This is a genomic window from SAR86 cluster bacterium, assembly GCA_023703575.1.
Taxonomy (GTDB): Bacteria; Pseudomonadota; Gammaproteobacteria; order Magnimaribacterales; family Magnimaribacteraceae; genus Magnimaribacter.
Map to the genome: position 1 here is coordinate 1,095,755 of CP097969.1, position 230,686 is coordinate 1,326,440.

The window sequence follows — 230,686 nt, forward strand, 5'->3', positions numbered from 1 at the left end:
CATCCATATCGTTGTTTTATTGTTTCTGCTTGGGAAGGTGGTGTTCTTAAAGCTTGAGCTATATCATTTGTGACATGATCTCCAGCTATCGGTATAACATCGGTAAAGCAAATAGAGCCATCCACAAAAACTGCTATGTCAGTTGTTCCCCCACCAATATCAATAAGACAGACTCCCAAGTTCCTCTCGTCTTCTGTTAGAACCGAGTAACTTGAAGCCAATTGCTCTAAAACAAATGCTTCCACATCTAGGCCAGATGCGCTGATACATTTATGAATATTTTGTGAAGAATTCTCACTACATGTTACTAAATGAACTTTTGCCTCTAATCTAGAACCTGCCATCCCTAGAGGCTCTTTAATACCATCTTGTTTATCTATAATGTAATCTCTAGGAAGAACATGAAGTAATCTTTGATCTGCAGGGATTGCCATAGCTTGAGCAGTTTCAATAACTCTATCTACATCTGTGAACTTCACCTCTCCATCTCTAATTGGTACGACTCCCTCTGAATTAAGACCTCTTATGTGACTACCTGATATCCCTACGTAGCAAGAACCAATATGACACCCTGCCATATTTTCAGCTTCCTCTATAGATTTTTTTATAGCTATTGTTGTGGAATCTATATCTACGACAACTCCATTTTTTAATCCTTTCGAAGAATGTGTTCCTAGACCAATAATTTCTAGTTGACCTCCTCTTGCCTCGGCAACAATTGCAACCACTTTCGAAGTTCCAATATCTACACCAACCAGCATTTCATTCCTACTTACATTACTCATATTGATTTCTCCATATTCTTATTGCCTAAAGCAATAGCATTTTTATACCTCAAATCTATATATCTGATATCATCATTAATTCCTGAGTTCAGCTCGAACAGTATAAGTTCCTCGAGACGCTCGAGCTGAACCCGGAAATCCTCTTTGTTAAATCTGTACATCACACTTTCATTATCAATCGCCTCAATAAAACCTGACCCTCTATGCTCAATTCTAATGAGAGAATTTCCTTTGAGATTTAATATATTTTGAAGTAAAAAAATACTATCAAGGAGTGATAAATATTCATTATCACTTCCGATGATTGATACCAATTTAAGAGATTTATTTCCTCCGGCAGGAGAAATTATCTTTCCTTCTTGAGTTATAAACCTACCCCTATCCAGAAAAGCAATGGGTTGGTGTTCTTTTACTTCAATATGTAATTCTTCATCAAATGTTTTGGTGGCCTTTATCACTGAGACCCAAGAATTAGAGAAAATCTCACTTTTGTTATTTTTATTCTGTAAGTGACTTATAACCTGATGCTCAATCTGATCAAAATTTGAAATTATTTCTTTTGAGATTTTGATATTAATTGAATCAGTATTTGCTTCTTTTTGACCCGAGCAACTGGCAAGCAAAGCAAAAAATATGATTAACAGATATCTCATTTATCAGCACTCCTTGTCAGATAAACTCTATCTTTATCTTTAGGAATAACCATTCCTAGCTTTTCGGAAGCATATTTTCTTAAGGAAATGTGATTCTTATAGTACTTTACCTCTTCAATCAGGATATTTGATTGAAAAGATAACTCTTCTTTTTCCAGCCTTAGATTTTCCAATTCTGCAAATAAAGTTCTGTGCTCATATGTTTGCAGAATAAGCTTATAAGAACTTAAAAAAGAAATAGAGACTAATAAGGAAATAGAAAATAATTTAAGTTTAATATTCAACATAACTTTTCTGCGACTCTTAGGATTGCACTTCTACTTCTGGGATTGATAGTTATTTCTTTAGGGGTTGGTTTAAGAAATTTATCCTTTAAATATTGAAATTTCACATTTGATTCAATTCTATCTTTTCCTTGGAAGAATCTTTTAACAATTCTATCTTCCATGGAGTGAAAGCTTATGACTGCAAGTCTCCCTCCACAACATAAAACATGACTTGAAGCCTCTAGGACTTTCTGAAGTTCCTCTATCTCATTATTAATTAACATCCTTATCGCTCTAAAAGAATTTGTAGCTGGATGTTTTTTAGATCTCGTATAAACACAAGATCTTATTAGATCAGATAATTCTTTAGTTGATTCTATAGGCTTCTTTTCTCTTATTTCGCAAATCTTACTTGCAATCTTTCTAGAAGCTCTTTCCTGACCAAGGACCCATAGTACATCTTCAATTTCTTTTTTTGTGGCCGTATTTATCCACTCTGAAGCAGTTTGACCCTTAGTCGTATCTATTCTCATATCTAAAGGTCCATTTGATTGGAAACTAAAACCTCTTTTCGGATCATCCAATTGTATAGAAGAAATACCAAGATCTATCAATATCCCGTCAACTTCTTTATCTGCAAAAAGGCTTCTAAGATTAGAAAAAGAATCATTAACTAATCTGAACCTTTTGTCATGAGTAAAATCTTTAGATAAGTTAAATGTTGTTTTTTTATCTTTGTCGATCGAGGTTAAAGTGCCGGACTCATTAATTTTTTTTAAGATTTCCAAGGAGTGGCCACCTGCACCAAATGTGCAGTCGACATATTTTCCATTTTGTTCAAAGACAAGATTTTCTAGCACCTCATTCACCATCACAGCTTCATGACTAGCTTTGATCAAAATGGTATCTCCTCTAAAGTTGGTGGAAGATCATCAATTAAGTCTTCACCGGGAATCTGTAGACCAGATTGTTTTTTTTCCCAATTTTCTTGATTCCATAATTCAAACTTTGAACCCATTCCGATGAGGGCTACTTGTTGCTTAATTGCAAGATCAGCAAAATCTCTTAAAATCTGAGGTATAAGAATAGTCATTCTTTCAGCTGCTTCAAATTCTGTTACAGAAGCATTGCCTAAAACTTTCCATTGAATAGATCTTACTTTTTGATTTAAACCGCCAAGAAACTCAAATTTTTGTGAAATATCTTTCCAAATTTTTCCCGGATAAATTATTAGTGCAGGATATTGAGGATCTTTTGTGATAGCTATTTCACCTTCACAGCTCTTGCGCAGAAGCTCTCTATACCTTGCAGGTATCACAATCCTGCCTTTTGTATCAAGGGTCAGGGTGCTCGATCCATATATTCCTAAACTCATTTCTTTATAAGCAAGTATATGTAGATGTTACATTATCTTGCACTTTTACACACTTTTACACACTTTATAGTAAATTGCTAGCGAAAAATACAATAATTAGTACACTTTTTTTAGCAAATGAAATATCGCAAAAAGTACGGAGAGAAATTATTAGAAGTGATGGGCTGAGTCAGCCGGTAAGCCGGGTTCTGTCGAGGATAATCATTCATCTAGATTTTGTGTCACCACAAAATTCAAGCAACCTACCCTGGCCCTGTCAGGACTAACATTAGGGCCTCTATTTGGTCTTGCTCCAGACGGGGTTTGCCAAGCCATAATCAGTTGCCTGATATGCGGTGTGCTCTTACCACACCTTTTCACCCTTACCTTAAAAAGGCGGTATATTTTCTGCTGCACTTTCCGTAAACTTGCGTCTCCCAGGAATTACCTGGCGTCTTGTCCTATGGAGCCCGGACTTTCCTCTCAAAATATTGAGCGATTATCTAGCCGACTCCCAATAATTGTATCCATAAAAGTAACTGAAGAGAAGTTTAACTCTTCATTTTTATTTTATAAATTTCATTTCTCTTTTTTTTGAGTATTTCAGACGCAATTTGTAGAGCTAATTTTCTATCTAATTTTTCCATAAGAATTCCTAATATTCTTTTCTCTTCTTCAATTAAAATATCTCCAGACTCTTCCTCATACCCATCAATGATAATTACAAATTCTCCTTTCATTCCAAAATCAGAATCAAGAAGAATTTTCTTTATTTTATATAACTCTGATCTATAAAGAGTCTCATGTAATTTAGTTAGCTCCCTAGCAACAAAAATTCTACAGTCTGGTTTTAGTTCTTCAGATAAAGAATCAAATAATTCCTCTAAGCGCCTACCTGACTCAAATAAAACTGATGGGCCAGAAGACGTCGCTATTTTTTTTAAGAGGACCTTTCTTTCTTTTGATTTTCGTGGAAAAAATCCATAAAAAGTAAAACTTTCAAGCTTAAAACCTGAAACACTTAATGCAGTAATTACAGAAGTTGCCCCTGGTATTGGTATTATTTTTATATGATTTTGAATAGCCGCTTCTACTAAAAATTGACCTGGATCCGATATTAAAGGAGTTCCTGCATCACTTATAAGGGCAATATCTTTTCCTGACTTCAAAACATCTATAAATTTATTTATCTTACTTTTTTCCGAAAACTTGTGGTAAGAGGTAAGCTTAGTATTAATATTGTATTTATTAAAAAGCACACTAGATATTCTTGTATCTTCAGAAGCACAAATATGGACTTTATTAAGTACTTCTATCGCCCTGAATGTAATATCATTTAGATTTCCTATGGGTGTAGAAACTATATAAAGAGAACCTAAATTTTTAGTCATGAATTAAATGAAAAATATATACATAATTTTAATCATCCTTCTTGTGTCCGCATGCTCATCCATACCAAAAAATAATGAAAGCAAATCTTCAAATACTCTAATTCAAAAACCTGAATTTAACTACAAAATTAAATCTCTACCTCAGACAATAAATATATTTTACTTTCAGAAAGATAAGAATATTTTACTGCCGCAAGAGATTCAGGGGTTCATTGCAAATTCATTTTTTTATAATTCAAGAATTTCTTATATCCCAAAAATAGTTCTCTCACCCATCACATATACTCGATGCAAGATTGAAGAAAACAAAGCGAATCTCAATATAATTTTTCATGTTTCAAATCTGCCAATGGATAAATCTTATAAGGAATGTATTAAAAAACTTCCTAAAGCTAAAACCTTGTTTGTCTCAAATAACTTAGATGAAATTGGATTTGAGAATACTTTTATAGTCTCAAGAGAAGAAGAAAAAAATAAATTAATTCAAAATATTCCAGAAAGTTCCTCTAGGTTTGTTGTCATAGATAGTAAAAATAATATTGATAAAAATAGTATTATTAATTTGCTCAAAGATTACAAAAAAGAAATCGTGACTTATAAAACATATAATGATGAAACAGCTAGTCAAACTATGTTCTCTGAAATTCTATTGGTTGATAGGAGTAAGGAAAGGATTAGAAAATTGTCTAGAAGGCTGTCTGAGAAAGTTACGGCTATTTCAAGAAGCCGTGAGGATATTGATACCTTTTTCTTATCATTAAACTTAAAAGAAGCAAGGAATCTAAAGCCAGCGATAGACTATATATCTGAAAAGGATTTTGATATTTTCATACTTAATAGTTGGAATACAAATGAAAAGTATCAACCTCTTGAAAAAGATCTTATTGGGTCTATTCATTCAGATATGCCTATCATGATGCCCATTCTGATGCCTGAATATATAGCTGAAGTAAATAGAAACAGAGAGTTTGCTATTGGTTATGATGCTTTTGAAATTATTCTCTTGAGGTATGGTTCTATAAATTCAAAAAACTTTATCTACAAAGGTCTCACTGGAAAAATAAGTCTGGATCGAAAAAAGTATAAAAGATCACCTTATCTATTTGAGATAACTGATAAAGGAATTAAGGTATTATAAAAATACTAAGTAGACCTTATATCTCTCTCAAGCTCAGACAAACTATTGATAAAACAAGATTTTGTGAAAACTCTTTGCATATACTCATAAATAGATTTAGTTTTAGAATCTTTTTGAAGCTCTATACCAATTAATGGAAGTCTCCAAAGAATAGGAGCTATGCAACAATCAACAAGGCTGAATTCATCTGACATAAAATAAGGCTTTTCTTTGAGTATTTGAGACATTCCCAATATTTGAGATTTTAATTCGGTACGTAATTTCTTAGCTTTAGCCTCCGTTTGATTTCCTTGAATTAACTCGTCAAATATCTCACACCAATCTTTTTCTATTCTTTGGATGAATAATCGAATGTGTGCTCTTGAGACAGGATACACAGGCAGAAGTGGTGGATGAGGGAACCTTTCATCTAAGTATTCCATTAGGATCAAAGAGTCATATAAACAAACATCTCTATCAACCAGAACAGGTAATTCTGCATAAGGACTTACTTCTAGAATCTCATCACTTAAATCATTAGTATCAGAATCAATAATTTCGCTAGTAACGCCCTTTTCTTCCATAACTATCCTTACTCTGTGGCTATAATGATCCATTGGATCTGAGAAAAGTGCCATTGACGTTCTATTACTAAGTGAAACCATAAAAACTCCTATTTAGCGAAATTAGTGAAGATCTTTCTTGAATTCTCTATAGAGAAGATAGCTAAGCATTGTAAAAATAAAGAGATACAGTAAAACATAAGTTCCAATAGTCTCTCTTTCAACCTTCAGTGGATCAGTCATGTAAGCTAAGAAGTTAGTGAGATCTAGCATAGTCTTATCAAACTGCTCGGGACTCATTTCACCTGTGCCATTATCAACCTGGAGAAAACCACATTTTTCTTCTGTAAGCTGCAAACCAGTTAGGGGATCCTGCTTTATGCCGCCATTATCTGCAAGTGCAGGAATTTGTTTACATATTGATCTAGGAGTTCCTTGCATATCAATTAGAACATGAGGCATTCCAACATTTTCGTAAACCTTGTTATTCACACCCAAGGGTCTTGATTCATCAATATAGAAGCTTGTAAGGTAAGTATATATCCAGTCAGGTCCTCTTAAACCAGCTTCAAGGGTTAAATCCGGGGGTGCGTTTCCAAACCATTCTTTTGCTTCTTTGGGATCCATTCCTACTTGGATTAAATCTCCCATCTTCTGATCACCAAACATCAGATTTTCTTGGAACATGCTAAGTGGTATTTCCAAATCTTCAGACACCTTTTTGTATCTTGCGTATTTCAAAGAATGGCAGCCTAAACAGTAATTCATATAGACTTGTGCTCCTCTTTGAAGTGAAGCTTTATCCTTTGCATTGATATATGCCTCTTTGCATTCCCCCTTTGTGAGGCCATCCTCTGACAGAAAACTGCCACAAGCAGCTCCAGCTGCAGCATGAACTTTTAAAGAACCCAAACTAGCTGCAATTATTACAAAAATGGTGAGAATTAGAGTTTTTTTATTCATCCCAATTGCACCCTTTCAGGCACAGGTTTACATGTTTCGTATTTCGAATATATAGGCATTAATAGAAAGTAAGCAAAGTAACATACAGTGAATATTTGTGCAGCAATTGTTCTTGCAGGTGTAGATGGTACTGCACCGAGATAGCCTAGTACCAAGAAACTAACAACAAATAAAGCCAAGAAGAATTTGCTATAGATACCCTTATATTTAATTGATTTTACTGGGCTTCTATCTAACCATGGTAGAGCTACAAAAATTGCAATTCCTGCAGCCATTACAACAAATCCAAGGAATTTCGCGGTCAATCCAAATAAAGGAAAAGTAACTGCTCTCAACATTGCATAGTAAGGAGTATAGTACCAGGAAGGAACAATATGCTCAGGCGTCTTTAAGTTATCAGCTGCTTCATAGTTAACATATTCAATTACATACCCACCCCCATCTGGATAGAAGAACATAATTGCCACAAAAAAGATTAAAAATACACCAATTGCATATAAATCATGCATGACATCATAGGGAAAAAATGGTTTTGTATCTAAAGGAACACCATCAGCATCTTTGAATTTTTTGACATCCACTCCATCTGGATTGTTAGAACCAACTTCATGAAGCGCCAATATATGAACAAATACAACGGCTATCAATGCTAAAGGCAAGAGAACAACATGAAAAGCAAAAAGTCTATTTAGTGTTATACCTGAAATAAGATAGTCACCTCTTATCCACGTGAGTAAATCTTCTCCGATATAAGGAATCGATCCGAAAAGAGACATAATTACTTGAGCTGCCCAAAAAGACATTTGTCCCCAGGGAAGGACATATCCAGTAAATCCGAGTGCGCAGAGTAAGAAGTAGGTAATCCAACCCAAAACCCACAAAAGCTCTCTTGGTTTTTGATAAGAGCCATACATCATTCCACGGAACATATGCAAAAATATCAATGCAAAGAAAGCAGATGCTCCTGTTGTATGCATGTATCTTATTATGTAGCCGTATTTAACATCTCTCATGATGTATTGGATAGAGGCGAAAGCGCCTTCAGCTGTTGGTTCATAATTCATTAAGAGCCAGATACCAGATGCAAGTTGTATTACAAGCACTACAACAAGAAGTACTCCTGCTAGGTACCATATGTTCATATTTATTGGGGCAGGATATTTTGTTAGGTGTCTTTCTATAGTTGCGGTTAAAGGCAATCTATCATCGAACCAGTTCATTAATTTTGTGACCATTACGCTACATCTCCGTCTTCTCCAATGACTAAGATATCATCAGATTTAAAATAATGTGGGGGCACAGCTAAATTATCAGGGGCAGGAACTCCTGCGTAAACTCTTCCAGCCAAATCGAACTTTGAACCATGACAAGGACAAAAGAATCCTCCTTGCCAATCGGAATCAAAATCTACAACTCCTAGTTGAGGATAATATTTAGGAGCACAACCAAGGTGTGTGCAAACTGCTGATAAAACAGATATGCCGGGTTTTCTTGATCTATATTTATTTTTTGCGTAATCAGGTTGAACCTGGGTTTCGGAGTTTGGGTCTGCAAGTCTCTCTAAATTCTTATCGATTTCCTTTATCGACTCATCTGAATGCTTTACTACGTAGATTGGAGTTCCTCTCCATTCAACAATAATCATTTCTCCTGGAGCTAATTTTCCTATATCAGCGACAGCTGGAGCTCCAGCTGCTTCAGCTGCTGCGCTGGGGTTAAAAGCACTGATAAAAGGAACTACGGCACCAGCGACGCCCACTGCACCGACAGCAGATGTTGCGCTTATTAGAAATTTTCTTCTTCCTGGGTTAGGAGGAGATTTTGGCTGCATATTACCTTTTTGAGTATTGTGGTCTTTTTCTGGCTTTTCTTAGACCTACTTTTTTCCTTTCAACTTTTCTTGAATCTCTAGTTAAAAACCCTTCCTTTTTCAGGATGGGTTTCAATGTCTCATCATATTCCACAAGAGCTCGAGCAATTCCAAGTCTTATTGCTCCTGCTTGACCGAAGCTACCCCCACCTGAAACTGTAGCTTTAACATCAATACCTTCCGATAATTCCGTTGAAACCAAGGGTTGCTTAACAACCATTTGAGCAACTTCTCTTCCGAAATAAACTTCAAGTTTTTTCTTATTTACAGTTATTTCGCCTGAACCTTTCTGGAGAAACACCCTTGCCGTTGATCTTTTTCGTCTACCGACTGTAATAATTTGTTCCAATTTATTTTCCTATAATTCTATTCTGATTGGTTTTTGAGCTGAATGAGGGTGATTTTCATCACTATAAACCTTTAGTTTAGTAAGCATTTGTCTGCCAAGTTTACTTTTTGGTAACATCCCCTTGACGGCGCTTTTTATAGCTTCTGTTGGTGTTTCTTCGATTACTTTACGCAGAGGTTTAGATTTTATTCCTCCTGGGTAACCTGAATGCCTATAATATACTTTTTGATCTAATTTCTTACCGGTGACATTAATTTCGCCAGCATTAATAACAATTACATAGTCACCTAAATCAGCATTTGGGGTGAATTCAGGCTTGTTTTTACCTGACAGAATATCTGCGATCTTGCTAGCAAACCTACCAAGAGTTTTTCCTGTTGCATCTATTATGATCCAGGATTCTTCAATATCTGTTCTTTTATAACTCTCTGTTCTCATTAATTTGTTTTCTTGACTAAATGCGCAGGCGGGCGCATTTTAATGCTTACACCGGTCATATTCAACTAGAAGTTTATAAATTTACGATGTATTTTAAGCATTGTAAGGTTTGATAATGAGAATAATTATTTAAAAATTATATGAGTAAAGCTAAATCAATATTTAATTTTTCTATTTTTTCACTTATAGGTGCTTCAATAGGTTTCGTAATCACGGTTTTGTTTTTAAATGACGATAGTAAATCTATTAATGAGGAATTAAGTAATGCAGCTTTTTCCTACAACTATGCAGTAGAAAAAGCCTCGCCGGCTGTAGTAAACATCTATAGCGAGCAAATCATGGATAAACAATTAACCACTCAAAGGAGATTTAATTCTATATTCAATAATAAAGGACAACAGGTAAAAACAAGTCTAGGGTCAGGGGTTATTCTGAGTTCTGATGGTTATATTTTAACAAATCAACATGTGGTTGGAGATAACTCCCTTCGGGTGACAACAGAATTATACGATGGTCGTAAATTTATCGCTCAGTTGATTGGCATTGATAAAGGAACCGACCTGGCAGTTTTAAAAATTCAAGATGATAAAAATTTATTTCCCTCTATAGAAATTGAGGATTCAGATAAATTGAATATTGGTGATATCGTACTTGCTATAGGCAATCCTTATGGACTTGGCCAATCGGTAAGTATGGGAATTGTTAGCGCAACAGGTAGAGAGTTTGATAATCCTTATTCAAATTATATTCAAACTGATGCTTCGATAAATAGAGGGAACTCAGGAGGCGCATTAATAGATTCAAAAGGAAGGTTAATTGGTATTAATACACTTATGAGGTCGTCCAGTGGAGGCTCAGAAGGAATAGGCTTAGCTATACCTTCGACGATTGCCTTGGAAATCATTAGTGATTTAATTCAGTATGGTGAAGTGAGACGCGGTTGGTTAGGTTTTAGTATTGAGAGGCTAAATCTCTTAAGAAAAGGTCAACTAATGATTTCAGAAGTAGTAGAAAATGGCCCAGCTTACAGAAGCGGTCTTATGAAAGGTGATGTTATCAATTCAATAAATTCAGAAAGTCCTTCTTATGATAATTTATATAAAACATTTGCGAGGTCTAAACCAGGAGAGGAAATACTCCTTGAGGTAAAAAGAGGCTCGGATATCATAAATTTAGCCTTGATAACTGGACAGGCAGATTAATTTTTAAATCTTTTCTCTGCAGCTATAGCGTGTGCGGTTAATCCCTCGGCTTTTGCTATCTTTGAAGTATGGTCAATATATTCATTAAATTGTTTGATATTCTTTTCCCTGTCGAGGGAAACATAGCTATAACTAACTATGAAGTCTTCCACTGATAAAGGTGAGCTAAATCTAGAAGATGAATTAGTTGGAAGTATGTGACTAGGACCTAGAATATAATCAGAAAAGGAGTTGGCAGAATTCTCACCTTTAAGAATCAAGCCAGCTATTAATGAATTTTCATCTTGAAAATTAATGTGATCAAAAGCTATATGCAAATGTTCAGGCGCAATCTTGTTTACTAATTGTTTAGCTTCAGAAAAATTATCGATTTTAATTATCAGTCCATTTGAGCTGATTGATTCTTTAATAATTGTACATCTTTCAAGTGAATCTATTTCAGACGATATGATTTCTTTTACATTAGCTATTATGTCATCACTATCTGAAATCAAAACTCCAGATGCATCTGAATCATGTTCAGATTGAGCCATAAGATCCCAAGCTATTGTTTCTGGATTTGAAGAGCTATCTGCGAGGATAAGAATTTCGGAGGGACCGGCAATTGAATCAATACCAACTTCGCCAAAAAGTTGTTTTTTTGCCTCAGCTACAAATATATTTCCTGGTCCAATTATTTTATCCACCTTAGATATTTGATCTGTTCCGATAGCTAAAGCTGCAATTGCCTGAGCTCCACCAATCCTGTAAATTTTTTCTATGCCTGCAACTTTTGCTGCAGCTATTGTCAGTGAATTTAGTATTCCATTTTGTGCAGGAGAAGTTATTGAAATATCACTTACACCGCAGGCTATAGCCGGTGCAGCTCCCATTAATACAGTCGAAGGATAAGAGGCCTTACCTCCTGGTACATAAATACCTACAGATTCTATAACCCTAAACTTTCGGGTTATCTCATCATCTGTATTCTCCAGATTTAAAGAGGCAAAACATTGCGATTGATAATTAAGTATTTTTTCAAAAGAATACTCGAGAGACTTCAAAATATCTTTGTCACAACTTTTTAATATTTGATCAATTTCTTTTCTTGAAATTTTAAAAACATCAGAATCAAAGCCATCAAATTCTTTCGTTAAGTCTTTTAAGGCATTATCGCCTTTGCTTCTGATTTTTAGAATAATTTCTGAAACCAATTGAGAAACTTCTCCAGAAACCTTATTCCTTTCAGCCAAATAAGCATTAAAACTTTTTGAGAATGAACTTTCTTTTGTATCTAACTGATTAAAAATTAACATTATTTCAGTGCTTCCATAATCTCATTAATAATTGTAGCTTTTGTTTTAATTGAAGCTTTGTTGGCAATTAATCTAGTAGAAATATCTGCAATGATTTTAATTTCTTTAAGACCATTAGCAGTAAGAGTTTTGCCAGTATCCACTAAGTCAATAATTGCATCTGACAAACCAAGTACAGGAGCTATTTCTTGTGCGCCATTTAGATAAATTATTTCAGGTTGTATTCCAATAGAATTCATAAATTTCGTTGAGCTCTTTGGATATTTAGTAGCTATTTTTAATCTTGCAGAACCTGTGAGAACGTCTTCATAACCTGCCAAAGATAATCTGCACTTACCAAGACCAAGATCCGCCAATTCCACAAACTCCTCTTCTTCCTTTTCCATGAGGATATCTTTCCCAACAATGCCTATGTGGGCAGCGCCAGAAGTAATGTATGTGGGTACATCCCATCCTCTTATGATCAATACTTTTACACTAGGATGTTTCGTATCCAGCAACATCTTTCTTGATTTCTTTACATCATCCTTTATGGCGAACCGAGTTTTTTCTAGCAATGGTATGAAGTCTTCATACACTCTTCCCTTAGGCAAAGCTATTATCAATGAGTTAGATTTATTCACAGTTATCTTTAAGATATTCTTTCAATATCGGCTCCCAACATTTTCAGCTTTTCTTCTATTCTTTCATAACCTCTGTCAATATGATAAATCCTATCAATTGTAGTATCTCCCTCTGCTACAAGACCTGCTAAGACCAAACTAGCTGATGCTCTTAAGTCTGTTGCCATTACAGGAGCTCCTTTTAATTTATTTATTCCTCCAATTACTGCCGTATTGCCTTTAAGGGTTATATTGCCACCCATTCTTGCTATTTCTTGAACATGCATAAATCTATTCTCAAAAACAGTTTCAGTAACTGTCGAATTTCCTTTGGCAATAGAATTTAGAGACACAAATTGAGCCTGCATGTCTGTTGGAAAAGAAGGATAAGGTCCTGTAGTTAAACTTGTTGCCTGTGGTCTGGAGGCATCCATTTTAATTTCAACCCAATCTTCACCTTGACTAATAATGGCGCCGCAACTTTCCAGTTTCAATATAACCGATGAAAGAAATTGAGGTTTAGCAGATTTTATTTTTACTGAACCACCAGTCATAGCAACTGCGGTGAGATAAGTCCCTACTTCAACTCTATCAGGCATAACACTAAATGTTGCACCTTCTAGTTTATCAACTCCTTCTACCGTAATAACGTCAGTTCCTGCACCCTTAATATTTGCACCCATTTGTATAAGACAATTTGCTAAATCCATTACTTCAGGCTCTCTAGCAGCATTTTCGATAGTTGTGACACCTTCAGCCAAACTCGCTGCCATAATCACATTTTCTGTTCCTGTGACGCTTACTGGTTCAAATATTATTCTTGCACCTTTCAAACGCCCATCAACTTTTGCCTTGATATTTCCATCTACAATACTCACTTCTGCACCCATTGCCTGCATAGCCTCTATATGAAGATTTACAGGACGACTTCCTATTGCACAACCTCCAGGAAGAGCAACTGAAGCTTGCTGAAACCTTGCCAATAGAGGTCCCAGAACAAGAATTGATGCTCTCATTGTTTTGACTAGTTCATAACGTGCATTGAGATTTTTAATATTAGAGGTATCAACTTGAACTTCCATTTCATCACTTAACATTACATCAACACCCATAGAGCCCAACAATTCGAGCATTGTAGTTACATCATTTAAATGAGGAAGGTTTCCTACCTTGAGAGGAGAATCTGCCAATAAAGAGGCAGCCAAGATTGGTAATGCGGAATTTTTTGCACCTGAAGCATAGATCTCTCCATTTAAAGGCGAACCTCCTCTTATCAATAATTTATCCATCTAAACTGAGGTAACCCATTTTTCTATCACTAAGTTTATATCTTCCTTATTTTTTTCCATTAGAGAGTAGAATTGATTTCTGAAGATCTTTCCAAGATTCATACCATTAATTTCAATATTTATTATTTTCCAATTATTATCTTTATCTAGATACATACTATACCTCCCAGGGTAAGTACTTGATGAGGTAACTATTTCAATATTTACTCTAGCCTTTGTCTTTGAATTTGTGGGACCGGTTGGAGGTAATACATTAATTTTTTCATCCTTAAATTCTACGAGAGTGCTGGCATAAGTATCTAGCAAACTACTTTCAAATACTTTCGAAAAGTCTTCTAATTGTTTAGGAGTGGCATTTCCGGCATATTTTCCCATTACGTTTCTCGATATTCTTTTAAAATCTACTATAGGTCCAAACGCATCACTTATTTCTTTTGTAAAGAGATCAGGATTATCAAGAAAGAGTTGATTCTTTGTCCTAATGATCTCAATTATATTGCTGTGAGTTCTTTCAGCATACTCATAAGCAGAGACTACCTCTGAAAGGATTTGAAGGCTTGAGATAAATAAGTTAATTAATACAAAAATTTTAAATGGGGCAATTTTCATAACAGATAAATATGATTTGATTTGGTCAGTAACTATTATACCATCTGGTATAAGTCTTATTTAGGACTAAAGTATTTATTATGATCATTGCACTATTAGCAATATGTTCGGGCATTGCCCTTATATGGGTTAGTGCCGAAAAATTAGAAAAATATTCTGTTCATGCAGCAAGAGAATTTGGTTTCTCTCCTTTCTTTATTGGGTCTACAGTAATTGCCTTTGGAACATCTGCACCGGAGATGCTTACAACTTTCTTTGTCTCCCTCGAAAATAAGGGCTCTATGGTTATAGGTAATGTTATTGGATCAAATGTAGCTAATCTGTCACTTGTTTTTGGCTCTATGCTTCTAATTGTTTCTCTAAAAAAATTTAGGATTAAACAAGAAGTAGCAATTCAAAAAAACTTATTAATTTTATTGATTTCTAGTTTATTAATCTGGTTAATAATGGCTATCGATCCATTTAATATTTTATCCTCATTAATTCTTTTAACTTCACTGATCCTTGTCATTTCTTTCTGGTATAAAAATGGTGTTTCTGATGAAAATGAAAATGATATAAATTTACCTAAATATGTATCTTTGAAACTTACTCTATCTCTGGTCTTTCTTGTCTTTGCAGCATGGTTAATTACTTTTGGAGCTAATCAAATATTAGATGAATTTAGTTTAGGTGAGTTATTTATTGGGTATACAGTATTAGCAATAGGAACTAGTTTGCCGGAAATAGCTGCATCTGTTTCGTTAGCCTTAAAAGGGAGATATGAAACCGTTACTGGGACTTTAATAGGCTCAAATATTTTCAATGGATTATGCGTTTTAGCTATACCAGGTTTATTTATGAATCCAAAAATGTCATTAGGTTGGTCGTATTCTGAATGGTCACCCTTATTATTTATTCTCTTCATAATAACTTTTATATTTGCTTACTATATTTTTTCTGTTTCAAAAAAGCAGAGAAATGCGAGTTTCTTACTTAGCTTGTTATTTTTAAGCTCATACTTTGTTTCACTTTACTTCGCTTATTAGATAGATTTACATATATGAAAAAGATTGATCACCTAAAGTCAGCGAGAAAAACCATTAAAATCGAGTCTAAAGGACTTGAAAATCTGTCAGACACTTTATCTTCGGAATTCAATGATGTGTGTGATAAGTTACTCAAAACTAAGGGTAAAATAATAACTATAGGAATTGGAAAATCAGGACATATAGCAAGAAAAGTCTCTGCAACACTTTCTAGCACTGGGTCGCACTCTAGTTTTATAAATGCGGGTGAAGCGCTGCATGGCGATATAGGAGAAATAAATAAAAGTGATAAAGTAATAATTTTTTCTCATTCTGGTCAAAGCGAAGAAGTCATTAATTTAATTCCTTATCTCAAATCCGTAGGCTGTGATTTCTTCTCTATAACAGGCTCTAGAAGCTCTTTCATTGCTAAAAACTCAATGATTAACTTAGACACGGGTATATCTGAAGAAGCTTGTCCTTTGGATCTTGCACCCACTACAAGCACCACTGCGGCCTTAGCCTTAGGAGATGCTATTGCAGTAGCTCTTTTGGAAGCTAAGAAATTTGGAAGAGAGGATTTTGCAAAATCTCATCCTGGAGGCAAACTCGGAAAAAGATTAATTACTACTGTAGGAGATTTGATGGCTAAAGGCGATGAATTGCCACTGGTCTCAAAAGAGAATACTCTTTCGGAAACTTTAATTCAAATCAGTTCAAAAGGTTTAGGTGTAGCTCTAATAGTTGATAAAAAGAAGTTGATAGGTATTTTCACAGATGGTGATCTAAGAAGGACACTTAATAATGAAAAGAATCCATTGGAAAAAAAGATTTCGACTTTTATGACTTCTAAAACTAAAACAATTTTAGCTCATGATTTGGCCATTGATGCTTTGGCGATAATGCAAGCTAATAAGATCTATTCGCTAGCTGTTCTAGATAAAAAAGAAGCCCTGGTAGGAATCATTAGAATGCATGATCTTATTGAATCAGGTTTGATTTGATGTCCTGTATTACAAAACATTTTTTTATTATTTTAGTTTCCCTTTTCTGTAATTTTTGTTTTTGCATTGAACAAGAACATCAAAATTATATTTCTATTCTAGACAAACCATCTTTTTCTGTTGCTTCACCGGAAAGACAAATCACTATAACAGGTGCAAGATCTAGCCTTCATAAGAGTTCTGAATTTACTATTCAAATTCCAAATTTCAAGCTGAATTCAAATAAATTATCAGTAAATATCTATTCTAAAGAAGCAATTTACAATAAAGATATTGGATTTATAAAGTTTAAAGATTCTGCTGAGCTTGAGGCATTAAATAAAAAAGATAATTTGATTCTCTCTACTGAGGAAATAACCTTAAATCTTAATAATGATATATTTTCAAGTGTGCATGAGGTACTTACAAACTTTAACAACCTTGAGATTAAATCTTTGGGAGTAGAGATAACGCAAAAAGCTGGTAATTTGCGTGCAGAATTCAGTAAGGGTACTTTCCAAATTAAGGATATAGGGTCAATAAGCAAAGGATATGCAAAAAAGCTCTACATTATTTCTGAAGACAATAAAATTATCCTCGAAGAAGAAGCTTTCTTAGATCAAGATGGATTTATAATCAAATCTGATCTAATCCATTATGACTACAGTCTCAATAAAATCCTTAAATCTATAAATTCTAGTATTGAGAATAAGTCATGAATCTTGTCGTTGAAAATCTGAACAAAACTTATGATAAAAAAGCTATTGTTGATGGAATATCTTTCAAAATAACTAGCGGAGAGACTGTTGGAATTTTAGGACCAAACGGCGCAGGCAAAACCACTCTTTTTTATATGATCGCGGGTCTAGTAGCAATTGACTCGGGAAAAATTTATCTGTCGGGAAAAGAACTTAATCAAAAGTCTATTTCTGAAAGAACTTCACTTGGACTCACTTACCTCCCTCAGGAATCATCAATATTCAGAGGACTAACGGTTGAAGCCAATATTTTTTCAGCTTTAGAACAAAGAAAAGATTTAAATCATAAAGAAAGGCAAAGGGAACTTGATTCACTATTGGGAGATTTTGGTTTGGTTGAATTGTCAAACACACTCGGGATAAAGTTATCAGGTGGCGAAAGAAGAAGAACTGAAATAGCTAGATCAGTTGCTTCAAACCCTCAGTTTATTCTTCTGGATGAACCTTTTGCCGGCATAGATCCAATAGCTGTTTCAGATCTTAAAGAAACAATCCATAGTTTGAATAAAAAGGGAATTGGTGTCTTAATAAGTGACCATAATGTTCGGGATACCATGAATATATGTAAGCAGGTACTTATCGTTAATAAGGGTAAAATTATAGCGAATGGAGATCCTTCAGAAATAGCCAATGATAAACTGGTAAAAGAAGTTTATCTTGGTCAAGATTTTGATACTGAATTGTGAAACAAAGTTTAAGACAAAAACAAAAGCTTTCCGTAAAGATAACTGCCAGCCTTGGTAATCAAATTAAACTATTATCATTAAGTGGTTTTGAAATAAGTTCAAAATTAAATGATCTCATAGAAGACTATTTTGATGAGGATGATAAGAAAATTGCTCATTTCAAAGATGAATATCTTATAGATAGATACAAAAATGTACTATACCAGGGTAATGATTATCAAAATATCCTCTCAGGAGAACTAGACTCTGACATTAGACAGAAACTTTTACAGCAACTTGAGCTTACACCGTTTGATGAAGCTGAAAACCTTATCGGAGAATATCTAATAGACTCAGTGGAAAGTAATGGAAGATTAGATCCCGAAATAAATTATGAAGATATAAAAAGTATAGTTTTTGAAGACCTTCAAAAGAATATTTCCGATCAAGATATAGATAAGGTGCTTCAAATTATTCAAAATTTTGAACCGCCAGGCTGTGCTTTTAGAAATATTAATGAATCTTTATTCATACAAATAGAAAATTTAGAGCTTAGTAATGGAGAAAAGATAACCTTGAAAGAAACCCTTGAAAATTTGATAGATGGAAAAGTTGAAATCCATCAATTACCTCACAAGATAAAAAAGAATTTAGACAAATTATCATTAAATCCAACAGGTAGTTTTGGAAGTACTACACAAAATTATATAAGACCGGATCTAGTAGCTATAAAAGATAAAAACGAATGGCAAGTTTCTTTGAATGATGAATTTATGTCTAAAGAATTATTAGAGATAGTTAAGAGTAAAGTAAATTCTATAGAGAATGAGAAAACTATTTCTTCTAAGTCTTTTCTAAATGGTTTGGAAAGGCGACAACAAACACTTCTGGTAGTCTCAGAATTTATTGTCCAGGCTCAAAAGAATTTTCTAAATGGTAAAGCGGGAAAAAGAGCAATATCAAATAAAGAAATAGCAGATAAACTTGAATTAAGCACATCAACAGTGTCTAGGATTGTTAGAAATAAATATATTCAACTGCCAGATAAAGTAATTCCATTAATTGCATTGTTAGAGCGGAGAATAAATAAACACAAAGAAGGTAAAGATGTCACAGGAGAGGATCTGCAAATTTTGTTGGGGCAAATAATCCAAAATGAAGATAAATCTAACCCTCTTAGCGATGAAAATCTTAAATTTGCTCTTAAAGATAACTTCGGTGTAATTTTATCTAGAAGAACTATTGCAAAATACAGACTCGAACTTCAAATACCATCTTCAAGAGAAAGGTATTTTATATAAATTATTAATCAGATTCCTCGAACCAGCCATTAAAGTCTGTTTTTGGATCTTGTAATGTTCCAGTAATGGACCAAGATCCAGAACTTATTTGGTCCAAGTTTCTCTCAAATGCCTTACCAGCAATGTAAACTACGCCGGCAGTTATAGGGCCTCCTAATAAAAAAGCATATGCTGGAAGATACTCCCTAATAGGTAAAGTCATAGTAACCTCCAAGGCAAGACTATCTAGGTAACCTTTTTGGTCCCTTCCAATAACTCCTTTCCACTTAAACTCGCTAGATCCACTTTTAAATATCAAAGGCTTTTGCAATCTAATGGAGTCCTTAGTCAGCAACATGTCTCCTTTCACATTGTCGGCACTGAAACCCGATTTGTATAATTTTCTGAAATCTAAATTTGTTACCTTCTCAAAGGAATCAGTTACATTAAATATATTAACCAATCTAAGAATATTATTTTGAGCTTGGAGATCTTCTCTATTCTTAATTAACAATCCTTCAACTTCAATATACACGTCACCAAGTACTTCTGCATAATCAAATTCCCAAGGTAAAGATTGCCAAGACACATTTGTCTCTACAAAAATTGTATCCATTTCAAAGTTAGGCTCTATTCCTATTTGCTTAAAGGCCTTTTCTGGGGATCCAGAATAAATTTTAGATTCTAAATTAGTATTCCAGCCCAATTTATTTTTTGTAATATTTAATCTCGAAACATTATTCTTATTCTTTGTAAGACCCCATTTTCCATACGTTCCGTTAATTTCATCCAAGATAAAGGAAGAATTTGAATTAGATAATTCAAATGCCCAGTTTCCAAATTCAAAGGAATTGATTACTAAAGAATCTGTTTTAAACTTCAATGGCATTGATAAATTTTTGTACAAATCTAAGAAAGATGAACCTGATGTTGATTCAGAAAAATTCAAATTTATGTAATCAAGATCAATTATTGGAACTTGGTTAGTTTTCTTCGGAAGATAAAGGCTTCCAGACAAACTATCATTGGAAACTATCAACTCGAGGAACTGATTAGAATTTCTAGATTTGATTATTGTTTTTGGAAGATAAAAATTTGATAAAGATACCTCATTTATTTGAAGCTTTTTAATATCTATATCTGAAAATTTATTATCAACAGATTTTCCAAGAAGAGAAAAAATAGATAAATCAAGCTTATCAATATTCCCTATAAGAGAAATCTTTCCACTCTCAGTGCTGATCGATTGCTTTTCTTTTCCTGCGATAATAAATCCCTCTGCTGTACCGTTAAAGAGGTTTAATTTTCCTCTGATAATATCTCCAAGTTTAAATTGGAGCCTTGAGTATTCATTACTGTATGAGGGATAAAATAGTATGTTAAGGTCTGCTGAATCTTCTTTAGACTTGAAAAAAGGATCAGGAAAGTTCATCTCAGTTCCATTGAGGTTAGAGGAAAGCTCTAAGTATGATTTCTTTATATCCTGACCTCTAATCAAAGATGGAACAGCAACCTGAATTGCTGTTACTGAAGTGCCTGAGATTGAATCTCTTAAACTAATTGGAAATAAATTTTTGATTTGAAATGAATTCTTAGAAGAAAAAAAACTATACCCTCTGCCTGCATTCTCTGGATCTAAATCGAGAATAATAGGGATAGAATTAACTTTTAAAGAAACATAACCCTCTTTAAACCCTGTTTTATTATCATAATTTATTGTTGAAAATATATTAGTTAAGTTAAATCCAAAATTTGAGACATTTAATTTTCCTTTTTCTATCTTTGTAGTAACCTCCAACTGAGAGTTTTTATCTAGTAATGAAAATTCTTTTTTTAGTGGCGAACTAAAATAAAAGTTTGTTTCATGAAATCCTCCAGAATTTAGATCCCGGAAGTTATAGCCGGGAAGTTTAAGCAAGGTGGAAAAAGGTCCTTCAGAGGTTCCATTTACATCAAAATATAAACTCGAACCTAATTGAAAAGTTTTAAAATCTGCTTTAATTCCAGAGCCAAAGAAATTTCCATTAAAAATCTTACCATTTAAAATAAAGTTATCTATCGATAAGTCTGCATTTGCCCCCAAGATCTTATACCCATTAACATTCAGAGAAATATCTCGCCCTGAAGCTTGCATGGCGAAAGATGATGAATTGTTGGTATAAATACCGTCCACTGGACCTCTGTAAATTAAGTTCAAATCTTCAAATTGAGCACTATCGATTAGATAATCAATACCCTCTTTTGTTGAAGATAAATAGGCTGTATTAGGGAAAAATGATAAAACGGATTTATCACTCATCTTCTTGCTTCTTAATCTTAAATTAATATCTCCAAGACCCTTCGTAGGGATGTTCAAAAAAGATAACAGCCCTTCAATTTCCTCATCATCAAGGATCAAATTAAAGCTAGATGGATTTATCTCAAATTTCTTATTTGAAAAACTAAAATTTACTAAAGAATTGAAGTCATGAAATACTAAATCTTTGTCCAGAAAATCAGACGACGAAGCAAGAATAAAAGGAGAATTAAGAACCAAGTCACCTTTGCCTTTGTAAATAGATAATTTCCCAACCAAACCTGTTAAATCCATGGAATTATGGTTAATTTCTAAGTCCTGAATGTTGGCTGTTAAAATTTCTTTGCTTGTATCAAATTTAATTATCAGGTCTTGTAAAAGGCCACTTACAGTAAGTTCAATGCCAACTTTCTCTAAGATAGTTTCAGTCAACTTACTGTTGGAAAGATTTATTTGCGGAAAGATTACCTTAGGAGAGTTATCTGTAAAATTGATGAAATAATTAGGTACCGTTATTTGTGCATTATTATTCAAAACTGTACTGACTTGTATTAAGTTTTCATCTATATTTTTTAACTTAAAGCTTGAAGAGATAGAATTGAATCCAAATATATTCTCATTTGTTATTAAATTCATATTTCCTTGAAAATTTAAGACCTTCTGTTGGAAGAAAGTAAAGTTCACTTGAGTCTGTAACTCAGCATTAAAATTACAAATCTTGCAAATGAGACCAATAAGGGCATCATCCAATTTAAATTTATTTGAATGTATGTAACCCTTTACCAACTCTCCATTAGAATTTTCGCTTGAAAGTATTCCTACTTCTAAAATATTTTTTTGTCTATCCTTGAGATAAAGATTTAGTTTAGGTTCTCCTTTTCTAAGTGAAGAATCTAAGCTTAGATTGAGTAAATTAGTATCATCAGGAAGATTAATTTTGAGATTATTAATACTTAACTTCTCAATTGATCTTAAGGTCTTAACAAAAGAAAAAGAATCGCCTGATTCATTGGCATAGGCCCTATTCTGAATAATAATACTATCTATACTTAATCTTGAGATGAATTTACCCCACGAAATATTAAATAAAGAAAACTGAAGAAAAATTTTATCTGCAGAGATGAATTGATGGTCATTTTCTGATTTTAAATTGGTGATTAAGACTGAAGGCTTTATTGGGTGCCAATTTGATTCAGTAACAGTAAATGAAGGATCAATATCTAGAAGGGACTTGAATACAAAAGAGTAAAATGTTTTCTGCGTTGTAGCTAGTGAAAAAGAAAGCAAGATACTTGTATAAACAAAAATTATCCAAACAGTAATAGAAAATATCTTATTCACAGTATGTTCATATTTTTATTTTCTTTCTTCTAAATACTCGAAGAAGATTAAAAATAGGTACCCAAAAAATTGATGAGATTAATGAAAAGATAAGTGCATTTGTCAGATATAAACTGTCAGCTATATTTAAACCTTCACTTACATCGAGGAAATCGAAAGTAAATACCATCTTGAATATAAAGAAAAGGAAGAAGAGGATAACTGATTGCTGCCAAATAGGAGAAACTCTAAATTGATAAAAGAATCGCTGGCATATGTAAGTAATTAATACAAATAGTAATCCATGTAAACCTAAGATGGAACCGTTTAACAAATCCATAATTAAGCCAATGAACAATGCTTCAACAATCCCAACTTTATCCGGCAAAGCCATATTCCAATAGATCAACACTAGCAAAGTGAACAAAGGTTTCCACTGTAGGATTGATTCTGGAAAAACAAAATTATCCACAACCATAGCAAGAACAAGTGAGAGATAAATCCAAAGTTTATTTTTATTAGATTTATTCATTTTTATAAATCAGAAAATAGTCTTGATTAATAGGATCAGAATAAAAAAATACTTCAACTTCTAAGAATTCACTATCTACAGGATCAGTAACTGATACTACCTCACCTACTAATATACCATCTGGAAAAATCTCCCCAAGCCCAGAAGTATAGACTCTTTCTCCAGCTGAAAATTCCGATGTTTTATTTATAAATTTTAGTTTCCCATTCCTTCCTAGTCCCTTTCCCTCTAAGGTCGCATGCAATGAGGAGTCACTTGAAATTACCGGTACTGAAGATCTGATATCTTGAACTAATAAAACTTCTGTTGAAGAGAAACCAACACTACTTACTCTCCCAGCCAAGCCCTGTTCAGAAACTACTGCGCTATCCTTTTTAACAGCCTGTCGACTATTTATATCTAGAACTAGTAGAGGTTGATATTCATTAGAAGATAAAAAACTTTTTTTAGAAATTAGAAATCTCTCCTTAGCAATACTTAAAGAAGACCAAAGAGCATTAAGCTTGCTATTATCAATCGAAATTTTCTCCATGAATTGATTTGTTGCTTTAAGCTTAAGGTTTTCTTCTTGTAAAGACTGCACTTTTTTTTCTAGGTTGACCCTCGATGAAAAGAAAAGATTAAAATTCTCGTAGATCTGTAATGGAAATGTTGTTAAGAAAGACATTGGTTTTAGCATGTCATTACTAAATGATCTTATATATGTGCCAGATTCATACCTGATATCTGTAATCATAAGAAAAAGACAAAATATTGAAGCAAAAATAACTCTTGACGGTTTCATGGCAGGTATAGCGAATATGGCCTCACTGCTAATATTTGATACTTTATGTTCTCTTTTGAGCATAGATAAATAATACTCAGAGAGTATCAGTAAAAATATCTAAAATTATTATTCTGTAGATAGCAGATCAATATCGTACTTATCCATTATTTCTAATGCACTGCCACCGCCTTTGGCAACACAAGTTAATGGATCCTCAGCAACAATAACTGGTAAGCCTGTTTGGCTAGAAATTAAAACATCTAGATCTCTGAGCATAGCTCCCCCTCCAGTCAGTACAATACCTCGTTCACTAATGTCTGCGCTTAACTCAGGTGGCGATGCTTCTAGGGCCGTTCTAATGGCTTGTATGATTGATGAAAGAGGTTCTAACATAGCATCGTATGCTTGTTTACTATTCATAGTGAAGGTAATTGGTATTCCTTCTGCTAGGTTTCTACCTCTTACTTCCATTTCAATAACATCGGAATCAGGGGAAGCAGTTCCGATGATGTGCTTAACCTTCTCAGCAGTTGCATCTCCTAGTAAAACACCTTGATTCCTTCTAACATAAGAAATAATTGACTCGTCTAATTTATCCCCGCCTACCTTCAATGAATGAGCATAAACGACCCCGTTCAAAGCAAGAATGGCAACCTCAGTTGTTCCACCACCAATATCTACAACCATAGAGCCACTGGCTTCTTCAACAGGTAAGCCTGCACCTATCGCTGCTGCCATGGGCTCTTCTATCAAACGAACTTCTCTAGCTCCTGCTTTAAGAACTGACTCTCTTATAGCTCTTCTTTCAACTTGTGTAGATTCACAAGGCACGCATACTAGAATCCTTGGGCTAGGTCTTACAAAACTGTCTTCATGCACTCTTTGTACAAAGTGTTTAAGCATCTCCTCAGTAACCTGAAAGTCTGCAATGACTCCGTCTTTGAGTGGTCTGATAGCAGTTATATTTCCTGGCGTACGTCCTAACATCTTCTTAGCTTCTGCCCCAACAGCAACAACTGTTCTTTGACCTTGATTGTTTCTGATCGCCACTACTGATGGCTCATCTAAGATTATTCCTCTCTCTTTGACGTAAACAAGAGTATTGGCTGTACCTAAGTCAATGGACAGGTCATTTGAGAACAAACCTCTTAATCTTTTTAACATTTATTTCCCTTTGAAAAAATTCTAGCCTCTTATTATCGTACCTTAGCAACAGCAATGTTTTTGAGCAAGCTACAATATGCTACATTACGCATCTTTTTAATAGAATTAACTCTGTACATGGCATTAAGTGATCAAGAATTAAAAGAAATAGCGTACTTAGCACGAATAAGTGTTAAGGAAGAATCATTGCCTTCTCTTAAAAAGGAGTTGGAAGATATTTTAGGGCTATTCAAAGAATTAGATGAAGCTAATACTTCAGAAGTTAATGCTATGTCGCATCCATTAGATTTATCTCAACCTACGAGGAAAGATGAGGTAACTGAAGAAGATTTAAGAGATGAATTACTAAAAAATGCGCCATCAGTGAAATCAGGGCTATTTCTCGTCCCCAAAGTTATAGACGGAGAAGATTAAATGGATTTGCATAAACTTAGTCTTAGTAAGCAATTAGAGGGTTTAAAAAAAAGAGATTTCACTTCAACAGAGCTTACATCTCATTACTTAAATAGAATCTCAAAGCTTGATGGCCAATTAAATTCTTTTATTACAGTCACAGAAGATCAGGCACTTTCTCAAGCCAAGGCTGCAGATAATAGGTATAAGACAAATAATAATTTCCCTCTTGATGGGCTGCCGATTGCTCATAAAGATATATTTTGTACAAAAGGTGTACTCACAACTTGTGGCTCAAAAATGCTTTCAAATTTTGAAGCACCTTATTCTTCTACCGTTTATGACAAATTAGATAAAAAAGGTATGGTGATGTTAGGTAAAACTAATATGGATGAATTTGCAATGGGTTCATCTAATGAAACAAGTTATTTTGGTCCAGTAAAGAATCCATGGAATATTGAATATGTTCCAGGAGGCTCATCAGGAGGCTCTGCTTCATGTGTATCTGCTGAGCTAGCTCCAATAGCTACCGCAACCGATACTGGAGGTTCCATTAGACAACCTGCATCTTTATGCGGTTTAACAGGCATAAAACCAACTTATGGAAGAGTTTCAAGATATGGAATGATTGCCTTTGCTTCTAGCTTAGATCAGGGTGGTGTCATAGCAAAATCTGCAGAAGATGCCGCTTTAATTTTAGAGGCTATGTCTGGTCATGATCCTAAAGATTCTACAAGTCTTAAATTAGATCAACCCGATTTAACTGAAAATTTAAATAATCCTATAAAAGGTATGAAAATAGGACTTCCAAAAGAGTTTTTTGAAAAAGAAATGTCACCTTATGTAATGAAATCTATTGAAGAAGCGATAGAGGTATATAAAAGTTTAGGAGTTGAGATAGTTGAGATTTCACTTGGGAATATCAATCTTTCTCTTCCAATTTATTATATTATCGCTCCCGCAGAGTGCTCGGCAAATCTTTCTCGATACGACGGTGTGAGATATGGATATAGGTGTGAAAACCCTAAAGATATAGAAGATCTTTTTATGAGAACACGAGAGGAAGGGTTTGGGGCAGAAGTGAAAAGGAGAATACTGATTGGGACCTATGCACTGTCTGCTGGATACTATGATGCCTTCTATGTGAAAGCACAAAAATGTAGACAGTTAGTAGCTAACGATTTTAGCGAAGCTTTTAAAAGTGTAGATGTCATTTTATCTCCCACAACTCCCGGTACATCTTTTAAATCTGGAGAAAAAACGAATGATCCCGTTGAAATGTATTTACAGGATATCTTCACTATTCCTGCTAACTTGGCAGGCTTACCTGGATTATCGATTCCCTGTGGGGAATACAATGGACTGCCCCTAGGAATGCAATTAGTTGGTAACTCACTTGAGGAAAGTAAGCTACTTCAGTTTGCACACTCTTATCAATCGCATACGGACTGGCACAAGAAGATGCCAAATGTTTAAGATGAAGAATTACTCAGAGGATTGGGAAGCTGTAATTGGATTGGAAATTCATGTTCAACTTTCTACAAAATCTAAACTTTTTTCAGGCGCGAGTACAGACTTTGGGGCGCTTCCTAATACTCAAGCATGTAATATTGATTTAGCAATGCCCGGCGTGCTTCCTGTTCTAAATGAAGAAGTTCTCAGAATGGCAGTTAAACTTGGTAAAGCACTCAACGCTGAAATAAATAGTCCTACGAGCTTTGCTAGAAAGAATTACTTCTATCCAGATTCTCCTAAAGGATATCAGATCAGTCAAATGGATAAACCAATCGTAGAAAATGGCTTCCTAGATATTGAAACAAAGAATGGTACTAAAAGAATAGGTGTAACTAGAGCACATCTTGAAGAAGATGCAGGTAAGTCCCTGCATGATGATTTCGAGGGGCAATCTGGAATTGACTTAAATCGGGCTGGAACACCCCTATTGGAAATAGTATCAGAACCAGAGATAAATACTCCAGAAGAGGCAGTAGCATATCTTAAGTCAATACATTCGATTATTAGATACTTAGAAATATCTGATGGAAATATGGCCGAAGGTTCAATGAGATGTGATGCCAATGTTTCGGTTAGGAAAAAAGGTGACGAGAAACTCGGGATAAGAACCGAAACAAAAAATGTAAATTCATTTCGTTTTGTTGAAAAAGCAATTCAATATGAAATTGAAAGACAAATTCATGAAATAGAATCCGGTAAAAAAATTACTCAAGAAACTAGACTTTATGATTCTCAAGCAAATACAACTCGACCAATGCGATCTAAGGAGTTTGCAAATGATTATAGATATTTTCCTGAACCAGATTTATTACCAGTCAACTTAGAAAAGGAATTTATAGAAGAGGTCCTGGCAACTATGCCAGAAATGCCAATTGAAAAGAGAGAAAGGTTTGTTTCTGAATTTAGTCTCAGTCAATATGATGCAGATCTGTTAGCGGCCGATAAAGACATGGCTGAATTTTTTGAAGAAGTCACAAAAGTATCAAACTCACCAAAATTAAGTGCAAATTGGATTATGGGTGAACTATCTGCCGAATTAAACAATGAAAATTTAGGTATCAAAGAGTCTAAAGTTTCTTCAAGTAAACTTGGCCAACTCATCTGTAGAATAGAAGACGGAACAATCTCGGGTAAGATCGCGAAAGATATCTTCGAAAAAATATGGACTACCGGAAAAGAAGTAGACGATATTATCACGGAAGAAGGCCTAGAACAGGTAACTGATGATAAAGAGATAGAATCATTGATTGATGAGGTTATCGAAAATAATCCCCAGCAACTTGAACAGTATAGAGCCGGTAAAGATAGGCTATTTGGATTCTTTGTAGGTCAAGTGATGAAAGCTTCTCAGGGAAAAGCCAATCCTAAGCAAGTTAACGATATTCTTAAATCTAAATTAGAAAAATAATCTGTCTTGTAAATGCAGATTTATCATATTAGTGAAATCTTTATGTATAGCTTTTCGTTCTTTATCACTAACTTTAGCGCAGTATTCATAAAAACCGTAAACTGATAAAAGTACCAACTCTGTTTGTCTATCTAGGACTGAATCAATCTTTCCAGGCCAGCCTTTTTTAATTATCTTTCTAAAAGCCTGTTTATAATATTTTTTTGCTCGAGCTCTTTCTTCAATGCATTGAGGAAGGTAGAAAGAAGCCGAGAATACTAAATCACTATGGTCAGGTAAAAGATCAATTAATTTTAAAGTTGCTGTCTCAAGAAGATCCTTTGCTTGATTGGCTGTCTTTGCATTCTGAATTCCTTCATCAAGGAATTTTTCCATTTTCCTATTCACTCTTTTTTGTTCATTTAAAAATAAATCTTCAACATTCATAAAGAAGGCTGTCAATTCTTCTAATGGCATATTTAATTCTTGAGCCAATCTGGAAAAAGAAATCGTATGAAGTGTCCTATCTGACTTCCTAATAGTCTCCATAGACTTTTGAATTATTTTTACCTTCTTTTGAATATCAACTTTCATCTTAAAAAAACTTTCTATCTTGAAGATGCAAGTTAAGCATGTTTCTAAAATCTCTGAGAATTTTAGTTCGCTCAATTTTAGGTATATGAACTACATGATCAATAAAACCATAAAATAATACTGTTACAAGCTCTGTTTGCCTTTCCAATACTTTCTCGTCTTTTCCAGGCCAACCTCTCTTTATAAGTCTATGAAACTTTTGTTTAACTCTCTTCCTATTGCTCTCTCTGTATTTAACGCATTTTGGTAAATAACAAGAGAGTTCTAACCGTAAATCAGCATCCTTGCTTAGTGTTTCTACGAATCTTTCAAAAAATATTTCGAAAGCATTTTTGAAATCTCCGGGAGTCCTAGCTTTTTTTATACGTTTATCCCAATATCTATGCAGAGATTCCCAATCTTTCTTCTGAGCTTCAAGGAAGATATCTTCAGTAGTTGTATAGAAAGAGCTTATTTCGTCAATAGTCGTATCTAGCTCTTTAGCAATGGCCGCAAAGCTTATCTGTTCAATTCTTTTATTCCTCCTGAGAGAATTAACAGCTCTGTTTACTACCTTATCCTTAAGATTGCTAGCAGGTTTGGGCATATAGTTTTAAGTGACGAACATAGATAAAGTTTCTGCTATATAAGCAGGTTTTTCTACACCCTCAATCTCCATAGTGACTTCAGTCTTCATTAAATATCTACCATCACCCTTATCATCTACTGATACGCATTTACTATGAGTTCTTACTTTAGAACCTACATTTACAGGATTAATAAATCTGACTTTATCAAGTCCATAATTAAATACCATTTTTAAGTTTTCAGGCGCAAGCACTGCTTGCGAAGTTAAATGTGGTACCAATGATAGAGATAGGAATCCATGTGCTATCGTTGAGCCGAATAAAGGGGTCGCCTTCTCTGAGTCAATATGAATAAATTGATGGTCTAAAGTGGCATCAGCAAACATATCTATTCTATCTTGATCTACTTCAAACCAATCTGAGGAACCTATTTCTTGACCTACGTACTCTACTAATTTTTCTGCTGGTACTAATCCAATCATTGCTTTCTCCTATTTATTTATTAAATGATTTTTAAAATCTTCTCTCAAGCCAGTCTTCAAAAGCTTTCCAGTAGCTGTATGAGGCAATTCTTCTACAAAAACAATATCATCAGGCAGCCACCATTTAGCGACTTTATCTTCTAGATACGAATTTATATCTTCCTTAGTAGGATTCTGACCAGCTGCTTTGACTATCAGCAACAGTGGCCTCTCATCCCATTTGGCATGCAAAACCCCAATTACACAGGCTTCGGCTACTTCGGGGTGGCCTACTGCAGCATTTTCAAGATCTATCGAACTAATCCATTCACCACCTGATTTAATAACATCCTTACTTCTATCAACAATTTCCATATAACCCTCTGGATGTATCTTTGCAACGTCACCGGTATCAAACCAACCCTTGGCATCCAAAGCGCTCTCCTCTGCTTTGTAATAACGCTCAACAATGGTGGGTCCTTTTACCAATAATCTTCCAAAAGCTACACCATCATGAGGTAGTTCATTTCCATCATCATCAGCGATAGTCATATCAACCCCAAAAAAGGCTTTACCTTGTTTTTGTTGGAGGTCGTATCTTTTTTCAATGTCCATATCCTCCATATCTTTTGTCCTACTAGTTGCCGTCCCAAGAGGGCTCATTTCAGTCATGCCCCATCCATGCATTAAAAAGACATCATGTTTTTCTTCAAATTCTTGAATCATAGCTCTAGGAGCAGCTGAACCACCTACTAATGCTGTTTCAACGCAATCTAGAGTCTGATTGGTTTCATTTAGATGCTGTAAAAGACCTAACCAGACCGTCGGAACACCCATCAACAGATCTGGCTTTTCATTATCTATTAGTTCATAAACTGAGGCACCATCGAGTGCCGGTCCTGGAAAAACTAACTTCGCACCAAACATTGCTCCAGCATATGGAATACCCCATGCATTGACATGAAACATTGGAACCACAGGTAAAATGCATGTAGAACTAGACACTTTGGCGACATTACCTGAACTAACTATCCAAGCATGCAAGATTGTAGATCTATGAGAGTAAAGGACACCTTTTGGATTGCCAGTCGTCCCGGATGTATAACATAAGCTAGAAGCAGTATTTTCATCAAATTCTGGCCAACTAAATTCATCAGATTCTCCAGATATTAAATCTTCATAACAAATGGCATTATTTAATTTAGTTTCTGGCATGTTCTCTTTATCCGTCAGAATGACATAACCTTTAACATCCTTTAACTCAGATTCCAGAGACTCTACAAGCTCAACGAATGATAGATCTATGAATAGATATTGATTCTCAGCATGATTAATAATGTATATTAATTGTTCAGGAAAAAGTCTTGGGTTGACTGTATTAACAACACATCCTATACCAGATACACCAAAATATAATTCAAAATGCCTAAAAGTATTCCAAGCAAGTGTACCTACCGTATCTCCTTCTTTTAATCCAAGTTTTTCTAGAGCATTGGCCAACTGCCGTGATCTCTTAGCTGCATCTCCGTATGTATATCTATGAATTGGTCCTTCAACTGTCCTAGAAACTATCTCTGCATCATTGTGATACTTCTCAGCATGCTCAATAAGGCCAGATATCAACAGCTGACCACTCATCATATTTCCTAACATTTTCTCTCCTAGTTTCTTAGTATTGTTTTTTTTAGTGGATCAGAATATCTTCGCTTTACCCACTCTTCAAGATTAAATTTACTATCTCTCTTCTTTAATCTCTTTAATAACAGTAAATCAGAGTAGAATTGCCATAAAAAAGGTGCCCATTCGAGCTGCAAATCACTCTTCCATTCAATACAAAGTTTATATTGAGTTTTCAGGAGCTTTTCTATATCTCTAAGTTTTAACGAAGGAAAGTTTTTAAAAGGATCTGTGAAGTAAGGTAAAATTTTGATGAACTCAGAAGGTATATCGAAATTATCCAAAATCTGTTTGTCTGTTTCCTCTTTCATGAATCTTGAAAGGCATATCATATCTGTATATGGCATTCCAGTAGGGTTTATTCCAATAGCTTTTGTTAAGTTACCTAAAGATTTTCTTCCTTTATAAGGTCCTATATAAAATCTTGAGGGGCAGTAATCATTTGCATAAAAGTTATCCCAAATTATTATTGGGTTTGAAAATAGACTCTTTAATTCTTTGATTCCCTTTTGCGGAATAGACTGACTAACAACTTCATCTCCTGTCCATAATATCGATATCGAAGGGTCAATATCATCTGCAAAAGCCTTTAGATATTCATTTTTTTGTATATTTCCTTTGGCAAAACTTTTGCAGTAAACCGTTGGGCAAACCATTAAAGAATTTTTTTTAACAAAGTCGATTGAGGAAACTAATTTAATGATTGTCAGATGAAATTTGGCAAGTTCTTTATCTTTTTCATGTTCAATATCATCAAAAAATATTGCAAAGTCTTTGAAACCAAGCTTGTGAGCCTGTTTCAATTTAGAAGTAAGAGATTTTATGAAGTTTTCTGATAATTTATAAGATTGAAGACCTGGAGAAATAGCAAAGATAGGTTTAATTTTATTTTTCTTACATTGATCAACAAGATTTCTTAAGGTTTTTTGTTCTTCAGCAGGATATGTCCTTTCCCATTCTATTCTGTGGCACAAATCTTCCTTAGGTCCATATAAATAAAAATCCATTTTGAGTTTACCCATATGATTTATTACTCTGGCTCTTTCATCCTTAGAAAATAAGCGACCGTAATAACCTTCTATATAACCTTTTAACATCTTTTTAACATTCCTGAGCAAACTCTATCATCACCGTTTAAATCTTTATACGTTCTAATTTGAGAAAAACCGCACCTCTCAAATATTGAGACAACCAAGTCAGATTGATCATAGCCATGTTCAATGAATAAGTAGCCATTATTATTAAGGATTTCTGAAGTCTCTTTAACAATTCTCTCAATATCATATAATCCTTCTGCATCAGATATCAGTGCTTGTTTTGGCTCAAACTTTAACCCATCGGAATAAACTCTAGGGTCAGAAGGATTAATGTAGGGAGGATTGGAAACGACAACATCAAAATATTCATTCTTAAAAGCAGATGACCAGTTTGAATTGACTAGAGATACATCTAATGAATTCCTTATCATATTTTTCGATGTAACTTTCAGAGCTTCGTAACTTAAGTCTGAACACACAACTTCCCAATTTACTCTTTCCTTAGCTAAAGATAGTCCAATAGCACCTGAACCGGTTCCTAAATCCAAGACTCTAATTTTTTTCTTATCAAATATTTCTAAGACTTTTTGAACTAAGATTTCTGTTTCTGGTCTAGGAACTAAGACATTTTGATCGATGTAAAGGCTAAGATTCCAGAATTCGATATTATTTACTAGATAAGCTAGAGGCTCACCTTTTTCTCTTCGCTGAGTTAGTTTTTTAAGTTTATTTATAATTTCACCTGTTAATCGAGGGTTATCTCTATATAGAGTATTCCTATCAATTCCTAATAGATGTAATACCAATAACTCAATATCTAGTTGAGAACTTACAATGCTTGAATGCTTGAGGAGTTTTATCTGGTTTAAAGCAGAATAATTATCCATCAGCTTGAAGATTCAAGATTAGCAAGAGCTCTTGCTTGGTTCTCTTCGAGCAAAGCTGTAATCATAACCTCCATATCTCCATCTAAAAAACCTGGCAAATTATGAACAGAAAACTCAATACGATGATCAGTAATTCTATTTTGCGGGAAATTATAAGTTCTTATTTTTTCAGATCTATCTCCGGACCCTACCATGACTCTTCTATTTTCAGCTTGTTCGGATTCTGCTTTCTCTTTCTCTGCATTTTGTAATTTCGACTGAAGTAATGAAAGAGCTTTTTCTTTATTTTTATGTTGTGAGCGACCATCCTGGCACTCTACTACTATACCTGACGGTATGTGAGTCAATCTAACAGCTGAGTCTGTTTTATTAACATGCTGACCTCCAGCACCTGATGCTCGAAAGGTATCAACCCTCAAATCATTTTTATCTATATTTATTTCCGCTAAGTCATCTTGCTCTGCTAAAACAGCGACCGAACATGCTGATGTATGTACCCTTCCTTGAGACTCTGTAGAAGGAACTCTTTGTACTCTATGAACTCCAGCTTCAAACTTTAGTTGCTTGTAAACATCGGAACCTTCTATTCGTGTAACAAGTTCCTTGAATCCACCATGATCGCCCTCTCTCACGCTTACTATCTCCATCTTCCAATTATTTCTTTCAGATAATCGAGAATACATTCTATATAGATCACCAGAGAAAAGAGCAGCCTCATCGCCTCCTGTACCGGCTCTTATTTCAAGAAAAACATCTTTTGAATCATCAGGATCTTTGGGAAGTAGTAACCGTTTAAGTTCATTTTCAAGATCATCTATATTTTGCTTCAGTTCCTCGTATTCGATTTCTGCCAATTGTTTTATTTCAGGATCAGAATCCTTCATAAGTACTTTGGCTTCATTCATATCGCCTTCAGCTTTTTTGAATGCATTGAATGCATTCACAACAGGAGATAAATCTGCGTATTCTTTTGAAAGTTTTATAAACTCTTCCTGATTAGAGGTTATATCTGGTTTACTCAAAAGAGATTCTATTTCTTCATATCTAAAAGAAACATCACCTAATTTAGTTAAAATACTCTCTATCATTTATGTAAACCTTTGCTGATAATAGAATTTATGATCAATCTACGAAGATTATTTTCACAATATGTAATCGTTTTATCACTAATAATTATATCTCTTGGATGCACTTCAATCCCTATAGAACCTAAAAAATTTTCGAGTGAAATTAAAAATGTCCAAGAAAATTTCAAAATCGAAGGTAAGTTTAAGCTTTCGTATATGGATAGCAAGGAAACAGGTTATTTCGTTGCAAGCAAAGAAGGTAATACTGTTTTGTTGAATATTGGTAAAAACTATCTTCTTCCAGAGAAAGTTATCGTCCTCGATAGAAGAGAGACACTAAATATAAATGAATTTATTGAAAATAATATCTTGCCTTACGACTTACCTATTTTAAAAGTTGAGAGGTTTTTAAAATTATTATTAGGACTTGAATCCAAAGATCTACAAGATGAGGAAATAGGATTGGAAATAGAAACTAAAGGATCTGATGATTATCCTTCAGAAGTCACCCTGTTATATAAAGACTTAAATCTTCTTATGAAAGTTAAAAAAATATGGAAGAATTAAAATTAAGAGCACCCGCAAAACTTAACTTACATCTTGAGGTAGTAAAAAAAAGAAGTGATGGATTCCATGACTTATCCTCATTATTTACTCTAATTGATTTATTTGATGACATAACCCTTAAAAAGAATTCAAATTCAATTGAATTAATTGAATCCATTCCTATAAAACAAAATATTGTGTTAAAAGCGGCAAATCTCCTAAAGGATTTATTCTCTGTAAAGGAAGGCGTTAAAATTGAACTCGTAAAGTCTATTCCTGATCAAAAGGGTTTAGGGGGTGGTAGTTCCGATGCAGCTTCAACACTATTAGGCTTAAGAAAATTCTGGAATTTAGACATATCAGACCAAGATCTTGCAAAGATTGCTCTAAAGTTAGGTTCAGATGTTCCTTTCTTTCTATATGGTAAGACTGCCTGGGTAGAAGGAAGGGGTGAAATTCTGGCTGAATATCCATACAAAAAGAAATATTACTTATTATTCTTTCCTGCATTAAAGATAAATACTAAAAATGCTTTTGAACAAGCTAGTTTTGTATCTAGTTCTAAAATCAGTAAAAAGGACTTTACTAGTGACCAGTCATTTAATAGTTTTGAAGTATGGATAAGAGAGACTTATTCGGAAATGGATGAAGCTTTTAATAACCTTAAATTGATTGGAGAACCTAAACTATCTGGGACTGGCTCTACTATTTTTTTGGAGTTCGATAATAAATCTGCTGCTGAGTCAGCACAGAAACATTTTCCTGAGTTAGTTTTAGCAAAAAGTTTAGAACGTTCACCCTTAATGCAAATAATAGAATAAAATACGCGCAATATATGAATGGGGTGTGGCCAAGCGGTAAGGCAGCGGCTTTTGATGCCGCCATGCGCTGGTTCGAATCCAGCCACCCCAGCCATCTATAGGAGAGACAAATGGAGAAAAGACATCAAAAAATAGCTGTCTTTAGCGGAACAGCTAACCTTGAGCTTACTAAAAAAATTTGTAAAAAACTCGCTTTAAAGCAAGGAAAAGCAGATATCGGTCGTTTTAGTGATGGCGAAATCAGCGTGAAGATTAATGAAAATGTAAGAGGCAAAGACGTTTACATAATCCAGCCAACTTGTAGTCCTTCTCATGTGAATTTAATTGAATTAATACTAATGGTTGATGCTCTTAGGTGGTCTTCTGCAGGTAGAATAACAGCTGTTATTCCATACTATGGATATGCAAGGCAAGACAGACGGGTAAGGTCTCAAAGAGTACCAATCAGCGCTAAAGTTATTGCAGGTATCTTAGAAAGATCTGGAATTGATAGAGTTTTAACAGTAGAGCTGCATTCTGAACAGATTCAAGGATTTTTTGATATACCAGTAGATAATATATACGGGACAAAAGTTATCTATGAGGACATCAAAAAACAAAAATTCAAGGACATATTAGTTGTAAGTCCTGATGTCGGAGGAGTAGTTAGGTCAAGAGCTCTATCTAAGTTTTTAGATATTGGTGACTTGGCAATTATCGACAAAAGAAGAGATGAAGCGAACAAATCTGAGGTAATGAACGTGATAGGAGATGTATCAAAAAAAGATTGTTTGCTTTATGACGATATGGCAGATACATGTGGAACATTATGCAATGCAGCTGATGCATTAAAGGCCAAGGATGCTAGAAGTGTGAGTGCTTATATTACTCATCCCGTTTTATCAGGAGAGGCAATAGAAAAAATAAATCAATCTTCACTTGATCAATTAGTTGTAACAGATACTATACCGCTCTCGGAAGAAGCTAAATCCTGTAAAAAGATTAGATGCATCTCTTTGGCACCGACTTTAGCTGAGGCCATAAAAAGATTAAATAAAGAGGAATCAATAAGTGAAATGCTTATGTGATCAAGTGAATTATGAGTGAACAAGTCAATTTAAATGCAACCAATAGAGAAGTCGAAGGTAAATCTTCCAGTAGACAGTTGAGAAGAATGGGCTCAGTACCAGCCGTGATATATGGTGGAGACAAAGATCCTATAAGAATATCTATTTTAGAGAAGGATATTGCAAAAGCTTCTGAGATTCCTGGATTTGCAACTCAAATATTGAACATAAATATTTCAGGTGATGAGCAGAATGTTATTGTAAAAGAAATTCAAAGGCATCCGGCTACTCAAAGAGTTCTTCATGCTGACCTTCAAAGAGTTAATCCTGATACAAAAATTAGTATTTCAGTTCCTGTGAGGTTCTTAAATGAAGATAACTGCATGGGCGTAAAAATGCATGGTGGTGCAATTTCTCGTTTAATCAATGACATCGATATAAGTTGTCTTGCTTCTAACCTTCCAGAATATCTCGAAGTAGATGTTGCTGAACTAGATGTTGGGGACTCAATATTTTTGTCAGCTCTTAATCTACCTGAAGGAGTAGAAATTCCATCACTTGCACTTGGCGATGACAGAGATCAGGCTGTTGTTTCAGTGACGGAGGCAAAAGTGCTTGATGTTGAGCCTGAAATCATCGAAACGGAAGAAGACGGAGAATCTTCAGAAGACGAAGATGCTGCAGCATCTACCGATGGTCAAGAAGAGCCTGACGAATAATACTTCAATAAGATTTCATGGAACCGCTATTAATATTAGGGTTAGGCAATCCTGGTGAAGATTATGCTCTTACTCGACATAATGCTGGTGCTGATTACATCGATTTGCTTTGCAACAAATATTCGTTAACTCTAAAAAAAGAAAGACAAATCCATGGTAAATTTGCTGAATTTTTTAATGAAAACTATAAGTTAATCTTTGTAACGCCTTCCACCTTTATGAATGAAAGTGGTTTGTGCGTGTCAAAAACAAAAAAATTTTTTAATCTTAGAACTGAACAAATTTTAATCGCCCATGATGAACTGGATCTGCCTAATTCAGAAATTAAGCTAAAAGAGTCAGGCGGACATGGTGGCCATAATGGTCTTAGGAATATAATTGATCATTTACAAGGAGATAGTTCTTTTAAACGATTAAGAATTGGAATAGGCAGACCGGACAAAGATAAAGATATCATTTCATATGTCTTAAAAAAGGCTTCAGTTGAAGAAAGAGAAAAATTAATGGGTAATCTTATTAATTACCTAGATCTTGGAGAAAAAATAATACAAGATGGCTGGCAAAAGACTGTAATGAATTACCATACTTCTAAGGAAGAATATAATGAGTCTTAAGTGTGGGATAGTTGGACTTCCAAATGTCGGCAAATCAACATTATTTAATGCTTTAACAGCTGCAGGGATCGAGGCGCAAAATTTTCCTTTTTGTACTATTGAACCTAATAAAGGTGTCGTTCCTGTCCCAGATCCAAGACTTAATAAAGTCGCTGAGATAGTAAATCCTGAAAAAATAATTCCTACAACTACTGAATTCGTAGATATAGCAGGATTAGTGAAAGGTGCATCAGAAGGAGAAGGTTTAGGAAATAAATTTCTTTCTCATGTAAGAGAAACACAGGCAATTCTTCATGTTATTAGATGCTTCGAAAATCCTGACATTACTCATGTGCACGATGTAGTGAATCCTGTAGTAGATCTAGAAACAGTAGAAACTGAACTTCTTCTGGCTGATATTGAAACTTTATCAAATGCATTACTCAGGCTAGAAAAAGCTACAAGATCAGGTGACAAAGAGATAATGATACAAAGAGATAAATTCAAGAACCTATCTGCTGAGTTAAGTAGCGGAATTTTAGGCAGAAATACTGAGAGTTATAAAAATGACCAAAATGCCTTTAAAGAGTTGGGCTTGATAACCGTCAAACCCTGTTTATATGTAGGAAATGTTGAAGACTTAGATGCTGATAATATTTTGCTTGAAAAATTGATTCGCTACGCTGCAGAAAGAGACTCCACGGTTATTCCTATGTGCAATCAACTGGAAGCTGAAATTGCTGAACTTGATTTTGAAGAGGGAATGGAATTCTTAAAAGATATGGGACTAGAAGAGCCAGGTCTCAATAAACTTATAAGGGAAAGCTATAAGATGTTGTCTTTGATAACCTACTTTACTGCTGGGGAAAAAGAAGTCAGAGCATGGACAACAAAACAAGGTTCCACAGCTCCTGAAGCGGCTGGAGTTATTCATACTGATTTTCAAAAGGGATTTATTAGAGCTGAAACTATTGCTTATGATGATTATGTCGAATATTCAGGTGAATTAGGAGCTAAGGAAGCGGGAAAGCTTCGTTCTGAGGGTAATGAATACATCGTTAAAGATGGCGACATAATGCATTTTAGGTTTAATGTTTAATAGTTACTCGACTTTATCCTAACTGATCTCTAAAATTCGCAACACGGTTGTGTAGCTCAGCTGGTTAGAGCGCGGCATTCATAATGCCGAGGTCGGTGGTTCAAGCCCACCCACAACCACCACTAGTCTTAAAGATACTTCTTAAAGAATAAATTCTGTAGATCTGCAACAGATCTTCCATATCCCTTCTGAGAATCAAAGGCATGCTCTTCTTGCGAAAATATATGGAGTTCAGTTGGTATATTTAGATCAGTTAACTTTGTATATAAATCTGTTGAATCAGACAGTTTTACAACCGAATCACTCGAACCGTGAATCAGCATAGTAGGAGGAAAATTATTATTTATTTGTAAAATAGGGCTAGCCTTATCGAAGTCATCTTGTGAGGCATCATTGCCCATTAAAGCTTTGTAAGCATCAAATATGGTATCGGTATTCTCATATTTTCTTATTTGTGCTGGAGGATATATGGCGCATACAGCTTTTACTTCTGAAGTAACATGATTATTTCCGCCTTCACCTTCAAAACTTGGATCTATATCTGATAAAGCTGCCATTAAGGAAAGATGGCCACCTGCAGAATTTCCTGTAATACCAATTCTATTTGGATCAATTTTTAATTTATCTGAATTTGCCCTCATATAACGAATTGCACAATTCACATCTTGTATCTGTGCAGGCCAAATCTTTTCTTGTGATAATCTATAAGAAGCTGAGAGACAGGTAAAACCTTCTCTGGCAAGTAATATTCCATAACCACGTAATTGATTTTTGTCTCCTTCTCTCCAGCCTCCTCCATGGATAATTACTACGCCAGAACCATTAGCTTCATCTTCAGGCGGACAAAATAAATCGCCAGTGAGATCCCTCGAACCTGTTGAGCCAATTTTTATATTATCTTCTATGTTTACTAATTTTTGCATTGAAAAAAAGGCATCCTAGGATGCCTTTTTAAAAATCCTTTTTTAATTTGATCTAGAGTTCCAAATACTCAATATAATGATTATTGCGATTATGAGACCCAACCCTTCTGATCCGAGAGTTTCCATGATAATTCGAGTATTATCAAGTACTCCTCCAAAGAAAGGTATATTACTACCAAACAACATTGATACTAATATGGCTACTGCCACAATTAGGCCTAGAAATTTTGTTATGTCCCACAAAACTCTAGATATTCTATTTATTATGTCTGTCATTTTTAATCTGCTCCTTAGCTATAAAAAAGAAAGGGGCTCTCAGAACCCCCTTCTATTTTTAGCATATTAATAACTATCTAAGCAATTCCATAACAATTAACAGAACTATAATACCCACAAGACCTGAGTCTCCAAGCATTGCAACTGCTCCTAGAAGATTTTCAAGTACATTAGGTACGAAAGCTACATCAGTGCCAATAACAACTCCAAGCACAACACCAAGAGCAATCAAAGCTACACCTATGCCCGTTAAGTCGCTTACTATGCGTTTTGCATTTTCCATCATAATATCTCACCCATTTTTTGTTAAACAAAAGCCCAGATAATACTGGACCATCAAATTTAACAGGATGAAAAGTATTAAAACAATTGATGGGTTAGCATAGAATTTGAAAATTTACAAATTAATCGTCTAGCCCTTTCATAGTTAATCTTATTTTGCCTTGCTTATCTACTTCTAGAACTTTAACCTTCACTTCTTCACCTTCGACGAAATAATCTGAAACGTTCTCTACCCTTTCTTCTGAGATTTCTGACACATGAACTAATCCATCTCTTCCCGGCATGATTGTTACAAAAGCACCAAAATCTTTGATATTGGCTACAGTCCCTGTATAAATCTTATTTACTTCTGGTTCAGCAGTAATTTCCTCAATTCTTTTTTGAGCAGACTCTCTGGATTGAGGAGTATCTCCATAAATAGTTACTTTACCGTTGTCCTCTACCTCAATAATTGCACCAGTTTCTTCTGTAAGTCCTCTAATTGTTTCACCACCTTTACCTATAACGTCACGTATCTTTTTAGTATTGATCTGAATGACTACAGCTTGAGGGGCTTTTTCAGATAGCTGTTCCCTAGAAGAAGAAATTACTTCATTCATGCTTGACAGTATATGATTCCTCGCAGTGTGTGCTTTCTCTAAAGCAACTTCGAATATTTCTTCAGTAATTCCGTCTATTTTAATATCCATTTGAAGAGCGGTTATTCCTTCTGAAGTTCCTGCAACTTTAAAGTCCATATCACCAAGATGATCTTCATCGCCTAAGATATCAGTAATGACTGCGAATCCTTCTTCTTCTTTAACCAATCCCATAGCTATACCAGCCACTGCTGCTTTGAGAGGGATACCTGCATCCATAAGAGCAAGGCTTGAGCCACAAACACTCGCCATTGAGCTGGAGCCATTAGACTCTGTTATTTCAGATACTACTCTTATTGTGTAAGGAAAGTCATCAGGTGACGGTAAAACAGCCTCTAAAGCTCTCCTTGCAAGTTTGCCATGCCCTATCTCTCTTCTTTTTGGACCGGACATAAATCCTGCTTCTCCTACCGAATAAGGTGGAAAGTTGTAATGAAGCATAAATTGGTCTTTATACTCACCTTCTAAAGCATCTATTAGTTGAGCTTGTCTAGGAGAACCGAGAGTGGAGGTAACAATTGCTTGAGTTTCGCCTCGGGTAAATAATGCAGAACCATGAGTATTCTTTAAGACACCAGTTTCAATAAACAAAGGTCTAACAGTATCTAAATCTCTTCCATCAATCCTCGGGGCACCTTCGATGAGCCTCGTTCTGACAATGTTTTTGCCTACTTTCTTAAATGCATCAAGTAGATCATTTTGTGAAAATGACCCTTCATCTTCTGACACGTTCTCTTCAAGAATCTTTTCTCTTATTTCTGATAGAGCCTGGACCCTTTCTTGTTTGATTTGCAAAGCATAAGCAGCAGAAATTTGATCACTATAATTATTTTTCACTAACTCAACAACTTCTGGGCTTAAGACTTTTGGTTCATATTGAAATTCAGGTTTACCAATATCAGATACCATCTCTTTTATAGCTTCAATGGCTACTTGCATTTCTTGGTGAGCGAATAAAATCCCCCCCAACATTTGATCTTCTGAGAGTTCTTTGGCTTCTGATTCAACCATGATAACAGCTGCATCACTTCCAGCAATAACCATATCTAGATGAGATTCTTCTAATTCGCTCCTTGTTGGGTTGATGCAGTAGTTGCCATCAATAAACCCAACCCTTATGGCTCCAAGGGGGCCATTGAATGGCAGTCCCGAAATCGCCACAGCTGCGGAGGCAGCTAGAAAGGAAAGAATATCGGGATCGACATTTTTGTCGGAGGAGATAACTGTACAAATTACCTGAACTTCATAGAGGAAATCGTCATTGAATAAAGGCCTTAGAGGTCTATCAATTAATCTAGAAGTAAGTGTCTCCTTTTCAGTAGGCCTACCTTCTCTCTTGAAAAAACCTCCAGGTATTTTACCTGTTGCATAAGTCTTCTCTTGATAATTAACTGTCAGAGGAAAGAAGTCTTGATGTTCGCCTGGAGCTTTTCCTACGACAACTGTAGCTAAAACTTGCGTATCCTCACATGTAGCAATTACTGCTCCAGTAGCTTGCCTAGCAACTTTACCAGATTCTAGGATGATTTCTTTGTCACCCAATATGAAAGATTTTTTGTAACTTTCCATTTTATTTTCCAATTTTACAGAGCCCTATTGCCCAGTAATTATATGATTAATGATATTAAGAATTGATTATCTTCTTAAACCCAAATCCGAAATTAACTTTGTGTAAGTATCTGGTTTGGATATTTTTATGTAATCAAGTAGTTTTCTACGTTGATTCACCATTCTAATTAATCCTGTTCTGGAATGGTGGTCCTTAGCATTAGCTTTGAAATGAGTTTGAAGAGCATCAATATTTGCTGACAACAACGCTACTTGGACCTCAGGTGATCCTGTATCTTTATCTGTTCTTGCGAACTTAGTTACTATTTCTTTCTTTTCTGTATTACTTAGTGCCAATTTTTTTCCTCTAATTGAAATTAATTCGTAGATATAAGTCTTTTAGGTTGAAGTTTATTATCACTGACCTCCCCAATACCTAAGAAAATTTCTTTTTCAGTATATATTCTTACTAATCCTTTATTTTTTACGAGCGCATTATAGTCTATTGATAGGCCATTTCTAACTTTTTTTACATCTTCTTTTTTTATCTTTACTTTAACCAAATCACTCAACATGGCATCGCAAGGCAAAACTTTATCAATTAGTGATTGGTACGAATCTTCAAAACTACAAGATTTATGATTTAAATGCATTTTTCCAACTTCTAATCGTCTTAGAGATATTACCGTAGCGAAAGAGTTCAAATTCCTACCTAACTTTTCGATAAGGCTCCTTATATATGTACCTTTAGAGCAGGTTACTCTCAAAATTGCTGTATTAATAGATTTTTCAATCAATTCAATTTTTTGTATATCTACCCTTCTAGGAATTCTGTAGAGATAAACTCCCTTCCTTGCCCAATAATATAATGGATTGCCATTTATCTTTATTGCAGAGTACATAGGAGGTGTCTGATTTTGAATTCCTTCTAGGTCAGTTAAAAATTGAGAAAAGTCTTCTTTAAAACCTATAAAATTGCTTTTTGAAACAATATTTCCGGTAAAATCTCCTGTATCTGTTTCAATTCCAAACTTTATTCCTACTTCATAAACTTTATCCTGTTCTGAAGCAAAATTACTAAACTTAGTAGCTTCTCCAATACATATCGGAAGTAGGCCTGTTGCTAATGGATCAAGTGTTCCGCAATGTCCTATTCTCTTGATTCCTAGTTTTGAACGAAGTTTATAAACACATTGAGCAGAAGTTAAACCTTCAGGCTTATCTAAAATTAAAAATCCATTCATGAAGCTAAATAAACTCTTCGATCTTGAAGAAAATCTCGGGAATTCTTCTCAAGTTTAAATTTTGACTGAGCTTTTTTCTGATAAAACCTTTGGCTTTTTCCAGTCCTTTCTTTAATTCTTCTAGATCGATTTCATTAAAGCTATTAGTTTGCGAAATGAATATATCAGCTTTCTTCATATCAGGTGTTAACATGACATTCAATACGGTTATTCCTTGAACGCGGGGGTCTTTTACCTCTAAGGATAAAACTTGAGAAATTTCAACTTTTATTAGGTCAGCAATCCTGTCAGAACGCTTAAAGTCTTGTGAAGGCATTAATCAAGTGTTCTTTTTACTTCAATCCTATCAAAGACTTCTATCTTATCTCCAACTTTCACATCTCTGTAGTTAGCTACACCAATGCCACATTCAGTTCCCATAGGAACTTCATTTGCATCATCTTTAAACCTCTTTAAAGAATCTAGCTCCCCTTCAAATATAACTATATTATCTCGAAGTACTCTTATTGGTTTATTTCTTTTAATAGTACCTTCAATAACAATTGAACCAGCAATCAGTCCAAATTTAGGAGATTTAAAAATATCTTTTACTTCTGCTGTGCCAAGTATCTCTTCTTTTACTTCTGGTGCTAAATGGCCTTCAACAGAGGTTTTGATACCATCTATCAGATCATAAATGATGCTGTAATAAAGAATTTCGATCGATTCTTTTTCTGATAAAGATTTGGCAGCATTATCTGCTCTTACATTAAAGCCCATCACAAATGCTCCGGTGGTCATAGCTAGGTTAACGTCATTTGCATTGATGGACCCTACTGACTCATGAACAATATTTATTTTAACTTCTTCATTTTCAATATTCTTTATGGAACCTATGATTGCCTCTAAGGAACCATGAGTATCTGCTTTCAAAACAATATTCAAAATAGTGTGATTTCCTAACTCAGATTCAAAAAGCATCTCAAGATTTGAGATTTGGTTACGGGCTAATCTTTCTTCTCTGGCTTTTTCTGCTCTTTCATTAGAAATTTCTTTAGCCATTTTCTCACTCGAAACAACAACAAACTCCTCTCCTGCCTTAGGCGGTACATCAAGACCAGTTATCGAAGCAGGAACTGATGGTCCAGCCTCTTTTAAAGTTGAGCCATTTTCATCTACTAAGCTTCTAACTCTTTTCGTCTGTTCACCAACAAGAATCATATCTCCTTTTTTAAGGGTTCCCTTTTGCACAAGTATCGTTGCAACAGCTCCCTTACCAACTTCTGTAGTTGAGTCTAAAACCACACCAAATGCTGGGCCTTTATGATGTGCCTTTAGCTCCAATACTTCAGCTTCTAATGTGACTGCTTCAAGTAATTCTTTTATACCATCACCTTTGAGAGCCGAAATAGGTAAAAATTGAGTTTGACCTCCCCAATCCTCCGGAATGAGTTCTTTATTAGAAAGTTCTGTTTTTACTTTTTCAATGTCAGCTTCTTCTCTATCCATTTTATTTACCGCGACTACAATCGGTACGCCAGCAGCTTTAGCATGGCTAATTGCCTCTTCTGTTTGTGGCTGCAGTCCGTCATCTGCAGCAACGACTAAAATGACTATATCAGTAGAATTTGCTCCTCTTGCTCGCACTTCTGAAAATGCAGCATGACCAGGAGTATCGATAAATGCAATTGTTCCTTGATCTGTATTAGCTTGATAAGCTCCTATTTTTTGGGTTATGCCTCCATCCTCTCCAGCTGCAACATTAGCCTTTCTTATAAAATCTAATAAAGTCGTCTTTCCGTGATCAACATGGCCCAGAACAGATACTACTGGGTTTCTAGGTTCTTCTTCTCCATCATAGGTAACCAGTTCCATTAGCTGATCTTCAACTTCAACTTTTACAGCCGGCTCTCCCTTATGACCTAATTCTTCTGTAACTAATATCGCAGTGTCTTGATCTAAAGGTTGATTTAAAGTTGCCATAACCCCCATAGACATCAATTTTTTTACTACTTCAGCCCCTTTTACAGAAAGACTTTGAGCAAGTTCACTTACTGTAATTGTTTCGGGAATTTGAATATTTTTTGCAACTAATTCAGCAGGTTTTTCAAACTCTTGTTTTTCAACATTAGAGAGGAAATTTTCTCCTTCTAACTCTCTTTGCTCCTTTTTAGATAGTTCTGCTCTCGCAGGTTTGAGTGTTCTTTTTTCAATTTGAACAACTTTCTTAGGTCCAGATTTCGTTACAGGAGATTCACCGCTCTTAGCTTTTCGCCTGGTAACAAGAGTCTTTTGTTCAATTTCTTTCTTTCTTAACTCTTCTTCCGCCTTTTTATTAGCCTCTCCAGCTTGTCTCTTTTTCTCTATTTCATCGAAATTAATTGTTGAGGAAGTTCTTCTAGCTTCCGAAGTCTGTATTTCAGAACTCTCTCTTGTAATAGATTTTCTGGTAATTGAAACTGTTCCTGATGAGGCAGGTTCAGTCTTAGTTGCACTTTTATTCAGTGAAATAGTCTTAGAGGATTTATTTTGCTGTTCTTTTAGAAACTCTAATAATGTTTTTTTATCTTTATCTGTAACTTCATCTTTAACATCAGTATGAGAAAGACCAGCTTCTTTCATCTGAGACAGGAGAGTTTCCCCTTCGGAACCAATTATTTTTGCTAATTTTTCTACCGTTACTGCTGACATTTTTTTAATCCTCAAACCAATGGGCTCTTGCTCGCATAATTAAATCTCCAGCATCCTCTTCAGAGATATCTATTATGCTTGTAAGCTCTTCGATTGATTGCTCAGCAAGTTCCTCCCTGTCATTAATCCCTTTTTGAGTCAGTTCCAAAGCAAGTGTCATTTCCATCCCTTCAACTGACATAAGATCTCCCGACTCTCCATCATCTGTAGAAACTTCCATAGCCATTGTAATTAAGACTTCTTTTGCTCTATTTACTAAAAGACTACTAATATCATCATCAAAGCCATCAATTTTTGAAAGTTCCTCTATTTTTGAAGAAGAAATAGATTCTAAGGTGTTATATCCATTTGATATAAGCGTATTTGCTAAATCTTCATCTACATCTAATTTATCTATTAATATGTTTGAAATACTCTCAGATTTCTCCTGATTTTGTTGATCAGCTACTTCCTGATCAATAACATTTAATTTCCAACCAGTAATTTGACTGCTAAGACGAACATTTTGTCCACTTTTTCCTATGGCCTGAGCCAAGGTATCTTGAGTAACCGCAACATCCATAGAGCCTTTAGTTTCATCGAGAACTATAGAAGTTATTTCAACAGGACCCATTGAGTTAATAAGCAGTTGAGCTGGATCATCATCCCAAATTACAATATCAAGTCTTTCATTACCTAATTCATTTGATACAGCTTGGACTCTAGATCCTCTCATTCCTACACAAGCTCCAACAGGGTCAATTCTATTATCGTTAGTTTTAACTGCAATTTTGGTTCTTGAGCCGGGATCACGAGCTATGGCCTTGATCTCTATGACTTGTTCAGAAATTTCAGGAACCTCTAGCTTAAATAGTTCCCCAACCATTTCTGGACATTTTCTACTGAGAGCTAGTTGAGGTCCTCTATTTTCTCTTTCTTCCTCTTGAAGGACAGCCCTGAGTCTATCGCCAATCCTAAACACCTCTCCCGGTATTAACTCATTTCTAGACAAGATTGCTTCTGCTCCTTCACCTAAGTCTATAATCAAGAACTCTCTAGTCACTTTTTTTACAGTGCCATTAACCAATTCACCTAAGACATTACGATATTTTTCAACAACCTGTGCTCTTTCAGCTTCTCTAACTTTCTGAACTATTACTTGTTTAGCGGCCTGCGCAGCGATTCGACCAAATTCCACATTTTCTACCTTCTCTCTTATAAATGAACCTAGTTCGCTATTTTGATCATCATGAATAACCTGGATGCCTTGATCTTCAATATCTTCTTCGGAAACAACCTCCCATAAACGAAAAGTTTCATAGTCCCCAGTTTTTGGATCAATTATCACTTCTATATTTGAGTTTTCAGAGTACCTTTTTTTTGTAGCAGTTGCTAAAGCTTGCTCTATGGCCTCGAATATAGCATCTTGAGGTAGACCTTTTTCCCCTGAAACTGCTTCTGCTACTAATAAAATCTCTTTTTGCATAATATTGCCTCTTAGGTTATAAGATTTGCTTGAATAATAGAAGAAAAAGCAATTTGCAATGGGCCTTCTTTCATTTCAAGCTTTATACTTGTTTTGTCTACTTCCTCTAAACGTCCTTGAATTGTTTTTTTGTTTTGACTATCAAAAAAAGTGACCTTCAAAGGTTCATTTAGATAATCTTTGTATTGCTCGTTATAAAAAAACTTCCTATCCAATCCTGGAGAAGAAACTTCTAACATATAGTGCTTGGAAAAGTCATTCTCTGTATCAAGCACTTTACTTACATGCTTGCTAACCTTTTCACAATCTTCAACAGATATACCTCCGTTTTTATCTATATAAATTCTTAAAGTTTGATTGGATCTTCTTCCAAATAGCTCAAGACCCCAGACTTTACAGCCTAGTCTCTCGATATCCTCTTCCAACACTTTTTTTATATAATCTATGTCCATTTTTTACCTACAAAAAAAGCCCATAAAGGGCTTATTTGGTAGCGGGGGCAGGATTTGAACCTACGACCTTCGGGTTATGAGCCCGACGAGCTACCAGACTGCTCCACCCCGCAACAAAGGGATCGCAGTATAGTTAGATGCAGCGAAAGAATCAAGAAAGATATTGGTGCCGAAGAGAGGATTCGAACCTCCACGAGCAATGCTCACTACCCCCTCAAGGTAGCGTGTCTACCAGTTCCACCACTTCGGCAAGTTGCTTTAATTATCCTCTGGAAGTATTCCTGTTTCATCAATTTCTACTTCTATAATTGGTGATTCTTCAATCATAGAGCTCCGAGAGATGTAGGTAATAGATAAACTAAGAATTAGAAAAATCGCTGCAATTATAGCTGTTACTTTGGTAAGAGGATTTGACGAAGAGCTTGATCCAAACATAGTATTAGAGGAACCTGCTCCGAAAGCACTTCCAATATCAGATCCCTTACCTTGTTGTAAGAGTATTATTAATATAAGAGAGATAGAAATAAGTATGTAAAAGAATATAAGTAAATTTTCCATTAGCCTAGATTATATATTTTATAAAAAGTTTCTGGATTTAAGGAAGCTCCTCCAATCAAAAGACCATCAACACCATTTGAAGAAATTATTTCTTCACAATTATCCAAGTTTACACTACCGCCGTAAAGAACTGCAGGATAAATATCTAGATGACTCCACCCAAGTTCATCATTTATATATTTTTTTATAAATTGATGCGTTTCTTCAATATAGTCTTTCTCTGCATTAAGTCCTGATCCAATGGCCCATATCGGTTCATAAGCAACTGTAATGGACCTAAGTTTATCTTCATGGGAAGACTGTAGTTGGCCCAATACATCCAATTGCTCACTCAAAAATAAATGAGTTTCATTTTTATTTTTAGTATCAATATCTTCCCCAATGCAATAAATTACAGACAGCTCATCATCTAAAGCTTCTTCTATTTTCTTAGTTATCACATTTTTGCTTTCCTTTAAAAAATTTCTTTGTTCAGAGTGGCCAACAAGGACATATTTAATACCTAAATCTTTGAGCATTCTTGAACTTATTCCACCCGTTAAAGACTCATCCTCAAAGCTATGATTTACAATTTGTGATCCAATTTCTATGGAGGAGCCATTTTCATGAATTAATCTTCTTGCATATTCTAGATAGCAAGTTGGAGGGCAAAAAATACAAGGATTTATGTTTTTTATATTGACGTTATTAGAGACTGCCTCAATCCAAGTTGCCACCGATCGCCGCGTACCGTTCATTTTCCAATTTGCAATGATCATATTGTTTGAGCTAAATCTGCCAAAGCATTACAGAAATCGTGCGCTGCACCAGATTTATCAGACTCTACCATGATCCTTATCAATGGCTCTGTTCCAGAAGGTCTTATAAGCACTCTTCCATTCTGACCAAGTTGTCTTTCTATACGTGTAACTTCTGACCAAAATTTATCACTGACTATTATTTTATTAGGGTTATTTACCTTTAGATTAATTAGGGTTTGAGGAAACTTTTTAAATCCTTCCAAGGATTTTTTTACAGAAAAGTTATTATCTTTAATGGCATTTAATAGGTTCAATGCAGCAATAATGGCATCGCCAGTTGGAGCAGAATCTAAACAGATTATATGACCAGAAGGCTCTCCACCCAGAACCCAAGATTCCTCCAACAATCTCTGTAAAACGTATTTATCACCGACATCTGCACGTAAAAAAGGTATATCATTTTGATTAAAAAATATTTCCAAAGCCTTATTTGTCATCAAAGTGCCAACAACTCCAGAATCAGCTGGAAGGTTATTAGATAAAATATACAAAATATCATCTCCATCAAGAATATCTCCTTCAGAGTTGACTATTAAAATCCTATCTCCATCTCCATCAAAGGCAATTCCTAGATCATAAGTGCCCTTTATTATTTCTTCCTTTAAGAAATCAGGATTAGTAGAGCCGCAATTTTGATTGATATTAATTCCATCAGGAGATGAACCGATTGTTTCAACTTTTGCTCCTAGTTCTGAAAAAACTTTCGGCGCAACTGAATAAGTTGCTCCATTGGCACAATCTAAAAGAATTGATAATCCATTTAAATCTAAGTCAGTGAAGGATGATTTACAGAATTCTATATAACGCCCCTGTGCATCATTCATCCTAGTGGCTTTGCCAAGATTAATTGATTCGACTGCAACCATTTCTTGGGTAAGTTTAGTTTCAATCCTTTTTTCTAATTCGGCTGAAAATTTCTGACCATCTTTATTAAAAAACTTAATACCATTATCTTCAAAAAGATTATGTGAAGCACTAATAACTAAGCCTACTTGATTATTAGAGTTTGCTAAGTAAGAAACGCCTGGAGTAGGCAAAGGACCTAATAATGTCACATCCATTCCTGCAGAGATGAAACCTGCCTGTAAGGCTGATTCATACATATAGCCAGAGATTCTTGTATCTTTGCCTATAAGAACTTTGGACATACCCTCTTCTATAAGAATAGACCCTGCAGCCCATCCAAGTTTGGTAACAAATAGAGGGTTCATGGTGGAGGTTACCGGTCCACGAATGCCGTCAGTACCGAATTTTCTATCCTTACTTAAAGTAGAAAGGACTGACAATTCATTGTTTCTTATAGACGCTAATTTACCCATTGAGAGCAGATTTTAGTCTATAGATATTATTTCACCAAAATATTAATTTTGTTCGGCTGTATCACCTACGGTATTGCCATCTTCAGGATTAACTGGAGTGGAATCTTCATTTGATTTTGGTGCTCTAGGTTTTCCTCCCGCCATGATATCGTCAATCTGATTAACATCTAAAGTTTCATAATCCATTAATGCCTTGGACATGTTATGAAGAGCGTCGATATTCTCAGTGAGAATATCTTTTGCAATCTGGTAACACTCAGATAAGATTTCTTTAACCTCATTATCAATTTCATGAGCAGTGTCATCAGATATACCTTGTTTTGATGCGCCAGCAGACCTACCTAAAAAAGGCTCATCAGTTTCATCACCGTATTTTATAGGTCCAAGTTTTTCAGAAAGTCCCCACTTCGTAACCATGTTATGAGCCATTTCTGTTGCTCTTTCAATATCATTTGATGCCCCAGTAGTCACACCTTTTTTTCCATAAATTAGTTCTTCGGCTATTCTTCCACCATAAAGGCCACAGATTCTATCGAGAATACTTTGATGGCTATAGCTATACTTGTCTTCTTCGGGTAAAAACATGGTAACTCCTAAGGCCCTACCTCTTGGAATAATTGTTACTTTATATACTGGATCATGCTCTTCCAGTAATCTACCGACAATTGCGTGACCTGATTCATGATATGCAGTTTTGAGCTTTTCATCATCAGACATGACCATTGACCTTCTTTCACTTCCCATCATAACTTTATCTTTGGCAAATTCTAGCTGTTCCATGCCTACGAGCTTTTTAGCTGTTCTAGCGGCAACTAAAGCAGCTTCATTAACCAAGTTTGCTAGGTCAGCACCGGAGAATCCTGGAGTTCCTCTTGCTATCAGGGAAGCATCGACGTCCTTTGCTATGGGTACTTTTTTCATATGAACTTTTAAAATCTGTTCTCTACCTCTGATATCTGGAAGAGGAACTACAACTTGTCTATCGAATCTTCCTGGTCTCAGAAGTGCAGGATCGAGAACATCTGGTCTGTTAGTTGCAGCAATTATAATTATCGCTTGGTTATCTTCAAAGCCATCCATTTCTACTAAAAGTTGATTGAGTGTTTGCTCTCTTTCGTCGTGACCTCCACCCATTCCAGCCCCTCTATGTCTTCCTACAGCGTCTATTTCGTCAATAAAGACAATACAAGGAGCTTGTTTTTTGGCTTGATCAAACATATCTCTTACTCTTGACGCACCAACTCCCACAAACATTTCTACAAAGTCTGAACCAGATATACTAAAGAAGGGAACACCAGCTTCACCAGCAATCGCCTTAGCTAAGAGAGTTTTACCAGTTCCCGGTGAGCCAGTCATCAGAATTCCAGTTGGGATTTTTCCTCCTAATTTTTGAAATTTTGTCGGATCCTTCAGGAAGTCCACAACCTCTTGTACTTCTTCTTTAGCTTCTTCAACACCTGCTACGTCAGCGAAAGAAGTTTTAACTTTACCTCCTTCAAGCATTTTTGCTTTACTCTTGCCAAAGCTCATTGGACCAGACTTTCCACCTAAACCACCTTGCATCTGCCTCATGAAAAATATGAAGACGGCCAATATAATAAGAATCGGGAAACTAGCAATAAGCAGTTGTTTAAATATGGATTGCTCTTCTGGTCTTTCACCCGTCACAGCAACTCTATGATCGCTCAGTATTTCACTCAAATCATCTTGTAAGAAAGGCGGCCTGACTGTCTCGAAAGATTCACCATTTACAGTCTTGCCTTTGAGAGTGTAATTATCTGATGAAAACTCAACGCTCAGCACTTGATCACTTTCTACCTGTGATATGAATTCAGAATAAGATAATTCTTGATTAGATTGCTCTGTACTAAAATTGTTAAATACAGAAAAAACAGTGATGGCTATAAAAAGCCACATTAATAAATTTTTAAGAAGTTCGCTCATGATTTTTTTAATTCCTTTCCAATTATATAAATTTCCCTAGAGTTTGGTCTAGACGCTTTAGGTTTAGAAATTTTTACTTTATTGAATCTTTTTTTGAGGGCATCCCTAGTATAATCCAAACTTTCTCCTTGGAATACCTTTATTAATACTGAACCTTTAATTTTTAAAAAGTTATCAATTACTGATAGGGTGCTGTTTACTAAACCTACCATCAAAGCATTATCTCTTTCTCTAATACCACTTATATTGGGGGCCATGTCCGATAAAACAAGATCAAATGGAACAAATTCAGAAATTTCTTCAAAGTCACTTTCATGAATTTCTTCAATCGACTTGTGAATGAAGAAGCAGTTTTGTAATTTCATTTCTTGTATATCAATTGCCACTACTTTCCCTGTCGGACCCACAAACTCGTAAGCTACTTGCGACCAACTACCAGGGTATGAACCGAGATCAAAAACTGACTGGCCTTTTCTTATACTAAAATCAGTTGTAAGTATCTCTTTTAACTTGTAAGAGGCTCTTGATCTGTAGCCTTCTTTTTTAGATTTTTTTGAAAAAAAATCTCCATCTCGATAATTTGATTTAATTGACACCACTGAATCAAAGATATTCTACTTTCTCAATCTCATATTCAGTAAGTCCGCCTGGAGTTTCTAATTTGATTAGATCTCCTTCGAACTTTCCAATTAATTTTTTTGCCAAGGGTGAAGCAAACGAAATTTTACCGGCACTAGCATCTGCTTCGTCCTCTCCGACAATTTTATAAGTAAGTGATTTTTCTAAATTGGAGTTATAAACTTTTACTGTAGTTCCGAATATTACTTTATCCGAAGATTCGATGGTTGTGACATCAATTACTTGGGCACTGGAGAGTTTTGATTCAATATCGCGAATTCTGGCTTCAGCTAAACTCTGTTCTTCCTTTGCAGCATGATATTCTGCATTTTCTTTTAAATCGCCGAATTCTCTAGCCGAGGCTATAGCATCAATTATTCTAGGCCTATCTTCCGATTTAAGTTTTTTCAGCTCTTCTCGTAAAAGAACTTCTCCTTCTTTTGTAATTGGATTCATTATGAGATTTTATCATGAAGGTCTTGAAGTCTCTCAACCGACCATAGGTCTTTATTGCGTATTACTGAGCAAACTGCCCGTCCACCTTCTAATGTCGTGGTGCAATAAATCTTTTCTTCTAAGGCAGTTCTTCTGATTGAGGCGGAATCAAGAATAGATTGTTTCCCTTCTGTGGTATTGACGATAAGGTCAACTTGTCCATTTTTCATCGCATCTACAACATGAGGTCTTCCTTCGGCTACTTTTTTAATAATGTCAACCTGTATTCCTGCTTCATTTATGTGTTTTGCAGTACCTTTAGTAGCAATAATATTAAATCCTAAATCAAAAAACTCCTTTGCAAGTTCTGCAACGAAAGGTCTATCTGAATCCCTCACGCTTAAAAAAACAGATCCCTCTCTAGGAATGATCTCACCCGCACCTAACTGTGCCTTAGCATAGGCTTCAGAAAAACTAGAACCCACTCCCATTACTTCTCCGGTCGATTTCATTTCAGGTCCTAAAATTGGGTCAACGCCTAAAAACTTATTGAAAGGAAAAACTGCCTCTTTAACAGAAAAATATTCTGGAACTATTTCCGTATTAAAATTTTGATCCTTGAGGCTAATACCGGCCATGCATAATGCTCCGGCTTTGGCCAATGATCTTCCTATGCATTTCGAGACAAAGGGAATTGTTCTTGAAGCTCTGGGATTTACTTCAAGTAAATATAACTTTTCATTGTAGTAAGCTAGTTGAACGTTTATAAGTCCTATAGCTCCAATCTCAATGGCTATCTTTTTAACCATCTGAGTAATTTCATCGATTAACTCTTCAGATAGACTGTATGGAGGTAGAGAGCAGGCAGAATCACCAGAATGTATCCCTGCCTGTTCAATATGCTGGAGAATTCCCCCAATAATGACGGTTTCACCGTCACATACGGCTTCAATATCCATCTCTACAGCTTGATTGAGAAATCCATCTAGAAGTACAGGACTTTTTGCACTTGCCTGAACTGCTTCAACAAGATAATTTTCTAGATCTGTTTTTTTATAGACCACCTCCATAGCTCTTCCACCAAGAACATAAGAGGGTCTTACGACAAGTGGGAAACCAACTTGTTCAGAAACTTCCATCGCTTCCTCAACACTAGAAGCAATTCCATTTGGAGGTTGTTTCAAGTTATGTTTATTTACAAATTCTTGGAATCTCCCTCTATCTTCAGCCAGATCAATTGAATCAGGAGATGTACCCAAAATTGGAACACCGTTCTTTTCAAGCTCTTCCGCTATCTTCAAAGGCGTTTGTCCCCCATATTGAACAATAACACCCTGGGGTTTTTCGATATCCGTAATGGCAAGAACATCTTCGACTGTTATTGGCTCAAAATATAATCTATCTGATGTATCAAAATCAGTTGAAACTGTTTCAGGGTTACAATTGACCATTATTGTTTCGTATCCTTCTTCTCTCAAGCCAAGAGCAGCATGTACGCAACAGTAATCAAACTCTATACCTTGCCCTATCCTATTAGGACCTCCTCCCAAGACCATAATTTTTTTATTTTGAGTCACATTAGCTTCACATTCTTCCTCATATGTTGAGTACATATAGGCAGTTGAAGATTCAAACTCAGCAGCACATGTATCAACTCTTTTAAATACAGGATTTAGATTTAATGATTTTCTAAGTTGCCTAACTTGGTCTTCTGAACTTCCAATTAATTCACCGATTCTTGAATCAGAGAAACCTTTTCTCTTTAAACCGTATAATTGCTCATAGTCTAAATCTTTTAAGGAAACATTCTCAAGACTAACTTCTATATCTACGAGGTCTTTAATTTGAACCAAAAACCAGGGATCAATCTTAGAATATTCAAATACCTCGTCGGGTGTTAAACCATTCCTAAATCCATCTGCTACAAACCAAAGTCTATCGGGGCTAGGTATGCTTATTTTTTGCTTAAGAGTCTCAAATTCATCATCCTCATTAAAAATTGGATCAAGACCGCTGCGTCCGGTCTCTAGACCTCTGATAGCTTTTTGGAGCGACTCTTGAAATGTCCTACCAATAGCCATTACTTCTCCTACAGATTTCATTTGTGTTGATAAGACTGGATCTGTTTGGATAAACTTTTCAAAGTTAAATCTGGGAATCTTGGTCACAACATAGTCTATAGAAGGTTCAAAAGACGCCGGTATAACACCACCAGTAATATCATTACTCAATTCATCTAATGTATAGCCAACAGCTAGTTTTGCAGCAACCTTAGCTATCGGGAAGCCAGTTGCTTTTGAGGCTAAAGCTGAAGATCTGGAAACTCTTGGGTTCATCTCAATAATTAACATCTCACCATCTTCTGGATTGATGGTGAATTGGACATTTGAACCTCCAGTTTCGACTCCTATTTCCCTGAGAATATCAATGGAAGCATTTCTCATAATTTGATATTCCTTATCAGTAAGAGTTTGAGAGGGGGCGACGGTTATTGAGTCTCCTGTATGAACTCCCATAGGATCAAGATTTTCTATGCTACAAACGATTATGCAATTGTCATTCTTATCTCTGACAACTTCCATTTCATATTCTTTCCAACCACCAAGAAATTTATCAATAAATATTTCAGAAGTTGGGGAAAGTTCTAATCCTCGTTTACAAATTTCATCAAATTCTTCTATGTTGTAAGCAATTCCTCCACCAGAACCACCCATAGTGAAGTTTGGTCTTAATACACAAGGAAAACCAATTCTTTCCAAAAGAATGTGAGCCTCTTCATTATTATGTGCCAAACCAGATTCGGGAACTTTTAAGCCAATCTTTTCCATACACGCTGCAAATAATTCTCTATCCTCAGCCTTATCAATTGCTTCTTTAGTTGCTCCTATCATTTCAACACTATGTTTTTTTAATATACCCCTGCTATCTAGATCTAGAGCAGCATTTAACGCAGTTTGACCTCCCATAGTTGGTAATAATGCATCTGGTTTTTCTTTTTCAATTATTTTTTCAATAGTCTCCCAATGAATTGGTTCGATATATGTGGCATCTGACATGCTTGGATCTGTCATAATTGTTGCAGGATTTGAGTTGATTAAAATAACTCTATAACCATCTTCTTTTAATGCTTTGCAAGCTTGTGCTCCGGAATAATCAAATTCACATGCCTGGCCAATTACGATAGGACCGGCTCCTATAATTAAAATTGAGTTTATGTCCTTTCTTCTAGGCATTTATACTCATATTTTTATCAAATGTTGAGAATAGATAAGCCAAATCATGAGGTCCAGGGCTGGCTTCAGGATGCCCTTGAAAACTAAAAAAGGGTTTAGAAGAATGTTGAATTCCTTGAATAGTTCCATCAAATAAGGATTTATGAGTTATCTCAACATCTGCAGGTAAGGAATTTTCTTCGACTGTGAAGCCATGATTCTGAGAGCTTACTGAAACTTTTCTTGTTTTGAGGTCTTGGACAGGATGATTTGCTCCATGATGACCAAATTTCATTTTTGATGTCTTACCACCCAATGCTATTGCTAGTAATTGATGACCTAGACAAATACCAAATACTGGCATACTGATTTGTATTAATTCTTTAATTGTCTCGATGGCATAGATGCATGGTTCAGGATCGCCAGGTCCGTTGGACAAAAACACACCATTTGGTTTGAAATCTAAAATTTCTTGGTACGAAGTTTTTGCGGGGAAAATTTTTAATTCATACCCATGGTCAGCTAATATTCTTAATATATTTTTTTTAATTCCGAAATCTAAAACTGCAACTCTAAAATCAGATTCACCATGATTTCCTCTCCATGTTCCTTCTTTCCAATCATAACTAGATTCTGTTGTAACTTCTTTTGCGAGATCTAATCCAGCTAAACCTTCAAAATCTTTCGCAAAATCTATTGCGTTGTTTGAATCAACTGAGTTACCAGTAAATATTGATGCTGACTGAGCACCTTTTTCTCTTATTATTCTTGTCAATTTTCTTGTGTCTATATCTGATATTCCTTGAATATTATTTCTAATTAGATAATTTGATAATGTTTCAGCATTACGCCAACTACTTTCGGCCTGAGAAAGCGACCTTATAACTAATCCAGAACACCAAATTTTATCTGATTCAGTATCCTCACTATTTGTTCCTGTATTTCCAATATGTGGATAAGTTAAGGTTACTATTTGCTTGGCATATGAAGGGTCTGTAAGAATTTCTTGATAACCTGTCATTGAAGTGTTGAAAACAATTTCACCATTTACCCGTCCTGAAGCGCCAATACTTATGCCTTCGAAGATTGTTCCGTCTGCCAAAGCAAGTATTGCCTTTTCTTTACTCATGCAATTTTTAAATTGATTTCTTCTAAAGTGGCTCTGGGATTTTGGGAACCAGTAATGGGTCTTCCTATAACAAGAAAATCAGAACCATTTTTAACTGCTTCTTCGGGTGTTGATACTCTGCTTTGATCATCTAAATCAGATCGGAATGGTCTTATTCCAGGAGTTACTGTTAAAAAATCTTCACCGAATTCTTCTTTAATGTCTTTTGTATCTGAAGAGGCGCACACAACACCATCTAACTCACATTCTTTAGCTAATGTCGCTAATCTTAAAACTTGCTCTGAAACTCCCTTTAAGCCAACTTCTTTGAGAGCATCTTCAGATAGACTTGTTAAGACAGTAACACCGATTAAGAAGGGAGGTTGATCATAGCCTTCTAAGGCCCTTCTTGAGGCTTCCAGCATTTTAATGCCACCAGAAGCATGAACATTTACCATCCATACTCCAAGATCAGCAGCGGATCTTACTGCTTCGTAGACAGTATTTGGAATATCGTGAAACTTTAAGTCTAAAAATATTTCAAATCCCAGTCCTTTCAGATCAGTAATTACTTGAGGACCTGATGAAGTGAATAATTGGTTACCTACCTTTAACCTGCAGATTTTTGGATCAAGAGTTTTGGCAATATTTAAAGCATTAATATGATCAAGATCTAGAGGAATAATGATTCTATTTTTCATACTTTAATCAGGAGAACTGATAAAATTTGACAAAAAAAAACGAACCAGAAAGGTATCTGAAGTTCGCATTTTTTATTTTTAAGGCCTAATGGCATTAAAACCACACTATAATAAATGTATGTTTCCCTGTCTATCAAAACCTTAGAAAATTAAAGAAAAAGTGATTAATAATTTAGAAGAACTCAATGGAATGAGAAAGGCAGGCAGTCTTGCGGCTGAAGTATTGGAGATGATTGGAGAATTTATCAAACCAGGAATCTCAACTGGAGAATTGGATAAAATTTGTTACGACTATATTGTAGACGTTCAAAAGGCTATTCCTGCAAATATAGGATATAGGGGTTTTGAGAAAACATTATGTACGAGTATCAATCAAGTTATATGTCATGGCATACCAGATGATTCTCGAATTCTTAAAAGTGGAGACATTATGAATATTGATGTCACAGTGATCAAAGATGGATGGCATGGGGATACTTCAAAAATGTATCTTGTTGGAAAAGTCCAAGCTCACAACGAAAGACTTGTAAAAATTACACAAGAATGTCTCTATAAAGCTATAGAAGTTGTAAAACCCGGGGCAAGCCTAGGAGATATCGGTCATGCAATACAAACTCATGCGGAAAAAAATTACTACACTGTAGTTGAGGAATATTGTGGTCATGGAATTGGTAAAATCTATCATGACGAACCCCAGATACTTCATTATGGGGAAGCCAATACAGGACAAGAAATTATTGAGGGCATGTGTTTTACAATTGAACCTATGATCAATTTAGGCTCGAAACATACCAAACTATTAGAAGATGGATGGACAGTAGAAACTAAGGATGGCAAGAATTCAGCACAGTGGGAGCACACTATTTATGTAAATAAAGATGGCGCAGAAATTCTTACGCAAAGATCTGAAGAAAAATAAAACGCTTAGATGTTTGAGAATATAGTTGAGCAAAAGAATATTGATAACAAAGATTTATCAAAACAATTTGAAAAATGGCTTTTTGATGACCGAGGAAGACAGGTAAGAGGAATTAAATATTTTTTAAACAAAAGATCTGATAATACTGATGCTTTAATTCAATCTATAGCTAATCAAACTAAGCTTAACGAAATTAAAAACTTTGGTATCTTCTCTGTTGGTGGCTATGGGAGAGGAGAACTTCATCCCTACTCTGACATAGATTTGCTGCTTTTATCAAAAAATAATTTGTTGAAGTCTGACAAGAAAAAAATTGAAGAATTCATTAGCTCATTATGGGATTTAGGTTTAGAAATTGGACATAGCGTAAGGACTACAGATGAAGCAAGGAATCAAGCAAGAGAAGATCTCTTCACAATGACAAACATGCTCGAGTTTAGAAGACTAACTGGTGATGATCAATTACATAAAGAATATCTAAGAATAATAGACACTAAAAACTTGTGGAGAAATAAGCCTTTTATTCAAGCGAAACTTCAGGAACAAATAGAGCGTCATGAAAGTTTCAATAATACTTCTTATAATCTTGAACCAAATATTAAATCCTCGCCAGGGGGACTTAGGGATATTCATACAATTGATTGGTTAATAAAAAACAATCTCAGGAATACTTCTGATGAAGAAAAATTTATTGGTGTTCTGACTTTCGATGAAAGGCAAGAGCTTAATAAATCTAAGTATTGGCTTTGGTTAATCAGATATCTACTCCACATCGAAGCTGGCAGAGAGGAAGACAGGTTACTATTTGAGCATCAAATACCAATTGCAGAGAAATTATTCCCTACTATCAAGAGCCCAAATCAAGCAGCAGAGAAATTGATGCATAGATATTTTCGATCCTCATTAAATATTTCTGAAATTAACTCTACATTCATCAAGGGTTTAAAAGAAAATTATGGGTTAACTAGATATTCAAGAAAAAAGAAAATAGATAAAAATTTCTATGTTAAAGATAATCTTATTCATCTGTATGATCTAAATGGTTTTAAAAAGGATCCCAGTCTACTCTTAGATCTCTTTATCAAATTAAGTGAAAATACTTATATTGAAGATATTGGCTCTGAAACATTAAGAGCTCTCAAAAGAGACAGGAATCTGATTGATTCAAAATTTAGATCAAAAAAACAAAATATTAAACTTTTCTTAAAACTTCTTAAATCCAAAAGACTTTTAGTCACGCAGTTGGAAAATATGAAAAATTTAGGGATATTGGGAAGATACCTTCCAGAATTTGGAAGGATTACTGGACAGATGCAGTACGACTTATTTCATATATACACGGTAGATGCTCACACCCTGCAAGTACTGAGAAATATGCGTTGGATGTCACTTGGAAAATCTAAGGAAAAATTCCCTTTAGCATCTCAACTAATTGATAAGCTTCCTAAACTAGAAGTGCTTTACATATCTGGTTTATATCATGATATTGGTAAAGGAAGAGGTTCAGATCATTCAGAACTAGGAAAAACCATCGTGAGGAATTTCTGTAAAAAACATTTTTTTTCTGAAGAAGACACAAAAAAAATTGAATGGTTAGTCGAGAATCATCTATTAATGTCTGTTACTTCACAAAAAAAGGATCTTGCAGATAATGAGGTTATTAAGGATTTTGCGAAAAAGATCAAAGATCTAGATACTCTCAATTATATGTATTGCCTTACTGCAGCTGATATAAGTGCAACAAATCCCAGATTATGGAATTCTTGGAATGCCTCTCTTTTAAAACAACTTTATGACCGCACTAAACTTTATTTTGAAGACGAGATACTGCTTAATACATCCATAACAGAGGAAAAGGCTAAAGCTATGGAGCTTTTGGGAGATTTTAGGAAACAGGATGTAAAAAAACTGTGGAGTAATTTTTATGGAGATTACTTCGAAGCTTCAGATCATCAAGACCTTCAGATTCATGCTCAAAATATCCTCCTTTCTAAAGGAATGTCAAATATAAAACTTTTTCAAAAAGATGCTGATTCTTTGACTACGATTTTCATAAATACTCAAGATAGAGCTAACCTTTTTGCGACAATTATAGGAGTCCTTGATTCGGAAAATATTAATTTTGTTGATGCTAAACTCTTTGGCATGAAAAATGGATATTGTACTGATCTAATAACTATCAGTGATAACGGAAAAAGGGTCGAATTGGATTCTGAAAAAGCTAAAGTTTTAATAGATAAATTAGAAGAGGCAATAACTCCACGAATCCTGAAACCTAAAATTGTACAAAGAAGGCAGCCGAGAAATCTGAGGCATTTCAAAACTGATACTGAAATTAGTTTTAAGCATGATATGAAAAATAGATGGACAGATTTAGAAATCAGTACTTCGGACAGACCTGGTTTACTGGCATCAATATGCCAGGTCTTTTTAAAGCATGGAGCGTTGATTAAAAAAGCAAGAATAGCAACCTACGGTGAAAAAGCTGAAGACAGATTTAGCATAACTTCCAAGCAAGATACGCCTTTTGTAAAGAGAAATGACTTAAATAATCTTATAGAAGATATCAAGGTTGCATTAAATTGAAAAAGTAAATGAATAAACAATTAGATTTTTTAACGGAGTATCCATTCCAGTACCTCTCAGATTTGCTCAAAGACATAAAAAAAAATCCATCAGATGTCATAGGACTCCATATAGGGGAACCGAAAGAACGAGCGCCAATGCAAGCACTGGATATTATCAATGAAAACTCTTTATCCTATTCAAAGTATCCGACTTCTTCAGGTGAATTTAATTTGAGAGAAAGTTACTGCAATTACTTAAACGATAGATTTTCTAGAAGTAATATTAACCCAGATATTCATGTTTTACCTCTTTCAGGCAGTAGAGAAGGAATTTTTTCGTTCATTCAGTCGACAATAGATTCTACAAAAAAGAACCCAATAGTAATTTTGCCAAATCCGTTTTACAAAATTTATGAAGGTGCTGCGATTATGGCAGGTGCAGAACCCTACTACTTAAATTCCATCGAGTCTGAAAGATTTAAACCTGACCTTGAAAGTATACCCGAGGATGTCTGGAAAGATTGTCAACTTTTTATAATATGTTCTCCCTCAAACCCCACTGGATATTGTTTTGATAAGAAAGAATACGAGGAACTGCTTGAAAAAGCGGAAAAATATGATTTTCTCTTATGCTCTGATGAATGCTATATCGATATCTATGATAGTTCATCAAATGCTCCTTTGGGATTATTAGAATGTGATGATGTAACTATGACAAATTCAAAATCAGTCATATTTCACAGCCTCTCTAAAAGATCTAGTCTTGCGGGTCTACGATCAGGATTTATTTGTGCTTCAGAACCGATAATAAAGAAATTAAGTTTATATAGAACTTACCATGGTGTTACTCTTTCTTTGCCAACTCAATTAGCCAGTACCTGGGCTTGGAAAGATAGTAAGCATGTTGAATCTAACAGGGCTGAATATGATAAAAAGTATAAAGCTGCCATTTCTTGCTTAGATAGCTTTGATGATGTGAAGAGACCTGATGGAGGGTTTTATATTTGGTTAAAATTACCCTGTGATGATCAGACCTTCGCAAGATTGTTATATGAACAAGAGTCAGTGCTTAGTTTGCCTGGATCATACTTAGGTAAGAAGATTGATGGCATTAATCCTGGAGAAGGGTTTTTAAGATTAGCTGTAGTGCATGATGTTGATACAATAAATAAGGCCTTTACTGCAGTAAATAGAACCATGCAATCCTTAAATTAGATTTTTTAATCTACCTCTAAAGTTAACCAGAACTTATAATATATAAATGAATATTTTTCCGTTGGTTGCCGTTGGTGTTTCTACATTGAATTCAAGTGATGATTTGCTGGATGTTAGATATCACTTAATTTTAAATGAAGAGCAGGAACTGCTGAATACTATGAACATTGATAATCCAGGATTTGATAATCTTTATTCAATGGCAAGCGGAGATGAAAACAAAGAGTTTTTTGATAAGATCAGCAATTCATTATCTGTTACAAATAGACAGAAATTAATATTTCATAAAATCGATAAGGATGTACCTATCTCAAATATATGTGATGCTTATTTAAAGCTTTATCTTTTATCATTGAAAGTCTCAAAACCAAACAGTATTAACCTAGAAAATATATTCGGATCTTTAGCTAACGTTGCATGGACTAATCTTGGTCCTGTTGATGTGAAGGACTTGAATTTATTTAGATCTAAAAATAAAGAAGTCTTTGTTAGATCGGTAGATAAATTCCCTTCCCTCACCGATTATATAATTCCTGAAGGAGTAAGAATAGCTGATTGTTCTAGAGTGAGGTTAGGAGCCCATTTGTCTGAGGGAACAACAGTAATGCACGAAGGTTTCGTCAACTTTAATGCAGGAACACTGGGCTCAGCAATGATAGAAGGTAGAATATCAGCAGGTGTGGTTATAGGAAAAAACTCAGATTTGGGCGGAGGTTGTTCAACGATGGGTACTTTGTCGGGTGGGAATGAGGTAAAAATTTCTGTTGGCGAAGATTGTTTATTGGGCGCTAATTCTGGGTTAGGTATTCCTTTAGGAAACAGGTGCATATTAGAAGCGGGCTTGTACTTAACAGGAGGATCTAAAGTAGAAATTTTAAATTCAAACAATGAGTTGATAGAAACTGTAAAGGCATCCACCTTATCTGGCAAAGATGACCTATTATTCATAAGGAATTCCCTTACTGGTGCAATTCAATGTAAACCTAATGGAAAAAGTGTTGTTTTGAACCAAACACTGCATAAAAACGACTGAATCAAAGAAATGAGTAAAGTTTTAGAACTTACAAGAGAGCTAATATCAAAGAAATCTGTGACACCCGATGATGCTGGATGCCAAAGCATTATTTCTACAAGATTGGAAAAAATTGGTTTTTCAGTCGAGCACCTTAGGTATGGAGATGTAGACAACCTTTGGGCTACTTATGGAGATGCCGGCCCTATTTTTGCTTTTCTAGGTCATACTGATGTAGTTCCTACAGGTCCACTGGAAGATTGGGAGAGTGATCCTTTCGTAGCAACTGATAAAGACTCTTTACTAGTTGGAAGAGGAGCAGCAGATATGAAAGGAAGCGTTGCTGCTTTTGTCACTTCTATTGAAGAATTTTTAGCTGAAGAACCGATCTTATCAGGAAGAATTGCTATTCTATTGACCAGCGACGAAGAGGGTCCTGCTGTGGATGGAGTAACTAAAGTTGTTGATTATCTTGAAGAAAAGAACGAAAAAATTGAATGGTGTCTTGTTGGAGAGCCCACAGCTGATAATAATGTGGGAGACGTTATCAAAATAGGAAGAAGAGGTTCAGTTTCAGCGAAGGTTATAGTCAAAGGAACTCAGGGTCACGTGGCCTATCCAGAAAAAGCGAGTAACCCTATACATAATTTCTCCTCTCCTCTTGCTGAACTATCTAAGCTCAGCTGGGAAGATGAAACAGGTAAGTTTCAAGATAGTGTTTTACAAATATCTAATCTCAACTCTGGTACCGGAGCAACAAATGTTATACCAGGAAGCTTAGAATTAAGTTTAAATGTACGTCACTCACCCTCAACTTCTGTGCAGCAAATAAAAGATGATGTTGAGTCCATAATCAATAAGTACAATGTTGAATGTGAGATTTTTTGGGAAGTTGGAGGAAAGCCATTTCTTACTACTCAAGAAGAGCTTATCTCAGCAGTGAAAAGCTCAATAAAAGAAGTGACAGGGTCAGAACCCAAATGCACTACTGATGGAGGCACATCAGATGGTAGATTTATTGCACCTACCGGATCACAAGTTGTTGAGCTTGGGCCAGGTAATGCATCTATTCATAAAGTAAATGAAAGCGTAAAAAAAGAAGATCTCGAGGAATTGCATAAAATATACAAAACAATACTAAGCAAACTCCTCACTAATTTATAGAATTATCAATATTTCCCTAGTCCCCTTCCTTAGTCTCAGTTGCCTTTAAAAATCTATTTGATATTAGGAGTAAAATTCCTACTACGAAAAGCGCAATAATAATTTGCATAAAAAGATCCGGCATTGAAGCTATACCAGCCTCAAATGATTTGCTTGCAAGTAAGCCTGCAAGACCAGCCGCTAAAGAAGACGATAGAAACCAAATTCCCATCATTTGACCTCTGTATCTAATTGGAGAATATTTCGCAGTAGCAGAAAGGCCCACTGGGCTCAAACATAGCTCGCCTAGTGTGTGAAAAAGATATGTTATAAGAAGAAACTGAATACCAGCTTTTTCATTCTGCATAGCAGCCTCAACACCAAAAATAATTACTAAAAAACCAATAGCCATGAGGAAACATCCCAAAGCAAATTTTTGAGGTGTTTCAGGATCTAAGTTCTTTTTTCCAAGAGAGATCCAAAATGCTGCGAAAAAAGGAGCAAAAATTACTACCATCAAAGGATTTGCGACCTGAAGAAAGGTCGCTGGCATCTCCCACCCAAAGATAAATAGATCCGTGTAGTCTTTAGCAAAAAGATTTAAAGATGAGCCCCCTTGGTCAAATCCGGCCCAAAATAATACAGCTCCGAAAAATAATAATAATAACATTTTGATATTTTCAATTTCATCAGTGCCTAGTCCTGCAAAAAAGAATAAATATATGAAGTAAGAAATAGCCACAATTAATATCAAATAAACAGTAAGTTGGTTAAGTAGTTGTGGATCAACACTCCAAAGTCCAGCAAAGCCAGAAGTAACTACTAGGAAAATAGCTATTGAACTATATTTAAATATATTCATGTACTTTGATTCATCTTCAGTAGGAGCCAAATTAGTATTTTTTCCAGCTTCTCCTAATGAATTTCTAGTGAAAATATATTGTAAAACACCAAAGGTCATTCCTACACCAGCGGCTCCAAAACCCCAATGCCATCCCACCTTCTCTCCAAGATAGCCACAAACAAGGAATCCGAGCATACTTCCTATGTTGATAGACATATAGAAAATCGTGTAGCCAGAATCAATTCTTACATCTCCTGGTTTGTAAAGTTGCCCTACAATAGTTGAGATGTTCGGCTTTAAAAGACCTGTACCGATTGAAACAAGAACCAAACCAAGAAAAAAGGTTTTATCATAAGGAATTGCCAGCACATAGTGACCTAGAGTTATAATAACTGCACCGTAGAGAACTGTTCTCTGCGCTCCAAAAAGCTTATCTGCAATCCATCCGCCAGGAACGCATAGAAAATATACTGAAGCACCGTATATTCCGTAGATCGCCATAGCCTCAGGAGCATCAAGATTCATACCTCCTTCAGTTACCTCCCTTGTCATGAACAAAACAAGCAACCCTCTCATTCCGTAGAAGGACATTCTTTCCCACATTTCTGTTAAAAAAAGTGTTACTAGACCTTTGGGATGGCCTAAGAAAAAGGTATCACTAGATTTGGATATATCATGCATAATAAACTCACAATTTTATATAGAATAATAAAAAAAAATATCTTCTCCAAATTATTATGGAAAATTCAGGTTTTTTTAAGAGAATCTTTTCTCTTGTTTATGACAGTTTACTGATTTTAGGGATAATCTTTTCTTTAACTTTACTACTCGTATTTTTAAATGGCGGAGCGCCTGAAAATGGTGGATTTATTGATTTACTGCAGCTTTTCGTCACTATTTTCTCTGGACCAATCTTTTACTCTTATTTTTGGTTGGTCAATGATGGACAGACTGTAGGCATGCAGGCATGGAAAATAAAACTTATTTCTGAAGAGAAGTTAACAATAAGAATTTGTCTCTTACGTTGCGCTTTTTCTACCTTTTCTTTCTTGTTCTTTGGTCTTGGCTACTTATATATTTTTTTTAACGAAGATAAAAAGTCGCTGGCTGATATAGCAACAAAAACAAGGATCGCCAAGATTAATTAGATTTAAGTTTCCAGAATGAAGCTGTTAAAACAATAACTGCCGCTATAGGAAAAGTAACTGCATAGAAAGGGCTTAGTAGAGAGACAGCTGCCATGCTAGCAAAAAGATTTTGAAAAATATTCAAAGAAAATGCGAATAAGACTCCAAAAAGAATTCTTTTGCTAATAGAGTCATCTCTCACTCTCCCAAAAACGAAAGATGCAGCTAATAAAATTAATGATATTGTTGTGATGGGATGGAATATTTTCTTCCAATACTCCAGAGATAAGTTATTTCTTCTGTATTCAGATATGTTTAATTTTAGAGCTTCATTAAGCTCACCAATAGAAAGATACCTAGGAGATAGAATTCTTCTCATGTCACTATCTTTAGGACCTTCTTGCCATATTTTTTCTTCTTGAAGGCGAATAGAATTTTTTTGAAAGTCTGTTATTGTTAAATCAAATAGAGTCCAGATTCCATTTTGACGTTTAGCATATTTCGAATCTATTATTTGAGTAATATTTCCCTCTTCTCCAAATTGATAAGTCGTGACGTTATTAATAGAATCTTTACTTGGAGAAGTTTTAAAAAAATTAATTGAAGAATCAGAAGCAAACCAATAACCATCCTCTGTATTGATTCTGTCTTGCTTCAATAATCTATTTTCCTCATTGGCTTGTGACAATGAAGGAAGTAACGTTTCTTGAAATAAAAAGGCTATTGCTATTATTACTATCGCAGGCCTTAAAGATGCTATAGCCATCCTAAAATTCGATTTACCTAAAACTTTTGCACCTATAATCTCCCCCTGTGAGTTTAAACTTCCTAAACCGACGACCGCTCCAATAAGACAAATATATGATAAATATTCATAAATTGAACTTGGAATTGAGTAAAAACAATAAATTAGTGCATCAAACACAAAATAAGAATTTGATATATCAGAGATTTCAGAAATAAATTTAAATAAAAAGTCCAGCAAAGAGATTGCAACTGCGACAATACAAATACTATGAAATATTCTCTTGGAGATATTTCTTTCTATTATGTCTCCAAATATATGAATCATGATTTTGTCCTGAGCATATATAAATTCAAAAGAATAGAAAAAACCAAAAAAAGGAAATGAACCAAAAGAATTGAAATTAAATTAGAGGATTCTGAACCTTTAAATGTCAACAAAACCCCTAAGTATGCTGAAAATATTAATAAACCAGGAAGTATTTTAGAGTATCTGCCTTTACGCGGAGATCTTTCTGATAAAGGCACAGCGATGAAAATACTTAATAATGTCATAAAACTTATAGAGCTTGACCATAACAAAGGATTTACTGAATCTTTTAGCTCAAAATTAACTTCACCATAATTTTTCGACATGAAATCAGCTTTTAATTTGAGATTATCAAACTTGACTGAAAATATTTCATCAGGTTCTTCTTTCGAATATGAAAACCCTTTACCAAAATTCAGATCTCCATTTCCTGACCTATTTGGCCTCAATCCCTCAGCTACGATAGTCAAACTTGATTCCCTATTGGAATCCTTCACAAGGAGAAAAACATCCTTCAGTTCGTCATTTCGCTTTTCCTTAGCATAAATAAGATAAGAATCATTTAATTTGTGAAATTCACCCGGAAGTAAAGCATCGAAGGTTTCTTCTAGAGATTTAACTTCAAGTAAACTCTTTACCCGCAAATCTAATCCAGGACTAAGCACTAAAGAAAAGAAAAATATTAACAAAGCTATCAATACTGCAGGAATTGACAATAGTGAGTAGATTCTTGAGTTACTAAAGCCAATCTGTTCCATGATCGTAAGTTCATTTTCTGAGCTAAATTTTCCAATAGTCAAAACAACGGACATAAAAAAACTTAGAGGCAAGATTAATTCTAAAAATTCTGGAAGCCTATACAAGACAACATAAAAAACAACTTGAGGATTTATTTCACCTCTTGATGCTTGCTCTAAGTATTGTATTGACCTCGAAGATACGATTATAAGAATAAAAACTACGCTTATAGCCAGAGTATATGAGAAAATAGTCTTTAAAAAATAACGATTTAAAATCATAAACGAGTATTTGAAAATCTATATAGTCAATCCTACTCTTTATTAGAAGAATATTCTCTATTTGGAGATAACTTTTATTATTTATTGATAAAATATTATGACAACAATCTTTTTTAAAAGGAGACATAATGAAAAAAAGACTCACACTAAGCCTTAACCAAGAACTATCGAAAAATCTTTTAAAAACAAAAATCGATGTTTTAGTTGTCGGTGTATCCGAGGGAAGGACTTTAAATTCAATCGCAGAAAAAGTTGATAAAGCAACTCAAGGTAGTATTAAAAAGCTTATAAAAAGGGGTGAGTTTGAGTCAAAGGTGGGCCAGACAGCTTACATCGCAACTAATGATGGTACTTCTGCTGAAAGAATTTTCTTAATTGGTTGCGGTAAACCAACGAAAGGTCTTAGCAGTGAAGATCTGGATAAGATTGCAATGACTGTAACAACTTGTTTAACTTCAAAAAAATCTTCAACAGGTATTGTTTCATTACCTTCCATGAAACATGAATCTAAAGAAAATACCGATGAGACTTTGCTGCAGAAAATAGGTACTGCTGTTGAAAGCAAGGCTTATACCTACGACGCGAAACTTAATAAGAAAAATAAAAAAATTAATTATCTTAAAAAAGTCTCAATTGTTATTGATTCAAAGCAAAGTAGCGCTAAATTGCGCAAAGGGCTCAAAACTGGACAAGTCATAGGTCAAGGAATGAATGTAGCTAAAGATTTAGCAAATCTTCCTGGAAATGTGTGCACTCCATCCTATTTAGCAACAAGTTCTAGATCTGCAGCCAATAAATATCAAAAACTAAGTTGTAGAGTTTATGGTGAAAAGGAGATGAAAAAAATGGGTATGGATTGTTTGCTTTCAGTTGGAAACGGAAGTGCGCAAGAGTCAAAACTTATTTCAATGAATTATCAAGGCGGAAAAAAAGGCGATAAACCATATGCGATTGTTGGAAAAGGCATTACTTTTGATACGGGAGGAATAAGCCTCAAGCCTCCTCCGACCATGGATGAAATGAAATTTGATATGTGTGGTGCTGCGAGTGTTATAGCGACTATGCAAGTAGTTTCAGAACTTAAACTGCCGATCAATATTGTTGGTGTTGTGGCAAGTGCAGAAAATATGCCAGGTAGTAAAGCCACAAAGCCTGGTGATGTCGTACGCACAATGTCAGGTAAGACTGTTGAAATATTAAATACTGATGCTGAGGGACGATTGGTCCTAGCTGATGCTTTGACTTATGTTGAAAGATTTGAACCCCGATCAGTAGTAGACATCGCTACACTTACCGGAGCGGTGATAATGGCGTTAGGTTATTCCACATCTGGACTAATGTCTAATAACGACAAACTCGCAGAAGAATTATTAGAGGCTGGCCGTAAAGCTTCAGACAGAGCTTGGCAATTACCCTTATGGGATGTTTACCAAAAAGATTTGGATAGTAATTTTGCAGATATCGCAAATATAGGTGGTCGAGCTGGTACGATTACCGCTGCATGTTTTTTATCAAGATTTGCAGAGAAGTACCCTTGGGCACATCTCGATGTGGCCGGAACTGCTAGTTATAAAGGTGCTGCAAAAGGTGGTTCAGGTAGACCTGTACCTCTCCTGAGTCAATATCTCATAGATAAGTCTTAGTAATGGTAGAAGCTACTTTTATAGCTTCTGGCAAAAATATGGAAGAAGCTTTGAACTTCACTTGTTCTCTAATTAGTAAATTAATTATGGGCGGCATAGATCTAATTCATACTAGTAAAATAGATATTTTTTGTGATGATATAAATGATGCTAAATATTTAGATGAGAGGTTATGGAATGAGCCTAAATATGGACTAATTTCTCATAATCTTGTTACTAATAAAGCAGATGATCTGATAAATATTGGTTATCCTGGCACTAAGTTCGCTTTAGGTTCTGATTTGATTCTTAATCTATCTCCAGATATGCCGAAAAACTTAGATGGATATGAAAATTTTATACAGCTAGTAATTATGGATGGTGCCGATCTCAGAGAGAGAGCAGCGAGTACGTGGTCTAAATGTAAAGATCTAGGATTAAAAACAAAATTCGTAGAGTCAATATGAAGAAAAACTACGAGCCGAGTTCCACTGAAACGGAAATTTACGAGAATTGGGAAAAATCAGACTTCTTTAAAGCGCAACCTGACGAATCAAAAGAATCCTTTTGCATCATGATTCCTCCACCCAATGTTACTGGAACACTTCATATGGGTCATGGGTTTCAAAATACTCTAATGGATGCACTTATTCGCCATAAAAGAATGTCAGGATTCGATACACTCTGGCAAGTGGGCGTAGATCATGCCGGAATAGCAACTCAAATGGTTGTAGAAAGACAACTTGAAGCAGAAGGATTATCTAGAGAGGAGATCGGTAGAGATGAATTTGAAAAAAAAGTATGGCTTTGGAAAGAAAAATCAGGAAATAAGATAACACAACAACTGAGAAGACTAGGCGCTTCGGTTGACTGGTCAAGAGAAGCTTTCACCATGAGCGATGATTTAAGCACAGCAGTCAAGGAGGTTTTCATAGAACTTTATGACCAAGGATTGATTTATAAAGGAGAAAGATTGGTCAATTGGGATACAGTACTTGAGACTGCCTTGTCAGATCTTGAAGTTTCATCTGAAGAAGAAAATGGATCTCTTTGGTATATTGATTACTTTACTTCAGATAGTGAAAAATTAACTGTTGCAACAACTAGACCGGAAACATTGCTTGGAGATACAGCTCTTGCAGTAAATCCTGAAGATGAAAGGTATAAGGGACAGATAGGAAAAATGGCACTTTTGCCAATTGTGAATAGAGAAATACCTATCATTGCTGATAATTATGTTGAATCAGAATTTGGGACTGGTTGTGTGAAGATTACACCTGCACATGATTTCAATGATTTTGAGATGGGCAAAAGACATGGACTTGAAGTGATCAATATCTTAAATTTTGATGGCACTCTAAATGACAAAGTTCCAGATAAATATCAAAACTTAAATATTGAAGACGCAAGAAAACTTATCCTAGAAGACCTTAATACAATTGGTCAACTGAATAAAACTGAGTCTTATAAAGTCCAGATCCCAAGGAGTGAAAGAAGTAATTCTATCCTTCAACCTTTGTTGACTAATCAGTGGTTCGTTAATGTTGAAAAACTTTCCCAAGAAGCTATCAGAGTTGTTAAGGAAAATGAGACAGAGTTTATACCTAAGAATTGGGAAAATACCTATTTTGCTTGGATGAAAGATATACAGGATTGGTGTATCAGTAGGCAGTTGTGGTGGGGACATAGAATACCAGCCTGGTTTGATAAGGATGATAATTTGTATGTTGGGGAATCTGAGAAAGCCGTAAGAGAAAAATATAATCTCGATAATATAGAATTGAAACAAGACGAGGATGTTCTGGATACTTGGTTTTCTTCTGCTTTGTGGACGTTTTCAACTCTTGGATGGCCAAAAAAAGAGAACTTACTTTCAAGATATCATCCTACAAGTGTCTTAGTGACGGGGTTTGATATCATTTTCTTTTGGGTAGCAAGAATGATAATGATGACTACTCATTTCATCAATGAGGTACCCTTCAAGAAAATATTAATTCATGGTCTTATAAAAGATTCAGAAGGCCAAAAGATGTCTAAATCTAAGGGTAATACCTTGGATCCTTTGGATATCATAGATGGAATTAACCTAGATAACTTGATCAAGAAGAGAACTGAAGGGTTGATGCAACCAAAAATGAGAGATCGGATCATAAAACAAACCAAAAAAGAATTTCCCAACGGTATCGAAGCTTATGGAACTGACGCATTGAGACTAACTTTCTGCTCGCTAGCGACGGGTGGGAGGGATATCAATTTCGATGTTAAAAGAGTAGAAGGTTATAGAAACTTTTGTAACAAGCTTTGGAATGCGGCCAGATTTATAGATTTAAATATTGATAACTATGGTATTTCCACAAAGAGAAGTGAAAGTTCAATTGATTCCTGGATTGACTATAAATTCAATCAAACGGTAAAGAAAGTAGACCAGTCAATGAATGAATTTAGATTTGATTTGACCACTAAAGCAATCTATGAATTTATATGGTACGAATTTTGTGATTGGTTCATAGAGCTTCAGAAAATAAGTCTTAGAAAAAATGACATGAATAAAGCAGAGATTGTTAGGTCTTTGGTCGATATTCTTGAAAAAACTCTAAGACTTGCACATCCAATCATGCCTTTCATAACGGAAGAAATTTGGAAACAATTTAAGGTGCATCATAATTCAACTCATGAGAGCATAATGGTATCTGAATACCCGTTAGGTTCAGAAAATACTTCTGAACGAGACTACCAATCAGTAGAATGGCTTAAAGATATTGTATCTGGAATAAGAAATATACGTGGCGAGCTTCTTATCAAACCTTCAATTAAAATTTCTTCAATCTTTAAGGGAGGAGATCAATTAGATAAGGGAAACTTAAATGAAATTGGTAGTTATATAGAAAAGCTATGTGGTCTCAAAGAGATTATTTGGGCTGAAGAGAGTTCTCAAGACATTCCCTCATCAATATTTACTCGAGACAATCTAAAAGTAATGATACCCCTTGAAGGACTCATAGACGCAAAGGAAGAAATGCAAAGGCTCAATAAAAAAATATCTAAACTTATTCAAGAAAAGGAAATGTTAGGTAGTAAACTTTCTAATCAGAACTTTGTTGAAAATGCTCCAAAAGATTTAGTGGAGGCTCAAAAAGATAGATTTTCTCTTTTATCTAAAGAACTAGAAAATCTTGACTTGCAAATAAAAGAAATTAAAAAAATGATTTAGGGTTTATGAAATCATTTTGGTTATAATTTAGCATTATGTTTTTCAGAGCTCTAATAACAAGCTTTATTATATCGAGCCTATTCACTGGGCTAGTTTTCTCTATCGGGGATCTTGCTTTTGGGAGTAGTCTTATGTACCAAGCTCTTGTGACGTTCTGGAGCATTGGATTTCTTTCGATTATTGGTTTTATATATGGAAGAAAAATAAAGAGAAATTTTAGAGGAGAAACTGGAACCATAAAATGGTTTGACCCAAGTAAAGGATACGGGTTTTTAATTCGAGACAAAGGTGGGGATTTATTCGTTCATCTTAGGGCTGTTCAAAATCAAGACAGGAGAAAACTTAAAGAAAATACTAGGGTAAGATTTTCTGTTGAGGAAACAGAAAAAGGGCCTCAAGCTGAAAATATTAGAATAATCTAAAATAGTCTCTCTAAAAACCAATATGTTCCCAAGCAGGACAAAGCTGATGCAGCACAAACTCTTATTGTGTTTATACTCTCTCCGATGAACTTAGTTATCTGAGAAAGAATTAGATAAACAACTAAAACTATCAAAAGTTGTCCGAGCTCAACTCCAATATTAAATCCTGCGATTGCAGGTAAAAGCCTGCCCTCCATCAAACCGATAGTAGATAAATTTCCAGCAAACCCAAATCCATGTATTAAACCGAAAAAAGAAGTTACAAGTAAGGTTATTGAGGAGCCTGGATGCCTTCTTACAAGATTTAAGTAACAAAAAGAGAATATGCTTATACCTACCAAACCAATTATGAATTTTTGTAATCCAAAAAAAGCCAAAAAGATAACGAGAGATGAAGAAAAATAAATCAACAATCTTCCATATAGGCTGTGATTATGAGTAACTGAAGCAATACACTCTATAGCTATAATGACTATGGAATATCCAATTAAAGCTTCAACAAATTGCGAGGAAGGCGTGACTAAACCTAAAGCCCCTAACGCTAAAGTGATGCTATGGCCAATTGTAAAACCCGTAATTACTATGATTAAATTCTTTAAGGCAAAACCTAGAATTAATATTGCAAAAAGGAATGCTAAATGGTCATATCCAGACAATATATGATTGAATCCAAGTTCAAGATAATCTCTAAAAGAATCAAATCTTGATTCGCTTTTAGATTCATTATCAGTTTCTTTCCACTCCCTTCTAGAAGATGTGAAAACCTTTTCAGGACTAGCTACAGAATTAATGTAAAAAGTGGATACATGAGTATGAGTCGGATCTTCATCAAAAAAGAGCTCAAAATTTATTGTGGATTCTTCAAGTTCACACTCCATCGTCCAGAGCAAAGTTAAGTAACCAGTAGAAAAAGAATTTTTCAAAAAAGGTGTCTTGGAGATATTGCAATTTTTATTAAAATTAAAATTATCTATAACTTTATTTGTAAGTTCTTCCTCCCAGTTTTCAGTAAAATTTAAATTTAGCCTTTGTAATACTGATGTTTGAATACTAAATTCTACTTCAATAGATTTTGATTCAGCAGTAGAGTCTATATTGATCTTAGAATAAGACTCACTTCTTTGATGCGAGAATAATACTGTACTCAATAAACAAGATATTAAACCTATTGATAAAAGTTTCGACATTTATTCAGGTAAGTTCCTTGAAATATCGTACCAATTCTTGAGATTCTCTAAATATTCTCTCAAGGAATTATCATCTCTTCTTTTAGAATATTCCGCCATAACAACATCTCTAACTTGATCTAAGTTTGGCTGTCCTGCTAACTCTTTTTCCAATAAGAAAATGATCTTATAACCGCCAGGAACCTTGATTGGTTGACTAAATGTACCAGGTTGTAAATTCCTGGCTAAATTCATGAGGCTGGGCCCAATATACTCTCTTACTTTTGATAATGTCATTAAACTATTTGGAATTTTCAAGGCAGAGTCACTCCCTAAATTGGAAACCTCAACAAAGCTGCTACCAGAAATTAAAAGGTCATAAGCTCGAGTCGCATCTTCAAAGGATGAGTTTTCGGCCCCTTCATCAGAGAAATAAAGTTGTTGAATTCTCAACCTTGATGATTTAGTGAAAAACCCTATATTCTCTTCAAAAAATTCATTTAATTGTTTATCAGATACTTCGTATCTCATATTTTCTGCAATGATAGTCTTTATCATCTGCTGAACAATTGTTCCTCTTGCTATGGGATTATTTTCAAGCATTCCAAGGTCTAAAGCCCTTTTAATTAAAAGTTCCTCTTCGATCATTCGCTCAAGAACATATTCTTTATCTTTTTGCGTTATAGGTGATTTCTTGTCTTTTGCAAGACCTTCAAGTTGGACTAAATATTTCTCCATAGAAATTGAAGTGTCTTCGATTTTCGCAGCATATTTGAAATTTGTAATATTAGATTCTTGAATAATAGAAAGCCCTGCCAATAAAGCTCCAACAATTAAGCCTGCAGACAAAACTAAAGTGTAGAACTTTTCTTTATCCATTTCTTATCATTTGAATATGAGGAATTCCATCTTCGTCATACACTTCGCCATTTACTTTAAAGCCGTGTCGTTCATAAAATTTAATCAAATATTCTTGAGCAGAAATAGTTGATTTATCAGTCATATAATTTTCTGAACTTCTCTTTAGGCCTTCATCAACTAATCTTGATCCAATGCTAAGACCTCTCAGACTGTCAATTACTGCAATACGCCCTATAGACGGTGTTTTGTACTTAATTCCAGGAGGAGTTAACCTTAAGTAACCTACTAAATGTCCTTCCTTTTTCAAAAGAAGATGATCACTAATTTCGTCTAATCCATCCGCATCTTGATACCAAGATTTCTGCTCTACAACAAATATGGATTGTCGAAAACTAAGAACCTCATAAAGTTCTAACTTTGAAAGCTCATCAAAAGATTTCCAAAAACTCTGTAAATCTAAATTTTCAGAGTTCAAGGACATATATTAGGATTTTTTCTATGTATCAAAGAAATTTGTTCTAAGTCTTCATCAGATAATTTCACATCAATACTTCCAATGGCTAGCTTTAGCTGCTCCATAGTGGTTGCACCGATGATATTAGAAGTTACAAAATCTCTTGAATTCACAAAAGAATTAGCCATTACAGATGGATCCATATTTATGGAACGAGCATAATTGACATAGGATTTAACCGCCTCATTTGCGCCGGGAACCTCATAACGATCTCCTCTTTCAAATAAAGTTGTTCGGGCTCCTTCAGGTCTAGCACCATCGATATACTTTCCTGTCAAATAGCCTTGTGCTAAAGGGGAATAAGCTAGAAGACCTACTTGTGATCTATGATGAAATTCAGACATACCGATCTCGTAAGATCGGTTTAAAAAATTGTATGCATTCTGAACTGATACAACTCTTGGTAAATCATACATTTCTGAAAATTTGATAAATTCCGAGAGGCCCCATGGTGTCTCATTTGATAAGCCAATATATCTAATTTTTCCAGAATCTACTAATTCGGAGAGTACTTTCAATGTTTCAAGTATTGGAACTGTTTCAGCTTCATAATGCTTATAACCTAAACCATCAGCACCAAACATGCTCATTCTTCTGTCAGGCCAATGTAATTGATACAAATCAATATATTCAGTCTGTAGTCTTTTTAAGCTAGAATCTATAGCACTTTCGATATTCTCTCTATCCAAAAGAGTCCAGTCTCCTCTAAACCAATTCATAGGCGCCCTTCCAGCTACTTTAGAAGCAAGAATTATCTCTTCTCTCTTCCCGGTTCTCTTAAACCAATTTCCTATGCATTCCTCAGTCTTCCCTTGTGTATCAGGCTTCGGAGGTATTGGATAGAGTTCAGCTGTATCAAAGAAATTTACTCCTTGCTCAACGGCATAATCCATCTGCTCATATCCTTCCTCAAAAGTATTCTGTTCCCCCCAAGTCATAGTACCCAGACAGATAACGCTTACATTTAAATCAGTATTTCCTAATTTTCTATACTCCACCCTTCTCTCCTTACAAAGTTGTTATAATTAATATTATAAAAAATTAAATTCAAAAATGACTAAAAACATTTACCAATTCTCCTGTGAGGACTCATCTGGTCAAAACGTAGACTTAAGCGATTTCAAAGGAAAAACCTTACTGATAGTTAATACTGCCAGCCAGTGTGGCTTTACACCTCAATATAAAGGCCTAGAACAACTTCAAAATAAATTTTCGAATGAGGAATTTTCTGTTTTGGCCTTCCCTTGTAATCAATTTGGTGGTCAAGAGCCAGGGACTAATCAAGAAATTGTTGAATTTTGCAGCTTAAATTATGGAAGTACTTTTCCAATCTTTAGTAAAATTGACGTAAATGGAGACAATGCCCATCCTTTATATAAATTTTTAACTACTGAAAAGAAAGGTCTACTTGGAACGGAAAAAATTAAATGGAACTTCACCAAATTCCTTGTTAATAAAGATGGTGAACCTGTGAATCGATACGGATCTTCAACAACGCCAGAGCAGATAGAGTCTGATATTGAAAAGTTGATTAACTCTTAGAAAAAAATAAATTACTTACAAAACCCTTTTTGAGGGTCTTGGACATCACATAGGCATCTTCTCTCCCTTCAGGAAGTCTATAATATTTTTTCCTCGCACCAATCTGATGAAATCCTAGTTTCTCATAAAGCCTATAAGCTATTTTATTTGAGACCCTTACTTCAAGAATTATTTTCTTACTTCCCATGACTTCAGCAGCAATTATCATTTTTTTTAATATTCTCTCTCCGTTACCAGATCTTCTAAAATCTTTATTAACACCTATATTAAGAAGATGTGACTCTTCAGATGAAATAGCCATAATAGCGAATCCTATCAACCTTTCATTGTCCTCAAGGGCCAAAGAGTAATAACCTTTCTCTAGGCAGTCAGTGAAGTTTCTTTCTGTCCAAGGGAAAGGGTTAGATTCTCTCTCTATTTCGAGAACTGAATCTAAGTGACTAAGATCTAAATAAGAGTAGTCCATAAAATATCTTTATAAATTTAAAGCTTGTAACTTATTCAAAAATAGCTTTTTAGACTCTTTTGATGAACATATTTCTGCCATGGAATCATAAGATGATATTTTAGAATTTATATATAGCTCGAAATATCGTGGAAGATTTGTTCCTAAAACTAGGATATTGTCTATTAATTCTGGATTTTCTAGTTTATTTATTCTTAGGGGTTTATTTTTTCCAATAGACTTAGCAAGCGTCCTTAAAAAAAATATTTTATCCTCCTCTGAAACTTGCTCATCTTTTTTTCCGAGACATAGAATGCAATTTCTGTCGATTAAATAGACTTCGTCATGAAAAATAGTAGCTTCTTGCTCAGATCTTTTTTTCCATATATCTATACCCAGCTCTTGGAGTTTTTGATATTTTGACAAAACCATATTTTGTAATTTTACTATTTGGAAAAAAAGACTCAACTTGACCTTAAATGCTTGCAAATATAAGCTAGCGCCGATGATTTTAGTCGCTTTAAAAATTATTCAGCTACGACTGACTTTCCCGGTCTCTTTTTTAAAGAGTTAACCGGGCATTACTTCGTGCTTTAAGCACCAATCTCAATAATTAAAATATTCTGGAGATAAAAATGACTAAAATAATTAATGATTCAGCTTCTAAATATCGACCATTCAAGTCTATAGATATAGACAACAGAACTTGGCCTTCAAATACAATTACTCAATCACCTATATGGTGCAGTGTAGACTTAAGGGATGGTAATCAAGCTCTTATAGAGCCCATGGGTGAAGAAAGAAAGCTTAGGATGTTTAGCCTCCTAATTGAAATTGGTTTCAAAGAGATTGAAGTGGGTTTCCCCTCTGCGTCCCAAACAGACTTCGATTTTGTCAGAAAAATTATTACGGAAAATCTTATACCAAATGATGTAACTATCCAGGCTTTAACTCAAGCCAGGCCTGAGTTAATTAAAAAAACTTTTGAGGCACTAGAGGGAGCAAAAAAAGCTATTGTTCATGTCTACAATTCTACGTCCACTTTACAGCGTAAAGTTGTTTTTAAGAGTGATGAGGCAGGGATAAAGAAAATTGCAACTGATGGTGCTAAATGGGTAAAAGAAGAGTCAGAACTATATGATGAAACTGATTGGTCATTTGAATATAGTCCAGAGAGCTTTACTGGCACAGAACTCCCTTATGCGGTTGAGGTGTGTAATGCGGTCAATGAAATTTGGCAACCGAATGATCAAAAGAAGACAATCATGAATCTACCTGCCACAGTGGAGATGGCTTCTCCAAATACTTATGCAGATCAAATAGAATGGATGTGTAGAAATCTGCAGGATAGAGAAAATGTAATAGTTAGTCTTCATCCACATAATGATAGAGGAACTGCAGTGGCAGCTACTGAACTAGGAGTTATGGCTGGTGCAGATAGGATAGAAGGGACACTTTTTGGAAATGGAGAAAGAACTGGTAACGTTGATTTAGTTACCTTGGCTTTAAACATGCTTACACAAGGTGTTGATCCTCATCTAGATTTTTCTAATATAAATCCAATAATGAGAGAGGTAGAATATTGCAATCAATTACCAGTCCATCCAAGGCATCCATATGCAGGCGATCTTGTCTTTACAGCCTTTTCCGGTTCTCACCAAGACGCGATAAAGAAAGGTCTTGCTGAATTAAGAAATTCTAATCAAGAGCTTTGGGAAGTACCCTATCTTCCAATTGATCCAAGTGATGTAGGAAGATCTTATGAGGCGGTAATTAGAATAAATAGTCAATCTGGTAAAGGAGGTGTTGCTTATCTTCTTGAAAAAGATCATGGATTAAGTATGCCGAGGAGGTTGCAGATTGAATTTAGTCAGGTGATACAAAAAATAGCAGACGAATCTGGAAAGGAAATCTCTCCTTCAGACATTTGGGATAACTTCCAAGAAACTTATCTTAACAGCTCAGGAAACTACGAATTCATTGAGCATCATATAAATTCAAGTTCCAACAAAGAGGGCACACAATCTGATGAAATAACGATAGGACTAAAACATAACACAGATATAGTAAGTATAATTGGACGCGGAAATGGTCCAATAGATGCGATGATAGATGCCATCAAAAATAGCTTCAATCTTGAAATTAAGATATCTGATTATCATCAACATGCCATCAGTTCCGGCTCAGATGCTAAAGCAGTTGCATATTCTGAATTAGTGTTAGGAAACAAATCTGTATGGGGAGTTGGTATGCATCAAAATACTGTTATTGCTGGCTTACTCTCTGTAATCAGCGGCCTAAATAGATTGTCTTAGTAGCTCAAAACTATAATATGACTATAGAATTTATCATTTCTAGGGGAGTTAATGCGTACTGAGACAGTTCAGCGAAATACAATATTTGCTTATGGAGGACTTGCAACTCCTTTAGCAATGATTGGCTATCCAATAGCAATCTGGCTAATTCCCTTTTATTCTGAGGTTGTAGGCATCCCACTTTATATCATTGCCAATCTCCTTTTAATTGCAAGGTTCACAGATGTGATTACTGATCCAATTCTTGGGCAGTTAGGTGATTCTACTAGGACTTCAATTGGAAGAAGAAAGCCTTGGATTATATTAGGCGTACCTTTGATGATGTTGGCTATCTATAAGTTATTCATCCCTGGTTCAGAAGTCTCAATAGCCTACTTTGTGATTTGGATGATGCTTATGTATTTAGGTTCAACCATAATTAATATTCCTTATGGTGCATGGGGTGCTGAAATATCAACTGACTATCATCAAAGATCAAGAGTCGTCAGCGGTAGAGAGGGATGGACTTTAATTGGTTTGTTGATTTCTGCCCTTATACCTCTTGCTATTGAAGTCTCAGGACAGGGAATAGGATTCCTGGAATCAGTAAAGAGGATGCTTGCAGCAATTTTCATTTTTCAAGATTTTTCTACTTCGGGAAAAATGTCAGATATTTTGGCGAGCATGGGGATTGGTATTGTTATGTTGCTGCCCATCTTTGCAGCGTGGGCAATTTGGAAAGTGCCAGACCCAATGCCTAAGATTGAAAAAAAGATTCCTTTATTTGAAGGACTAAAATATGCTGCCGAAAATCCTTTACTAGTAAGAATTTTATTAATCATTTTCTTAGTGATTGCAGGAGAGTCATTTAGAAATACTTTATCTCTCTGGTTTGTAAGAGATGTGATTGGAATTGAGACTGTTGGTGCTTCTTATGCAAGGTACTTTATTGCGGGATTAATAGGAATTCCTTTCTGGCTTTGGCTTGGTAAAACTTTAGGTAAGCATAAGGCTTTTTGTATAACTCTTGTAGGCACCGGAACAGTAAGTTTCTTATGTTTTTTTCTTGAAAGAGGCGATTTCTCTCAGTTTCATATACTTTTTCTTCTCAAAGGATTCTGTTTTGGTGGCCTTCAATTCCTCCCCGCCTCTATGTTGGCAGATGTTGTTGACCTAGATTCTTTAAAAACTGGCGGGAGACGTGCTGGAACATTCTTTGCATTGAATGGAATGATAGCTAAAGTATCAGCAATGATAGCCGTTTGGGCTGCGGCTATATTAGTAGACTTCTCTGGATTTGTACCTGGAATAATAAATTCAGACGATGCGATGCTAGCTTTAAGAATTTATTATTGCCTGGGTTGTGCCGTATTTTTTCTGCCTGCTTTATTTCTCACTTGGTATTACCCTCTTACCAAACAGAAACACAAAGAGCTTAGAATGGAACTTGAAAGTCAGAACAAATAAATTTTATTTAAAGTTAGGTTGTCTCTTTTCCATGAAAGCTGTGACTCCCTCAATATTATCTTCTGAACCTGTAAGTGTATTTTGGGTTTTAGCCTCTAGATCATAAATATCGCTATAAGTACTATCTAAAGCCTTTCTCATTATCTGTTTTGTAAGTTTTAAAGATTGAGAAGACCGGAGACTCAATTTATCTGCCCATGACAGTGCCTCGTGTAGCAAAGCTTCACCAGGAACTACTTTATTTATTAACCCTAATTCTAAACATCTACTAGATTCTATTCTTTCTCCCTCTATTGCAATTTGATATGCAAGTTTATAACCAACTGTATTGGTTAAAAACCAATTCGCTCCCCCATCAGGAATTAGACCAATATTACTGAAAGCCTGAAGGATATATGCTTCTTCTGACATGATAGTTAAATCACAAGCCATTGCGTAAGCACTTCCTATGCCTGCTGCAGCACCGTTTACCGCAGATATGACAGGTTTAGGTAATGTCATTATTTCATGCAGACTTGGTAAGTACCCATCAACTAAAGCAGCTTCTGTATCTGACCACTTATTATCTCTTGCAGAAAGATCTGCACCCGCTGAAAAGCTTAGTCCTTCACCAGTCAAGACTATAACTCGGATCTCACTATCCAATTTAGCCTCTATCAATGCTTCAAGAATATCCTCGGTCATCTTAGCATTAAATGCATTCCTTACTTCAGGCCGATTAAACTTGATCAAAGCAACAGTTCCTCTTTTTTCATAAATTACTGTCTCTAAATTCATAATTACTCCCTATTTGTTTACACTATCATTCCACACTATAGAAATACCACTCTCATCTAAATTAGTATGAAATTCATCACAAACCCATAAATCTCCCACTGCAGCTATCTGACCGTTTATGTAGATTAGTGGGATAGAATTCCTTTTCCAATCTGGTATCTCAAATTCTTGAAATAGATTCTTTATTTTTTGACTCTTGTCTCTTCCAAAAGGCTTACATCTCTCTCCTCCAACTCTAGCCTTTATAATTACATCATCTTTGAGATATTTTTTATCCAATCCTTTTCCATAGGATTCTTGAGTTGAAAGTTCTCCAGAAGGAATTTTTATGGATTTTTTTAAATCCCAATTGACTCTTAAGTTTTCTGGTAAAGGTCTTACTGAACCTTGAACTAATATTCTTATCTCCTTTGAAGACACAATAATTCTTATTTCAGTGTTAAGTGAGTCTGAATGAATAATAAAACTGCTCGATTCTGGAGATGGCTCTGAGATAGATGATAAGATCTGAAAAATTAATTTTGAAGAAACATAAAAATCATTTTCGTTACTTAGCCAAAAAACTATTGCATTTTTCTGCCTCTCTTTAGATAAAGATTTTAATCTTTTCATATTTATCTTATCTTTACTTGCATCAATACTATCTAAATCCTCTCTAGCGACTTCTGTAAGTATCTTCTGATTCCATTTGGCCTCTGCTGAAAGCTTACCTATTGATTTACCGATAGAAGGCCATCGAGATATAATTTTTGGCATCAATTCATTTCTAATCATATTTCTAGAAAATTTAGATTCTCTGTTAGAGTCGTCTTCAACCCAGCTAAGATTATGTTCTTGGGCGTATTTGAGTATCTCCTTTTTTTTATTTTCCAAGAAGGGTCTATAGAAGTTCATCTCCCGGACTTTAGAAATTTCTTTAATTCCTTCTAGACCTTTAATGCCCGTTCCCCTAAAAAGTCTGAATAAAACTGTCTCAATATGATCATCTAAATGATGACCCGTAATAATTAAATCATTGTGATCTGCCCAGCTTTTAAATACTTCGTGACGTTTATTTCGTAAGATGTCTTCTGAGATTTTATCTAAATCTTTGAGTTTCCAGGATTTAAAATCAACACCCAATTCAGCAGCAATTTGAGCACAGAATTCTTCCCACTTATCTGAATCATTATTGATACCATGATTAACGTGAAGGGCTGTAATTCTGTCTTTTTGTATATCTTGTTCTGAAATAAGTTTAAGAAGGACAGACGAGTCAAGACCTCCTGAAAAAGCAATACCTAATTTATTGAAATCATTGAGAGTTTTATTATTTAAAGTTAAATTTGCCATTAAACATATCCATAGCTCATTAACCTTTTGTATCTCCTATCGAGAAGTGAATCGATAGACATGCTAGTTAAGTCATCTAAGTTTTTAATTAAAACCTTTGATAAATTTGATGATGCCTGGTCAAAACTTCTATGTGCACCACCCAAAGGTTCAGGAATAACTTCATCTATCAAACCCAAATCATAGACACTTTCCGCATTTAATTTCATAGCCTCTGCAGCGAGATCTGCTTTGGTGGAATCTCTCCATACAATGCTTGCGCAAGCTTCAGGCGATGCTACTGAATAGGTAGAATGCTCAAGCATAGAGATATGATCTCCTACACCTAAAGCAAGAGCTCCACCAGATCCACCCTCACCTACAACATTAACAATAATTGGAGTTTTTAGTGAAGACATAACCCTCAAGTTGTGAGCTATTGCCTCACTTTGACCTCTTTCTTCGCTATCAATGCCAGGATAGGCTCCAGGTGTATCGACAAGAGTAACTATTGGAAGCGAGAACCGCTCTGCTAACTCCATTAACCTACAAGCCTTTCGGTAACCTTCCGGTTGAGACATTCCAAAATTATGTAGAATCTTTTCTTCAGTTGACCTGCCCTTTTCATGCCCTATAAACATTACTTTATATTCACCTATAGACCCAATCCCACCTATGACTGCTCTGTCGTCTGAGAAATGCCTATCACCATGAAGTTCATCAAATTCATCAGAAATTCTTTCGATATAATCTAAGAAATGAGGCCTCTCGGGATGTCTAGCAACTTGAACATTTTGCCAAGGAGTTAAGTTAGAGTATATTTTTTCGGTAGTTTTCAAGATAGACTCATTGAGTCTTATAACTTCAGTCTTTATTGACTCATCATCTAAATCAGAATCTTTTAGATCTATAACTTGTTGTTCAAGATCAGCAATAGGTTGTTCAAAATCAAGATAACTTTTTAGCATTTAGGATTATTAATTTATGTGATATTGACTATGATAAACGAACTTAACATTTTCTGGTCCAAAACGTTTCCCCAAGGCCTTTATTGAAGAATCATCAAGTCTCACTGAGAAATCACTTGGCAGAACAATATCTGCTACTGCCGACTCTCCCTTGTAAGATATTAGAACTTGATTACCTTCTTTGCTATTTGCAATTAATTTTAAAGAATTAATCACCTCTTCTGAGCTAATATCGTTATTTTCAATATCGATTTTAATGTTCTTTACATACTCATGACGAGCTTGGTCAAAAGTTAAAATCTTATCAGCGATCATTTTGTGTTTTGCAAAGTTAGAATATTCATCCTTCTCGATCATGCCTTCAACAACTAAAACCTGTCCTTTTTTTAGCAAGCTCCTATATTTTTCAAACACATCTGCCCAGATCGAGACTTCTATTTTTGAGGAACCATCATCTAAAGTCGCGAAAGCAAATCTACCTCTTTTGCCCTGTCTCACATTAAACTGCATTAAACATCCTGCAATTCTTTGCGTGTGTTCTTCGGATTGAAGTTCAGAAATAAAAAAACCACACATATTCCTAACCTCTTTCTTTTTACTTTCTAAGGGGTGAGAATCTAAATAAAAACCTAAAGCACTCCATTCAGATGATACTTCATCAAACTCTATGTCATTGTTAACAACATCCTCTGCAGGAGAAATAATTTCTTCCCCAAAAAGATCTTTAATATTACTCTTATTCCTCTCAGAAGCCTGTTCTGCATTCTTAAGATAAGAATCAATTCTTCTGAAAAGATCTTCTCTTTTTCCGAAAGAGTCCATGGCACCTGACCCAATTAATGTAGTTAAAATTCTTCTATTAATTCTATTAGATCCAATTCTCATACAGAAGTCATGCATATCTTTGAATTGTTCAATATTGCGTTGAGAAATTATTTGTTCTACTAAAGATTCACCTATACCTTTGATTGCACCCAAACCATATAAGATTGTTCTTGAGTCTAAGTCTTCAAATCTATATGAACTTCTATTTATATCAGGTTTCTCAATTGATAATCCTATGTTTCTGCAATCATCTACAAATAATTGAATATTATCTGTATTTCCTAAATCACATGATAAGACTGAAGCCATAAATTCAGCAGGAAAATGAGTTTTCAGCCATGCAGTTTGATAGGCAATAAGTGCATAACCTACGGAATGAGATCTATTGAAACCGTATCCTGCAAATTGCTCTATTTGGTCAAACAAATTTGCAGCATATCTCTCGTTTACATCTTTCTTAACTGCTCCGTCTACAAATGTGGACCGTAGACTTTCCATTTCTTCTTTCTTCTTTTTCCCCATGGCCCTTCGCAAGATATCTGCTTGGCCAAGAGAGAAGCCTGAAAGTTCCTGAGCTATCTGCATTACCTGTTCTTGATAAACTATTACTCCATATGTAGTACTCAGTATTTTTTTTACTGATTCATGACCATAGGTAACTTCTTCCCTACCGTGCTTTCTATTTATATAAGAATCTACCATGTTCATGCCCAAGGCTCCTGGACGGTACAAAGCGTTCATGCTTACAATGTCTTCAAAATCATTAGGGACTAATTGTTTTAAGTAGTCCCTCATACCTCTTGATTCAAGTTGAAATATACCAGTTGTTTCCCCTCTTTGTAGTAGTTCGAAAGTTTCCGGATCTTTCAACGATAAATTATCAATATTTATGTGATCTCGCTCGCTTTTCGCCTTTGCATTAATTCGTCTTACAGATTGATCTATTATCGTGAGAGTTTTTAGACCAAGAAAATCAAATTTAACTAAGCCTGCAGACTCAACATCGCCCATATCAAATTGTGATGCAACTGTTCCTTTATCAGAATCTAAAAAAAGAGGTGTAAAATCTGTCAAAGCTGTTGGCGCTATAACTACTCCAGCTGCATGAGTTCCAACACTCCTTGATAAACCTTCCAACTTAAGTGCCATATCAAAAACTTCTTTTGATTCATCTGATTCATCGATAATCTCCTTGAATTGCTTATCCTTATATGCCTCTTCAAGACTTATTCCTAAAACATCTGGTATTGCTTTTGCAAGTCTATCGCCAAATCCGTAAGGCTTGCCCAATACTCGAACTACATCACGTAACACAGCCCTTGCTGCCATTGTTCCTCTAGTACTTATCTGTGCAACTGAATCTTTACCATATTTGTTTGTGACATATTCTAGAACTTTGTCTCTACCCTCAATGCAAAAATCTATATCGAAATCAGGATTACTAACTCGTTCTGGATTAAGAAATCTCTCAAATAAAAGATCATATTTGATAGGATCAATTGCAGTTATACCTAAGGCATAAGCGACTATAGATCCAGCTCCAGAACCTCTGCCAGGACCAACAGGAATATCATTCTTTTGAGCCCAATTCACAAAATCAGCTACAATTAAAAAATAACCTGCGAAATCTAGCTTACAGATCATGTCTAATTCGTATTCTAGTCTTTTTTTATAAGTATGCTCATCCAGTTCATAAGAATCGGCGGACCCTTTAAGGTCGTTTATTCTTTTGAGTAGACCATCATTTGAAATTTTTCTTAAGAATTCTTCTCTAGAATAGTTATTTGGAACTTCAAAATCAGGGAGATAAAATTTTCCTAACTCCAAGTCGATGTTACATTTTTCCGCGATCTTTACCGTATTAATAAGTGCTTCAGGTATATCAGAAAATAAGTCAAACATCTCCTCTTTACTTCTAAAGAATTGCTCTTCGGTATAATTTTTAGGTCTTCTTGGATCATCCAGAATATCCCCTCTTTGAATACAAACCCTCGCCTCATGAGCTTCAAAATCAGAAGGAGAAATATCAGGATCAACCGCTTCTAAAAACCTTACATTATTGGTTGCAACAACGGGAATCTCCATTTTTGAAGCAAACTGCAATACTGCTTCATTGTATTCCTTTTCGTTAGGCTTACCTGTTCTTTGAACTTCAATAAAAAAATTATCTTTATAAATCTTTTTAAAGAAGTCTATACGAGACTCCGACAATTGCTTATTTCCTGCCAAAATTGAATTCCCAATATGTCCCTCCATGCCTCCCGATAAAGCAATTATTCCTTCTGAAAATTCTTCAAGCCAATTAAAAAGAACAATAGGATCACCCTTTACTTGACCTTCCACATAAGCTTTAGAAACTAACTTTGTTAAATTTATATAGCCTTGTTTATTCATAGCTAAGAGCACAATAGGAGCTGAAATTGAGTCTTTATCTTTTGCTACATTTATCTCCGAACCCACAATAGGTTTAATGCCCCTACTTCTTGCAGATCTATAGAATTCAATTAATCCAAAGAGATTAGTTAAATCTGTTAAAGCAACAGAGTGATATCCAAGACCAATAGAACGATCTAGTAATTCATCAACTCTTATGATGCCATCCACTAAAGAGTATTCCGAATGGACATGAAGATGAACAAAATCTAAATTATCTAATTGACTCATTAATATTTCTAACGGGTTTAAAACTTAACCTATGTTCTAAAGTTATACCATGTGATTCTAATGCTTCTAGGTGCATCTTTGTAGGATAACCTTTGTGTTGTTTAAAGCCATATTCTGGAACGGACTTATCTAATTCTTTCATATAATTATCTCTATAAACCTTAGCAAGGATTGAAGCCGCCATAATATTCTCATTTGACTGGTCTCCTTTAATTATAGTCCTTACTTTCAGATCCGTTTCAGGTGAAAACTGACCATCTACAGATATAAGTTCGGGACTCACATCCAAACCATCTATGGCTCTCCTCATAGCTAACAAAGATGCTCTAAGAATATTAATATCATCGATCTCTTTGGCTGTACTCATTCCTATAGACCATGAAATAGCATTAACTTTTATATCTTCTGCTATCAGTTCCCTTCTTTTTTCAGAAATCTTTTTTGAGTCGTTTAGATTAGATATTGAATGTTTCTTGCCTAATATAACTGCTGCAGCAAAAACTGGACCTGCTATAGGACCCCTTCCTGCTTCATCAACTCCAGCTTCAATCAATTTAATAACTTTAAAACCTCAACAGACGCCTTATCTGCTCCCCCAGCCTTTAGCTTTTCTTTTATAAAATTAAACTCTTTTCTATAGAATTCAAAGCCTCTAGCCTCTAATAGATTTACTGAAGAGATTATCTTTTCTATAGTTGCTTCAGACTGCAATAGCTCAGGTAAAATTTTCTTACCTAAAATTAAATTTGGTAATGAAAAAGAGTCAATATGAAGTAATGGTTTAATTAATAAATAAGACAACCAATTAGTCTTATATACAGCTATACAAGGAGTGAATGATAAGGCAGCCTCCAAGGTTGCTGTTCCAGATGTAATAATTGCCATAGAAGCTTTCTTTAAAACATCTTGAGAATTCTCATATGAAATATGAATGAAATCTTCCGTATCTTCCTTAAAAAGGTCCAGATGAGATGAATCTGATAATGGCATAAAAAATTGGTAGTTTGGATTCATTAGCTTCAGTTTCTTTGCCGACTTAATCATCAAATCACCCATTAGTAATATCTCTGACTTCCTGCTTCCTGGTAATAACGCAATACTATTTTGAACTTTGGATTCTATTTCCATATTGTTAATATCAATTTTGTAAGACAAAGGGTGTCCTACATAACATGTCTTGATCTTCGAATTGGAATAAGCAGTCTCTTCAAAAGGAAAAAGGGTTAAAACAGAATCTATTGATCTCTCCATAGATTTTATGCGGCCTTTACGCCATGCCCAAACAGAAGGACTTACGTATTGTATTGTCTTGATTTGAAGATTCTTTTTCAAAAAATTTGCAATGGGAAGATTGAAGTCAGGTGAGTCAATTCCTATAAAAATATCGGGCTTATGATGGTGTAAATATTTTTTTAAACCCTTTCTAAGTTTTAATAATTTTCTTAAATTTAATAAAGGTTCAATAATACCCATTACTGATATCTCACTCATATCAAAGTAAGATTCAAGCCCCTCAGAAGTCATCTTCGAACCTCCGACACCTATAAACTCAATTGAAGGATTGATTGATTTCAAGGATTTCATCAAGGGTGCGCCTAATTCATCACCTGACCTTTCACCTGCCACTATTGCGATCTTTAAAGGATTATTTTCAAGGGTATTCCCTATCAACGAGATATACCTCTCTTAGAGCCTTCAATTGAACTTAAGAATATATCTACTTCAATAAAATCCTTTCTTAAAGAATCAAGATCCTTCATAGCCTCATCGACCGTAAGCTTCTTTCTATAAATTGATCTATAAGCAGCTCTTAATGCTTCTATAGTTTCCTTAGAATATCCGATTCTTTTTATGCCTGTTACGTTTACTCCAAAAGGTTTAGCCGGATTACCTCTGACTTTCACATATGCAGGTATATCTTTATTTACCGCGCTGCCCATTGCACAAAAACTGTAACTGCCAATAGAGCAAAATTGATGAACAATGGCATAACCTCCAAGTATTGCGCCATCTCCAACATGAACAGAACCAGCTAGTGCAGCCTGATTAGTTAAAACAATATCATTTCCTAATACACAATCATGCGCAATATGAGAATAAGCCATAATAAGATTTCCATCGCCGATAAGAGTTTCACCACGATCCTGAATAGTACCTCTGTGAATTGTTACACCCTCCCTTATGATATTGTCATCTCCAATAACTAGGGTAGTAGGCTCATTGTTATATTTCTTGTCCGGACTTCCATCACCTAAAGTAGAAAACTGGAATATGTGATTTCTTTTCCCTATCTTCGCAGGTCCTTTCAAAATAACATGAGACTCTATTTTTGTGCCTTCCTCTATTTCTACTTCCGGTCCGATAAGACAAAAAGGACCAATTTCTACTGAATCATCAATTTTGGCAGAATCGTCAACTATTGAAGAGGAGTGGATCATAATTATTTTGGCCTATCAGCGCAAAGTATCGTAGCCTTTGCTACAAGCTCACTGTCTACGGTTGCTGAACAGTCAAACTTCCAAATCCCTTTCTTATTGGTTATTACCTTTGAATTCAAAATGAGTTTATCGCCAGGAATTGCAGGTCTTTTAAATCTTAGATCATCAGCTCCTACAAAGTAGTATATTGACCCATCTTCAGGCCTTTTATCCATTGTTTTAAAACCTAGGATGCCCGAAGCTTGGGCCATGGCTTCAACAATCAAAACACCTGGCATGACCTGTTTTCCAGGAAAATGTCCCATAAAAAAAGGCTCATTAGTAGTAATATTTTTATAAGCTGTAACAGATTCACCTAGAACCATATCCGTAACTCTATCCACGAGAAGCATGGGATATCTGTGAGGCAAAAACTCTTGAATCTCTTCTATATTTATTTCTACTTCCATAATTTTACTTTTTGATTAATCCATGCAGTCTTTTAAAGGCAACTGCATTTTTTTTCCAGTCAGAGTTTTTCATAAATGGTGTGCCTGACGAATAATAACCGCTCTCTTTTATTGATTTTGTTATCAGTGACATTGCTGTAACGTGCACCTCATCTGAAATCTCGATGTTATCAACAATGGCAGAACACCCTGCAAGAGTACAATTCTTTCCAATTTTTGTGCTCCCTGCGATTGCACTATTACCTGCAATAGCAGTACCGGAACCAATCACTACATTATGTGCTACATGAACTTGATTATCTATTTTCACATTATCTCCAATCACAGTATTGCCGATTGATCCTCTGTCAATTGTACTGTTTGAACCAATTTCAACGTTAGCTCCAATTATTACTTCTCCTAAGTGTTCAATCTTTATCCACGAGCCGTTATCTTTGGCAAAGCCTAAACCATCTGAGCCAACTACTACTCCAGAATGTAGAATACATTCTTCGCCAATATTTACGGAATCATATATTGATACGTTTGCATATATAATTGAGCTCTTCCCAATTCTACTGCCTGCGCCAATGAAAACTCCAGGCATTAATACAACCTCGTCTTCTATCACAGCATTTTCTGATACTGTTACAAAATTTCCTATTGATGCAGTATCAGAAATTATTGCCGTATCTTCAATGGCTGCTAAGCTAGAAATTCCGGTTCTGATAGTAGGTTTTTTTTTGAAGAGTTCAGTACATCTAGCGTAAGTTAAATAAGGATTTTCACATATCAATTTGTTACCAGTAAATAATTCCGAGTAATCTGTATTGCAAATAACTGCACCAGCCTTAGTAGTAGATAATTTTGTTAAATATGACTCTCTAGCAATAAAGGAAACTTCTTGGTCTGAAGAATTTTCAAGAGTATTTATTCCAATTATTTCTTTAGAGGCATCACCTTCGAGTTCTGCTCCAAGGATTTCAGCAAGTTGAGATAACTTAAAGCTTTTTAGGGAAGACACGAAAAATTAATCTTCTTTTTCATTCATAGCATCGATTACTTCTTGAGTAATATCGTAGCTTTGATCTGCGTGAAGAAGTATTTGCTGTTGTGCTCCACTATTTATTAAGAGTGTTATTCCTTTTGCTCTAATTAATTCAGTGACGATGACTTGAAATTTCTCTGCCTGTTCTTGCGAAAGCAATTGAAGAGTTTGATTCCTGAATTGATTAGTTTTTTCTCTTAAAAAATTAATATCCTGCTGGAGAGACTGAAATTTCTGTGCTGCTTCTTGTTTTTCTTCATCAGACATTGTTGGACCATCTTTTTGAGTTCTTTCTTGTATCTCTCTAGCCTCAGTTGCTTTCGCTTGAAGTTCTTCAACAACTTCTTTCCATTCGTCTGAATTTTCTAATTCTTCAAGCTCTTTTTTTGCAACATTAGTGCTAAATAAAGCTGCTTGAGGATCCAGAGTGGCTATATTTAAATCTGCCGACTGAAGAGTAAAAGTAAAAAAGGATGCCGTAAGCACGGCAAATAAAGTTTTAAAAAATTTCATAGTTTTTCCCATTAAGTAACCTGTCGTCGAATTCTACAGTTTTGTAAGCTAATTTAGTAGCATTAAGAGAATTTAAAATTGTGTCCCTATTTCAAATTGAAAATTTTCTGTTTCATCTAAAGGGCCTTCATTAGAAGGAGCTGCAATAGCAAGAGACATTGGGCCCAACTGAGTTATCCAAGTCACTCCAACTCCATAAGAATACCTCAACTCCCCTAAGTCGAGTTCGCTGCAATTTACGTTTGATTGATCGAATCCACAGTCCTTAGAAAATACATTTCCGACATCCACAAAGAAAGAGCTACGCATTGATCTTTGGTCCTCAATGAAAGGTAGCTTAAATATAAAATCGAAGCCACCTTCTACTAAGTAAGCTCCTCCTATTGACCTATCATCTCTGTAATATGAATAAGGATTTGCAACCGGATTACCATCTTGGCCAATTATAGGATTACCTTCATTATCTAAATAAAACTGTGAGGGTATAGCTCTTGGACCAAGAGTATTTTGCTTAAAGCCCCTTACCGAACTAATCCCACCAGAATAATAATGCTCAAAGAAAGGAGCTACTTCTGTATCTCCATAAGCCTCTAGTACTCCAAGCTCACCTCTAAATCCTAGTACGAATCTTCCATCAAAAATTGGTCGGAAATATTTATGTCTATAGGTGAGTTTAGAGTATGTCAAAGAACTACCTGGAACAGCAACTTGGAGGGCGAAAGATTGTGATTGGCCTGCAGTAGGGAATAGCCCCCTATTCAAGGTAACTCTTGACCAGATGAATTGGGTCTTAAATACTTCAAATTTAGTACCTTCAGATTGGGTGAAAGCTAGAATCTGCGATGCAGGAGTAGAACCAGTATCAATACTTGTATTATCGTAATTTAAGTTGAGTCCTATTCTCTCAATATCGCTTATTGGCAGACCAAACTGTATGCCTGCTCCAAAAGAATCAGACGTATAACTTGCAATATTAAATTGACCATAGTCAGACTCTCTAAAATAAGCACTATAACCTCTGCTCACTCCATCTATATTAAAATATGGCTCTCCATAGCTAAAAGAGTAGCTGCGTTGCCAGGTGCTATCATTAATACCTATGCCAACTGCTCGCCCTGTTCCAAAAGCATTATTTTCATTGTAATTGAGACCTAGAACTAAGCCATAGGCTCCATATCCTAAACTGCCTCCAATTGATCCTGAAAACTCTTCTTCAACTGTAAACTCAACATCGATCTGATCGTTAACTCCAGGAACAGGTATAGTCTCTGATTCAACCTCTTTGAAGAATCCTAATCTCTCGAGTCTTAACTTCGAATTTTCTATGAGATTATTGGATGCCCAGGCGCCTTCCATTTGCCTCATTTCTCTTCTAAGCACTACGTCATGTGTCCTCTTATTTCCTTTAAAAATAATGCGTCTAACGTATGTTCTTTGTTGAGAATCTACATAGAATGTTAGGTCTACATTTCCTGAATCTTCGTTTACATCAGGGACACCTCGTACTTCAGCGAAACTATACCCTTCATTACCTAGTATATTTTTAAAAATCTCTTCTGTTTCTGTAACTAAAAACTGATTAAAACGCTCTCCTTTTCTAATCAATATTAGCGATTTAAGAACTTCTTCTTCAATAGGTAGGTCTCCAACTATCTTGATTTCATTAACATCATAAGTTGTTCCTTCGGAAATATTGAGTGTAATAAAAACGCCAGATTTATCGGGCGAAACGCTCACTTGAGAACTTTCTAAACGAAATTCAACATAGCCTCTATTTTTGTAAAATGACTCTAGAGATTCGATGTCACCCTTTAATTTCTCTCTTGAATATCTATTATCATTTGTAAAAAAAGAGAACCATCCACCTGTGGTTAGCTCAAAATCTTGTAAAATCTCTTCATCAGAGAATGATAGATTACCTATTACATTTATAGTTTTTATCTCAGCTACCTCTCCCTCATCTATTTCAATATTCAAAGATACCCTATTTCTAGGCTCATCCTCACTTGTAACTTCAACCTTCGCACCGTAACGACCTTGAGAAACATATTGCCTTTGAATTTCTAATGCCAAACTATTCACAATCGACCGTTTAAAAACTTGGCCTTCTGAAAGTCCTGCGTCATCTAATCCTTTCAGCAGGTCTTCAGTTTTCAAAGCCTTGTTTCCATCAAGATCTATAGATGCTATTGAAGGTCTTTCTACTAAACTTATTATTAAAGTATTCGCTTCTCGGCCGAGTTGGATATCATCAAATTGACCTGTCTTAAATATCGTCTTTGCAGTAGTTTGGAGGTCATATACATTGACGGTATCACCAACAGCAATTGGCATAACATTAAATACACTTCCTGCTGAAACTCTCTGCAAACCGCTGATTCTAATATCACTAACAACCCACTCTTCTTCGGAACTGATATTTTGGGCTTGAAAAAGACCTGCTAAAAGTAGGATAAAAAATACTTTAATTTGCATCTTCATTACTAGATCAACCTTGCAATATCATTTGCAAAGGCAAATATCATTAAACTTACAACGAGAACTAATCCAATTCGCATGGAATATTCAATTGCAATTTCAGAAACGGGAGACCCTTTAACTTTTTCTATAGCAATCATTAGCAATTGACCGCCATCTAGTATAGGTATTGGAAGAAGATTCAATAGTCCCAGATTGATACTCAATAATGCCACCATTGATAAAAAAGTAACATATCCTGCTTTGGCAGCAGATCCTGCAAGCACTGAAATCTGTATTGGACCTCCAAGGTTATCAGCTGATATTGATCCGCTTAACATCTTACCTATTGAAGTAATAATCAAAATTGTATATCTGTAGGTGTCCTCAATGCCAACTAATAAGGCTGGAAAGAAGTTCTCTTTTTTTTCAACCACAAAATCTGCAGGCCAATTATTAATATTATTAGAAGCAAGTATACCTATCCTGCCCTTTTGAACTCCTGTCTCATCGATAAAACTTGAACTCTCAAGCATCAGTATTTTCGATTCCTGGCCTCTCAGTACTTTAATCTCAATAAGCTGATTAGGCAAAAGACTGAGAATTCTCGATAATTCTTGCCAAGTAGAAACATCTTTACCATTAATGGCTTGTATCAAGTCTCCTTCTTTTATACCGTACTTAAGTGCAGGTCCGTCCTCTTGGAGTTCACCAACTATCGGAGGAAGAAATGGCTGAAGTCCTAAGGCTTGACTTGGAGCAATTTGATCATTATCGGATAACCAATTGTCTATTGGTAACAAAGCTGTTCTCTCCTGACCTTCTCTAATATATTTAATATTGACAACTCCAGTATCTCCAATCCTCTTCGAAAGAATGAGGTTTATATCATTAAATACCGTGACCGTTTCATTATCTATTTGTACTATCTTGTCATTAACTGAAATACCGTATTCTTTAGAAAGACTCTCAGGAATAACCTCACCAATTAAAGACGAAAGTTGGGTCGTACCAACTAGTGCTAAATAAAAATAGACAAAGGCAGCAAGGAAAAAATTAGCAATTGGACCTGCTACTGTTACTGCAGCTCTCTCTCCTAGAGAAGCCTGTAGATAAGATTTTTTATTTTCAAAAGATCCTTCAGATCCCTCTTGAACAGGATTATTCTCACCCAACATTTGTACATAGCCACCTAACGGTAGTACCCCGAATGAATATGTACAATCTTTCTTATCCTTATAAGAAAATAGTTCTTTACCGAAACCTATCTTAAACTTCAGAACATGAATTTTACAATATCTTGCTGTTAAGAAATGGCCAAGCTCATGAATGCCCACAATGATGCTTATAAGAAAAATAAAAGAAAATATGGTGAATAATAGGTCCATTAATTTAGGTTTATAAGTTCTTTAGTCATCTCTCTAGATTGCACATCAGCTTCGAAAATATCTTCTATTTCTTCGACCATCTTTATATCTGATTTATCCAAGACTTCTGAAATAATTTTATGTATATCCAAGTAGCCTATTCTACCTTCTAAAAAGGAAGCTACACACACTTCATTTGCAGCATTTAAAGTAGAAAAGCTTGTTCCACCAGAATTAATACAATCCTTTGCAAGAACTAATGAAGGAAATTTTTTTAAATCTGGCTTTACAAAAGAAAGATTGCTGATCTTTTCAAAATCAAGTGAATCACAACTAGAGTTGATTCTTTCAGGGAAACCCAAACCATACGCTATTGGAATTTTCATATCTGGAATAGAGAGTTGGGCTATCAGAGATTTATCTTTAAACTCAACCAAGGAATGAATAATACCTTCTGGATGGATCAGCACATCTATGTCGTCAAATCCAAATAACCATTTAGCTTCTATTATTTCTAAGCATTTATTCATCATGGTTGATGAATCAACCGAGATCTTATCCCCCATATTCCAAATAGGATGTGCGGTTGCCTCTTTAGGAGTTATATTCTTAAAGTCGTTAATATCTCTATTGAGAAAAGGACCACCCGATCCTGTTAATATTATCCGTGATATTGATTCTTCATTTTTAACTCCCATTAAACACTGATGAATTGCACTATGCTCGCTATCTATTGGAAAAATTGTAGCGTCGGTTTTTTTAGATAAATTATTTAAAATTTCTCCTGCTACAACATAAGACTCCTTGTTTGCTAATAAAATATGCTTTCCATGCTTTATTGCTTGGAATACAGGCTTTAATCCCGCTATTCCAACCATAGCAGCAACAACAATTTCTAAATCTTGTGAAGCAATAATTTGGTTTAATTCCTTCTCATTTGATAGGAAAGTCACTTGAGGATTATTTGTTCCCAGTTCGTCCAAAAATGACTTTTGGGCTTCTTTATTTTCTAGATAGACGAATTTTGGAGTAAATTCATTACACTGTTCTGCCATTAAACGGAAATTGGTTCTAGCTGCGAGTAATTCAATTTTAAATTCGTCTTTATTTTCTCTTATGACATCTAAAGTTGATTTTCCGACAGAACCCGTAGAACCTAAAATAGCTAAACTTTTCATTTTTAAACTATATTCAATAAAAAAACAAAACAAGGAAAAGCTGCAACATGGCTGTCTAAGCGATCGAAAAGACCGCCATGTCCAGGAATCAAATTTGAATAATCCTTCACTTCTACAACACGCTTCATCATGCTAGCAAAAGCATCTCCTAAAACAGAATATAAAGAAACTACTAACAATATACTTAAAACTAAAAAGAACGGTAAATTGAGAATATTGAAAGCTGTGGTCGATAAAAGAAGAGGTGTAACGACAATTGCAGCCATAAAACCCTCAAGTGTCTTATTTGGGCTAACATTTGTTATAAAAGGTCTTTTACCAAGACTTTTTCCTGCAAAAAAAGCAATAGAGTCCATGAGAATGGCAATTAAAACAATATAAAATATTAAAAATTTTCCACTCTCTATTTCAGGAAATATAAATTGAAAATTATTGTTAGAAATAATCTGAATTAAGGATGCAAAGAATCCAAGGTGGATAATAAATCCAAATAAACTCCAAATCATAGATCTTTTTAGGAAATTCTTATTCAAAGGAAAACTTAAGATAAGAATTGAGGACAAAAAGTAAGTGATTACACTCAGTGTGATAAATAAATAACTAAAGAAAGGTGAAAAAGAAACAAACATCAAAATTAGGAAAAGGAATACTCCTAAGATAGAAACAGCATTTGTAAACCTAACCTTCAAAAATTCCCAAAGAGAGATGGATGAGATTAAAGCAACAAGATATGTTAAGTATTGGTTATTTAATAATAGTATAAGAAGGCTGATTCCAAGTATTATTATAAAAGCACTTAGTAACCTTTGATTTAGCATCTTTACAACTGAAAATTAGATTTATCTCCGAAACGCCTAGATCTTTTTGAATATTCTTTGAGTGCGTTATCGAAGTGTTGATCATCAAAGTCTGGCCAAAGCACTTCAGAGAAATATAATTCTGAGTATGCTAATTGCCATAACAAAAAATTGCTTATTCTAAGTTCATTGCCAGTTCTAATGCATAAATCAGGATCTGTAAATTTTGATGTCGATAGAAATTTATCAAAACCCTCCTCGGTTAGTTCTCCATTTGATCCTGAATCTAGATGTTTATTTATTGCATTGACAATATCCCATCTTCCGCCGTAACTTGCAGCAACAACTAAATCCAATTTTTTTCTTTTGGTATCGCAATGAGTTAGTTTTTCTGATTCTTTCATTTGCTCTATAAGTTTCTGATCAAATTGAGACAAATCACCTATAAAGCTTAGCTGGACTGAATTTTTAATGAGATTAGGCACCTCTTCTTGAAGAGCACTATTTAATAGTTGCATCAGAAGGTTAACTTCTTCTGATGATCTGCCCCAGTTCTCGCTGCTAAACGCAAATAAAGTGAGAGTAGATAAACCCCTTTGGACAGCATATTCAACAGACTCTCTTGCCCTTTCAACGCCTTTTTTGTGTCCTGCAACCCCGGGAAGATTTTTCTCTGATGCCCATCGGTTATTGCCATCCATTATTATGGCAACATGTTTAGGTAAGGTTTCAGTTTGATTACCTTCCATTTTTAAAAATTAGAAATCTAAAAGATCCTTTTCTTTAGAGTTCAGTGCTAAATCTACTTTTTCAACGAAAGTATCGGTTAATTTTTGGATTAATTCTTCTCCCTGTCGTTCTTCATCTTGAGATATCTCCTTCTCTTTTAGAAATTCTTTTAATTGAGAGTTACCCTCTCGTCTAACATTTCTTATAGATACTTTTGCATTCTCTGCCTCAGCCTTGGCTTTTTTTATGAAATCCCTTCTGGTTTCTTCTGTAAGATCGGGCAAAATTACCCTAATTGTGTCTCCTGATGTGGCAGGATTTAATCCAAGATCAGATTCAGAGATTGCTTTTTCTATCTGTTGCACGACACCCTTCTCCCATGGAACAATAGCTAAAGTTTTTGCGTCTTCTATGCTTATACTTGCTACTTGCGCCAGAGGAGTAAGCTTATCGTAATAATCTACCTTAATACTATCGAGTAAGGATGGTGTTGCTCTTCCAGTTCGGATCTTTTTGAATGCTACGTCTAAAGCATTCAAACTCTTTTCCATGCCTGACTCGGCATCTTCAACAATCTCGTTTAACATTTATCCTTCGATCTGAGACATTACTTCACTAGCAAAATCTACTTTTTCCACCTCAATGCCCTCTCCGACTTCATATCTTGTAAAGCTTGAAATACTAGCATTATTATCAGCTAACAGTTTACTTATTTTGACATTTGGGTCTTTGACAAAGTCTTGCTCAGTTAAACTAACTTCAGCTAAGAATTTTGATATTTTACCTTCAATCATTTTTTCAATAATTTCTGGAGGTTTACCAGACTCTTCTGATTGAGCTTTGAATATTTCTCTTTCTTTGTCTACTGTTTCTTTCGGTATATCCGAAGGAGAAACTGCCATAGGATCAGTTGCAGCAGCATGCATAGCAATATCATTTGCAAGAGCTTCGTCTCCACCCTCTAAAGAAACAATACATCCAATTTTATTATTACTATGTAAATAAGAACCGCTAATAGAAGAATCATCGCTTTTAGCCAGTCTTCTAACAACGATATTCTCACCTAATTTCTGAACTAATTTTTCTCTATTATCTTCTACACCACTTTCTAAAAGTTGCTTTAATGAGTACGACGGATTGTTGGAATATATATCAAGAGTCTCTTTCGTGAAATTTATATATGATTCATCTCTTGCAACAAAATCAGTTTCGCAATTAACTTCGATCATAAAAAAATCTTTATCTCTATTGGTGATACCAATCAAACCGTCAGCGGCTGACCTGCCTGACTTTTTACTTGCTTTTATACCGCTAGTTTTTCTTAACTCTTCTATTGCTAAATCTATATCTCCATTTGCTTCTTCCAAAGCTTTTTTACAATCCATTAAACCTAAACCCGTTTTTTCTCTTAATTCTTTAACTTGTGAAGCTGAAATAGCACTCATAATTATTCCTCGTCCTTTACTTCTTTATTATCTTCTTCAATAGCGTCTAGCTTTGATGCTTTATCATCTGAGAGTTCTTGTATTTCTTGTGATTCATCAGCAGCTTCTTCATTTGATATTGAATCAGACACTTCAACATCTTTCTTTGAAGATTCTTCTGTAGTTTCATTAGTATCAACCTTACGAACAATTGCGGGTCCCGATTGAGGTTCATCCTGTTTAAGTCCAGTCGCTGCTTCAGAACCTTTCAAACAAGCATCTGCAACTGCCTCAGTAAAAAGGGCAATTGACCTAATAGAATCATCATTGCCTGGTACAACATAATCAATGCCTTCAGGATTACTATTTGAGTCGACGATGCCCACAATGGGGATACCCATTTTACTTGCCTCAGACACTGCAATAGACTCTCTTTTAACATCTATTATGAATAAGGCATCCGGTAAGCCGCCCATTTCAGTCACTCCACCAATAGACTTTTCAAGTCTATCGATGTCGCGTTGTATCTTTAAACCTTCTTTTTTAGTGAGCTTATTGAATGTTCCATCTTCCTTTTGTCTCAAAAGATTTTCTAGCCTAGTGATAGATGATCTTATAGTTTTATAGTTAGTAAGCATTCCCCCTAACCATCTTTCATTTACATATGGCATAGAGCATCTAATTGCTTCGTTTTTGATGATATCTGTTGCTGTTCTTTTAGTTCCAACAAAAAGAATTTTGTTATTTTTTGCAGCGACTCCCTCAATAAACTTTAGGGCCGGTTTAATCATTTCTACCGTATGCTCTAGGTTTATGATGTGAATCTTATTTCTGACACCAAAAATATATTGATCCATTTTTGGATTCCAGTATTTGGTCTGATGTCCGAAGTGGACACCTGCTTGTAGCATTTGTTCTAGCGATATTTCAGCCATTAGCTCTCCTCAATTTATGAAGAACATTACATTCCTCGGGTTATACTTCCATGAACTTACAGAACTTACTAAAGATGAGCAATCCTTAGCACCTTAGATCTGAAACAGTTTCATGTGTTTCGTTATCGGCACTTGCCTTAAAAAAGGCTTTATATCATATTTATACTAAATCAAGAAGAATAAATATCACTCATAGAATACAAGCCGGCAGACCTTTTGACTAACCATGCCGCTCCTTTTAGAGCTCCCAAAGCAAATATTGATCTGTCTTCTGCCCTATGAGTAAATTCTATTTTCTCATTATCTAGAGAAATACTGACTGTATGTTCTCCTGAATTATTACCTTCCCTATAGCTTTTTATCGCCACTTTAGCTTCTGGATAAATAGATCTAATTGCTTTTTGTAAATCTAATGCTGTTCCTGAAGGTGAGTCTTTTTTCTCGACATGATGGGTTTCCCGTATAGAGAATTCATGATCTTCAGAAAATAGATTTTTCGATATGTTAAGAATATTCTTTAATATTGCTATACCTGAGCTTGTATTAGGAGCAAATAATACAGGGATTTGAGTGCTAGCGATTTCTATTTCTTTGAAATCATCCTCACTAAAGCCAGTTGTTCCTATAAGAATTGGAATTTTCTTTCTCATGGCAAGCTGCAAAATTTTCATTGAACTTTTTGGAGAAGAAAAATCGATGATGATATCTACACCAAGATCTTCAGACATTTTTTCTGATATTTGAATCCCTGTTTCGTCTATTTCAAGCAATGTTCCGACATCTTTTTTAAAAAAGTTATTTTCAGGTGAGCAACTCCCGCCAACTAACTTGAAATGGTTACTTTCTAAAGCATAAGAAGATAAAAGCTTGCCAACTTTACCTGTTATTCCTGAAATGAATAGATTCTTCAAAATTCTTAATTGCTAGTATCAAAGAATGATTTTACCTTAGAAAACCATTCATCTCTTAATGGATTCTGCCGAGAATCATCAGAGATTGAAGTTTGAAATTCTTTAAGAAGTTGTTTTTGATCTTTTGAAAGGTTTTGTGGTGTTTCTATCACGGCTCTGCATAAAAGATCACCAGTAGAGCCTCCTCTGATTGGACTTATACCTTTACCCCTTAGTCTGAATAGTTTTCCTGTTTGTGTACCCTCAGGTATTTTTATTTTTACTTTACCATCTAATGTAGGTATTTGAATTTCGCCACCCAGTGTTGCATCTATAAAGCTAATAGGAGCTTCGCAATAAAGATGTTTACCATCGCGTTCAAATACATCATGGGGCAAAACTTTAATTTGAACAAATAAATCTCCTGAAGGACCACCATTTAATCCAGCCTCACCTTCTCCTGAGAGCCTTATTCTGTCTCCTGTATCAACTCCTGCAGGAATTTTTACAGATAAAGTCTTGCGTTTCTCAACTCTTCCTTGTCCTTTACAAACCTTACAAGGGTTGCTAATTACTTGGCCAGAACCACCACATCTGCCACATGTTTGAGCTACAGAGAAGAATCCCTGTTGCATCCTTACTTGACCAGCACCACCACATGAATCACATGTTATAGGTTGACTACCTTCACTGGCTCCTGTCCCATTGCACGAACTGCAACTTTCAAGCGCAGGAATAGCTATCTTTTCAGTTACTCCTCTTACTGCATCTTCAAGTGATATTGTCATAGAATATTGAAGATCTGAGCCTTTATTGGATCGTTGTCTACGTCCAAAAGGGTCGCCTCCACCGAAGATATCTCCGAAGATATCGCCAAAAATATCATTGAAGCCCTGAGAGCCGCCACCTCCAAAGCTAGAGGGATCAACACCATCATGACCAAACTGATCGTATGCATTTCTCTTTGATCCGTCTGATAAAACTTCATAAGCCTCTGAAGCTTCTTTAAATTTTTCAGCGGCTGAGGGATCATCTGAATTCCTGTCAGGATGATATTTCATTGCAAGCTTACGATAAGCTTTTTTCAAGTCGTCATCAGATGCTCCCCTTTGAACACCTAAAACATCATAATAATCCTTTTTAGACATCTGTTAATTGCAGCCTAATAGGAGGAATACTTAAGAATTTTGGCTTTCTTTTTCTTCGGTTACTTCCTCAAAGTCAGCATCTACGACATCTGAATCAGCATCCTGAACTTCTTGTTCTTGAGATTCTTTACCCTTAGCTTCCTCTTCGTACATTCTTTGCGCAAGAGGTGCAGAAGCTTCGGAAAGAGCTTTTACTTTATTATCTATTTCTTCTTTATCTTCACCTTTCAAGGCCTCTTCTAGTTCTTGAATTCCATTTTCAATGGCTTCCTTTTCACTATCTTCTACTTTGTCTTTAGCCTCATCTAAAGTTTTCTTGCAACTATGAACTAAATTTTCTCCTAAATTCTTAGCTTGAACTAACTCTTCAAACTTCTTGTCGTCTTCAGCATGTGCTTCGGCATCTTTCACCATCTGCTCAATTTCTTCATCCGATAATCCACTTGAAGCTTTAATCTCTATAGACTGTTCTTTTCCAGTTGCTTTGTCTTTGGCTGATACATTGAGTATTCCATTTGCATCAAGATCGAAGGATACTTCGATTTGAGGCATTCCACGTGGAGATGCAGGTATATCTGTTAGATTAAATTGACCAAGTGTTTTATTTTCAGTGGCTTGCTTTCGTTCACCTTGTAACACATGCACAGTGACGGCAGTTTGGTTATCTTCAGCCGTTGAAAAGACTTGTGACTTATTTGTAGGAATCGTCGTATTTTTATCTATCAAAGGCGTCATCACACCTCCCATAGTCTCTATGCCCAAAGTCAGAGGAGTTACATCTAATAAGAGTACATCAGTAACATCTCCAGCTAATACAGCACCCTGAATCGCGGCACCAACAGATACGGCTTCGTCTGGATTAACATCTTTTCTTGCTTCTTTCCCAAAGAAAGTTTTAACTTTTTCTTGTACAAGTGGCATTCTTGTTTGTCCACCGACCAATATAACTTCGTCTACTTCAGAAGCTTTCAGGCCAGCATCTTTAAGAGCAATCTCAGTAGGTTTTATCGTTCTATCAACTAGGTCTTCAACTAGGGATTCTAATTTTGCTCTAGTTAATTTATGCACAAAATGCTTTGCACCTGATGAATCGGCTGTTATGTAAGGGAGATTTATTTCAGACTGTTGATTGCTTGAAAGCTCGATTTTAGCTTTTTCAGCAGCCTCTTTTAACCTCTGTAGGGCAGCCGAGTCATTGTGTAGGTCTAAACCAGACTCCTTTTTAAATTCGTCTGCGAGGTATTCGATTAGGGCAATATCAAAATCTTCACCTCCAAGAAAAGTATCGCCATTTGTTGATAGGACTTCGAATTGATGTTCTCCATCAATTTCTGCGATTTCTATGATAGAAACATCAAACGTTCCGCCACCTAAGTCGTACACAGCAATCTTTTGATCACCTTTGCCTTTATCCAGTCCATAAGCCAGAGCAGCTGCTGTTGGTTCATTTATAATCCTTTTTACTTCTAAGCCAGCTATTTTTCCAGCATCTTTTGTTGCTTGTCTTTGTGAGTCATTAAAATAAGCGGGTACTGTTATAACTGCCTCCTTAATTTCTTGCCCAAGATAATCCTCAGCAGTCTTTTTCATTTTCTTTAGAATCTCAGCAGAAACTTGTTGTGGGGCTAATTTTTTTCCTTCGGCCTCGACCCAAGCATCTCCATTATCGGCAGCAAGAATTTTGTATGGCACCATATCACTATCTTTTTTAACAACGTCATCATCGTGTTTTCTTCCAATAAGACGCTTTATGGCATACAAAGTATTTTCTGCATTAGTGACAGCCTGGTTTTTAGCTGAATCACCAACCTTTATTTCATCCCCGTAGGCAACTACCGAAGGAGTAGTTCTTTTACCTTCAGAATTTTCTATTACCTTAGCTTGATCCCCTTCCATGACCGAAACACATGAATTTGTTGTTCCTAAGTCTATACCAATTACTTTAGCCATTTTTTCGCTCCAATTAAGTTCTAATACATAAGTTGGGGCTTATGCATACTATTTCAAGTTTTTTTATGATTTTTCTTGAGATTTCTTTGAAACTACAACTTTTGCAGGCCTGAGTGTTCTATCCATTATTGTGTAGCCCTTTTGCACAACATCAATAATCGTATTAGTATCGAGGGAATCGTCTTCTATTAATGAAATAGCTTCATGTTTTTCAGGATCAAAATTTTTGTTGCTAGTATCAATAACCTCAATACTTGATGAATTTAAAGAGCCTTCTAGACTCTTAAGCGTCAATTCAAGACCTTCTTTTACAGAGAGGAATTGTTCTTCCTCGCCACATGCTTCTATTGCTCTTTCTAGATTATCTGCAACAGTTAAGAAATCTTTAGCTAATGACTCTACCCCGAATAACCTTGCTTTGGTTACTTCCTGTGCGGCTATTCTTCTTACATTTTGAACTTCTGCCTTAGCTCGAAGAAGCTGATCTTCTAAATCTTTGATTATTTCTTCTTGAGAAATTTCTTCTGGTTCCTCAAGGGTATCATTTTCTTCAATCTCTAGAGAAACTTCTTCTTCTGCACTATTTTCTTCTTTTTCTTGATTTTGTTCTTTAGTGTCTTTGTTCAATGTTTTCTCCATTCAAACCCTATATGGGGTTTAAAGCAGCCTATTCAAGTATTTTTATTTTTTGATAGGTTTTACATATAAAACCATACTATGATCTATAATTTCATAGCCATGCTCTGTAGCTAGTATCTTTTGCCTCTCTTCTATGACATCATCTGTAAACTCAATTACATCTCCGGTATCCAGGCAAACCATATGATCATGATGATCAGAAGGAGTTAATTCATAAACTGCATGGCCTTCTTCAAAGTTATGTCTTATACAAATTCCGGCTTGCTCAAATTGAGTTAAAACTCTGTAAACGGTCGCTAAACCTACTTCTTCACCTGCATCAATAAGTTTCCTATAAATATCTTCTGCGCTCAGGTGAGCTTGATCTTCTTCCAGGAGCTCAAGTATCCTCAACCTTGGAAGAGTTACTTTTAAACCAGCCTTTTTTAATTCTGCATCATCTGTCAATTTGAGTACCTTTAAATAATTAAGATTAATTGATAGTTAATATTATAATGGCCTAAAACCCATAATAGAAAATTAATGAACACAAAATTGAAAGTAAGCTCTTTATTGCTAATTGCTCTTTTTCTTACAAATTGCAGTATACCCAGAATTTTTCAAGTTGTGGTGAGCCAAGGCAACTTAGTTGATCAAGAAATGTTAGATAAACTTGAGATAGGAATGACAGAATCTCAAGTTAAATTCGTTATGGGAACTCCTTTGATATCTGACACTTTTTATCCTAATAGATGGGATTACTTCACATCAGTAACTCAGGGTGAGAATACTTATACTAACCAAAAAATCACTTTATTCTTCGAAGACAATAAGCTGTTAAAATGGGAAGGAGAAATAGATATTCCCGAATAAATTAAATAAAAAAGTATAGAAAGACACAACCAACCATTACGGGCGAAATATAACGAATACTAAAATACCAAAATTTAAAAATTAAATTTTCTTCAATATCAAGCTCTTCCAAAACATTCTCTTTCTTCATTACCCAACCAACAAAAATAGCTATAAATATTCCACCTAAAGGGAGCATGATCTGATTAGTTAAAAAGTCTGTGGCATCAAAAAAGTTTTTTCCGAAAATTGTAAATTCGGAAAGTAAATTGAAAGATAAGGCACTAAATAATCCTATAAACCATGCGATAAATCCTAACAAAAGAGTTGCTGTAATTCTTTTAATTTTAAGAGATTCAATCAACCAAGCTACACCGGGTTCAATCAGAGAGATTGATGAACTTAACGCCGCAATGCTTAGTAAAACAAAGAATAAGGTGCCGAAGAACACTCCTAAAGGCATGGAGCTAAATGCAATGGGTAATGTAACAAAAACAAGACCTGGACCCTCAGATGCGGCTAAACCATTTGCAAAAACAATTGGAAATATCGCTATACCTGCTAATAAGGCTACTCCGGTGTCTAATGCAGCTACAGAAATTGCTGTTTTACCGATATTTTGACTTGCTGGCATATAGGCTCCGTAAGCCATAATAGCTCCCATACCTAAACTCAGAGTAAAGAAAGCCTGTCCTAATGCCTCCAGCATAACTTCAGGAGTAATTTTACTAAAGTCAGGCTGAAATAAGTAAATTAAACCCTCTACAAAAGCTCCAGATTGAGTTGCATACAGACATAAAAGTATAACTAATACGAATAACATAGGCATCAGAGTATTTATCCATTTTTCCAGACCCTCTAAGATCCCTCTTGCAACTACAAATACCGTGACTGATAAAAAGAGTGTATGCCAAAAAATTAGAGAAGTTGGGCTGGCGAGTAACGAATTGAAACTTTGCGTAGAACTCTCAGCGGTTACGTTTTGAAATCCATTAAAAACATAAGAAAGTGCCCAGCCAGCAGCAACACTGTAAAACGATAAAATTAATAATCCAGCTACAGCTCCAGTTGCGCCTAGTAAAGTCCATGCACTATTGGTATTTGCTTCAAATGCTAAGGCTTTCATGGTGTTGGCAGGACTGCTTCTCCCTCTCCTGCCAATCATAATCTCACCTAACATTATCGGTAACCCAATAATTGCTATGCAAGCCAAATATACCAGCACAAAAGCACCTCCCCCATTATCCCCTGCCATGTAAGGAAATTTCCAGATGTTTCCCAAACCAACTGCTGAACCTGTTGCGGCTAATATGAATGTCCATCGGCTAGACCATGTTCCATGGATAGACTTTCTTTCTTGTGACATATTAATTATAGATTCCTAATGGGTAAGTATAAGGATTAACCCAGTAAGTTAAGATTAACACAAGACAAATACACAAGATAATGCTTATTTTATCGAATAAGTTGTTATAAGAATCGTCAAATAAAGAGATTATCGAATTTATAATTTTTAAATGTCGTGTAGAAAAAGTAGAGACTAGCATCAAAAGAATTCCCCATGCAGGATTGATAAAAATTGAAAAAGAGGCTCCTGTGACTGCTACAGCTAAAGGTATCAAAGAAATTACAGTAATCCTGGTCTTATAGTGACTATTATCAAAGTCACGAAACGACCAAATACTTCCATATAGAAAGAACAGAAGAATAGAAAAATAGATTTGAGCTAAATGAGCCAGAATGTATGCGGTTTTATCATCAGTAAACCATAAAGAAGCGGTTAGCAATATTAGTGGCCCAACAGAAATATAAGCAATTCCCTGGATTGACCTAAATAAAACATCATGATCTTTCATGTCTGATACAATTTTATAACAAAGTTGAGATTCGAACTGTGGCAAAAAAAAATAAAAAAAATGGAAATACAATTTCTGAAAATAGGAAAGCAAGGTTTGACTTTGAGATTTCTAAAAAGTACGAAGCTGGTTTATCTCTCTTAGGCTGGGAAACAAAAAGTATCAGAGAGAATAATGCTCAAATTGCAGAAGCTTATACTCTACTTAAGGATAGCGAGGCCTATCTAATAGGAAGTTACATTGATCCTTTGAAGAATAGTAATCAGGAGATGGATCCAACTAGATCACGAAAACTGCTCCTAAATAGAAAGGAATTAAATGAAATAATCAAATCTACCTCCCAGAAAGGAAATACTTGCATACCCACCAAACTATATTGGAAGAATGGTCTTATAAAATGTGAAATTGCACTTGCAATGGGTAAGAAATCCCAAGATAAAAGAAATACAATTAAATCGAGAGATTGGGAACGTCAAAAAGCTCAAGAATTAAGAGAAAGAAACAAAAATTAGTTAAGTTTCAGTAGGAAAGGTATAATCACGCAGCTTTTTTGGGGGCGAACTGGCTTCGACAGTAGATATAAAACCTCAAGTGCATGTCGAGAAGGTAATAATTCTCGTTAAAAAATTATTGCAAACTTGTTAGTTGGCGAAAACGCAGACTACGCTCTAGCCGCTTAATTGGCTAGCTGTCCCTGGTAACGTGCTCGTGCGCCTCCAGAGACAGACGATTACACGAGATGCTGAAGTTACTCTTCTCATTAGTAATTTCTTAAGAATAAATTGAGATCGTCTTTTAATCCCTGTTTATCGGGTGTCAAAAGATTAAATTAATAGATAAAACTAAACATGTAGATCTTGTGGCAGAGTACTAGTGGACGCGGGTTCAATTCCCGCCGCCTCCACCAAAAGTGCTATCATATTTTCATGGTAGAACAGCAAATCCTCATAACAATAGCAATGCTTGCTGAAACCTTGGTAGGCAAGAGAAAAAAGCCAAATTAATAGCAAGGAGAGAGTTATGTCAGTAATAACAAATAAAGATGGGGCAGTAGCGGTAACTGGAGCAAGCGGATATATCGGATCCAGAATAGTAGAAGACCTCTTAAATAAGGGTTACGACGTGCATGCTTGCGTTAGGGATGTAAGTAATAGCATAAAAGTAGATCATCTCATTGAATTAGGGAAAACTGCTCCTAATTCAAGTGTAGAGCTATTTGAGGGTGACCTATTTGAAAAAGGAAGCTATGACAAGGCATTCTCCGATTGTGTAGCAGTAATTCACGCGGGTGCTACTGTTGGCTTCAATAGAGAGACACCTCAAGAAGTATATGATGGATGCTTCACAGAAAATGAGCACGTAGTTGAATCTGTCAAAAAGTCTGGCAGTGTTAAGCGCTTTGTTTTTACAAGTTCTTTTGCGGCTGTAGCGCATCCAAGACCAGAGGGTTATGTATTTGATGAAAAAGATTGGTGCGGAGATAATGTTGAAGCCTACAAAGGGGCGTGGACTGAAGAAAATATCTCTAAAAACAGAGATATTGCTTATGCAATGGCTAAAGCTAACACTGAAAAGATGATCTATAAAATAGCAGAATCTGATGGGAATTTTGAAGCTATTTCAATTAACCCTCTACATGTTGTAGGACCATTAATGACTGAAAACCATAATCAATTCTTTAGTTGGCAATATTTTGTTTGGCAACTACTCCAAGGTAATAACTTTGGTGTATTGGATGGAAAGCAATTACGAGGGGATAGAATGTTATGGAATTTGGTAGATGTAAGAGATGTAGCCAAAGCGCATGTTTTAGCTGCAGAGAGTAAAAATGCAACGAATGGATCCCGATATATCCTATCCGCAACTGATACCTCTGGTGAAATGTTTACATGGCAGCTGCAAACAAAACTTCAAGAATTATTTCCGGAAATAAAAGAAATCGGTGGCGAAGCAATGAAAAATGGTGAACCTGAGAAGAGTACATACGACTCACCCAGATCTTATTGCTTAAAAGCTATTAATGAATTAGGACTATCTACATATTCTATTGAGGATACCTTAAAGCAGACTGGAGAATCTTATAGAAGAATGGGTCTTCTTTAGTATTAGATACTAAAAGTTTGTCTTAGGCCCTCTATAACGAATTCAATTGCTAAGGCACCGAGCAAGAGTCCGAAAGTTCTTTGCAAGGCTGAAGATATAGATGTAGGCAGCCTCTTCGCTATCTTTCCGGAAGCCCATAAACTAATAGCATTTAGAATCAGAACTATAATAATGGGACTAAACCCAACTATTTGATTTTCGATAGAGGTTCCAGATTTCTCGGATAACAACATAACCAGAGTAATTGCTCCTGGTCCTGCTATTAAAGGAATAGCTATTGGGAATGTTGCCAGCGAAGAAAGCTCCTCATCATCCATAACTTCCTCTACCGTTTCTTCCCTTCTTTTTTGCCTTTGTTCAAATACCATCTGATATGCAATAACCATTAAGAACATACCTCCAACAATCCTAAAAGAATTGATATTGATTCCCATAGTTTGAAGTAAGGCGCTTCCAAATAGCCAAAATAAAAGCAAAATACCAAAGGCTGTTAATGTGCTCCTCAAACACAGAGTAATTAAATCTTTTTTGTTAAGGCCTTTGGTGAAAGTAGCAAAAATAGGCAATATAGTAATTGGATCAATTGCTACAAAGATTAAAACAAAATTTTCTAAAAAAAGATTCAACATACTTAAGGTCTGCCAACTCCTCGCACGTCTACTTCAACTATTTCTATCTTCCCTGATTTTTCTCTTAATGCTGAATCTGGATCTACTCCAGAACCGCTTGAAGTGCAAATGAACAAGGTTTTTCCATCCTCCCCTCCAAGCATGCAAGCAAATGCATTGGTCTCAACAGGAATTCTTTCAGAGATCATACCTCCCTCGTGTACTCTAATGACTTCTGAAGTTGATGGAGAGGCGACCCATATTGCTCCCTCCTCATCTAAACACATTCCGTCGGGTATTGGCACTAGACCCTCTGCCGCATTTTCCTTCAGATCTGCCCAAGTTCTTCGATTAGATAGACTACCATCAGCAGCTTTGTCGAAAGCAGTCAATCTAGCTGCGTAAGTCTCGGCTACTATCAAAGTTTTATTGTCAGGGGTGATCACTGTACCATTTGGAAAGAGCAAGTCATCTGCCGCAATGACTGGATCCTCACCTGGCTTCACTAATATTAAATTAGTAGGCTTAATTTCTTCTCCTTCGTAGGTATTAAATCCAAAATTTCCTATATAGGCATTGCCGGAGTGATCTACAACCATATCGTTACAATGAAAACCTGCAAATTCAGATAAGTCAGCTTCTTCTTCTAAAATTTCGTCTTTAAAGCTAAGTAACTTTCTGTCTATCATCGAGACAATTAACATTGTCTCATCCGGCCTCCATCCTAATCCTGAAGGTTGACTCGGAACTTCCACTATTACTTCATAATTTCCTTCAAGATCTAAACAATATACTTTATGACTATAAAAATCAGAGAAATAAAATTTGTTGTTATACCACCTTGGACCCTCTCCAAAAGTCAGTCCATCCATTAATGTTTTTAATTCTCTTTTCATCAATCCCTCCTCTAGTTATGGATACATTTCTTCCACAAGACTAATAACATCTCCAACTTCAATGTTCTTAAGATCATCCCGCTCAATTACTTTAGCTCTATTGGACCAAGGCTTCCAATTATTAGGATTACTTGGTCCGAACAAAGTTATGGACTCTTTATTCACTGAGGCAGCAATATGCGATGCAACAGAATCTAGACCTATAAAAAATTTAGATCTGCTAATGAGAGCAGCTAGACCCAAAAGGCTTGTCTTGCCAGCAAGATTTAATACTTGTTCATCGACAATATCACCATTCTTTAGTATTTCTTCAACATATCCTATCTCATGAAAATCTGGTCCAGAAGTTATGACAACAGAAAAGTTTTTTTTAACTAATAAACTTATTAATTCTCCAAACTTTTCTTTATCCCATAATTTTTTTTCACGTCTTGAAGTAGGATGGATTAAACAATACCCATTGTCTTGATTTAAAAAAGGAAAACTATCAGACAATATTTTATATTCTTTTTCTAAAGGGACTGGATCGAGCATTAAATCCTCGTTGAAGACCTTTAATCCTAAGCTTTTTAATGCTGAGAGATTTCTCTGAACAATATGATTCTCTAAAGCTTCAGGAAAAATTGTGGAAAAAGATTTTATCCATAGTTGTTTTCTTCTTTTTTTATCATCTACCGCCGCTTTCATTGCTTTGCCTATAGACCAACTAATAGGAACTACTCTCCATTGCGTAGTTAAAAAGAAAGCATATTTATATTTTTTTGATCTAACTTTAGCCCACAACTTGATCTCTTTCTTTATTCTAGTAAATAAATTCTCTTCAGAGGAATTATCTATTTCTATAATTTCCGCAATATTTGTTTCTTGTTCTAAAATAGAGCCCGTACCCTTATACACAAGAAGATCTATTTCGCCATCAGGATCATTGAGCATGATGTTATCAATCATGGGTTTAGTAAGCAGAACATCGCCATGAAATCGTAGTATTACAATTAAATACTTATTAGACATATCAGACATTGTTACTTGACACTTTGCTCTTCAGAATGCATTATGCGCGCCTCTCAGTGATATACAAGATTTATGGCAAATATTAAATCAGCAATAAAAAGAGCAAGGCAAAATGTAAAAAGAAATGCTCTTAAAAGCTCTCAAAGAGCATCTACCAGAACAGCTGTTAAGTCTGTTCTGAGCGCTATTGAAGCAAACGATAAAGAAATGGCAAAAAGTGCATTGGCAGGAGCAGAAAAGACACTTGATTCAATGGCTGGTAAAAAAGTGATCACAAAAAACAAAGCCTCTAGGACTAAATCTAGATTATCAAAAAAAGTTAAGGCCCTTTAACTTAAGACCAAATTATTACGATGGATTACCTCTTCTTGGGTAAGATAGCCTAGAGTGGTAGATATTTCTTCAGAATTAAGGCCTTTAATCGCCTTAACCTCTTCATTATTAAAATTAATTAGTCCAGTAGCAATTTCATTTCCTCTTTTATCTGTGCATCTAACTAAGTCACCTTTATTAAAATTACCTACAACATCAGTGATGCCAACAGATAGAAGACTTTTGCCTTTTGTTAATAAGGCTTCAATTGCTCCATCATCCAACTTTATGGTACCTGAAACAGAACCAAATGATGAAATCCAAAGTTTTCTGGAAGATAGAGTAGATTTATTTGTAGTTATTTGAGTTCCAACCTCTTCTCCATTATATATCTTCAATAAAGTATCTTCCCCAAATCCGCTTACTACCCATGTAGCAGCTCCAGAGTTGAGAGAGATTCTGGCAGCTTCGATTTTTGTTTTCATCCCTCCTCGACCTAAAAGGCCTGAGGTACTATTTAATTGTTGAGAAAGATCAATATTTTCGTCATCCAAGTTTATTAGACCTAATAATTTAGCTTCTTTGTTTTTTGAAGGATCATCAGTAAAAATTCCATCTTGATCCGTCAACATCACGAATCTATCGGCCCTAATCAATCCTGCTAGTGCTGCTCCTAATCTATCATTATCACCAAAAGAAATCTCTTCTGTTGCGACGCAATCATTCTCATTAACAATAGGGATGATTCCGAGCTCCAAGAGTGTTTCTATGGTATTTTTGGCATTCAAGTATCGTGTTCTATTGGCAATATCATCATGTGTTATGAGTACTTGACCGGTAGTATATCCAAGCTTTTCAAAGGTTTTTTGGTAAATTTCTGAGATACCTCTTTGACCAACTGCAGCGCAAGCCTGAAGCATTGCCAGCTGATCGGGTCTTTTTTCTAAACCTAAATCATTCATACCTTTAGCAACAGCTCCAGAGGAAATAATGATAACTTCTTGCTTATTCTTTCTTAAAAAATCTATTTGAGAAGCTAATTTAGATATGAAGTCTATATTTAGACCTTCATGATTGCCTGATACCAGACTACTTCCTGCCTTAATTACCCACTTATCATCTTTATTCATTAGATGTCTCCATGAATTCTCCAATATCTCGCATTAGTTGCTGCGTGCCTTCTTTTTTTGCAGCGGAAATACAGTATATATTTAAATTATCTTTATATTGGTTTTCTAACTCTGATTTTAATTCTTCTAGGTTGTCTTCACTAATTAGATCAATCTTGTTTAAAGCTAACCATTTAACCTTATTTATTAACATTGGATCAAAATTGGTTATTTCTCTTGAAAGCTCTTTTATCTCCTCGATTATTTCGTTAGGTCCTTTTTCATATACGTCAACTATCTGCACAATAACTTTAGTCCTTGATAAGTGTTTTAAGAACTGAATCCCTAGACCAACTCCTTCAGATGCACCTGCTATGAGTCCAGGAATATCGGAGATAACAAAACTAGAGTCTGCAGAGTAATCTACTACTCCTAAACTGGGATGAAGTGTGGTGAAAGCATAGTCAGCAACTTTAGGTTTTGCACTAGAGACTGCCCTTACAAGTGATGATTTGCCAGCATTCGGCTTTCCAAGTAATCCAATATCTGCCAGTAGTCTAAGCTCTAATCTTAATGAAAGACTTTCTCCTAACTTACCTTCAGTAAATTTTGTAGGAGATCTATTTGTTGAACTCTTATATCGTAAATTTCCTAAGCCTCCTTTTCCACCTTCGCAAATAAGAAACTCATCTCGATTATTGACTAAATCTATTAAGGGATTTTCTGTTTCTAGATCATACAAAAGAGTGCCGCATGGAACTTCTATAACGAAATCTTTTCCATCTGCTCCGGTTTTATTTTGACTCCCCCCTCTTTTGCCATTTTCAGCTTCAAATTTTCTTTGAAATCTAAACTTGGATAAGGTGTTGAGATTGTTTACAGCTCTGAAGATTATACTTCCTCCGTGTCCACCATCACCGCCGTCAGGTCCACCTTTAGGAATATTTTTTTGGCGTCGAAAACTTGCAAGACCATTTCCGCCGTCACCAGCTTTCACATCAATAGTGACTTCGTCAATGAACTTCATTGATTTATTGAATTGGAAAATTTAAAAGGTACTTTAATAAGTTAGACAGGATCTACATTTACAAACTGCTTCAACTTAGGACCTTTTTTGACAAAAGAGACTCTGCCATCGATCTTCGAAAAAAGAGTATGGTCTTTGCCACAACCAACATTTTTTCCAGGGTGAAATTTTGTACCTCTTTGTCTGACTATAATTGAACCAGCAGTAATTAATTCACCGCCATAGCTCTTAATTCCAAGTCTCTTAGACTGGGAATCTCTTCCGTTTCTACTGCTTCCGCCAGCTTTCTTATGTGCCATCTTACTCTCTCAATTATGAACTAATAGACTCTATATGAATTTCACTAAAATTTTGTCTATGACCATAGGTTCTTCTATAGTTTTGCCTTCTTTTCATCTTAAAAACACGAATTTTGTCATGTTTACCGTTGTAAACTAATTTAGCAGTTACTTTCGCATTATCAACATACGGATTACCAATCTTAGATTCACTTCCATCTGAAATCATGAGGACTTTGTCAAATTCAATAGTCGAACCTTCTTCAGCAGATAAAAGCTCTACTTTAAGGCTTTCGCCCTCTGAAACTGTGTGTTGCTTCCCTCCGCATTCTATTACGGCAAACATATGTATCTCCTAAGAGGAATAAAAGGATGTGCACTATACGAAAAAGATGAAGTATTCGCAATATAATTCCTCGAATAACCTTACTTAATTTAAAATACGCAGACTAATGGAATTGTTATATAAAAAGATAATATTTGATGAATTAGAGCAATTAGAAATTACTCTAAGTGAATCTATAAACTCTGATATTAAATTAGCTACAGAGGTTTCTGGCCATATAGTTAACTCTGGAGGAAAAAGAATAAGACCTGCAATATGTATATTAGTTGCCAAAACCTTAGGATATTCTGAATCGGATCTGATTCAGCTTGCAAGCTCCATTGAACTTCTTCACACAGCCACCCTTATACATGATGATGTGGTCGATGAAAGCCTTATTAGAAGAGGTAAAGAGAGTATTCAGGCTAAATGGGATGATGCTCACGGAGTATTAGTTGGAGACTTTGTATATTCCAAAGCTTTTCAATTGATGGCAAATTTTGATAATCCCAAAATTATAAGAGAATTGGCTAATGCTACTAACAAAATTTCAGAAGGTGAAGTTTTACAACTCTCAATGAAAAAGAAATCCAATCTTTCAGAAGAAGATTATTTCAATATTATTGACAGAAAGACGGCAGAACTATTTAAGGTATCTGCAGTGACTGCAGGTATTTTATGTAAATGCACAAAACCGGAGATTGATAGTCTAAATAATTTTGCTACTTCATTGGGTTTAGCCTTTCAAATACAGGATGATATTCTGGATTATTTTGGACAAGAAAATCTGACTGGAAAAAAAGTCGGAAAAGATTATGAAGAAGGAAAATTTACTCTACCTATTATTTTGTCTCTCAAGACTATGAATCAAACAAATAAAACTAAATTATTATCACTCTTTGAAACCAGAAAGATTAAGGACTTTGCTGAGGTACTTGCTCTAATGAAGAGTGAAAAGATTCTTGAGCAACTGCAAACTATTTTCACTCGTTATTCTAATGAATGTATAAATGAGTTAAAAAAATTACCTCACAATCAATACAGAGATGCTCTTGAAAATATAGTTAGAAATCTTAGCTCTAGATTAACTTAATTTTATGTTGTCAATTTTAATGTATCATTAATCTATTACTTGGGAGATAAATGTCTTTTTCACCTAAAAATAGTTATAACAAGGAAGAAATACTTGATTGCGCACAAGGCAACTTATTTGGAGAGGAAAATGGTCGCCTACCTACCCCAAATATGCTCATGTTTGATCGTATCACTGAGATTAATGTTGACGGTGGTAAATTTTCAAAAGGCCAAATCATTGCAGAGCTAGATATACATCCAGATTTGTGGTTTTTTGATTGTCATTTCAAAGGTGATCCTGTGATGCCTGGTTGTTTAGGATTAGATGCAATGTGGCAACTGGTCGGATTTTATTTATGTTGGATGGATAATCCAGGTAGAGGCAGGGCATTAGGCGCTTCTGAAGTTAAGTTTTTTGGACAAGTTCTTCCCTCAGCCAAACTTGTAACGCTTAAAATAGATATGAAAAGAATTCTAAATCTTGATTTAACAGTAGGAATCGGTGAAGGGTCTATGCTTGTAGATGGTAGAGAGATTTATAGTGCCAAGGGTCTAAAAGTTGGTCTTTTCCAAGATACATCGAGTTTTTAAATGCGTGAAGTAGTAATAACAGGAATAGGTATTATATCCAGCTTAGGAAATAATATTTCTGAAGTAACAAATTCTCTGAGAAATTTAAAATCAGGTATCTCAGAAAATATTATCAATAAGGAGCTTGGTCTAAGAAGCCATGTATCAGGGTCTATTCTAAACTTAGAACCAAAAGACCTAATAGATAGAAAACTATATAGATTCATGGGGGACGCTGCAGCATATGCATACTTGAGCACAGAAGAAGCCATAAAGGATGCATCTTTAAACGTTTCTGAATTATCTAATGAAAAGACTGGTTTAATTATGGGCTCGGGAGGAGCTTCTACAGAGGATCAAATAGATTCTGCTGATATCCTTAGATCAAAAGGTTTAAAAAGAATAGGTCCATACCGAGTTACCAAAGCTATGGGTAGTACAGTTTCAGCTTGTCTTGCGACCTCCTTCGGTATCAAAGGCATTAATTATTCTATTTCATCTGCTTGTGCTACCAGTGCTCACTGCATTGGATCAGGAATGGAGCAAATTCAATTAGGTAAACAAGATATTGTGATTGCTGGAGGCGGCGAAGCTGAACATTGGGGTATGACAAGTTTGTTTGATGCAATGGGAGCATTATCTACCAAGTATAATGAGGAACCTGAAAAGGCCTCTAGGGCTTATGATAAAGATAGAGATGGATTTGTAATCGCTGGAGGAGCAGGATCGATGATCCTAGAAGAAAAGCAACATGCAATTGAAAGAGGAGCAAAAATATATGCTCAACTAACTGGGTATGCTGCAACATCAGATGGACTAGATATGGTTAGTCCTTCTGGAGAGGGTGGAGAGAGATGTATGCAAATTGCCTGGGAAATGAGTGGCAATAAAAATATAGACTATATCAATGCACATGGCACAAGTACTCCGGCCGGAGATATCATAGAGTTAAATGCAATTAAAAATGTTTTTGGAGATAAGATTCCTTGGATAAGTTCTACAAAGTCTCTTTCAGGTCACTCATTAGGTGCTGCAGGTGTTCAAGAAGCCATATATGGCTTAATTATGATGGATGAAGGTTTTATAGCTGGTTCAGCAAATATTGAAAACCTTGACGAGGGCGCTGAAACTTTTCCAATAGTAAGTGAGAATGTCTCGACAGAATTACAAAGTTTTTTGAGCAATAGTTTTGGATTTGGTGGAACTAATGCAAGTCTAATATTCGAAAAAATTTAGAATGGAATATCATCATCCGTAATTCCACTATCAGGCAAATTTTGAGAACTCATATCTTGATTAATATCATCATAGGAAGAACTATCTGACGAAGAACTTCCCCTACTGTCCAAAAATTGCATATCCCTACCTACAACCTCTGTAGTGTATCTTGTCTGACCATCCTGTTCCCATTTACGAGTTTGAAGTTGCCCTTCTATGTAAACCTTAGATCCTTTTTTTAGATATTCTCCAGCAATTTCTGCCAGCCTTCTCCAAAGCACTACTCTATGCCATTCAGTTTTTTCTTGATCTGAACCTGTATCTTTATCTTTCCAAGATTCTGATGTAGCCAAACTTAATGTCGTCACAGCAGCCCCTCCAGCTGTGTACTTTACTTCAGGATCTTGTCCTAAGTTACCTACTAAAATAACTTTATTGATTCCACTTCTAGCCATATATATATATTTAATTTTAGTTAATATTTCTAACTCCGATTATAATAACTTTTCTAAACATAAGTTCCAAAACATTATTTTTTTAATGAAAGACATCAAAGTAAGGGGTGCAAGACAACACAACCTAAAGAATATAGATATAGACATACCCAGAGATAAACTTGTTGTCATTACTGGATTGTCAGGATCAGGTAAATCTAGTTTAGCATTTGATACACTTTATGCAGAGGGACAAAGAAGATACGTAGAATCTTTGTCGGCATATGCAAGACAGTTTCTATCTATGATGGAAAAACCAGATGTAGACCATATAGAAGGTCTATCTCCTGCTATTTCAATTGAGCAAAAGACTACTTCTCATAATCCTAGATCGACCGTTGGAACCGTCACAGAAATTTATGATTATTTGAGACTTCTATTTGCCAGAGCAGGTACACCAATGTGTCCTGATCATAATGTCTCGTTAGAAGGTCAAACTTCCAATCAAATCTGCGACAAGATCTTAGAACTGCCAAAAGATACTAAACTTATGATACTAGCTCCTCTTATCAAAGAACAGAAAGGAGAACACTTACACATTTTTGAAGAACTCAAAATGCAAGGTTACGTAAGGATGAGAGTAAATGGAATTACTGTTGATGTAGAAGATAATCCCAAATTAAATAAAAATAAAAAGCATTCTATAGAAGCAGTTATTGATAGATTAGTTCTACCAAAAGAAAATGATGAAAACTTTCAGTTGAGGCTTGCTGAATCAGTAGAAAATGCGCTTAATTTAGGTGATGGAAATCTAATTGTTTACTTGATGGATTCAAATGAAGACATTACTTATAGTTCAAAAATGGCCTGTCCAGTCTGTGGTTATAGTATTCCCGAATTAGAACCTAGACTTTTTACTTTCAATAATCCCGCAGGTGCGTGCCCGGATTGTGAAGGATTAGGTGTTAAACAATATGTTGATGTTTCGAAAGTAATTCATGAACCGACTGCTAGTTTAAGCGAGGGAGCAATAGTTGGTTGGGATGTCAGCCATAGATATCACTATCATTTGATAAAATGTTTATCCAAAGAGTATGATTTTTCATTAGAAACTCCTTATCAAGATCTTGGAAGTGATATACAAGATCTCCTTCTAAACGGAAGTAAAGGTAATCCTGTAAATTTCAGTTGGAGAAATAAGAGAGGTAGTCTTGTTGAGAGAATTTTCCCATTTGAAGGAATACTTAATAATATTGAAAGGCGTTACAAAGAAACAGAGTCTAGCTGGAGTAGAGATAATTTATCAAAACTTATATCTCTTTCAACTTGTAAAAGTTGTGATGGTACAAGATTAAGAAAAGAGGCTAGAAATGTTTTTGTTGAAGAAGTAAACCTTCCTCAAATCACTTCGTATACTATTGATCAAGCGTTTAAATTCTTTTCTAAGTTAAATTTAAAGGGTTCAAAAAAGGAAATCGCAGATAGAATAATCAAAGAGGTTAACGAAAGATTGGAGTTCTTGATTGATGTTGGTCTCAATTACTTAACTCTAGATAGAAGTGCTGAAAGTTTGAGCGGAGGAGAAGCACAAAGGATAAGACTTGCAAGCCAAATAGGTGCAGGTTTAGTCGGAGTGACATATATCTTAGACGAACCGTCTATTGGTCTTCACCAGAGAGATAACGAAAAACTTTTAAAGACACTTAAAAAACTGAGAGACCTCGGAAATACAGTCATAGTTGTAGAGCATGACAATGAAACCATGTACGCCTCTGATCATGTAGTTGATATAGGTCCGGGTGCAGGTGTTCATGGCGGAAGAATATGTGCTGAGGGTACCGCCCTAGAAATTTCTAAGTCAAAAGACTCTATTACGGGTCAATTTTTATCTGGAACTAGAAAAATTGAGATACCAAAGAAAAGAAAGAAACCTGACACTAAGCGAATTGTAAAACTATCAGGTGCAGATGGTCATAATCTCAAATCGGTTAACTTAGATCTTCCTTTGGATTTATTCGTTTGCATTACGGGAGTCTCAGGTTCTGGAAAATCCACGCTTATAAATCAAACTTTGCTACCTGCTATTTCAAATGAAATATCAAAGGCTGAAAAAAAGGATACCAAACCATTTAAAAAACTTTCAGGAATAAATGACATAGATAAAATAATAGAGATAAGCCAAAGCCCCATAGGTCGAACACCTAGATCAAATCCGGCTACATATACAGGTCTTTTCACTCCTTTGAGAGAGCTTTTTGCAGGAACGCAAGAAGCAAGATCTAGAGGTTATAAAATAGGACGATTTAGTTTTAATGTTAAAGGCGGTAGATGTGAAGCTTGTCAGGGAGATGGTGTCATAAAGGTAGAGATGCATTTCCTACCAGATGTTTATGTTAAGTGTGATGTGTGTAATGGACAAAGATATAATAGGGAAACTCTAGATATTAAGTATAAAGGGAAAAATATCTATGAAGTCTTAGATATGACTGTTGAGGATTCTCTAGAGTTCTTTGATTCTATTCCAGCTATCAAAAGGAAATTAGAAACATTAATGGATGTTGGACTGGGCTACGTAAAATTAGGCCAACAAGCTACGACTCTTTCTGGAGGTGAAGCTCAGAGAGTTAAACTTGCAAAAGAACTCTCAAAAAGTGCGTTAAATCATACCCTGTACATACTTGATGAACCTACTACAGGGCTTCATATGCACGATGTCCAACTTCTATTAAAAGTTCTTAAAAGACTCAGGGATAATGGAAATACAGTGGTTGTAATAGAACACAATATGGATGTTATAAAAACAAGTGACTGGGTTGTAGATCTAGGTCCAGAAGGAGGCTCAAACGGAGGGGAAATTATTACCGTTGGTTCTCCTGAGGAGATAATGAAAATAAAAGCCTCTCACACTGGAAAGCACCTTAAAAAAGAACTTTTATCTTAAACTGTTTCCTCAGTTAAAGACTCAATTTCGTCAGAATCTGTAATATCTTCTTGTACAAATTCTATTTGAGCAGCTGGGGCTTTATCTCCTGGTCTGAAACCTCTTTTAATAACTCTTAGATAGCCTCCTGGTCGATCTTTATAGCGTGGGCCAAGCTCATCAAATAGCTTTGCTACTGCCTCTTTAGATTGCAGTCTTGAGAAAGCAAGCCTTTGATTTGCAACTGTGTTCTCTTTAGCAAGAGTTACCAACGGTTCTAGAAAACCTCTTATTTCTTTGGCTTTTGCTAAGGTAGTCTTAACAGACTCGTGCTCGATAATAGAAATGGCCAACCCTTTCTTTAGGGAAGCTCTTTGAGCGCTATTTCTATTTAGCTTTCTTCCAGTTTTCCTATGTCTCATTTTTTCTTTTAATTATTTTCTGGTGGCCAGTTGTCTAGAATTAAACCTAACGAAAGACCTCTGGACAAGAGAACTTCTTTAATTTCATTTAAGGATTTCTTTCCTAAGTTTGGAGTTCTCAAAAGATCAGATTCCATTCTGGTAACTAAATCACCTATGTAATGTATATTCTCAGCTTTTAAGCAATTTGCGGACCTAACTGTGAGTTCTAGTTCGTCTACAGGTCTTAACATGATTGGATCTATCTTTGCTTCCTCTTTTTCTTCAATAACCTCTTCTAATCTTCCAAGTTCAGCAAAAGCGGATAGTTGATGTTGAAGAATGGTTGCCGATATTCTTAAAATCTCTTCAGCTTCTAAAGTTCCATCTGTATCAATATCTACTGTAAGTCTATCTAGATTAGTTCTTTGCTCAACCCTGGCATTATCTACTTGGTATGTCACTCTTTTGATAGGTGAGTAAGTTGCATCTAATCTTAGAAGTCCAGTCTCTTGGCCTTCGTCTTCGTCAAGAGGTCTAACAGGTACAAAGCCTCTGCCTCTTGTTACTTTCATTGTCATATTTATAGAGCCTTCTTCATTTAAAGTAGCAATATGATGATCTGGATTGATAACTTCTACTCCTGTTGAAAGCTCTATATCGGCCGCAGTTACGACTCCACTTCCGGACTTTGATATAGTAAGTTCAGCATCTTCTACTTCAGTTAGTCTCACTGACAGCTCTTTCAGGTTTAATAAGATATCGATCACATCTTCTTGCACACCCTCTATAGTGCTATATTCATGAAGCACACCATCAATTTTAACCTCTGATACAGCCGTACCAGGCATAGAGGATAATATAATTCTTCTAAGAGCATTCCCTAAAGTATGTCCAAAACCTTGTTCAAGAGGTTCAAGTACTATCTTAGATCTTGTAGGACCTGATTCTTCAACTACTATTTCAGTTGGTGTTAAAAAATCTTTAATAATATCGTAATTATCTGTCATTTCTTTTCCTCTTTTATTTTGAATAAAGCTCTACAATTAAATTTTCATTAATGTCGGTATCAAGTGAAGATCTTTCGGGAATATTTTTATATGTCCCAGAATAATTAGATGTATTGACATCTACCCAATCACAATCTTCTCTATTTTTGGCAATCTCTATGGCCTGTTGGACTCTAGTTTGGCCTTTTGCACGCTCTGTAAGTGAAATCACATCACCCGGTGCAATCATATAACTAGGTATGTTCACCTTTTTATCATTGACCAAGATTGCTTTGTGACTTACGAGTTGTCTTGCCTCAGATCTGGTAGAAGCAAAGCCCATACGATAAACTACATTATCCAATCTGCTTTCAAGGATTTGTAGTAGATTATCACCTGTGACTCCTTTCATTCTAGCTGCATGCTTATAGTAAGTCTTGAATTGTTTTTCCATTACACCGTATATCCTTCGAACTTTCTGTTTCTCTCGAAGTTGAACTCCGTAGTCTGAAATCCTTGGGCGTCTAGTTCTTCCATGCTGACCAGGTACGGTCTCAGATTTACATTTTGAATCATGAGATCTTATACCGCTCTTTAAAAGGAGGTCTCTTCCTTCTCTTCTGGATAATTTACATTTAGGTCCTATATATCTTGCCATTAGACTCGCCTCCTTTTGGGTGGTCTGCAACCATTGTGTGGTATGGGAGTAACATCAGTTATCTTGGTTATCTTAAATCCCTTTGAATTTAAACCTCGTATAGCAGACTCTCTACCTGAGCCGGGACCTCTAACTTGTATTTCCAGGCTCTCGATACCAACCATTTTTACCTTATCTCCTACTGCTTCCGCAGCTCGTTGAGCAGCAAAAGGAGTGCTTTTTCTGGAACCCCTAAACCCTTGAGCGCCTGAACTGGACTGAGCAATTGCATTACCTTGCTTATCTGTAATACTGATTAGAGTATTGTTAAAAGAGGCATGGATGTGCGCAATACCTTCACTTACTCTTTTTTTAGTTGTCTTTTTTGTTACCATATTTTTATCTTCTTATTGGACGTTTAGGTCCTTTTCTTGTCCTTGCATTATTTTTTGTTTTTTGACCTCTTACAGGAAGATGCCTTCTATGTCTGATACCTCTATTTGTACCTAAATCTTGTAATCTTTTAATATTAGTTGCTACTTCTCTTCTTAGATCCCCTTCAACTAAAAATTTTCCTACTTCAGCTCTTATAAGCTCTAATTGGTCTTCAGATAAATCCGAGATCTTAGTGGATGGGTCTATACCTATGGCACCACAAATATCTTGTGCCCTAGTTTTACCTATTCCATAAACATAAGTTAATGAAATCTCCGCATGTTTATTATCTGGAATATTTACACCTGCTACACGAGCCATTACTTTCTCCTTTAACCTTGTCTTTGTTTATGTCTAGGTTCTGTTGAACAAATAACAAAAAGTGTTCCTTTTCTTTTCACAATTTTGCAATCTCTGCATATCTTTTTAACCGAAGCTCTTACTTTCATTTTTTACCTACCACCTAAGGGATTTCCACCATATCCTTTTAAATTTGCTTTCTTGAGAAGTGATTCATATTGATGCGACATAAGATGTGATTGAACTTGAGCCATAAAATCCATTACAACGACTACAGCAATTAGCAGTGATGTACCTCCTAAATAAAAAGGTACATTTGCAGAAACTATTAAGAACTGAGGCATAAGACATACCAAAATTAAGTAGCCCGAACCCCAGACAGTAAGTCGAGTCATAACACCATCAATGTAATCAGCTGTTTGATCTCCTGGTCTTATTCCAGGCATATAAGCTCCAGAGCGCCTTAAGTTCTCTGAAATTTCTTTTGGATCAAACTGAAGAGCAGTGTAGAAAAAACAAAAGAAAGCTATCAAAACTGAAAATAGAATGACATACAAAGGTTGTCCGGGACCTAAAGCCAATGCAATTTCTTGCAACCACTCAAACCCGTCCCCTTGACCAAACCAAGTAGAGGCAGATGCAGGGAAGAGTAGCAAACTGCTTGCAAAAATAGCAGGTATAACTCCTGCCTGATTAATTTTCATGGGCAAATAAGATGCTTGCCCTTGGACCATTTTTCTTCCTTGCTGTCGTTTGGCATAATTGACAGTAATTCTTCTTTGTCCTCTTTCTATCCAGACAATAAAAGCAATAGCCGCAATAGCAACTAAAGCGATTGAAAGAAGCATGATTAAATTTATATCGCCCTGCCTTGCACCTTCAAATGCTTGTCCTACCGCTCTTGGGAGACCTGCAACAATACTTGAAAATATTATGATAGAAATTCCATTACCTATTCCTTTTTCAGTTACTAGTTCACCAAGCCACATTAAAAAAACAGTTCCTGAAACTAAAGAAGTTACTGCGATGATTTGGAACATCAAGCCTGGCTCTAATGCGAGCCCTTGATTCTGTAAACCTAGCGCCAAACCACTTGCTTGTATTAGTGCCAAGAAAACAGTTCCATATCTGACATAAGATGTTCTTAATCTTCTTCCCTCTTCACCTTCTTCTCTGAATCTTTTTTTCAATGAAGGTGTAGTACCTTCAAGTAAACTCATGATTATTGAAGCAGTAATATAAGGCATTATATTTAATGCCATGATGCTCATTCTTTCTAAAGCGCCTCCTGAGAACATATTGAATAGATCTAATAGAGTTCCTTGATTTTGCTGGAAGATGTTAGCTAACTTATCAGGATCTATACCTGGGATAGGAATATGTGTTCCTATTCTATAAATGATTACAGCCATAAAAACAAAACGAAGTCTTTTCCACAACTCGGAAAGACCTTTATTTTGTCCTATAGCTGAAGGATTGACTGACATATTAAACCTCTACAGAGCCTCCTGCTTCTTCAATTAATTTCTTAACTGAAGCTGTAGTATGTATACCCTTAAGATTCATTTTTGTGGACGAATCGGTGTCCATAAATACTTTTACTTTTTTGGTTGAATTTCTTATTAAGTCTGCCTCGATTAAGGTTTCTATACTTACTTCCAATATGCCAGAAGAAACTAGAGTACTTAAACGAAGTTGCTCGGTATTTCTATTCTTTCTAGATGTAAAACCAAACTTAGGAACCCTTTTTTGAAGCGGCATTTGACCACCTTCAAAGCCAATTCTCACTCTTCCACCTGAACGAGATTTAAGTCCCTTGTGACCCTTGCCACTTGTTTTACCGAAACCACTTCCGAGACCTCTACCAATACGTTTTCTATCCTTTACTCTTTTCGGATTTGGTTTTAATTCATTGAGTTTCATTTCTCTACCTTTAATTAACTTCTAGTAAATGAATAGCTTTATTGATCATTCCTCTGTTTTCAGGAGTATCTTGGACAGACACAACTTGCCCTAACTTAGACAAACCTAACCCTCTGACAGATTGTTTCTGATAATCTTTAGACCCTATAAGGCTCTTTTTAAGTTTAACTGTTATATCTTTATCAACCATTTCTAACCTCTACCTAATCTTTTTGCAACTCTTGCAGGAGATTCCATCTCCCTTAAAGCCTTAAGCGTTGCTCTTACAACATTAACGGGAGTAGTAGAGCCATAACACTTTGCCAAGACATCTTTTACACCTGCTAATTCAAGAACAGCTCTCATTGCACCACCAGCTATAATTCCTGTCCCAGGAGCAGCAGGCTTCATATAAACAACGGAGGCGCCGAATTTAGTTTTTATTGGATACTGGATAGTGTCACCTTTCAACTCAATACTGACCATGTTTCTTCTAGCATGATCTAAGGCTTTCTGAATAGCTATAGGTACTTCTCTTGCCTTTCCTCTCCCAAAACCAATTTTTCCATTTCCATCACCAACAACCGTTACTGCAGTAAATCCAAAAATTCGGCCTCCTTTGACAACCTTAGCCACTCTATTGACTTGGACTAATTTTTCTTCTAAAACTTCTGAACCAAGATTTTCTGTTACAGCAGTATTTTCCATATTCTTTCCTAAAATGAGAGACCAGCTTCGCGAGCCGATTCAGCTAGAGCTTTAACACGACCATGATATTTATAACCTGATCTATCAAAAGCTACTTTGTTAACACCTTTTTCTAATGCCCTTTCTGCGATTAATTTACCTACTTTAGTAGCAGCTTCTATTTTCCCATTGTTTCCGGCTTTTAAAGAAGCTTCAGTTGTAGAAGCGCTGACAATTACCTTTGATCCATCAAAGTTAAAGATTTGAGCATAAATATGCGTGTTAGATCTAAAAATAGTTAGCCTATTATTCTCAGAGAGTTCAATTTTAGATCTACTCTTTTTAGCTCTTTTGAGCCTTTTTATATTCTTTATAGCCATCTTTTATTATGCTTTCTTAGATTCTTTTCTTATTATTCTTTCATCGGAATACTTAACACCTTTACCTTTGTATGGTTCTGGTGGTCTATAATCTCTAATCTCTGCAGCGACCTGTCCAACAAGTTGCTTATCCATAGATTTGAGAATAATTTCTGTATTACTTGGGAGTTCTGCTGTCACTCCTTCCGGCAAGTCATGTTTTATTGGATGAGAGAAACCCAAGCTCAAATTTATAGAATTGCCTTCAAGAGCCGCTCTGTAACCTACTCCATTTATTTCTAATTTTTTTTCAAACCCTGTATCCACTCCTTCCATACAGTTAGCAGTTAAGGCCCTCATGGTTCCAGTAATAGCAAGAGATTCTTTTGTCTCCTTATTTGGACTAAAACTAATACTGCCTTCATCTTTATTAATATCCACATCTTCATGAATTTCTAAAGATAAATTTCCTAATTTTCCTGTAAAAGTAATTACACCTTGATTATTTTCAAGAGTAACTCCTTCAGGTATTTCTAGAGCTTTTAAGGATGTTCTGGCCATAATTTTATAATTTTTAAAAAACTGAACAAATTAGTTCCCCACCAACCTTTTCTTCTCGAGCTTGTTGATCGGTCATTAGTCCTTTATTTGTTGAAACAATTGCTATTCCGAGACCGCCATTTATCTCAGGTAGATCTTTGTAATTGGAATATTGTCTTAATCCTGGTTTACTTATCCTTTTCAGCTGCTTTATAACAGGAGCGCCTTCAAAATATTTAAGTTTAATCTCTATTTCTGGTTTAGAACCTTCAGAAGTAGAGTAAGAATGGATATATCCTTCTTGTTTAAGCATTGATAAAAGTGCAATCTTCTTAGAAGAGGATGGGACTTTCACAAACTCTTTATTCCTAGCTTGTGCATTATTTATGCTTGAGAATAGGTTCGCGATTGGATCTTGTATACTCATCTTTTTACCAACTTGATTTAACTAATCCTGGAATATCTCCTTTCATAGCCAGTTCTCTTAATTTATTACGTGCAAGGCCAAACTTTCTATACACAGCATGTGGTCTCCCTGTAATAGCACATCTTCTTTGCATTCTTACAGGGCTTGCGTCCCTGGGCAGTTTTTGGAGTTTTATCTGCGCTACATCTTTCTCTTCTTGAGAAAACTTTGGGCTACGAATAATTTCTTTCAACTCTGCTCTTTTTGCAGCATACCTAAGAACTGTTTTTCTTCTTCTTTCTTCTCTTGCTTTCATTGATGCTTTAGCCATAACTTATCCTTTAACTTTTAAAAGGGAACTTCATTGCTCTAAGAAGAGCCTCACCCGACTCATCATCTACTGCTGAAGTGGATATGCATATATCCATTCCTCTAATTTTGTCTACTTTGTCATAATCTATCTCCGGGAAAATAATGTGTTCTTTGATTCCCATAGAATAATTTCCTCTTCCATCGAAAGATTTTGTTTCCAGACCTCTGAAATCTCTTTCTCTAGGAATTGCGATTCCAATCAGCCTGTCCAAAAATTCATACATTCTGTCACCCCTTAAAGTGACCTTGCAACCGATAGGCATCCCATCTCTAATTTTGAAATTAGCTACAGATTTTCTAGCTTTCGTAACTAATGGTTTCTGACCAGCGATTAGGGTCATGTCTTCAACTGCCCGTTCTAAAAGTTTTTTGTCATTCATAGCCTCACCGACACCCATATTGAGCGTTACTTTTGTAACTTTTGGCACAGCCATTATTGATTCAAGCCCTAATTTACCTTTGAGTTCAGAAACCACATTGGTTTTATAATGTTCTTTTAATGGCATCATGGTTATATCTCCTTACCTGAAGATTTATAAACTCTTTTTTTTGAACCATCTTCTTGAGATTGGATAAGTACCTTGTCAGCTTTTTTTGTTGACGGATTGAAAATAGATATATTTGACATATCTATTGAAGATTCCTTTTCAATAACACCACCGGCAATGCCTGCATTGGGATTTGGCTTAGTATGTCTTTTAACCATTTGGACACCAGAAACAAAGCATCTTCCGTTAGTGAGTATCTTTGTCACCGAGCCCTGTTTACCTTTGTCCTTGCCAGCTATGACAATAACTTGATCACCTGTCTTTATCTTATTCATAACTATAAAACCTCAGGAGCTAATGAAACTATTCTCATGAATTCTTCACTGCGTAGTTCCCTAGATACAGGTCCAAAGACCCTAGTTCCTATTGGTTGTTTTTGGGCATTAATTAATACTGCTGCATTATCATCAAACCTAATTGCGGATCCATCTGATCTACGAAGTTTATTTTTAGTTCTTACGATTACGGCATCTACAACTTCACCTTTTTTCACTCTTCCAGTAGGTATTGCTTCTTTGATAGTAACTTTTATAACATCACCAACTTTAGCAAATTTCTTCTTTGATCCGCCAAGAACTCTTATACACATGAGCTTCCTGGCACCACTGTTATCCGCGACTTCTAAATAGCTTTGCTCTTGTATCATTTTTAAATTATATCTCTTGTGATTTCTCTTCTACTTTCAATAAATTCCAAGATTTTGTCTTGGATATTGGCCTACACTCTTGAATAGTGACAAGGTCGCCAGTATTGCAGATATTGTCTTGATCGTGTGCCTGCAACTTTGAAGATCTGCGCATAATCTTTTTATATAGGGGGTGCCTGACCTTTCTTTCAACAAGTACAGTTATGCTCTTGTCTCTAGAGGAGCTTATCACTCTACCTGTTTCTGTTCTTGTTCTTTTATCCGCCATTATTTTCTTGTGCTTCTTGTTCTTTATTTAGAGTCTTAAGTTGAGCAATTGATCTTCTTATCTCTCTAATTTTATGAGTTTCTTTGAGTTGTCCTGATGCATGTTTAATTTTAAGCTCTAATAATTCTTTTCTAAGCTTTCCTTCTTCATCAAGCACATCACTTGGTTTACTTCTTAATCTATCTAATAAGCTCTCCTTTGCCATTAGACTCTCCTGATAAAAGTTGTTGAAATTGGCATTTTTGCAGAGGCTAATGCAAATGCTTCTTTAGCAAGCTCTTCATCTACACCTTCCATTTCATATAAAATTTTTCCTGGTTTTATAGGACACACCCAGTACTCAACATTTCCTTTGCCTTTACCTTGTCTAACTTCTAGAGGTTTTTTGGTTATAGGCTTATCAGGAAAAACTCTTATCCAAATTTTTGCACCTCTTTTAACATGACGAGTCATTGCTCTTCTGGCAGCCTCTATCTGTCTAGAGGTTAACTGTCCTCTTTCAGTTGCTTTTAATCCAAAGGTTCCGAAGCTAAGGGTAGCACCTCTCTGAGCATTCCCTGTATTTCTACCCTTTTGCTGTTTTCTATATTTTGTTCTTTTAGGTTGAAACATTAATATTACCTTTTAGTCAGAATCTTTATTAGAGGTATCTAGAACCTCTCCTCTGAAAACCCATGCTTTAACACCAATAACACCATAAGTAGTATTTGCTTCAGCTAATCCATAATCTACATCAGCTCTCAATGTATGAAGAGGTACTCTTCCTTCTTTTTGTATCTCTGCCCTAGCTATTTCAGCGCCACCAAGTCTTCCTGCAACTCTTATTTTGACACCTTCTGCTCCTTGTCTCATTGCATTTTGGACTGCTCTTTTCATTGCCCTTCTAAACATTACTCGTCTTTCAAGTTGCTGTGCAACACTTTCAGCCAAAAGTTTAGCATCAAGATCTGGTTTCCTGATTTCTTGAATACTGAGAGTTACAGGAATGCCCATCCTGTTAGTTATGTCTTCTCTCATTTTATCTATATCTTCGCCTTTTTTTCCTATCACTATGCCTGGTCTCGCAGTATGTATAAGAACTCTTGCATTATCAGCTGTTCTCTCAATATCTATTCTGCTCACGGAGGCATGAGAAAGTTTTTTAGTTAGATGCTCTCTTACTTCAATATCTTTAAGTAGATTTTGAGTATATTGAGATTTCTCTGCATACCAATTAGAAGTATGCTGAGTTGTTATTCCTAACCGAAAACCTATTGGATGTACCTTCTGTCCCATTATTTACCTTTTTCCTCTAATGTAAGTGCTATGTTGCAGCTTCTTTTAAAAAATCTATCAGCACGTCCTCTTGCCCTGGCTCTTACCCTTTTCATGGTAAAGCTCTCATCTACAGCTATGGTGGAAACAAACAATGAGTCAATATCCAGTCCTTGGTTATGCTCTGCATTAGCGATTGCAGATTCAAGAATTTTTTTAATAATATGAGCTGATTTTTGAGGAGCAAACGAGAGAATACCAAGAGCCTCCTCAATATGTTTTCCTCTAATTTGATTGGCTACCAGTCTAGCTTTCTGGCTAGAGACTCTTGCGCTTCTTAGTTTGGCTGATGCTTGGCTCATGATTACTTTCTATCTCCAGAGTGCATTTTAAATGTTCTTGTTAAGACAAATTCACCGAGTTTATGGCCAACCATGTCCTCTTGTATGAAGATAGGAACATGTTGTCTGCCATTATGCACAGCAATATTTAGGCCAACCATATCAGGAGTTATCATTGATCTTCGAGACCAAGTTTTAATGGGCTTTTTGTCATTAGTTGCCACAGCTCGGTCTACTTTTTTAAGTAGATGTAAATCAACAAATGGTCCTTTCTTCAGTGATCTTGGCATAATTCTAGTTTCTTCTTCTTACAATCATTCGATTGCTTGATTTATTTTTCTTACGTGTTTTGTATCCCTTTGTAGGTACACCCCATGGAGTAACTGGATGTCTTCCTCCCGAAGTCTTACCTTCTCCACCACCATGTGGATGATCAACCGGGTTCATAGCGACACCTCTAACTGTAGGACGAATCCCTAACCATCTTTTTGCGCCTGCTTTGCCTACTGAACGAAGTGAATGTTCAGAGTTAGATACACTACCTATAGTGGCCCTACATTCAGATAAAACTCTTCTAACTTCACCGCTTCTGAGCCTTAAAGTTACATATCTTCCTTCTATAGCTAATATCTGTGCAGATGTGCCGGCACTTCTTGCCATCTGTGCACCTTTTCCAGGAAATAACTCAATGCCATGAACTACAGTACCAAGAGGCATATCTTTAAGAGACATACAATTTCCTAAGGAAATAGGGGAATCTTTCCCGGATAGGAGCGTGTCACCAACTTTTAATCCATCAGGAGAGATTATGTAAGTTCTTTCTCCGTCTGCGTATAGTAGTAACGCAATGTTTGCAGATCTATTGGGATCGTATTCAATTGTTTCTACTTTGGCCGGTACACCATCTTTTAATCTCTTGAAATCAATAATTCTATAATGTTTTTTATGCCCACCCCCACGGTGTCTTGTAGTTATTCGACCTTGATTATTTCGGCCAGATTTTTGTTTTTTCTTTTCTAGAAGAGGAGCATAAGGATCACCTTTATGGAGGTCATCTCTTGAAACCCATGATCTAAATCTTCTTCCAGGTGAAGTAGGTTTAGACTTTTTAATTTGAGTAGCCATTATTCTGAAGTAACCTCTATAGATTGTCCGTCAGCTAATCTGACGTAAGCTTTTTTCCAGTCGGATTTCTTTCTAATTCTGTATCTAGACCTTTTGGTTTTTCCTTTAACTTTAACAATATTCACATCTTCAACATTGACAGAAAAGTAACCTTCAACAGCCTTTTTTACTTGTAGTTTGGTTGCATTTATATCAACTTTAAAAGCATATTGATTTGATTCACCCATTAATAAGGAAACCTTTTCTGTTAAGTAAGGTGACTTAATGACTGAGTAAAGTTCAGTTTTCATTATGAAAGCACCTCTGTTAACTTTTCCAATGTTGCTGATGTTACAACCACCTTCTCGGCTTGAATCAGAGCTGATGGATCTATTGAAGTGATAGTTTGAACTTTGCATTGAGTTAAATTTTTTGAAGCTTTATTCAAATTATCATTACTACTGGATAGAACAATTAGGGCTGTGGTCAGACCTAAATCAGCAAGTATAGTTTTAACTTGAGAGGATTTTGCCGGCTCATCTATTTTTAGGTCATTAACCGCTATAAGTCTGTTCTCTTCGGCAAGCTTAGACCAAATAGATCTCATTGCAGACCTATACATTTTTTTATTGATCTTTTTAGGTTTGATATCACTAAAGGTGTGGGCAAATGTCATACCACCACCCCTCCAAATTGGAGATCTTATTGTTCCGGCTCTTGCCCTTCCAGTTCCCTTTTGCTTCCAGGGCTTCTTACCTCCTCCTCTGACTGCCGATCTATTCTTTTGTCCTTTAGTTTTTTGGTGACTATTATGGATATAAGTATTGACTAGTTGATGAACAAGATCTTGATTAAATTCTTGATTGAATACACTATCAGCCAGAGAAACTTTAGAGTCTCCGGAACCATTCTGATTTAGTACTTCTAGTTCCATATTATTTAACTGCAGGTTTAAGGATCACATTAGAACCTGTGGGACCTGGTATAGCTCCTTTGATGAGTAACAAATTGTTCTCCACATCAACAGAAGCAATTTTCAAATTTTGTATTGTCTTTTTTTCATCTCCCATGTGGCCGGACATTTTTTTTCCTTTCCATACTTTGCCTGGGGTTTGGCACTGTCCTATTGAGCCAGGTGCCCTATGAGAAATTGAATTTCCATGAGTAGCATCTTGCATTTTGAAATTCCATCTTTTGACGGTTCCAGCAAAACCTTTACCTTTAGACTTGCCCTGAACATCAATCTTTTGACCCTCTTCGAACATATCAATATTTAACTGACTTCCAATGTTTAAATCCTCGAGATCTTCAACATTTACTCTAAATTCCCAAAGTCCGTCCCCAGGATTTACTGATCCCTTTTTGTAATGACCTGATAGAGGTTTAGAGACATGCTTGTCTTTCTTTTGGCCTGTTGTAACTTGAATAGATGAGTAACCATCAACTTCTTCAGATTTTATTTGAGTAATGATATTTGGATTGACACTTACTACACTCACAGCAAAAGCTTCGCCTTCAGGTGTAAAAAGCCTTGTCATACCTTGTTTTTTTCCCACTAATCCAATACTCATTTTACTTATTCTCGTCTAGACTAATTTGCACAACTACTCCAGCGGATAGCTCTAATTTTGTTAAAGCATCTAGTGTTTTTTCTGAAGGTTCTAGGATATCTAGGGTTCTTTTGTGTGTTCTTATTTCGTACTGATCTCTGGCGTCTTTGTCTTTGTGAGGGGATATTAGGATGGTAGTCTTATGTTTCTTTACCGGCATTGGTATGGGACCTTTTACCTTTGCTCCAGTGCGTTTTACCGTTTCCACTATCTCTTTAGCAGAACGGTCAATAAGCTTATGATCGAAAGCTTTTAGCCTTATTCTAATGCTTTGATTTTGCATATTTTTATTTCCAAACTCTAATATCCAGAGCGTAAAAAAACCCCCCTACAGTGTAGGTTGGTTTATTAAATTAATTCGCTTTAATCCCAGAATTTTCTGGTGTTAAAGCCCCTCCAACAAAACGAGCGTGAATTCTAGTTTTGTGGCCCCTTTGTGTCAACAAAAAAGTGTAAAAAACCTTTATTGAAAAGGGTTTTCTCGTTTTTGAGTTATAAAGCTAGTCGTTTTTGCTAATTATTGCCTCTGCTACATTTGAGGGCACTTCAGAGTACTTCAAGGGCTCCATGGTAAATGTTGCTCTTCCTTGAGAGGCCGATCTTATGTCTGTTGCATAACCAAACATTTCTGCAAGAGGAACATCACCAGAAACGATTTTTCCGGAAGGTCCGTCTTCCATTCCATGAATTACTCCTCTTCTGCGGCTTAAATCTCCAACTATATCGCCCATATATTCTTCTGGTGTGACAACTTCGATACTCATAATGGGTTCAAGAATAACAGGATCAGCCTTTTGAGCTCCTTCCTTCAAAGCCATAGAACCTGCGACTTTAAATGCAACTTCACTTGAATCTACATCATGAAAAGAACCGTCAAATAGAGATATTTTTACGTTTACAAGTGGATACCCTGCTATAACACCAGCTTCCATTTGTTCCTTGCAACCTTTATCAACAGCTGGAATAAATTCCCTAGGTATTGCTCCACCAACTATTTCATTCACAAATTCATAACTTTCATCAGAATCTTCATCGGGTATCAAAGGTTCTATCCTGAGATATACATGTCCATATTGACCTCTACCTCCAGACTGCCTGACGAATTTCGACTCTTGCTCGACTTGCTTTTTGATTGTTTCGCGATAGGCAACTTGAGGTTTTCCCATATTTGCCTCAACATTGAATTCTCTTCTCATGCGATCAACCAAAACATCCAAATGAAGCTCTCCCATTCCGGATATTATTGTTTGACCTGACTCTTCATCTGTCCTCAACCTAAAGGAGGGATCCTCCTGCGCTAACCTGCCTAAAGCTATTCCCATTTTTTCTTGATCTTCCTTAGTCTTCGGCTCAACTGCAACAGAAATTACCGGTTCAGGAAAATTCATGGATTCTAAGGTTATTTTATTCTTTTCATCGCAAAGAGTTTCACCAGTTATTGCTTCTTTTAAACCAATCACAGCACATATATCTCCCGCCCTAGCTTCGGATATCTCATCTCTTTTATTTGAGTGCATCTGTAGCATTCGACCAATTCTTTCTTTCTTGCCTTTAATAGGCAAGAAGACTGAATCTCCTGTATTGAGGACTCCAGAGTAAACCCTAACAAAGGTTAAAGATCCTACGAAAGGATCAGTAGCAATCTTAAATGCAATACCTGCAAACGGAGCTTCGTCATCTGCCTCTCTACTTCCTTCTTCTTCGCTTTCTAAAATTCCAGAAACCGCCTTGACTTCATTAGGGGCGGGAAGGAAGTCAACAACAGCATCTAGCATTGTTTGAACGCCCTTATTCTTAAAAGCAGAACCGCAAAGACAAGGGACAATTTCATTAGCTAATGTTCGAATCCTAAGTCCCTCCTTTATATCATCTTGAGATAGTTCTCCTTCTTCAAGATACTTGTCCATAAGATCTTCATTGGCTTCAGCAGCCGATTCAATCATTGTTTCTCTCCACTCTTCTGAGAGAGAAACTAGATCTTCTGGTATATCTTCTTCTGTGAAGGTCGTCCCCATATCATCACCATTCCAATAGATGGCTTTCATTTTTACAAGATCAACGACGCCCTTGAATTCGTCTTCAGCCCCTATTGCAAGTTGAATTGGTACGGCATTTGCTCCTAAACGTTTCTTCATTTGATCTATAACTTTTAGGAAATCGGCACCTGCACGGTCCATCTTGTTTATAAAGGCTATTCGGGGAACCTCATATCTATTGGCCTGTCTCCACACAGTTTCTGATTGTGGCTCAACACCAGAACTACCGCAGAAAACTACAACAGCTCCATCTAAAACTCTTAACGATCGTTCAACTTCAATAGTGAAGTCAACGTGACCAGGAGTATCAATTATATTGAACCTGTGTTGCTTGAACTGCTTGGCTGTACCTTCCCAAAAGCAAGTTGTTGCCGCTGAAGTAATTGTAATTCCTCTTTCTTGCTCTTGTTCCATCCAATCCATCACAGCAGCACCATCATGAACTTCACCTATTTTGTGTGATATACCTGTATAAAAGAGAACTCTTTCAGTTGTAGTAGTTTTTCCTGCGTCAACGTGCGCGCAAATGCCAATATTTCTATACAGTTCTAACGGAGTAGTTCTGGCCATAATTTTTTTAAGTAGTAATTAAAATCTAAAGTGTGAGAATGCTCTGTTTGCTTCAGCCATTCTGTGAGTATCTTCTTTCTTTTTGACTGCCTCACCACGACCCTCGCAGGCATCTAGTAGTTCATTGGCTAATCTTAAAGTCATATTTTTTTCAGACCTTGATCTGGCATAGGTTGCGATCCAACGCATAGCTAGTGCACTTCTTCTTGCAGGCCTTACTTCCATGGGTATTTGATAAGTAGCACCACCAACTCTTCTTGCTTTAACTTCGACCATAGGACCTACTTCTTCAAGAGCTTTTTCAAAAACTTCTATTGGTTCTTTATCTGATTTCTTTGATATCTCATCAAAGGCTCCATAGATGATTTTTTCAGCAACAGACTTTTTTCCGTCCGTCATGATTTGATTCATAAATTTGGCAACTTTTAAATTACCAAACTTAGGATCAGGTAAAATTTTTCTTTTGGGTGCTGCTTTTCTTCTAGACATATTTACTTAGGTTTTTTTGCGCCATACTTTGAACGACGTTGTTTTCTGTCATCCACACCAGCAGTATCTAAAGTCCCTCTAACCGTGTGATATCTCACTCCTGGAAGATCTTTGACTCTCCCTCCTCTAATAAGCACTACAGAGTGTTCCTGAAGGTTATGCCCTTCACCACCTATGTAAGATATAACTTCAAAACCTGAAGTAAGTCTTACCTTGCAAACCTTTCTCAAAGCAGAGTTAGGTTTTTTTGGAGTTGTTGTATAAACCCTAGTGCAGACTCCTCTCCTTTGAGGAGAACCTTTCAATGCAGGCACATCTGTTTTAGAGACTTTTCTCTTACGGGGTTTTCTTACTAATTGATTGACTGTTGCCATAATTATTTTTCTAAAGGTCGCGAATTGTAAAGAGAGGCATGTTCCACGTCAACGTATTAGTCAGCTTCATTGAGAGCGTCGCTTAGAGCTTTTTCAAGATCTATCTCGAATTCTTCTTCAATATTTTCAACTTCAGAGTTCAGCTTTGCTAGACCGGAACCAGCAGGAATTAACCTTCCTACAACAACGTTCTCTTTTAGACCTCTTAAATGATCAACTCTTCCTGTAGTGGCTGCTTCTGTAAGTACTCTTGTAGTTTCTTGGAAAGATGCAGCTGAAATAAATGATTCAGTAGCAAGTGAAGCTTTTGTAATTCCAAGAAGAATTCTATCAAATTTTATTTCAGCTTTTTTTGCTTCTCTTAGCGATAAGTTAATCTCTCTTACTTTGGAAAATTCTGCTTGTTCACCAAGGATTAATTCAGAATCACCAGGATCTGTTATCACAACTTTTCTGAGCATTTGATTTAATATCACCTCTATATGTTTATCGTTGATACTGACCCCTTGTAGTCTGTAAACTTCTTGAATACCATCTACAATGTATTCTGTGAGCTCTTCAAGCCCTCTTAAGGCTAGAATATCGTGTGGGCTCATTGCTCCGTCAGAAACTATATCTCCTTTTTCAACTCTTTCACCTTCAAAGACATTTATATGCCTCGTTTTAGGTATAAGAGTGGCGTTTTCGTTTCCATCTTCATCAGTAATGATTAATCTCTCTTTACCTTTGGTTGGTTTACCCCAAGATACGATTCCAGACTCTTGGGCTAAAATTGCCTGTTCTTTTGGCTTTCTAGCTTCAAATAGATCTGCAACTCTAGGAAGACCACCTGTGATGTCTTTTGTTTTAGTGGATGCCTGAGATATTCTTGCTATAACTCCACCAACTTCAATATCTTGACCATCTGTAAGTTGTAAAAATGCATTGCCAGGTAAAGTATAAACAGCAGGAGCTTCAGAATCTGGGAGAGTCTTTTCTCTACCTCTACCATCAACTATGTGTATTGCAGGACGTTTATCCTGGGCTTCTCCTTTAGGTCTTTCTGTAACATCTATAATTTCAATATTACTCAATCCAGTTACATCGTCTTGTTTTACTCTTGCAGTAATTCCATCTTCTATATCGACAAATTTTGCCTTGCCAGCGATTTCTGCAACAACAGGTCTTGTAAGCGGATCCCATTTAGCTAGCACATCGCCAGCCTCGACTTTGCTGTCAGAAGAATAATTTAATATTGTACCGTAGGGGACTTTATGACTTTCCACTACCATGCCTTTATCATCAATAACATTTATTTGGGAAGACTGAGCTAAAGTAATAAAAGTACCGTCCTTCTTCTTGACAGTTCTAGTGTTGTAGACAACTTTTCCAGGAAAATTAGTTTCAATATTGTCTTCAGCTGAAGTCCCGGAGGCTGCTCCTCCTATATGAAATGTCCTCATAGTAAGCTGAGTGCCTGGCTCTCCAATTGATTGCGCTGCAACGATTCCGACTGACTCGCCAATATCAACTTTATGACCTCTTCCAAGATCTCGTCCGTAACATTTTGCACATATACCATGAATTGTTTCGCAGTGAATAGCAGACCTTACTTTAATTTCGTAGATATTTTTTTCATCCAAGCTATCGACGATATCTTCATCAATTAAAGTTCCTTTCTTTAAAAGAACATCTTTACCATCTTGTGACATCACATCGATAGCAACAGTTCTTCCAAGTACTCTGTCCCCAAGAGGCACAAGAACTTGACCTCCGTCGATTATAGGTCTCATTAATATACCATTCTCAGTTCCACAGTCTTCTTCACTAACAACCATATCTTGAGCTACATCAACTAAACGTCTGGTTAAATATCCAGAGTTAGCTGTTTTGAGAGCTGTATCAGCAAGACCTTTTCTAGCACCATGAGTTGAAATAAAATATTCTTGAGCAGTCAGACCTTCCCTGAAGTTAGAGGTCACAGGCGTCTCAATTATCGATCCATCAGGTTTAGCAAGTAAACCTCTCATTCCAGCTAATTGTCTTATTTGAGCTGGTGAACCTCTAGAACCAGAGTCTGCATACATAAAGACTGAGTTAAATGAATCAGAAAGAATTTTCTCACCCTCTGAATCTTGAACTTCCTCTTGAGAAATATTGTCCATCATAGACTTAGCAATCATTTCATTTGCTCTTGTCCATATATCTATTGCTTTATTATATTTTTCGCCTTTTGTGACAAGTCCTGAAGCAAACTGCGACTCAATATCTTTAACTTCCTGTTCGGCCTCACTAACTATTTTTTGTTTGTCGTCAGGAATAACGAAATCATCTATTCCAATAGAAGAGCCTGATTTAGTTGAAAATTCATAGCCCATGTACATCAGTCTATCAGCGAAAATAACTGTACTTTTTAAACCAGCTTTTCTATACACAAAATCGATTAATGAAGAAATTTGCTTGCTATCCAATGTTTTGTTTACAAGATCAAAGGACATTCCCTCAGGTAGAAGTTCGTAGAGAAGAGTTCTTCCAGTAGTTGTTTCTACTATCTGAGAAGGTTCATCATCTAGTTTATTAGGTTTTAATCTAACCTTGATCTTAGCTTGAAGACCAACGGTTCCAGAATAATAAGCTCTATTTACCTCATCCGGTGAAGACATGACCCTTCCCTCGCCCAGATCATTGATCTTTTCTCTGGACATGTAATAGAGACCTAGAACTACATCTTGTGAAGGATCGATGATGGGCTTACCATTCGACGGTGAGAGTATATTATTTGTAGCCATCATCAAAGCTCTACACTCAAGCTGTGCCTCTAATGTTAAAGGTACATGAACAGCCATTTGATCTCCATCAAAGTCTGCGTTGTATGCCTTACAAACTAATGGGTGAAGTTGAATGGCCTTACCTTCTACTAGAACTGGTTCAAAAGCTTGAATACCTAATCTATGCAAAGTTGGTGCACGATTTAGCATGACGGGATGTTCTCTTATAACTTCGTCTAAAATATCCCAAACTTCAGGTTCCTCTCTATCCACCATACGTTTGGCAAGTTTAATTGTATTAGCTAATTCTAATTGCTGAAGTTTCCCAAACACAAATGGCTTGAAAAGCTCAAGAGCCATTTTCTTAGGCAACCCACATTGATGTAATTTAAGGGTAGGACCTACTACTATGACTGAACGCCCTGAATAATCCACTCTCTTGCCAAGAAGGTTTTGTCTGAACCGTCCTTGTTTACCTTTGATCATATCTGCAAGAGATTTTAAAGGTCTCTTATTAGAACCAGTTACAGCTCTTCCTCTTCTTCCATTATCCAATAGTGCGTCGACTGACTCCTGCAACATTCTTTTTTCATTTCTTGTAATGATATCTGGAGCGTTTAGATCTAGAAGTCGCTTCAATCGATTATTTCTATTTATTACTCTTCTGTATAAATCATTTAAGTCTGATGTAGCAAATCTTCCTCCTTCTAAAGGCACTAGGGGTCTCAAATCAGGTGGCAATATGGGGAGAACTTCTAAAATCATCCACTCTGGTCTATTACCTGATTCATTGAATGATTTAAGTAATTTTAATCTCTTTGCATACTTCTTAAGCTTTGCTTCTGACTTAGTTAAAGGCATTTCCTCTTGGATATCATTGATAGAAGCCTCTAGATCCAATTCTTTCAATAAAGTTTGGATAGATTCCGCGCCCATTCCTGCTTCAAACTCATCACCCCAAGTCTCTAAAGCTTCATAGTATTCTTCATCTGTAAGAAGCTGTCCTACTTCTAAATCTGTCATTCCTGGTTCAGTTACTATGAATGATTCAAAGTATAAAACTCTCTCTAAGTCTTTTAATGTTAAATCTAATGCCAAAGCAAGCCTTGAAGGTAATGACTTTAAAAACCATATGTGAGCTACCGGCGCGGCCAATTCTATATGACCCATTCTTTCTCTTCTTACCTTTGAAAGTGTGACCTCGACACCACATTTCTCGCACACAACTCCTCTGTGCTTCATTCTTTTATACTTACCGCATATGCATTCGTAATCTTTGATAGGTCCAAAAATTTTGGCGCAGAATAGACCATCCCTCTCAGGCTTAAAGGTTCTATAATTAATGGTTTCTGGTTTTTTAACTTCTCCGTAAGACCAAGACCTGATTTGCTGAGGTGAAGCCAAGCCAGCTCTGATTGAATTGTATTCAACTCCGTGGCCTTGTGTTTTTAATAAATCTACTAAATCTTTCAAGTTATTCTCCTAGTCAATCTGTTCTAAATCAATATCAATTCCTAAAGATCTAATCTCTTTAGTAAGAACATTAAATGATTCAGGAACACCTGTTTCCATTTCAAAATTTCCGTCAACTAAATTCTTGTAGACTTTAGTTCTACCCGCAACATCGTCTGATTTAACAGTTAGCATTTCTTGTAGCGTGTGAGCAGCTCCGTAAGCCTCGAGAGCCCAAACTTCCATTTCACCGAACCTCTGCCCACCAAACTGAGCCTTTCCTCCAAGAGGTTGCTGAGTAACAAGACTGTAACTACCTGTAGATCGTGCGTGCATTTTGTCTTCAATTAAATGATTTAATTTAAGGATATACATGTAACCTACAGTAGTTTTTCTATCAAACTTCTCACCAGTTCTTCCGTCATAAAGTTGTGTTTGTCCGCTAGAAGGTAAGCCGGCGAGCTCAAGCATAGATTTTACTTCTGATTCTTTAGCCCCATCAAATACTGGAGTGGCCATTGGCACGCCCTCTCTGAGATTTTCTGCTAAATCTAATATTTCCTTATCTTTTAATGAGCTAAGATCTTGAGACCCATCTTTTTCATAAATCTCTGAAAGAAGTCCTCTAATCTCATTAGCTTTCACTTCAGAGTCGATCATCTCTCCAATCTTGGTTCCTAATTCTTTTGCGGCCCATCCCAAGTGAGTTTCTAAAACTTGACCTACATTCATTCTAGATGGGACTCCTAGTGGATTGAGAACAATATCTACTGGCTGTCCATTTTCATCAAAAGGCATATCTTCCTCAGGCATAATTACAGAAATAACACCTTTATTTCCGTGTCTTCCAGCGAGCTTATCTCCTGGCTGAATTCTTCTCTTGATAGCCAAATAAACTTTAACTATTTTTAGAACACCAGGTGCTAAATCATCGCCATCTGTGACTTTGGATTTTCTTTTTCCAAATGCTATGTCCAAATCTTCTTTATACTCTTTTAGGCTCTTAGCAATATTTTCAATTTGTTTATTTGCATTTTCATTTTCAAGTCTAACCTTGAACCAATCATCTTGAGATATTTCTTCTAGATCAGAAATTTTAATTGTTGAGCCTTTTTTTAATCCTTTGCCTGATGCTACTTTTTTTCCAACTAAAATAGACTCTAGGCGAGAGAATGCTGCTTGTTCAAGAATTTTTAATTCATCATCTATATCTTTTTGAATTTCAGCTAATTGTGATTCTTCGATAGATTCTGCTCGGCCGTCTTTTTCTATTCCATCCCTCGTAAATACATGTACATCTATAACAGTACCATCTGCGCCTGAGGAAACTCTCAAGGAACTATCCTTTACATCAGAAGCTTTCTCACCAAAAATTGCTCTAAGCAGTTTTTCTTCTGGGCTTAATTGTGTTTCACCTTTTGGAGTTACTTTACCGACTAAAATATCACCTGACTTAACCTCGGCTCCAATATGTACAATTCCAAATTCATCTAACTTTGAAAGGGCGCTATCTCCAACATTAGGTATATCAGCTGAAATTTCTTCAGGTCCTAATTTGGTATCTCTAGCCACACAAGTTAATTCTTGTATGTGAATGCTGGTAAATTTATCGTCTCTGACAAGCTTATCTGAAATAAGAATTGAGTCTTCAAAGTTGTAACCATGCCAAGGCATAAAAGCAATCCTTACATTCTGACCTAATGATAATTCTCCTAGATCAATCGAAGGGCCATCAGCCAAGATATCATTCTTATTAATTTTATCTCCCAATGAAACAATCGGTCTCTGATTTATACAAGTATTTTGGTTAGAACGTGTGTATTTGATTAAGTTATATATATCAACTCCAGAATCACCAGCTTGGATTTCTTTTTCATTAACTCTTACCACAATTCTACTTGCGTCTATACTTTCTATTGTTCCTCCTCTTGCTGCCGTAACACATGAACCAGAGTCTCTAGCAACTAATCTTTCAACACCTGTACCAACTAGAGGCTTCTCTGCTTGTAAAGTAGGTACTGCCTGTCTCATCATATTAGAACCCATTAATGCCCTATTAGCGTCGTCATGCTCTAAGAAGGGAATTAGGGAAGCAGCAACTGAGAAAGCTTGTTGAGGGGACACATCCATATAATCCACTCGTTCAGGAGGCATGAAAGAGAATTCATTTTTATATCTAACAGGAACCAGTTCTTCTGTAAATTTATTGGAAGAATCCAATAAAGCGCTTGCTTGTGCTATTACGTAATCTCCTTCCTCTATTGCTGAAAGATAATGGAAACTATCAAGGACTTTTCCATTCTCAGCCTTTCTGAAAGGACTTTCTAAGAACCCATACTCGTTGGTTCTTGCATACGCAGCTAAAGAATTTATCAAGCCTATATTAGGGCCTTCAGGTGTCTCTATAGGACAAACCCTGCCGTAGTGAGTTGGATGAACATCTCTAACTTCAAATCCTGCTCTTTCTCGTGTAAGGCCACCTGGACCTAATGCGGAAACTCTTCTTTTGTGTGTTACTTCAGACAAAGGATTATTTTGATCCATAAATTGAGATAATTGACTTGACCCAAAAAACTCTTTGACAGCTGCAGATACAGGCTTAGCATTTATTAAATCTTGTGGTCCTAAATCATCAGCTTCAGCAGTTGCCAACCTCTCTCTTACAGCTCTTTCTACTCTCACAAGTCCTATTCTGTATTGATTTGAAACCATTTCACCTACGGATCTAATTCTTCTATTTCCCAGATGATCGATATCATCAACATTTCCTTGTCCATTTCTGATCGATACCAAGGTCTTTAAAGTATTTAAAATATCTTCATCACTTAAAATACTACTACCTTCTAGATCCTCAATTCCTAACCTTTTATTGAATTTCATTCTTCCAACGGCAGATAGATCATATCTTTCAGCATTAAAAAATAGGTTATTGAATAAGGTAGTTGCAGCTTCCTTAGTTGGAGGCTCCCCTGGTCTCATCATCCTATAAATTTCCACCAAAGCTTCAATTTCATTAGTTGTTGAATCAGCTCTTAGGGTGTCAGCAATATAGGGTCCTGATTCAATATCATTGATATATAAAGTCTCGAGTTCAGGCAGATTTAATTCATCAAGAACAGGCATGGTGTCTTCATCAATAACCGTATTAGCTTCAATAATGATTTCACCTGTGGACTTATCCAAGATATCTTTAGCAATAACTTGCCCAAATAGTGCCTCTTTAGGCATATCAAGGTGTTTTATTTTTGCACTCTCAATTTTTCTTATGTGCCTTGCGCTAATCCTATCTCCCTTTTTGACGATTAGTTCACCTTTTGACTCGATTTCTACAGGAGAAACTCTTCCCATAAGTCTTCTAGGTATGACCTGTAATTGGAAAATATCATTCTTTTTATTTTTATAAATTTCCGTCTCATAAAACCTTTCAAGAATCTCTTGATTAGTAAGTTTTAGGGCCTTTAAAAGAATCGTAGCTAATAACTTTCTTCGCCTATCTATTCGAACGTATACTAAATCTTTGGCATCAAACTCAAAATCTAACCATGAGCCCCTGTAAGGAATGACTCTAGCACCATACAAAACTTTTCCAGATGAGTGACCTTTTCCTTTATCATGATCAAAAAATAAACCGGGAGATCTATGAAGCTGAGAAACAACAACTCTTTCTGTTCCGTTAATTATGAAAGTTCCATGATCGGTCATAAGAGGAACAGTTCCCATATAAACACTTTGGGACTTTCCTTCCTTAAGCTTTCCTGAGTCTTTATCTATAAAAAAGAGATCACAGTTAATATGCAAAGAAATTTCATAAGTTATTCCTTTAAGCTTGCATTCTCTTTCATTAAAAATAGGTTCACCTAAAGTGTAACCAGAGTACTCCATCCTTGCGAAGCCATTATGGCTCTCGATAGGAAAGATTGAATTAAGGACTTGTTCCAGACCAGCATTCAATCTTTTTTCATTGTCTACGTATCTTTGTAAAAAAGCGTCATAAGACTGGATTTGAGTTGCAAGTAGATTTGGAAGCTCCATAACACTAGAGATTTTTTCAAAACTCCTTCTAACTCTTTTTTTCTCAGTATATGAAAAACTCATAAAGACCTCTTTTTTAATTTGTTTTAATTTTTAGAAAGTTTGTTATTTTAATTCAACAGTTGCACCAGCATCTTGTAATGCTTTTGCATGCTCGTCAGCTTCAGCTTTATTTACACCTTCTTTTATAACTGAAGGAGCTTCATCGACCATAGCTTTTGCATCTTTAAGACCTAAACCAGTAATAGCTCTAACTGCTTTTATTACATCTACTTTCTTATCGCCAACTTCGGATAGGTGAATATCAACTGGAGCATCATCTGCTTCCGCTTCTCCACCTGCATCACCTCCAGCTGCCGCTGCTGGAGCTGCCGCTGCTACAGGAGCTGCTGCAGATACCCCAAATTTCTCTTCCATTGCTTCTATAAGATCAACAATGTCTATGACGCTCATTTCGGCTATAGCGTCTAATATCTCTTCTTTACTTAGTGCCATTTTTATTCTCCAAATGTTAGTTAATTAAGGTTATGCCGATTCTTTTTGTTCTTTCACTGCTTGTAAGGTTCTGACAAGTTTAGAAGGTACTTGATTAAGAATATTTACGAATTGATTAATAGGTGCATTTAATAGACCTGCTAATTGGCTTAGAGCCTGTTCTCTAGAAGGCATATTCGCTAATGCAGAGAGCTTTGAAAGCTCTAATAAAGAATCCCCTAGGGAAATTCCTTTTACTGCAAATTTACTATTGATCTTTGTGAAGTCATTAACTAGTTTAGCTGCACTTGTTGGATCCTCTAGTGAGAAAGCCAACATAGTTGGGCCTACTAACAAGTCTTCAAAACAAGAATATTTTGTATCAATTAAAGCTCTTTTTGCAAGAGTATTTCGAATAATCTTCAGATGAACTGAGTTCTCTCGAGCATCTTTTCTAAGTTTAGTTAACTCAGTAACGGATGCACCATGATAATCTGCAGCTACAGCTGAAGTTGCCGTATTAGCTATATCTTTCAGCTCGTCGACAGCAACTTTCTTGTCATCAATGCGCATTGGCATCTTCCTATCCTCCAAATACCAATAACTGGTATTATCTTTTTGGCTATGACTGCAAGCAGTCAATTACCATCTGCGTAGGTCAAAATAATTAAGCAAGGAACCTTTCCTCGCACCTACGGTCTTCGATGGGCGAATAATCGCACCATACTGAAGAAACCTTTTATCTTTTATAATCTTTAAAAGACTAAAGAAGATAAATCAATTTCAACTCCAGCTCCCATAGTGGAAGAGAGAGTTGCTTTTTTAATAAAAACACCTTTAGCTGAAGGGGGCTTATTCCTCTTCAAATCATCTAAAAGCGTTTCTAAGTTCTGTTTAATCTGTTCAGGTGTGTAGCTAATATCCCCGATTCTTCCATGAATAATTGCACCTTTATCAGTTCTATATCTAATTTGTCCTGCTTTCGCATTTTTCACTGCAGAGGCTACATCTTTTGTGACTGTGCCTGTTTTAGGATTGGGCATAGTTCCTTTTGGGCCCAAAACCTTTCCTAGAGGACTAACAATTTTCATAGTATCTGGTGTAGCTATGATGACATCATATTCAACTTCACCTTTTTTAATTTCTTCTGCGAGGTCTTCCATACCGACGGTATCAGCACCGGCTTCTTTTGCGGCAGAAGCTTGATCGCCTTCTACAAAAACAGCTACTCTACAAGGCTTTCCTGAACCTGCTGGCAAAGTTGTAGCGCCTCTAACATTTTGATCTGACTTAGTAGGATCGACACCCAAATTAATGGCTACATCAATTGATTCGTTGAAATTAACTTTTGGAGAGGCTTGAATGAATTCCATTGCCTCTGAGACATTATATTTTTTTTCTTCTAAAGAGTTGATGTATTGTTTTCTTTTACTCTGAGTCATTTTAACCTTCTACTTCTATGCCAGCGCTTCTGGCGCTCCCAGATAATGTTCTTACAGCGGCATCCATATCAGCAGCAGTAAGATCTGGATCTTTTATTTTTGCAATTTCTTCTAATTGCGCTCTTGTTACCTTTCCAACTTTTACACTATTTGGAGTTCCGCTTCCTGATTTAATACCTGCAGCTTTTTTGATAAGTACTGATGCTGGTGTAGTCTTGATAATAAAGTCGAAACTCTTATCTTCATAAACTGTTATAACTACAGGGCAAGGTAATCCTTGTTCTAAATCTTTAGTTCTTGCATTAAATGCATTGCAGAAATCCATAAGAGGTAGACCATGTTGGCCTAATGCAGGACCGACAGGTGGACTTGGTGAAGCTTGACCAGCGGGGACTTGGAGTTTTACATACGTTTCTATTTCTTTTGCCATTATCCTTTCTCAATTTGATTGAATTGCAATTCAACAGGTGTTGATCGACCAAAAATCAATACAGCGACTCTAACCTTACTTTTTTCGTAATTAACTTCTTCAACAACTCCACTGAAGTCATTAAAAGGTCCATCGACTACTCTTACCATTTCACCCGGTTCGAAAGAAACTTTCGGTTTGGTGATGTCTGATCCCTGTTCAAGTTGTTGAATAATTCCTTGCGCTTCGACATTTGAAAGTGGAGATGGTTTATCTTTCGTACCTCCTATGAATCCCATGACACGTGGAGTATCTTTGACGAGGTGCCAGCTATCATCGTTTAGTTCCATATTTACCAAAACGTAACCAGGGAAAAATTTCCTTTGAGTTTTCCTCTCTTGACCACCTTTCATTTCAACGACTTCTTCAGATGGGACCATTATCTCTCCAAATAAATCATCCATTCCCAGTCTTTCAATTCTCTCAATTAAAGCTTCTCTCACTTTAGTCTCATATCCAGAATAAGCATGTATTACGTACCACTGTTTTTCCATGTTTATCCTAATAAAGCTGCTGTTGCCCAACCAAACAAGGAATCAAGTCCCCAGAGGATAAGAGCTGCTATTGTTATTGCCACCAAGACAATGAGAGTAGTTTGAGTTGTTTCAGTCCTGGTGGGCCAAACTACTCTTCGAATCTCAGTTCTTGAATCTATTACTGTTTTAAGGGCCTCTTTACCTTCTTGAGTTGTAGTTAAAATAAAGAGACCTAAACTAGATATAACTATCACTCCTATTACCCTGTAAAGAAGTGGTTCTTGAAAATAATAAGAATTACCGTATATGGCTAGACCCACAACAGCGAGGCCAACAATCCAACGGATATAATTTTGCATTCTAATACTATTTCCCATTTTATAAGGCTAAGCTCTTTGGCTGAGTGGCAGGCCAGGAGGGAATCGAACCCCCAACCTACGGTTTTGGAGACCGTCGCTCTGCCAATTGAGCTACTGGCCTACTAATCAATTATTTTAGTAACTACTCCAGAACCAACTGTTCTTCCACCTTCTCTTATTGCGAAGTTCATTCCATCTTCCATTGCAATTGGAGAAATTAGTTCTACAGTCATATCTATATTGTCACCAGGCATGACCATCTCGACACCTTCTGGGAGCTCTACAGCTCCTGTTACGTCAGTAGTTCTTACATAGAATTGTGGTCTATATCCTTTGAAGAAAGGTGTGTGTCGTCCTCCTTCTTCTTTAGATAAAACATAAACAGTAGCTTCAAACTTAGTGTGAGGATTAATAGCTCCCGGCTTAGTGAGAACCTGTCCTCTTTCAACAGCATCTCTCTCAGTTCCTCTTAAAAGGATACCGACATTTTCTCCTGCCTTACCTTCGTCTAAGAGCTTTCTGAACATTTCAACGCCTGTACAAACAGTCTTTTGAGTATCACGTATACCAACGATTTCTATCTCTTCGTTTACTTTAATTTCACCTCTTTCTATTCTGCCTGTTACAACTGTTCCACGACCTTGTATTGTGAATATATCTTCAATAGGCATTAAAAAAGGTTTATCAGTGTCTCTAACAGGCTCAGGGACAAAATCATCCAATGCTTGAACTAGCTCTTGTATTTTTGCAGCATATTCTGCATCTCCTTCAAGGGCTTTCAATGCAGATCCTACAATTACAGGAGTATCATCGCCGGGGAAGTCATACTCTGTTAATAGTTCTCTTACTTCCATTTCAACTAATTCGATTAATTCAGCATCATCGACCATATCAGCTTTGTTTAAAAATACTACTATATGAGGCACTCCGACCTGTCTAGCTAAAAGTATGTGCTCCCTAGTTTGAGGCATGGGACCGTCTGCAGCATTCACTACTAGTATTGCACCATCCATTTGAGCGGCACCTGTGATCATGTTTTTGATATAGTCGGCGTGACCAGGGCAGTCTACGTGAGCATAATGTCTTGATTCAGAATCATATTCAACATGAGAGGTAGATATAGTAATACCACGTTCTTTTTCTTCTGGTGCATTATCAATACCATCAAAGGCAATTGCTTCTCCACCTAGAGCTTCAGCTTGAACTTTCGTTATTGCAGCAGTTAAAGTTGTTTTACCATGATCAACGTGTCCAATTGTACCCACATTGACATGGGGTTTGGTTCTTTCAAATTTTTCTTTAGCCATTTTTTTTCCCTAAAATTAAATTACTATTACCTGGAGCTCATAACCGGAGTTGAACCGGTGACCTCTTCCTTACCAAGGAAGTGCTCTACCTCCTGAGCTATATGAGCAAAAACTATATTTTTGCTGCTTTTTTGGAGTGTAGAGTATTTTTTCTGATAAACAGAGAACAGAAAAGTCTATAAAATTTAACGAAATAAAAACTACAACCCAAAGCTCGGAGCGCTTTTATAGTATTTTTAGGCCTCTAATGCAAGTATTTTCGCATCTTTTGGAGAGATTTTTTAGTGGTGGAGGGGGAAGGATTCGAACCTTCGAAGCACGAGGCGGCAGATTTACAGTCTGCTGGGTTTGACCGCTCCCCAACCCCTCCTATAAATTAGGTCAAAAAACAGCGCGCAATTCTGTAACTGCAAGCTTACTATGTCAACTTAAATTACTTAAATTTCCAAAATTTTTAGGTTATGAACAACAATTACATTCCTCTAAATATAGATTCGTTAAAAGGTTTCCTAGATAAAGATCTATTAGATTCAAATATAGAAATATTTATATCTCAATCTACAGGGTCCACTAATGAAGATGCAAAGAATTTCTTGTCAGAGCAATCATCTCTTTTATCAGTCCATACGTCCGAGCAACAAGTTGCTGGAAAAGGCAGAAATGGTAAGAAATGGATTAGCCCAAAAGGAAAAAACATATACCTTTCTATCGGATGGCTATCTGGCCTAAAGTATTCGCAGCTTGATGGACTAAGTCTAGCTATTGGAACTATTCTTGCATCTAGCCTAAATAAATTTACTCAAAACCATATTGGAATTAAGTGGCCAAATGACTTGTTGATTGAAAAAAAGAAGATCTCAGGAATCTTGATCGAAACTATTGATTTGAATAATCAAGTAGGAGTCATAATAGGTATAGGCATAAATGTACATATGTCTGAGGAAGAAGGTAAAGAGATTGATCAGTCGTGGATTTCTTTAGATGAAGTGACTAACTCGAGAAATAATAGAAATGAGATTATAGGGGATATTGTTAATAAGATATTTCAACTCACTTCTGTATATACCAGGGAAGGTTTTATGCCCTATAAATCAGACTATGAATCATTCGATATGCTTATAGGGAAAAAATGTAGCGTAAACATTGAAGGTATTGATAAAACTGTAGATGTCCTAGGTGTAAACAACAAAGGAGAAATGCTAGTTAAAGAAGGTTCACAATATCTTACTCTTCGTTATGGCGAAGTTTCAATAAGAGAACTATAATGCTCACCGCGCTGGCGTAGCTCAGTTGGTAGAGCAGCTGATTTGTAATCAGCAGGTCGTAGGTTCAAATCCTATCGCCAGCTCCATATGTGATGGATAAAAGTTATTTTATTCTTCAATTAGGTTTTCTGCTTGAAGCAGAACTTCTTCGGGAAGACTGAAACTTTCTCTTTTTATATTCCAACTTTCAAATATTTGGTTAGTCATTAATTGAGAGTAAAGATGGGGAAAAGGACTCTTTCTTTTTCCTTCATTAGGAAGAGGAGATTCATAGATTAATTGAGTTTCATCTATCTTATCTAAATTTAATTGTAAGAGTTGAAGAGAGTCTGATTCCTTGAAGAAAAAAGCCAATGTGACAGCTAATTGAGCAGCAGTTGATAAATGGATGAATCCATCTTGCTTATCTAAAGCCGTAGTAATTTGACCGGATTCCTTAGCCTCTTCCCATTCATATTCTCTTAATATTTTGTACACATTATTCATGAAATCTATCTCAAATCTAATACCATAAATCTCGCTTTCAATAAGCGAAAAGCTCAAAAAAGCGAATGAATAATAAAGGTTTCTTAATCAGTAGCATTAGCCATATTTATAATCATATTCGTCATAAAGGAATTAAGTTTGATCAACTTTTCCATATCTATAGAGTCTGGCCATGTATCATCTGGATGATGAAAAAGAGGATTGCTTCCGAGTAATGAAATAAATTGGCCACCTCCATCATAAATATTTCTTGCTTCTCCGAGTGGCCTAGATGATACAGGCCAAGATATAATTTCATCTAAGTCTAAAGCCTTAAGTTGCTCCAAGCCTTTTTCCATATATTCTTTTGTAGAGGCTTGCCATAATACCTGACCTTCTTTGGCAGCAAAATTAGCTCCCAGATGAACCCATGAAAAAGCATCTTTAACTAATGACGAATTTTTTTCTAAAAAATGATCCAATCCCAGATGACTTAATTCATGCCCAGTATTTGCAGTAAATATTACATTGCGGTTGGGCTGATTTTTGGATAGATATCTCATTGCATTTAACCAAATAGTTATTCCACCTCCTCTTTCTGAAGTACAAGTCCACCAGCCACTCTTCGGTGTCATGACAACTAAGGGGCTAAGCAATTGATCTTTTCCTTCTATCTTAGTTTGAACATTTATGGCATCAGAATTTTCATCAATTAATTCAACAGATACGCTTATCTGTTCATCTGCTTTTAATCCCATGAGCCACTCTCCCTCTTGCGTCGCTACCTGTAGGATAGGTGGTCCATATGGTTTTCTATAAGATTCAGCATTTAGGACAGCAAGTCCTGGAATGTTAGGAAAAACATCTGCAATAGCCACAATTGCAGGATGTTTATTTTTCTCTCTCGCTTCATTTAGTTTTATAGACGACTCGTCGTTAGTTGAAGAGCCATATTTAGTTATTGCAATTACATCATCCGTATTTAAAGATCCATGCGGGCCTTTAATTCCATTCGAGGAAGTGCTTCCACCGTCAAACATGGGCAATCCAATTGCAGTATGAGTGCCATTTGTAACCTCGCATTTACCAGGAGTTCGCTTAATAAAATTAAAGGTATCTACTTCTGCAGTAAGGCCACATTTATTTATCTCATCCGCTAACCAATAAGCAGTTTCATTATCACCTTTAGTGCCTGTTCTATGAAGCTTAATGGAATCCCACTTTATGAGATCCTCCTCTATATTTTTTTTTATATTACTCAATTTAAATTTAATTTCTTTGGAGCCTAAATCAAGGATCAATCCTACAGATAAAAAAGATAAAAATTTTAAGAAACTTCTTTTGGTTAAAAGAAGATTATTCTTCATTCAGATATTCTTCTGGCTCTTCATTTAAGCCGCCGTAATCTAAAATCGGTGCTGCGTCTATTTCTTCTGCATCTATAAATCTTGCTACCCTTTGTAAGCAGGATACGATCATGCTTTGCTCCCAGTCATTTAAGCTGGAAAATTGTTCTTTGAATTTATCTTGTAAAACATCTGGTGATGATTCAAGTATCTCCAGTCCTTCTTCTGTGATGTTCAAATATTGAATCCTTTTATCATTTATACCCTTCTCTCTTGTAATTAGATCTCTGGATAAAAGTTTATTGATGACCGTTGCAATGGTTGTATGTCTCAAAGTTGTTATGTATGAAATATTACTTGGTGTGGTGTGTTTCTTACTAGCAATGATCTGCAGAACAATGTGTTGCGTTGGGGTAAGCTGAGATTTTTTTGCTAAAGACAATGAATTTATTTCAGTAGCCCTCATTACCCGCCTAATTGCGACTAGCGCTTCTTCTAGATGATTATCTTCCATGCAAATCTTCCATTTTTTTTGAATCGTATACTTCTATATAGACTCCTCGCAACAAACTCAATGTTGAAGCTATCAATATAAATACAAATGGCAATGCCATTGATATTGCACCCGACTGAATTGCTGATAAAGCATAAGAACCTCCTCCAACCAATAACACTATCGCTATTAAGCCCTGAATTATTGCCCAGATTACTCTTTGTTTACTTGAATTATTATCTTGCCCTCCGGAAGTTATCGTATCAATGACCAAAGAGCCTGAATCAGATGAGGTCACAAAAAAGAGAACCAACATAAAGAGAGCAAATAAGCTTGTGAACGTGGGTAAGAATAAATTATCTAACATGTAAAAAAGTACGAGGGAAATATCGCTTACGGGCTCACTTAACCTACCTATTCCTTCTTCAAATTGAAAAATTGCTGCTCCACCAAATGAAGAAAACCAAATTAAATTGAATATTAGAGGTACAAACATGACTACAGTTAAAAATTCCCTAATCGTTCTTCCTTTAGAAATACGAGCAATAAACATTCCTACAAAAGGAGACCAAGATATCCACCATGCCCAATAAAATATTGTCCAATCTTGATACCAATCTCTATCTTCAGGTCTATCCCAATTGCTAAGAAATACTATATCCTGAAAATATGCCATTAAATTTACTCCGTAAGAAGAGATTATTTGATAGGTTGGTCCTGCAAGAACTACAAAAAGTAGTAACAGTATAGCCAAGGCTATATTTAAATTGCTTAAAATACGCACCCCTTTATCAAGGCCTCTATAAACAGAAAAAATTACTACTGAGGAAATAAAAATAATGACCAAAGATTGACTGACTAAATTATTAGGTAAATTGAATAAATAAAATAAACCTGAAGATGCTTGCTGTGCACCCAATCCTAGGGAAGTAGCTAAACCAAATAAAGTAGCCAAAACAGCTATTATGTCAATAAAGTCTCCTTGCCATCCCCAAATTTTATTACCAAGAAGGGGGAAAAATATTGAACGAATAGTTAAAGGTAATTTCCAGTTATAACAAAAGAACGCAAGTGACAGTCCTATGATTGCATAAACAGACCAACCATTTATTCCCCAGTGAAAAATTGTTGCGCTAAAAGCTAATCTCCGCGCTTCTTCAGTATCTGGAGTAATATTTAATGGCGTTCCAAAGACTCCAGTGTAGTAAGAAAGAGGTTCAGCAGCTCCATAAAAAGTCATTCCTATACCCACACCCGCCGCGAATAACATGCAAATCCATGATAAAAAACTAAATTCTGGAGATGTATCTTTTCCACCGAGTTTAATCTTTCCGAAAGGGGATACAATTAAAAAGAAAATTATGAAGGTAAAAGACAACATTGAAACTGTAAATAAAGTATCAAACTGACTGACAACAAATTGTCTGCTATTTGAAAGAAAGGTATTTGAAGCTTCTGGGAAAATTAATACCAAACAAGAAAAAAGAATTGCCAACCCAGAGCTGATTAAGAAAACAGGAAAATTGACATCTAAACCTAAAAATTTTTTCTTCTTAGGTCCTATTATAGAAGTTGAGGCATTATTTAAATTTTGATTCATATAATCCTCTATTGAGTGATATGTGCAATATCTTCTGACTTAAGAAGATCTTGATCTAGAGTTTTAACTAGTGGCTTTAAATATTTAGCATAAGGCTTCCATCTACCCATACCTTCTTTGTTTACAGGTTTTCTGACTTGCTCGGAACTAGCAGTCCTTACTGATCTCTCAGTTTCATAAAAGGAAATACATTCCTCTTCAAAAGGTAACTCAAGAAATTCAAGGATGTTGGAAACTTGTCCCTCAAGATCTTCTACTACATCTTCATTATTTACTCTCAGTATCTTGCCCGGAAGAACAGAATCCCAATGATTCATAAGTTTGATATAACTATTATAGTAGCTTCCAGCTTCCTCAAGTCCGTATGTAAACTCTTGTCCCTGTGCAAAAAGTTGTTTAAACATACTGAAACAACAGTCGAGAGGATATCTTCTTGCATCAATAATTTTTGCATTTGGCATGATCAAATGAATTAATCCAATGTGCCTGAAATTATTGGGCATTTTATCTGTAAAAAAAGGAGCATCTTTTCTGTGCATCCTTGTATCTTCAATGAAGTTTCTACCTAATTCTTTTCTTTGATTAAGATTAAGGGATTTCATACTTTTTGGATAATTGCCAAATTTTCCATAAATATCATCACCTCTTAGACTTTGTGCAATTGAGAGGATATTTGGAAGTTCCAATGTACCATCTATCATCGAGTGTGATGCTAAGATCTGCTCTATCAAGGTGGATCCCGCTCTAGGCAAACCTAGTATAAATATCGGATCTTTAGTTTGATATCCTCCGTCGCCTAAATCTTTGAAAAAGGAATCATCACATACATCTATTTGAGCATTTAATTCATTGTCCATTCTTTCAATAGAATATTGACTTTGATCTCTCTTAATTTGATTGCCTCTTACTAAATGATGAAAGGCTTCCTCAAATTCACCATTTACTTCGCATCCTTGAGCTAGAGCGAAATGAAAATAAGCTTTATCTCTCAATGATAAATCTACTCTCATAACTTGACTCCTCATTTCGTCTAATTCTTTTTTAGTGAATGCATAAGTCTTTAGATTCGATAAGGAAAAATATGCTTCACCATGATCTGGTTTAACTTTATAGGAAGACTTGTAACTTTTAATTGCTTGCTCAGTCCTACCCAGTGTTTTTTCAGCATGCCCTCTGGAAGTCAAAACACTAAAGTTAAAAGGGTTTTTATCTAATATATCATTTAGCAAGCTAATAGCTTCTTCGTGGCCACCATTTTGCATTATTTCACTAGCCTTTTGTGCTTGATAATTTAAATTATCAGGATATTGATCACATAAAATATCGACCTGTTCTATGGTTTTAGAAAACTTTTGTTTTTTTCTTAGGATGCCAGCATATTTAAGCCTTAAATCGCCATCATCTGGTTTAAATTCAACAGCCTTCTCAAGCAAGAATTCAGCATCATCAAAATAACCTAGTCTATTAGCTATTTCAGCAAGCAAAGACATTGCATAAGTATGAGTTGGATTTTGTTTAAGGAAAGCTCTGCATTTTGTTTCAGCTAACCCTAATCTTCCTTCATTAAGAATCTGGTCTATATATAAGAGTGGACCTGGTAAAGATTTTAATTTTTCTATCTGGCTAGAAGCGTGATCAGCTGCTGGTTGATTATTATTTTTTAGGAAGTATTGATAAAGAAAATTCCATGAAGCAAGTAGTGCAGGATTGAGCTCACATGCCTGCCTGTAGTGGTTAACCGCCTTCTCTTCATTGCCCATGTCTCTATAAAGATGGGCAAGTTCTTGATAAGCGCGGCCCATATCGGGAGCATTAACTAGCAGTTGCTCAATATATTTTTTTGATTCCTCAAATTTTCTTAAATATCTTGCTGAAACACTTGCGAGATACAAGCAATCAATATTTTTGGGATGTTCTTTAAGTACTATAGATAATAAATTATAAGCATCCTGAAAACGGCTTTCTTTAACTGCCTGAGTTGCATCGTTCAAATCAATTGCAAAAGAAGTATCGTCAGTACTGAATTTATGTTCATCCATATTTTTTTATGATTTCAAATTCCATTATTTTAATTTGATTAAGAAACAAAAAGGGAGCATTTGCTCCCTTTCATTATAGGTATATAAGATACTAATAATTAAGCTTAAATCTTAAACCAACCGTCATAGGCCTAATAACTGCTACTCTTTGTCTATCAAAAACATAATTATTGCTTATTTCAGCTCTTTCATCAGAGATATTATCAACATAAATCTCAGCTACCCAAGAATCATTACTGATACCTGCCCTTAGGTTTGCATAACTATAACTATCCTGTTTAGCTTTGTTGGGTTCAATAATATCTGAATAACTTTTGTCAGAGGCAACAACTTGACCTTGTATGTGACCCTGCATGCCCGAAGACATTCCCCACTCGTATCTTGCTGCAACATTGGCTTGAATACCTGGAGCAAAAGCTAATTCTTCTCCAGCCTTAACATCACTAGTTGTCAATGATTTCTTTATTTCAGTATCTAAGAACGAGAAAGCTCCTGAGATTATGAGTCCATCTGTGTTTGTATAATAAAGAAAGTCTCCCTCCAAACCGGTAATATCGGCATCTGCAGCATTATCTGAAAAGAATAAATTTGCAATACTGGGATCGAAAATTGTCGTTTGAAGTCCAGAAATATCCACCATAAATACACTTCCATTAAATCTTAATCGACCATCTTGTAAAACTGTCTTCCAACCAAATTCGTAATTTGTAACTTCATCTGAATCAGTTACTGGTCTAACAGTGTATGACCCATCTGGTGTTGATTGTCCTGCTGGTCGATTTAATAAGCCTGGTCTAAAACCTTCTGACCACGTCACATAGTACATTACATCATTAGAAACATTCCAAGAGAGTGTAGCCTTACCTATAACCCCATCAGACTCGGCCTTATCAGGATAATTCAATTCATCAATAAATGGATTACCTGTAACAACCCCCGGCTCATTAAATGCTGCAGATAAATTAGTGCCAAACCTTTGTTGGTCACCTCCGCCAAATCCGGTACTGAATGATGAATTTGCACTTCCTTCCAAATCAACCTCTATATCATACCAACGAGCTCCAAGAGTAAGCTCAATAGAATCAGATAGATCAATGGCCAGTTCACCAAAGACACCCTTTTGTTTATCAGTTCTCTTTATATCATTAATAAACATAACGGGCGGCATATAAGGTCCTCTTCCGGAGTGCCAACCAGCAGCTGCGTATTGTTTTGACTTGAGGGCTCCCTTTGATAAAAGAGCTTGATAACCATAGACCGATGTATCGGTAAGGGCATAGTTCACTCCCCAACCTATATCACTCTCGACTGCACCAGGATAAGTGAACATGTTATGTTCTAGCAATTCAAGATCGCTCATGAATGCACCAGCAGTTAAACTCATATTATCGCTTATAGGCGCGTTTATTCTTACTTCATGAGTTTGCACCTCTGTATCTGTTACAGAATCCACAAACATATCTGGTGCTGGGCAAGATCCAGTAGGCACATTTCCGGGAGCATATGTAGTATAAGTAACATAGTAATCACAAATGTAATAAGGAAGATATTGGCCTACAAAAAGATAATCAGTGTAGTCAATTATTTGATCTGAGTGACGATCTGTGTAAGCTCCAGCATAGACAACTTCAAGATCGCCAATAGAACCCTCGATTGTCAAGCTGGTATTGTCATATTTATCTTCAAGATGATCATCGTGATATCTTTGAATCTCAAGATCTCCTAAAGTTGGATCAGTAAAAAACACTCCATCGGATTCAATTGATTGATGAGAACGCGAAACAAGAGCATCCCAATTCTCATTTAACTCTTGAGCAAAGCTTAATCTAAAACCTTCATACTCAACATCATTAATATCCTCTTCAACTATTGCATTAGCTTTGGCAAAAGTTACACCAGATAAATCATCTCCAGCTTGAAAACCGTTTCTAGCAGCAGAAACCGGCAATCCATTACTCCTTACAGTCCCTGATGCCCTAAAACGAGCGGATTCACTTGCATCAATAGAGCCTGCTACTTGATCAATATAACCACCTCTTCTGTCTCTATATGCAACTAATCTTGCAGCAGAGGTTTCTCCAATCGGCATATTAGTAACGAATTCAAGTTTTCCTCCATTAGCGCCCTCTGACATATACCTAGATTCAACTTCAATATTTGTTTCACTTACACCTATCACGGGCTTATTTGTAATCATTCTAACTACGCCAGCTTGTGAGCTAGCGCCAAAAAGTGTTCCTTGAGGTCCTTTTAAGACTTCTATGCGGCTGATGTCTGCTGCATAAACATCCAGATTTCTACCTGGTTGGGCTAAGGGTTGCTCATCAAGATAAAATGATACATTTGGGGCCAAACCACCAACACCTGCTGTTGTGAGATTAGGGGTTGTTGAGGCCAGACCTCTGATATAAATAGTACTTGTTCCTGGACCAGCTCCACCTGCTGTAACGCTAGGAAGCTGGAGTAAGTAATCTTCAAAAACATTTACGCCCAGTTCTTCAAGAGAGCTCTCTCGTAGAGCTGAAACAGACAAAGGTACGTCTTGTAAACTTTCTGCTTTTTTCCTTGCAGTAACAACAATTTCTTCCAGAGCATCTTGAGCCAAAACATAGCCACCGAATGCAGATGCGTTTAACAAAATAAGAGTTGAAAGATAAAAGCTTAACTTTTCACGAATTTTCCCGAACATTGTAGGTCTCCCCATTAAGCAAACATGCTTAATTAATTTAGATTACTACGTAAAGTGTAGTATAAGGCAAAATATAATCAAGTGATGGATTGGTGCTTCTTTTTAAATGTCAACCTTTTCGTTTATTTTCCTTAATGATGGCCATTTGTAACCTTAATCACTGATAGATTAGGAAAAGTAGCAGCGGAAGAATAAAAACTGCACCCAGAATTGTGATAATTTTACTCGGCTTCAACGCCACTATAAGGCAGATAAGAAATATAAAAATAGCAGCAATGAAAGATGAAATTTCCATGGTTATTCCTTTTCTATAAGCCTAGTGAGTAAATTACCCTTCATGCATGAATCAATATAAGCCATTTTTTTATCATCAGAAACTTTGAGTATTTGCGTACCTTTAATTTTGAGTAAATCCATTTCTGTTTTCAGATCAGAAACCTTAAATATCATTTCTGCCACGCCATCACCTCGTTGTGCTAATGAATTTCCATAAATGCTGTCTTTTTCGGCCTGTATCAATTCAAAAACTATATCACTTACATAGAATTCTTGAGAGGTTATTTTCCATTCTTTTCTGGCCTTCTTTTCTTCAATTTTCTTAAAACCTAGTTTCGAGTAATAACCAGAAGCAGAATCCAAATCATTAACACATATTCCTAGTCCTAAAAATTTCCATTTATTCACTAGAGGATGCGATTCATTATTTTTTCGCCAAGATTTTTCCCAATTATCTGCCGGTGGTCTCAAAGAAATCATTAAATCTCCATGTAATCTAGTATCTATGTAGTTTTCTACAGTTTTGCCATTTGTTGTAACGTTAAAAACGAGATCACAACCTCGATCTAAAAAGAATTGAGTATCTCTTTCAATGTCTGCCGTATTAAAAGCTATGTGATTAATTCCATCACCTTTCGTCTCAAGATATCTGCTAATGAACATGCCGGGTCCGGGTCGCATGGGATAAACTTCAAGCTGACAATTTCCAATTTGTGATTGACCATCTTTGAAGTTATGCGCTCCCCCAGTTACGAATCTATGAGTGACAGGTTCACCGTCCAGCTCTTTAAAAAAAGTTATTTCTCCTTCGCCTTCTATATATGGCAATAGAGGTTGAGGTCCTACGCTAACTCCAAGTCCGATAGACTGATAATAGCTCAATATTTCATCTCGATCTGTGACCATCATTCCAAGATGATTAAACTCCCAATTATGCATCATGCCATGTATCCACCATCGACATTTAAGATAGTGCCATTCACATAACTAGACGCATCAGATGCGAGAAAAACAGCCGCATTCGCCATTTCATTAAAGGTAGCAACACGTCCTAAAGGAATATTTTCCGGTCCATTAGACCATGCTTCAAATTTCTCTTTTTCAGTTATTTCTTTTTTTACTTCTTCATTGTTTGTAGTTTTATTTTCTCTATTTTCTTGGCCTGGAAATTCTTCCCACTCGACTAAAGAGGGTGCAATGGCATTTACTCTTATGTTATGAGGTCCAAGATATCTTGCATACTGTCTTGTCATCATTGCTATACCTGATTTAACTATTGCATAATTTCCCATAGCTTTATCAGCATGAGCCTTAAGTCCGCCTCTCGAAGTCAAGTTTATTATGCTTCCACTTTTTTGCTTCTTCATTATTGGAGCTACTTCCTGAATAGTGAGCCAGTAACCCTTCAAATTCACACTACTAAGCATATCCCAACTTTCTTCATCTAAATCCACAACAGATTTCATGTGATACATGACAGCTACATTCATCAAAATATCGATACCTCCAAATTCCTGCATAACCTGATCAACCATGTTTTTTACATCAGGCTGAGAAGAAATATCTGTCTTGATGCAGATAGACTGCCTGTTCATAGCTTTAATTTCTTTACAAACTGAATCAAGCTGACCAGATTCGATGTTTAGATCTGTGACAGCAACATCGGCCCCTGCTTCAGCTAGTCCAAGGGCAAAACCCTTCCCCATATTTCTTCTTGCACCTATGACTAAAGCCTTTTTACCTTTTAATGAAAATTCTGATAGAGACATAAAATAATTAAATTTCTATATGTTGATACTAAGAAATAGCTGGAGCATCTGTCCCAAGAAGATCATCTCTTAAGTTTCTTTTTAAGACTTTACCAGTAGCATTTCGGGGTAAAGCATCTATAAATTTCACTGAATTTGGAACTTTAAACTTTGCGAGGTTTTTTAGGCAATGTTCTATGATGTCTTTTTCTTCTAGTGTTTGTTCTGATTTGAGGCTGATAAACGCTATACCTGTCTCACCCCATCTATTGTCTGGTACACCAATAATTGCTGCCTCAGCAATTTCAGGTAGTTGGTAAAGAACATTTTCAACTTCAGCTGGATAAACATTTTCTCCTCCGGATATATACATATCTTTCCAACGATCTACGATATATATAAATCCTTCCTCATCGAATCTTGCAGCATCACCAGTTTTCAGCCAATCGCCTTCGAAAGAATTCAGTGTTGCTTCTTCATTATTCCAGTAACCTGGTGTGATATTTGGACCTCTTATATAAAGCTCCCCTACCTCTCCCCAAGGAAGCTCCTGTCCTTCATCGTCAACTACTTTGACTTCTGTATGCAAAAGTGGCTTTCCTGCTGAGCCTAACTTTCTTTCAGCATCTTCAGCGGGAAGTCCTATACCTCCAGGACTTGTCTCAGTCATACCCCAGCCCTGAATCATAGAAACGCCTCTATCTGACCAGGTTCTGAGTATTGCCTCAGCGCATGGAGCACCACCTACTCCTGCAACTTTCAGACTTGATAAATCAGTGCTATCAAAATCAGGATGATTCATCATGAATTGATAAGGGGCTGGAACTGCAAAAAAATGAGATACCTGAAATTCGGGATTTCCAAGAATTGATAATGCTAAGCCAGGATCAAAATCTCTTATAAGAATTAATTCCCCACCTGCATGCAAAACAGGATTTGCATAACAGTTCATACCGCCGGTATGAAAAAGAGGTAAAACTACTAGCTGAACAGTATCTGAAGATACAAATGCAGGTGAGGCAAGATTGATTACATTATAAAGTTGCATTTGATGATTTATCATCGCCCCTTTTGGGTGACCAGTTGTACCAGATGTATACATAATCATTATCAAATCTTCTTGTGTAATTTCCGGTTGATCATAATCAAAACTGGAGTCCTTTAGAGTAATTTCATACTGACTATTTAAATCCTCTTTATCAATCTCTAAATGACTAGATATATTGCAATCTTTTACTAATTCGTTTGAGATATCGGAAAAAGATTCATCATAGATAAGAACTTTAGGCGAGCTGTCATTAAGAATATATTCCAGTTCGGGCTTTGTTAATCTCCAGTTTAAGGGAAGTTCTATAGCTCCTATCTTTGCACAGGCAAATTCTAATTCAAAAAATTCTGCACAATTCTGAGATAAAATTGCAATCCTATCTCCCTTTTTTACTCCCACACTTTGCAACCAATTTGCCAGAAGACATGCCCTATCATCAAGCTCTTTGTAAGTTAAAGTTTGTTTTGAGCTCAGGTCACGAATCGCTATCTTTGTTGGTCTTACGTAAGCGTGGTAAGCAGACCAATCATAATGTTTGACAGACATAAATTTCCCCAGTTATAAAAAAACAACCATGAATAAGTAGAATACTATTACTGCTCCCCAAATATTTAATAAGAAACCAATTCTTCTTCCAACTTGTTCTCCTTTCGAATATTGCCAAAGAAAGAATAGAAGACTTATAAATACTAGAGAAATAATAATTCCAATATGCATAGCGCAACTTTAATAGCTAAGTTATTAGCAAGCAACCCAGTCCTAATACAAAAATCACTCTCATGAGACTTAATGATTTAAAATACTTAAGTAGGCTTTCAGCAAAATATTTAAAAAATAATCCATCCATTGAATAAATCATATAAACAAATCCCTAAAGCACTTAGAGGAATTGTCAAGAAATCTAATAAATCGAGAGGATTTTATGTTGAAGATTCAAAATATGATTCCCAATTTAAACTTGGAAAGAAAGAACTCTTTAAAGCAATGCCTGGAGACTTAGTTCAATTTTCTCTTACTCAAAAAGGTTGGGCAAAAATAGATGAAGTTATTACAGAAAATACAAGTGAATTTATTGGGAAGATATTTAGAAGGGGCAAAAGGTTATACACAAGTCCCATGGGTTACGAAAATGATTTAAGGGTTTTAATCAAAGAGCCTCATCCAAAATCGATAAAAGATGGTGGCATCGGTAAATTTTTAATGCATAAACAACCTAGTCAGGAAGCCCTACCTGAAGCAAATCTTATTTCTTTATTCGATTTAGATAATGAATTTAGTTTGGCATATGAGGTGGCTGTCACTAATCATAATCTTAAACGTGAGTGGCCTAAGGCAGTAATTAATGAATCAAGAAAGTTAAAAGATAAGAATTTTGATATTGAATCCGTAAAAGATCTCAGAAGTAAAACTTTTGTAACTATAGATGGAAAAAGCGCAAAAGACTTTGATGATGCTGTGCTTGGAGAGCAGGATGAACATGGAGATCTTAATTTATACGTAGCAATAGCCGATGTTGCACGTTATGTAGATCAAGGAAGTCATCTAGATAATGAAGCTTTTGATAGAGGAACCTCAGTTTATTTTTCGCAAAGAGTAATTCCTATGTTGCCAGAGGAATTAAGTAATGACTTGTGTTCATTAAAGCCTGATGAGGATAGATTCTGTATAGTTTGTAAAACTACTGTCACTAAAGATGGAAATCTCACAGATACTTCTTTCTTTGAAGCAATAATCAATTCTAAATCTAGATTGACTTACCCTGCAGTTACGCGGGAAATTGAGAAAAAACAGTTTAAAAAGCCCTATGCAGATTCTTTAAGAGTTCTATTAAGAATTTATAGAAGATTAAAGAAAAATAGAGTTGAAAGGGGTTCTTTAGAGCTCGAGGTACCAACATACATCCCCAAGGTAGAGAATCAAAAAATTGTAAAATTTATTGATTCCCCAAGAGAGATTTCTCATATGATGATAGAAGAATTCATGTTAGCTGCAAATATATCAGCTGCTCAATTATGTTTGAAACATAAAATGCCTTCTGTTTTCAGAGTTCACCCAAAGCCAGATATATTAAAAATTAAAACTCTTGAAAAGTTTTTAAGGAGTAGAAAGATTAATGCTTCTTTAGATGATGGTAGCGACATAAAAAAATTAACATCTCTTACTGAAATAGCTAAGGATAGAAAAGATAAGAGCATCATTCACTCGCAAATTTTATATTCCATGAGCTTAGCTACTTACGAGACTGATGTTGCGATCCACTTTGCCCTTAATTACTCTCACTATTCTCATTTCACTTCTCCAATAAGAAGGTATCCTGATTTACTTGTTCATAGAGCAATAAAATCTCTAATAAAATCTAATAATGGAAATATTACAATAGCTGAAAATCCCATAAAGACTAAACCTGTTTATAGCCACGACCAGTTAATAGAGTTGGCAAAAATTTGTTCTATAAAGGAAAGAGTTGCTGAACAAGCTGAAAGAGAAGCCCTTAATCACCTGAAGTGTGCTTTTGCTTCTGAGCATATTGGAAATACTTTTAATGGTCAGATAATTGGTGTTACTAATTTTGGTCTATTTATTCATTTAAAAGAGATAAATATTGAAGGTCTCTGCCATATAAAGTATTTACCGCGCAATGAGTATTATGTATTCGATGAAGATAGTAAAATGTTACAGAGCAATAGCTCAAGACACTCATACTCTCTTGGAGACGAGGTTAAAGCAACGATTGAAAAAGTGGAAGTCTTCTCTCAGAAAATAGATCTTAGATTAGTTAAATGAGTTCAAATTCAGATCAAGAATTGGTGTGTGGCTTAAATGCTGTCAACCAAATAATCAGCTCGAGACCTAAATCGGTTAAATCTCTACATGTTTGCGAAGCGCTAAATAAAAGGATCGAATCTATTGTTGATGAAGCTGAAAAATATAAAATAAAAATCAATAAAGAAGATCCTGAATTTTTTGAAAAAAAATTTAAAGATATTAATCATCAAAGTGTTGCAGTGGCATGCAATAAGAGATCAGAAGAATCTGAAGTGTTTATCCAATCAATAATAGAAAGACCTAATCTTACATTTCTTATTTTAGATGGTCTCCTGGATCCTCATAATGTCGGAGCATGTTTAAGAAGCGCGGCTGCTGCAGATGTCGATGCAGTAATAGTCCCAAAAGATCGATCTTGTCATCTCACCCCTACAGTTAGAAAAATATCCTGCGGAGCTTCAGAACTTATTCCATTTGTTATTGTGACTAACATAGTGAGGACAATTAATTATCTTCAAGAGATGGGCGTAGCAGTATATGGAAGTGATCTGAAAGCCTCATTGGGTCATAACGAAATTGATTACCCCGAGAGAATGGCGTTGATAATTGGATCTGAAAATAAAGGTATTAGAAGGCTAACTAGAGAAAATTGTGATGAGCTCATAAAGATAAAGATGTCGGAAAAAATGGATAGTTTAAATGCATCAGTGAGTGCCGGGATAATGCTGTTTGAGATCAGAAAACAAAATAATTCTTTTAATTAAACTTTATCTATAGAATAACAAAATGCTCACTCAAAGAACCCTGCAAAATCCCATTAAGGCATTTGGTGTAGGTTTACACACAGGAAATCCAATTATATTAAAGATTCTTCCTGCACCTACGGACACAGGGATTATTTTTAAAAGGGTTGATTTAGATCCTGTTGTTGAAATAAAGGCTTCAGCAGAGAATGTTGGCGATACTTCATTATCGACTTGCCTAACTTCTGGCGAGACAAGAATATCAACCATTGAACATCTCATGTCTGCTATAGCAGGACTAGGTATTGATAATGCATATGTAGAAGTAAATGGACCTGAAATTCCTATAATGGATGGAAGCGCTGCACCGTTTGTATTCTTATTGGAATCTGCTGGTTTACTTGAACAAGACCAAATAAAAAAATTCATAAGGATAAAAGATACAGTGAAAGTATCCCATGATGATGCTTGGGCTCAAGTATCACCTTTTGATGGATTCAAAGTTGATTTTACAATGTTATATGACCACCCAGTTCACAAGAATCATGCGACGAAAGCCTCAGTTAACTTTAATAGCACTTCATTTGTCAGAGAAGTAAGCAGAGCTAGGACTTTTGGATTTATGAGTGAGCTAGAAACTTTAAATGAAAATAATCTTGCCTTAGGAGCAAGTGTTAAAAACACAATCGCCATAGGTGATGAATGCATATTAAATGAAGATGGTTTGCGAGTTGAGAACGAAATGATCAAGCATAAAATCCTTGATGCAATTGGGGATTTATACTTACTCGGTCATAATTTGGTAGGCTCTTTCGAAGGCTATAAGTCAGGTCACAAAGTAAATAATGCACTCCTAAGAGAACTTATTGCTAGACCAGATACGTGGGAAGTTAAAACTTATGATGATCCAGTGAATTCTCCCATCAAATACCTCGAACCCATCATTGATCCTAGTTCGGGATAATTTTTTATCTGATATTCGTTAGCAACTGTTAGAATTGAGCCTGACAAATTTTTATGGGTTTATTAGATAAAATATTCGGTTCAAAAAACCAGAAAGTATTAAAAAAAATTCAACCTTTGGTGAATTCTATCAATTCCCTTGAGGAAGAGCTTTCAAAGCTCACCAACGAAGATCTTAAGAAAAAGAGAGAAAATTTTATTGACCGCCACAAGAATGGAGAATCTTTAGATGATCTACTCCCAGAAGCTTTTGCTGTCGTCAGAGAAGTAAGTACAAGACAGCTTGGGTTAAGGCACTATGATTGCCAGCTCATAGGTGGAATAGCTCTCCACAATTGTCAAATTGCTGAAATGGCTACTGGAGAAGGTAAAACACTTGTAGCTACGTTGCCTTCTTACCTCAATTCAATAACAGAAAGAAAAGTTGTTTTAGTTACAGTGAATGATTACTTGGCAAAAAGAGATGCAAAATGGATGAGTCCTATATATGAAAATCTAGGTATGTCCGTATCTTTTATCATTCCTGGACAGCAACTTGAAGAAAGAAAAGCTGCTTATGAAGCTGATGTTATTTATGCAACTAATAATGAGCTTGGGTTTGATTTTCTTAGAAATAATATGGTTGTAAATACAAATGATAGGATGATGAATGACTATTATTTTGCAATCATTGATGAAGTGGATTCTATTCTTATAGATGAAGCAAGGACTCCTCTTGTTATTTCTGGACCAGCAGAAAATACAGCTCAGATCTACCAAAAAATTAGCAAATTTATTCCTAGATTAGAAGAACAAACTCTTATGGAGGCAGATGATAAGGATGACCAACATAAAAATAAGGAAGATGCGGGTCATTTTGTTATAGATGAGAAGTCAAAGCAGGTTGAGCTTACCGATTTCGGGCATGATTTCATCGAGCAGCTATTAAAAGATGATAATCTTCTTGAAGAAGATCAAAGTCTTTACTCTTCGGGAAATTTAAGACTTCTTCACTATATTCAATCCTCATTAAGAGCTCACTTTCTTTTCAATAAAGATGTTGACTATATGGTCCAAAATAACCAAGTAGTATTAATTGATGAAAACACGGGCAGAGCCATGCCGGGAAGAAGATTGGCTGATGGTTTACACCAAGCAATAGAGCAAAAAGAAAATGTACCCATACAAATGGAAAGTCAGACTCTGGCATCTTGTACTTTCCAAAATTATTTCAGGCAATATGAAAAATTATCTGGGATGACCGGCACAGCAAGCACAGAAGCTGAGGAATTTGCTGAAATCTATGGTCTCAATGTTCTGGAAGTTCCAACAAATGAACCTATGGTACGTGATGATAAGAATGATCTTGTATATTTAACCCAAGCTGAAAAATATAAAGCTGTAATAAATGAAATTAAAGACTATAAAAATAAAGGTAATCCTATTCTCGTTGGTACAGCATCTTTAGAAAGCTCAGAGCTTTTATCTAGCCTTTTAAAAAAGGAGAATATCGAACACCAAGTTCTCAATGCAAAAAATCATGCAAAAGAAGCTGAGATAATTTCACAAGCTGGTAAACCAGGCGTCATTACTATAGCTACCAATATGGCAGGCAGGGGAACAGATATAGTTTTGGGCGGAAATTGGGAAGCAGAGCTTGAAAAACATAAGGATGATTCAAAAAAAGAAGAATTGGAATCTAAATGGAAAATTTTAAATTCAGAGGTTATTAATTCTGGAGGTTTACACGTCATTGGGACTGAAAGAAATGAATCTAGAAGAATGGATAATCAACTTAGAGGACGTTCAGGAAGACAAGGTGATCCTGGTTCTTCTAGGTTCTACATTTCTCTTGAAGATAATCTGATGAGAATATTTGCATCCGATCAATTCAAAAATATTATGCAAAGAGTAGGTTTGGAAGAAGGAGAATCTATCGAACATAGGATGTTGAGCGGGGCAATAGAGAGAGCGCAGAAAAGAGTTGAAGGAAGAAATTTCGATATTAGAAAAATGCTACTTGAATATGATGATATGGCAAACGAGCAAAGACAAATTATCTATTCACAAAGAAATAATATTCTTGAGGCTGACGTCATAACTGAACTGCTTGATTCCATGAGAGAAACCATAATTTCAGATGAATTAGATTCTGTTTCTCTTGGAGATTTAGAACCTCATGAATGGAATACTGATGTGTTGGAAAGTTCTTTATCAAATATATTTGGACTGCAGATCCCGGTCAAGGAATGGATTGCTTCAGAGAATAATATTACGCGAGAAGATGTAGAGCAAAAGATACTCATGTCTGCTAATCGTGCTTATATTGAAAAGTGCAATAACATAGGCCCAGTTATGAGAGATTTTGAGAAGCAAATACTTCTTCAAATCATTGATAATGCTTGGAAAGATCATCTAGCAGAGGTAGATGCATTAAGACAAGGTATTGGCCTAAGAAGTTATGCAAGTAAAAATCCTAAACTTGAATTTAGAAGAGAATCCTTTGAGTTATTTGAAAGCCTTTTAAATAAGATAAGATTAGAGGGCATAAGATTCTTATCTAGAGTGGAAATTGAATTAGAAGATTCTGGAGATTTGAACCTTCCTAAACAAAACCAAGCTCAGAATCTAGACCATCCAAGGCCTGAATCTGCATTGACTCCAGCCAGGCAAGAAGCAAGTACTAAAGAACAGGGCAACAGAAGACTGAGAAGAGCAGAAGCAAAAATGGCTAGGAAAAATGCCAGAAAAAAATGATGCCAAAAAGAATACATAAGATTCAAGGCATAAGTCTTGGCACAGCTTCAAGTAACACACGATATGGGAAAAAAGAAGATAGTCTGCTTGTTACTCTTCCTCAAGAATCAATACTTAGCGGAAAATTTACCACCAATAAACTAAAAGCTGCGCCAGTAAAATTAGCTATTGAACATTTATCTAATTCTAAAAAAGCCAAAAAGATCTTATTGATTAATGCTGGAAATGCAAACGCCGCTACAGGGCCCAAAGGTTTGAAGGATGTAAGAAAATACTGTAAAGAAATTGCGCTAGATTTTAAAACCAGTCAAGAGAATGTTATACCCTTTTCAACTGGTGTTATCGGTGAGCCTTTAGCTACAGAAAATTATCTAAGCGCCTTTAGAGAAGCATCAAAAAGTTTAAGTGAGAATAAATGGAAAAAAGCTGCTGAGGCTATTTTAACTACTGACACAAAGCCGAAGATAATTTCTAAAGAAGTCAAAGTTGGTAAGATCTCTTATTTTGTAACTGGATTTGCAAAAGGTTCAGGAATGATCAGACCCGACTTTGCAACATTGCTGAGTTTTGTATTCATAGATGCAAAATTAAGTCAAAAATCTCTTAACAATATCCATTCCAATGCTCTCAAAGTTAGTTTTGAAGCTATAACTGTTGACGGAGACACTTCTCCCAATGATTCTTCTTTATTAGTTGCTAATGGTAATAAAGAAAAATCTATAAAAGTTGGTTCTGTTGAAGAAAAGCGACTTTCTAATGCAATTACAGAAATCTTTAAGGATCTAGCCGAACTACTCGTAGAAGATGCAGAAGGCGCTACAAAAAAAATTAAAATCAAAATAGGTAAAGCTAAAAATACTGAACAAGCTAAATCTGTAGCGTTCACAATAGCTGAATCACCTTTAGTTAAGACGGCCATGTTTGGAAGTGATGCTAATTGGGGAAGAATACTTTCCGCAATAGGTAGAAACAAAGATATAGATAGAATCGATAAAGTTAAAATTCAATTAAATGGACAGCCACTTGTCAAACAAGGCTATAAAGATGCTAAATACTCAGAAAAACATGCATCAAAGGAAATGAAAAAAAAGGAAATTCTAATCGAAGTAAGTCTTGGATTGGGTAAAAAAGACTTTGAGGTAATGACTTCCGATCTCTCTGAAGATTATGTTCTGATCAATAGCGATTACAGAAGTTAATGGCGCGTTTCAAAATCCTCTTCTGGGTCAAAAACTTTTTCTCCTGCTATCTTCCTGTCTTCACTTGCCCAAGCTCCTAAATCGAGAAGTTGGCAGCGCCGGCTGCAAAAAGGTCTATGCTCATTTTTTTCAGAATATTCTGCTTGTTGTCCACATTCTGGACATTTGACATATTTCATAGTTCAGCAATAAATTGTTGATGAAGTTTTTTCACGGCTAATTGCAGAGTCTCAAAAGTACTGTCATTGACAATAACTTCGTCAGCTTGCTCCAATCTCTTTTGTCGAGAAATCTGAGCATTAATTATGGATTGAACTTGCTCTTCAGATACGCCATCTCGTTTCAAAGTTCTCTTTACTTGAGTTTCGACAGGAACATCAACCACTAAAACTTTATCACAAAAATCTTTTTGGTTTGTTTCTAGTAAAAGTGGTGAAACTAGAACTGTATAAGGACTTGTTGAAGCTTTAAGTTCATCTTGAATTTGTCTTGCTATGGCTGGATGTAATAAAGATTCAAGCCAATCCTTCTCTTCATCAGAATTAAAGATTATTTCTCTCAATTTTGCTCGATCTAATTCGCCTGATTCTTTCAGGATAACTTGACCAAAGCGTTCAGATATTTTTGCCAAGCATGGCTTGCCTTTTTCGACTACTACTCTTGAAGCTAAATCAGCATCTACTATAACTATCCCAAGCTTTTCAAAGCAATCTGAAACTGCTGTCTTACCGCTTCCTATTCCACCAGTTAAACCAATTATCATGTGATTGATATTATCAAAAGGTATTCTAAATTACTCTGAATTTAAGGTCTTTTGTAGAAATGAAATAGCTGCGTTAGCAAAAATATCATTTCTATCTCCAGCTATCATGTGGGCAGCACGATCTATCTCAATGAATTCAGCATGTTTAATAGTTTCCAAGAAATCATCGACCTCGTCCTGGGTGACAACATTACTTAAAGCTCCCCGAATGAGTAAAGTAGGAATGTTGACTGATTCAGCATAAATTTTCTGTCTTAATTTATAATCACTTCTGTTACTTGTTCTAGATTCTATGAATCTGGGATCCCAGTGCCAATAATATCTTCCATCTTCCTTCAATCTTAAGTTCTTTTTTAATCCCGATACATCTTTTGGTTTTTCCCGATGTGGAAGATAGGAAGCTATTGAATCAGATGCTTCTTCTAAAGAACTAAAACCTTTAGAACCTGAACTCATAAATTTAAGAATTTCGTTCGATCCTTCTTCATTTGGATAAATACCTATGTCAACCATCACTAGTGCATTACATAGGTCACTACAGTCTCTATCACCTGCAGTGCATAAAGAAACCATCCCGCCAAGAGATGCACCTATCAAGGAAGCAGATTTGCCTAATTGATTAATAATATTTTTCAGATCTTCTTTATAGTTCTCAATTGCATAATCTCCATCTTCGCTCCAGTCACTATCTCCATGACCTCTTAAGTCAATAGCTACAGCATAGAATCCTGCTTGAGATAATTTCTCAGCAGTACCTCCCCAGGCGTGTCTAGTTTGACCGCCTCCATGGAGCAAAATTACAAGAGGATCGTCAGGATTACCTAGGGCAGTTGCTTGAATATTTAGGCCCGAACTAACTTTAAATTTCATTAGTGTTAATTTTCTGAAAGAATTAAGGAATTGTTCCATATTTAGTGAGAAAATCTATACAAGAATGCAAGAAGCACCAAAAACCTTTTTAGAAAGATTGAAATTTATTGGCCCAAGTGTGGTTGTTACTGGAAGTGTTGTAGGCAGTGGATCGATAGTAATGACGCCTTTATTGGGCGCAGCCGCAGGTTTCATGCTTTTGTGGTGGTTGCTGTTAAGCATGTGGAGTAAACCAATCATCCAAGCTGAGATAGCCCGATATATAGTTGTTTCGAAAAAAACATTTTTAGAAGCTTTTGCCGATATGCCAGGCTTCAAAACAACCATCCAAGGAAAAACTACGTCTTGGTTAGTTTGGTTCATGTTTATCGGAGTCATACCTTCAATTGCGGGTATGGGTGGATTAGCAGGAGCTGTAGCTGAGGCTGGCAATACAATGTTCCCACTTCTAACTGTAGAAATATGGGTTGTAATCTCTTGTTTAGTTACTTGGATGTTGCTCTATTTCGGATCTTATAAGAGCTTAGAGAAGACCTTGCTTGTAATGGTATTGTTCTTCTCTTTTATGACGATGATTATCGCAATTGCAATGCAATCTACTGATTATCAAGTTAGTGTTGCACAAGTCTCATCAGGTCTTAGCTTTTCTTTTCCATCAGGTTACTTACCACTAGCTCTGGCTGTTTTTGGTTTTACCGGAATAAGCTATGGAGAAATAATGGCGTATACGTATTGGTGTTTAGAAAAAGGATATGCAGAAAATAGTGGAAATAATGTTGAGGAAACTAAACATTGGATAAAAACTATGCAGACTGATGTTTGGGTGACAGTCTTTTTTATTACTCTTGGAACACTGCCCTTTTTCTTTTTAGGAGCAGGTGTTCTTTACAATGTCCCTGAATTACAACAAGCTTTAGCGACAAGCTCTTTTTGGGATATAGATGTTATAAGTTCACTTCAAAATATGTTCTCTCTGGTGTTGGGCGGTTGGGCTAAATGGCTTTTTATCATTCTGGCATTTTTTGTTTTATTCTCTACTCTACTATCAGGAACTGCTGCATTCACAAGAACCATATCTGACTATTTAATTTCTATGGGTCTAGTAAAAGAGCAAGCAAATACAAGAAAAAAGTTAATCAAGCTGATAGCTTTCCTTATCCCATTTCTATCAGGTTTATTCTATTTTGTTTTACCAAATCCCTTCACCTTACTTCTCATAGCAGGCATATGGGCCGCCATGGGGTTACCTATAGTTAATATAGGTGCGCTCTATTTAGTCAATAAGCTTGAGCCAGAGTTACAACCCAAAATTACAACTAAATTTATTTTATGGGCAAGTTTAGTATTACAATTGAGTATGGCAGTTTTAATCATAGATGACATACTTTTAGCGTTCTAAGGTGAATTAATGGAACAAATAAAATGGCCTTTTCTCAAGCAGACGTGGGGAATAGAATTTGAAAGTTCTAAGGGAGCTTACTTATATACTAAAGACGGAAGAAAAATTCTGGATGCAGCCGGCGGTGCGATAGTCAATAATATTGGATATGGAAGGGAAGAAGTCGCTGAGGCTATTTCCAGAGCGGTAATAAATAATTCATACATACTCCCTCCCTTTCTTACCCCTGAAAGAGAAGCTTTATTAGACGAATTGAGGAATCACTGGCTTCCATCTCATTTAACTAGAATACATCTCTCATCTGGTGGATCAGAAGCAAACGAATCAGCTGTCAAGCTAGCAATTCAATATCAAGCGAGTAGAGGAAAGCCCGAAAAGAATATCATTCTTACCAGAAGTCTTTCCTATCATGGCACTACATTAAATATGTCAGGTATTTCAGGTCATGAAGCTCGAAAAAGAGGACTGGAAAGTTATGTTCCATCACCAACCACAATAGAGACACCTTACCCACTTAGATGTCCTTTAGGTAGTTTTCATCCTGACTCAAAAGATTATTATTTAGATAATCTGAGAGATACGATCAAAAGATTAGATCCAAGAAATATAGCTGCCCTTTTAATGGAACCTATAAATGGATCTAGCGGCGGAGCAATTACTCCTCCAGAAGGATATTGGGAAGAAGCAGAGAAAATACTTAAGGAAAATGATATTTTACTGATTGCTGATGAGGTAATGACAGGCTTTGGTAGAGTCGGAATAGACTTCGCGTGTAATTTTTACAATACTCGACCAGATATCCTTGTAGCAGGCAAAGGAATGGGTGGAGGATATGCAGCTATTGGTGGAACCTACAGCACTGATGTGATAGCTGATTCTATTCAATCAGCAGGTTATGAGGTTATGTTTCATACATTTGCTGCCCTACCTCAATCATGCGCAGCTTCTGTTGAAGTTCTCAAAACACTCAGAGAAGAAAATTTATGTGAAAGAGTTCAGCCCCTTGGTGAAAAGTTATTACAAAAACTCAATTCCGAAGTAGGACAACATCCAAATATTGCCGAGATAAGAGGCAAAGGACTTCTTATAGGTATAGAAATTGTTGAGGATAAATCCAACTTAAAACCATTTGATGAATCTAAGAAAATTACCAGTAAAGTTATGCAAAAAGGTTTGGAGGAAGGTGTCTTTCTATACCCAGGGGGTACTGGCCAATATCGGGATATTATTTGTCTGGGTCCTGCTTTTATTATAGGGGATCATGAAATTGATTTAATGGTAGACGTGCTAAAACAATCGGTTGATTTTGCCGTAGAAAATCAAAATACTATTTAGATTTTCAAATTTCTTGAACATATTTTGATATCAATGAATCAACTTCATTGATGGACTCTAAATTTCCGTTTGCATATGAATCTGCTAGCCCAAACAACTCAGCAAATAAAAGTTTTTCTTTATTGGCCTTTAGAACTTGAACCTGATCAGATTTTTCTAAAGTGTCCTTCCAGTAGTTTCGAACCTCAAGCCAAAAAAGTTTTGTTTTGTCCCAGTATTCCTCTCCAGCACTCCAATCAAAATCGCTCACCATTTGATATCTGGCAAGACCTATTTCTTTAGCAAGTACTTTGCCATTTAATAAAACCTTTGAATTATTCTGCTCGTGAACCCATCCAGAAGGAGTAATAGTGTGGAGATTAGTACCCGAAAGCAAATCATAGTCGTCTCTAATGGTAGTTTCTCTCCTGGGCAGAGGTCGGTTTGTTTCTTCACTAACCCAAGTAGAGGTATTTTTATAATGTTTCCATTCTCCATATCCCTGATATCTGGGAGAGTCATCGACCTGATAAACAGACTGTGACCATTTACCCTGAATTTCCTTATCTGAGACAGTTTGTTTTTTCCAGATATTATCTCCCATGTAAACATTTATGGTTTTATCTTCGTAATGCCAATCCTGTCTCCAATGTTTCACTACGATTGGATCAGAAATAGAACCATCATCTTGTTCAAAAAACATCACCATGATGTGCTGTAGGCTGATGAAATCTTCTTTATCTTCTATGACTTTCACAAATTCTGTTCCCCAAGATTGATACGGTCTCGAAGGTGAGTAATTTTCAGAGAAACCCATCGTTTCCATAAAATCAAAATTTGCTTTATAGCCTCCCTGCATACCAAGAATAGCCAATCTATCCTTTTCATATTTTGACAAGCCTGGATTTTGAAGTTCAAGCCAATAAGAGTTAGGATCTTCATCAATCTCAATCTTAGGACCTGTGGTTGATCCTCCTATTGGTGTTTGCAGATCCGGGTCAGCTAAGTGCGTCCAGCCAAATACATAGCCCGGTTCTTCAGCACTTACAATGCCGAAGAAAAGGAATGAAATGAGTATTGCTGATAATTTCATTCAAATGGACTATTCATTTAATCCGCACAACAAATGATAATTCTTGTAATAACTAGCATAGTTAGTTGAACCCACTGTAGGCATAGAATCTCTGCTAGCTTTTAAACTTCTGTAGTAATCAGAAATTGCCGCTATAGTCCCTACTGCTCTGATAGATTTCTCGATTTTTGGCCTACCCTCTACTATTTTTTCCATATTTGGAAAAACTGCTGCGCCCCACCACGAGACAGCAGCAAAAAGAAGAATATCTGCACATGAAAGATTGGAGCCTAATAAGAATGGACCTTCATCGCTAATGGCGTTTTCCAAAAAATCAAATTGAGTTGCGAGTTCCCCGCTTCCTTTTTCCATTCTAGGATCTAGAAAGTCATCTAAAGTACCTTGACCTAACATTGTTGAGTATAAGGGCGCCGTTTCCATAGAATCTGTTCCATTTAGACCGATCAATATAGGCCAGATATCTTCCATCATATCCATAAATCCATCCACTCTTGCCGAAGCTTCGGGCTCTTCTGGATAAAGGTAATTGTCTTCAAACTTAATAAATTTACCTAGATATCTAAGAATTGCTCTTTGTTGTCCAATAATTTCACCTGAGGGTAAGAGTAATGTTGGTAAAGTTCCCCATGGAGTTTGTGGTTTGAGTTTACCCCAAGTACCGTCATCAAAAGGGGGAGGATTTTGATTCTCAGGATTTTCTAAAGGTAATGGTAAAGTTATTTACTCCGAATTTAATAAATTAAGTATACCAACAAAATTATTAAGAGCCCCTTCAGTAAGTTTCAAATTTTCTATAAGTCTAATAAAGAAATTATCTTTTGTACGCATGCTTCCACTGAACTGTTATTAGTCAAAGAATAATCCGCATATTTTTCGTACAAGACTAATCTTTCCGCATAAGCTTCTTTAATTGATTGATGTGATTCTTTTATAAAACCTCTTTCTTCAAAATCCAACACCCTCTCTAAAATATTCTCAAAGCTTACTTCTAAGTAGATGACATCAGAATTATCTCTTAAGTGCTCCATTGCCAAAGGAGAAAAAACTGCACTACCTCCAGTAGCTAGTAAAGTATTCTTAAAGTTTATTGAAAGCAGAACTTCTTCCTCTATAACCCTAAATCTATCTTTACCTTCAGAATCAATAATATCCTTAGATTTTCCATATGAGGTTTCTATCATTTTATCTGTGTCTAGAAATTCATAACCAAGCTCAAGGGATAAAGCCTTGCCTACAGATGTCTTCCCTGCTCCAGCCATTCCTATTAATGAGATTGAATTTTTCAAAATAGAGTTAGGAGTTCAATAAATGTTGAAGCTGATTAAAAATAGCAATAAACACGGCACCTGTACCAAAGACACCCAGTGTGCATACGAGCCAATCAACCAGAAGTACCTGAAAGAGTTTTGACCAAACACTTTTCTGATTAACATTAGAGGCAAGTTCTTTCTTAAAGACTTCAATAGCGGCTTTTTTGAACCATGAAAAAACAAATAAAAACGATAGCCCGCCTAATATGAATATAAGAGTACTTGCGGAAATCATTATTTAATCCCTCTAACCTTTTGCACCAAGGCTATCAAATGTTCCATAAACTCCCAATCATCATCCCAAGGTTTGGGATTCCAAAAAGTAGCTTTCTTAAGGTAATTAAGTTCTCTCCAGTTAGTTCTTAACTCCTTTAGTGCTTGATTTATCTTCTTGTACTCAACACTATCTGGCACTTCATTCTCCAATGCTTTCTTGAGTTTAGCTTGAGATAGAAGGTTCTTAGCCGTTGCTTCATCAATAGCCCATCCAGTTTGAGCTTTTAAAGTACCAATACGCATCTCTTCATCATCCATTGCTTCATAGACTACTCTTGACCTATTCTTGTACTCGTTACTCATTAACTCAACGTTACTATTTATTTAAAACCTGGTCTAGAAATTAATGTAGAATTAACTTGTTGATTTGGCACAGCTTGCGGACATAAACAGCTAAAAGTGTCTCTTATATTCTGTAGGAGGAAATATGAAAACTATTGCGAATTTTGGGCTTATGGATGTTATCTCTGAGGATAACAAAGATACTATTAATTTTAATCACAGTTCAGGACAAGTAACTTTTGTTCTGGATTTTAAAGGTCAAGAAATCACTATTGAGAGAGCCTATTGGAGACATCTTAGCTATGGTGGTGCTATAAAAGGTGATCAAGCAAAACTTTGGAAGATTTTTAATGAAAAAATTCAAAAGAAACTCAATTAATTTTATTCGTCTATTTCTTCTTCTAATTTTAGATCTTCGTCGCCCACATAGTGGTATTTAAAAGAGTCGTCTAAAGATTTCATCCAAAGATTATGGTAATGCTCTCCGCAAAGATTTGTTTCTTTCCATAGCTCTAAAGCATCATTAAGAGCTTTATATTCACTCAAATTAATATGTTCTTTTGATTTTTGCTTTCGTTTTAATAAAGCAATTGCGTATAAGAGTTGAGCTGAAAGATACTCTTCACAGATTTTTGAATTTTCGTATTGCAACCACTCTATTCTTCTCTCATGTGTATCTGTCATATGGACATTCATGGGATATCTCAGGGGACTATCATTAGAAACAACTCTCGTCATTGTTGGATCTTTTTTTAAGGTTTTGTTCTTAACTATCTTCATGAAACGTCAGCTTTTATGCCAATAGATCTTTCTTTTCTCCATAATATGAAGAATACCAAAATTAGTAACGGTTGTATTACCAAGAATACAAGAACATTTATCTCCTTATAAGAGAGACCTGTAATTGACGAGAAATATTTCATCAGTTCAACACAAAGGGTAAAAATCATTGTTATTAGATCAATCATGACTGCCTCAATCTATTTCCCTTAACTTCTTTTCTCCACAAGTAAAAGAATAGTAAAGCTAAGCCTGGTTGTAAAAAGACAAAAATTACAAAATTGGCAATCATATAGCCTGTAGCTGTAAACCCACCTAAGGCCTCCAGTATGAAGACAGCAAAGTTGTAGTAATTGATGATAATTTGATCCATATTTATTCCTTAATTTATTTTTCTTTGTTCCAGTTATTTACCCTGTATGAATAAGATAGACTTTCTAGATCGTCTTCTTTTGGATCCCAATTTTCAATTAAATTAATTGAACTAGAAAGGACGCTGTACTCACCTTCATTTATTAGGATATCTTGAGAGTGAACAATAAAAAGATCTGATCTATTGGCAGTAGTTCTTGCATTATCTACTTCGTTTCTTGTCAGCAGCACATGACTTCCATCTAAAGTTGTTCCCTTCACTTCCACTTCAATAATCTCAGTTCCTTTTGAACATTTATAATCATATCCAAGATTCCTTAATCCCGAACAATCATCTACTTCGTATCCTAAATTTGTATAGTGCTCAAAGGCTTTTTTCATGGCGTGAAGTTCAACGAGTTCTTTCTTCTTTAGATCTCTTATAAATCCTTTTGTAGATTTTCTATTAGAGTTTTCCTTTTTTACTGAAATTTGAGGCACTCTTACAATTTCATTTGGTTTCCAGTTGTAAAGCTCATATAAAGACTCATTTGGTTCTTCTTGAAATTCCAATAATTCAAAATGAAATTGTATTGGAGATGCTTTGTCATCGTAATTCACAGGGTTTAATGAGCCCACATACACAAAGTCACCTTTTTTATTTAAACGGCAAAATAAATAAACTGGTATGCCTTCAAGAATTTTTTTTATATATGTAGTTTCAAGTGTATCCCTATTCCTTGCTTCCCAAAAAAAGTCAGAAGCGTCAAAAAAATCATTAAATTTTAGATCTTCTTCTGCATCTGTTTTATCAAGGTTAACAAATAGAAGTTGAGCATTTGCCAAACTTGCTATGCCCGTCCATGGCTCTCTGGGTCCTTTTGATTCTGACAGACCAGAAATTACTCTTATATCTTTCTTTTTATATAAATTTCCTACTTTGAACAGAGAGATATCAATTGTTTCATCTAACCAGGTTATTGTGTCTGAGGGCTGCTTAACTCTTCTTCGCCACTTACCTCCTCCCTTGCCATCAGAAGAAACAAACAAATCAGGATTATTTTTTTTGTAAGCATCACATTCACTGGCATGTTCATAGAGCCTTGCCCTAATACTTGGTTCGGGAGTGTCTCTAAATTTATTTACTTCTATGTAGATATCTTCAAGCTCTGCCTCTCCGCCTAACTTATCTACGGATTTAACTATTAGATCTATAACTCTCATTATTTCTCCTCTACTGAACCAAATATACTTTCCCAATCTAGAGCATATCCCGTTAATCTTATTAATTCTTTTGCTTTGCTTATAGAGGGTTGTCTGTTGCCATATCTCCAAGATTTAACAGTATCTTTAGATACTCCTAATTCCTTGGCTAATGGTGCTTCACCTCTTTTTTCTATGTATTCTTTTAATTTCATCTGTCTTCTTTGATATTTGTTTTCCAAACTTTTAGCTAATTAATAAACATTAGTTTTAAAAGTAAATTGATCATTTTATTCTCCACAAGCGGTAGCTATTCTCCGATTCCTTTCTAAAAGAAAACTTTCGGTTTATAAAATGCTTGGTATAGAAATTACCTCTATATCTATACATTTCATCTTTATTTAGATTGCCAATGCTATCTCCCACTTCAAGTTTATCCAGAGTAGCAGTAAATTCTTTATAAAATCTTCTAGTTGGTATGTTTTTATCTATTTTAAATTTCATATTTCTTTATTAGCTTTATCTTCATTTGTTCAATTGATTGATCTATTTCCTTGAGGGCCTCATCTGTAAACCTGGGAAAGATTAATTGAAACTCTTTTTTGATATTTTCTGAGTTTTCGTTAATCTCTCTTCTCTCGGTTATATCTATAACCTTATTAGTTGCTTTAAGTTCTGCAATTTTCTTCCATGCCATATGTCTTATAAATTCCTTAGTAGTCAGCTTGATAAGAAGGTCATCAATTTCTTTAATGCAATCAAATTTGGGTTTTGAGTAATCACCAATCTGGAGATATTCTTCTAATAGGTCTACATACTCATTGTTTTTAAGAACTAGCGCATTATATTCGTCTGACCACTCATTCAGTACCTGATTCTGATGCTCTATATAGAACTCAGCCTGATCAATATACTCCTTCTGTTGATCTATCAAAGAGATGAGCCTCTTATTAGTTTTTTTATAGATCCCAAGTGAAAAAAAAGTGAAAAGAATAAAACCTAAAACCGAGAAACAAATAAGAATGATCATTAATTCAAGCACTTTAAGAACCTAAAAATTTTATTATTTCTGTAACAGTAACTGCGTATGTAATACCCTGACTTTCGGTATTCATAAAAGTATTTATACCAACTACATTTCCAAAATTATTGAGTAAAGGACCGCCAGAATTACCAGGATTGATAGGTGTTTGCATTTGGTACACATCGCCTTTGAATTGTACTGCCTCTGTTTTCCAAGAATAATCATCTCTAATGGCGCTGATATAGCCTTTAGTATATGACCAGATTTCACCATTAGGATGTCCTATGGCATGGACAGCTTCACCAATTTCTGGAATTATCTGACTGATACTAGCTACACTCATATTATCAGGTTGAGAAGTGAGTTTTATGAGTGCCAAATCAGAGGTTGCATTGTATTTTATGACTTCAACTTCTCTTAAATTCTCTTCAAAGCCACCTTCCCCAATGGTTAAAACCTTAAGATTTGGATTATTTTCAACTACATGCCAATTGGTTAGGACGTAACCACTAGAGGAGATAATTACTCCTGAGCCAATTGCTTCATCACCAAATATTGCAACTACAGACGCAAAGGCATTGTCGTAAATATTTATTTCCTGAGACTTTATTAACAGCGACATTAATAAAGAAAACGAAATTATTAAGAATTTTATATAGTACATTTTGACATTGCTCCTATGAATTCTTCCTTTGAAACTCCTAAGTCTATTTTCATACTAGGTGTATGAGTCTTAGTATCTCTTTTTCCTTCATCTATTCTGATGAGAGATATGGTCCGATCAATGCCATCTGTTCTATAAAGTTCTGCATAACAATAGGAACGTACAGGAGGTGATTCGGGAGAATCAAATTGCCTTCCTGTAACAACTTCATATATTTCTTCACCATTGAATGGAACACTATCAAATATTGTGTAGTGTCTTACCCCTGATTGTTTTTGGTTATTACTAACAATGCTGGATGGAATGTTGTTGCTTTGACTAGCTAAAATTTCTTCTACATTGATCAATCTATCTTGATCCTGCGACTCAACTACCTCGGTTGCTTGTTCATTATCGGGAACGTAATGCGATCCATTTCTTGTTTCTATATTTTCATTAATTGTTACAACTTCAAAACTTCTGGCATGACTAATGCCTAATCCGAGACTGTAAAAAAGTATAGCAAGGGCCAAGATTATTCCACCTACCATAAGAACTCTGTAAGGAGCTTCTTTGATAAAGTTTCTAACTTTTTGACTTTTTGTCTTTTCTGCTTCTCTTAAAGACATCTGGTTTAAGTAGTTCTCTACTGCAGAGTTATCATGAATTTGATTATTCATTTAACACCTCCTAAAAGTGATTGATTGGTGTTTGTAGTAAATGTAGCGTTTTCAAGCGGAAGTTTGCTTATCTCGGTTGGAACAGGCACGGAAACAAATTTAGTAACTTCGTAAGGAGTTGGAACTTCTACTGTCTCGTAGATTTTCTTTTCAACTTCAACCTCTACAATCTTTTCAACTTCTTTCTCAACTTCTTTAATCTCCGTAACTATCTTAGGTTTGGTAAGTCTCTTCCTGAGTGAAACAAGCATTTTGCTAAAAGATCTATTCAAGGTTGAACGTTTTGAAGATTTTTCAATCTTTAAGTTCATGGAGCAGTATGCCAATAGAGGGCCTGCAATAGCCACGACCAATGCTATGGAGAATACAAAAATTAAGGAGATAGTTCCTACTTGTTTCTCGGTTAAATCTGCAGCAGATGGAACTTCATATATTCTAGAAGCCATTCTGTGAATAAATGAACCCTCAGCAGACTCTGATAGTAACTTTCTTGCATCAATAAGCTCTTGTTCAAGAATATTTTTTGCCTGCTTTTTTTGATTAACGATAGATATTGACTCTTTAGCTTCAGCTAATTGTCTTTCAAGCATGTTATTAGAACTTTTAATGAGATCTTGCTTTTCAGACTGTAATTTCAGAATTGATGCAGAGACTTCTGCCAATTGATCTATTTTTGTTTGTGAAGGTTTCGTTAATAACGTTAGTTGCGTATTGATACCTTCAATTTGTTTAAGGTAGAAAGCGCTTTTCTCGTCGTAGCTTGTTCTTAGATCATTTTTTTCTTGCTTAATAATTTCACGCCTTTCTTGAAATCTCTTAATTATTTTGCTGGTAAACATGGAGTCAGAAATTTCTTTCTGTTCATCTTGATTCAGTTGAGATAATTCATCATTGAGCTGCCTCAAAGATTCATTAAAACTTGATAAAGCTTCTGAACGTGCCGTTTCTAATCCTTTAATTTGTCTCTTCAGCTCTTGAATTTCATTAGTATCTTTTACGGCTGATAACTGAAGCTCCCTTTTTCTTAATTCTTTAATCTGTTCATTAAGAGGATTAAGCGAACTTTCAAGGTTTAGTTTTGAATTGGCATAAATTTGTTCTTGCGTTAAAGATTCTTTATCGGAGATTTCTCTGGATATATTAGCTATCTGCTCATTAAGATTTATAACAATGGATCTATTGTCTTTAATTTCATTTTCTCTATTTGTAACATTCTGCTCTAGTCCAGTAGACATGGTTTCAAAAGTTAAAACACATACACATAAAAGGAATAAGCCAGAAATTAACTTTGTTGATAGAGTTCTTGAAAGTAAGAAAACATTAACTGTGGGAATTTTTGAAAGCTCTACAAGAGCTACTGCAACAAGTACAAGTAGTCCTACTAGGATGTCTGGTGAGGATACAGTTTTTAAAGTAACTTCCTCTAAATGAGAAGTAGACAAAGTAAATGCTATAAATAAACCTGTTGTGCAAAAGATTATCTCTAGAAGCCAAGCCATATTTAATAAAGTCTTAGATTCTTTAATTTTGATTTCGTTATAATCCATATCTATCTCCGATTAGTTGTTTCATAATGAATTAACGAGCAAATGAACAAATTGTTACAAACTTTCTTCAAATTTTTACACTGTTATTCATACGGGTTATACAAATAACGAGAAAATGCATAGATTGTTACAAATAGGACTAATCTTCTTTGCGAGTTATTCCCTTGAGGTCTACTCCGAAGAAGCATGCGGCATAACATTTGAACGGGATTGTAGTGAAAAAGAGATTTATCTACTCATAGACGAGTCCAATGAGGCCGATAGAGTTGGCGATCTACTGTTACATCAAGAACTACATAAAAAAGTCAAAATACGATGTGAAGAAGCTATCAGCGAGCATCTAAAACTTGTTTGTAGAGGTTATGCTTTTCAAGATCGGGCAAGGAGCGCAGAAACAGAAGATGATGACTTAAAATTTATGGAGGATATGAAAAATTTCATTTCAGACTTTCAAAAACTCAACTATTTTCACACTGATTTTATCTACTACTATCGTGTATTGATGAATTACAGAGTTTATGACGAGAATTTGTATGAATACATAAAAGAAATAATCTTTCTGTCTAAGCCTGTTTCGGAAGATATAAATTCAAAAGAATATCTCCATGCTTTGGCCGTATGGTATGACAATTACAAGGCCATCATTCAAGATACTGAAGAAGATGAAGAATTGATAATTAAGACCTACGAAAAGCTACTGGATATTTATGCAAAACTGGATGGGGAAAAATCGGATGACTACTTGCGTACAAAACTTAATTTAGCTTATTACTACGAAGGTTATTATTATCTTGATATGTCCTATCTGACTAAATCCTATGAAATATGTGCCGATATTATTTTAACCACCGATTTTGAAGACTATATTGATACTCATCTGAGTTGTTGGCTTCATCTTGACTCACTAGAGTGGGCTAAGGATTCTGGCTCTACTCAAAAAGGCTACTACTACAGAGTTTATTTAGAGAGTTATTTTAAGGCACTTTCTGAATATGACTTCTTTGATATATATATGGATGAATTTTTTCTAGATTCATTTCCAGCTCACTTCTCACAATTATCTTGTTATGAGAGACAAAATGCATGGAATATTTATCAGGATTTATGGGAAATAAGATGGGCCAGATACACTGGAGAAGGATCTTTAGATAATAAAAGAGAGGATTATGAAAGTCTTGGGGCAGATATATCTATTTCTGCTGATGCTCTCCGATGTTCAGAAGATGGGATGGATGAATCTCTGGTGGAAGACCTAATTTCTGATCTTTATTCATCAATCAACGAATCATTTAATGTTGATATTGAAGAATCGGATATAGGAGAACTTTTTACCATTTCAGATGCTATTGAAGTTCTGTCTTTCCATATATCTAATGATGAATATCAAGAACTGCTACTAAAACACTATCAAAGAGTAATAAAAGAGGCTGAGTATGCTGAGGAGCATTCACAAGCATCCGCAAACTTAATTTACGGGTTAGAAATGTATCTTGGCTATGAGAAAGCCGATAAAAAAGAGATTCTCAGACACATCCAAAGGATAAAAGACCGATTCATTGAAGCAGTTACTGATATTGGTCTAGATTCAGATGATACAGTAGTTTTTGATGTCTTAACTAAGGGGTTGTATGGGAATGGGTTTAAAGATGAAGCGTTTAAAAATTATTTAGAAATGTTTTCGCTTGCTCCACTAATGATAAATAGTGATTTGGATCCTTTTTTAGGTGATGCATTTCATGCAGATACAAGATTGACGATGAATTCTCTAATATTAAATGATAAATTTTCAAAGCTTGTTTATGAAGACTTATTTGCAAATCTAAAATATTTAGACAGAGGACCTCTGGAATTGAGCATCATTAAATCAAAGCTATCTGATGGCCTAGGTAAACAGGCCTTGGAAAACTTTCTTAAATCTGAAAGGTTAAAAAATCGCTTTATTAACGAATACTCTGAAGGGAAAGTCAGCACAAACTCTTCAGAAATATCTCAAAAAAATATATTCAAAAGTATTAGGCAATTTAATAACCTAAGCACATCCCAAAAATCAGATATATATTTACTTTTGTATCCTGAAATCTCTTTAGAAAAAATCAAATCCAAAATTAAGGAAGATGAAACATTAATCCTCTTATATAGATTTTCAACAGGACCAGTATTTTCTAATTCAACCAAAAACTTCATTACCTCAATAGCCGTTAATAAGTCAGGAGAAAGGATAGAAATAAAGGAAGTAACTAAGATTAATGGTATTGATTTTTATGAGCTTATAGATTCAATTGAAGAAGAGATGAAACAATCTCTGTTTGACGGAAATAAAAATTATATTAAAAAGATAGACGCATTATCTAAAGTAATTATTCCTGATATTGAATTGCAAGATAAGATCATCTTTATCTCTAATTTGGATGAATTTATTTCCCCAAGCCTTCTTAGAAAAGAAAATAAATGGCTTATTGAAGAAAAAGAAATAAAAGTAAACTTTTCTTTGGTGGATTTCCTTACCGAGGAGCAAGTGAGTTTTAACATACCAACAAATTACATTGGGATTGGAGGTGCAGATTACTCTGGATATGGAGAAATTTATGATCCTCTGCCTAATACAAGCTTAGAGATAAAAAATAGCAGTCTAAATTTTCAGAATAAAACAATCTTTTTGGGCAAAGATGCTAATGAAACAAATCTTAAAAATTCAGATTTACATAATGCATTAGTGCACTTTGCAACTCATACAAGCAAATCTCAGGATTTAGATAATCAACTGCCGTCAATTGTTCTTACAAAGAACAAATTGGATGACGGATATCTTGATGTTTTTGAAATTTCTGAACTTAATTTCAATGACTCTCATATTGTTCTAGCAGCATGTGATACAGATTCATCTATTTATGAAGATTCAGATAATTTCTCTGGATTCGTTAAATCTTTTCAAGTTGCAGGAGCAAGAAGTGTATTAGCAACTAGATGGGAAATTGAAACAGCTTCAGCTCAAAAAGTTACAGAGTCTTATATTGAAAAGATTAAGAATAAACGCAATCCTCAAAAGGCTTTAGCTGAAACACAAAGAGAATTAATTGATTTGAATTACCACCCTTTCTTGTGGTCAGGCTATTTTGTTATTGAGTAACTTCTAAAATTGACGAGTTCTGTCCACTCTTACAAATAGAAAATAGCTTTTGCTCATTTATAGATTCAAACTCAGCTAAAAAGCATTTTGATTCAGCATTTATAGTAGCTTCTTTAGTAATCTGCAGCGTGTAATCCTTATCGCCGTAACTACCTTTTGCTTTTTGCTTTCCTTCTTTGATCAGGTTCATAGCCACATTTTTGACTTGATTCAAGAAATCATCTGATTCTCCTGAACGAAATACAAGGATGTCTTGTTCATATTCAGCCTGAGCAAATTGAGAATTTGTATCTTGAAAACCAGCCATGCTGTTTGTACCTAAATTGAAGAACAACAATCCAGATAAAGCATAACCGGCAATGGCCTGAGGAATAAAAAAGTTTTTTAAGATGGATTTTAGTGAAACTTTCTTTTTGGGTTTCAAGTCGTCCACAAATGATTGAAAGTTTTTAAACTCATTTGAATTTAAAGCTTCTTGAAAAAAAGATTCTGTTTGATTATTAATTTCTTTGATTTTATTTAAATAATTAAATGCTTCACTATCCTCTTTAATCAAAGACTCTACATAAGAGTTCTCCTCTTGTGTCAGTTCATTGTCTAAATAAGCAGAAATTAATACTTTATCTTGATCATTCATATTGCTAACCCCATGCACTCTGAAAGTTTATTTCTAGCTCTGCAAATTTTTGTGCGTACATTTGCACTACTTATATTTAGCTCTTCTTCTATCTTTTGGTATGAATGAAATGGAACCATGGACATTAGCTCTCTTTCTTCTTCTTCTAACTCCTCCAAACACTTTTGAAGATCTACAGAGATCTCAATACCCTTATCATGCCCCAATACTTCTACTTCAGGAGTTTCTTCACTTAGTATTTCAGTCCTTCTGGTGCGCATATCTAAAAATAGATTTCTTGCAATTGTGTATAGCCAAGGTTCAATATTATTTCCTTCAAATTGATCTATCTTCTCTAAAGCCTTAGTAAAAGTCTCTTGAGCTATATCTTGTGCTTCTTCTTTATTCATAGTGAGGGAGTAGCACCGGCTGAAGATCTTCTTATTAAGCTCATAACTTTCTTCTTTAGAATTTAATATCTTTGTAAGCAGATCCACCAAAACAATCTAACAAAGTATGCAAATGATGAAAAGTTATATTCATATGAAATCTTTAACGAATAACTATCCAATATGTTACAAATTTTTTTAATTATTTTTTTTGTAACACCTGATGAATTTGTTCGTTAATTAACTATGAATATTAACTTTACAAATCACTCAAGATCCAGAATGCAGCAAAGAGGTATATCAAAAACTGCTGTAGAACACATAATCAAACACGGAGACTGTCATTTTGATGGTCATGGAGGAAAAATATATTTTATAAAAAAGAAAGATAGGGATTACCGAACATCTGACTTGCCTAAAAGTAAATTTGACTCTATCAAGAAACAGCTTAATGGATATGTCGTAATTTCTGAAGACTCTGATGTTGTTATAACTGTGGGTCATAAATATAAAAGGAGGAGAAGTTAGAAGATGAAAAAATTTTATCATTGCAACAGTTTTCGAGAAGCAAAAAAAATTGCGCAAAGGCTATCTATGCAGCATAAAAGATCGTGGTATGTCAGTAGAATTGAGGGACAATGGTTAGTCCGATTACCTCCTTTAAAGTGGCAATGTGGTGGAGGACAATTTACCTTTCACTGTTTAAGTTGCAGTAATAAAGATCAACCAATTAATCAAGAACAGGTGATTTTAAAGGCCAGAGATGAAGGGGAAATTTTTAAATGTTACAAATGTGGGTCTAGTACTTATAGAATTTATGATAAAAAAAACAAGCTATATGATGAATATTATCCAGAATTAGAAGAGATGTGGAGAAGAGAAGATTACCCAGGAGAATACGACGACTACTGAAAGCTACTTCAACAATCTTTTAGTTTGCCTTCCAAAAATTTATTGTTTCACAATTATGATCACAATTTTCTCTGTTACAAGAATGGTTATTTCCCTAAATATATGTAAGGGGCCCAATAAAAAGGATCTTTATAAGACTCTCCAAAATCTCCGTTAATAAAGGCTTGAGACACCTGTTGCAAAGAATTGGTAATATTTGAATTATTGATACCTCTAAACAATTCGCTATTAAATTTTGAAGCTGAGAGAGATTCAATTTCCCACATTGTCGTATACACTCCTTTTGCACCGCCAAGAAAAAAGGCCTGTGCAATGCCAGAATAGGCTTCTTTATCTATATGAGACGAATCAAAAGTTTTGCAGGCTGATAGAGCAACTATAGATCCTGAAAAATTATTTTCTGAGATATCAGATATTTTTAGTATTCCTGATTCTTGATCATTAACTGGAGTTAAAACCAATCCAGGTTCCTCCGAAATAGAATTGCCGTATGGTAAAGAATGTGTTGCAAAATAAATTAAAGAATCAGAATGGAAATTTTTAAGACTTTGAAAATTTTTCTTAGTTGCATTCATGCCAAGCAAAATCATTTTTGAGTCAAATTCTGTGGATATTTCTATTATCTCTTCCTGTGTTTCTGGTAATGAAGCTAGCTGAGAAAGATCTGTGATATTTCTTGTCTTAAAGACTTCATTTTCTAATGCATCAAAAAATGGATCTCCTACACCAAGAAAATTAAGGGGACTGTTTTCACTTGTCAGATTTAGGAAAGAACTAAGAGAAGGTAAATAGCTGACTTCAAAATTCTCTGATAAATATTTATTCTTATAATTTAAAGCGTGAAAGGGAATATACTTCAAAATACCTTCAGAGATGATGTAGACCTTTTTAATTGAATCAAGTGAGCTAAGATCATAAATAACTTGAGAAAGATCATTGGCGTGTTTTCGATTTTGATTTATGTATTTAAAATTTGAAAATTCGTCATAAACTTTTAAAACCTCTGTATCCGATAATTCATAACTTCTTACTGTGACCATATCTCCATATATCCTAAAAACAATTCTTCTTTCACTGCTTTTGATAGAAAAATGATATTCGAGAACTTCATTTTGCTTAAGATTTTCTCTAATTCTGTCAATCAGCTTGTCATTACCAATAGTTTTTTGATCGGTAAATTTATCTAAGACGTCATTTAAATAATTTCGATTAGAGTCTTGTTCAAATCTTAAATTTCTAATTTCATTTTGGTCATAATCTTCCACTAATGTTAAGTAGTTATTGATTCTAAAATTTGAGGCAAATATTTTCTTAATTTTAGAAATAACACCACTTTCAAGCATCTCATCATTAATGTTTACCCTATTTAAGCTTAAAGACTTATCAAAGTCGTTTTTCTTCACCTTCATTATCATTTCTAAGGTAGATGCCGGAAAACTGAAAAAGTCATAATTTCCTGAATAATATTCATATTTATCATGAGCAACTATAGCGGCATGCAAAAGCATAAGCAGTTTGTCTTTAAGATAATGGCTCTCTATTGTCTGAAAAAAAGAATCTTTAGGCGATAACGTATAAATTATGCCAGCTGATCTTGCAAAAAAAGTATAGAACTCTAACAAAATTTTTGAGTGCTCTTTTTTTTGTTCATCATCATCAAAAAAAATATAACTATCTGAAATATGGTAAAGATTCATGAATTTCTGAATTGCGTCACATTCTCTAACTTGATTCTCAATTGAAGAGGTATTCTTAGAGAGACAGTCTATAATTTCTTCATTTGTAGGAAAAACAATCTCGGTATTTTTAAAAAAGTCAGTAGCAAATTTTTTGTTTTCTTCAAAATTTAAAGTCATTTCAGCGATCCTAAACAAAATTCCTTCATTTCCAATGTTATTAATATTAATTTCTTTTGGGAGATCAACTAGCATTGATTGGATCATTTTTGAAACTTGTTTCATCATTGTCTTGCATTCATCAGAACCATTTCTACATTCCTTCAAAAATAGATCATTTGAAGCTTGATGATCAATATTTACGTCAGAGCCTGACAAGATAAAGGTAACATCGGACTGTATTTGTTTAGATTCATCATCAGGGAGAGATCCCAATAGAGTGTAAGTATCCCCGTATGGATTAATCAACGTCTTATAAAAATTATCAAAATTAGTTTTGTAAATCTGATCATTTTCATATTTTGTAAAGATCCTATTTACATTTTCCATAGTTTTATATTTTGTAGGAAAACAGAAAGTATCAATAAAATTTCTCGTAATTGCATGAATCCTTTTATCATCTCTTAGCTTTGTAAAGGTTTCCTCATCACAGAGTTTATTTTTTTCTTGAAAGCTTTCAATTAATACATAACTAAAAAGGTCATCTTGAATATATTCATATTCGCTAATATCTAACTCTTTATTATTAAAGATAAGATAGAACAAGCTAATTCTTAAGTTTTGAATACTATTAAGATCTAATGAACCTTCCGCAGTTATGTTTTCGATTTCATGTAAAAGATTAGAAATTGTCCAAATTTCAAATTTACCCGCATACATTTCAGGATTTAATGAGTTTACAAAAAGGGTAGACTCCGAGATTATTTCATCAGTTTCACCGGAAAGAATCAGGGCTGAGAGCTTAATAATTTTCAACTGCAAGAGTATTGGAAGATTATTATTAGGGATAATCTCATTTTCTTTGAAAGAATTGAAGACGACTCTCTCAGCATAATTTATTAGATCTACAGCAATGGTTGGATCTCTTATATATTGAACTTGATATGTAGCTAATTCTTTTATAAGACTTGCAAAATAAAGTTCAGAATCAAGTCTGAAGCTTTCTTTTTCAAGATCATCCATATGAATTATGAACGTGTCGACTATGTTTTCTATTTCACCATTTTCATAGAGTTGAAATAGGATTTCTGGAAAAAATATTAGAAAATATTCAAATGTTCCTCTTTCTAATTCTGGATCAGTTAAATTTCTTAAATTTTTTGAGAAATTCACCAAATCATTAAAAAGTACCATGTTATTCGGGTTTTGGATCTTTGTTTCACAAAAAACTTTCAAAGTTTTTTCTTGATACAGATACTCAGTAGTAACTTGCGGAAAGAATTGATCAAGATATCCTTCATCACAAAAGTCTAAGGGTTCTTCTGCGAGGAAAGAGCCAGGAAAAAGCAATAAAATTAAAATAAGGTATCTCTTATTTTTTAGTGTCATGAAATACAAATCTTAATCATCATTAAGATAATCATAACAAATAAGTTTATCCGATGAATTGTGGTGGAGCCAGTCGGGATCGAACCGACGACCTCATCCGTGCAAGGGATGCGCTCTCCCAGCTGAGCTATGGCCCCACTTAGGGATGGGTAGATTAACAAAAACTTACTACTTAGTAAGTTTTTTTTTCAATTTAGAAAGGATTAGCCATCTCTTCGATGGAGTCATTTATTCTTTTGACAACATCTTTTTGGTCAAGATCTTTTGTGAGTTTATAGTGTGGATGGCTCAATGTCGCTAAGTCTTTTGCAACTTCAAGAGCTTTTGTCATGAGTTCTTCAGGCTCGACAACTTCATCTAGATACCCAGCATTCACAGAATCAGATATGGGGTAGGCTTCAGCGTTTAAGATTGCTCTATACCAATGATTCTTGAGAATCCTAGACTTTGAAATCTCTAAAATTGGAGTTGGAATCGACATACCATTTCGAGTTTCATTTGCTTGTACGATAAATTGACCCGATGCTCCAACTCTGTAATCAGCACAGCACAAAAGGAAAGCTCCTAAAGCGATTGCATGACCGCTAGACGCTGCTATGACAGGCCTTGGAAAGTTATAAATTCTAGACAAAAGCTTGAAACCAGCTTGTGTCATTTCGAGTGCAGCCTTTGGATCTCCTCCTGAAATAGTTTTTAAATCAAAACCAGCAGAAAATAAACCTTCTCGACCAGTAATTAATAAAGAGCCTTTGTCTTCAGGTACTGAATCTAGAAGAGAATTGATTGTATTACTCATGTTAGTTGAAAAAACATTAGCCTTTCCATCATCTAAAGTAATAATTGAAACATCTCCATCCTTCGTTAAAGTTGCTGTTTGATCCGTCATAGTTTTTCCTTTTAATTTGTCTGTGTTCGTATAATCTTATAAGTAGTCGAATAACTCAAATATTTAAATATGAAAATCTTTAAAAAACTTTCTAGATCAGTCAAAGGAAGAGTCGCAATCATTACAGGTGCTGGCAGTGGTATGGGCGAAGCAACAGCTAAAGTTTTTGCATCAGAGGGAGTTAAAGTTATTGCTACCGATGTAAATCAGGAGGAAGTCAATAGAGTTTCAACAGAAATAATAACAAGTGGCGGAGAATGTATGCCCCTTCTTTTAGACGTAACAGATTGTGCTTCAATAAATAAATGCATAGATGCCACCATCGAGACATATAAAACTATTGATTTCGTTATCAATAATGCAGGGATATCTTCTGTTACTGCGGTAGATGATGAAAATTTTGAAAATTATTGGGATGATACTTTAAATGTAGTTCTTACAGGTCAAGTAAGATTAATTAGAGCCTCACTTCCACATCTTCTTGAATCTGATAATGGAAGAATAGTAAACATATCTTCTACTGAAGGCTTTGGTGCATCACCATTTCATAGTCCTTACACTGCTGCCAAACATGGGGTGATTGGTTTAACTCGCTCTCTCGCTCTCGAATTAGGCCCAAAAGGGGTAACAGTAAATTGTGTTTGTCCTGGTCCTATCAATACAAACATGACCGCGGCTATAGATCCTAAAGACAAAGAAACCTATGCTAGAAGAAGAGTTGGTCTAAAAAGATATGGTGAACCTGAAGAGGTTGCACATGCTACTCTTAATCTATGCCTCCCCTCTTCATCCTATATTAATGGCGTTTATTTGCCTGTGGATGGTGGTCTTTCTATAAGACGGGCTTAAATACCCTTGAATTCAAAATCTTGTAGTAAATCGTAGATCTCTATCCTATCTATATCTTTTTTTCCTACTTCAGATCCCAGTACCTGCCACTTATTTTCACCAGGCAATAATTTTTCCCACTCAGGCAGCTCTTCTGAATTTGGATTTCCTGATTCAGCAAAATTTGTCCAATAAGAAAGCATAATATCTGATAGCTCTTGATTCTCTATAATGCCCAAGCCTCCGACTCCAAAGACATAGCTTATTTCGTAGGCATGGAAAGACCCTAATATTTCACCAGCCTTGCCTGAGGGTTTCTGATTAAAATGATAAAAATAAATATCTTCAGATCGTTCAGCCATAAATTTAGAGGCGAAGAAAGATGGTGCTCCAAACAAAGAGTCTCCCAATAATCTCTTGCTCGATTTGATCATCTCTTCTTTATCAGAGGCTGGATAGATAGAAAGAATTTTTTCAGCTTTTTCTTCAAATTTATCCAAAATCACCAGCTTATATTTTTCTACTGAATTAACCGGAGGTGCGACATCTGCCAAAGGACTTCCCCAGTAAAGCGCCGTCCCTTCATCCGCATTGGTCCCGATGATTGTTGGGACCTTATGATTTGCACCTTCTTCAAAACTCTTCATCACAGGGGCGAGAATGGTTTTATCATCCACATAAAATGAAGAAGAAAATCCAATTTTTCCCACCTCAATTATCTTATCTATAGGCAATTCTCTCATCAGCTTTAACTGATCATCATTATTTGGGATACCACAAAATTCTCCGAATCTTGATCCAAGATCTGCAGCAGAAAAGCCATTACTCGATTTATCAGATGAATGGAGGGCCATTCTTGAAAAACCACCACTTTGGACAATTGCTTTGTGAAAAAGACCTTTTGAGAGAGGAGATACTAAAAGTGCGGCAACTGAAAATCCTCCAGCAGATTCCCCGAATATTGTGATATTAGATGGATCACCACCAAAGTTTTCTATATTTTCCCTTACCCAATGCAAAGCCTTAATTTGATCCAGCAAGCCAAAATTAGTTTTAAACTCTTCTTCACTGTCATTTATTGATGGATGAGCAAAAAAACCTAATTCTCCTAATCTATAATTTATTGTTACAAGTATTTTTCCTTTCGAGAGTATTCCATCTGGTAAATAATTATCTCCCGATCCAAATCTTAAAGCACCGCCATGAATCCAAAACATAACTGGTAACTTTTCTTTAGGTGCTAAATCTCCTGAATATATATTCAGTCTTAAGCAATCTTCTGATTCTTGCGGCGGTTCCTCTTCAGGTATTTCAATTTCGTAAGCATTCGCAATTGAATCTCTAAATCCTCCCTCTCCTCTTCTAAATTGAGGACATTGTGGTCCAAAAGAACTGGCATCAAAATTTTCTACCCATGATTCAACATCCTGAGGAGCACGCCATCTATTATTACCTGATGTATCTGCTGCATAAGGTATGCCTCTGAAACTGTAGCCCTTAATTCCATTAAATTCTTCAATTAAACCTTCTACTGGTCCGCTTTTAGTTTCTACAACTGGTCTCACAAGCATTTCTCCCTATTACTTATAAAAGAGTTAACATATCACGAAATATGAAAAAGAAAATAATAATTGATACTGACCCAGCAATGGGAACAAAGGGTGGTGATCCTGAAGATTGTTTTGCAATTATGCTTGCGATGAATTCTCCTGAGCTTGAAATATTGGGCATCACAACCGTACAAGGGAATGTTCCTGTAGAGAGAGGTTTTAGCAATGCTAGCTATTTAGTTGAACAGCTTAGAAAAGATATACCTGTTCACACTGGAAAACCTGGAACATATAGTCAGGATAGAAATGAAAAAAGAAAATGGCTTGGCCAGAGGGAGGAAATGGAACAATTGACTCCAATATTACCAATTGAAAACGATAAGAAAGGTGCACCAGCCTTTATTGCTGAAACAGCAAAAGAAAATTCTGGTGATATTGAGCTTGTGACTATTGGCCCTCTAACTAACATCGCTCAAGCTTTAGACTTAGATCCTGAATTGCCAACTCACATAAATAAAATAACCATGATGGCCGGAGCATCAACTGTGCAAGGAAATGTTACGCCAGCTGCAGAGTTTAATGTATGGGCCGATCCTGAATCAGCCGCTCGAGTCTTTGGCTCTGGCATTCCAATTAGAATGGTTCCATTAGATGTCTGCCATAAAACTAGATTTGGTAGAGAACAGCTCAATTTAATTGGAGAAAATGAACATCCCTTTTGTCAATTTGTTCAGAAATCAGTAGATCCATGGTTAAAAATAAATCCAAATAAAGAAATAATTGATCAAGGACTTCATTTATATGACTCTTTGGCTGTTGCCCTCTCGTTTATGCCTGAAATAGCAGATTTCAAAAAGGCCTATGTATCTATAGAAACTAAAGGTGAATTTACTGATGGACAAACAGTTAGCGAATTTAATGAATCTATCATGGGACAGATCTTCAAACCGAAGCCCAACTCTGAAGTAGCTTTAGATTTAGATGTTGAAGCTTTTAATTCCCTATTTAAGGAAAGGGTAATAGATTTTTTGGTAGAACTATAATTTATCCAAACTTTAAGACTTCTTGAGTAGTTGGCATAGAAGCCGATGCACCTTTCTTTGTCACAGAAATAGCGGCAGCTTTATTAGCAAAAATAGCAGCCTCTGATAAATCTTGCTTCTCAAGTAGGGAACTAGCTAATGCTCCGATAAAACAATCTCCCGATCCAGTTGTATCGACGGCATCTACTTTATGACTCTCGATAAACTCATATTTATTATCTTGATGAATATAGACTCCTTTAGATCCAAGAGTTACGACTATAGATTGTTGATTATTTAAACCCATGGATTCGATACTCTCTTTGATAGAATCCAAGGAATCTATTTGAATTGATTGTTTTGTCAGAGACTCTAACTCAATTTCATTAACTACAAATAAATCAGTCTCAGAAAAAAGTGAATTACTTAATGTCAAAGCTGGTGCTACATTTAATATACGATAGCAATTTCTTTCTTTAGCCCTTAAGAATAGTTTCTCAATTTCTTTGGATTCAACTTCCATTTGAGAAATAAGGATATCTGTAGATGAAAGCACCTGATCACTCATCTGTTCGGATCGTGTATGAGAATTAGCTCCTGGGACAACTATTATTTGATTTTGAGAGGTACTTTCGACGACATTAATCAAAGCTACGCCAGATTCCCCATCATGACATTCCAATAATTCTGTATCAATATTTTCTGAGTCAAGTCTTTCTCTAAGTAGTTCGCCATAGAGATCATTGCCGACTTTTCCGACAAACGACACATTTGAACCAGTCCTTGAGGAAGCTACTGCTTGGTTGGCACCCTTACCTCCAAGAAATGTTTCAAAGTTTTTTCCAAAAATTGTTTCCCCGTCTTTGGGTTTGGCATAGCTATAAACCACTAAATCCATATTGATGCTGCCAAAGACTGCAATAGGATTTGTCATGAATTTAACTCAGGTCAGCTACAGAGGAAAATTTATCGACAAGCACACATGTTCGTTTGACTAAGCTATCTAGATCAAGTTCTCCAACTCCGGCAATCGCAGTTTGTACTCTTCCTTGCCACGGAGATGTCCATGATTCCGGTATTGCTCCTATATCTAAGCCTAGTAATCCTCCTACTGTTGCACCTGTGCAGTCAGTATCCCACCCACAACATATGGTTTCTCCGATTGCTTCATCAAATGAATCTTGAAATGATAAAAATGCCCACACTACTACTGCTAAATTATTTAAGCTATGAACGGGTGACATATCTCCATAATGTTGATGAAGATTAGAGGCAGGTTCATTTTTATATTTAATACCTACTTGAACGGCCTCATAAGCCAAGGAATCTTTTTCTATTAAATCTAATGCTGCTTTTACCGCCTCTTCTCTTGAAGAAGAAACTGGAACCAATGCACACAATGCAGCGATATAAGCTGAGGCCTCTACAGCACAGGACCTGTGCGATAGCATTGCATCTCTTCTTGCTAAGTCTGCAGCTAATTTTGGTTTTCCGGGTAACAACCATCCATACATATCAATCCGGATCTGAGCTCCTATCCAGTCGTTGTATTCTCCATCATTTATTTCCTCTAGATCAAAGCTGCGCGGGCCACCAAATTGATAGGCCATATTTGATTTTTCTATGAGCTTTAAATATGAATCTCTTTCTGCAGTAAATGTGGCTCCGACTGGCAATAAGTTAATCCATGATCTTGCAACATCATCTGTACTTAAATCTAAGCCATACTGCTCCATCATCATCAGGGCCAGAACGAGATAGGTAATGTCATCATCAACTTCAGCCCTTTCCATCATTCCTAAGCAACATCGTTTATTAGCACCCCTCAGTAATTCATGCTCCATATAGTTGACGTAGTTACGAAGAGGAAGTGATCCTGAATCCTGTAAAAAGGTATTTAATCCATGTGGGCCTTCTCTCATAGAAATCATTTCTACAGGTTTTCCTAATAAGCAACCCGATATTCTCCCCTGCCAAGCTGCTCTAATTCGTTCTTCATGCGTCATAATTTTTCCTCAATCAATCCAAGACTTCTTCTTTTATTTCATCAAAAACCATTTCTTCCTCAAACATTAAAGTCTTAATATCTTTCATTCTATCTACATAAAGTTTTCCAACTAAATGATCCAACTCATGCTGAAAAACCGTAGCTAGAAAATCTTCAGCCTCAATAGTTTTTGGTTCTGCATTTTCGTCTAAAAAATCTACTCTGATACTCCTCGGTCTTTCAACAAAACCTCTTAATCCAGGAACACTTAGGCAACCTTCCCAAAAACCTTGTTCAGTTTCATCCACCACAGAAACTTTTGGATTAAAGATGACATAAGGCTCACTATCCTCCATGTCTGGATATCTATCTGATTCTTCGGATAACTTTATTACAGCTAATTTTTTTAAAATGCCAATTTGAGGAGCTGCTAATCCAATTCCACCGGCAACTTCTAGAGAGTCCCACATGTCTTCAAGTAATAATTTTGTTTCTGGACTTTTGATTTCTTCAATAGTGAAATCTTCAGCCTCTTTTCTTAAAAGAGGGTTACCCATTTTTAATATTTCTTTAACGCTCATAAAAATCTACTTTACAAAGTATCTGAGAATAAATCTCATTAGTAATTTTATCTAGAATTTATGTTACTTTTTTTTTATGAATAATCCAAAAGTAGTTCAAAAGTTTCCTTACAAAGTTTCCGTCGAGTCTGAAAAAAATTACTGGTGGTGCAGTTGTGGAAAAAGTTCTAAACAACCTTTCTGCGATGGCTCTCACGAAGGAACTGAATTCTTACCATTGAAAGTAAAACTCGATGAAGAAAAGGATGTTTTTTTCTGCGGATGCAAGATGAGTAAAAATGGCGCTTTTTGTGACGGAACTCATAAAGATCTTTAAACTTATTCGGGATCAGCTATTTTAAGAAGTTGCTTGCCTTTATTTTGGCCTGTGTAAAGCCTCAATAAAGTATCAGGGGCATTCTCGATACCCTCCTGTATATCTTCTTGATAAATAATTTTTCCTTCTTGGACCCATTGCATCAATTCTCCAATTGCCTCAGGGAATCTATCCATATAATCCAGTACTATAAATCCCTCCATCCTAGCTCGCTGTATTAATAAAGCAGTATAGTTTGATGGTCCAGGAGCTGGAGTCTCATTATTGTAGCCTGAGATGGCACCACAAATCGCCACTCGAGCATTTTGGTTTATGCTCAATAGTGCGGTGTTTAGGAATTCTCCTCCAACATTATCAAAAATGACATCTATGCCTTCTGGACACAATTCAGGAATAACCTCCTCTAAATTTGCGGTTTTGTAATCTATTGCCGCATCGATTTTGACTTCCTCAGTTAGCCATTTACATTTCTCAACTCCGCCAGCAACACCTATAACACGACAGCCTTTTATTTTGGCAATTTGTGCAGCAATAGATCCTGTGGAACCCGCTGCTCCAGATATGAGAACAGTATCCCCTTCTTTAGGCTGTCCAACATCCAATAAACCAAAATATGCAGTGAGTCCTGTAATGCCAAAGACGCTTAAAGGTGCTGTGAGAGATGCTCCTTCTGGAATGACAGTAGCGTTTAAAATACCCTTTCCATCTGAAATGGCGTACTCTTGCCATCCAAAAGTGCCTTGAACTTTATCACCTACAGCATAATTAGGATGATTTGATTCAATAACTTGGCCTACAGAGCCAGCTCTCATTACCTCTCCAATTGCAACTGGTGGTACATAGCTTTTTCTATCTTCCATCCAACCTCTTTGAGGAGGATCAAAACTAAGATACAAGTTCTTAATAAGAAACTCTCCATCTTCAATATCTCTTACTTCCTCCTCTTCATAGGAAAAATTATGTTCCCCAACCATCCCGACTGGTCTGCTAGCTAAGGTCCACTTTCGGTTTCTTAAATTTTTCATATTACTCACTCAACATTGAAGACGTGTCTTAGCCCTCTGTTAAATAATGCTCCAGTGATGGTGAAGTGCGTCTCGTCTTCTAAAATCAAACCTTTTAACTTAAGGCTTGGATAATTTCTGCTATTGAGCTTTTCTATCATTTGCTCTGTATAGTCAGCAGTTCTAGCTTTGGAGAAGATCTCAACCATTACTGGATTCATTTTTTCTAGATAAGGTCCAATAACATCTTCTTCTGCTCCGGATGCCATGTATACAATAGCTTCCATATCCTCATTATTTTCAGCATAGCTTTCTTCAAGATCAAAAGTATTGGGATGGCTCCACTCTTGCCAAGGGCTACCAATCACATATCTCTTAAAGGCTTTTGGTTGATGAAACAAAGTGTAGAGTCCAAATAAACCACCCATAGAGTCTCCAATATATGTCGTGTCATCAGAAACATTAAATCTTTCTGAAACCCAATCCCTTAATTCAGTTGTTAAAAACTTCAGGAACTTATCCGCACCGCCTCCCTTTACTTCCCTGAGAGTCATTTGTTCCATTAATTTTTGATTTTCAATATCCTCAACAGGCGTGAATTCGCGAGTTCTATTAGTTACAAACTGCATGAAGTCTGGTTCATCACCTAGCTTGTATTGTATGCCTATGAAAAGAGCCGGCGGAATTTCTCCACCAAGGTATAACCCGTCGATCGTGTTGATGTAGCCTCCAGCTGAGAGATTACAATCTGTCCCATAAATTACTGGCAATGGACCGTCTCCAAATAAAGAAATAATATTGGGATCAGGCTGTTTTACTAGTATCTCGAAAGTTTCTCCAATTATCTCTGATTTAAGTTCATGTATCTCTACATCGTGAAATTCTAAATGTCTCATAATCTACCTCGGGTATCTAATCATGGGGTGAGCTGGGGGTGAATCTCCAATTTCTATCCTCTTAATAGTCTCAAATCCATGTCTTTCATAAAGGCTCATGTTCATGGGATTGGAAGATTCAAGATATGCAATTTTTCCTTGCTCATCTGCCTTTTTTAAAGATTCCTTGAGAATTAAAGAACCAATGCCCTGACCTTGTTTTGAAGGATCTAAACCTATAAAAGGTAAATACCAGTGATCTTCTTTAGGGTGACAATCATCAAATTCATCGAACATTTGTAAGGCACTTTCCAGCCTATTAGAGGGAATATCTTCAAGCGTTGGTCCGAGCACCTCGGGATCTAAATGGATTCCAGGAGGATGCCAAATTGCGCCTCCATAATAATTTTCATCAGTAAAAATAGAATCTGACTCTAGTGCAGGTTTAGAAAAGGCATCCATCCAAAACGCAAAATTCTTTAGAAATTTATGTGGATCGGGAAAAAACCATCTCAGTAAAGGATCAGCAGCAAACCCTAAAGTGATTGCACTTTTTACCTCTTCAACATTGGATGAATCTGCTTTTATAATTTTTGGCGTATCCATTCTCTTCTCCCCATATCTAATTCAAACTTACGATGAGTGTATATAATAAAACTATACCAATCCAGCCCACCCAGAATGTTCTCGCCAATTGCCTGAGTGGAGGAAGATCCATATATTTATCATCATCTCTATCCTTCGGTCTCTTTGCAAAGTCGTAAATAATGGCAACCCAAAACAAGAGAAATACGGAATATAAAATTACTGAATACAATCTCCTACCTCCCTAAACAGCTTCCCTTTTTATCATCCAAGTCCAGAGCAGCTAACATGGCATAATAGATATCAGTGTTATCAAGCGTTCCTGTGAAGTTTTCTGAGCCTGGTCCGTAAGCATACACTGGAACCGGAACACCAGTATGAGTTCCACTTCCTACAGCAGTGTTAAAAGAAAACTTAACATCATCTAATGAATTATCTATTGGATTAGCAGGTTCTATCAATAGACCACCTACCTCGTGATCTGAAGTGACTAAAACTAAAGTATCTTGTCTTTCCTTTGCAATTTCTAAGGCTAAGTCTACTGCTTCGTCAAAATCTTCCATTTCCCTTATGAGATAATCGAAATCATTGACATGTCCTGCCCAATCCACTTGAGATCCCTCTGCCATAATGAAAAAACCCTCACATCCTTGATTCATCAATAAGTCAGAGCGTGTGATTGAGTACTGAAGCATTTCTGCTAAAGAGGGTTCTAGATCGTGATTATCCTTTTTATCTTCATCCCTTAAATGCTCATCAGCAAAAAGTCCTAATACTTGCTTATCAAGAGAATTAGAGATTTCGGATAATTGATTTTTTTCAGTCAGCACAATATGAGATTCCTTAATCTCATCTAAAAGATTTCGTCCATCCTCCCTTTTTCCGCCCTGTTCTTCTGGTGTAAAGAAATAACGCCCCCCACCCAGAATAGTTGCGACTCTAGAATCAATCATTTGTGAGCTGATAATATCTGTCTTCCACCTTAAATCTACATGAGCAGCAAATGCAGCTGGTGTAGCATGGGTAACCTCGGAGGTGCTGATTAAGGAGCTCACAAATCCGAACTTATCGATTGTTTCAGTTAAATTTTCAAGTTCATTGAGGTCTTGATCTAATCCAAGTGCACCATTATTTGTTTTGAAACCTGTGCTATAGGCAGTAGCAGAAGATGCAGAGTCAGTGACGGCTGCATTATAGGAATGGGTTAAAACAATTCCGGAATATGGAAATTTATCCATTGAAATGCGCTCATTAAGACTACCTTTCATCATACGGTATGCTGTTATTTGACTCAGACTCATGCCGTCTGCAATAAGCAAAATGATATTTTTTGCTTTATTGTCTACGTAAGATAATTCTTTTGGAGAGGCAAATATACCATCTTCAATTTCGGTCACGTACACGTCTTTCTCATCGAGCGTTGCAGTGTCAATTGGAAGGTTTTCCATAATATATTTGATAGCAAAAGTTTCCGTTAATTTGAAACCAGTAAAAGAACCTATCAATAAAGCAACTATTACTAAAAAATACCTATTCTTTAAAATCATATTATTTTCCTTGATACCTTAAAAGGGTTCTCCATGCAGTTTCTTGTAACTTTCTTTGATTCTCAATTCCAATTCCGTAATCATAAGAATTATTGACTGGTGATACATTATATATGGAGGAATAAATCACTGCTGCCATCAAATATGTACCTGCCTTACTCGGATGTCTCTTATCTGGTGTAAAAAGTTCTATTGAAGGATTTTCCTTTTGAGAAAGCTCAAATGCAAGACCCACGGGAAAAACAGCTATATTGTTTTTATTTCCTGCTGCGATATAGGCTGAAGCAAGTCCTTCTAACATATCCGGCTTATCTTTATAGGCCCATGTCATCAAAAGAGAGGGTTCTACATCGTATTCGCGGAGTGTTTTGCTGTGTTGGTCGACATAATAATTAAATAAATCTTTTCTATCTGGATGAACCGGACATTGACTGCAATCCATCATAATTGCTAAATCATAATTTTCTGGCTCATACTTTTTATATTTATTTTTTGAAGTGATGGAAAAAGAACCTATCTTTTCATTAGTGACATATGATTCAACATCATGCCATTCTAAAGAAGAACTGTTGATTGTAATATTTCTAAAGCGATGTCCTTTACCCAGATCTGAATTAGCTTTAACCATGCCAAGAGTGGGCTTATGGACACCATTGTTATAGTAGAAAAAGCTATTTCCAATGAAAACTACAGACTTTGGATTATCAACTAATGGACTGGTCAATAGTGGTTTCTCTTCGGCAAATAATTTCTCATGTGAGATGAGAAAAATAGTGCAAAAAAGTAAGCCTAAATGATAAATTTTCGCTTGCATCTTGCACATAGAATAGCAAAGATATAGTTAAGGGGAGAAAAACTATGGAAAAAATTGATACAGGAACTGATCACCTAATTTTTGAAAAATCCAATGGTGTTGCATTATTGACAATGAATAGACCGGAGGCCAGAAATGCTATGTCTGGAGAGATGAACCAAGCGATGCAAGAAGTACTCGCTGAAGTCGAATTAGATAAAGAAATAAGATGCGTTGTTCTAACTGGAGCTGGAAAAGGTTTCTGTGCTGGCGGAGATGTAAAAGGCATGGCATCTTCAGGAGATGGAACAGTCGGAGACAACACAATTGACTCAGCTATACACAAGCAGAGAGTTCACCAAAGAGCAACATCTGGTAAGTTATTTAAAATGCCAAAACCAACAATAGCTGCACTTCCTGGAGCTGCAGCAGGAGCAGGGCTCTCTTATGCTTTAGCATGTGATTTACGACTCATGTCTAGTTCAGCAATTATGACTACTGCATTTGCTAAAGTTGGTTTTTCTGGTGACTATGGAGGTTCCTACTTCATGACTCAACTCTTAGGGTCGGCTAAAGCAAGAGAGCTTTATTACCTATCTGATCGAATCACAGCAGAAGAAGCTCTTAAACTAGGATTGACAAACTGGGTTTGTGAGCCTGATGCGCTAATGGAAAAAACTATGGAAATTGCCAATCGATTAGCTTCTGGCCCCTCAGTGGCGTATCGATACATGAAAGAAAATTTGAATAGAGCAATGCATGGAGAAGTAGATGATTGTCTTGATTTAGAGGCAACGCATCACATACATTGTGGTCAAACTGAAGACCATAGAAATGCCACTAAAGCTTTTGTAGAAAAAAAAGAGCCTGTATTTAAAGGTAGATAAAAGAGGGAGTAACGATGGAAAACAAAATTAAAAATAATTTAAAAATAGATAAAAGAATACGTGCAGTTTTTGGAGAAGTCGAACTCGGCTCTGTTACATCAAGCCCAGCATCAACTCGTGAAGGAATAATGGCTGATCAGGAAAGTGAGCAAGCAAAACAAGGTCGAGCCATTTTAGAAATGGTTAATAATGCTTCACATTACAAAGAAGTTGTTCCGCATACAGGTTTAATAACATCGACAAAAGAATTTATTTCAGATCCAGATGGCAATACGATCAAAGTCCAATATATTCGACCAGATACAGAAGAAGAATTACCCTGTGTTTATTACATCCATGGGGGAGGTATGATGGTCAGCTCGTGTTTTGATGAATTATATTCTGCTTGGGGAAGATGTATTGCTAGGCAAGGCGTTGCAGTAGCGATGGTAGATTTTAGAAATGCCATGTGGGCATCATCGGCTCCTGAAGTTGAGCCCTATCCTGCTGGATTAAATGATTGTGTATCAGGTCTTAAATGGGTTCATGCTAATTCAAAAGAGCTCAATATAGACAACACCAGAATCATTGTTGCCGGTGAAAGCGGAGGAGGAAATTTAACCATAGCCACAAGTTTGAAACTCAAACAAGACGGTGATATTGAATTGATTAAAGGTCTATATGCTTTATGTCCCTACATAGCAGGACAATGGCCCTTACCGGAAAATCCCTCCTCAGAAGAGAATGAAGGTATTTTACTCTCGCTTCATAGCGAGCATGAATACTCTCACGGCGCCATTATTTATGGGATAGAAGCTTATAAAAATAAAGATCCACTAGCTTGGCCCAGTTTCGCAACTGAGGACGATGTAAAAGGTCTTCCCAAAACTTATATTTTGGTCAATGAGATGGATCCACTCAGAGATGAAGGTGTGAATTTTTATCGTTTACTGAGGGAAGCTGATGTGGATGCGCAGTGCAGACAGGTGATGGGTTCAGTTCATGGAACAGATATATTTCTTGGCTGCCCTGAAATTAGCGACGAAACCGCACTATCGATTGCGAACTTTGTAAAAAATTAATTTATATCTTCTGGATCATCCGGAAGAAAGTTGTCCTTAGATTCGATGGTCATCACATCAACAATAACTCCTATGACCATGTTTAATAGAACAACGGCATTGATAATGATGAAGCTAACAAAATATATCCATGACAAGGGATAAATTACTATTACATCACTCATTATGGCTCCCCAGTCGTCATAGGTCGCAACTTGCATGAGTGTGAGCATGGCAACACCAATATTGCCCCAACGATCTGGTTCGATTTCACCAAAAATTAAAGTGCCAATTGCGCCCCATATATAAATAAAGATAAACATTAAAAGCGCGATAAAACCGACTCTAGGTATAGTTTTAATAAGAGCCTCTATGATGTGTCTGAAAGCAGGTACTACTGTAACTATTCTTAAGATTCTTATTATCCTTAATAGACGAGCAACAAAAACACTTTCAGCGCCCCCAACAGGGATTAGGCTTATGGTGACTATGATAAAATCAAACACATTCCAGCCATCTTTAAAAAACTTAATTAGAGATCTCTCAGCAATCATTCGAATGACGATTTCTATCGTGAAAAATATCGTGATAGCGTAGTCAAAAACCTCAAGAAGATAGATATAGTTAGAGGGAATGTCATAAGATGATACACCCGCATATAATGCCGATGCTAGAATCACAGATATAACGAGAGAATTAAAAAACTTACTGTTTCTGATCTTTAGAAAAAAATCTACAAAACCATTCATCACTATCTCCTTTTTTGCATTATAGTTGAAAAATTTAATCTACTAGCAACCACCATTTTCACAAAGCAGATAAATTCCTTCTGCCATATAAAAATCATTGGCTCCAGCTGTTCCTGTATCTCCAGATTTATATAAATTCACATTCACCCTTCCTCCACTCTCCTTTTGAGACGAATCTCCAAACAGAGCACCTGCCACTGCAGCTCCACCCAGCCAACTGTTATCCAAGGAATCCGTAGAAGTCCCTGTGTAAGTATTATTGGTTCCTGTGATAGCTACGGAAAAAGAAGCAAAACCAGCATTTGCTACAATCGGATTTTTATCATCAAAGTTAGTGAAATCTAAAGTTCCAGAATATCCACTGGCACCCCAGCTAAATGACGCTGCAACATCAGCTGTGGTTGTGTATTTATGTACATCATAATTTGTACCAGTCTGATTATATCTGTATGCAACATTGACCGCAGCAGCACCACTCATAGAAGCGGATCCTGAAGTTGGTATGTCGTTTTGATCCAAGAGCTCACCGCCTACCCAAGTACCTAAGTGTACTGAAGCATTTTGATCACCTGAATTAGGAGATATATCGGCAGCACTCATGGCCCAGAAACCCCAACTGGAATAGCGAGTATCTGGCATTGAATCATTGCCTCCTGTGTGAAATAGATCAGAATCCTCTTTTTCCAAGGTATTGTAAGAAACCATTACTCCAGCCAAGTTATTAGAACCACCTGAGGTTCCATCAATTTGCGCCCCATCGTCTTGAATCTCAGCACCAAAGACTTCGTGAGAAATGAAAGCTGATTTCGCTTCGTCATTAGTAGCATCGCCAAACTTAAGAGTCATAGAGCCAGTGTCCACGGTTGACCAATTTGAAGTGTAATTATTTGATGGTGCTGCGCTCACTGTCATAGGCGCTACCACCTGCACATCATCGTTGGTGAAATCAAATGTAAAGCTGGCCAAAGTGCTGCTTGAGCGAATTGAAGACAGCTGAGAGTTACCTGTACCACTGACATCAAATTCTAGAATGCCACTGAGAAATCCACTGTAATTTGTAGCGTCATTGAACATTCTAAAATTTGAGGCTTGTAAACTTGTCAAGTAATTACCACTAGCTGAGCCTTTTGCATCTACCTGAACAATGGACTGATTAAAGGTTCCGGTGCTGAAGGTGTCATTATTGGAGTTGTAATTGACACTCAAAGTCATATCACCTGACTTATATGGATCAGAGGAAGTAATCATGGCGCCACGAAATGTTTGGCCAGAGTCCGTACCCCAAAAGCAACCAGTGTCCATAGAGGTTGCACACTCAATTGGTGAGGTGCCATAGTTAATACCCAACCCATCATTGTCGGCATTGGTCGCACCTTGATAAGACCAATAATGATAACCATCCATGCCCAAGCCAGTATCTCCAACTGAGTATCGAGTCGTATCATTTTTACGATCATCTATACTAGAAATAACGACATTAAGAAGACTTTCTTGATCGTCTCGAGTCGTGCTACCGGATGCTCCGTCGTATGAATCTTTTATAGAAATTTGTGCCCAAAGCCCAACTCCTTTATTGAAGGTACCACTTGTATCTAGCACCTGCCACCACATGGATTGACCTTCAGGAAAGTCATTGGCTGACCCACCAGTGAATCTGGATGTATCAATCCTTTTAGTACCGGCGTTAACTGCTTCAGAAAGGGCAATGCTAGAAAAGTCGTAGTAATTTTCATAGGTATTACAGTCAGAGGCGCTATTACTAGCCATACCTAAACAATAATCGTGCCCCACATCGCCATAGGACCAAAGTGTCTTAGGGATGAAATTGGGAATAAAATAATCATTACTGGTTCCACTTGCAGCGAAGTTTTCAATCGGGATGACCAGAAAACCATAGACTCGCTTGTTAGTGGCCTGGGAGTCAGTATGAGTTTTAAATAAAGCATCGGTGTAGACCTCACCTGCTATAGTGACTTGATCTTCATAGAGGTTGTATGTTGAGGTGTTTTGAGCCAAACCGAGCTCCAAAATCCATTTCATCACTAGGTAACCATTAGCGGTACTATATGAACCTAATCCTTGATTCTGCCAATTTATATCTGTAGTTCCTACAATGGTCCCAGTATGAGTTTGGCTGTTAGACTTAGCGGCAGGATCACAGATCATAAGTCCGGTAACACCAGGAGTTAATAAGTTACATCCTGACGCGATACTAGATCCTATACCTTTGTGGTAAGTTCCTGGAAAACCTATTGAAGAAGGCAAGGCATCATAATTGAAGCTGGTTCCCGATATATTGGGGTTCGAAATCGTTACAGCACTATTATTTTCATAAGAGCCGCTAACAACGTAAGTATTAGAACCGTATCCCAAATCTTCTAAGATTTCATTTATACGGTCTCGATTATATGAAGAACTACAACAACCATTCCATTCGTACCACATTGACTTGTAGATGCCTCCATTTGCAACGAAGTCAACGATCGAAGAATTAAGAGTATTGTTAACATTTCCTAACCGAATATCTATCACATGCGTATATTGATTCATATTAGCAACAGAACTTGGATTTGTTGAGTGCGTATAAGTTCCTCCTAATTCATTTATAGCTGCTGGCCAAGATCTAGTGCCTGTTTCTAAATCGTTTGCCCAACTCCCCGCTGTTCCTCCGGTGAGTATCAAAGCATTCGGTGTTGCAGTTGAACTTGTGTAATTTATATTCGAAGCAGACTTATCAGTGGTCATAAACCAATATTTAGCGCCTTCTAGTCGTCCTGCAGTCAGGAATTCAGCGTTGTCTATAGTGGTAGTGACTGCCGTGCCTTGAGTGCTGTAATATTTACCATCGCGTGCGGAAGAATTTGGTGCAAAGCTAAATTCACCATTGCCAGAGGTATCGATGGGGAAATAATATCGCCAATTGAGCACAGTTCCAGAATTGATTTCAACTGGCACATAATTAAGAGACGTATCATCCACACTAGTAATATCAGTTGAATTGGTAGTACCGACTTGCTCAAGAGTATAGGCCGGCAAACTTGAACCAGAAGGTCCACGCGTGGCCGTGGCACTAAAGCCGCTTCTTGAGACTGAGTTATAGGCAGCAGAATAACGCAAGACTGCCGATTCAAGCTCTTCAACATTCTTAACATTAACGGTAAAGGCATCGGTGGTGGTTGTGCCTCCTGCGGTTGCAGTTAAAGTTAAACTGTAACTTTTGGCTGTCTCATAATCTAAAGCTGCATTGGTCGTGATATTACCAGAGCTATCGACAGCAAAATTACTACTGCCAGTTCCGCTCAGACTGTAAGAAACGGTTTCGCTCTCAGGATTAGTAATACTCGAACTACCTACCGAAGTTCCAGAACTAGAAGACTCAGCTAGAGCAGCTCCACTATTTGCTAAGGTAACCGCGAGAGTATTGATGGCTGCATTATCAACAGTCAATGTAAAGACCTGAGAAGTTGTAGTAACACCATCGGTAGCCGTAACTGTAAAGGAATGAGATGTTTTGGTTTCGTAGTCCAGCGCATTGGAAAGGGTCACTTCTCCTGTCGAGCTGTCGATGGAGAATTTATTATCATCGTCAGTTAAGGAGTAACTGACTGTTCCTTCACTATTAGAAGTAGAGGATGTCACAATAGTCGTGCCCGTAGAAATAGTTTCCAACTGAGAGCTAGAAGCCAAAGATGAGCTCAAAGTTAAGTCAATATCAGTTACATTTAATGTGAAAGTTTCGGAGCTAGTTGTTACGCCATCAGTAACCGTAACCGTAAATGAATGAGAAGTTTTAGTCTCATAATCTAAAGCATTAGCAAGTGTTACCTCGCCTGTAGAGCTATTAATCGCAAATTTATCATCAGCATCAGTGATTGAGTAGCTTAGAGTTCCTTCAGCATTACTTGTTGAAAGCGTCAATATTGATGTCCCTGTTGAAATAGTCTCAGCTTGACTTGCAGAAGCTAAACTTGAAGTGACTGATAGATCAACGTCACTAATAGTGATTGTCAGTGGTTTGGACACTGTCTCTTTTCCGTCAGAAGCAACTATCTCAAGTTCATAGGAAGTTTTCGTTTCATAATCTAAAGAAGACTTCAGAGAAATTCTTCCTTGGGAATCAATCGAGAAAATATCACTTGCCACTCCTCCTTCGGAGATAGAGTATGTTACCTCTCCAGCTGCATCAGAAGAGCTTGCTTGAGCAATTGAAGATCCTGTTGAAATATTTTCAGCCAACGTAACTTCCGTATTATCCAAAGAAAGGGCAAGCTCGCTGATATCAGTTACCGAGAAATTAATCTGAGTTTGTACCGAGTTGGTACCGTCACTACTCGTCAGCGTCAATTCATAAGAAGTCTTGGTCTCATAATCTAAACCAGTCTTCAAAGTTATGACGCCTTGATCATCAATTGAAAATTGATCACTTCCTGTACCCGATAAAGTATAAGTAAGTTCGTCGGATTCTGGATCGGTGTAAGCAATGGTAGCTATCGTTGATCCTGTAGTTATATTTTCTGCAAATTCACTTCCTTGAAGGCTGATTGTGACATCTGGTGATTCATTAACATCTGATAATGTAATTGTAAGAGGTGAAGTGGTAGAGTTGGTTCCATCCGATGCAGTGACGTTGAAGGTATAAGATGTTTCTGTTTCATAATCGAAGGTTACCTTTGAAGTAATATTGCCTTTGCTATCTATCTCAAAATTTTCACTTCCCGTTCCCGACAAAGAATAGGTAATAGTTTGTGATTCTGGATCAACAGAACTGATCGTAGCCAGTGCAGTTCCCACCGCAATACTTTCTTCAAAGCTCTCTGATTTGAGGGTTGAAGAAAGGCTAGGTGCTTCATCAACATCAGATATATCAAATGTAATTACAGAGCTAGTTGTCAATTCTCCGTCACTAGCAACTAAGGTAATCTCGTAATTGGAGTAAGTTTCGAAGTCTAAAGAATCCTTTAGAGTTACATTTCCATTCTCATCCACACTGAAGTATTCACTCCCTGGGCCTGTCAAACTGTAAGTTATGGTATTGGACTCGGGATCTGCTACGCTTGAAGTTGCAATAATCGTGCCTAAGGCTGAATCTTCACTAAAAGATGTTGAGGATAAAGCTGAAGATAATGAAGGTGCTTCATTAATATCGCCAACATTGATAAAAACTTCCGTCTCAGAGCTAAGCTCTCCATCGGTCGCTATTACTGTGAGGGTATAGGAGGCCTTGGTTTCAAAGTCGAAGCTCTCTGCTAATGTAATATTGCCAGCTTCATCAATAGTAAATTTATCACTACCCTCTCCACTTATCGAATAAGTGACTTCTTGATTCTCAGGATCGGAGATAGTGACCCCCACTAAAACAGACCCTGTAGCTAGATCTTCTGCATAAGAATCCTGAATTTCGGTACTTACTGAAGGTGCCTCGTTGATATCTCGAACTGAAATATTCACAGGTATTACTACTTCTTCATCCTCTCTTTGAACTATTAAGTTCAATGAGAAATTAGTTTGATCTTCGTAGTTAGCTTCACCGATAAAACTTAGTGAATTAGTAGAAGGATCGTATTGGAATAAATCTTTATCTTCTCCGTCAATTGTGACCGTAACTTCTACATCATCATCTTTATTGGTTTGAAGAGTTGCTAAATTGATATCTGTCTCATTCTCATTGATTTGAATACTTGCATTGCTTAGAGAAGCATCAAAAGGTGCCTCTTCAACTATAGTCTCGGTTGTTTCAACTGCAGCAGTATCTTCAATGGAGGTTTCTGAGGCTTCTTCTGTTTCTTCAGTAGTTTCTTCAACTTCTTCAGAAGTTGTATCAACATCGACTGCAGTATCAACAACATCATCAGCCGTAGAAAGTTCTGATGGAGCTATATCCGAAGAGTTATCCGATACTCCAGAAGAATCTAGTGCGCTTTCATCAACGTCTGGTTGAGGATCATTATCAACCCCAGCTGAAGTATCTGCTTGATCAGATATTTGATTTTCTACACTAGAGTCAGATGTACTGTCATCTTGTGCAGCGCTGTTATCTGATCCAGATTCTGTTTCTGTGACTGAGGCACTTTCCTGTTGAGTATCATTATCCTGTCCTTGATCCTCAGAAGTATTGGTTTCTTCTGTTGTACTTTCTGATTGTTCTTCAGAAGCGCTTTCTTCTGAAGTTGTTTCTTCAGAGGACTCTTCACTCGACTCTTCTTGAGTTGATTCTTCTGTTGACTCCTCTTCTTTAGATTCCTCTGTAGATTCCTCTTCTGATGATTCTTCTTCTGATGACTCTTCTTCTGACGATTCTTCTTCTGACGATTCTTCTTCTGATGATTCTTCTTCTGATGATTCTTCATCATTTTCGCGAGCTTCTAGTCCCTTTTGAAGTTCTGCTAAAAAAGTTTCACTCAGCTGCTGAGGTTCGCTTACTTCGTCCGTTGGATCTTCAACTGTCACAACAAACCCATTCTCTATCAAGCTAGTGGCCGCTGCGCTATTTTGATTAGGAGTCATAGTCAACTCTTCTCCATAGACAAAAGCTGCAGAGGTAGAGAGTCCTTGTGTTTGAACTATCGTGATTCCACCCCTGATACCTACAGTAGCAGAATTGGTTCTTATTAGGGCGGGCCTTTTCTTAGTCACTTTACCTCCCACCAACCTTAAAAGCCCACGAGACGAAACTTCCAAAGATCCTTCGGCAGTTTCGGGGTTATAGATGAATTTATCTAAAGTGACTGAGGAATTTGGCCCAATTGAAAAGGAAGTCCCATCTATAAGAAGAAGTGCCGCTCTCCCAATAGCATCTGTTTCAAGAGTATGGTTTTGTATGATTTTATATCCGGCCTCTACGAGCTTTCTTTCTTCTTCCAATGTTAAGTCAGTGGTATTTTTGTTAACAGCAGAGGCAACACCAATCTCCTTTGACATTGAAGTTTGCACGCTCAATAAAAGAGCCAAAATAAAATGAATTTTAAATAATCTAGTCATACTTAACTATTGAGTAGACAAACATAACTAAAATCTGCCGTAACTTGGAGGTTTGATCGAGCATAAATGTCTATAGAACTTTTATTATCATTTTTAGAAATTCTATAATTTGCAAATAAGCAATTATTCGAAGAGGACTTAGAAAATTCTACTTTTATTGAATTCAGCTCTTCTTTTCTTTCACCAAAGACAGGAAGCGGAGAGAAATGTTGCTTATTTGAATGCGATAATGAGGCTTTAAATCCCCACCCTTTTCCCAAGAGCGAAGTAATATTCAAACCGAATGTGTTTGACTGATATGTCTCATAGGATGCCTTCGCATTGAATTTAGAGTACTCATATTCTATTTCCGTCAAAATATTCGAATTCGAAACATATGAATTTGATATCATCAGGCCATTCATTATTCCACTCTTCAAGTCATTCATTAAAAACTTTCTTTGATCATGAAAACCGCCGATTGAGAATAGCAAGCTATCGCTTAGAGAACCTGTAAATTTAATATCATACTTATGTGAATTCAAAAGCGCTTTATCTGCCAGTAAAACGACAAAGCCTGTAAAACTTGCATCTAAAGAAGGTCGGCTAAAGATTGAGGTAGGATTACCCTCTAAATTAAATGTTCTTGTAGCAGAAGTTACAATGGAAGAAGTATCAAATCGATGAAAAGAATCGAGTCTTTGATCTGTAAGAGCGATAACATAATTGATTTGATCACCACGAGGATGATTAAGATCTTGATTGAGTGTGTACGTATAGCGGAAGTTTTTTGTAATATCTCCCTGAGGTTTTGAGCCCTCTGGTACTGTCAAAGGAAATCCAGCGATTTCGATAATATCCTGATCAATACCTGAATTAGCGTTACTAGATCTAGTTAAGCCCATACTGAATATATGCTGATGAATATAATCCTTTTCAGCCTCCACTATAGAATTTAAAAAAGAATCAACTTTTTTTAACACCTCTTCTGGAGCATCATAATTCTTAACACTGTTTAGATATAGCTTAGCGGACGGATAGGCATTGAGGCGAAAATATAAAACGCCTAATTCAAGTCGAATTCTTGGCAGATCTGGTTCATAGATTAGCATTTGCTCAAAAACACTAATTGCAGCCTCAAGATCGCCTAAAAGTATCGACAAATTAGCATACGTAAATAAGTAATCTAAATTAGTAGGATCTTCTATTAATGCCGAAAAAATCTTTTCTCTTTCAGCATTGGTTTCCTCAATCATTTTAGGATCGGTAATTACGGGTGCTACGTTTGCTAAGATTAGGCTTTGTGAGCACAGGAATATGACCAAAAGCAATACAAAAGCTTTTTTAAGCTGTCTATAAGAGAATCTCAAAATTATCCCAAAAAAAATTTTGCGGAATTATCAAGCATTTCAAACCAACTATAAAGTATATTTAATGGATTTCTGATAACCTGTAAAATTTAGGGTTTATGAATATTGCTAGTGCAGGCAAAAAAGCTTTATTACCTCTTGCTATTCTATTAGCGTTTATTCCTTTATTGAATCCTCTAGGAATATTCAGTGATTTAAGAACTGCCTCGTTTGATACGTTTAAGATTCTTTTTCCTAGAGAGGAATTAAAGGATGATCCGATCATCATTATTGATATTGATGATGAATCTCTTAATAAAATTGGCCAATGGCCATGGTCGAGGGACAAGTTAGCAAAATTAACCGATCAAACTCAATTAGCAGCAGTCACAGCCTTTGATATAGTTTTCGCTGAAGCTGACAGAACAGGATCAAAACAACTCAAGGAGGTCTATTCTGATGATAAAGAGTTAGTTAAGTTACTTTCAAAAACTATTGATCATGATGAGCTTTTTGCAAGAGCCATTTCGAATCACGGAACAGTTGTCTTAGGTTTAGCTCCAAATAACCAAAAAAGCGACGCTATTCATAAGAGTAAGTATGGATTAGTAACTCAAGGAGATGATCCTAAATTATTTGTCCAATCTTACTCTGGACTACAGACAAACTTAGCTTTACTAGAATCAGAAAGTGCGGGCTTGGGAAGTATGAGTATAGGTAATAATGATGCAATCGTAAGAAAGCTTCCAAGTTTTGAAAACGTGGATGGTCAATTAGTATCCTCTCTTCCCTTGGAAATCGTAAGAGTTGCGATTGGGGCCTCAACCTATCAAATTAAATCATCCAATGCTTCAAGTGAGGAAGCATTTGGAGAAAATACTGGTATAAATCATATTAAACTTGGATCCCTAATAATGCCTACTAATCCTGATGGTACTTTCTGGCTATATCCAACACTAAGCAAAAATCTAAAAACTCTATCTGCGTGGCAAGTTATAAATGAATCGATTGATCCCCTTTTGTTCGAAGGAAAAGTAGCTATTGTAGGCACTAGTGCTTCAGGTTTATTTGATTTACGTTCGAATGCGCTGGAAAAAAATATACCTGGGGTTTCAATCATCGCACAATTTGTTCAACAGATCTTTTCAAATACTTTCCTGAAAAGACCTGATTGGCTTTTGGGTCTAGAATTCTTAGTAGGTCTAATTTTCTCGGTGGCTATTACACTGACAATACAAAAACAGGGTCCGATTGGGGGCTTAGTAGCCTTTGGTATTGGCAATGGACTGATCACCCTAAGTAGTTATTATTTTTTTATCACATATCTCTATTTAGTTGATCCAATTTCACCGATGGTGATCTGTCTTTTGGCTTACATAATTATTACTTTCTTTAATTTCTTATTTACTGAGATTGAAAGAAGTAAGGTAAGAAATGCATTTGCTCAATATTTGAGTCCAGTTATGGTGAGCAAATTGGCAGAATCAAGTGAATCCCTGGTTTTGGGAGGTGAAAGAAAGGAAATGACTGTGCTGTTCTCTGATATTAGAGGCTTTACAGCAATTTCAGAGAAATATAAAAATGATCCTGAAGGTCTAACTGATTTAATCAATCAACTTTTATCAGTCCTTAGTGAGGAAATACTTAGGACTGAAGGAACAATAGATAAGTATATGGGAGACTGCATTATGGCTTTCTGGAATGCACCAATTGATCAAAGGGATCATAGGGAAAGAGCTATAGAAGCGGCATTCAATATGCAAAATGCACTTAATGATCTTAACAACAAATTAGGAAAAATTGATCAGGACGAATTAGAGATAGGTATTGGTATTAATACTGGTGAATGTATTGTAGGCAATATGGGATCGAAGCAAAGATTTGATTATACGGTATTAGGTGATTCTGTGAATTTAGCATCTCGATTAGAAGGTCAATCTAGCAATTACGGCTTTCCAATGATCCTAGGTCAGTCTAGTATCCAGGGGTTAGACTCATTGCGAGTCATAGAGCTTGATTTAATATCGGTTAAAGGAAAACAAGAGCCCGAAAAAATTTATACAATACTCCCAGAAAAATTTGAAGTTATGGATCAATTCCATCAAGATCACCAGAACTTTATAGAAATGTACAGAACTCAAAACTGGGAAGGGGTAAAAACACATATACTTTCTTACAAAGAAAAGGTGCCTTCCTTTAACACATACTATGAACTTATCTCCAATCGAGTTGAGGAATATATAGAGAATCCTCCTCCAAATGACTGGCAGGGAGTTTTTGTAGCAAATACCAAATAATATGAAAAAGTTAAGTCTTATCCTCTTACTATTTAATACTTATTTTCTAAGCTCAGAGGCTATTGTAAATATTGAAGATCAACGCAATGAAGGTAAAGTAGGATTTTTCTCAAAATTAGGATTCCAGTTAAGCGGCTCAAGGGGTAATGAAGATAGAGATTTCTATTCATTAAATCTCAGAATAGATAACAACACTGAAAATATAGAAACTTTTCTTATAGCTCAGACTTCAGAACGAAAAAAAAATGAGATTAGAACATCGGACTCAAATTTTATTCATGGAAGAGTCATTTTTTTGAATAAGACCCGTTTCAGTACTGAAATCTTTGCTCAACGCAGTGAAAACCCTTTTAGGACTTTTTTTCAAAGAGATGTCATCGGCTTTGGTACTAGGATAAGCCTAGATGATTCAACTAAGATAGGCATAGGAGTTTTGACTGAAGATGAAGAGGACTTGCAAGGCATTGAATCAGATACTGAGAGGCTTTCAATGTATTTCACGGATCAATATGGCCTTGCTAAGAATGTTAATCTTCTCTTAACGGCTTACTTTCAACCTGCTCTGAATGATACTGATGACTATAAGGCCAGCATACTTGCTGGACTTAATTTCTTAGTTAATGAAAATATTAGTATTTCGCTGCAGCTGAGCAGTTTTTACGATTCAAGGCCTCCAGAATTTGCTGAAAACCAAGATGAACAGATAGCAACTGAATTTTCTTATTCTTTTTAACTATTGATAGCTTCTAATTTTGCCTCTATAGCTCTAAATAAAGTTGGGTGTTCATCAAACAGTTCTTCTAAGTCTTCTTTTTTTAGTTGCAGAAGTTTAACTTCCTCTAAAGTAGTAATGGTTGCTGTTCTGGGATTATTATTTATAAGCCCCATTTCACCAAAATAATCTCCTTTCTCAAGGATTACTGGATTTTCTAATTCAACTTGAGCACTACCCGATTCAATAATATACATTGAGTCTGCCTCATCACCCTTTTCAAAAACAGCTTCATTCGAAGGAAGAAGCACTGCATCCAGTTTTTCATTAATTTTACTTAGTGCCTTAATTGGCATTTCCTCAAAAAGAGGGACTTCTAGAATAGCTTCAAAGGTCACTAAGAAGTTTCTTTTCTGCATTTCCTCATAGTAGGCTGAACCTAGAATTGCAGCCGGAAGAGCAAACATTCCTATGCCTAACAACATTGTCAGTGTTCCTAAAACTTTGCCCAGAGGAGTGATAGGATGAACATCTCCGTAACCTACAGTTGTTAATGTCTCCATGCCCCACCATATAGCCAATGGAATACTCCCAAACTTATCAGGTTGAGCTTCTCTCTCAACGAAGTACATAATGGTCGAAAATAATAAGAGAACAGATAGAACTAAAAATAAAGAACCCAGCAAACTATGTCGCTGCATTTGGATAGTTTTAAATAAAGTGTTGCTGGGTAATAAAATTCTAGTCCTGCTGAAAATATCAAAAAATCTGAATAATCTGAATATTCTTAAATCTAAAATCCCGATAAAAAAGTAGTTAATCAAAACTAGAGAGTCCACTACATTCAAAAAGCCAAGCTTCCTCTCCAATATAAATCTGTAAATAACCTCGCCTAAAAAAATCAGCATAGACAGCTGAAAAAAGATATTCCCATAGCTAAGCATTGATTCATAGCCTCTTAAGTCCATCGATGAAATTACTTGATGAAAAATGTTTAGAAATATGAGGATCCCAATAAATTTATCAAAAAGAAATTGAGTATTTTTAACTGAATTATTCATAATCTAAGAAGTCGATTGAAATAACTTTATTTTATGAAACTATAAGGTCCCTTTATTCTTGAGGTGATTAATTAATTGTTTATCGTGAGTTGTTATAGCTGAGAAACCCTCTCTTAAAGCAGGCTTCCATCTAGGATTAGAAGATCCTAATACTTCGTCTCCCATTATGGTTACCCTTTGAATAATCCTCTCACCCACGAAATCATTTACTACATAATGTTGGGTGCTCCGGTTATCCCACATGGCAATAGTGCCCGGAGTCCATTGATAACGAACGGTGAACTGAGGTCTTGTCACCCACTTTGTTAAATAAGCAAGCAACATATCGCTCTCTTCAATATTCATTTCAACAATTCTTCTAGTAAAGTGCTCATTTACATATAAGACTTTCTTTCCCGAAATGGGATGCAACCTCACAACGGGATGTATAGCAGTTTTTTCAGGTTTTCCATGAGGTCTAGCATCATGTAGGGCAGTTATTCCTTCACATAAATCTTTGATTGGATCAGATAAAGCTTCGTATGCCGCATTTAAATTACTCCACATTGTATCTCCACCCAATTCAGGACACTTGACCATATGAAGTACAGACATAATAGCTGGAGAGTCTTGAAAAGTTATATCCGTATGCCACTCATCAGCTATTCCACCGGAGCTAGCAGCAAGTTCAAAGATCTTTGGATGAGTCACTGTTTTATTTTTTAGGTTTGGATGACCTTCAAGTTCACCAAACTTAGCACCATATTCAACATGCTCATCTTGACTTAACTTCTGACCGGGAAAAAATATCACTTTGTGCTCGGTTAAAAGAGATTTAACCTCTTCCACTTGATCATCAGATATTTGAGCTAAATCGACATTCGTTATCTCAGCACCAAGAGCAGCTGAAATCTGTCTAACTTTCATACTCACTATTTATGACTCTACATGGAACAATTTATTATAAATCTTCCATTCGCCATCTTTTTCTAAGAAAGAAAGAGTATCTAAAAAGACATGACCGATATAGCCATCTCTTACTGAAACAGAGGCTGTTGAACCTGCAATATCACAAGAGACTATTTCGAGAAGAATTTCATCACCCTTTTCCTTAGGAGACGGATCTTGGCTCTCTACAAATTCTGCAAATTCATCTACAGTCATTTCTGCAAGACCTGTTTCTAAATAACCAGTGATCATTGCATTTGGATGAAAGGCTTGTCTTACTTTTTCGGGATCTGACTCATACATAGAATCAAAATATAACTGTACACCTTCTTTAATTTTCTCTTTAGCGTCCATAATAAACCTCTTTAATATAAGTTACGGGATTCCATCTCAGCTTATCAGGAATATGCTCGGCTCCCGGTATGCCCCTTGCAATCATATAAGGCTTCAAAGCCTGTATAGCTTTGGCTTCATCATAGTGACAAATTCTTGGATACATATGATGCATAGAGTGTATTTGCATTGAATGATTCAAGAATCTGGGAATTTTGTTAGTCCAAAATCTGGTATCTTTATAACGTCCGCTACCCAACCCAGAGTGTGGCAAGTAGGAGAACACAACGCCCAAGTAGGACGTTGCTACTCTTTTTGGGATCCACCACAAGAGCAAGGTCTCAAGGGGATAAAGAATAGCCATGAAGATTTGAACGAAGTAAAAAAGTAGAGTCCATGCTCCACCTTTCTCTAACGCAGCTTTGAATTTTGGATCCTCTTCCATGTGTTTTCCAATAGATTTCATAGCTGGACCATCATCATTGTAAGAAACATTTACATTTCTAACCGCTCCAAGCCAGCTGTTAGCATTACCATGGAAAAAATCTGGATCATTATCTGGATCATTTGTATGAGCATGATGTTTTAAATGAGTTGCCTTCAATGCGTCATGAGACTGCGCTAATGGGATTACACTTATTTGTCCTACCCAAAAATCTAGCCATTTAAGATTCTTCCTTCCGCCTGATAAATGACCATGCTGACCAGCATGAGATGGAAGATAGGCATTGCAAGCTGTAAAAAGAGCAATCAAAAATCCAACGAAAAGTGGAATTATTGCGTTAAGAACAAGTACCCAAGTAACTACCCATATTGTGAATTGCCCAAGACCTATAAGGATCATTTCCCATTCGATTCGGCCCATAAAAGTCCTAGCAACTTCTCTTTCTGCTTCTATGGATAAATCTATGGAATTATCATTTACGTAATCCATGACCAACCTTTATTTTTTGCTAAGAGACCAAACAGAAGTCCTAAACCATAGCCAGTTAAAGAAATAAGAAGACCTGCTTCAAAAAAATAGAGAAGAGTAGCTCCAAAAATACTACCCCAAAATAAAAAGCCGAACCAAACTAAAGCCCATTGTTCAAGATGTTGACTTAACCACTCCATGCTTGCATTCTAGCCTTTATATTCGTTAGCATCAATTTTAAGGAGCACTTCTCTTAGCACCAATAAATTCTTTAGCTTCCTCGAATCCACCAATATTTATTACCCTAGTATAGCCTTCTGCTTCAAGTATTTTCTTAGCTTTCCCAGACCTCTTGCCGCTTCTACAAAACAGAAAGATTTCCTCATCTTTTGAAATAAATGTCTGAATATCTGAAATATTTTGCCATTCAATATTTTGTGTATTCACTATCGATTCGTTTTCAAACTCTGCAACTGTCCTGACATCGATAAATACAGTGCTAAAGATTAAATTTGGCCAAAAAAATATTAAAAATAGTAAGCGATACATTCGCTATTCCTCAAATCCAATAAAAGTAGCTACTTCTGAAACAGGCCTCCTTTTTGAAACTACCTTATTAGCTGGAAAATTATCATCCGGATAACCCATCGCTACACAAATCATAATGACTTGATCATCTGGAATCTTGGCATATTCTCTTACAACTGGAGACTGCATTATTCCCTGACTATTAATGACAGATCCAAGTCCTTTAGACCAACCAGCATTTACTAATCCGTTTACAGCCGCACCGCAATCAAACTTTGAGATGTCTTCATCTTTTAATTCTTTATCAAAAGTCACGATTATGGCTACTGGTGCATCAAATTGTCTAAAACCTCTTAACACCCAATCTTGTCTGGCTTCTTTATCATCTCTTTCTATACCCATTTCTTTGAAAAGCTGAATGGCGATCTCTATTTGTCTTTCTCTATGCACGCCCTGATAACCCATGGGCGGTCTAATTTCTCTAGACGGCGGAACACCCTCAACATTTCTTTTTGTATTCTCTTTTCTAATATTGTCCAAGGCAGTTCCAGTAATAACATGAAAATGCCAAGGTTGTGTATTCATTGAAGACGGAGCTCTAGTAGCCAACTTTATGACTTCTTCTAAAACTGCTTTTGGTACGGGTTTATCTAAATAACCTCTTGCACTTCTTCTATCATTTATGACTTCTTCGTATCTCATGATTCTTCCTTTTTTGTGACTTTATACTAAAAAAACTATTTTTTATCTTGAAAAAAATCTAAATGCCCTTAAATAATTGCTTGAGCCGCTTTGCTAATAATCTTGGAAATTTCGGGCACGTACTTCCTTATAAATTGTAGACGCTCGGCTCCAATCTTACCTAAGATCTCTTCGCTCATGGATGAGCGAGTTATGAGAAATCATAATCTTGAGAAAAGTGGTTGGTCAGTTTAATCGTATCATTGGCCATCCACTTTTTCTTAAGTTTCTATTGAATGAAGGCTTACTTCGAAAATTAATAAGGAGTTAGGAGGAATACCTGGCCTGCCCGCTGTTCCATAAGCAAGGTCAGGATGTATAAATAATTTCCAACTATCCCCAACTTCCATTAGAGATATTGCTTTCTGGCATCCCGGAATAAGTTGAGCAAGAGTTACCACTAATGGTTCTCCATTTTCAATGGAGCTCCAGAAGACCGATCCATCTAATAAAGTACCATGGAAGTCTGCATTAATTACATCTTCAAGGCTAGGACTTATCCCGCTGCCACTCGTCTTTAATTTTTCATACTGAAGACCAGCCTCAATTTCAAAAACTCCAGGATTACTTAAATTATTCTCTAGGAAATTATCACTCTCTAACAAGTTATCTAAATTATCATCTCCTCCTGAACAAGAAATGACGATTAAAGCTGACATGATCACCAAAAATATATTTCTCATGATGATATTTTACACTTAAAAAAACTTATAAATGTTAGGTAATTAACTTCCTGATAACCATATTGGAGAAGACCAAGCCCTTTCCTGAATTATCACGGGTATATCTTGTCTAGGTTTCTCTCCTGCTCTGATCGCATCCCAAGTTGACCACCTGCAAGTAGGATTTTCTAGGACTCTAGCATAATAAAAAGTGTTTTGATCTTTTTTAAATTCAGGGTCTTTCCAAAAGGTTTTTATCTCTGGATCGCCCTTTTTAAGATCTATGGAGCAATCATCTAAGTTAACATTATTATCATAGTCTTCGCACCTATGAGTTGTTGGATTTATATTTGCGTTGTCAGAGCAAGCTATGTCAAAAACCTTTTCTCTATGCTCTCCTTCTTCCAGCCATCCTTTGATTATTTGAACTCTCTGTAAAGGCGCTCCAAGAGGATCAGAAATTGCCCAAACAAGAAATCTAGGACTTTCATCGCCCACTTGAGTGATTGTTCCTCCCATAGGAATATTTTTCACATAGGCATCTTTTATGAGACCAAGGTCACTAAGCTCTGAATCTTCTAGGTTATAACCAGCAAAAAAACGTACTTTTATTCTAGGTCCGCTGGTGCCAAATGTTTCCTTGCGTCTAAAGGCGTTATAAATCGAATCACGAGTATTTTCTTCAGCCCACACGCCTGCAAGTCCTGAAGATCCAAATCTAATTAAACGTGTTCCAATATTTAAATAACTTTCGCCTCCTATTTCACTGACTGTTTGAGGCCTAAAAACTTTTGATATAAATCCATAAAAACCTCTAAAAGGAACTGAACCTCGTAAATATGGTTCTCCGTCTAAAAGTCCTATTTTGGAAAAATGCGTTTCCTCGGTATAGGAGCCACCTGCAACATGGGTATCACTCGATCCAATTACTCCGAATTTAAAAGGATTAGATAAACCCTTTTCCTCGATTATTAATCCTCTTAAGTATGCATCTCTTACATAACTTCCCTTTAAATTGTTGATAAGGTTCTCACCTTCGACATTTGTTTTTGCTTCGAAGTTTGCCCATTCATCATTCTTTGATAAAAATGGATGAGTCTCGGAAGTTCCTTTCGCCTGTGTTATCTCAGTTAGAGGTTCATTCCGAAGTCGCTGATTAACATAAGCCTCATCTATCGGACCTCCGTTATAATCATTCATAGAGAAGGCGGACCCTCCTGAAATATTTGAATTATGAGGAATGGCCAAGCTCTCTACCCCACTTATCCTTAATCCATCCATCCAGTCCCATAGTTTTTCAGGATCGAGGCTATCTGCTCTTGAGAAAATGCGTTCAGGAAGGTTCTTTGTATCCTTGAAGATTACGTTCCGATGAAGATACTTATCATATAGCTCTACACTTGAAGTAAATTCGTAACCAGCGAATGTAGTAAATATTCCTGGTTTGTATGCATCATTGGCTGCCTTAATAGTTTTTTTCCAAACCGAGTTACCTACTTCCTGAATTATGTCTCTATCAATACTTCCGTCCTCTACACCCTCAGCAAGTTCGCTACCAAAGGCCCTAAAAAGACCATTTCTCTCAAGAATTGAAAATATACTATTACTTACCGTCTTATTGAGGTCATGCATGGGCTTTGAGATTTCATACTTAGAGAACTCGGTGCTTGTATCTGCCGATTCTTTTAATAGTCCTAAAAAAACAGCATGATCAGTTACAGCATAGAAATC

The 230,686-nt window shown here is 35.9% G+C and carries 234 protein-coding genes, 9 tRNA genes, 2 other RNA genes and 3 pseudogenes (2 of these 248 cut by a window edge); 61 read left to right on the top strand and 187 right to left on the bottom strand.

What is annotated here, in order from left to right; all coding sequences use genetic code 11:
- From ftsA to rsmI, 7 genes are all read right to left on the bottom strand, one after another.
- Positions 1-785, bottom strand: partial view of a cell division protein FtsA gene (gene ftsA, locus M9C83_05530; protein ID URQ66116.1) — the 5' portion only. The gene continues 442 nt to the left of window position 1, outside the view; 785 of the gene's 1,227 nt are visible here — the first part of the coding sequence; its start codon is at positions 783-785; the stop codon falls past the left edge of the window.
- Positions 782-1,438, bottom strand: coding sequence for a hypothetical protein (locus tag M9C83_05535; GenBank protein URQ66117.1), 657 nt, complete (start codon positions 1,436-1,438; stop codon positions 782-784). The genes ftsA and M9C83_05535 overlap by 4 nt, the downstream gene beginning before the upstream one ends.
- Positions 1,435-1,725 carry a cell division protein FtsL gene (locus tag M9C83_05540; protein ID URQ66118.1) on the bottom strand — a complete coding sequence of 97 codons (291 nt, stop codon included), beginning with the start codon at positions 1,723-1,725 and terminating at the stop codon, positions 1,435-1,437. Before M9C83_05540 ends, M9C83_05535 begins: the two co-directional genes overlap by 4 nt.
- Positions 1,719-2,603, bottom strand: a complete 885-nt coding sequence (gene rsmH, locus M9C83_05545; protein URQ66119.1) for a 16S rRNA (cytosine(1402)-N(4))-methyltransferase RsmH — start codon at positions 2,601-2,603, stop codon at positions 1,719-1,721. The genes M9C83_05540 and rsmH overlap by 7 nt, the downstream gene beginning before the upstream one ends.
- Positions 2,600-3,079, bottom strand: a complete 480-nt coding sequence (locus tag M9C83_05550) for a division/cell wall cluster transcriptional repressor MraZ (GenBank protein ID URQ66120.1) — start codon at positions 3,077-3,079, stop codon at positions 2,600-2,602. Before M9C83_05550 ends, rsmH begins: the two co-directional genes overlap by 4 nt.
- A 161-nt stretch (positions 3,080-3,240) precedes the next feature.
- An RNA gene (gene rnpB / locus M9C83_05555) (RNase P RNA component class A) lies at positions 3,241-3,573 on the bottom strand.
- A 36-nt stretch (positions 3,574-3,609) separates the two neighbouring features.
- Positions 3,610-4,449, bottom strand: a complete 840-nt coding sequence (gene rsmI / locus M9C83_05560) for a 16S rRNA (cytidine(1402)-2'-O)-methyltransferase (GenBank protein URQ66121.1) — start codon at positions 4,447-4,449, stop codon at positions 3,610-3,612.
- A gap of 7 nt (positions 4,450-4,456) precedes the next feature.
- Between rsmI and M9C83_05565 the strand changes: the two genes are divergently transcribed.
- Positions 4,457-5,587, top strand: a complete 1,131-nt coding sequence (locus M9C83_05565) for a hypothetical protein (GenBank protein URQ66122.1) — start codon at positions 4,457-4,459, stop codon at positions 5,585-5,587.
- Positions 5,588-5,592: 5 nt separating this feature from the next.
- Here M9C83_05565 and M9C83_05570 read toward each other — a convergent pair whose 3' ends face one another.
- The 6 genes from M9C83_05570 to rplM are packed head-to-tail and all read right to left on the bottom strand — an operon-like array spanning position 5,593 to position 9,749.
- Positions 5,593-6,231, bottom strand: coding sequence for a glutathione S-transferase N-terminal domain-containing protein (locus M9C83_05570; GenBank protein ID URQ66123.1), 639 nt, complete (start codon positions 6,229-6,231; stop codon positions 5,593-5,595).
- 21 nt (positions 6,232-6,252) lie between these two features.
- On the bottom strand, positions 6,253-7,092 hold the full coding sequence (locus M9C83_05575; protein URQ66124.1) for a cytochrome c1: 840 nt from the start codon (positions 7,090-7,092) through the stop codon (positions 6,253-6,255).
- Positions 7,089-8,327, bottom strand: coding sequence for a cytochrome bc complex cytochrome b subunit (locus M9C83_05580; protein ID URQ66125.1), 1,239 nt, complete (start codon positions 8,325-8,327; stop codon positions 7,089-7,091). Before M9C83_05580 ends, M9C83_05575 begins: the two co-directional genes overlap by 4 nt.
- A complete protein-coding gene (gene petA / locus M9C83_05585) occupies positions 8,327-8,923 on the bottom strand; it encodes a ubiquinol-cytochrome c reductase iron-sulfur subunit (GenBank protein ID URQ66126.1) in 597 nt (198 codons plus the stop codon). The genes M9C83_05580 and petA overlap by 1 nt, the downstream gene beginning before the upstream one ends.
- 1 nt (position 8,924) lies before the next feature.
- Positions 8,925-9,311, bottom strand: a complete 387-nt coding sequence (rpsI, locus tag M9C83_05590) for a 30S ribosomal protein S9 (GenBank protein URQ66127.1) — start codon at positions 9,309-9,311, stop codon at positions 8,925-8,927.
- Between the two features lie 9 nt (positions 9,312-9,320).
- The gene (rplM, locus tag M9C83_05595; GenBank protein ID URQ66128.1) at positions 9,321-9,749 is read right to left on the bottom strand and encodes a 50S ribosomal protein L13; all 429 of its coding nucleotides are present in this window, start codon (positions 9,747-9,749) and stop codon (positions 9,321-9,323) included.
- Between the two features lie 140 nt (positions 9,750-9,889).
- Here rplM and M9C83_05600 point away from each other — a divergent pair, with 140 nt between their 5' ends.
- Positions 9,890-10,951, top strand: coding sequence for a trypsin-like peptidase domain-containing protein (locus M9C83_05600; GenBank protein ID URQ66129.1), 1,062 nt, complete (start codon positions 9,890-9,892; stop codon positions 10,949-10,951).
- On the opposite strand, the gene hisD is transcribed toward M9C83_05600, so the two are convergent.
- From hisD to M9C83_05620, 4 genes are read right to left on the bottom strand one after another with little or no spacing between them, the layout of a single operon-like run.
- A complete protein-coding gene (gene hisD / locus M9C83_05605) occupies positions 10,948-12,246 on the bottom strand; it encodes a histidinol dehydrogenase (protein ID URQ66130.1) in 1,299 nt (432 codons plus the stop codon). The two genes, M9C83_05600 and hisD, sit on opposite strands and share 4 nt — an antisense overlap.
- Entirely contained in the window at positions 12,246-12,869 is a 624-nt protein-coding gene (gene hisG, locus M9C83_05610; GenBank protein URQ66131.1) for an ATP phosphoribosyltransferase, read from the bottom strand. Before hisG ends, hisD begins: the two co-directional genes overlap by 1 nt.
- A gap of 8 nt (positions 12,870-12,877) precedes the next feature.
- On the bottom strand, positions 12,878-14,137 hold the full coding sequence (gene murA / locus M9C83_05615) for a UDP-N-acetylglucosamine 1-carboxyvinyltransferase (GenBank protein URQ66132.1): 1,260 nt from the start codon (positions 14,135-14,137) through the stop codon (positions 12,878-12,880).
- Complete coding sequence (locus M9C83_05620; GenBank protein ID URQ66133.1) at positions 14,138-14,746, bottom strand: ABC transporter substrate-binding protein; 609 nt, start codon at positions 14,744-14,746, stop codon at positions 14,138-14,140.
- An 80-nt stretch (positions 14,747-14,826) separates the two neighbouring features.
- Here M9C83_05620 and M9C83_05625 point away from each other — a divergent pair, with 80 nt between their 5' ends.
- From M9C83_05625 to M9C83_05645, 5 genes are read left to right on the top strand one after another with little or no spacing between them, the layout of a single operon-like run.
- Positions 14,827-15,774 carry a sodium:calcium antiporter gene (locus M9C83_05625; protein URQ66134.1) on the top strand — a complete coding sequence of 316 codons (948 nt, stop codon included), beginning with the start codon at positions 14,827-14,829 and terminating at the stop codon, positions 15,772-15,774.
- Between the two features lie 14 nt (positions 15,775-15,788).
- Positions 15,789-16,757 (top strand): KpsF/GutQ family sugar-phosphate isomerase, encoded by a 969-nt coding sequence (locus M9C83_05630; protein URQ66135.1) that lies wholly within the window; start codon positions 15,789-15,791, stop codon positions 16,755-16,757.
- On the top strand, positions 16,757-17,455 hold the full coding sequence (lptC, locus tag M9C83_05635; protein URQ66136.1) for an LPS export ABC transporter periplasmic protein LptC: 699 nt from the start codon (positions 16,757-16,759) through the stop codon (positions 17,453-17,455). The genes M9C83_05630 and lptC overlap by 1 nt, the downstream gene beginning before the upstream one ends.
- Positions 17,452-18,180 (top strand): LPS export ABC transporter ATP-binding protein, encoded by a 729-nt coding sequence (gene lptB / locus M9C83_05640; GenBank protein ID URQ66137.1) that lies wholly within the window; start codon positions 17,452-17,454, stop codon positions 18,178-18,180. The genes lptC and lptB overlap by 4 nt, the downstream gene beginning before the upstream one ends.
- Positions 18,177-19,460: a hypothetical protein gene (locus M9C83_05645; GenBank protein URQ66138.1), complete on the top strand. Its 1,284-nt coding sequence runs from the start codon at positions 18,177-18,179 to the stop codon at positions 19,458-19,460. The genes lptB and M9C83_05645 overlap by 4 nt, the downstream gene beginning before the upstream one ends.
- A gap of 4 nt (positions 19,461-19,464) precedes the next feature.
- On the opposite strand, the gene M9C83_05650 is transcribed toward M9C83_05645, so the two are convergent.
- Genes M9C83_05650 through M9C83_05665 form a run of 4 tightly spaced genes read right to left on the bottom strand, consistent with a single transcriptional unit; the run spans position 19,465 to position 25,517 of the window.
- Positions 19,465-23,076 (bottom strand): hypothetical protein, encoded by a 3,612-nt coding sequence (locus M9C83_05650; GenBank protein ID URQ66139.1) that lies wholly within the window; start codon positions 23,074-23,076, stop codon positions 19,465-19,467.
- Positions 23,077-23,083: 7 nt separating this feature from the next.
- Complete coding sequence (mreD, locus tag M9C83_05655; GenBank protein ID URQ66140.1) at positions 23,084-23,587, bottom strand: rod shape-determining protein MreD; 504 nt, start codon at positions 23,585-23,587, stop codon at positions 23,084-23,086.
- Positions 23,580-24,434 (bottom strand): rod shape-determining protein MreC, encoded by an 855-nt coding sequence (locus tag M9C83_05660; protein ID URQ66141.1) that lies wholly within the window; start codon positions 24,432-24,434, stop codon positions 23,580-23,582. The genes mreD and M9C83_05660 overlap by 8 nt, the downstream gene beginning before the upstream one ends.
- Positions 24,435-24,479: 45 nt before the next feature.
- Positions 24,480-25,517 (bottom strand): rod shape-determining protein, encoded by a 1,038-nt coding sequence (locus M9C83_05665; GenBank protein URQ66142.1) that lies wholly within the window; start codon positions 25,515-25,517, stop codon positions 24,480-24,482.
- Between the two features lie 117 nt (positions 25,518-25,634).
- Between M9C83_05665 and gatC the strand changes: the two genes are divergently transcribed.
- Genes gatC through gatB form a run of 3 tightly spaced genes read left to right on the top strand, consistent with a single transcriptional unit; the run spans position 25,635 to position 28,833 of the window.
- A complete protein-coding gene (gene gatC / locus M9C83_05670) occupies positions 25,635-25,931 on the top strand; it encodes an Asp-tRNA(Asn)/Glu-tRNA(Gln) amidotransferase subunit GatC (GenBank protein ID URQ66143.1) in 297 nt (98 codons plus the stop codon).
- Positions 25,932-25,937: 6 nt separating this feature from the next.
- A complete protein-coding gene (gene gatA, locus M9C83_05675) occupies positions 25,938-27,386 on the top strand; it encodes an Asp-tRNA(Asn)/Glu-tRNA(Gln) amidotransferase subunit GatA (protein URQ67402.1) in 1,449 nt (482 codons plus the stop codon).
- A 1-nt stretch (position 27,387) separates the two neighbouring features.
- The gene (gatB, locus tag M9C83_05680; GenBank protein URQ66144.1) at positions 27,388-28,833 is read left to right on the top strand and encodes an Asp-tRNA(Asn)/Glu-tRNA(Gln) amidotransferase subunit GatB; all 1,446 of its coding nucleotides are present in this window, start codon (positions 27,388-27,390) and stop codon (positions 28,831-28,833) included.
- On the opposite strand, the gene M9C83_05685 is transcribed toward gatB, so the two are convergent.
- The 7 genes from M9C83_05685 to prfA are packed head-to-tail and all read right to left on the bottom strand — an operon-like array spanning position 28,822 to position 35,122.
- Entirely contained in the window at positions 28,822-29,406 is a 585-nt protein-coding gene (locus tag M9C83_05685) for a hypothetical protein (GenBank protein URQ66145.1), read from the bottom strand. The genes gatB and M9C83_05685 overlap by 12 nt on opposite strands.
- 1 nt (position 29,407) lies before the next feature.
- Entirely contained in the window at positions 29,408-29,992 is a 585-nt protein-coding gene (locus M9C83_05690) for a hypothetical protein (protein ID URQ66146.1), read from the bottom strand.
- Between the two features lie 6 nt (positions 29,993-29,998).
- On the bottom strand, positions 29,999-30,454 hold the full coding sequence (locus tag M9C83_05695) for a MaoC family dehydratase (GenBank protein ID URQ66147.1): 456 nt from the start codon (positions 30,452-30,454) through the stop codon (positions 29,999-30,001).
- 9 nt (positions 30,455-30,463) lie between these two features.
- Positions 30,464-32,086 (bottom strand): long-chain-fatty-acid--CoA ligase, encoded by a 1,623-nt coding sequence (locus M9C83_05700; protein ID URQ66148.1) that lies wholly within the window; start codon positions 32,084-32,086, stop codon positions 30,464-30,466.
- An 8-nt stretch (positions 32,087-32,094) separates the two neighbouring features.
- Positions 32,095-33,207, bottom strand: a complete 1,113-nt coding sequence (locus M9C83_05705) for a protein O-GlcNAcase (protein ID URQ66149.1) — start codon at positions 33,205-33,207, stop codon at positions 32,095-32,097.
- Complete coding sequence (gene prmC, locus M9C83_05710) at positions 33,201-34,034, bottom strand: peptide chain release factor N(5)-glutamine methyltransferase (protein ID URQ66150.1); 834 nt, start codon at positions 34,032-34,034, stop codon at positions 33,201-33,203. The genes M9C83_05705 and prmC overlap by 7 nt, the downstream gene beginning before the upstream one ends.
- On the bottom strand, positions 34,034-35,122 hold the full coding sequence (gene prfA / locus M9C83_05715; GenBank protein URQ66151.1) for a peptide chain release factor 1: 1,089 nt from the start codon (positions 35,120-35,122) through the stop codon (positions 34,034-34,036). The genes prmC and prfA overlap by 1 nt, the downstream gene beginning before the upstream one ends.
- A gap of 30 nt (positions 35,123-35,152) precedes the next feature.
- On the opposite strand from prfA, the gene M9C83_05720 reads away from it, so the two are divergent.
- From M9C83_05720 to M9C83_05755, 8 genes are all read left to right on the top strand, one after another.
- Positions 35,153-35,668 (top strand): hypothetical protein, encoded by a 516-nt coding sequence (locus M9C83_05720; protein URQ66152.1) that lies wholly within the window; start codon positions 35,153-35,155, stop codon positions 35,666-35,668.
- A complete protein-coding gene (gene ispE / locus M9C83_05725) occupies positions 35,656-36,468 on the top strand; it encodes a 4-(cytidine 5'-diphospho)-2-C-methyl-D-erythritol kinase (protein URQ66153.1) in 813 nt (270 codons plus the stop codon). Before M9C83_05720 ends, ispE begins: the two co-directional genes overlap by 13 nt.
- Before the next feature lie 19 nt (positions 36,469-36,487).
- Positions 36,488-36,562 (top strand) — tRNA-Gln (locus M9C83_05730).
- Between the two features lie 16 nt (positions 36,563-36,578).
- Positions 36,579-37,535: a ribose-phosphate pyrophosphokinase gene (locus M9C83_05735; GenBank protein URQ66154.1), complete on the top strand. Its 957-nt coding sequence runs from the start codon at positions 36,579-36,581 to the stop codon at positions 37,533-37,535.
- Between the two features lie 11 nt (positions 37,536-37,546).
- Entirely contained in the window at positions 37,547-38,233 is a 687-nt protein-coding gene (locus M9C83_05740) for a 50S ribosomal protein L25/general stress protein Ctc (GenBank protein ID URQ66155.1), read from the top strand.
- Positions 38,234-38,250: 17 nt separating this feature from the next.
- A complete protein-coding gene (gene pth / locus M9C83_05745; GenBank protein ID URQ66156.1) occupies positions 38,251-38,847 on the top strand; it encodes an aminoacyl-tRNA hydrolase in 597 nt (198 codons plus the stop codon).
- On the top strand, positions 38,837-39,925 hold the full coding sequence (ychF, locus tag M9C83_05750) for a redox-regulated ATPase YchF (protein ID URQ66157.1): 1,089 nt from the start codon (positions 38,837-38,839) through the stop codon (positions 39,923-39,925). The genes pth and ychF overlap by 11 nt, the downstream gene beginning before the upstream one ends.
- Before the next feature lie 45 nt (positions 39,926-39,970).
- Positions 39,971-40,047, top strand: a tRNA-Met gene (locus M9C83_05755).
- 6 nt (positions 40,048-40,053) lie between these two features.
- Here M9C83_05755 and M9C83_05760 read toward each other — a convergent pair.
- From M9C83_05760 to pyrF, 21 genes are all read right to left on the bottom strand, one after another.
- Positions 40,054-40,848 carry an alpha/beta hydrolase gene (locus M9C83_05760; protein URQ66158.1) on the bottom strand — a complete coding sequence of 265 codons (795 nt, stop codon included), beginning with the start codon at positions 40,846-40,848 and terminating at the stop codon, positions 40,054-40,056.
- Between the two features lie 42 nt (positions 40,849-40,890).
- Positions 40,891-41,124, bottom strand: a complete 234-nt coding sequence (locus M9C83_05765) for a hypothetical protein (GenBank protein URQ66159.1) — start codon at positions 41,122-41,124, stop codon at positions 40,891-40,893.
- Between the two features lie 73 nt (positions 41,125-41,197).
- On the bottom strand, positions 41,198-41,410 hold the full coding sequence (locus tag M9C83_05770; protein URQ66160.1) for a hypothetical protein: 213 nt from the start codon (positions 41,408-41,410) through the stop codon (positions 41,198-41,200).
- 118 nt (positions 41,411-41,528) lie between these two features.
- The gene (pnp, locus tag M9C83_05775) at positions 41,529-43,613 is read right to left on the bottom strand and encodes a polyribonucleotide nucleotidyltransferase (protein ID URQ66161.1); all 2,085 of its coding nucleotides are present in this window, start codon (positions 43,611-43,613) and stop codon (positions 41,529-41,531) included.
- Between the two features lie 66 nt (positions 43,614-43,679).
- Positions 43,680-43,949, bottom strand: coding sequence for a 30S ribosomal protein S15 (gene rpsO / locus M9C83_05780; protein URQ66162.1), 270 nt, complete (start codon positions 43,947-43,949; stop codon positions 43,680-43,682).
- Between the two features lie 20 nt (positions 43,950-43,969).
- The gene (gene truB / locus M9C83_05785) at positions 43,970-44,836 is read right to left on the bottom strand and encodes a tRNA pseudouridine(55) synthase TruB (protein ID URQ66163.1); all 867 of its coding nucleotides are present in this window, start codon (positions 44,834-44,836) and stop codon (positions 43,970-43,972) included.
- 4 nt (positions 44,837-44,840) lie between these two features.
- A complete protein-coding gene (gene rbfA, locus M9C83_05790) occupies positions 44,841-45,152 on the bottom strand; it encodes a 30S ribosome-binding factor RbfA (GenBank protein ID URQ66164.1) in 312 nt (103 codons plus the stop codon).
- A complete protein-coding gene (gene infB, locus M9C83_05795; protein ID URQ66165.1) occupies positions 45,152-47,506 on the bottom strand; it encodes a translation initiation factor IF-2 in 2,355 nt (784 codons plus the stop codon). The genes rbfA and infB overlap by 1 nt, the downstream gene beginning before the upstream one ends.
- 4 nt (positions 47,507-47,510) lie before the next feature.
- Positions 47,511-48,971: a transcription termination factor NusA gene (nusA, locus tag M9C83_05800; GenBank protein URQ66166.1), complete on the bottom strand. Its 1,461-nt coding sequence runs from the start codon at positions 48,969-48,971 to the stop codon at positions 47,511-47,513.
- Positions 48,972-48,982: 11 nt separating this feature from the next.
- Positions 48,983-49,423, bottom strand: coding sequence for a ribosome maturation factor RimP (locus M9C83_05805; GenBank protein URQ66167.1), 441 nt, complete (start codon positions 49,421-49,423; stop codon positions 48,983-48,985).
- Positions 49,424-49,459: 36 nt separating this feature from the next.
- Positions 49,460-49,536, bottom strand: a tRNA-Met gene (locus M9C83_05810).
- Positions 49,537-49,587: 51 nt separating this feature from the next.
- A tRNA-Leu gene (locus M9C83_05815) sits at positions 49,588-49,673 on the bottom strand.
- A gap of 8 nt (positions 49,674-49,681) precedes the next feature.
- On the bottom strand, positions 49,682-49,981 hold the full coding sequence (gene secG, locus M9C83_05820) for a preprotein translocase subunit SecG (protein ID URQ66168.1): 300 nt from the start codon (positions 49,979-49,981) through the stop codon (positions 49,682-49,684).
- Complete coding sequence (gene tpiA / locus M9C83_05825; GenBank protein URQ66169.1) at positions 49,981-50,739, bottom strand: triose-phosphate isomerase; 759 nt, start codon at positions 50,737-50,739, stop codon at positions 49,981-49,983. Before tpiA ends, secG begins: the two co-directional genes overlap by 1 nt.
- Complete coding sequence (gene glmM, locus M9C83_05830) at positions 50,736-52,100, bottom strand: phosphoglucosamine mutase (protein ID URQ66170.1); 1,365 nt, start codon at positions 52,098-52,100, stop codon at positions 50,736-50,738. Before glmM ends, tpiA begins: the two co-directional genes overlap by 4 nt.
- A 42-nt stretch (positions 52,101-52,142) precedes the next feature.
- Positions 52,143-54,044, bottom strand: a complete 1,902-nt coding sequence (ftsH, locus tag M9C83_05835) for an ATP-dependent zinc metalloprotease FtsH (protein URQ66171.1) — start codon at positions 54,042-54,044, stop codon at positions 52,143-52,145.
- Positions 54,041-54,640, bottom strand: a complete 600-nt coding sequence (locus tag M9C83_05840; GenBank protein ID URQ66172.1) for an RlmE family RNA methyltransferase — start codon at positions 54,638-54,640, stop codon at positions 54,041-54,043. Before M9C83_05840 ends, ftsH begins: the two co-directional genes overlap by 4 nt.
- A gap of 7 nt (positions 54,641-54,647) precedes the next feature.
- Positions 54,648-55,109 carry a transcription elongation factor GreA gene (gene greA / locus M9C83_05845; protein URQ67403.1) on the bottom strand — a complete coding sequence of 154 codons (462 nt, stop codon included), beginning with the start codon at positions 55,107-55,109 and terminating at the stop codon, positions 54,648-54,650.
- An 8-nt stretch (positions 55,110-55,117) separates the two neighbouring features.
- Positions 55,118-58,330 (bottom strand): carbamoyl-phosphate synthase large subunit, encoded by a 3,213-nt coding sequence (gene carB, locus M9C83_05850; protein ID URQ66173.1) that lies wholly within the window; start codon positions 58,328-58,330, stop codon positions 55,118-55,120.
- Positions 58,323-59,438 (bottom strand): glutamine-hydrolyzing carbamoyl-phosphate synthase small subunit, encoded by a 1,116-nt coding sequence (gene carA, locus M9C83_05855; GenBank protein URQ66174.1) that lies wholly within the window; start codon positions 59,436-59,438, stop codon positions 58,323-58,325. Before carA ends, carB begins: the two co-directional genes overlap by 8 nt.
- A complete protein-coding gene (gene pyrF, locus M9C83_05860) occupies positions 59,435-60,118 on the bottom strand; it encodes an orotidine-5'-phosphate decarboxylase (GenBank protein ID URQ66175.1) in 684 nt (227 codons plus the stop codon). The genes carA and pyrF overlap by 4 nt, the downstream gene beginning before the upstream one ends.
- A 190-nt stretch (positions 60,119-60,308) precedes the next feature.
- On the opposite strand from pyrF, the gene map reads away from it, so the two are divergent.
- From map to dapE, 5 genes are read left to right on the top strand one after another with little or no spacing between them, the layout of a single operon-like run.
- Positions 60,309-61,037 (top strand): type I methionyl aminopeptidase, encoded by a 729-nt coding sequence (map, locus tag M9C83_05865; GenBank protein URQ67404.1) that lies wholly within the window; start codon positions 60,309-60,311, stop codon positions 61,035-61,037.
- 9 nt (positions 61,038-61,046) lie between these two features.
- On the top strand, positions 61,047-63,623 hold the full coding sequence (glnD, locus tag M9C83_05870) for a [protein-PII] uridylyltransferase (GenBank protein ID URQ66176.1): 2,577 nt from the start codon (positions 61,047-61,049) through the stop codon (positions 63,621-63,623).
- Between the two features lie 8 nt (positions 63,624-63,631).
- Complete coding sequence (locus M9C83_05875) at positions 63,632-64,819, top strand: aminotransferase class I/II-fold pyridoxal phosphate-dependent enzyme (GenBank protein ID URQ66177.1); 1,188 nt, start codon at positions 63,632-63,634, stop codon at positions 64,817-64,819.
- Between the two features lie 46 nt (positions 64,820-64,865).
- A complete protein-coding gene (locus tag M9C83_05880; GenBank protein URQ66178.1) occupies positions 64,866-65,852 on the top strand; it encodes a 2,3,4,5-tetrahydropyridine-2,6-carboxylate N-succinyltransferase in 987 nt (328 codons plus the stop codon).
- A gap of 9 nt (positions 65,853-65,861) precedes the next feature.
- Positions 65,862-66,995 (top strand): succinyl-diaminopimelate desuccinylase, encoded by a 1,134-nt coding sequence (gene dapE, locus M9C83_05885; GenBank protein URQ66179.1) that lies wholly within the window; start codon positions 65,862-65,864, stop codon positions 66,993-66,995.
- Positions 66,996-67,011: 16 nt separating this feature from the next.
- On the opposite strand, the gene M9C83_05890 is transcribed toward dapE, so the two are convergent.
- The gene (locus M9C83_05890; GenBank protein ID URQ66180.1) at positions 67,012-68,499 is read right to left on the bottom strand and encodes a peptide MFS transporter; all 1,488 of its coding nucleotides are present in this window, start codon (positions 68,497-68,499) and stop codon (positions 67,012-67,014) included.
- A 56-nt stretch (positions 68,500-68,555) separates the two neighbouring features.
- Here M9C83_05890 and M9C83_05895 point away from each other — a divergent pair, with 56 nt between their 5' ends.
- The gene (locus M9C83_05895; protein URQ66181.1) at positions 68,556-68,966 is read left to right on the top strand and encodes an RDD family protein; all 411 of its coding nucleotides are present in this window, start codon (positions 68,556-68,558) and stop codon (positions 68,964-68,966) included.
- Here M9C83_05895 and lptG read toward each other — a convergent pair.
- A complete protein-coding gene (gene lptG / locus M9C83_05900) occupies positions 68,959-70,017 on the bottom strand; it encodes an LPS export ABC transporter permease LptG (protein URQ66182.1) in 1,059 nt (352 codons plus the stop codon). The genes M9C83_05895 and lptG overlap by 8 nt on opposite strands.
- The gene (locus M9C83_05905; protein ID URQ66183.1) at positions 70,014-71,018 is read right to left on the bottom strand and encodes an LptF/LptG family permease; all 1,005 of its coding nucleotides are present in this window, start codon (positions 71,016-71,018) and stop codon (positions 70,014-70,016) included. Before M9C83_05905 ends, lptG begins: the two co-directional genes overlap by 4 nt.
- 128 nt (positions 71,019-71,146) lie before the next feature.
- On the opposite strand from M9C83_05905, the gene M9C83_05910 reads away from it, so the two are divergent.
- The 4 genes from M9C83_05910 to M9C83_05925 all read left to right on the top strand — a co-directional run bounded on the left by M9C83_05910 (position 71,147) and on the right by M9C83_05925 (position 76,273).
- Positions 71,147-72,661, top strand: a complete 1,515-nt coding sequence (locus M9C83_05910; GenBank protein URQ66184.1) for a leucyl aminopeptidase — start codon at positions 71,147-71,149, stop codon at positions 72,659-72,661.
- Positions 72,662-72,663: 2 nt separating this feature from the next.
- Positions 72,664-73,107 (top strand): DNA polymerase III subunit chi, encoded by a 444-nt coding sequence (locus M9C83_05915; GenBank protein URQ66185.1) that lies wholly within the window; start codon positions 72,664-72,666, stop codon positions 73,105-73,107.
- Positions 73,104-75,851 carry a valine--tRNA ligase gene (locus tag M9C83_05920; GenBank protein ID URQ66186.1) on the top strand — a complete coding sequence of 916 codons (2,748 nt, stop codon included), beginning with the start codon at positions 73,104-73,106 and terminating at the stop codon, positions 75,849-75,851. The genes M9C83_05915 and M9C83_05920 overlap by 4 nt, the downstream gene beginning before the upstream one ends.
- Before the next feature lie 203 nt (positions 75,852-76,054).
- Complete coding sequence (locus M9C83_05925; GenBank protein ID URQ67405.1) at positions 76,055-76,273, top strand: cold shock domain-containing protein; 219 nt, start codon at positions 76,055-76,057, stop codon at positions 76,271-76,273.
- Here M9C83_05925 and M9C83_05930 read toward each other — a convergent pair.
- The 4 genes from M9C83_05930 to M9C83_05945 are packed head-to-tail and all read right to left on the bottom strand — an operon-like array spanning position 76,270 to position 79,812.
- Complete coding sequence (locus tag M9C83_05930) at positions 76,270-77,460, bottom strand: HupE/UreJ family protein (protein URQ66187.1); 1,191 nt, start codon at positions 77,458-77,460, stop codon at positions 76,270-76,272. The two genes, M9C83_05925 and M9C83_05930, sit on opposite strands and share 4 nt — an antisense overlap.
- Complete coding sequence (locus M9C83_05935; protein ID URQ66188.1) at positions 77,461-78,318, bottom strand: peptidyl-prolyl cis-trans isomerase; 858 nt, start codon at positions 78,316-78,318, stop codon at positions 77,461-77,463.
- A complete protein-coding gene (locus tag M9C83_05940; protein URQ66189.1) occupies positions 78,311-78,775 on the bottom strand; it encodes a GNAT family N-acetyltransferase in 465 nt (154 codons plus the stop codon). Before M9C83_05940 ends, M9C83_05935 begins: the two co-directional genes overlap by 8 nt.
- On the bottom strand, positions 78,772-79,812 hold the full coding sequence (locus M9C83_05945; GenBank protein ID URQ66190.1) for an aldo/keto reductase: 1,041 nt from the start codon (positions 79,810-79,812) through the stop codon (positions 78,772-78,774). Before M9C83_05945 ends, M9C83_05940 begins: the two co-directional genes overlap by 4 nt.
- Before the next feature lie 55 nt (positions 79,813-79,867).
- Here M9C83_05945 and M9C83_05950 point away from each other — a divergent pair, with 55 nt between their 5' ends.
- On the top strand, positions 79,868-80,356 hold the full coding sequence (locus M9C83_05950) for a glutathione peroxidase (protein ID URQ66191.1): 489 nt from the start codon (positions 79,868-79,870) through the stop codon (positions 80,354-80,356).
- On the opposite strand, the gene rimI is transcribed toward M9C83_05950, so the two are convergent.
- Together rimI and M9C83_05960 are read right to left on the bottom strand one after the other, a co-directional pair.
- Positions 80,346-80,822, bottom strand: coding sequence for a ribosomal protein S18-alanine N-acetyltransferase (gene rimI / locus M9C83_05955; GenBank protein ID URQ66192.1), 477 nt, complete (start codon positions 80,820-80,822; stop codon positions 80,346-80,348). The genes M9C83_05950 and rimI overlap by 11 nt on opposite strands.
- A 9-nt stretch (positions 80,823-80,831) precedes the next feature.
- Positions 80,832-81,227, bottom strand: a complete 396-nt coding sequence (locus M9C83_05960) for a hypothetical protein (GenBank protein URQ66193.1) — start codon at positions 81,225-81,227, stop codon at positions 80,832-80,834.
- 218 nt (positions 81,228-81,445) lie between these two features.
- On the opposite strand from M9C83_05960, the gene leuA reads away from it, so the two are divergent.
- Together leuA and M9C83_05970 are read left to right on the top strand one after the other, a co-directional pair.
- Positions 81,446-83,116: a 2-isopropylmalate synthase gene (gene leuA, locus M9C83_05965; protein ID URQ67406.1), complete on the top strand. Its 1,671-nt coding sequence runs from the start codon at positions 81,446-81,448 to the stop codon at positions 83,114-83,116.
- Between the two features lie 51 nt (positions 83,117-83,167).
- On the top strand, positions 83,168-84,562 hold the full coding sequence (locus M9C83_05970) for an MFS transporter (protein ID URQ66194.1): 1,395 nt from the start codon (positions 83,168-83,170) through the stop codon (positions 84,560-84,562).
- A gap of 3 nt (positions 84,563-84,565) precedes the next feature.
- Here the strand turns inward: M9C83_05970 and M9C83_05975 are convergent, their stop codons facing one another.
- From M9C83_05975 to fur, 23 genes and pseudogenes are all read right to left on the bottom strand, one after another.
- A complete protein-coding gene (locus M9C83_05975; GenBank protein ID URQ66195.1) occupies positions 84,566-85,339 on the bottom strand; it encodes an enoyl-CoA hydratase/isomerase family protein in 774 nt (257 codons plus the stop codon).
- A gap of 9 nt (positions 85,340-85,348) precedes the next feature.
- A complete protein-coding gene (gene tilS, locus M9C83_05980; protein URQ66196.1) occupies positions 85,349-86,671 on the bottom strand; it encodes a tRNA lysidine(34) synthetase TilS in 1,323 nt (440 codons plus the stop codon).
- Positions 86,671-87,618, bottom strand: coding sequence for an acetyl-CoA carboxylase carboxyltransferase subunit alpha (locus M9C83_05985; protein URQ66197.1), 948 nt, complete (start codon positions 87,616-87,618; stop codon positions 86,671-86,673). Before M9C83_05985 ends, tilS begins: the two co-directional genes overlap by 1 nt.
- 9 nt (positions 87,619-87,627) lie before the next feature.
- Positions 87,628-91,107 (bottom strand): DNA polymerase III subunit alpha, encoded by a 3,480-nt coding sequence (gene dnaE / locus M9C83_05990; protein ID URQ66198.1) that lies wholly within the window; start codon positions 91,105-91,107, stop codon positions 87,628-87,630.
- A complete protein-coding gene (rnhB, locus tag M9C83_05995) occupies positions 91,091-91,660 on the bottom strand; it encodes a ribonuclease HII (protein URQ66199.1) in 570 nt (189 codons plus the stop codon). Before rnhB ends, dnaE begins: the two co-directional genes overlap by 17 nt.
- Positions 91,657-92,778, bottom strand: a complete 1,122-nt coding sequence (gene lpxB / locus M9C83_06000; GenBank protein URQ66200.1) for a lipid-A-disaccharide synthase — start codon at positions 92,776-92,778, stop codon at positions 91,657-91,659. The genes rnhB and lpxB overlap by 4 nt, the downstream gene beginning before the upstream one ends.
- On the bottom strand, positions 92,775-93,545 hold the full coding sequence (lpxA, locus tag M9C83_06005) for an acyl-ACP--UDP-N-acetylglucosamine O-acyltransferase (protein ID URQ66201.1): 771 nt from the start codon (positions 93,543-93,545) through the stop codon (positions 92,775-92,777). Before lpxA ends, lpxB begins: the two co-directional genes overlap by 4 nt.
- 2 nt (positions 93,546-93,547) lie before the next feature.
- Positions 93,548-93,994 (bottom strand): 3-hydroxyacyl-ACP dehydratase FabZ, encoded by a 447-nt coding sequence (gene fabZ, locus M9C83_06010; GenBank protein URQ66202.1) that lies wholly within the window; start codon positions 93,992-93,994, stop codon positions 93,548-93,550.
- 4 nt (positions 93,995-93,998) lie between these two features.
- Positions 93,999-94,997 (bottom strand): UDP-3-O-(3-hydroxymyristoyl)glucosamine N-acyltransferase, encoded by a 999-nt coding sequence (gene lpxD, locus M9C83_06015; GenBank protein ID URQ66203.1) that lies wholly within the window; start codon positions 94,995-94,997, stop codon positions 93,999-94,001.
- 6 nt (positions 94,998-95,003) lie between these two features.
- Positions 95,004-95,534 carry an OmpH family outer membrane protein gene (locus tag M9C83_06020; GenBank protein URQ66204.1) on the bottom strand — a complete coding sequence of 177 codons (531 nt, stop codon included), beginning with the start codon at positions 95,532-95,534 and terminating at the stop codon, positions 95,004-95,006.
- Between the two features lie 72 nt (positions 95,535-95,606).
- Complete coding sequence (gene bamA / locus M9C83_06025; protein ID URQ66205.1) at positions 95,607-98,015, bottom strand: outer membrane protein assembly factor BamA; 2,409 nt, start codon at positions 98,013-98,015, stop codon at positions 95,607-95,609.
- A gap of 2 nt (positions 98,016-98,017) precedes the next feature.
- The gene (rseP, locus tag M9C83_06030; GenBank protein ID URQ66206.1) at positions 98,018-99,379 is read right to left on the bottom strand and encodes an RIP metalloprotease RseP; all 1,362 of its coding nucleotides are present in this window, start codon (positions 99,377-99,379) and stop codon (positions 98,018-98,020) included.
- Positions 99,379-100,536 carry a 1-deoxy-D-xylulose-5-phosphate reductoisomerase gene (gene dxr / locus M9C83_06035; GenBank protein URQ66207.1) on the bottom strand — a complete coding sequence of 386 codons (1,158 nt, stop codon included), beginning with the start codon at positions 100,534-100,536 and terminating at the stop codon, positions 99,379-99,381. Before dxr ends, rseP begins: the two co-directional genes overlap by 1 nt.
- 2 nt (positions 100,537-100,538) lie before the next feature.
- A complete protein-coding gene (locus tag M9C83_06040) occupies positions 100,539-101,354 on the bottom strand; it encodes a phosphatidate cytidylyltransferase (GenBank protein ID URQ66208.1) in 816 nt (271 codons plus the stop codon).
- 2 nt (positions 101,355-101,356) lie between these two features.
- A complete protein-coding gene (gene uppS, locus M9C83_06045) occupies positions 101,357-102,082 on the bottom strand; it encodes a polyprenyl diphosphate synthase (protein URQ66209.1) in 726 nt (241 codons plus the stop codon).
- 9 nt (positions 102,083-102,091) lie between these two features.
- A complete protein-coding gene (frr, locus tag M9C83_06050) occupies positions 102,092-102,649 on the bottom strand; it encodes a ribosome recycling factor (protein URQ66210.1) in 558 nt (185 codons plus the stop codon).
- Positions 102,650-103,507, bottom strand: a complete 858-nt coding sequence (gene tsf / locus M9C83_06055) for a translation elongation factor Ts (GenBank protein ID URQ66211.1) — start codon at positions 103,505-103,507, stop codon at positions 102,650-102,652.
- Between the two features lie 242 nt (positions 103,508-103,749).
- Positions 103,750-104,421: pseudogene (gene rpsB, locus M9C83_06060) on the bottom strand (30S ribosomal protein S2).
- Between the two features lie 170 nt (positions 104,422-104,591).
- On the bottom strand, positions 104,592-105,332 hold the full coding sequence (locus tag M9C83_06065) for a hypothetical protein (protein ID URQ66212.1): 741 nt from the start codon (positions 105,330-105,332) through the stop codon (positions 104,592-104,594).
- Positions 105,333-105,337: 5 nt separating this feature from the next.
- Positions 105,338-106,459: a molecular chaperone DnaJ gene (gene dnaJ, locus M9C83_06070; GenBank protein ID URQ66213.1), complete on the bottom strand. Its 1,122-nt coding sequence runs from the start codon at positions 106,457-106,459 to the stop codon at positions 105,338-105,340.
- A gap of 30 nt (positions 106,460-106,489) precedes the next feature.
- Complete coding sequence (dnaK, locus tag M9C83_06075; GenBank protein URQ66214.1) at positions 106,490-108,409, bottom strand: molecular chaperone DnaK; 1,920 nt, start codon at positions 108,407-108,409, stop codon at positions 106,490-106,492.
- A gap of 63 nt (positions 108,410-108,472) precedes the next feature.
- Positions 108,473-109,048 (bottom strand): nucleotide exchange factor GrpE, encoded by a 576-nt coding sequence (gene grpE / locus M9C83_06080; protein ID URQ66215.1) that lies wholly within the window; start codon positions 109,046-109,048, stop codon positions 108,473-108,475.
- Between the two features lie 42 nt (positions 109,049-109,090).
- Positions 109,091-109,495 carry a ferric iron uptake transcriptional regulator gene (gene fur, locus M9C83_06085; GenBank protein URQ66216.1) on the bottom strand — a complete coding sequence of 135 codons (405 nt, stop codon included), beginning with the start codon at positions 109,493-109,495 and terminating at the stop codon, positions 109,091-109,093.
- A 75-nt stretch (positions 109,496-109,570) separates the two neighbouring features.
- Between fur and M9C83_06090 the strand changes: the two genes are divergently transcribed.
- The gene (locus tag M9C83_06090; GenBank protein ID URQ66217.1) at positions 109,571-109,900 is read left to right on the top strand and encodes an outer membrane protein assembly factor BamE; all 330 of its coding nucleotides are present in this window, start codon (positions 109,571-109,573) and stop codon (positions 109,898-109,900) included.
- A 1-nt stretch (position 109,901) separates the two neighbouring features.
- On the opposite strand, the gene M9C83_06095 is transcribed toward M9C83_06090, so the two are convergent.
- Together M9C83_06095 and M9C83_06100 are read right to left on the bottom strand one after the other, a co-directional pair.
- Positions 109,902-111,245: a sodium-dependent transporter gene (locus tag M9C83_06095; protein ID URQ66218.1), complete on the bottom strand. Its 1,344-nt coding sequence runs from the start codon at positions 111,243-111,245 to the stop codon at positions 109,902-109,904.
- A gap of 1 nt (position 111,246) precedes the next feature.
- Positions 111,247-111,735 (bottom strand): hypothetical protein, encoded by a 489-nt coding sequence (locus M9C83_06100; GenBank protein ID URQ66219.1) that lies wholly within the window; start codon positions 111,733-111,735, stop codon positions 111,247-111,249.
- A 38-nt stretch (positions 111,736-111,773) separates the two neighbouring features.
- On the opposite strand from M9C83_06100, the gene smpB reads away from it, so the two are divergent.
- From smpB to M9C83_06115, 3 genes are all read left to right on the top strand, one after another.
- A complete protein-coding gene (smpB, locus tag M9C83_06105) occupies positions 111,774-112,247 on the top strand; it encodes an SsrA-binding protein SmpB (GenBank protein ID URQ66220.1) in 474 nt (157 codons plus the stop codon).
- 40 nt (positions 112,248-112,287) lie between these two features.
- Positions 112,288-112,642: a transfer-messenger RNA gene (gene ssrA, locus M9C83_06110) on the top strand.
- Positions 112,643-112,755: 113 nt separating this feature from the next.
- Entirely contained in the window at positions 112,756-113,838 is a 1,083-nt protein-coding gene (locus M9C83_06115) for an NAD-dependent epimerase/dehydratase family protein (GenBank protein ID URQ66221.1), read from the top strand.
- 2 nt (positions 113,839-113,840) lie between these two features.
- On the opposite strand, the gene M9C83_06120 is transcribed toward M9C83_06115, so the two are convergent.
- The 3 genes from M9C83_06120 to rfaQ are packed head-to-tail and all read right to left on the bottom strand — an operon-like array spanning position 113,841 to position 116,353.
- A complete protein-coding gene (locus M9C83_06120; protein ID URQ66222.1) occupies positions 113,841-114,467 on the bottom strand; it encodes a MarC family protein in 627 nt (208 codons plus the stop codon).
- A 2-nt stretch (positions 114,468-114,469) separates the two neighbouring features.
- Positions 114,470-115,342: an SMP-30/gluconolactonase/LRE family protein gene (locus tag M9C83_06125; protein ID URQ66223.1), complete on the bottom strand. Its 873-nt coding sequence runs from the start codon at positions 115,340-115,342 to the stop codon at positions 114,470-114,472.
- Between the two features lie 15 nt (positions 115,343-115,357).
- Entirely contained in the window at positions 115,358-116,353 is a 996-nt protein-coding gene (gene rfaQ / locus M9C83_06130; GenBank protein URQ66224.1) for a putative lipopolysaccharide heptosyltransferase III, read from the bottom strand.
- A 72-nt stretch (positions 116,354-116,425) separates the two neighbouring features.
- Between rfaQ and rpsT the strand changes: the two genes are divergently transcribed.
- Complete coding sequence (gene rpsT, locus M9C83_06135) at positions 116,426-116,686, top strand: 30S ribosomal protein S20 (protein URQ66225.1); 261 nt, start codon at positions 116,426-116,428, stop codon at positions 116,684-116,686.
- Here rpsT and proB read toward each other — a convergent pair.
- The 4 genes from proB to rplU are packed head-to-tail and all read right to left on the bottom strand — an operon-like array spanning position 116,683 to position 119,425.
- Positions 116,683-117,795, bottom strand: coding sequence for a glutamate 5-kinase (proB, locus tag M9C83_06140; GenBank protein URQ66226.1), 1,113 nt, complete (start codon positions 117,793-117,795; stop codon positions 116,683-116,685). The two genes, rpsT and proB, sit on opposite strands and share 4 nt — an antisense overlap.
- Positions 117,788-118,801, bottom strand: a complete 1,014-nt coding sequence (cgtA, locus tag M9C83_06145; GenBank protein URQ66227.1) for an Obg family GTPase CgtA — start codon at positions 118,799-118,801, stop codon at positions 117,788-117,790. The genes proB and cgtA overlap by 8 nt, the downstream gene beginning before the upstream one ends.
- 41 nt (positions 118,802-118,842) lie before the next feature.
- A complete protein-coding gene (gene rpmA, locus M9C83_06150; GenBank protein ID URQ66228.1) occupies positions 118,843-119,100 on the bottom strand; it encodes a 50S ribosomal protein L27 in 258 nt (85 codons plus the stop codon).
- A 13-nt stretch (positions 119,101-119,113) separates the two neighbouring features.
- Entirely contained in the window at positions 119,114-119,425 is a 312-nt protein-coding gene (rplU, locus tag M9C83_06155) for a 50S ribosomal protein L21 (protein ID URQ66229.1), read from the bottom strand.
- 106 nt (positions 119,426-119,531) lie between these two features.
- Here rplU and M9C83_06160 point away from each other — a divergent pair, with 106 nt between their 5' ends.
- The 3 genes from M9C83_06160 to fabB are packed head-to-tail and all read left to right on the top strand — an operon-like array spanning position 119,532 to position 122,284.
- A complete protein-coding gene (locus M9C83_06160; protein URQ66230.1) occupies positions 119,532-120,497 on the top strand; it encodes a polyprenyl synthetase family protein in 966 nt (321 codons plus the stop codon).
- A 50-nt stretch (positions 120,498-120,547) separates the two neighbouring features.
- Positions 120,548-121,069 carry a bifunctional 3-hydroxydecanoyl-ACP dehydratase/trans-2-decenoyl-ACP isomerase gene (fabA, locus tag M9C83_06165; GenBank protein URQ66231.1) on the top strand — a complete coding sequence of 174 codons (522 nt, stop codon included), beginning with the start codon at positions 120,548-120,550 and terminating at the stop codon, positions 121,067-121,069.
- Positions 121,070-122,284, top strand: coding sequence for a beta-ketoacyl-ACP synthase I (gene fabB / locus M9C83_06170; protein URQ66232.1), 1,215 nt, complete (start codon positions 121,070-121,072; stop codon positions 122,282-122,284).
- On the opposite strand, the gene ssb is transcribed toward fabB, so the two are convergent.
- Positions 122,281-122,721 (bottom strand): single-stranded DNA-binding protein, encoded by a 441-nt coding sequence (ssb, locus tag M9C83_06175; protein ID URQ66233.1) that lies wholly within the window; start codon positions 122,719-122,721, stop codon positions 122,281-122,283. The genes fabB and ssb overlap by 4 nt on opposite strands.
- An 85-nt stretch (positions 122,722-122,806) precedes the next feature.
- Between ssb and uvrA the strand changes: the two genes are divergently transcribed.
- On the top strand, positions 122,807-125,641 hold the full coding sequence (gene uvrA / locus M9C83_06180; GenBank protein URQ66234.1) for an excinuclease ABC subunit UvrA: 2,835 nt from the start codon (positions 122,807-122,809) through the stop codon (positions 125,639-125,641).
- On the opposite strand, the gene rplQ is transcribed toward uvrA, so the two are convergent.
- From rplQ to M9C83_06395, 43 genes are all read right to left on the bottom strand, one after another.
- On the bottom strand, positions 125,638-126,042 hold the full coding sequence (gene rplQ / locus M9C83_06185; GenBank protein ID URQ66235.1) for a 50S ribosomal protein L17: 405 nt from the start codon (positions 126,040-126,042) through the stop codon (positions 125,638-125,640). The two genes, uvrA and rplQ, sit on opposite strands and share 4 nt — an antisense overlap.
- An 8-nt stretch (positions 126,043-126,050) precedes the next feature.
- Positions 126,051-127,031: a DNA-directed RNA polymerase subunit alpha gene (rpoA, locus tag M9C83_06190; GenBank protein URQ66236.1), complete on the bottom strand. Its 981-nt coding sequence runs from the start codon at positions 127,029-127,031 to the stop codon at positions 126,051-126,053.
- Positions 127,032-127,044: 13 nt separating this feature from the next.
- Positions 127,045-127,668, bottom strand: a complete 624-nt coding sequence (rpsD, locus tag M9C83_06195; protein ID URQ66237.1) for a 30S ribosomal protein S4 — start codon at positions 127,666-127,668, stop codon at positions 127,045-127,047.
- Positions 127,668-128,042, bottom strand: coding sequence for a 30S ribosomal protein S11 (gene rpsK, locus M9C83_06200; protein ID URQ66238.1), 375 nt, complete (start codon positions 128,040-128,042; stop codon positions 127,668-127,670). Before rpsK ends, rpsD begins: the two co-directional genes overlap by 1 nt.
- Before the next feature lie 4 nt (positions 128,043-128,046).
- Positions 128,047-128,403 carry a 30S ribosomal protein S13 gene (gene rpsM / locus M9C83_06205; GenBank protein ID URQ66239.1) on the bottom strand — a complete coding sequence of 119 codons (357 nt, stop codon included), beginning with the start codon at positions 128,401-128,403 and terminating at the stop codon, positions 128,047-128,049.
- A gap of 11 nt (positions 128,404-128,414) precedes the next feature.
- The gene (gene rpmJ / locus M9C83_06210) at positions 128,415-128,531 is read right to left on the bottom strand and encodes a 50S ribosomal protein L36 (GenBank protein URQ66240.1); all 117 of its coding nucleotides are present in this window, start codon (positions 128,529-128,531) and stop codon (positions 128,415-128,417) included.
- A 3-nt stretch (positions 128,532-128,534) separates the two neighbouring features.
- Positions 128,535-129,869 carry a preprotein translocase subunit SecY gene (gene secY, locus M9C83_06215; protein URQ66241.1) on the bottom strand — a complete coding sequence of 445 codons (1,335 nt, stop codon included), beginning with the start codon at positions 129,867-129,869 and terminating at the stop codon, positions 128,535-128,537.
- Between the two features lies 1 nt (position 129,870).
- Positions 129,871-130,305, bottom strand: a complete 435-nt coding sequence (rplO, locus tag M9C83_06220) for a 50S ribosomal protein L15 (protein ID URQ66242.1) — start codon at positions 130,303-130,305, stop codon at positions 129,871-129,873.
- A 10-nt stretch (positions 130,306-130,315) separates the two neighbouring features.
- Complete coding sequence (gene rpmD / locus M9C83_06225) at positions 130,316-130,495, bottom strand: 50S ribosomal protein L30 (protein URQ66243.1); 180 nt, start codon at positions 130,493-130,495, stop codon at positions 130,316-130,318.
- Between the two features lie 2 nt (positions 130,496-130,497).
- Positions 130,498-130,992, bottom strand: a complete 495-nt coding sequence (gene rpsE, locus M9C83_06230) for a 30S ribosomal protein S5 (GenBank protein URQ66244.1) — start codon at positions 130,990-130,992, stop codon at positions 130,498-130,500.
- 8 nt (positions 130,993-131,000) lie between these two features.
- Complete coding sequence (gene rplR / locus M9C83_06235; protein ID URQ66245.1) at positions 131,001-131,351, bottom strand: 50S ribosomal protein L18; 351 nt, start codon at positions 131,349-131,351, stop codon at positions 131,001-131,003.
- A 6-nt stretch (positions 131,352-131,357) separates the two neighbouring features.
- Entirely contained in the window at positions 131,358-131,891 is a 534-nt protein-coding gene (gene rplF / locus M9C83_06240) for a 50S ribosomal protein L6 (protein ID URQ66246.1), read from the bottom strand.
- Between the two features lie 13 nt (positions 131,892-131,904).
- A complete protein-coding gene (gene rpsH / locus M9C83_06245) occupies positions 131,905-132,297 on the bottom strand; it encodes a 30S ribosomal protein S8 (protein ID URQ66247.1) in 393 nt (130 codons plus the stop codon).
- Between the two features lie 4 nt (positions 132,298-132,301).
- On the bottom strand, positions 132,302-132,592 hold the full coding sequence (gene rpsN / locus M9C83_06250; protein ID URQ67407.1) for a 30S ribosomal protein S14: 291 nt from the start codon (positions 132,590-132,592) through the stop codon (positions 132,302-132,304).
- A 25-nt stretch (positions 132,593-132,617) separates the two neighbouring features.
- Entirely contained in the window at positions 132,618-133,157 is a 540-nt protein-coding gene (gene rplE / locus M9C83_06255; GenBank protein ID URQ66248.1) for a 50S ribosomal protein L5, read from the bottom strand.
- 2 nt (positions 133,158-133,159) lie between these two features.
- Complete coding sequence (rplX, locus tag M9C83_06260; GenBank protein URQ66249.1) at positions 133,160-133,471, bottom strand: 50S ribosomal protein L24; 312 nt, start codon at positions 133,469-133,471, stop codon at positions 133,160-133,162.
- A gap of 2 nt (positions 133,472-133,473) precedes the next feature.
- Positions 133,474-133,842 (bottom strand): 50S ribosomal protein L14, encoded by a 369-nt coding sequence (gene rplN / locus M9C83_06265; GenBank protein URQ66250.1) that lies wholly within the window; start codon positions 133,840-133,842, stop codon positions 133,474-133,476.
- A 7-nt stretch (positions 133,843-133,849) separates the two neighbouring features.
- Positions 133,850-134,110, bottom strand: coding sequence for a 30S ribosomal protein S17 (gene rpsQ, locus M9C83_06270; protein URQ66251.1), 261 nt, complete (start codon positions 134,108-134,110; stop codon positions 133,850-133,852).
- Positions 134,100-134,315 (bottom strand): 50S ribosomal protein L29, encoded by a 216-nt coding sequence (gene rpmC / locus M9C83_06275; protein ID URQ66252.1) that lies wholly within the window; start codon positions 134,313-134,315, stop codon positions 134,100-134,102. Before rpmC ends, rpsQ begins: the two co-directional genes overlap by 11 nt.
- On the bottom strand, positions 134,315-134,722 hold the full coding sequence (rplP, locus tag M9C83_06280; GenBank protein ID URQ66253.1) for a 50S ribosomal protein L16: 408 nt from the start codon (positions 134,720-134,722) through the stop codon (positions 134,315-134,317). Before rplP ends, rpmC begins: the two co-directional genes overlap by 1 nt.
- A 12-nt stretch (positions 134,723-134,734) precedes the next feature.
- Positions 134,735-135,385 (bottom strand): 30S ribosomal protein S3, encoded by a 651-nt coding sequence (rpsC, locus tag M9C83_06285; GenBank protein URQ66254.1) that lies wholly within the window; start codon positions 135,383-135,385, stop codon positions 134,735-134,737.
- The gene (gene rplV, locus M9C83_06290; GenBank protein URQ66255.1) at positions 135,385-135,726 is read right to left on the bottom strand and encodes a 50S ribosomal protein L22; all 342 of its coding nucleotides are present in this window, start codon (positions 135,724-135,726) and stop codon (positions 135,385-135,387) included. The genes rpsC and rplV overlap by 1 nt, the downstream gene beginning before the upstream one ends.
- A 2-nt stretch (positions 135,727-135,728) precedes the next feature.
- Positions 135,729-135,995, bottom strand: a complete 267-nt coding sequence (gene rpsS / locus M9C83_06295; protein ID URQ66256.1) for a 30S ribosomal protein S19 — start codon at positions 135,993-135,995, stop codon at positions 135,729-135,731.
- A gap of 4 nt (positions 135,996-135,999) precedes the next feature.
- Positions 136,000-136,830 (bottom strand): 50S ribosomal protein L2, encoded by an 831-nt coding sequence (gene rplB / locus M9C83_06300; GenBank protein URQ66257.1) that lies wholly within the window; start codon positions 136,828-136,830, stop codon positions 136,000-136,002.
- Positions 136,830-137,120 (bottom strand): 50S ribosomal protein L23, encoded by a 291-nt coding sequence (rplW, locus tag M9C83_06305; protein URQ66258.1) that lies wholly within the window; start codon positions 137,118-137,120, stop codon positions 136,830-136,832. The genes rplB and rplW overlap by 1 nt, the downstream gene beginning before the upstream one ends.
- Entirely contained in the window at positions 137,120-137,743 is a 624-nt protein-coding gene (gene rplD, locus M9C83_06310) for a 50S ribosomal protein L4 (protein ID URQ66259.1), read from the bottom strand. The genes rplW and rplD overlap by 1 nt, the downstream gene beginning before the upstream one ends.
- Before the next feature lies 1 nt (position 137,744).
- Positions 137,745-138,380 carry a 50S ribosomal protein L3 gene (rplC, locus tag M9C83_06315; protein ID URQ66260.1) on the bottom strand — a complete coding sequence of 212 codons (636 nt, stop codon included), beginning with the start codon at positions 138,378-138,380 and terminating at the stop codon, positions 137,745-137,747.
- 1 nt (position 138,381) lies between these two features.
- The gene (gene rpsJ / locus M9C83_06320; GenBank protein ID URQ66261.1) at positions 138,382-138,702 is read right to left on the bottom strand and encodes a 30S ribosomal protein S10; all 321 of its coding nucleotides are present in this window, start codon (positions 138,700-138,702) and stop codon (positions 138,382-138,384) included.
- A 217-nt stretch (positions 138,703-138,919) separates the two neighbouring features.
- Positions 138,920-141,025, bottom strand: a complete 2,106-nt coding sequence (gene fusA, locus M9C83_06325; GenBank protein URQ66262.1) for an elongation factor G — start codon at positions 141,023-141,025, stop codon at positions 138,920-138,922.
- Positions 141,026-141,043: 18 nt separating this feature from the next.
- Positions 141,044-141,514, bottom strand: coding sequence for a 30S ribosomal protein S7 (gene rpsG / locus M9C83_06330; GenBank protein ID URQ66263.1), 471 nt, complete (start codon positions 141,512-141,514; stop codon positions 141,044-141,046).
- Positions 141,515-141,516: 2 nt separating this feature from the next.
- Positions 141,517-141,888 carry a 30S ribosomal protein S12 gene (gene rpsL, locus M9C83_06335; GenBank protein ID URQ66264.1) on the bottom strand — a complete coding sequence of 124 codons (372 nt, stop codon included), beginning with the start codon at positions 141,886-141,888 and terminating at the stop codon, positions 141,517-141,519.
- Between the two features lie 56 nt (positions 141,889-141,944).
- The gene (rpoC, locus tag M9C83_06340; protein URQ66265.1) at positions 141,945-146,108 is read right to left on the bottom strand and encodes a DNA-directed RNA polymerase subunit beta'; all 4,164 of its coding nucleotides are present in this window, start codon (positions 146,106-146,108) and stop codon (positions 141,945-141,947) included.
- A gap of 9 nt (positions 146,109-146,117) precedes the next feature.
- The gene (gene rpoB, locus M9C83_06345) at positions 146,118-150,182 is read right to left on the bottom strand and encodes a DNA-directed RNA polymerase subunit beta (GenBank protein URQ66266.1); all 4,065 of its coding nucleotides are present in this window, start codon (positions 150,180-150,182) and stop codon (positions 146,118-146,120) included.
- A 42-nt stretch (positions 150,183-150,224) separates the two neighbouring features.
- Positions 150,225-150,614 (bottom strand): 50S ribosomal protein L7/L12, encoded by a 390-nt coding sequence (gene rplL, locus M9C83_06350; GenBank protein URQ66267.1) that lies wholly within the window; start codon positions 150,612-150,614, stop codon positions 150,225-150,227.
- A gap of 30 nt (positions 150,615-150,644) precedes the next feature.
- Complete coding sequence (rplJ, locus tag M9C83_06355; protein ID URQ66268.1) at positions 150,645-151,172, bottom strand: 50S ribosomal protein L10; 528 nt, start codon at positions 151,170-151,172, stop codon at positions 150,645-150,647.
- Between the two features lie 176 nt (positions 151,173-151,348).
- Positions 151,349-152,035: a 50S ribosomal protein L1 gene (gene rplA / locus M9C83_06360; protein ID URQ66269.1), complete on the bottom strand. Its 687-nt coding sequence runs from the start codon at positions 152,033-152,035 to the stop codon at positions 151,349-151,351.
- Between the two features lies 1 nt (position 152,036).
- Positions 152,037-152,465, bottom strand: coding sequence for a 50S ribosomal protein L11 (gene rplK, locus M9C83_06365; GenBank protein ID URQ66270.1), 429 nt, complete (start codon positions 152,463-152,465; stop codon positions 152,037-152,039).
- Entirely contained in the window at positions 152,465-152,998 is a 534-nt protein-coding gene (gene nusG / locus M9C83_06370) for a transcription termination/antitermination protein NusG (protein ID URQ66271.1), read from the bottom strand. The genes rplK and nusG overlap by 1 nt, the downstream gene beginning before the upstream one ends.
- Positions 152,999-153,000: 2 nt before the next feature.
- Complete coding sequence (gene secE / locus M9C83_06375; protein ID URQ66272.1) at positions 153,001-153,357, bottom strand: preprotein translocase subunit SecE; 357 nt, start codon at positions 153,355-153,357, stop codon at positions 153,001-153,003.
- 27 nt (positions 153,358-153,384) lie between these two features.
- Positions 153,385-153,460 (bottom strand) — tRNA-Trp (locus tag M9C83_06380).
- Between the two features lies 1 nt (position 153,461).
- A complete protein-coding gene (gene tuf / locus M9C83_06385; GenBank protein URQ66273.1) occupies positions 153,462-154,646 on the bottom strand; it encodes an elongation factor Tu in 1,185 nt (394 codons plus the stop codon).
- A gap of 31 nt (positions 154,647-154,677) precedes the next feature.
- A tRNA-Thr gene (locus M9C83_06390) sits at positions 154,678-154,753 on the bottom strand.
- Between the two features lie 178 nt (positions 154,754-154,931).
- Positions 154,932-155,016 (bottom strand) — tRNA-Tyr (locus M9C83_06395).
- A 91-nt stretch (positions 155,017-155,107) separates the two neighbouring features.
- Between M9C83_06395 and M9C83_06400 the strand changes: the two genes are divergently transcribed.
- Positions 155,108-155,911, top strand: coding sequence for a biotin--[acetyl-CoA-carboxylase] ligase (locus M9C83_06400; protein URQ66274.1), 804 nt, complete (start codon positions 155,108-155,110; stop codon positions 155,909-155,911).
- Positions 155,912-155,921: 10 nt separating this feature from the next.
- Positions 155,922-155,997 (top strand) — tRNA-Thr (locus M9C83_06405).
- 22 nt (positions 155,998-156,019) lie between these two features.
- Here the strand turns inward: M9C83_06405 and M9C83_06410 are convergent.
- The 10 genes from M9C83_06410 to M9C83_06455 form a co-directional block, all read right to left on the bottom strand.
- Positions 156,020-156,397 (bottom strand): DUF952 domain-containing protein, encoded by a 378-nt coding sequence (locus M9C83_06410; protein ID URQ66275.1) that lies wholly within the window; start codon positions 156,395-156,397, stop codon positions 156,020-156,022.
- A gap of 83 nt (positions 156,398-156,480) precedes the next feature.
- Positions 156,481-157,743: a hypothetical protein gene (locus M9C83_06415; protein ID URQ66276.1), complete on the bottom strand. Its 1,263-nt coding sequence runs from the start codon at positions 157,741-157,743 to the stop codon at positions 156,481-156,483.
- Complete coding sequence (locus M9C83_06420; GenBank protein URQ66277.1) at positions 157,733-158,236, bottom strand: MarR family transcriptional regulator; 504 nt, start codon at positions 158,234-158,236, stop codon at positions 157,733-157,735. The genes M9C83_06415 and M9C83_06420 overlap by 11 nt, the downstream gene beginning before the upstream one ends.
- The gene (locus tag M9C83_06425; GenBank protein URQ66278.1) at positions 158,226-159,815 is read right to left on the bottom strand and encodes a BCCT family transporter; all 1,590 of its coding nucleotides are present in this window, start codon (positions 159,813-159,815) and stop codon (positions 158,226-158,228) included. Before M9C83_06425 ends, M9C83_06420 begins: the two co-directional genes overlap by 11 nt.
- Positions 159,816-159,823: 8 nt before the next feature.
- Positions 159,824-161,854 (bottom strand): sulfotransferase, encoded by a 2,031-nt coding sequence (locus tag M9C83_06430; GenBank protein ID URQ66279.1) that lies wholly within the window; start codon positions 161,852-161,854, stop codon positions 159,824-159,826.
- Positions 161,855-161,945: 91 nt separating this feature from the next.
- Positions 161,946-164,543: a TonB-dependent receptor gene (locus M9C83_06435; protein ID URQ66280.1), complete on the bottom strand. Its 2,598-nt coding sequence runs from the start codon at positions 164,541-164,543 to the stop codon at positions 161,946-161,948.
- A gap of 297 nt (positions 164,544-164,840) precedes the next feature.
- Positions 164,841-165,761, bottom strand: coding sequence for a VOC family protein (locus tag M9C83_06440; GenBank protein ID URQ66281.1), 921 nt, complete (start codon positions 165,759-165,761; stop codon positions 164,841-164,843).
- Positions 165,758-166,588 (bottom strand): SDR family oxidoreductase, encoded by an 831-nt coding sequence (locus M9C83_06445; protein URQ66282.1) that lies wholly within the window; start codon positions 166,586-166,588, stop codon positions 165,758-165,760. Before M9C83_06445 ends, M9C83_06440 begins: the two co-directional genes overlap by 4 nt.
- A 28-nt stretch (positions 166,589-166,616) precedes the next feature.
- Positions 166,617-168,161, bottom strand: a complete 1,545-nt coding sequence (locus tag M9C83_06450; protein URQ66283.1) for a long-chain fatty acid--CoA ligase — start codon at positions 168,159-168,161, stop codon at positions 166,617-166,619.
- Between the two features lie 12 nt (positions 168,162-168,173).
- The gene (locus M9C83_06455) at positions 168,174-168,332 is read right to left on the bottom strand and encodes a hypothetical protein (GenBank protein ID URQ66284.1); all 159 of its coding nucleotides are present in this window, start codon (positions 168,330-168,332) and stop codon (positions 168,174-168,176) included.
- A gap of 129 nt (positions 168,333-168,461) precedes the next feature.
- On the opposite strand from M9C83_06455, the gene M9C83_06460 reads away from it, so the two are divergent.
- From M9C83_06460 to argJ, 5 genes are read left to right on the top strand one after another with little or no spacing between them, the layout of a single operon-like run.
- On the top strand, positions 168,462-170,399 hold the full coding sequence (locus M9C83_06460) for a VacB/RNase II family 3'-5' exoribonuclease (protein ID URQ66285.1): 1,938 nt from the start codon (positions 168,462-168,464) through the stop codon (positions 170,397-170,399).
- Positions 170,396-171,145 (top strand): 23S rRNA (guanosine(2251)-2'-O)-methyltransferase RlmB, encoded by a 750-nt coding sequence (gene rlmB, locus M9C83_06465; GenBank protein ID URQ66286.1) that lies wholly within the window; start codon positions 170,396-170,398, stop codon positions 171,143-171,145. The genes M9C83_06460 and rlmB overlap by 4 nt, the downstream gene beginning before the upstream one ends.
- A gap of 22 nt (positions 171,146-171,167) precedes the next feature.
- On the top strand, positions 171,168-172,088 hold the full coding sequence (lpxC, locus tag M9C83_06470) for a UDP-3-O-acyl-N-acetylglucosamine deacetylase (protein ID URQ66287.1): 921 nt from the start codon (positions 171,168-171,170) through the stop codon (positions 172,086-172,088).
- A gap of 53 nt (positions 172,089-172,141) precedes the next feature.
- A complete protein-coding gene (secA, locus tag M9C83_06475) occupies positions 172,142-174,823 on the top strand; it encodes a preprotein translocase subunit SecA (GenBank protein ID URQ66288.1) in 2,682 nt (893 codons plus the stop codon).
- The gene (argJ, locus tag M9C83_06480) at positions 174,820-176,022 is read left to right on the top strand and encodes a bifunctional glutamate N-acetyltransferase/amino-acid acetyltransferase ArgJ (protein URQ66289.1); all 1,203 of its coding nucleotides are present in this window, start codon (positions 174,820-174,822) and stop codon (positions 176,020-176,022) included. Before secA ends, argJ begins: the two co-directional genes overlap by 4 nt.
- Here argJ and yacG read toward each other — a convergent pair.
- From yacG to M9C83_06495, 3 genes are read right to left on the bottom strand one after another with little or no spacing between them, the layout of a single operon-like run.
- On the bottom strand, positions 176,019-176,201 hold the full coding sequence (gene yacG / locus M9C83_06485; protein ID URQ66290.1) for a DNA gyrase inhibitor YacG: 183 nt from the start codon (positions 176,199-176,201) through the stop codon (positions 176,019-176,021). The two genes, argJ and yacG, sit on opposite strands and share 4 nt — an antisense overlap.
- Positions 176,198-176,785 (bottom strand): dephospho-CoA kinase, encoded by a 588-nt coding sequence (gene coaE, locus M9C83_06490; GenBank protein ID URQ66291.1) that lies wholly within the window; start codon positions 176,783-176,785, stop codon positions 176,198-176,200. The genes yacG and coaE overlap by 4 nt, the downstream gene beginning before the upstream one ends.
- 30 nt (positions 176,786-176,815) lie before the next feature.
- The gene (locus M9C83_06495; GenBank protein URQ66292.1) at positions 176,816-177,694 is read right to left on the bottom strand and encodes an alpha/beta hydrolase; all 879 of its coding nucleotides are present in this window, start codon (positions 177,692-177,694) and stop codon (positions 176,816-176,818) included.
- Positions 177,695-177,719: 25 nt separating this feature from the next.
- Between M9C83_06495 and M9C83_06500 the strand changes: the two genes are divergently transcribed.
- Positions 177,720-179,054 (top strand): Nramp family divalent metal transporter, encoded by a 1,335-nt coding sequence (locus M9C83_06500; GenBank protein URQ66293.1) that lies wholly within the window; start codon positions 177,720-177,722, stop codon positions 179,052-179,054.
- Positions 179,055-179,063: 9 nt separating this feature from the next.
- On the top strand, positions 179,064-180,389 hold the full coding sequence (locus tag M9C83_06505; GenBank protein ID URQ66294.1) for an aminotransferase class III-fold pyridoxal phosphate-dependent enzyme: 1,326 nt from the start codon (positions 179,064-179,066) through the stop codon (positions 180,387-180,389).
- 4 nt (positions 180,390-180,393) lie between these two features.
- Here M9C83_06505 and M9C83_06510 read toward each other — a convergent pair whose 3' ends face one another.
- The 5 genes from M9C83_06510 to M9C83_06530 form a co-directional block, all read right to left on the bottom strand.
- On the bottom strand, positions 180,394-181,461 hold the full coding sequence (locus M9C83_06510; GenBank protein ID URQ66295.1) for a hypothetical protein: 1,068 nt from the start codon (positions 181,459-181,461) through the stop codon (positions 180,394-180,396).
- 9 nt (positions 181,462-181,470) lie between these two features.
- Complete coding sequence (locus tag M9C83_06515; protein URQ66296.1) at positions 181,471-181,938, bottom strand: glutathione S-transferase family protein; 468 nt, start codon at positions 181,936-181,938, stop codon at positions 181,471-181,473.
- Positions 181,939-182,252: 314 nt separating this feature from the next.
- Positions 182,253-182,747 (bottom strand): shikimate kinase, encoded by a 495-nt coding sequence (locus M9C83_06520; protein ID URQ66297.1) that lies wholly within the window; start codon positions 182,745-182,747, stop codon positions 182,253-182,255.
- A 7-nt stretch (positions 182,748-182,754) separates the two neighbouring features.
- Positions 182,755-183,006, bottom strand: coding sequence for a hypothetical protein (locus tag M9C83_06525; protein URQ66298.1), 252 nt, complete (start codon positions 183,004-183,006; stop codon positions 182,755-182,757).
- Positions 183,006-183,350, bottom strand: coding sequence for a hypothetical protein (locus M9C83_06530; protein URQ66299.1), 345 nt, complete (start codon positions 183,348-183,350; stop codon positions 183,006-183,008). The genes M9C83_06525 and M9C83_06530 overlap by 1 nt, the downstream gene beginning before the upstream one ends.
- Positions 183,351-183,474: 124 nt before the next feature.
- On the opposite strand from M9C83_06530, the gene M9C83_06535 reads away from it, so the two are divergent.
- Positions 183,475-183,708, top strand: a complete 234-nt coding sequence (locus M9C83_06535) for a hypothetical protein (GenBank protein ID URQ66300.1) — start codon at positions 183,475-183,477, stop codon at positions 183,706-183,708.
- Positions 183,709-183,710: 2 nt separating this feature from the next.
- Here the strand turns inward: M9C83_06535 and M9C83_06540 are convergent, their stop codons facing one another.
- From M9C83_06540 to M9C83_06580, 9 genes are all read right to left on the bottom strand, one after another.
- On the bottom strand, positions 183,711-184,109 hold the full coding sequence (locus tag M9C83_06540; protein URQ66301.1) for a hypothetical protein: 399 nt from the start codon (positions 184,107-184,109) through the stop codon (positions 183,711-183,713).
- 184 nt (positions 184,110-184,293) lie between these two features.
- Positions 184,294-184,482, bottom strand: a complete 189-nt coding sequence (locus M9C83_06545) for a hypothetical protein (GenBank protein ID URQ66302.1) — start codon at positions 184,480-184,482, stop codon at positions 184,294-184,296.
- Between the two features lie 14 nt (positions 184,483-184,496).
- Positions 184,497-185,684 carry a DUF3883 domain-containing protein gene (locus tag M9C83_06550; GenBank protein ID URQ66303.1) on the bottom strand — a complete coding sequence of 396 codons (1,188 nt, stop codon included), beginning with the start codon at positions 185,682-185,684 and terminating at the stop codon, positions 184,497-184,499.
- The gene (locus M9C83_06555) at positions 185,684-185,878 is read right to left on the bottom strand and encodes a helix-turn-helix domain-containing protein (GenBank protein URQ66304.1); all 195 of its coding nucleotides are present in this window, start codon (positions 185,876-185,878) and stop codon (positions 185,684-185,686) included. The genes M9C83_06550 and M9C83_06555 overlap by 1 nt, the downstream gene beginning before the upstream one ends.
- Before the next feature lie 70 nt (positions 185,879-185,948).
- On the bottom strand, positions 185,949-186,167 hold the full coding sequence (locus M9C83_06560; protein URQ66305.1) for a hypothetical protein: 219 nt from the start codon (positions 186,165-186,167) through the stop codon (positions 185,949-185,951).
- Complete coding sequence (locus tag M9C83_06565; protein ID URQ66306.1) at positions 186,157-186,693, bottom strand: hypothetical protein; 537 nt, start codon at positions 186,691-186,693, stop codon at positions 186,157-186,159. The genes M9C83_06560 and M9C83_06565 overlap by 11 nt, the downstream gene beginning before the upstream one ends.
- 13 nt (positions 186,694-186,706) lie before the next feature.
- Positions 186,707-187,351, bottom strand: a complete 645-nt coding sequence (locus M9C83_06570) for a serine protease (GenBank protein ID URQ66307.1) — start codon at positions 187,349-187,351, stop codon at positions 186,707-186,709.
- Positions 187,339-188,010, bottom strand: coding sequence for a hypothetical protein (locus M9C83_06575; GenBank protein URQ66308.1), 672 nt, complete (start codon positions 188,008-188,010; stop codon positions 187,339-187,341). Before M9C83_06575 ends, M9C83_06570 begins: the two co-directional genes overlap by 13 nt.
- Positions 188,007-189,557 carry a hypothetical protein gene (locus M9C83_06580; GenBank protein ID URQ66309.1) on the bottom strand — a complete coding sequence of 517 codons (1,551 nt, stop codon included), beginning with the start codon at positions 189,555-189,557 and terminating at the stop codon, positions 188,007-188,009. The genes M9C83_06575 and M9C83_06580 overlap by 4 nt, the downstream gene beginning before the upstream one ends.
- A 115-nt stretch (positions 189,558-189,672) precedes the next feature.
- On the opposite strand from M9C83_06580, the gene M9C83_06585 reads away from it, so the two are divergent.
- Positions 189,673-192,684 (top strand): CHAT domain-containing protein, encoded by a 3,012-nt coding sequence (locus M9C83_06585; GenBank protein ID URQ66310.1) that lies wholly within the window; start codon positions 189,673-189,675, stop codon positions 192,682-192,684.
- On the opposite strand, the gene M9C83_06590 is transcribed toward M9C83_06585, so the two are convergent.
- A complete protein-coding gene (locus M9C83_06590; protein URQ66311.1) occupies positions 192,674-193,321 on the bottom strand; it encodes a hypothetical protein in 648 nt (215 codons plus the stop codon). The two genes, M9C83_06585 and M9C83_06590, sit on opposite strands and share 11 nt — an antisense overlap.
- Positions 193,318-193,710: a sigma-70 family RNA polymerase sigma factor gene (locus M9C83_06595; GenBank protein ID URQ66312.1), complete on the bottom strand. Its 393-nt coding sequence runs from the start codon at positions 193,708-193,710 to the stop codon at positions 193,318-193,320. The genes M9C83_06590 and M9C83_06595 overlap by 4 nt, the downstream gene beginning before the upstream one ends.
- Positions 193,711-193,935: 225 nt before the next feature.
- Here M9C83_06595 and M9C83_06600 point away from each other — a divergent pair, with 225 nt between their 5' ends.
- A complete protein-coding gene (locus M9C83_06600) occupies positions 193,936-194,217 on the top strand; it encodes a DUF4258 domain-containing protein (GenBank protein URQ66313.1) in 282 nt (93 codons plus the stop codon).
- A gap of 3 nt (positions 194,218-194,220) precedes the next feature.
- On the top strand, positions 194,221-194,601 hold the full coding sequence (locus M9C83_06605) for a hypothetical protein (GenBank protein URQ66314.1): 381 nt from the start codon (positions 194,221-194,223) through the stop codon (positions 194,599-194,601).
- Between the two features lie 86 nt (positions 194,602-194,687).
- Here M9C83_06605 and M9C83_06610 read toward each other — a convergent pair whose 3' ends face one another.
- The 3 genes from M9C83_06610 to M9C83_06620 form a co-directional block, all read right to left on the bottom strand.
- A complete protein-coding gene (locus tag M9C83_06610; GenBank protein ID URQ66315.1) occupies positions 194,688-197,825 on the bottom strand; it encodes a CHAT domain-containing protein in 3,138 nt (1,045 codons plus the stop codon).
- 61 nt (positions 197,826-197,886) lie between these two features.
- Positions 197,887-197,962: transfer RNA gene (locus M9C83_06615), tRNA-Ala, on the bottom strand.
- Positions 197,963-198,018: 56 nt separating this feature from the next.
- The gene (locus M9C83_06620; protein ID URQ66316.1) at positions 198,019-198,711 is read right to left on the bottom strand and encodes a crotonase/enoyl-CoA hydratase family protein; all 693 of its coding nucleotides are present in this window, start codon (positions 198,709-198,711) and stop codon (positions 198,019-198,021) included.
- A gap of 69 nt (positions 198,712-198,780) precedes the next feature.
- Between M9C83_06620 and M9C83_06625 the strand changes: the two genes are divergently transcribed.
- Complete coding sequence (locus tag M9C83_06625; protein URQ66317.1) at positions 198,781-199,560, top strand: SDR family oxidoreductase; 780 nt, start codon at positions 198,781-198,783, stop codon at positions 199,558-199,560.
- On the opposite strand, the gene M9C83_06630 is transcribed toward M9C83_06625, so the two are convergent.
- The gene (locus M9C83_06630; protein ID URQ66318.1) at positions 199,557-201,110 is read right to left on the bottom strand and encodes a carboxylesterase family protein; all 1,554 of its coding nucleotides are present in this window, start codon (positions 201,108-201,110) and stop codon (positions 199,557-199,559) included. The two genes, M9C83_06625 and M9C83_06630, sit on opposite strands and share 4 nt — an antisense overlap.
- A gap of 41 nt (positions 201,111-201,151) precedes the next feature.
- Here M9C83_06630 and M9C83_06635 point away from each other — a divergent pair, with 41 nt between their 5' ends.
- A complete protein-coding gene (locus tag M9C83_06635) occupies positions 201,152-202,132 on the top strand; it encodes a nucleoside hydrolase (protein ID URQ66319.1) in 981 nt (326 codons plus the stop codon).
- Position 202,133: 1 nt separating this feature from the next.
- On the opposite strand, the gene M9C83_06640 is transcribed toward M9C83_06635, so the two are convergent.
- Genes M9C83_06640 through def form a run of 3 tightly spaced genes read right to left on the bottom strand, consistent with a single transcriptional unit; the run spans position 202,134 to position 204,679 of the window.
- Positions 202,134-203,045, bottom strand: a complete 912-nt coding sequence (locus M9C83_06640; GenBank protein URQ66320.1) for a ribokinase — start codon at positions 203,043-203,045, stop codon at positions 202,134-202,136.
- Positions 203,046-203,049: 4 nt separating this feature from the next.
- Positions 203,050-204,117, bottom strand: a complete 1,068-nt coding sequence (locus M9C83_06645; protein ID URQ66321.1) for an ADP-ribosylglycohydrolase family protein — start codon at positions 204,115-204,117, stop codon at positions 203,050-203,052.
- A gap of 13 nt (positions 204,118-204,130) precedes the next feature.
- The gene (gene def / locus M9C83_06650; protein URQ66322.1) at positions 204,131-204,679 is read right to left on the bottom strand and encodes a peptide deformylase; all 549 of its coding nucleotides are present in this window, start codon (positions 204,677-204,679) and stop codon (positions 204,131-204,133) included.
- A gap of 76 nt (positions 204,680-204,755) precedes the next feature.
- On the opposite strand from def, the gene M9C83_06655 reads away from it, so the two are divergent.
- Positions 204,756-204,995, top strand: a complete 240-nt coding sequence (locus M9C83_06655) for a CDGSH iron-sulfur domain-containing protein (protein URQ66323.1) — start codon at positions 204,756-204,758, stop codon at positions 204,993-204,995.
- Between the two features lie 2 nt (positions 204,996-204,997).
- Here M9C83_06655 and M9C83_06660 read toward each other — a convergent pair whose 3' ends face one another.
- The 5 genes from M9C83_06660 to M9C83_06680 form a co-directional block, all read right to left on the bottom strand.
- On the bottom strand, positions 204,998-206,020 hold the full coding sequence (locus M9C83_06660; protein ID URQ66324.1) for an NADP-dependent oxidoreductase: 1,023 nt from the start codon (positions 206,018-206,020) through the stop codon (positions 204,998-205,000).
- A gap of 5 nt (positions 206,021-206,025) precedes the next feature.
- On the bottom strand, positions 206,026-206,895 hold the full coding sequence (locus M9C83_06665; protein ID URQ66325.1) for an alpha/beta hydrolase-fold protein: 870 nt from the start codon (positions 206,893-206,895) through the stop codon (positions 206,026-206,028).
- A gap of 3 nt (positions 206,896-206,898) precedes the next feature.
- A complete protein-coding gene (locus tag M9C83_06670; GenBank protein URQ66326.1) occupies positions 206,899-207,480 on the bottom strand; it encodes a GNAT family N-acetyltransferase in 582 nt (193 codons plus the stop codon).
- 215 nt (positions 207,481-207,695) lie between these two features.
- Complete coding sequence (locus M9C83_06675; GenBank protein URQ66327.1) at positions 207,696-209,006, bottom strand: alkaline phosphatase; 1,311 nt, start codon at positions 209,004-209,006, stop codon at positions 207,696-207,698.
- A gap of 1 nt (position 209,007) precedes the next feature.
- Entirely contained in the window at positions 209,008-209,730 is a 723-nt protein-coding gene (locus tag M9C83_06680; protein URQ66328.1) for a hypothetical protein, read from the bottom strand.
- 134 nt (positions 209,731-209,864) lie between these two features.
- Here M9C83_06680 and M9C83_06685 point away from each other — a divergent pair, with 134 nt between their 5' ends.
- A complete protein-coding gene (locus M9C83_06685; GenBank protein ID URQ66329.1) occupies positions 209,865-210,686 on the top strand; it encodes an enoyl-CoA hydratase in 822 nt (273 codons plus the stop codon).
- Positions 210,687-210,700: 14 nt separating this feature from the next.
- Positions 210,701-211,747 carry an alpha/beta hydrolase gene (locus M9C83_06690; GenBank protein ID URQ66330.1) on the top strand — a complete coding sequence of 349 codons (1,047 nt, stop codon included), beginning with the start codon at positions 210,701-210,703 and terminating at the stop codon, positions 211,745-211,747.
- Here the strand turns inward: M9C83_06690 and M9C83_06695 are convergent.
- The 3 genes from M9C83_06695 to M9C83_06705 are packed head-to-tail and all read right to left on the bottom strand — an operon-like array spanning position 211,744 to position 220,802.
- Positions 211,744-212,475 carry an ion transporter gene (locus tag M9C83_06695; GenBank protein URQ66331.1) on the bottom strand — a complete coding sequence of 244 codons (732 nt, stop codon included), beginning with the start codon at positions 212,473-212,475 and terminating at the stop codon, positions 211,744-211,746. The two genes, M9C83_06690 and M9C83_06695, sit on opposite strands and share 4 nt — an antisense overlap.
- A gap of 42 nt (positions 212,476-212,517) precedes the next feature.
- The gene (locus M9C83_06700; GenBank protein URQ66332.1) at positions 212,518-219,453 is read right to left on the bottom strand and encodes a cadherin domain-containing protein; all 6,936 of its coding nucleotides are present in this window, start codon (positions 219,451-219,453) and stop codon (positions 212,518-212,520) included.
- A 2-nt stretch (positions 219,454-219,455) separates the two neighbouring features.
- Positions 219,456-220,802 (bottom strand): tetratricopeptide repeat protein, encoded by a 1,347-nt coding sequence (locus tag M9C83_06705; GenBank protein ID URQ66333.1) that lies wholly within the window; start codon positions 220,800-220,802, stop codon positions 219,456-219,458.
- Between the two features lie 98 nt (positions 220,803-220,900).
- Between M9C83_06705 and M9C83_06710 the strand changes: the two are divergent.
- From M9C83_06710 to M9C83_06720, 3 genes and pseudogenes are all read left to right on the top strand, one after another.
- Positions 220,901-221,932 (top strand): annotated as a pseudogene (locus M9C83_06710) (CHASE2 domain-containing protein).
- 285 nt (positions 221,933-222,217) lie between these two features.
- A pseudogene (locus tag M9C83_06715) lies at positions 222,218-222,820 on the top strand (adenylate/guanylate cyclase domain-containing protein).
- Between the two features lie 259 nt (positions 222,821-223,079).
- Positions 223,080-223,811, top strand: coding sequence for a DUF481 domain-containing protein (locus M9C83_06720; GenBank protein URQ66334.1), 732 nt, complete (start codon positions 223,080-223,082; stop codon positions 223,809-223,811).
- Here the strand turns inward: M9C83_06720 and M9C83_06725 are convergent.
- From M9C83_06725 to M9C83_06765, 9 genes are all read right to left on the bottom strand, one after another.
- On the bottom strand, positions 223,808-224,851 hold the full coding sequence (locus tag M9C83_06725; protein URQ66335.1) for a cyclic nucleotide-binding domain-containing protein: 1,044 nt from the start codon (positions 224,849-224,851) through the stop codon (positions 223,808-223,810). The two genes, M9C83_06720 and M9C83_06725, sit on opposite strands and share 4 nt — an antisense overlap.
- A 39-nt stretch (positions 224,852-224,890) precedes the next feature.
- Positions 224,891-225,757, bottom strand: a complete 867-nt coding sequence (locus tag M9C83_06730; GenBank protein ID URQ66336.1) for a TauD/TfdA family dioxygenase — start codon at positions 225,755-225,757, stop codon at positions 224,891-224,893.
- Positions 225,758-225,766: 9 nt separating this feature from the next.
- Positions 225,767-226,132 carry a nuclear transport factor 2 family protein gene (locus M9C83_06735; protein ID URQ66337.1) on the bottom strand — a complete coding sequence of 122 codons (366 nt, stop codon included), beginning with the start codon at positions 226,130-226,132 and terminating at the stop codon, positions 225,767-225,769.
- Positions 226,122-227,045 (bottom strand): fatty acid desaturase, encoded by a 924-nt coding sequence (locus tag M9C83_06740; GenBank protein URQ66338.1) that lies wholly within the window; start codon positions 227,043-227,045, stop codon positions 226,122-226,124. The genes M9C83_06735 and M9C83_06740 overlap by 11 nt, the downstream gene beginning before the upstream one ends.
- Positions 227,033-227,224 carry a hypothetical protein gene (locus tag M9C83_06745; protein URQ66339.1) on the bottom strand — a complete coding sequence of 64 codons (192 nt, stop codon included), beginning with the start codon at positions 227,222-227,224 and terminating at the stop codon, positions 227,033-227,035. Before M9C83_06745 ends, M9C83_06740 begins: the two co-directional genes overlap by 13 nt.
- Positions 227,225-227,261: 37 nt before the next feature.
- On the bottom strand, positions 227,262-227,573 hold the full coding sequence (locus M9C83_06750; protein URQ66340.1) for a rhodanese-like domain-containing protein: 312 nt from the start codon (positions 227,571-227,573) through the stop codon (positions 227,262-227,264).
- A 3-nt stretch (positions 227,574-227,576) separates the two neighbouring features.
- Positions 227,577-228,254, bottom strand: a complete 678-nt coding sequence (locus M9C83_06755) for a nitroreductase (GenBank protein URQ66341.1) — start codon at positions 228,252-228,254, stop codon at positions 227,577-227,579.
- A gap of 260 nt (positions 228,255-228,514) precedes the next feature.
- Entirely contained in the window at positions 228,515-228,976 is a 462-nt protein-coding gene (locus M9C83_06760; protein URQ66342.1) for an FKBP-type peptidyl-prolyl cis-trans isomerase, read from the bottom strand.
- A gap of 42 nt (positions 228,977-229,018) precedes the next feature.
- Positions 229,019-230,686, bottom strand: the 3' portion of a protein-coding gene (locus M9C83_06765) for a DUF3604 domain-containing protein (protein URQ66343.1). Its footprint extends 300 nt past the window's final position; 1,668 of the gene's 1,968 nt are visible here — the last part of the coding sequence; its start codon lies beyond the right edge, outside the window — the gene reads right to left on this strand; it ends in the stop codon at positions 229,019-229,021.

Bases quoted from the DNA above. Each gene is read 5' to 3' on its own strand.
- M9C83_06495 (URQ66292.1), bottom strand. From the start codon at position 177,694: ATGGAACAATTCCTTAATTCTTTCAGAAAATTAACACTAATGAAATTT.
- M9C83_05575 (URQ66124.1), bottom strand. From the start codon at position 7,092: ATGAATAAAAAAACTCTAATTCTCACCATTTTTGTAATAATTGCAGCT.
- rpsM (URQ66239.1), bottom strand. From the start codon at position 128,403: ATGGCTCGTGTAGCAGGTGTAAATATTCCAGATAATAAACATGCGGAG.
- M9C83_06735 (URQ66337.1), bottom strand. From the start codon at position 226,132: ATGGACGCTAAAGAGAAAATTAAAGAAGGTGTACAGTTATATTTTGAT.
- M9C83_05805 (URQ66167.1), bottom strand. From the start codon at position 49,423: ATGGACATAGATTATATAAAAAAAGTGTTGGAAGAGGATATCGAGAGA.
- M9C83_06450 (URQ66283.1), bottom strand. From the start codon at position 168,161: ATGTCTGTCAAACATTATGATTGGTCTGCTTACCACGCTTACGTAAGA.
- M9C83_06445 (URQ66282.1), bottom strand. From the start codon at position 166,588: ATGTCTCTATCAGAATTTTCATTAAAAGGTAAAAAGGCTTTAGTCATA.
- M9C83_06430 (URQ66279.1), bottom strand. From the start codon at position 161,854: ATGGATGAACATAAATTCAGTACTGACGATACTTCTTTTGCAATTGAT.
- coaE (URQ66291.1), bottom strand. From the start codon at position 176,785: ATGATAATTGGTTTAACTGGTGGAATAGGAAGCGGTAAGACAGCAGTT.
- map (URQ67404.1), top strand. From the start codon at position 60,309: ATGAGAAAGGCAGGCAGTCTTGCGGCTGAAGTATTGGAGATGATTGGA.
- rplQ (URQ66235.1), bottom strand. From the start codon at position 126,042: ATGAGACATAGGAAAACTGGAAGAAAGCTAAATAGAAATAGCGCTCAA.
- M9C83_06590 (URQ66311.1), bottom strand. From the start codon at position 193,321: ATGAATGATCAAGATAAAGTATTAATTTCTGCTTATTTAGACAATGAA.
- M9C83_06730 (URQ66336.1), bottom strand. From the start codon at position 225,757: ATGAAAGTTAGACAGATTTCAGCTGCTCTTGGTGCTGAGATAACGAAT.
- rplN (URQ66250.1), bottom strand. From the start codon at position 133,842: ATGATACAAGAGCAAAGCTATTTAGAAGTCGCGGATAACAGTGGTGCC.
- M9C83_06545 (URQ66302.1), bottom strand. From the start codon at position 184,482: ATGGATCAAATTATCATCAATTACTACAACTTTGCTGTCTTCATACTG.
- fusA (URQ66262.1), bottom strand. From the start codon at position 141,025: ATGGCCAGAACTACTCCGTTAGAACTGTATAGAAATATTGGCATTTGC.
- M9C83_06595 (URQ66312.1), bottom strand. From the start codon at position 193,710: ATGAATAAAGAAGAAGCACAAGATATAGCTCAAGAGACTTTTACTAAG.
- M9C83_06560 (URQ66305.1), bottom strand. From the start codon at position 186,167: ATGAAATTTAAAATAGATAAAAACATACCAACTAGAAGATTTTATAAA.
- tuf (URQ66273.1), bottom strand. From the start codon at position 154,646: ATGGCTAAAGAAAAATTTGAAAGAACCAAACCCCATGTCAATGTGGGT.
- M9C83_06510 (URQ66295.1), bottom strand. From the start codon at position 181,461: ATGAAATTATCAGCAATACTCATTTCATTCCTTTTCTTCGGCATTGTA.
- murA (URQ66132.1), bottom strand. From the start codon at position 14,137: ATGGATAAATTATTGATAAGAGGAGGTTCGCCTTTAAATGGAGAGATC.
- M9C83_06020 (URQ66204.1), bottom strand. From the start codon at position 95,534: ATGAAATTTTTTAAAACTTTATTTGCCGTGCTTACGGCATCCTTTTTT.
- M9C83_06685 (URQ66329.1), top strand. From the start codon at position 209,865: ATGGAAAAAATTGATACAGGAACTGATCACCTAATTTTTGAAAAATCC.
- M9C83_06455 (URQ66284.1), bottom strand. From the start codon at position 168,332: ATGCATATTGGAATTATTATTTCTCTAGTATTTATAAGTCTTCTATTC.
- fabB (URQ66232.1), top strand. From the start codon at position 121,070: ATGCGTGAAGTAGTAATAACAGGAATAGGTATTATATCCAGCTTAGGA.
- carB (URQ66173.1), bottom strand. From the start codon at position 58,330: ATGCCTAGAAGAAAGGACATAAACTCAATTTTAATTATAGGAGCCGGT.
- dnaK (URQ66214.1), bottom strand. From the start codon at position 108,409: ATGGCTAAAGTAATTGGTATAGACTTAGGAACAACAAATTCATGTGTT.
- pnp (URQ66161.1), bottom strand. From the start codon at position 43,613: ATGGAAAGTTACAAAAAATCTTTCATATTGGGTGACAAAGAAATCATC.
- M9C83_05720 (URQ66152.1), top strand. From the start codon at position 35,153: ATGATCAATCTACGAAGATTATTTTCACAATATGTAATCGTTTTATCA.
- M9C83_06640 (URQ66320.1), bottom strand. From the start codon at position 203,045: ATGACAAATCCTATTGCAGTCTTTGGCAGCATCAATATGGATTTAGTG.
- M9C83_06415 (URQ66276.1), bottom strand. From the start codon at position 157,743: ATGAAGAATAATCTTCTTTTAACCAAAAGAAGTTTCTTAAAATTTTTA.
- M9C83_05875 (URQ66177.1), top strand. From the start codon at position 63,632: ATGAATAAACAATTAGATTTTTTAACGGAGTATCCATTCCAGTACCTC.
- nusG (URQ66271.1), bottom strand. From the start codon at position 152,998: ATGGAAAAACAGTGGTACGTAATACATGCTTATTCTGGATATGAGACT.
- dnaJ (URQ66213.1), bottom strand. From the start codon at position 106,459: ATGTCTAAAAAGGATTATTATGATGTTTTAGGTGTTCAAAGGGGAGCA.
- rplL (URQ66267.1), bottom strand. From the start codon at position 150,614: ATGGCACTAAGTAAAGAAGAGATATTAGACGCTATAGCCGAAATGAGC.
- M9C83_05765 (URQ66159.1), bottom strand. From the start codon at position 41,124: ATGACAGACATAATAAATAGAATATCTAGAGTTTTGTGGGACATAACA.
- fabA (URQ66231.1), top strand. From the start codon at position 120,548: ATGTCTTTTTCACCTAAAAATAGTTATAACAAGGAAGAAATACTTGAT.
- rplV (URQ66255.1), bottom strand. From the start codon at position 135,726: ATGAGCCAAGCATCAGCCAAACTAAGAAGCGCAAGAGTCTCTAGCCAG.
- M9C83_05935 (URQ66188.1), bottom strand. From the start codon at position 78,318: ATGGATAAAGAAAAGTTCTACACTTTAGTTTTGTCTGCAGGCTTAATT.
- lptB (URQ66137.1), top strand. From the start codon at position 17,452: ATGAATCTTGTCGTTGAAAATCTGAACAAAACTTATGATAAAAAAGCT.
- M9C83_06535 (URQ66300.1), top strand. From the start codon at position 183,475: ATGAAAACTATTGCGAATTTTGGGCTTATGGATGTTATCTCTGAGGAT.
- rlmB (URQ66286.1), top strand. From the start codon at position 170,396: ATGAGTTCAAATTCAGATCAAGAATTGGTGTGTGGCTTAAATGCTGTC.
- M9C83_05770 (URQ66160.1), bottom strand. From the start codon at position 41,410: ATGATGGAAAATGCAAAACGCATAGTAAGCGACTTAACGGGCATAGGT.
- M9C83_06505 (URQ66294.1), top strand. From the start codon at position 179,064: ATGGAACAAATAAAATGGCCTTTTCTCAAGCAGACGTGGGGAATAGAA.
- secY (URQ66241.1), bottom strand. From the start codon at position 129,869: ATGTCAGTCAATCCTTCAGCTATAGGACAAAATAAAGGTCTTTCCGAG.
- M9C83_05705 (URQ66149.1), bottom strand. From the start codon at position 33,207: ATGTTAAAAGGTTATATAGAAGGTTATTACGGTCGCTTATTTTCTAAG.
- M9C83_06410 (URQ66275.1), bottom strand. From the start codon at position 156,397: ATGAATAATGTGTACAAAATATTAAGAGAATATGAATGGGAAGAGGCT.
- bamA (URQ66205.1), bottom strand. From the start codon at position 98,015: ATGAAGATGCAAATTAAAGTATTTTTTATCCTACTTTTAGCAGGTCTT.
- M9C83_06755 (URQ66341.1), bottom strand. From the start codon at position 228,254: ATGAGATACGAAGAAGTCATAAATGATAGAAGAAGTGCAAGAGGTTAT.
- tilS (URQ66196.1), bottom strand. From the start codon at position 86,671: ATGGCAAATTTAACTTTAAATAATAAAACTCTCAATGATTTCAATAAA.
- rpsC (URQ66254.1), bottom strand. From the start codon at position 135,385: ATGGGACAGAAGGTACATCCAATAGGTTTTCGGTTAGGAATAACAACT.
- rseP (URQ66206.1), bottom strand. From the start codon at position 99,379: ATGGACCTATTATTCACCATATTTTCTTTTATTTTTCTTATAAGCATC.
- M9C83_06095 (URQ66218.1), bottom strand. From the start codon at position 111,245: ATGTCACAAGAAAGAAAGTCTATCCATGGAACATGGTCTAGCCGATGG.
- M9C83_06090 (URQ66217.1), top strand. From the start codon at position 109,571: ATGAACACAAAATTGAAAGTAAGCTCTTTATTGCTAATTGCTCTTTTT.
- dnaE (URQ66198.1), bottom strand. From the start codon at position 91,107: ATGAGTCAATTAGATAATTTAGATTTTGTTCATCTTCATGTCCATTCG.
- prfA (URQ66151.1), bottom strand. From the start codon at position 35,122: ATGATAGAGAGTATTTTAACTAAATTAGGTGATGTTTCTTTTAGATAT.
- rpsK (URQ66238.1), bottom strand. From the start codon at position 128,042: ATGGTAACAAAAAAGACAACTAAAAAAAGAGTAAGTGAAGGTATTGCG.
- M9C83_05895 (URQ66181.1), top strand. From the start codon at position 68,556: ATGGAAAATTCAGGTTTTTTTAAGAGAATCTTTTCTCTTGTTTATGAC.
- M9C83_05735 (URQ66154.1), top strand. From the start codon at position 36,579: ATGGAGAAAAGACATCAAAAAATAGCTGTCTTTAGCGGAACAGCTAAC.
- rpsJ (URQ66261.1), bottom strand. From the start codon at position 138,702: ATGCAAAATCAAAGCATTAGAATAAGGCTAAAAGCTTTCGATCATAAG.
- M9C83_05565 (URQ66122.1), top strand. From the start codon at position 4,457: ATGAAAAATATATACATAATTTTAATCATCCTTCTTGTGTCCGCATGC.
- lptG (URQ66182.1), bottom strand. From the start codon at position 70,017: ATGATTCATATATTTGGAGACATAATAGAAAGAAATATCTCCAAGAGA.
- rpsN (URQ67407.1), bottom strand. From the start codon at position 132,592: ATGAAAGCAAGAGAAGAAAGAAGAAGAAAAACAGTTCTTAGGTATGCT.
- M9C83_06115 (URQ66221.1), top strand. From the start codon at position 112,756: ATGTCAGTAATAACAAATAAAGATGGGGCAGTAGCGGTAACTGGAGCA.
- M9C83_06530 (URQ66299.1), bottom strand. From the start codon at position 183,350: ATGAGTAACGAGTACAAGAATAGGTCAAGAGTAGTCTATGAAGCAATG.
- M9C83_06040 (URQ66208.1), bottom strand. From the start codon at position 101,354: ATGCTAAATCAAAGGTTACTAAGTGCTTTTATAATAATACTTGGAATC.
- M9C83_05760 (URQ66158.1), bottom strand. From the start codon at position 40,848: ATGCAAAAATTAGTAAACATAGAAGATAATATAAAAATTGGCTCAACA.
- glmM (URQ66170.1), bottom strand. From the start codon at position 52,100: ATGGGTAAATTAGCGTCTATAAGAAACAATGAATTGTCAGTCCTTTCT.
- rplX (URQ66249.1), bottom strand. From the start codon at position 133,471: ATGAATAAGATAAAGACAGGTGATCAAGTTATTGTCATAGCTGGCAAG.
- M9C83_06745 (URQ66339.1), bottom strand. From the start codon at position 227,224: ATGGAGTGGTTAAGTCAACATCTTGAACAATGGGCTTTAGTTTGGTTC.
- M9C83_05950 (URQ66191.1), top strand. From the start codon at position 79,868: ATGACTAAAAACATTTACCAATTCTCCTGTGAGGACTCATCTGGTCAA.
- M9C83_05890 (URQ66180.1), bottom strand. From the start codon at position 68,499: ATGCATGATATATCCAAATCTAGTGATACCTTTTTCTTAGGCCATCCC.
- rplO (URQ66242.1), bottom strand. From the start codon at position 130,305: ATGAAACTCAATGAATTAAAACCAAATCCGAAAAGAGTAAAGGATAGA.
- ssb (URQ66233.1), bottom strand. From the start codon at position 122,721: ATGGCTAGAAGTGGAATCAATAAAGTTATTTTAGTAGGTAACTTAGGA.
- rplJ (URQ66268.1), bottom strand. From the start codon at position 151,172: ATGCCAATGCGCATTGATGACAAGAAAGTTGCTGTCGACGAGCTGAAA.
- rpmC (URQ66252.1), bottom strand. From the start codon at position 134,315: ATGGCAAAGGAGAGCTTATTAGATAGATTAAGAAGTAAACCAAGTGAT.
- rimI (URQ66192.1), bottom strand. From the start codon at position 80,822: ATGGACTACTCTTATTTAGATCTTAGTCACTTAGATTCAGTTCTCGAA.
- gatC (URQ66143.1), top strand. From the start codon at position 25,635: ATGGCATTAAGTGATCAAGAATTAAAAGAAATAGCGTACTTAGCACGA.
- M9C83_05985 (URQ66197.1), bottom strand. From the start codon at position 87,618: ATGCTAAAAAGTTATCTTGATTTTGAACAACCTATTGCTGATCTTGAA.
- uppS (URQ66209.1), bottom strand. From the start codon at position 102,082: ATGGAAGGTAATCAAACTGAAACCTTACCTAAACATGTTGCCATAATA.
- carA (URQ66174.1), bottom strand. From the start codon at position 59,438: ATGAGTAAAGAAAAGGCAATACTTGCTTTGGCAGACGGAACAATCTTC.
- rpsL (URQ66264.1), bottom strand. From the start codon at position 141,888: ATGGCAACAGTCAATCAATTAGTAAGAAAACCCCGTAAGAGAAAAGTC.
- prmC (URQ66150.1), bottom strand. From the start codon at position 34,034: ATGGATAATTATTCTGCTTTAAACCAGATAAAACTCCTCAAGCATTCA.
- rplK (URQ66270.1), bottom strand. From the start codon at position 152,465: ATGGCAAAAGAAATAGAAACGTATGTAAAACTCCAAGTCCCCGCTGGT.
- M9C83_06550 (URQ66303.1), bottom strand. From the start codon at position 185,684: ATGAGAGTTATAGATCTAATAGTTAAATCCGTAGATAAGTTAGGCGGA.
- M9C83_06720 (URQ66334.1), top strand. From the start codon at position 223,080: ATGAAAAAGTTAAGTCTTATCCTCTTACTATTTAATACTTATTTTCTA.
- M9C83_06600 (URQ66313.1), top strand. From the start codon at position 193,936: ATGAATATTAACTTTACAAATCACTCAAGATCCAGAATGCAGCAAAGA.
- M9C83_06700 (URQ66332.1), bottom strand. From the start codon at position 219,453: ATGACTAGATTATTTAAAATTCATTTTATTTTGGCTCTTTTATTGAGC.
- M9C83_05570 (URQ66123.1), bottom strand. From the start codon at position 6,231: ATGGTTTCACTTAGTAATAGAACGTCAATGGCACTTTTCTCAGATCCA.
- M9C83_06580 (URQ66309.1), bottom strand. From the start codon at position 189,557: ATGGATTATAACGAAATCAAAATTAAAGAATCTAAGACTTTATTAAAT.
- M9C83_05685 (URQ66145.1), bottom strand. From the start codon at position 29,406: ATGAAAGTTGATATTCAAAAGAAGGTAAAAATAATTCAAAAGTCTATG.
- rpsE (URQ66244.1), bottom strand. From the start codon at position 130,992: ATGGAAAATACTGCTGTAACAGAAAATCTTGGTTCAGAAGTTTTAGAA.
- rplM (URQ66128.1), bottom strand. From the start codon at position 9,749: ATGAGAACAGAGAGTTATAAAAGAACAGATATTGAAGAATCCTGGATC.
- M9C83_06400 (URQ66274.1), top strand. From the start codon at position 155,108: ATGAACAACAATTACATTCCTCTAAATATAGATTCGTTAAAAGGTTTC.
- M9C83_06575 (URQ66308.1), bottom strand. From the start codon at position 188,010: ATGAATAATCAAATTCATGATAACTCTGCAGTAGAGAACTACTTAAAC.
- rplR (URQ66245.1), bottom strand. From the start codon at position 131,351: ATGGCTATAAAGAATATAAAAAGGCTCAAAAGAGCTAAAAAGAGTAGA.
- M9C83_05930 (URQ66187.1), bottom strand. From the start codon at position 77,460: ATGTCGAAACTTTTATCAATAGGTTTAATATCTTGTTTATTGAGTACA.
- M9C83_06750 (URQ66340.1), bottom strand. From the start codon at position 227,573: ATGTATCGCTTACTATTTTTAATATTTTTTTGGCCAAATTTAATCTTT.
- M9C83_06160 (URQ66230.1), top strand. From the start codon at position 119,532: ATGGAATTGTTATATAAAAAGATAATATTTGATGAATTAGAGCAATTA.
- M9C83_06585 (URQ66310.1), top strand. From the start codon at position 189,673: ATGCATAGATTGTTACAAATAGGACTAATCTTCTTTGCGAGTTATTCC.
- rfaQ (URQ66224.1), bottom strand. From the start codon at position 116,353: ATGTCTAATAAGTATTTAATTGTAATACTACGATTTCATGGCGATGTT.
- gatB (URQ66144.1), top strand. From the start codon at position 27,388: ATGAAGAATTACTCAGAGGATTGGGAAGCTGTAATTGGATTGGAAATT.
- pth (URQ66156.1), top strand. From the start codon at position 38,251: ATGGAACCGCTATTAATATTAGGGTTAGGCAATCCTGGTGAAGATTAT.
- M9C83_05625 (URQ66134.1), top strand. From the start codon at position 14,827: ATGATCATTGCACTATTAGCAATATGTTCGGGCATTGCCCTTATATGG.
- nusA (URQ66166.1), bottom strand. From the start codon at position 48,971: ATGCAAAAAGAGATTTTATTAGTAGCAGAAGCAGTTTCAGGGGAAAAA.
- M9C83_05740 (URQ66155.1), top strand. From the start codon at position 37,547: ATGAGTGAACAAGTCAATTTAAATGCAACCAATAGAGAAGTCGAAGGT.
- rpmA (URQ66228.1), bottom strand. From the start codon at position 119,100: ATGGCACATAAGAAAGCTGGCGGAAGCAGTAGAAACGGAAGAGATTCC.
- dapE (URQ66179.1), top strand. From the start codon at position 65,862: ATGAGTAAAGTTTTAGAACTTACAAGAGAGCTAATATCAAAGAAATCT.
- M9C83_06690 (URQ66330.1), top strand. From the start codon at position 210,701: ATGGAAAACAAAATTAAAAATAATTTAAAAATAGATAAAAGAATACGT.
- M9C83_06555 (URQ66304.1), bottom strand. From the start codon at position 185,878: ATGAAATTAAAAGAATACATAGAAAAAAGAGGTGAAGCACCATTAGCC.
- rpmJ (URQ66240.1), bottom strand. From the start codon at position 128,531: ATGAAAGTAAGAGCTTCGGTTAAAAAGATATGCAGAGATTGCAAAATT.
- M9C83_05550 (URQ66120.1), bottom strand. From the start codon at position 3,079: ATGAGTTTAGGAATATATGGATCGAGCACCCTGACCCTTGATACAAAA.
- ychF (URQ66157.1), top strand. From the start codon at position 38,837: ATGAGTCTTAAGTGTGGGATAGTTGGACTTCCAAATGTCGGCAAATCA.
- M9C83_05600 (URQ66129.1), top strand. From the start codon at position 9,890: ATGAGTAAAGCTAAATCAATATTTAATTTTTCTATTTTTTCACTTATA.
- M9C83_05630 (URQ66135.1), top strand. From the start codon at position 15,789: ATGAAAAAGATTGATCACCTAAAGTCAGCGAGAAAAACCATTAAAATC.
- M9C83_06635 (URQ66319.1), top strand. From the start codon at position 201,152: ATGAAAAAGAAAATAATAATTGATACTGACCCAGCAATGGGAACAAAG.
- rplC (URQ66260.1), bottom strand. From the start codon at position 138,380: ATGAGTATTGGATTAGTGGGAAAAAAACAAGGTATGACAAGGCTTTTT.
- M9C83_06570 (URQ66307.1), bottom strand. From the start codon at position 187,351: ATGTACTATATAAAATTCTTAATAATTTCGTTTTCTTTATTAATGTCG.
- M9C83_05540 (URQ66118.1), bottom strand. From the start codon at position 1,725: ATGTTGAATATTAAACTTAAATTATTTTCTATTTCCTTATTAGTCTCT.
- proB (URQ66226.1), bottom strand. From the start codon at position 117,795: ATGAATAAAGATGATAAGTGGGTAATTAAGGCAGGAAGTAGTCTGGTA.
- M9C83_06435 (URQ66280.1), bottom strand. From the start codon at position 164,543: ATGTTCGGGAAAATTCGTGAAAAGTTAAGCTTTTATCTTTCAACTCTT.
- tsf (URQ66211.1), bottom strand. From the start codon at position 103,507: ATGAGTGCTATTTCAGCTTCACAAGTTAAAGAATTAAGAGAAAAAACG.
- rpsS (URQ66256.1), bottom strand. From the start codon at position 135,995: ATGCCAAGATCACTGAAGAAAGGACCATTTGTTGATTTACATCTACTT.
- secG (URQ66168.1), bottom strand. From the start codon at position 49,981: ATGGAAAATTTACTTATATTCTTTTACATACTTATTTCTATCTCTCTT.
- M9C83_06565 (URQ66306.1), bottom strand. From the start codon at position 186,693: ATGATCATTCTTATTTGTTTCTCGGTTTTAGGTTTTATTCTTTTCACT.
- M9C83_05915 (URQ66185.1), top strand. From the start codon at position 72,664: ATGGTAGAAGCTACTTTTATAGCTTCTGGCAAAAATATGGAAGAAGCT.
- M9C83_06100 (URQ66219.1), bottom strand. From the start codon at position 111,735: ATGAAAGATCATGATGTTTTATTTAGGTCAATCCAGGGAATTGCTTAT.
- rsmI (URQ66121.1), bottom strand. From the start codon at position 4,449: ATGACTAAAAATTTAGGTTCTCTTTATATAGTTTCTACACCCATAGGA.
- rplA (URQ66269.1), bottom strand. From the start codon at position 152,035: ATGACTCAGAGTAAAAGAAAACAATACATCAACTCTTTAGAAGAAAAA.
- tpiA (URQ66169.1), bottom strand. From the start codon at position 50,739: ATGATCATTGCAAATTGGAAAATGAACGGTACGCGGCGATCGGTGGCA.
- M9C83_05905 (URQ66183.1), bottom strand. From the start codon at position 71,018: ATGATTTTAAATCGTTATTTTTTAAAGACTATTTTCTCATATACTCTG.
- M9C83_06645 (URQ66321.1), bottom strand. From the start codon at position 204,117: ATGACGCATGAAGAACGAATTAGAGCAGCTTGGCAGGGGAGAATATCG.
- M9C83_06695 (URQ66331.1), bottom strand. From the start codon at position 212,475: ATGAATGGTTTTGTAGATTTTTTTCTAAAGATCAGAAACAGTAAGTTT.
- M9C83_06725 (URQ66335.1), bottom strand. From the start codon at position 224,851: ATGAATAATTCAGTTAAAAATACTCAATTTCTTTTTGATAAATTTATT.
- hisD (URQ66130.1), bottom strand. From the start codon at position 12,246: ATGTTAATTTTTAATCAGTTAGATACAAAAGAAAGTTCATTCTCAAAA.
- M9C83_05910 (URQ66184.1), top strand. From the start codon at position 71,147: ATGAAAAAAAGACTCACACTAAGCCTTAACCAAGAACTATCGAAAAAT.
- secE (URQ66272.1), bottom strand. From the start codon at position 153,357: ATGGGAAATAGTATTAGAATGCAAAATTATATCCGTTGGATTGTTGGC.
- yacG (URQ66290.1), bottom strand. From the start codon at position 176,201: ATGAAATATGTCAAATGTCCAGAATGTGGACAACAAGCAGAATATTCT.
- def (URQ66322.1), bottom strand. From the start codon at position 204,679: ATGAGCGTTAAAGAAATATTAAAAATGGGTAACCCTCTTTTAAGAAAA.
- rpsD (URQ66237.1), bottom strand. From the start codon at position 127,668: ATGGCAAGATATATAGGACCTAAATGTAAATTATCCAGAAGAGAAGGA.
- M9C83_06605 (URQ66314.1), top strand. From the start codon at position 194,221: ATGAAAAAATTTTATCATTGCAACAGTTTTCGAGAAGCAAAAAAAATT.
- M9C83_06665 (URQ66325.1), bottom strand. From the start codon at position 206,895: ATGAGACATTTAGAATTTCACGATGTAGAGATACATGAACTTAAATCA.
- rpsT (URQ66225.1), top strand. From the start codon at position 116,426: ATGGCAAATATTAAATCAGCAATAAAAAGAGCAAGGCAAAATGTAAAA.
- rplU (URQ66229.1), bottom strand. From the start codon at position 119,425: ATGTTTGCCGTAATAGAATGCGGAGGGAAGCAACACACAGTTTCAGAG.
- M9C83_06125 (URQ66223.1), bottom strand. From the start codon at position 115,342: ATGAAAAGAGAATTAAAAACATTAATGGATGGACTGACTTTTGGAGAG.
- frr (URQ66210.1), bottom strand. From the start codon at position 102,649: ATGTTAAACGAGATTGTTGAAGATGCCGAGTCAGGCATGGAAAAGAGT.
- glnD (URQ66176.1), top strand. From the start codon at position 61,047: ATGTTTGAGAATATAGTTGAGCAAAAGAATATTGATAACAAAGATTTA.
- lpxC (URQ66287.1), top strand. From the start codon at position 171,168: ATGCTCACTCAAAGAACCCTGCAAAATCCCATTAAGGCATTTGGTGTA.
- M9C83_05975 (URQ66195.1), bottom strand. From the start codon at position 85,339: ATGAATTTAGAGACAGTAATTTATGAAAAAAGAGGAACTGTTGCTTTG.
- ispE (URQ66153.1), top strand. From the start codon at position 35,656: ATGGAAGAATTAAAATTAAGAGCACCCGCAAAACTTAACTTACATCTT.
- rpoB (URQ66266.1), bottom strand. From the start codon at position 150,182: ATGAGTTTTTCATATACTGAGAAAAAAAGAGTTAGAAGGAGTTTTGAA.
- M9C83_06440 (URQ66281.1), bottom strand. From the start codon at position 165,761: ATGATGCATAATTGGGAGTTTAATCATCTTGGAATGATGGTCACAGAT.
- M9C83_05880 (URQ66178.1), top strand. From the start codon at position 64,866: ATGAATATTTTTCCGTTGGTTGCCGTTGGTGTTTCTACATTGAATTCA.
- dxr (URQ66207.1), bottom strand. From the start codon at position 100,536: ATGAAAAGTTTAGCTATTTTAGGTTCTACGGGTTCTGTCGGAAAATCA.
- rpsH (URQ66247.1), bottom strand. From the start codon at position 132,297: ATGAGTATACAAGATCCAATCGCGAACCTATTCTCAAGCATAAATAAT.
- petA (URQ66126.1), bottom strand. From the start codon at position 8,923: ATGCAGCCAAAATCTCCTCCTAACCCAGGAAGAAGAAAATTTCTAATA.
- M9C83_05660 (URQ66141.1), bottom strand. From the start codon at position 24,434: ATGCTCAAAAGAGAACATAAAGTATCAAATATTAGCAGTGAGGCCATA.
- fabZ (URQ66202.1), bottom strand. From the start codon at position 93,994: ATGGAAGTAGAAATAAATATAGAAGAGATTCAAGAGTTTTTGCCTCAC.
- M9C83_06655 (URQ66323.1), top strand. From the start codon at position 204,756: ATGAATAATCCAAAAGTAGTTCAAAAGTTTCCTTACAAAGTTTCCGTC.
- truB (URQ66163.1), bottom strand. From the start codon at position 44,836: ATGAATGGATTTTTAATTTTAGATAAGCCTGAAGGTTTAACTTCTGCT.
- M9C83_06420 (URQ66277.1), bottom strand. From the start codon at position 158,236: ATGGAAGATAATCATCTAGAAGAAGCGCTAGTCGCAATTAGGCGGGTA.
- M9C83_06540 (URQ66301.1), bottom strand. From the start codon at position 184,109: ATGAAGATAGTTAAGAACAAAACCTTAAAAAAAGATCCAACAATGACG.
- M9C83_06760 (URQ66342.1), bottom strand. From the start codon at position 228,976: ATGAGAAATATATTTTTGGTGATCATGTCAGCTTTAATCGTCATTTCT.
- infB (URQ66165.1), bottom strand. From the start codon at position 47,506: ATGTCAGCAGTAACGGTAGAAAAATTAGCAAAAATAATTGGTTCCGAA.
- M9C83_06525 (URQ66298.1), bottom strand. From the start codon at position 183,006: ATGATTTCCGCAAGTACTCTTATATTCATATTAGGCGGGCTATCGTTT.
- M9C83_06670 (URQ66326.1), bottom strand. From the start codon at position 207,480: ATGGATACGCCAAAAATTATAAAAGCAGATTCATCCAATGTTGAAGAG.
- pyrF (URQ66175.1), bottom strand. From the start codon at position 60,118: ATGAAAAATAGAATCATTATTCCTCTAGATCTTGATCATATTAATGCT.
- rbfA (URQ66164.1), bottom strand. From the start codon at position 45,152: ATGCCTTCACAAGACTTTAAGCGTTCTGACAGGATTGCTGACCTAATA.
- M9C83_05695 (URQ66147.1), bottom strand. From the start codon at position 30,454: ATGATTGGATTAGTACCAGCAGAAAAATTAGTAGAGTACGTAGGTCAA.
- rplF (URQ66246.1), bottom strand. From the start codon at position 131,891: ATGGCCAGAACATCCTTAAAAGCTCTAGAAATACCTGAAGGAGTTACT.
- lpxA (URQ66201.1), bottom strand. From the start codon at position 93,545: ATGATCCACTCCTCTTCAATAGTTGACGATTCTGCCAAAATTGATGAT.
- lptC (URQ66136.1), top strand. From the start codon at position 16,757: ATGTCCTGTATTACAAAACATTTTTTTATTATTTTAGTTTCCCTTTTC.
- rpsG (URQ66263.1), bottom strand. From the start codon at position 141,514: ATGTCTAGAAGAAAAGCAGCACCCAAAAGAAAAATTTTACCTGATCCT.
- M9C83_05920 (URQ66186.1), top strand. From the start codon at position 73,104: ATGAAGAAAAACTACGAGCCGAGTTCCACTGAAACGGAAATTTACGAG.
- uvrA (URQ66234.1), top strand. From the start codon at position 122,807: ATGAAAGACATCAAAGTAAGGGGTGCAAGACAACACAACCTAAAGAAT.
- argJ (URQ66289.1), top strand. From the start codon at position 174,820: ATGATGCCAAAAAGAATACATAAGATTCAAGGCATAAGTCTTGGCACA.
- rpsQ (URQ66251.1), bottom strand. From the start codon at position 134,110: ATGGCGGATAAAAGAACAAGAACAGAAACAGGTAGAGTGATAAGCTCC.
- M9C83_06425 (URQ66278.1), bottom strand. From the start codon at position 159,815: ATGAATCAAAATTTAAATAATGCCTCAACTTCTATAATAGGACCTAAG.
- M9C83_05665 (URQ66142.1), bottom strand. From the start codon at position 25,517: ATGTTAAAAAGATTAAGAGGTTTGTTCTCAAATGACCTGTCCATTGAC.
- rplP (URQ66253.1), bottom strand. From the start codon at position 134,722: ATGTTTCAACCTAAAAGAACAAAATATAGAAAACAGCAAAAGGGTAGA.
- M9C83_06675 (URQ66327.1), bottom strand. From the start codon at position 209,006: ATGATTTTAAAGAATAGGTATTTTTTAGTAATAGTTGCTTTATTGATA.
- cgtA (URQ66227.1), bottom strand. From the start codon at position 118,801: ATGAAGTTCATTGACGAAGTCACTATTGATGTGAAAGCTGGTGACGGC.
- M9C83_06500 (URQ66293.1), top strand. From the start codon at position 177,720: ATGCAAGAAGCACCAAAAACCTTTTTAGAAAGATTGAAATTTATTGGC.
- M9C83_06660 (URQ66324.1), bottom strand. From the start codon at position 206,020: ATGAAAAATTTAAGAAACCGAAAGTGGACCTTAGCTAGCAGACCAGTC.
- M9C83_06120 (URQ66222.1), bottom strand. From the start codon at position 114,467: ATGTTGAATCTTTTTTTAGAAAATTTTGTTTTAATCTTTGTAGCAATT.
- rplD (URQ66259.1), bottom strand. From the start codon at position 137,743: ATGGAACTAGAAGTACTAAATCAGAATGGTTCCGGAGACTCTAAAGTT.
- secA (URQ66288.1), top strand. From the start codon at position 172,142: ATGGGTTTATTAGATAAAATATTCGGTTCAAAAAACCAGAAAGTATTA.
- rplB (URQ66257.1), bottom strand. From the start codon at position 136,830: ATGGCTACTCAAATTAAAAAGTCTAAACCTACTTCACCTGGAAGAAGA.
- grpE (URQ66215.1), bottom strand. From the start codon at position 109,048: ATGGAGAAAACATTGAACAAAGACACTAAAGAACAAAATCAAGAAAAA.
- M9C83_06620 (URQ66316.1), bottom strand. From the start codon at position 198,711: ATGACGGATCAAACAGCAACTTTAACGAAGGATGGAGATGTTTCAATT.
- rpoA (URQ66236.1), bottom strand. From the start codon at position 127,031: ATGACAGATAATTACGATATTATTAAAGATTTTTTAACACCAACTGAA.
- rpmD (URQ66243.1), bottom strand. From the start codon at position 130,495: ATGGTTGATAAAGATATAACAGTTAAACTTAAAAAGAGCCTTATAGGG.
- M9C83_06630 (URQ66318.1), bottom strand. From the start codon at position 201,110: ATGCTTGTGAGACCAGTTGTAGAAACTAAAAGCGGACCAGTAGAAGGT.
- M9C83_06610 (URQ66315.1), bottom strand. From the start codon at position 197,825: ATGACACTAAAAAATAAGAGATACCTTATTTTAATTTTATTGCTTTTT.
- M9C83_06740 (URQ66338.1), bottom strand. From the start codon at position 227,045: ATGGATTACGTAAATGATAATTCCATAGATTTATCCATAGAAGCAGAA.
- ftsH (URQ66171.1), bottom strand. From the start codon at position 54,044: ATGAGCGAACTTCTTAAAAATTTATTAATGTGGCTTTTTATAGCCATC.
- M9C83_05970 (URQ66194.1), top strand. From the start codon at position 83,168: ATGCGTACTGAGACAGTTCAGCGAAATACAATATTTGCTTATGGAGGA.
- rplW (URQ66258.1), bottom strand. From the start codon at position 137,120: ATGAAAACTGAACTTTACTCAGTCATTAAGTCACCTTACTTAACAGAA.
- M9C83_05700 (URQ66148.1), bottom strand. From the start codon at position 32,086: ATGTTAGGAAATATGATGAGTGGTCAGCTGTTGATATCTGGCCTTATT.
- M9C83_05535 (URQ66117.1), bottom strand. From the start codon at position 1,438: ATGAGATATCTGTTAATCATATTTTTTGCTTTGCTTGCCAGTTGCTCG.
- M9C83_06625 (URQ66317.1), top strand. From the start codon at position 198,781: ATGAAAATCTTTAAAAAACTTTCTAGATCAGTCAAAGGAAGAGTCGCA.
- M9C83_06515 (URQ66296.1), bottom strand. From the start codon at position 181,938: ATGGATATGATGGAAGATATCTGGCCTATATTGATCGGTCTAAATGGA.
- M9C83_05690 (URQ66146.1), bottom strand. From the start codon at position 29,992: ATGCCCAAACCTGCTAGCAATCTTAAGGATAAGGTAGTAAACAGAGCT.
- rplE (URQ66248.1), bottom strand. From the start codon at position 133,157: ATGATGCCATTAAAAGAACATTATAAAACCAATGTGGTTTCTGAACTC.
- mreD (URQ66140.1), bottom strand. From the start codon at position 23,587: ATGAATAAATCTAATAAAAATAAACTTTGGATTTATCTCTCACTTGTT.
- M9C83_05580 (URQ66125.1), bottom strand. From the start codon at position 8,327: ATGGTCACAAAATTAATGAACTGGTTCGATGATAGATTGCCTTTAACC.
- M9C83_05620 (URQ66133.1), bottom strand. From the start codon at position 14,746: ATGAAAATTGCCCCATTTAAAATTTTTGTATTAATTAACTTATTTATC.